Source organism: Salsipaludibacter albus (assembly GCF_019798055.1).
In the GTDB taxonomy this organism is placed as follows: Bacteria; Actinomycetota; Nitriliruptoria; order Nitriliruptorales; family Nitriliruptoraceae; genus Salsipaludibacter; species Salsipaludibacter albus.
This window is the reverse complement of record NZ_JAHOPH010000001.1, coordinates 113,884-341,936: the sequence shown is the minus strand read 5'-3', so window position 1 is coordinate 341,936 and position 228,053 is coordinate 113,884. Positions and strand designations below refer to the sequence as shown.

Genomic DNA, 228,053 nt, shown 5'->3' with positions numbered 1-228,053 from the left:
GCGGGCCTGGGGCCGCGCCACATCGACCGGGTCATCGGCATCACCAAGGCCTACGTGACCCGCGTGGGCACCGGCCCGTTCCCGACCGAGCTGTTCGACGAGGTCGGCGACCGCATGACCGACGTCGGGGGCGAGTACGGCACCACCACCGGTCGCCGCCGCCGGGTCGGGTGGTTCGACGCCGTGCTGGCGCGCTACGCCAACCGGGTCAACGGCTTCACCGACATCTTCCTGACCAAGCTGGACGTGCTCAGCGAGTTCGACACGCTCAAGGTCGCGACGGGCTATCGCTACGAGGGCGAGGTCTACGAGCACTTCCCGCCGCACCAGTCGATCTTCCACCACGCCGAGCCGGTCTACGAGGAGGTCCCGGGCTGGACGGGCGACATCACCGAGGTCGACGACTACGATGACCTGCCCCGGGAAGCCCGCGACTACGTCGACCTCCTGGAAGACCTGTGCAACGCCCCCATCACGTGGGTGTCGGTCGGTCCCAAGCGCTCCCAGACCCTCGTCCGCCGCGACGTCCCCCTCGTGCCGTGACCGTGGGCCACGCCGTGGCGATCTCCCTCCCACGCTGGCGCCTCGACGTGATGTGAGTTGCTGATCGCGATGTGAGTTGCTTGCACATGCGCCACGAACTCACATCGGTGCGTCCAACTCACATCGGGTGGCGGTGGGGACCTGCAGGTTCGAGCGCGCGGAGGGCGGGTGTGTTCATCGGACGATGAGTCGGTGGACGTTGCGAGCGGAGCGAGCAACTCCAATGCGCCCGGATGCTGCCTGGTACGGAAGGGATGCGTTGCCTACGGGCGCGCGTCGGTCCAGGCGGACATGCGGCGCTCCATCTCCTCCCGGGAGAGGTCCTCGACGTGCTGGCCGAGGCCCCAGGTGTGGCCGAAGGGGTCGCGGACCCGTCCGCCGCGGTCACCGTAGAACTGGTCCTCGAGCGGGAAGACCTCCTCGGCCCCGGCGGCGATGGCGCGTTCCCACAGCGCGTCGACGTCGTCGGTGTAGACGAACAGGGCACACGTCGAGCCGCCCAGGCTCGCGGGGGTGTCGGTCGGGGCCATGTCGGTGGCGTCGCCGAGCATGATCAGGGTCCCCTCGATCACGATCTCGGCATGCCAGATCGTCCCGTCCGGGCCTTCCATGCGTGGCTCGACCTCCTCGGCCCCGAACGCCTCGACGTAGAAGTCGATCGCGTCGGCGCACGGGCTGACGGTCAGGGACGCCGTGACCCCGGTCGCGGGTTCGGAGATGGCCATTGGTCGGTCCTGTCGATGCGGGTCGGTGCCGACCCTAGGCCTAGGCTCGTGACGATCTCAAGGCCGGTCGGCCGTGGTCCCGCAGCGGGGTCTCGCCGGGCCGCGGGACACCGCGAACAGATCCCCAGAGCAGATCCCCAGAGCAGATCCCCAGAGCAGATCGAGGACCGGATGGGCAGGCGCGTACTGGTGCTGGGTGGAGGTGGGCGCGAGCATGCGCTCGGCCTTCGCCTGGCCGAGTCGGACTCGGTCGACCGGGTCGAGTCGGCCCCGGGCAACCCGGGACTGGCCGACCTGGGGCCGATCCACGACGTCGACCCCACCGACGGCGAGGCGGTCTCGGCGCTGGCCGCGCAGCGTGGGATCGACCTGGTGGTGGTCGGACCGGAGGCGCCGCTGGTCGCCGGCGTCGCCGACGTCCTGGCGCAGCGTGACGTCCCGGTGTTCGGGCCGTCGGCCGCAGCCGCACGGCTCGAGGGCTCCAAGGCGTTCGCCCGCGAGATGATGGCCGAGGCCGACGCCCCGTCGGCCGGGTACGTGTCGACCTCCAACCGCGCCGAGGCCCACGAGGCACTCGACCGCTTCGGCAGCCCCTACGTCGTCAAGGCCGACGGGCTGGCCGCCGGCAAGGGCGTGCGGGTCTGCCACGACCTCGCCGCAGCTCGCGAGGCGGTCGACGACGCGCTCGTCCGACGCGTGTTCGGCGACGCCGGCGCGAACCTGGTCATCGAGGAGTTCCTGGACGGTCCGGAACGGTCGGTGTTCGGCGTCTGTGACGGGACCGACGTGACCCTCCTCGCGCCGGCCCGGGACTACAAGCGGGCCGAGGACGGCGACGCCGGCCCCAACACCGGGGGCATGGGTGCCTACGGACCGGTCGAGGGGTTCGGGCTGGGCGATGCAGAGGTGCAGGGACTCGCCGGGTCGGTGTTCCGACCGGTGCTGCAGGTGATGGCCGACCGGGGGATGCCCTTCCGCGGGCTGCTGTACGCCGGGCTGGCCGTGACCGACCGCGGCCCCCGGCTGATCGAGTTCAACGTCCGGTTCGGTGATCCCGAGACCCAGGTGGTCCTGCCACGGCTGGCCAGTGACCTCGGCGACCTGCTGTGGGCCTCGGCCACCGGGTCGCTGGCCGACGTCGTGGTGGACTGGCACGACGACGCGTTCGTGACCGTCGTCCTCGCGTCGGGCGGCTACCCGGGCGACTACCAGGCCGGCGTCCCGATCCGGGGGGTCGACGCCGCCGACGCGCGTGACGACGCCCACGTCGTGCACGCCGGGACCGCCCGGACCGACGATCGCCTGGTGACCGCGGGTGGCCGGGTCCTGGACGTGGTCGGTCGCGGCGCCGACGTGGACGCGGCGCGAGCCGCCGCCTACGCCGCAGCCGACGAGATCAGCTTCGACGGCCTGTACCGACGCAGTGACATCGCCGCCGCCACCTGACGGAACGGGAGGGCCCCTCGTGGCCATGCGTCGCGTCCTGGTGCGGGGGTGCTCGGGGTCGGGCAAGACGACCCTGTCCATGGCGCTGGCCGAGCGCCTGGGCGTCCCGCGGGTCGAGCTCGACGCCCTGTACCACCAGCCCGGATGGCAGGCGCCGGAGGACGACGACTTCCGGGCTGCCGTCGCCTCTGCGGTCGCCGGGGACCGCTGGGTGGCGGACGGCAACTACCGGCTCGCCCTGCCCGTCCTGCGCGAGCGCGTCGACACCCTGGTCTGGCTCGACCTCCCACGCGCACTCGTGACCAGGCGAGTCGTGTGGCGCACCGCGTCCAGGTTGGTGACGCGCGAAGCGCTGTGGAACGACAACCGTGAGTCGTTGCGCAACGTGCTGTCGCGCGATCCGGAGCGCAGCATCGTGCGGTGGACCTGGACGCAGTGGCCGAACTACCACCGCAAGGCCCTGGCAGCGGCGACCGACCCGGACTGGGCCCACGCCCGGACGATCCGCCTCACCACCCCGTCCGACGTCGCCCGCTTCCTCGCCGATGTCCCCGCCTGACGGCTGACCGACGGCCAGCCATCAGGGAAGCAACGCCCGGACGTCGAAGGCGATGCCGACGGCGAGGAGGATCACCACCACGGCGATGAACACCGTGTAGGACCAGCGGTAGCGCCAGTCTGCCTGCCAGACCCGGCGCAGGCTCCGCACGGCCATGCCGGTGGCGATCAACGACAGGACCAGCGACAGGGGCGTCGCGACCACCTCGGCCCAGCTGACCAGCGGGACGGCGATCGGGATGACCACGTAGGTCAGGATGCACCGGATGCACGACAGGAGCAGCGAGCCCTGGATGTCGAACAGGGCCCGGGGCTCGGTGTCGCGCAGGAGGAGCACGCGGCGGGCGATCCGGTCGAGGGTCCCACGATCACGAGCGTGGCCCGTGGACGTCGGGCTCGACGGGTCGGACCCTGGTCCCGTCCGGTCGGGCGCCGTCGCGTCGTCCGCCGTCGACGGGTCGACGGCGTCGTCGTGGTCACGACGCGAGCGCGTGGGCGTGGCGGACATGGACGGTGATCCGACCTCGGGGAGCACCGAGGGTACGCCGCCGCTCAGGCCTCGCGCCGCGACGCGGCGACCGCACCGGCGATGACCAGCACGACCCCGGCCAGCGCCGCGGGCTGGACCTCGTCGCCGAGCACGACCATGCCCAGCGCCACGGCCACGACCGGGATGACGTAGGTCACGAACGAGGCGCGGGATCCTCCGACCCGGCCCGCGAGCACCGACATCATCACGAAGGCGATGCCCGTTCCCACGACCCCGAGCACCAGGGTCGCCAGGACCGGCACGGGTTCGAAGGTGCTGTCGCGCAGGCCCCACAGGCCGAAGGGCGTCGTCGCGACGCTGGCCAGGACCAGCAGGCGACGCGCGACCGGGACGGCGCCGTAGCGGTGCTGCAGGGGGCCCAGGAGCTGCAGGGACCAGCCGTAGAGGAGGGTCGCGACCAGCACGAGCACGATCCCGAGCACCGCGGTGTCGCCACCCGCCCCCGAACTGCTCACGCTCACCACGACCATGCCGACGAATCCGACCACCAGCCCGATGCGCTGCAGGCCACGGGACGGTCGCCCGAACCACACGGCCCCGACCAGTGCGGCCCAGATCGGCGTGGCGCCGTTGAGGATGCCGGCGACCGCCGAGTTGACGTGCTGCTCGGCGATCGGGAACAGCGTGAACGGCACGACGACCCAGGTGACCGCCAGCAGGACGAGCCGGCGCTGGTCGTCCGGCTCGAAGGTGACGCGCCGACGGCGCACGACCAGGAGGGCGGCGGCCCCGGAGACCACGCGCAGCCACGTGACCACGCCGGGATGCAGGGACTCCAGGCCGACGGCCATCAGCAGGAACGACGAGCCCCACACCAGCGACAGCCCGGCCATGAGGAGCCAGTCCATCGCCGCGAACGGGTCGCGGTCGGTGCGGAGTTCGCCGGTCCCCGCGGTGATCGGGGGGACGGTCGACGGAGCATGGGTCATCGCGGTTCCTCGTCGTGCCGGCGTCGGTGACCTGCCAACGACGCGGACAGGCGGATGGTGAGGTGTGCGGGCCCGTGACGTCGCGGGTCGCGCGGCCGGCGCCCGTCGGCACCATCCGGCACGACCCTGGGTCGTGCCGGCTGTCGTGTCGGGCGTCGTGCCGGACGTCGGGGCATCGTCACGGGCGCAGGATGGCCAGGGCGCCGGCCACCAGGTGGCGGTGTCGCACGTCGCGGCGCGACAGGCGGGCCAGCGCGCGACCCGCGATGCGGCGGCGGACCACGTCCGGCGTGCGTCGGGTCGGCTGCAGGTGCGGGGCACGCGCCCCGTCGGGGCCCAACAGCAGGGCGAGGGCCCGGTCGACGCGCACCCGCTGGTCGGCGTCGACGATCGGCGCGGCCAGCAGGCTGGCGAGGTCGTGCAGGTCGCCGGCCTCGTGTGCGTGGGTCTGCCGGGCGCGGGGCTCGGCGTGGGGCTCGCGGGTGTGGACGGTCGGTCGGCGTCGGGTGGTCGTGGTGGCCATGTCCGGTCTTCCTCTGGGCGTCGACCACGACTGTCGCGGTTGACAGCGCGTCCGACGAGTGGCAGAATCGACACGGTTCGAAATGATCCTGCCACTCGTCCGGACGGGTGGGAGAGCCGGCTGGACGACCGAAGGAACGCAACGATGGCACACGTCGTGGCACTGCTCGCCATGGACTGGATGAACCCCTTCGAGTTCGCGGTCGCCTGCGAGGTCTTCGGCATCACGCGGCGCGAGGTGATGGACGCCGCGGGGATCGACGAGTGGTACGACCTGCGGGTCTGTGCCGAGGTGCCCGGACGCACCGTGCCCACGCGGTTCGGGTTCGACCTGCAGGTCCCGGGCGGGCTCGACGACCTGGCCACGGCCGACACGGTGATCGTGCCGATGGCCCCCAAGCGCTCCGACGCCGAGACCCAGCCGATCTTCCGTCGCGAGCCGCTCGACACGCCCACCCCGGTCCTCGAGGCCCTGGCGGCGGCGCACGACCGCGGGGCGCGGATGGTGTCGTTCTGCTCGGGCGCCTTCGCCCTGGCCGAGGCCGGGATCCTGGACGGGCGTCGGGCCACGACCCACTGGATGTACCTCGAGACCTTCCGGGAGCGGTTCCCCCGGGTCGATGCCGAGCACGACGTGCTCTGGGTGGAGGACGACGGGGTCTTCACGTCGGCGGGTTCTGCGGCGGGCATCGACCTGTCGCTGCACCTCGTCCGCCTGGACCACGGGGCCGACGTCGCCGACGGCGTGGCCCGTCGCATGGTGGTGCCGCCCCACCGGGACGGCGGACAGGCCCAGTACGTCGCCCCGGCCCCGACCCCCCCGACGGCCGAGCACGCCATGGGCCAGGTCATGGCCTGGGCCATCGACAACCTCGACCAGCACCTGTCGGTGGAGGAGTTGGCCGAGCGTGCGGCGCAGTCCCCACGGACCTTCGCCCGCCACTTCCGCCGGGCGACCGGGACGACCCCGCACCAGTGGCTCACGGGCCAGCGGGTCCTGCGGGCACGGTCCCTGCTGGAGACCACCGACCTGACCGTGGACCAGGTCGCCGAGCGCAGCGGGCTCGGGACCGCCGCCAACCTGCGCCTGCGACTCGACGACGCGGTCGGGGTCACGCCGACGGCCTACCGCAGCCGTTTCACCCGCGCGAGCTGAGTTGCGCGCGGCGGCGTGCATCCTCCGCCCATCGTGTTGCCAAGGGGTTGCAAATGGCGCAGCTCTGTGCAATCGTTTGGCGTTGGGATCGATCCCAAGAGCAATATTCGACCGAATCGGAGCGATCGTGCAGAACGCCACCCGCGCCCACCGTCACCCACTGCTCGCGTTGGTGGCGTTGGTGCTCGCCCTGCTCGTCCCCGTCGCTGCCACCGCACAGGAAGCGCCGGTCCTGGTGGTCGACGACTTCGAGTCCGGCCTGCCCAGCGGGACCGACGGGGATGGTGTGCTGATCGGCTGGAACACGTTCCAGGACGCGGCGTCGACGGTGGCGGTGACCACGACCGACGCGCCACCAGCGGTCCGCCCCGACGCCCCTTCGGACAACGACGTGCTCCAGCTGGACGTCGACGTCGAGGCCTTCGCCGGTGTCACCCACTCGTTCGAGGACGCCGCGGTGACCTCGTGGACACCGCAGGACTGGAGCAGCTACGCCGGCTTCGCCGTCTGGGTGTTCGGCCAGGACACCGGCACCGGGATGTTCATCGACGTGCTCGACAACCGCGGCGAGGGATCCACCACGGACGACGCCGAGCGCTGGAGCGTGTCGTTCGTCGACGACTTCTCGGGCTGGCGGCTCCTGGAGTGGGAGTGGGACGAGTTCGCCCGCAAGAACATCGGCAACGGCGCACCCGACGACGGCCTGAACCTCACCGAGGTGCACGGTTGGGCGATCGGCGCGCTGACCACCGACGCGGCGGTCACGTGGTACGTCGACGACGCCCAGGTCTGGGGGACCCGGCCGCTCGCGCTCGGCTTCGACCGCCCGATCTTCGACGTGGACGAGGGCAGTGGTGAGGCGGTGGTGACCGTCCGGCTGACGCGTCCGGCCGAGGACGAGATCGTCGTCCGGGCCGCCACGTCGCCGTCGACCGACCGCACCTCCAGCGAGGACCTGATCGCCACGCCGGACCGCGACTACGTCCCGACCAGCGCCACCCTGACCTTCCCGCTCGGAGCAACCACGGCCTCGTTCACCGTGCCGCTGGTGGACGACGCCAAGGACGAGGTCCCCGAGACGTTCCTGGTCGAGCTCACGGACGTCCCGGACGGCCTCGACCCGGGTGCGGCCGGCCGTGCGAGCGTGAGCATCGTGGACGACGACCCCACCGACCCGCTGCTGCTCGAGGACGTCGAGGAGCTCCACGCCCCGGCCTTGCTGGACACCTCCGACGACGCGACGATGGCCGTGCGCGAGATCGCGGCCGGGGACGCCGACGGGCTGCCCGGCCAGGGGAGGTGGGAGCACGTGCTGGACGTGGCCGGACCCGGCACCGTCGGCCACGACTGGGCCTTCCCGGTCGACGCCAACGACACCGACGGCCTCACCCTGTGGCTGGACGGCACCGGCACCGGGTCCGAGCTCGAGCTGACCGTCAAGGACGACCGCGGCCCCGATCCCGGCCCGGACGGCTGGGAGCTGGCCTGGTCGGACGAGTTCGACGGACCGGCCGGCGCCCCGGCGGACCCGGCGGACTGGACCTACGAGACCGGTGGCTGGGGCTGGGGCAACCAGGAGTTGCAGTACTACACCGACTCGACCGACAACGCCGCACTGGACGGTGACGGCAACCTGGTGATCACGGCCCGCGAGGTCGACGACCCCGCGGCCGCGGGCCTGCCGTGCTGGTACGGCGACTGCACCCACACCTCGGCCCGGTTGATCACCGAGGGCAAGCGCGAGTTCGGCCACGGCCGCTGGGAGGCGCGGGTCAAGGTGGCCGAGGGCACCGGCATCTGGCCCGCCTTCTGGTCGCTGGGCAACGACTTCCGCCGGGTCGGCTGGCCCCAGACCGGCGAGATCGACGTCATGGAGTTCGTCGGTCGCCAGCCGACCTCGATCTTCGGCACGATCCACGGACCCGGCTACTCCGGCGGCGAGTCCTACGGCTCCGGCCCGGTCGACCTCGGCGAGCCGGTCGGCAACGCCTACCACACCTTCGCCGTGGAGTGGCAGGACGGGCTGATCACGTGGGAGCTGGACGGGGTGCAGTACCACACCGCCACGCCCGCTGACGTGGACCCCGACGAGTGGGTGTTCGACCACCCGTTCACCCTGCTGATGAACGTCGCACTGGGCGGCAACTTCGGTGGGCCGCTGGGTGACGACCTCGACCTCCCACAGGAGACGCTGTTCGACTGGGTGCGGGTCTGGTCCGCTCCCGACACCGCCGAGCGCTTCACCGCCACCATCACCGACGACGTCGACGGCTGGCGCGAGGTGACCGTGCCGTGGTCGGCCTTCGAGCGCGACGAGACCCAGCCGGACGGGGCTCCCGACAACGGCCTGACCCTGTCCGAGCTGTGGGGCTGGGAACTGGCCCTGCCCGACGACGTGACCCGGTCGATGGACCAGCTCCGGCTGGTCGAGGCGGCCTGTGAACCGAACCCGGTCGTCACGTCCGGCGCCGACGCCGGGGACGGCAGCCTGCGCCGCGCGCTCGAACGGGCCTGCGACGGTGCGACGATCGTCGTCGACGCCAGCCTGGCCGACACGACCGTCGAGCTCGACTCCCAACTGGTGGCGGCGCGCGACGTCGTGGTCGACGCCAGTGACGCGCCCGGCTTCACGCTGTCGGGTGGTGACACGGTGCGGGTGCTGACCGTGGAGGCCGGGGCGGCCGTCGTGCTGGACGCCGTGACGGTGACCGGCGGGGCCGGTTCCGGACGTGGCGGCGGCATCCTCAACCTCGGTGACCTCACGATCCGGGACGGAGCGGTCGTCGCCAACACCGAGACCAGTGCCGGCCCACCGGCCTTCGACCGGGGTGGCGGCGGCATCTGGACCGGCCAGGACGGGCGGCTCGAACTGGTGCGCACGACGATCGCCGACAACGGCACCGTCGCCCAGCCCGCCGGCGGCCTCTACGGCTTCTTCGGCTCGGAGACCACCATCACCGACAGCACGATCAGCGGCAACGTCGCGGCGGACGTCGCCGGTGGCATCCGCAGCCTGGGGGACGTGGCGATCACCGACAGCACGATCAGCGGGAACACGTCCACGGCCTGGCACGGCGGTGGGATGTTCGTCACCGACGGCACGGTCGACCTCGTCAACGTGACGGTCACGGACAACACGGCGCCGCCGGGGACCGCCGGCGGTGTCCTGGTCGCCAGCTTCGGCGAGGTCGGGGCCACCGTGATGGCCAGCAACACCATCCTGGCCGGCAACGACGCCTCCGGTTCCACCGACTGCGCCTTCCTGCGCAACGGTGCCGGAGCGATCGCGCTGGTGTCCGGCGGCGGCAACGTCGACGGCGACGGGACCTGCGGGCTCGACCAGCCCACGGACCAGTCGGGGGTCGACGTGGTGCTCGGACCGCTGGCCGACAACGGCGGGTCGACCCTGACCCACCTGCCGGCGGACACCTCGCCGGTCGTCGACGCCGGGACCGATGCCTGCGACGAGGTCGACCAGCGCGGGGTCGAGCGGGTGGACGACACCTGCGACGCCGGATCGGTGGAGGTCGTGGTCGATCCCGATCGCGACGGTGACGCCGACGGGGTGCCCGACGTGATCGAGGAGGCCGCCGGATCCGACCCCGACGACCCGGCCTCGCTGCCTGCCTGTGCCGGACGCACCTTCACCCTGCTCGGCACCCTGGAGGACGACGACCTGGTCGGCACCGACGGTGACGACGTCATCCTCGCGCTCGACGGCGACGACCGGGTCGACGCGGGCGACGGCGACGACGTGGTCTGTGGTGGCACCGGTGCCGACGAGCTGGCGGGTGGCGACGACCGTGACCTCCTGCTCGGCGAGGCCGGCAACGACGTGCTCTCGGGTGGCAACGCTCCCGACGAACTGCGTGGAGGCGGTGACGACGACCGGCTCGTCGGCGGCAACGCGCCCGACGTGCTGGACGGTGGCGACGGCGTCGACCACGCTGACGGTGGACGAGGTCCGGACGCCTGCGCGGCCGAGACCACGACGGCCTGCGAGCCCGATCGGTCCCGGCCGGGCCGCGGACGCGGCTGACCGAGCGGACGCGGCTGACCGAGCGGGCGCGCCGGCGACACGGGAACGCGGGGAGGGGCGGGCGTGGCAGCAGGTCGATCCGACCACTCGACGTCCGGTGGGCGCGTCACCCTGAAGGAGGTGGCACGCCTGGCCGGGGTGTCCCGGTCCACCACGTCGCGCGTGCTCAACGACCACCCCAGTGTCCGGCCCGAGGTTCGCGCCCGCGTGCAGGAGGTGATGGAGGACGTCGGCTACGTGCCCGACGGGATCGCGCGCAGCCTGAGACGTGGGCACACGGGCATGCTCGGCTTGTTGATCCCCCAGCCCGCGTCCACGGTGTTCGGAGACGCCTACTTCGCGACGCTGGTGTCGGCCGTCGTCGATGCGGCGCAGCGAGCGGGCTGCACGGTCGCGACGGTGCTGACCGACGACCCGCTGGCCGGGCGACCCGACACCACGGAGCGCCTCGCCGCCAAGCTGTCGGCGGACGGACTGCTCGACGGGGTGGTGGCGACCGCGAGTGTCGACGACGATCCCGTACCCGGTGCACTGCTGGACGCCGGCCTGCCGGTCGTGGTCATCGGCGAGCCGAGCGATGCCTCGACCACCTCCGTGGACGTCGACAACCTCGCTGGTGGGCGGCTGGCGGTCGAGCACCTGGTCGAACTCGGGCGGGCACGGGTCGCCGTGCTGGCGGGACCGGAGGGCAACCCGTCGGCCCGTCGGCGCCTCGAGGGTGCGCGACGCGCCGTCGAGGCCGCCGCCGTGACCCTGGTCGGCGTGGAGGCCGCCGACCACTTCGGCGTGGAGGACGGTCGTCGTGCGATGGACCGGATGCTGGCCGCCGGGACCCGGCCCGACGCCCTCGTGGCCGGCTCGGACGCGATCGCGGTGGGGGCCATGGCGGCCCTGGACGCGCACGGACTGCGGGTGCCCGACGACGTCGCGGTGGCCGGCTTCGACGACCTCGCTCCGGCACGGGTGTCCACGCCGCCGCTGACCACGGTCGCCCAGCCCGTGGCCAGCGTCGGCCGCCTGGCCGTCCACCGGTTGCTCGACCTCGTGGGCACGGAGGCCACGGGCCCGGCCCGCGACGCCCGGGGGTCCGCCGATGGCCGGGTCGTGCCGGTCACCGGGAGTGGCGTGGACGGCCACGAGGGCCGGCGGACCGTGCTGGACGTCGCCTTGGTCGTCCGCGGCTCCACGGTGCCCGACTGACGGGGTCCTCGAGCCGGGCAGGGATCCTGCGCGCGGGTGACGCAGGCGCTCCGGTGGCGCCGAGGCCGACCACTAGCCTGCCGGGCCAGTCGCCACCCCCGAAACGAGGACACCTCAATGACCGCCACCGTCGGCATCGTGATGGGCTCCAAGACCGACCTGCCCGTGATGGAGAAGGCCGCCAAGCAGCTCGAGGACTTCGGCATCCCGTACACGCTCGACGTGATGTCGGCCCATCGCAACCCCGCCAAGGTGACCGCGTGGGCATCGTCGGCGGCCGAGTCCGGCTACGGCGTCCTGATCGCGGGAGCCGGTCGCGCCGCCCACCTTCCCGGGGTCGTGGCCGCCCACACGGCCCTGCCGGTGATCGGGGTGCCGTGCCTGTCCGACCACCTCGGCGGGGCCGACGCGCTGTACTCGATCGTGCAGATGCCGCCGGGTGTGCCGGTCGCCACGGTCGGGATCGACAACGCCAAGAACGCGGCGATCCTGGCTGCCCAGATCCTGGCGCTGTCCGACGACGGCGTGGCCGAGGCGCTCGCGGACTTCCGCGCCGCCCAGGCCGACAAGGGCATGGAGCACCGGTCCTGGACCCCCGACGGGGGTGCCGAGCGAGGCGGCTTCGGCTTCCAGCCCTGACCCACCCCACCGGTGATCCCGACCGTCCGGACGGCCGTGTCCGTGCATGCGCCGATCGCACGATCCGGGGTGCCGGGTTCCGACATGTCCGCATGCGGACACGTCGCGCCCCCAGCCTTCCGTGACACCGCGCGAGCGCTGCGCAACGGATGCTGGAGGGCGGATTCGCGCACGTCGCCGAGCCTGCACGGCTGACGCGCTCTTCATGGACTTCATTGATCTTCATGCATGCCCGGCCCGGAATGATGCGCATTGAGCGCGCACCATGGCCACTGGACGTCCGGACAACGCCCTTCACTGGCCCTCGGCCCCGACCCGGGGTCTCGCCAGGCGTCCTCCGGCACCACCCGTGTCACTGACGCGTGTCCACGTCCGTTCCCCGATGGAGCATTCATGAACACCAAGAGACTCTCGGTGGTCGCCGCCATGGCGCTCGCCGCGTCGTCGCTGGTCGCGACGACGACCGCCAGCGCAGCCCCCCCGGTCGAGCCGGGCGACGTGGTGCAGCGCAGCGACAACCTGCCCAATCCGCTCGCCGAGGAACAGGCCGAGCGGCGCCAGACCGCCCTCGAGCGCGTCCTGTCCGACAAGGGCGAGTCCGGGCCCGTCGCCCAGGTCGCCAAGGGCCAGTTCGTCGAACTGGAGCGCGAGGGCGAGGAAAGCATCTGGACCGTGCTGGGCGAGTTCGCGGACACCCCGCACAACTCGATCCCCGAGCCGGACCGCGAGGTCGACAACTCCACGATCTGGCAGCCCGACTTCAGCGAGGAGTACTACGAGAACCTGCTCTTCGAGGAGAACGTCGCCGATCCGTCGATGCGCGACTTCTACCTCGAGCTGTCGTCCGGCCGCTACACGGTCAACGGCGACGTGACCGACTGGGTCGGGGTCTCCGGCGACAAGGTCGACTACGGCACCGAGATCAACGACGCGGGCCAGCCCTGCCCGAACTGCACCAGCCGCGTGTGGCCCTTCATCGAGGAGACCGTCGACAACACGTGGGACGACCTCGTCGCCGAGCTGGGCGAGGACGGCGCGCGCGAGTACCTGGCCGACTTCGACGTGTGGGACCGCTACGACTACGACGGCGACGGCGACTTCGACGAGTCCGACGGCTACATCGACCACTTCCAGGCCGTGCACGCCGGCCCGGGCGCCGAGACCGGTGATCCCGAGGCGATCTGGTCGCACCGTTGGTACATCCAGTCGACCGGCATCGGTGAGGGCGGTCCGTCAAGCGGCGCGCCCAACGGCGGCTACGAGGTCGGCGACTCCGGCATCTGGATCGGCGACTACACCGTCGAGCCCGAGAACGGTGGCGTCGGCGTGTTCGCCCACGAGTACGCCCACGACCTCGGCCTGCCCGACCTGTACGACACCGGTGGCGGCGAGAACGGCACCGGCTTCTGGACCCTGATGTCGTCCGGTTCCTACGGCAACGACGGCACCGTCGACATCGGCACCAAGCCGATGCACATGGGTGCCTGGGAGAAGTTCCAGCTCGGGTGGCTCGACTACGAGGTGGCCTACGCCGGCGAGAAGTCGCAGCACAAGCTCGGCCCCGCGTCTGCCACCACCAAGCAGGCACAGGCCGTGATCACGATCCTCCCGCAGAAGGAGGTCTTCGAGGAGATCGGGACCCCCTTCGAGGGTGACACCTTCCTGTACTCGGGCCAGGGCAACAACCTCGACAACGTCGCCTACGTCGAGGCCGAGCTGACCGGCTCGTCCGAGATGACCGCGATGGTCGACTACGACATCGAGGTCGACTGGGACTACGCCTACGCGGTCGTGTCGACCGACCAGGGTGCGACCTGGCAGTCCGTGCCGACCAACCTGTCCACCAACACCGACCCCAACGGCCAGAACTTCGGCGACGGGATCACCGGGGACAGCAACGGCTGGACCGAGCTGACCGCGGACCTGTCCGGCCACACCGGCACGGCATGGGTCGGCTTCCGCTACTGGACCGACGTCGCGGCCATCGAGCCCGGCTTCTCGGCCGACGCGGTCGCCATCGACGGCACCGACGTCGCCGAGGAGGACTTCACCCTCGACGGCTTCACCGTCACCACCGGCTCGTCCAGTGCCTTCTACAACCAGTACTACATCGCCGAGAACCGCGTCTACCGCGGCTACGACGACGCGCTGCGCACCGGTCCGTACAACTTCGGCTTCCTCGACCAGTACGGCGACCTGGTGGAGCGCTTCCCCTACCAGGACGGCCTGCTGATCAGCCTGTGGGACACCTCGCAGAACAACAACAACACGTCGCAGCACCCGGGCGAGGGCCTGATCCTGCCGATCGACGCCCACCCGGAGACGATGGTTCGTGCCGATGGTGCTCCGTGGCGTCCGCGCATCCAGACCTACGACGCCACCTTCGGCGTCGAGGACACCGACGCGCTGACCCTGCACCACAACAGCCAGCCGTCGAACCACCCGAGCCTGCCGGCCGAGTCGGTCTTCGACGACACCAAGCAGTACTACAACGACGAGATCCCGCGCCACGGGGTCATCAACCCGAACACCGGCACCCAGATCCGCGTGAAGAACACGTCCGCCCAGGGCAACTTCATGCAGGTCGAGGTCCGTCCGAGCGAGTAGGTCGCGCGTCAGCGCACCATCGTCCGTGGGGCCCGGTTCCTTCCCAGGAGCCGGGCCCCACGGCCGTTCACGGCCTGCCCGGCCGGGTGCCCGGTCCTCGGGTGAGCCACAACCCGGCCACCACCAACCACGCGTCGGCGGTGGTGTTGTAGACGCGCTGGACCAGTCCACCGACCTCCTGGAACTGGGCCGAGGCGCCGATCACGAAGCCGATCGTCGCCACCAGGCCGAAGGCGACCGAGACGACGGCCAGTCGCCGGTCGTCGTCCCTAACCCGCCAGGCCGCCAGCAACGGCGTGGCGATCAGCGCGACGTAGCCGGTGGCCGCGAACAGCAGGTGGGCGCTGTCGGTCGGGGTGGTCCCGAAGCCCGGGCAGCCGGGCGAGCACGGCGCGAGGGGGATCAGCAGGGTCGCGACACCCGACACCGCACACGCGATCGGCGCCGCGCGGCCGGTCCCCGGGAGCAGGACCTCGAGGGCGCCCCCGAACGCGACGAGCAGCAGGCCGGTGACGACCAGCGCGATCGTGACGAGCCAGCGTGGCCCGGCCGGCGCCCCGAGCGCGAACAGTTCGCTGATCGCCTGGGTGACCGGGTCGTAGCCCGGTGTCCACCAGCCGGCGACCAGCCACGCACCGACGTAGAACGACACCCCGACGACGGTGAGCCGTCCCAGCAGGCGAGCACGGGCGGGCGACACGGTCAGGGGCCTCCGGACGGGACGGCGGCACCGGACGATAGGGCATCGGGCAGCAGGGACGTCCCGGACACGGCAGTAGCCTCCTCCACCACGACCCCCGTCCGGCCCGAACGACCAAGGCCCATCACGATGACAGCCCTCCCCGGCCTCACCCTCCTGCGCTCCGGCAAGGTGCGCGACATCTACGACGCCGGCGACGACCGCCTCCTGCTGGTCGCCTCCGACCGCGTGTCCACCTACGACGTGATCCACCCCACCGAGGTGCCCGACAAGGGCCGCGTGCTGACCGGCGTGTCGGCCTTCTGGTTCGACCACCTCGGCGACGCGACCGCCAACCACCTGGTGTCGACCGACGTGGCCGACTTCGGTCCGGCCGCGCAGGCCCACGCCGAGCACCTGGCCGGTCGGACCATGCTGGTCGACCAGGTCGAGATCGTGCCCTTCGAGTGCGTGGTGCGTGGCTACCTGGTCGGGTCGGGCTGGAAGGAGTACCAGCGCGACGGGACGGTCTGCGGCATCGAGCTCGCCGACGGGCTGGTCGAGGCCGACCGCCTCCCCGAGCCGATCTTCACCCCCGCGACCAAGGCCGAGCAGGGCGACCACGACGAGAACGTCACGTTCGCCCGCATGGCCGCCGACGTCGGTGACGACCTCGCCGAGCAACTCCGGGACCTGTCGCTGGAGCTGTACCGGCGCGGCGCGGAGCTGGCCGCCGAGCGCGGGATCATCCTGGCCGACACCAAGTTCGAGTTCGGGTTGCGTGACGGGGACGTGGTGCTGGCCGACGAGGTCCTGACCCCGGACTCGTCGCGGTACTGGCCCGCCGACCAGTGGGCGCCGGGTGCGACCCCGCCCAGCTTCGACAAGCAGTTCGTCCGGGACTACGCGACCTCGACGGGCTGGGACAAGACCCCGCCGGCCCCCGAGCTGCCCGACGACGTGGTGACCGCGACCCGGGCCAAGTACCTCGAGGCCTACGAGCGGATCACCGGCGAACCCTTCTCGAGCTGGCACGCCGGCTGACGACCCGCCGGGTCCAGCCCGGTCGCTGGCGTCAGTGCCGCTCCGGTCCGGCGGTGGTCGCCGACGCACCGGCCTCCTCGTCGGTGACGGCCCGGGCGACGGCCGCGGCCACCTCCGGCGGCACGAGGCCCAGCTCGACCGCGTGCTCCGCGAACGCGGTGGAGTCCGGTGCCAGCACCATCGGCACGCCGGCCTCGTCGAACCGCGGCCCGAGGCGTTCGACCTTCTCGTCACCGGGATCGAGACGGACCTCGCGGATCCACACGGCGCGGACCCGCCCGGGGTGCTCCGCCACGACCTGGGCGTAGATCTGCGGGTCGTGCTGGCCGGAGTCGCCGACCAGCACCACCGGCATCGTGGGATGGAGCTCGAGCACCTCGCGGATCCGCACCAGCTTGTGGTCACCGTGCGACGACTTGACGAACTTCGTCTCGTCGATCCCGAGGTCGCGCAGCAGCAGGGGGCCCAGCGGGATGTCCCGGTGGCGCAGGAACCCGGTGAGGAAGCCGTACAGGTTCCACGGGCTGGACGAGACGTAGAAGAACGGCCGTCGCGGTCCCCCGGTCCCGGTCTCCAGGGCGCGGTACAGGCCGGCGACACCCGGGAACGGTGTGCGCGTCACCGCCGAGCCGGTGGCCGTGACCCGCACCATGTCCCAGAAGCGCTGGGCCCCGGTCTGCAGCACGGTGTCGTCGACGTCGCTGATGATCGCGAGGTCGGTGTCGGGGCCGGGCACCCGCACCCGGGCCTCCACGGCGTGCGTGTCGGGGTCGAGCCCGCGCCAGGCCTCGGCCAGGCGGACGTCGGCCGAGCGCCAGGGACCGCCGTCGACGGGCAGGTCCGGGTGCAGTCGGACGTCGTAGTACCCCTCGTCGTCGGTGGTGACCTCAACGCGGTCGCCACCACAGGTCACGACCAGCGGCACGCCCGGCAGCTCGTCGGAGGCGAACCGCGCCGCCATCCGCCGCATGGACGTCCAGGTCGACTCGCCGACGACGGCCTCGGGCGGTCGGGGGTCGTCGACCACGCGGCCACGCACGACCACCTCGCCGGGGTGGCCGTGGCCGACGTAGGCGATGATCCGGAAGTCGTCCGGCGCAGACCCGTCGTCGAGTCGTCGGGCCAGCGCGTCGAGCCCACGCTCCAACGCCAGGGCTGCGCGGTGCAGGAGGTGGCGTGGTCCGGTGGGGTGGTCGGGAGTGCTCACGTGTTCCTCGTCGTCGATCGCCGTCGTCGACAGGATGCCCGCCGTGCCCGGCACTGCGGGCCCACCACTCGTCCGGGGCCGGTCGGTGCGAGTGCTGCCGGGGTTCGACCTCCGGTCGGAGACCCGCCGGATACCGTCGGGGGCCGTCCGCCCCGCGGCACGTTCGCGGAGCCGCTCGATCGACCCGGCGTTCCGCGGAGGTTGCATGTCCGGCCAGACCACCTCGCAGCAGGGGCAGACCTGCTATCGCCACCCCGATCGCCCCGCGCCGCTGTCGTGCACGCGGTGTGGGCGCCCGATCTGCCTGGACGACGCCATCGACGCCCCGGTCGGCTTCCTGTGCCCGGAGGACGCGCAGGTGCCGGCTCGCCAGCGCCAGGCCGCCCGCCGCGTGTCCGCCTCGGAGGCGATGGTGGTCACCCGGGTGCTGGTCGGGATCATGGTGGTCGTCTATGTCGGCGAGCAGATCCCCGGGCTCGACCTGGTCCGTCGCGGCGCGCTGTTCGGGCCGGCGGTCGCCGCCGGCCAGTGGTGGCGGATCGTCACCTCGGGGTTCCTCCACGACCCGCAGCTGCCCTTTGGGCTGGTCCACATCGGCTTCAACGCCTACCTGACCTGGCAGCTCGGGATGCTCCTGGAAGGCACGATGCGTCCCAGCCGCTACCTCGCGACCTTCATGGCGGGGCTGCTGGCGGGGTCCGCCGGTGCGCTCGTGCTGTCCTACGAGGCGTTCACGATCGGGGCGTCCGGCGCCGTCTTCGGCCTGATGGGCGCGGCGATGATCGGCCTGCGGTCCCGCGGGATCAACCCGTGGTCGACCTCGATCGGTTCGTTGCTGATCCTCAACCTCGTGTTCACGTTCTTCGTCGGCGGCATCTCGATCGGTGGTCACCTCGGTGGGCTGATCGGTGGTGCCATCGCCGGGTGGCTGGTGTTCGAGGGGCCGGAGCGGGCCCGTGGCTGGGGTGCCTGGGCCGTCGCCGGCGCGTTCGGGCTGCTCGCGATCCTGGTGGGGATCAACGGCTGGGACACCGGCCTGGGCCTGTGACCCGATCGGCCAGCGGCCGGGCGTTCGTCTCGGGTCAGCCGGGCCTGTCCGTGGTCGCCCTGGCCCCGCCGCCACGACGTGTCTCGCCGAGCAGGTCGACCCGGGGCGTCATGAACGAGCGGTCCAGCGGCACGTCCGCGCCGCGCCCGGCCAGCACCTGGACCACGCCCAGGTCGTTGGTGTCGAACCCGACCACCGACCCCGCCATGTAGGCGCGCCAGATCCGGTAGTCGACCTCGCTGGCCGCGGCCACCGCCCGGTCGTGGCTGGCCTCCAGCCGTCGCACCCATTCCCGCAGGGTCAGTGCGTAGTGCCGGCGGAGTTGCTGGACGTCGAGCAGTTCGAAGCCGGCCTCCTCCACCTCGTGGATCGTGCGCGATGCCGGGACCAGGCCACCGTCGGGGAAGACGTAGCGACCGATGAAGCTGGCGTCGGCCGCGTCGATGTCACGGGTGACCCGGCGCCCGCCGGTCGTGATGCCGTGGTTGAGCAGGCGACCGCCGTCGGCCAGCAGGCCGTACAGGTGCCGGAAGTAGGCCGCGAGCTGGTCAGACCCCACGTGCTCGACCATCCCGACGGAGGCGACCGCGTCGAAGGACCCACCGACCTCGCGGTAGTCGGCCACGCGGATCTCCACGCGGTCGCCCACGCCGGCCTCCTCGGCCCGCGCGAGGGCGGCCCGTGCCTGCTCGGACGACAGGGTCACGCCGGTCGCGTGGACGCCGAAGTGGCGGGCGGCGTGGATCACCAGGCTGCCCCAGCCACAGCCCACGTCCAGCAGTCGCTCACCGGGTCGCAGGTCGAGCTTGCGGACCACGGTGTCGAGCTTGCGACGCTGGGCCAGCTCCAGGCTGGTGTCGGGGGTCGCGAAGTAGGCGCACGAGTACACCAGGTCCTCGTCGAGGAAGCACCGGAAGAAGTCGTTGCCGAGGTCGTAGTGGAACCGGACGACGTCGCGGTCGCGCGCGCGGGAGTGCCGGCGACCGGTGACCATGGCCGCCCGCTGCACCACCCCGACGTCGTCGTCCGGTGGGGTCGGCAGCGCCAGGAGCCGGGGTGCGATCCGGGCGCGGTCGAGCAGCCCCAGCCCGTCACGCAGGCGAGCGATCGCGTGGAGTGCGGAGACGAGGTCCCCGGTGACGTCGACGTCGTCGCGGAGGTAGGCCTCGCCGGCATTGAGGTCGGTCGCCGGGACCAGGAGTGCGCGCAGGGACCACGGGTGGTTGAGCACCAGCCGGAAGTCCCCGTGGCCGACCTCGGTGCCGTCCCACAGGCGCAGCGGGATGGTGACCCCGGCCTGTCGTTGGAAGGCCCGGACGAAGGCCAGCGTGCGCTCCCGGGTGCGCTGCAGGTCGGTGTGAGGCGTGGCCCGGGTGGCGTGGTGGGTGTGCGGCATGGCTTCCCCGATTCCACGGCGGGGACGTGCGGACCGCTGGTCGTCGAGGTGGCACGCGCCCGGCCGAGTCGTCGACTCCACGAGTCTGCCACGCCCGGCGGCGGGCCGAAAGCCCTGGTGTCGGGGCCCGCGATGTCCACCGGGACCTCGAGGACGTGTGCCGCCGTGTCGCGCCCACCTACCATCGGACCCGAACGCCTGTCGTCGTCCGCCGGGATCGAGATGGCTCCGACCGCTTCGTCCGCCCCCACCACCGAGCCCACCACGAAACCGCGCGTGGCGCCCGCCGAGCCGGACACCGGGACGATCCCGCGACCGGTGCCCGACGACGGCGACCACGACCGCTTCGCGCACTACGTCGACAAGTCCGAGGCCGCCCGCTCCTACGTCGAGGGCACCCCGGTCCGCGCCCTGTGCGGCAAGATCTGGGTGCCCAGCCGGGACCCCGACCGCTACCCGGTCTGCCCGACCTGCAAGGAGATCGTCGACGCGGTCTTCGGAGCCGACGACGACGAGTCGTGAGCGTCCGGGTCGCGGGCGGCGACCCGTTGGCGGGGGACGTTCGGACAGCGGGGGGATCGGATCGGTTCCGGTGTCGTAGGTTACGATGCCGTAAGTTGATGCCGACGTCAGATGATGGAGTGCGCCCATGGTGAGCGAACGCGACCTGCTGCACGAGCTCGAGCCCGAGGCCGAGCGACTGCTCGAGCGTCACCTCGGCGTCGCCGAGGAGTGGTTCCCGCACGACTACGTCCCGTACTCGCTGGGGCGGGACTTCGAGGGCTTCGAGGGTGGCGAGCCCTGGACCCCCGACCAGCCCAGCCTCACCGGGGTCGCCCGCACCGCGCTGGAGGTCAACCTCCTCACCGAGGACAACCTGCCCAGCTACCACCGCGAGATCCATGGGATGTTCGGCAAGAAGGACTCCGCGTGGATGGACTGGGTGCACCGCTGGACGGCCGAGGAGGGACGCCACTCGATCGTCCTGCGTGACTACCTGGTCGTGACCCGCAACCACGATCCGGTGGCGCTCGAGCGCGGTCGCATGGCGGTCGTCGAGGAGGGCTACGACCACCACGCCCGCGACACGCTCCACGGGATGGTCTACGTGGCCTTCCAGGAGCTGGCCACCCGGATCAGCCACCGCAACACGGGGCGTTACTCCGACGACCCGGTCGCCGACCGCATCATGGCGCGGATCGCGGCCGACGAGAACCTGCACATGGTCTTCTACCGCGACATGGTCACGGCCGCGATGGAGCTGGACCCCTCCGCGACCGTGATGGCGATCGCCGACGAGGTCATCGGCTTCGAGATGCCCGGCGCCGGCATGCCCAACTTCCGTCGTCACTCCGCCGTGATCGCCGACGCCGGGATCTACGACCTGCGCGGGCACCACGACGACGTGGTCTGGCCACTGCTGCGGAAGTGGCGGGTGTTCGCCGTGGAGGGCCTGGACGAGCACGCCGAGCAGCGACGTCGGGAGCTGGCCGACTTCCTGGGCAAGCTGGACGGCCAGGCCACCCGCTTCGAGGACAAGCGCGCCGTGCGCCACGAGCGTCGTGCGCGTCGTGCCGCCCGGGAGGCCGCCAACGCCTGATCACCGTGCAGGCCCGGCGCCAAAGCGGTTGCAAGCTCAACTTTTCGTGCGCCCAACGCACGTCGCGAGCGGCGCCTGACAGGCAAGGGCGGCTGGAACGTTGTTCGAGCGGGTGATTCGGCGCTCCTGTGCCGCAGTCCACGGTCGTTCGGCCACGCAGCGTGGTTTCCCGGGAACATTCGCCGGGCACCCTACGTTGATCGGGGTGAGTTCGGGAAAGTCTTCACATGTCAGCGAAACACTACGTCCATCCTCTTCACGGCATCTGCCACGTGGTCGGGACACAGGAGCGCCAGGTCGGCGACCGTGTCCAGACGTACGTGGAACTGCGCGTGGACGCCTCGCCCTCCGGGCGAGCGGCCCTGAGCGTGCTCCTGCCCGAGGACGAGATCCTCGAGCACGTGCGCACGGTCGCCGAGCCCGACGAGGCCCAGGCTGCCCTCGACGCGCTGTCGGACAGCAAGCCGTCCCGCATCGCCAAGGCGTCCTCGTGGCGCTCTCGCGTCGCGCGGACCGACTCGACCGCCGACAGTGGCAACCTGGTCGAGATGGCGCGGGTCTACCGCGACCTCGAGTACCGCGACCGTGATCGCGGCCTGTCCAGCACCGAGCGTCGCTCGGCCGACCGGGTCCACGACCTGATCGTCGGCGAGCTCGTCGGCGCCATGGACTGGACCGTCGACGACGCCGTCCAGGCCGTCGCCGAGCGGCTCGACGGCGTGGCCCTCGAGGCCGCCTGACGCGCGACCTCCGGTCGCGATGGAGTTGCTCGCAACGTCCACGGGCGATCTTCTTCGTCGTACACCTTCGATACTGCCCCGGACCACTGGTCCGGGGCAGCGTCGTGTGCGGGGGGTGCTGGGAAGCTCAGGCGCGGAGCAGGCTCGCGGCCTTCTCGCCGATCATCACGGCCGGGGCATGGGTGTGGCCGCTGACCAACGACGGCATGATCGACGTGTCGGCCACGCGCAGTCCCGCCACCCCGCGCACGCGCAGGTCGGGCGCGACCACGGCGTCGTCGTCGCTGCCCATCCGTGCCGTTCCGGCCGGGTGGTAGAGCGTCTCGGACCAGCGGGCCAGGTGGGCACGCCACGCGTCGTCGTCGTCCACCCAGTGGTCGGGCAACCACGGCGTCGTCACCAGGTCGGCCAGCGGCGGGGTGTGGAGCACCTCCTGGGCCCGGCGCAGGCCCCGCACCAGGGTGGCCACGTCGGTGTCGGTGGCGAGGTAGTTCGGGTCCACCACCACGGGTGACCGATGGTCCCCGTCCCGCAGCCGGACCGTCCCCCGGGACTCCGGGTCGAGCAGCACCACGCCGAGGGTGTAGCCGTGCGACGTGGGCGGTTCGAGGACGTGGTCGATGTAGGGCACGATCGCGAAGACCAGCTCGACGTCGGGACGGTCCCGTCCCTCGACGGTCCGCAGGAACGCGTGTGCCTCGGCGGCGTTGGACGTCAGGGGGCCCCGCCGACGCGCCAGCAGGCGGAGCAGGTTGGCCGTGGTCTCGGCGCCGGCCAGCGTGTCGGTCCGGTCGGTGTGCACCACGATCGCCGTGGCGAGGTGGTCCGACAGGTTCTCGCCCACCGCCGGTCGGTCGACGACCACCTCGATCCCGTGGTCACGCAGGTGCCCGGCCGGCCCGATCCCCGACAACATCAGGACCTGGGGGGTGTTGACCGCGCCGGCGGACACCACGACCTCGCGCCCGGCGGTCGCGGTGTGCTCCACGCCGTCGTCGTCGGTCCAGTCCACCGCCACCGCGCGCGAGCCCTCGACCACCACGCGCGCGACGTGGGCGCCGGTCACGACGGTCAGGTTGTCCCGCCGACGCGCCGGGCCGAGGTAGGCCGTGGCGACGGAGTGACGCAGGCCGCGCCGCTGGGTGACCTGGGTCAGCGCCACGCCGTCGTTGCCCCGCTCGTTGGGGTGGTGGTTGCGCGGGATGCCGGCCGCCACGCAGGCGTCGACGAAGGCCAGCGTCGCGGGGTTGGGGTCACGCGGCTCGCGGATCGACAGGGGCCCACCGACGCCGACCTCGGGGCCGCCGCCCCGCTCGGTGTCCTCCGAGGCGACGAAGTGTTCGAGCAGGTCCTCGTAGCCCCAGCCGTCGCAGCCGGCCGCCGCCCACCGGTCGTAGTCGGCCGGCGTGCCGCGGACCCACATCATCGCGTTCATCGCGGACGAGCCCCCCACGACCCGGCCACGGGGCCAGTACAGGCCCCGCCCGCCGAGCCGTTCCTGGGGGACGGTGGTGACGTCCCAGTCGAGGTCGGTCTTGAAGGTCTTGGTGAAGGCCGCGGGCACCCGGGTGTCCAGCGATCGGTCCTCGCCCCCGGCCTCCAGCAGCAACACCGTCGTGTCGGGGTCCTCGCTGAGGCGGCTGGCCACGACGGCGCCGCTCGAGCCGGCACCGATCACGATGACGTCGGGCATCACGCGTCCTCCGGGTCGCGGCGCATCGGCACGTGGGGGATGCCGTCCTCCAGCCAGCCGGGGCCGGTGACCCGGAACCCGCTGCGGGCGTAGAAGTCGACCAGGTGCTCCTGGGCGTCCAGGACGATCGCTCGCTGCTCGCCCGCCACCACGTGGTCCAGGAGCCAGCCGGCCAGGCCGGCTCCGCGGTGGTCCGCGTGGGTCACCACGCGCCCGACCCGGGTCACGGGGTGATCGTCCACCCGGTCGTCGAGCCGGCGGAGCGCGGCGACGACCCGGTCGCCGTCGGGCTCCACGAGGAAGACGTGTCGGGCGCCGTCCTCGAGGTCGCGTCCGTCCAGTTCGGGGTACGCGCAGGCCTGCTCGACCACGAAGACGTCGACGCGCAGGGCGAGCAGTTCGTACACCCGGGGCACGGGCAGGTCGGTCAGCGCGGCGTCGTGGAGGGCGAGACCGTCGGGCGTGGTGGAGGTCGTCATGCGGGCCACGGTAGACCGGCTCGGGGCGGGTGGGGACGCCCGCTCGACGACGACGGAGCGGTCGTGGGGTGCGGGTACCGTGTGCGCTCGTTCTCCGTCTCCTTCTCCAGGTGTCTCGTCGTGCAGGTCAACGGTGCGTACTCGCCCCATCCCCGTGGTTTCGGGTTCGTCGACTTCGACGCACCCGTCAGGCTGGAGGGTCCCGCCAGTGGCCCGGTCGAGGCTGACTCCGGCTTCGTCCCGCCCGACCTCGCCCGCGGGTGGCTGTCGGGTGACCGCGTCGTCGCCACGATCGAGCTGGACGACCAGGACCGGGTCAACGTCACTGCCATGACCCTGCGGTCCCGACCACGCCGGTTCCTGGTCGGGACGGTGGCGACCTTCGTCGGCGAGACCACCGTCATCCCCGACCCCCGCCTGGGCTCGGGGCGGCTCCCGGTCGCCGCGACACTGGCCGACCAGCTGGCCCATCGTGACGGTCGGCAGGTGGTCGTGATGGTCGCCGCCGACGAGGACGGGCGGGCCACCGCCCGCAGCCTGGTCAGCGGCCCGACGCCGACCCAGGCCCCGGCGGCGATCCGTGCCCGGGCCGTCACGATCGCGCACGGTGGCGTGGCCCCCGACGTCCTCGAGCCGGGACCGGCCGAGGTCGGCCTCCCGCCGGCCGAGACGCTCGGGACCGCGCTGCGGGCCCAGGGCCAGCTCGCCTCGGGTCGACCCGGCATGGCTGCCGGCCTGTCCGCCGAAGGACCCGTCCCCGGTCGCGAGCTCGGTGGGCTCGACTGGCGTGACGCCGTCGTCGTCACCATCGACGACGACCGGTCCCGTGACCTCGACGACGCCCTGTCGGCCGCGTGGGACGGTGACCCCGAGACGCCCGTCGACCTGTACGTGCACATCGCCGACCCGGCCGGTGCCGTCGGGATCGACTCGCCCGCGGACCGCTACGCGGCCACGATGGGCACCACCACGTACCTGGCCGTCGGTGGCAACGCGCCGATGCTCGACCCGGCCCTGTCCGAGGACCTGGTCAGCCTCCTGCCCGGTGAGGAGCGCGGCGCGTTGACCGTGTCGTGCCGGGTCGGGCCGGACGGCCAGCTCGACGACGTGACCCTGTCCCTGAGCGTGATCCGGAGCACGGCCCGGCTGTCCTACGCCGCGGTCGACGCGTTCCTGGACGACATCGACCAGCGTGAGCTGCTGGTCGGGGCCCACGGTCCGTCGGGCGCCGACCAGGAGCATGTCGAGATGGTCGCGGCCAACGTCGCGGCACTGGCCGAGGCCTCGCGACGCCTGGGCGTCGAACGTGACGCCCGCGACAGCCTCGACTCGCTGTTCGAACCGGCCAGGCTCGAGGCCGCGATCGTCGACGGCAAGATCCGTGCGATCGAGGCCGACCCGCACCCACGTGCACAGCAGGTCGTCGAGCGCCTGATGGTCGCCGCCAACGAGGCGGTGGCCGGGTGGGCCGTCGAGCACGACGTCGACCTGCTGTTCCGCAGCCACCTGGGGTTCGACCCGGACCGGGTCGACCGCATCACCACCGCCGCGAGTGCTGCGGGCGTGGAGCTGCCGGACCCACCACGGCCCCTGGACGTCCTGTCGGCCGTCGCCGAGCTGCGGGCCGCCGACCGGATCCCCGACGCCGACCTGCTGGCCACGGCCGCCGCGGGTGCGGTCGCCCGGGCGGGGACCTCCGCGGAGCCGTCCGGCCACGAGGGCCTGGCCGCCGCGGCCTACACCCAGTTCACGTCGCCGATCCGGCGCTACACCGACCTGGTGGTCCACCGCCAGGTCCGCGCGGCGCTCGCCGACGAGCCCGCCCCCTACGACCGTGACCGCCTGGCAGCCCTCGCCGGGTGGCTGGACGCGCGGGCGGGAGCGGCCGGCCACGCGCAGGCGTTGGAGCGCAACGCCCTGTGGTCGGTCCTGCTCGAGCGGGGTGCGGTGTCGTGGCCGGCCACGGCAGTCGTGACCGGGTTGACGCCGGCAGGCGCTCGGGTCCGCATCCCGGAAGCGGGCGTGAGTGGACTGGTTCCGGCCAACCGGCTGGACGCCGAGCGCCGCAACCTGCAGGTGAGTGCCGACGGGACCCAGACGTCCGACGGCAGCGTGCGGCTGGGCCAGCGCCTGTCGGTCCGGCTGGACCGCCTCGACGCGCTCGGCCGGCCGGACTTCCGACCGGCCTAGCCGGAGGCGTCGGTCGTGGACGAGGACGGGCGGGGGAGCGACCGCGGGCTGGCCTTCGGGGTGTCGGCCTACCTGCTGTGGGGCCTGCTGCCGCTGTACTGGAAGTTGCTCGAGGAACTGCCGGCGGGGGAGATCCTCGCCCACCGGATCGTGTGGAGCGCGCTGTTCTGCGTCGTGGTGCTCGCGCTCACCGGGCGGCTCCGACACCTCGCCCACCTGCCCGCACGGCAGTGGCGGCTGCTCGCCGTGGCGGCCCTGCTGATCTCGGCCAACTGGTACGTCTACATCTGGGCCGCCACCCACGGCCACGTGGTCGACGCCAGCCTGGGCTACTTCATCAACCCGTTGCTGACCGTGGTCCTGGGCGTGGTGGTCCGGCGTGAACACCTGCGCAGGCTGCAGTGGGTCGCCGTGGCCGTCGCGGGTGTCGGGGTCGGACTGCTGGCGATCCTGACGGGAACAGTGCCCTGGGTCGCGCTGGTGCTGGCCGCCACGTTCGCCGCCTATGGCCTGGTCAAGTCGTCGGTGCAGGTCGCCGCCCTCGAGGGCCTGGCGATCGAGACCTTGCTGATGGTGCTGCCCGCCCTCGCCTGGCTGCTCGTCGGGACCGGGGACGGGCTGCTCCCGGACCAGCCGTCGCTGGCCGTCCTGGCCGTGCTGGCCGGCCCGGTGACCGCGGTCCCCCTGCTGCTGTTCGCCGGTGCCGCCCGCCGCCTGCCGCTGTCGACCCTCGGGTTCCTCCAGTACCTGGCCCCGACCCTGCAGTTCCTGATCGGCGTGGTGGTGTTCGGCGAGGCGTTCGGTGTCGGGCGGATCGTGGGCTTCGCACTCATCTGGCTCGCCCTGGCCACGTTCCTCGTCGACCAGGGACGGCACCGTCGGCCGCGGACGCGGGCAGTCTCCCAACCCATCGGCTGACCCGGCCTCGATGGCACCGGGTCGACCGTCACTCGTGGGTGTGGACCCCGCCGTGGACGTGGGGGTCGCCGATCACCACGGTGCCGTCGGCGGTGGTGAACGTCATCGCCCCGTAGGCAGCAGCCAAGTTCTCCTGGGTCAGGACCACGTCGGGGACCCCCGTCGCCACAAGCCGGGTCGCGAGCAGCACGACGTGGTCCGCGCGCGCGGCCTCGGCGATGTCGTGGGTCGTCATGACCACGGTCCGGCCGGCGTCGGCCTCCTCCTGCACGACCGCCTCGATGCGCTGCAGGCTCGGTGCGTCCAGGCCGGTCACCGGCTCGTCCAGGAGCAGCAGGTCGGCCTCCTGCGCCAGGCCCTGGGCCACCGACACGCGCTGGCGCTGTCCGCCGGACAACTCCACGACCTGTCGGCCCGCGAGTTCGGCGACCTGCATCCGCTCCATCGCCCGGTCGACGGCGTCGCGGTCCTCGTCCCGGAACCGCCGGACCAGGCCGACGTGGGGGTAGCGCCCCATCGTGACGACCTCGCGAACCGTCAGGGGAAGGCCGGGGTTGATGTGGGTCGCCTGCAGGACGTGCGCGACCGATCTGCGGGCGTCGCCCTGGGGTGCGCCGAGCACGTCGACCTGGCCGCGGCTGGGCCGCACGAGGTTGCCCAGCACCCGCAGCAGCGTTGTCTTGCCCGACCCGTTCGGTCCGATGACGGCCGTGCGGGAACCCCTCGGGATGTTGAAGGTCGCAGCTGCCAGCGCATGGCGTGATCCGTAGTCCACGGCCAGGTCCACGGCCCGGGCGGCGACGTCGCCGGTGGTGTCGTCGGGCGGGGTGGGAGCGGTGCGCGTGGCCATGGCCTGATCCTACCGGTCGAGCGCAGGATCGGAATGGTTTTGAGAATGGTTCCTATTTTCGGTAGGTTGCGTGATGGTGCGTCCGGCCCCGGGCGCGCCAGATCGTCCCAGGAATCGCCATGGACCAGCACCCCGCCCCGCCGTCGTCCTCCTCGATCGGCCGGTCGTCCGGCAGCGTCCAGCGTCCACGCCCCGTTCGCCGTGGGCTCTGGGTCGTGCTGGCCTCCGCCGTCGTGGTCGCCGGATGTGCCACGACCTTGGGTGCGGAGTCGGGCGCCGGCACCGGTGACCCGGACGGGATCCGGGTGACGGCCTCGACAGCGGTGCTGGGGGACCTGGCCGGGCAGGTCGCGGGAGGCGACGGCGAGGTGACGGTGCTGATCGAACCGGGCCAGGACCCGCACGCCTTCCAGCTGTCGGCGCGACAGGTGGCCGAACTGCAGGACACGGACCTGCTCGTCGTGAACGGCCTGGGGCTCGAGGCAGCCTTCGCGGACGCGATCGACCAGGCCGAGGAGTCGGGGGTGCCGGTGCTGCGGGTCGGGGAGTCGCTCGACCCGCTCGAGGCCGGCAGCACACGTGCCGACGACGAACACGACGACGAGCACGCTGGCGAAGAAGCCACCGAGGACGAGCACGCTGACGAGGAGGATGTCGAGGACGAGCACGCTGACGAGGAGGCCGAGGTGCACGCGGAGGACGACGGCCACGGGCATGGTGCCCTCGACCCGCACGTCTGGCTCGACGTGTCACGGATGGCCCTCGTCCCCGGGCTGGTGGCCACCGCACTCGAGGAGGTGGAGCCGGGGCCGTGGCAGGAGCGAGCCGACACCGTGGCGGAGGAACTGGACGAACTCGACGAGGAGCTCGAGGCGACGATCGACGGCGTGCCCGCGTCCTGCCGCGTCGTGGCCGCGGACCACGACTCGCTCGCCTACCTCGCCGATCGGTACGACGTCGACGTCCCGGTGACGGTCATCCCGGGCACCTCGACGGACGTCGACCCCTCCGCGCGTGACTTCGCCACGGGCGTGGCCGCCGTCCGCGAGGCAGGAGTCCACGTCGTGGTCGTGGACGAACGATCGACCGCGGGCGAGGCGGAGGCGTTCGCCGACGAGGCGGGCATCGAGTTGGTGCCCCTGCCGTTGACGGCGCCGCCGGACGATGCCGGCTACGCCGAGATGATGCGAACGGTGGGCGAGGGCCTCGTGGAGGGCTGGTCCGGGTCGTGCGGGTGAGCGCGACCGTCACCAGTACGGTCCCGGGGTGGGTCGGACCGGACAGCGTGGCCGACGGCACCGGGAGGTCGTGACGTGTTCGAGACGCTCGTCGAGCCGTTCGTGGCCAACCCGTTCATGATCCGAGCACTGGTCGCGGGTCTGCTCACCGTCGTGACCACCACGCTGGTGGGGACCTGGGTGGTCCTGCGAGGGTTGTCCTTCCTGGGCGACGCCATGGCCCACGGTGTGCTGCCGGGCATCGCCGTGGCGGTGCTCGTCGGAGCCAGCACCACGGTGGGTGCGGTCGTCTCCGGTGCGGCGATGGTGGCGGGCATCGACCTTGTCCGGCGCCGCACGCGACTGTCGGGCGACACCGCGATCGGCCTGTTGTTCGTTGGCATGCTCGCGCTGGGGGTCGCGATCATCTCGCGGGGCGGTGCCTACGCCACGGACCTGTCGACCATCCTGTTCGGCGACGCCATTGCCGTCGGGCGGGACGACATCATGGTGACCCTGGTGGCAGCCGTCTTCGTGAGCATCGCGACGATCGTGGGCTACCGCGCGTTCCTCGCCCTGACCTACAGCGAGGACACGACCGCCACCCTGGGACTGGACCCGGCGCGGGTCCATCTCGCGATGCTGGTGCTGATCGGCGTGGCCGTGGTGGCGTCGTTCCGCACCGTGGGCACGCTGCTGGTGTTCGCCCTGCTGGTCGCGCCGGCCGCCACGGCGGCCCTGGTGGCCAGGCGGGTTCCCGTACTGATGGGCGTGGGGATGGGCGTCGGGGGGCTCGCGGTGGTCACGGGGCTGCTGGTGTCGTTCCACTGGGGTGTCGCGGCCTCACCGGCCATCGCCGTGGTCAGCGTGGCGCTCTTCTTCGCCGTCCTGGCGGGCAAGGAGATCGCCCTCCCGGTGCAACGGGCACGCGCACGGACCTCCGGCTGACCCACCCGGGGGTGCTGCTGGGGTCCGCCCCGGGTCGTCAGGCGGTCTCGGGATCGCAGTCCTCGCAGGTGCCGACCATCTCGAGGTTGTGCGCGGCCACGCGGAACCCACTGGTCCGGCTGGCCTGGTCGGCGGCGCGGGCCAGGGCCAGCTCGACGTCGTCGGACAGGGTCAGGTCCGCGACGCGACCACAGTTGCGACAGACGAGGTGGTGATGGTGCCCGGAGAGTTCCTCCGACAGCTCGTAGCGGGTCGTGTCGTCGACGGCGACGACCCGGTGCACCACGCCGCACTGCTCGAGGATCGCCAGGTTGCGGTACAGCGACGAGGTCGACGAATCGCTGCCACCGTCCTGGAGCTCGCTGATCGTGGCCGGCCCGTGGAGGTCGTGCAGCTGGCGGACCAGTGCTCGTCGACCACTGGTGTAGCGCTGTCGCGTCCCGCGGAGACGCGCGGCGGCGACGTCGTGGATGTGGTCGACCTCGGCAGGCTCCTCGAGGTCGAGTTCGGACGCTGCCATGTCGTGTGGGTCCGGCGGTCGGGAGCGGATGGTCGGGGCGATCCAGGGGGCGATCCAGCGGGCGATCCAGCGGGCACGGCCCACGATACCGCCGGCCCACGATCCGCCCTCCGGGACCGGGGAGCGTCCCGAGCGCACGACGACCCGACGGCGTACGCGGTCGGGTCGTCGAGAGGATGAAGATGGTCCGAGGCGGCGAGGGCGCCCCCGGTCTCAGGGACGAAGGCGGTGTTGCGCGCTCGGGGGTGACGTGGGCCTGGTGGTCCCGCAGCCCGGTCAGCCCTCCCCGTCGGCGGCGTTGCCTGCCGTCGTCGGATAGAGGTGCTCGAGGTCCCCTGGCTGGATCCGCGCGCCGTTGATGAAGTTGTCGACCTCCCGCGCCTGCAGGCGGATGACCCGCCCGAACTTGTAGGCGGGGATCTGGCCGTCGTCGATCAGGCGGTAGACGGTTCGTGTGGTCAACCCCAGGCGGCTCGCGGCCTCCTTGGTGCTGAGCCACTCGATGTCGTCGGACATGGTGTGCTCCCTGGTTTGGTCGTCATGAGTGCGTGGCCCCCTGGTTCCTGAGTCCCACCCCCGTGAGCAAGGGCCACGTCGTCGGTCGTCGCAGGGACTCCGCCCCCGTTGTTCGAGCAGTGATCCCAGCGACACTGACGCGTTGTCAGTGTAGGCCTCGGATGCACTGACGGCAACTGACGAATGTCCATGGTGTTCCATGTCATCGTGATGTCGCGTGCCGTCGTGCTGCCGAGCGCGTGGCTGGCCCCGAACCCGGGCCCTTGCGCCACGTGGTGGCATCCTAGGCCCTGTCCGGGTCGCCGGGCGAGGAGGTCGACGTGGTCCTCCGTACGCCGGCCGGAAAGCCCCCGTTCAGCCCACGATGTTCGTCCTGCAACCAGTGACCGTCAGTGTGCGCTGAATGCACGGCAGGCACGGAGGTTGCATCGGGAATGCACGCCCCGGGGCAGGGTCGACCCCGCTGCTGCGCTCGGTGGGGACCCGTCGTCGTGCCCGTCGCAGGTGCGTCCCGGCTAGTCTCTGCATCGCCTCTGTTGACGACTGCCTGCCGAGGACGTCATGCGTCGCCTGCTCCACTCCCTCCTGCTGGCCCTGTTCGTGGGCCTGGCCGTGCTCGTGCCCGCGGGCGTGTCCGCGGCCGACGACCTGCCGGCCGACCGGGTCCAGCTCGCGACCGAGGCGACCGGCGAGGAGCCGATCGGGCTGGAGCCGGGTGGTGCGAACGATCCCGAGAACGCCAATGCCCCCGAGGACTACGAGCCAAACTTCCTGTGGGGTGCCGCCGTCGGCCTGACGGTCATGGTGGTGGGCGGCGTCGCGTTGCTGGGCGGTCTGTACTGGCTGATGGTCGTCCGTCGGCGTCCTGCCGAGGGCTGACCGCCGCACCACGTCCTCGTGCCGGGGCCTACGGTGTGCGAGCCCGACCCGAGGATCCCGGCGATGCCAACGATCGACCTGTCGACCGCGATGTCCGCGGCCCGCTTCGTGATGCCCGGAAAGGTGTCGGACCCGGTCGCGGCGGCCGACCTGCGGGTCCGGGTCGACGCCGAGTGGGACGAACTCGACCGGGCGGCACGTGAGTGGAGTCGGCTCGGTGAGGGCCTGCCGCCGACCCGGGGTCGCGTGGTCGGCCGACTGGGGTGGATCCGGGCCAACCTCCAGACCGTCACCCCGGTCGTCGCCAGTCTCGGCGCCCGCATGTCGCGCGACACCACCGCGGCCACGAAGGTTGTCAGCACCCAGTTGGGCACGTTGTTCGGACTGCTGTCCACGAAGGTGCTGGGCCAGTTCGTGCTGCCACTGGCCGGCGAGGGATCGGGCCAGCTGCTGATCGTGGGCCCCAACCTGCTCGACCTGGCGACGGAGTTCGGCGACCAGGCCGACGACCTGCGTCGCAGCGTCGTGCTCCACGAGATCGTCCACCGGCTGCAGTTCGACGGCACCGACTGGCTCGGCGGGCACCTCCGGGGCCTGCTGGACGAGTACGTGGCCGAGGCCGAGCTCGACCCGGACCGGATCCTGAGCGTCGCCGCCGAGCTGCCCGAGGCCGTCCGCGAGGCGCGCCGGACCGGGTCGGTCCAGCCGGTGCTCACGGCCGTCATGACCCCGCCCCAGCAGGAGCTGCTCGACCGCGCGCAGGGGTTGATGAGCCTGCTCGAGGGGCACGGCAACGCCGCCATGTCCCTGGCTGCCGAGTCGGTGGTCGCGGACCCCGACGGCGTTCGCGAGGCGCTGGAGTCCCGGCGCGGTGACCTGACCAGCAAGATCCTGACGGCGGTCGCCGGGATGGACATGAAGCGTCGCCAGTACGCCCAGGGCGAGGAGTTCGTCCGTGGCGTCATCGATCTCGCCGGGATCGACGGGCTCAACCGGGCGTTCGCCGACGCCGAGCACCTCCCGCGGACGGACGAGCTGGACACCCCGGACGCCTGGCTCGCCCGGACGGCTGCCTGACCATGGGGGCGTGACGTGGGGCAGGGGAGCGGCGACGAGCTGGTGGGCGCGCTGCCCGTGGGCCGCACCCGCGACCAGCTGGTCGCCGCCACGCGTGACGGGCTCACCGACGTGCCGGGCGACGCATCCGTCGTGGTCGCCGTCTCGGGCGGACCCGACTCCACCGCCCTGGCGTTCCTGGTCGCCGAGGCCCGGCCAGATCTCGCCCTGCACCTGGTCCACGTCCGGCACGGCCTGCGCGACGACCGGGCCGACGTCGCGGCGGTCACCACGACCGCCCGCTTCCTGGGCACCGACCTCGAGGTGGTCGACGTCACCGTCGAGCCGACCGGCGAGGGTCCCGAGGCCGCGGCGCGCCACCAGCGCTGGGCGGCGCTCGAGCGGGCGGCCCGCGCCACGCGGGCGAAGTGGATCCTGACCGGACACACGGCCGACGACCAGGCCGAGACGGTGCTGCTGCGGATGGCGCGGGGCACCGGGATCGCCGGCCTGGCCGGCATCGACCCCGCCGCGGACGGTCGGTGCCGGCCGTTGCTGCGACTGCGGCGTCGGGACGTGCACGCCTTCGTGCACGAGGAGGGCCTGGAGGTCGCGCACGATCCGACCAACGACGATGTCGCCCTGACCCGCAACCGCCTGCGCCACCGGGTGATGCCCGACCTCGACACGCTCGGGCCCGACGTCGTCGGTGCCCTCGCGCGGCTGGCCGCCCTGGCGCGGGACGACGAGGAGTGGATGGGTGGGCTGACCGACGAGCTCGTCGGTCGGCTGGTGCGTCGGGTGGGTCCGGTGCACGCCGTGCCGGTGGACGACCTCGCCGAGCTGGCCCCGGCGGCGGCCCGGCGGCTGGTCCGACGACTGGTGGTGGCCGCTCGTCCCCACGATGCTCCGCCCGCCGCCGCGGAGGTCGAGCGGGTCCGGATGCTGCGGCGGGGGGCGATCGACCTGCCCGGCGCCGAGGCGGTGGCGGCCGGGGGGTGGCTCGCGGTGGCGCCGCTGGACCTGGCGCGTCCGGCGCACGTCGACCTGGTCGTTGACGGCCGGACCGCGTGGCCGTCCGCCGACTGGCTGCTGGAGGCGACCAGCGAGGCCGGGGCCGAGCGTGGTGCCCAGCTCGGCCTGCTGTCGGCGTGGCGGCCACCGGCGGCGCGCATCCCCGAAGACCTGGCGCCACCCGGTGGTCGCCGGGACCGGTGCCAGGTGGTCCTGGGTGGGCTCGGCGAGCGGCTGCCACGGCTGGTCGTGCGCCCCCGGCGCCCCGGCGACCGGGTCCAGACCGCGGCGGGCACGCGCAAGCTCCAGGACGTGTTCGTCGACGCGGGCGTGCCCCGGCCCACGCGTGACCTGCTGCCGGTCGTCGCGACCGAGGAGCGGGTGCTGTGGGTGCCCGGCCTCGTCGCCGACGAGCCCGCCCTGCGCACCGGGCGCGCGGTGCCCCAGCTGCACCTCGCGATCCGGCGCCTGCGATGAGCGACCGCCGTCCCGGTCCGGCCACCGCGCCCTAGTCTCGCCACTGTGGCGCCGGACCACGCCCCGGCCGAACCGTTCCCCCTCCCCCCTCCTCCATCCTGTTCCACACCCCGTCGCTCGAGGATCCCGTGACCGACCACGTCACCGACCCGTCCACGCGCCCCGTCCCGGCCGCGCCGGCCGAGGGTGCAGGCTCCGACGACCTCGCCACCCTGCCCGACGCCTTCGCCGAGGACATCGAGGAGGTGCTGGTCCCCGCGGCGCGCATCCGCGACCGCCTCGACGAGCTGGCCCGCCAGATCGAGGAGGACTACGCCGACGTCGACGACCTGTTGATCGTCGGCGTCCTCAAGGGGGCCTACGTCCTGATGTCGGACCTGGCGCGACGACTCCGGATGCCCACCAGTGTCGACTTCATGGCGGTGTCGTCCTACGGCGCTGCCACCACGTCGTCGGGGGTCGTGCGCATCCTCAAGGACCTCGACACCGAGATCGAGGGGCGCCACCTCCTGATCGTCGAGGACATCATCGACTCGGGGCTGACGCTGGACTACCTGCTGGGAAACCTGCGCTCGCGCGGCCCGGCGTCGATCGAGGTCATGACGCTGCTCACCAAGCCGTCGCGCCGGCGGGTCGACATCCCGGTGCGCTACGTCGGCTTCGAGGTGCCCGACGTGTTCGTGGTCGGCTACGGCCTGGACTACGACGAGCACTACCGCAACCTGGACTTCATCGGCACGCTGCGCCCAGAGGTCTACTCCTAGGCGGCGTCCTGTCGGCGAGCCGCGGGTCGGTGCGGCAGGTCCGTCGGTGGCAGGGCAGACTCGAGGGGACGGACGACGGGAGCCCCATGGAGTTCGACGAGGTGGTGCGCCGCCGTCGGATGGTGCGTGACTACGACCCGGACCGGCCCGTGGACCGGGGCCAGGTCGAGCGGGCCCTGGCCCGGGCGATCCGGGCACCGTCGGCGGGCTTCAGCCAGGGCTGGGACTTCGTGGTGCTGGACACGCCGGAGGACCGCGCCCGCTACTGGGACGCGGCCGCCGACGCCGACTGGGACGGCGACCAGGCGGACACGTGGCTGCGGGGGATGACCGACGCACCGGTGCTGGTGCTGTGCCTGGGCAACAAGCAGGCCTACCTCGACCGCTACGCCGAGTCGGACAAGGGCTGGGAGGACCGGGACGAGGACCGGTGGTCGGTCGACTACTGGCACGTCGACACCGGGATGGCTGCCCTGCTGATCCTGCTGACGGCGGTCGACGAGGAGCTCGGGGCCTGCCTGTTCGGTGTCCCCCCGGCACGCCACGACGCCGTGCGCACCGCCTTCGACATCCCCGACGACCGGTCCTTCGTCGGGGTGGTCAGCATGGGCCACCCCGCGTCCGACGAGACCCGGATGGGCAGCGCGAGGACCCGGCGGCGTCGCGAGGTCGACGACGTCGCCCACCACGGCCGGTTCGGTCGACGCTGGGTCCGACCCGCGGACTGAGCCGACCCCGGTCCGCGTCAGAGGGTGCGGGAGATGACCAGGCGCTGGATCTGGTTGGTGCCCTCGAAGATCTGCATGACCTTGACCTCGCGCATGTAGCGCTCGACGGGGAACTCCCGGGTGTAGCCGTAGCCACCGAAGACCTGGACCGCGTCGGTCGTGACGGCCATGGCGTTGTCGGTGGCGGTGAGCTTGGCGATCGACGCGGCGCGCGACACGTCCTGGCCCGCGTCGCGTCGTCGGGCGGCGTCGAGGACCGTGGCCCGGGACTGTCCGACCCGGGTGGCCATGTCGGCCAGCAGGAAGGCCAGTCCCTGGTGGCGGATGATCGGCTTGCCGAACTGCTCACGCTCGTGGGCGTAGTCCACCGCGGCGTCCAGGGCAGCCTGGGACACCCCGGTCGCGATCGCCGCGATCCCGAGCCGTCCGGAGTCCAGGGCGTCCAGCGCGATGGCCATGCCCTGGCCGACCTCGCCGACGAGGTTGTCGGCCGGGATCCGCACGCCGTCGTAGTTGACGGTCGTCGTCGGCGACGCGGTCAGGCCCATCTTGGACTCCGGCGCCCCGAACGACAGGCCGGGGCTGTTGCCGGGCACCACGAAGCACGAGATCCCACGGGTGCGGTCCTCGGAGGTCCGGGCGAAGGTCGTGTACGAGTCGGCGTGGCCGCCGTGGGTGATCCAGGCCTTGGTTCCGTCCAGGATCCACTCGTCACCGTCGCGTCGTGCGCGGGTGGTCATGGCCGCGACGTCGGACCCGGCCTGGGGCTCGGACAGGGCGTAGGCGCCGAGCCGGTCGCCGGCCAGCAGCGGACCCAGCAAGCGCTCCTGCTGCTCGGGCGTGCCGTACCCCGCCAGGGCGTGGCACGACAGGACGTGCACGCTGGTGGCCAGGGCTGGTGTGGCCCAGGCCCGTGCGAGCTCTTCCAGGGCCTGCAGGTAGACCTCGTAGGGCTGGCCACCCCCGCCCACCTCGACCGGGTACGGCAGCCCGAGCAGCCCACTGGCACCCAGCATCGCGACGACGTCGCGGGGGAACGACCCGGCGGCCTCGTCGGTGGCCGCCCGGGGGCGCAGCTCGCGCTCGCCGATCGTGGTGACCAGGTCGAGCAGGGCCTGGGCCTCGTCGTCGGGCAGCAGGCGTGGCACGTCCATGGTCGGATCCGTCCGGCTCGTGGGGGATGGTGGGGGCTGGTCGGGCTCGGCGGGGTCGGGAGGTGGCGTGGTCCTCAGCCGACCCTCAGGTCCGGATCGTAGGGTTTCCCCTGTCGCGTCGTCCCCGTGCCGATGCCCGGAGCGGGACCCTCGCGACGCGGCAGGAACAACCGACCTCGCCGCGTCGTTGCACCTCCGCACCACGACCCGCCGCAGGGCCGGTGCGCGCCCCCCTGATACGCTGTCCATTCACCCGAACCGAGCCGCCGTACCCCGGCTCCACGGCGATTCGGTCCCCATTCGGGCCCTGTCCCACGGGCTCGACCGCCGCGACGACCCCGCGTCCTCGCCGGCCCCACCAGCCGGACGACGTCACCGGCGGCGTCACCGGGAAAGGCAAGACCCCAGTGAAGACCTCCCAGCGCCTCCTCCGCGGACCCTTCCTCTGGATCGTGGTGCTCGTCCTGGTCATGTTCTTCGCCGTCAGCGTGTTCAACTCCGCCTCGGCACCCGAGGAGATCCCGGTCACCCGCTTCCTCGAGCTGGCCGAGAGCGACCAGCTCGTCGCCGCGTCCCAGGAGAACGAGACGCCGGGCGTCGAGGTCGGGCTGCGCTCGTTCTCGATCACCGGCGAGTACCGCGACGGCAACGACCGGGTGCCGTTCACCACCACCTACTCCGAGGCGATCAACGGCGACCAGATCGGTGACCTGGTCGCCCAGGGCCAGATCGAGGACCTGCGGGTCAATCCCGAGCAGAACTCGACGCTGGTCACCCTGCTGATCAACATGCTGCCGTTCGTGCTGATCTTCGGGTTGTTCTTCTTCCTCATGCAGCAGATGCAGGGCGGCGGCGGCCGCGTCATGCAGTTCGGCAAGTCCAAGGCCAAGATGGTCAACAAGGACGCCCCGAAGGTCACCTTCGCCGACGTGGCCGGCGCCGAGGAGGCCATCGAGGAGCTCCGCGAGATCAAGGACTTCCTCGAGAACCCGCAGAAGTTCCAGGCCATGGGGGCCAAGATCCCCAAGGGCGCGCTGCTGTTCGGCCCGCCCGGGACCGGAAAGACCCTGCTCGCACGAGCGGTCGCCGGTGAGGCCGGTGTCCCGTTCTTCTCGATCTCGGGTTCTGACTTCGTCGAGATGTTCGTCGGTGTCGGTGCCTCCCGGGTCCGTGACCTGTTCGAACAGGCCAAGGAGAACGCCCCGGCGATCATCTTCATGGACGAGATCGACGCCGTCGGGCGCCACCGCGGGGCAGGCATGGGCGGCGGCCACGACGAGCGCGAACAGACGCTCAACCAGCTGCTCGTCGAGATGGACGGCTTCGACCAGCGCACCGCGGTGATCCTGATCGCCGCGACGAACCGGCCCGACATCCTCGACCCGGCGCTGCTGCGTCCCGGACGCTTCGACCGCCAGATCACCGTGGACCGTCCCGACCTGCTCGGGCGTGAGGCGATCCTCAAGATCCACTCGCGTGGCAAGCCGTTGGCCGACGACATCGACCTGAAGGTCCTGGCCCGCCAGACCCCCGGGTTCACCGGCGCCGACCTGGCAAACCTCGTCAACGAGGCGGCGATCCTGGCCGCCCGGTTCGGCAAGAAGGAGATCACCCAGGCCGAGCTGGCCGAGGCGATCGACCGGGTCATCGCCGGTCCGGAGCGCAAGACCAAGCTGATGAGCGACAAGGAGCGCACGATCACGGCCTTCCACGAGGCCGGTCACGCGATCGTGGGCCACGCCCTGCCACACAACGACCCCGTGCACAAGATCACGATCATCCCGCGGGGACGCGCCGGTGGTTACACCATGGCGCTGCCCACCGAGGACAAGTCCTACAACACCCGTGGCGAACTGACCGACAAGCTCGCGATGATGCTGGGTGGGCGCGTCGCCGAGGAGATCAAGATCGGCGACGTCACGACCGGGGCGTCCAACGACATCCAGAAGGCCACTGCGCTGGCCCGCGAGATGGTGACGCAGTACGGGATGAGTGACCGGCTCGGCCCGATCCTGCTGGGCCAGAAGGACTCCCAGCCGTTCCTGGGCCGGGACTTCGGGCACACCCCGGACTACTCGGCGCGCGTGGCCGAGCAGATCGACCTCGAGATCCGCCACATGCTCGACCACGCCCACGACGAGGCGCTCCAGGTCCTGGTCGACAACGACGACGTCCTCGAGACCATGGGACGTGCACTGCTGGAGGAGGAGACCCTCGAGGGCGATCGGCTCGAGGAGATCCTCGCCGCCGTGCGTCTCCGGCCCTCGCGAGCGCTCGTGCCGCCCGACGGCCAGGGACCCGACCGGGTCATCGAGCTGCTGCGTCGGCTGGCGCCGGGCACCAACGGGACGGGCAACGGCCATCGCAACGGCCACGACCACGACCGCGACTGGTCGGCACCGGGCACCGAGCCCACGCCGGAGGAGATGCCGGCGTCGTCGGACGACGCATGACGTCCCCGCCCGACGGGGACGCCACCGGCCTGGTCGACCGGCAGGACGGCACCGCCCCGGGCAGCGACGGTGTGGGTGCGAGCGACGGCGGGCCGTCGGTCGACGGCCAGTCCGAGTCGACCCGGCCCCCGGTGGATCTGGTCGAGCCGACACGGGACGCCGACGCGGCCGAGGAGGACCGGCGCTCGTCACGGGCGCGGGTCAAGGCCGTCACCAACGTCGAGCCCCGTGGCGAGTTCGACCACGACAAGATCCGCCGTGCCGTCCGGCTGCTGCTGGAGGCCATCGGCGAGGACCCGGACCGCGAGGGCCTGGCCGAGACCCCCGACCGGATCGCGCGCGAGTACGACGAGATCTTCGCCGGCCTGCTCGTCGACCCCGAGGACGTCATCTCGGCGGTCTTCGCGGAGGGCCACGACGAGATCGTGATGATGCGCGACATCCCGTTCTACTCCCAGTGCGAGCACCACCTGCTGCCGTGGTTCGGCCACGCCCACGTCGCCTACCTCCCCAACGAGGACGGGGCGATCACCGGGCTGTCGAAGCTGGCCCGCGTGGTCGACGTGTGTGCGAAGCGACCCGGTGTGCAGGAGCGCATGACCACGATGGTCGCCGACGCGATCGAGTCGAAGCTGGACCCGCGCGGGGTGATGGTCGTGGTCGAGGCCCGGCACCTGTGCATGGAGATGCGCGGCATCCGCAAGCCCGGCGCTGAGACGGTCACCTCGGCCGTGCGGGGCCGGTTCCGCGACGACCCCAAGACCCGCGCCGAGGCCTTCTCCCTCCTGGCCGGTCGGTAGCTCCAGCGGTTGCCCCGCCTTCACGGGTCAGGTCCACCAGGTGGTGGCGGTGTCGGGGTCGACCATGCCGGCAGCGGCGAGGCGGTGGGTGAAGTCCTGCCAGCGGGCGACGTCGGGGTGGTCGTGGAGCGTGGCGACCAGGTCGCGTGCACCCGCCTCGTCCCCGGCGCCCGCCAACGACAGTGCGGTCCACACGACGAACTCGGGGTCACGGTCGACGGCGTCGAGCGCCTCGCCGAACAGCTCGGCCGCGCGTCCGGGCTCCCCGTCACCGAGCAGGCGCTCGGCCCGTTCGAACACGTGACCGGCCTCCGCCCGTGCCAGCAGTCGGCCGAGCTCGGTCACCGGGGCGACGTGGTCGTCGATGCGCAGGTCCACGACGCGGTCGACGAGCGGGTCGCCCGTGTGGTCCGGTCCCGCGACCAGCATCGCCGCCGACTGGCTGCCGCGCGCGTCCCCGCCCGCGGCCTCGGCGGCCTGCAGGACCTCCAGCAGCAGCCGCGGCAGCGACCGGTCGGTGTCACGTTCGGCCGCCGCGACCATCGCCTCCACGACGCCGTCGTCGGCCAGGATGTTGCCGGCCACGACCCAGTCCGGGCCGACGTGGTGGCCGGCGCTCGCGATGCACGCACTGCCGGTGTGCGCGGCCGTGCCACCGGCCACGTCGATGGCGATGACCTGGCGACGCTCCCGTGCGTCGTCGCGGGACAGCGAGTCCTCGAGGGCCTCGGCGGCCGTCGCCCCGGCGGCGATCCCGTCGAGCGTGCGAGTCGCATGGGCCGGCAGGGCCATGGCCTGGCTGTTGACGGCGCCCACCCCACCGCGGACGTGGTGCAGCGCCCGACCGACCCCGAACACCCGGCTGTGCACGGCCATGCCGAGCTCGCCGGACTCCGGGTCTCGTGCAACGATCGAGTACGTCATGGTGTCCGCCTCCGGTCCGCCTCGTCGGCACGGTAGACCCGCCGTCCGGAGCCGTCCGGACCGTCCGGTCCGAGCCCCACCCGCCGCGTACCGTGGGAGGCGTGCCTCGACCCCCGAGACGACCGATGACCTGGCAGGTGCACGCCGACCCGGACGACCGTCGGAACTTCGGTCCTTCGCGTCCGGCGGTCATGGGCATCGTGAACACGACCCCGGACTCGTTCTCCGACGGTGGCCTGGCCTTCGCCGTGGACGGCGACCCCGCCCCCGCCATCGCCCATGCCCGCGAGCTGGTCGCCGCCGGCGCCGACATCGTCGACGTCGGGGGAGAGTCGACCCGACCAGGCTCCGCGTCGGTCGACGCGGCCACCGAGATCGCCCGCGTCGTGCCGGTGGTGCGCGCGCTCGCCGACGACGGGGTGACGGTGTCGGTGGACACGACCAAGGCCGCCGTCGCCGAGGCGGCCCTGGATGCCGGCGCCGTCATCGTCAACGACGTCTCGGCCGGGCGTTTCGACCCCGACCTGTGGCCGTTGGTCGTCGCGCGCGACGTGCCCTACGTGCTGATGCACATGCAGGGCACGCCTCGCACCATGCAGAGCGACCCGACCTACGACGACGTCGTCGCCGACGTGTCGGACTTCCTGGTTCGACGGCGCGACGCGCTGGTCGCCGCCGGCCTGGCACCCGGACGGATCGCGATCGATCCGGGCATCGGGTTCGGCAAGACGCTGGAGCACAACCTCGCGCTGCTGCGGGCGGTGCCCGACCTCGCACGCATCGGTCCGGTGCTGGTGGGCCTCAGTCGCAAGTCCTTCCTCGCCACCCTGACGGGTGAACCGGACCCGCGCCGCCGGGATCCTGCGTCCGCGGTCGGGGCCGCGATGGCCGTGGTCGACGGCGCCAGCGTCGTGCGGGTGCACGACGTCGTGGCGACCCGCCAGGCCGTCGCCGTGGCCCTCGCCGTGCGACGTGTCCCGACCGACATGACTGCCCCGAGCGGCCGACCAGGAGGACGTCCGTGGACCACATGACCGTGCAGGGCATCCGGGCGTGGGGCCACCACGGCGTCCTCGCCCACGAGCGCGAGCTCGGCCAGGAGTTCCTGGTCGACCTGGACGTCGGGGTCGACCTGGTCCCCGCCGGGGTCAGCGACGACCTGTCCGACACGGTGGACTACGGCCGGCTCGCCCACCAGGTCTACGAGGTGGTGTCGGGCGAGCCCGTGCAGCTGATCGAGGCACTCGCGGCCCGGATCGCCGACGTCGTCCTCGGCCACCACGCGGTCCGGCAGGTCACGGTCACCGTTCGCAAGCCGTCGGCCCCGGTGACGGTGCCCGTCGCCGAGGTCGCGGTGACGATCACCCGCGCCCGCCCGAGCCGCTAGGCGCGGTCGAACTCGTCGGCGATGCGATCGCCGATGGTCTTGTCGATGTTGCGCCAGTACTCGAAGGCGCGCTGCAGGACCTCGTCGGAGACGCCGTCGGCGAGGTGGCCGGCGACGTTGGACACCAGCCGGTCGCGGGCGGCGTCGTCCATGACCTCGTTGACCAGCGCGCGTGGCTGGACGAAGTCGTCGTCATCGGCATGGGGCGTGTACGCGGCGTGGAGGAACTCGCCGTCCGCGTGCCACTTCTCGACGTAGGGAGCATCCGCGGCCGGCCCACCCTTGGAGTTGGGCGCGTACACCGGGTCGGTGACGTTGTCCACCCGCATCGCCCCGTCCTTGCTGTAACTGTTGACGGGTGCCTGCGGTCGGTTGACCGGGATCTGGGTGTAGTTGACCCCCAGCCGGGCGCGGTGGGCGTCGGCGTAGGAGAACAGGCGGCCGAGCAGCATCTTGTCCGGGCTCGGGCCGATCCCCGGCACCAGGTTGTTGGGCTGGAAGGCGGCCTGCTCGATCTGGGTGTGGAAGTCGACCGGGTTGCGGTCCAGCGTGAGGCGCCCGACCTCGTGCACCGGGTAGTCGTCGTGCGGCCAGACCTTGGTCAGGTCGAACGGGTTGAACCGGTAGTCGGCGGCCTCGTCGAACGGCATGACCTGGACCTTCAGCGTCCAGCTGGGGTGGTCGCCGGACTCGATCGACTCGTAGAGGTCCCGGCGGTGGAAGTCGCTGTCCTCGCCGGCGATCCGGTCGGCGTCCTCCTGGGTGAGGAAGTCGATCCCCTGGTCGGTCTTGAAGTGGTACTTGACCCAGAAGCGCTCGCCGGCGGCGTTGACCCACATGTAGGTGTGGCTCGAGTAGCCGTTCATGTGGCGGTAGGTCTTGGGGATCCCGCGGTCACCCATCAACCAGGTGACCTGGTGGGCCGACTCGGGCGACAGCGTCCAGAAGTCCCACTGCATGTCGTGGTCACGCAACCCATTGGCCTGCAGCCGCTTCTGGGAGCGGATGAAGTGCTGGAACTTCATGGGGTCACGGATGAAGAACACCGGCGTGTTGTTCCCCACCATGTCGTAGTTGCCCTCGGTGGTGTAGAGCTTGAGCGAGAACCCACGCGGGTCCCGCCACGTGTCCGGGCTGCCACGTTCCCCGGCCACGGTCGAGAACCGGATCAGCGAGTCGGTGGTCGTGCCCGGCTGGAACACCGCGGCCTTGGTCCACTGGCTGACGTCCTGGGTCACCTCGAAGTGCCCGAAGGCCCCGGAGCCCTTGGCATGGGGCTGGCGCTCCGGGATGCGCTCCCGGTTGAAGTTGGCCATCTGCTCGATGAGGTAGTGGTCCTGGAGCAGGATGGGGCCATCGGGTCCCACGGTCAGCGAGTACTCGTCGCTGGGGACCCTGATCCCGGCATCGGTGGTCGTGGGCGGGCGCTGCTCGGTCACGGTGGTCTCTCTGTCGCAGAACTGCGGGGCAGGTCGGTTGGTCCGAGGGCGTCGTGGTGTTCGACGGGCCCGGAGGACACCGGCCAGGACGTCGTCCGGTAGGTCGTCGACCGTATCGACGGGGCCCGACCGGCTGACACTGCCGACCGGACGGACCGGCCGTGTCCCGATCGCGGGACACCTCGTCGGAAGTCGGACCGGGCACGGCGCGTTGCGACAGGCACGACGACCACGACCGACGACCACGAGGACCACATGGGTGCCTACACCATCACCACCACGCTCGACACCGACCTGGCCGACGCCGAGGGCCGGGTCCGCGACGCCCTGGCCGAGGAGGGCTTCGGGATCCTGAGCGAGATCGACGTGCAGGCGACGTTGCAGTCCAAGCTCGGCGAGGACGTCGGCGGCTACACGATCCTGGGGGCATGCAACCCGCCGCTGGCCCGTCGGGCGATCGAACTGGACGCCGACATCGGGGCACTGCTGCCGTGCAACGTCCTGCTGCGTGCCAACTCGGACGGTGGGACCGACGTCGTCGCGGCTGATCCGCACGCGATGCTCGACGTCGCCGGCGAGTCCGTGCGACCGATCGCCGAGGACGCCCGGGCTCGCCTCGACCGGGCCCTCGCGAGGCTGTCCGGCTGACGGCCACTCCATCGTGGCACGTCCGGCCTGTCAGTCGGGAGCTCGACTCCAGGTGCCGGCCACCATGGTGGCCCAGACCGGCCCGGCCCGCAGGGTCGACACCTCGCAGGCCAGCGGGTCGTCGTCGAGCAGGACCAGGTCGGCCGGGTCACCGACGGTGACCCTCGTGCGGCCGCGGGTGGCCGCGGCCAGTGCCGTGGCCCGGTCCAGGGCCTGCTCCGGGTGCCACGCGGGACGGTCGTCGTCGGTGCGCTCGACCGCCACGGCGATCGCCGCCCACGGGTCCAGCGGCGACACGGGTGCGTCGGAGCCGAACTCCAGCCGGGCGCCGGCGGCCACCAGGTCGGCGAACCGATAGGCGCGGCCGGCCCGGTCCGCCCAGCGCAGGTCGGTCACGTCGCGGTCGTCGGTGGCGTGGGTCGGTTGCACGGACGCGACCAGGCCGGGCCGGTCGAAGCGACCCAGGTCGTCGTCGGCGACCAACTGGACGTGCTCGATCCGCCCCGGACAGCCGACGTGGTCGAAGGCGTCCAGCGCCATGGTGACGGCGAGGTCCCCGATCGCGTGCACGGCCGGCGCGATGCCGTGCTGCCAGGCGCGTGCCATCAGGGCTCGCAGCTCGTCGGGCGGGGTGGCGAGGTGACCGCGTGGGTCGTCGTCCGGACTGCCGGCACCACGGGCGGCGTGGTCGTCGTCGCTGCCGGAGCCCATGCCCGGGGTCGGTTCGTGGCACAGGGCCGTGCCGCTGTTGAGCGCGCCGTCCACGAACAGCTTGAGGTGCCCGGCCCGGACCCGTTCGCCGGTCCCGGGCACGACGGTCCCGGTGGGCCAGCCACGGTCGATCGCGTCGTCCAGCCGGGCGGCGTAGACGCTCGTGTCGACCCGGACCGGTGGCAGGCCGCGGTCGACCCGTCGCAGCCAGTCCGCCACGGCATCGCTGAACTCGAAGTCCTTGACGCCCACGACACCGAGGTCGGCGGCGTCCTGCAGCGCTGCGGCGACGGCCTCGTCCCGCTCACCGAGTGAGGTGTCCGCGAGCGCCTCGACGACGCGGTAGCACGCCGCCTCGCGCAGCACGCCGGTCGGGTGATCCGCCAGTCCGAACCGTGCCAGGGCGGCCCCGTTCAGCCACGCGGTGTGCAGGTCGATGTTGGTCACGACGACCGGCACGTCCGGGGCCACCCGGTCGAGCAGGTCGCGATGGGGTGGGCTCGTCCACAGGGCCGACCGCATCCGGCGCCCGACCAGGAACTCGCCGACATGGGTGCCGTCCGCGAGCTTGGCCGAGATGCGGGTGGCGACGTCGTCGGCCGAGTCCGCGGCGAACAGGTCGAGGCGTCGACGCGCCAGCGCCCACTGCCCGACGTGCACGTGCATGTCCCACAGCCCGGGGGCGACGATCCGGCCCCCTGCGTCGATCCGGTCCACGTCGGCCGTCGTCGGCGCGCTCCCGGCCGGTCCGAGTGCCCGGATCCGGCCGCCCCCGACGACCAGGTCCAGGGGCTGGTCCTCGCCGGGCCGGCGCACGTCGTGGACGACCAACAGGTCCTCGGTCATGCCACCCCCGGCTCGGCTCGTGCACTCGGCGGCCGAGGCTAACCCTGTCTCTGCGTAGCATCGACCCCCGACGACCGGAGGTCGACGATGGCGGACCACCTCGACAGGGTGCCGGTGCGCGCCGCGATCGGGCTCGGCACCAACCGAGGCGACCGCCTGGCCACCATCGAGGCGGCGACCTGGACGCTGGACGACGCCGACGGGATCACGGTCGTGGACGTGTCAGGTGTGTACGAGACCGCCCCATGGGGCGGTGTCGACCAGGACCCGTTCCTGAACGCGGTGGTCCTGGTCGACACGACGTTGCGCCCGGCCGACCTGCTCGCCGACCTCCAGGCCACCGAGGCGGCGTTCGGGCGGGACCGTTCCCGGGAGGTCCGCTGGGGCCCGCGGACGCTGGACCTCGACATCTTGCTCTACGGCGACGTCGAGATGGACACGCCCGACCTGGTCGTCCCCCATCCCCGGCTGGCCGAGCGCGCGTTCGTGCTCGTGCCCCTGTCCGAGGTGCTCCCGGGGGGCCGCCTGCCGGACGGCACCCGGCTGACCCGGATGTTGCAGGACCTGGCCCCGATCACCGGCATCGACCTGCACGTCCGCCTGACCGAGCACCCGGGCCGCCAGCGGATCGCGCGCCCGGCCGGGCCCGAAGGGGGCGCGGCGTGGCTGGCCGGGGACACCCCGGACGAACGCGGTGGCGCCGACCGGTCCGGGCGGGTCTGAGCTGCGGGGTGGATCTGACCGCGGTCCGGTGGCCACGTTAGGCTGCGGGGCTCCCTCGACCGTCGTGTGGTCGAGCCTGCCCCTCGTGACGATCGGTGCCCTGATGCCCTCCACGGCCGGTGCCGAGGTCGCGCCCGGCGTGGTCGCACGCGTCGAGGAGCGCATCGCGGCGGCACGCGAGTTGCTGTCGGCCACCGTTGCGCGTCGCGAGGAGGCGGTGGGCCGGCTGGTGGAGACGGGTGATCCCGACGACGCCCTGGTCGCCCGCACCTTCAACGACTTCCTGCTCCAGGTCGACGAGATGCGGACGAACGGCTCGGCGCTGGTGGTCGCGACCGGTGCCGACGGGGATCCGGTGGTCGGGCGCATGGCGGTGCTGGACCCCGACAAGGAGGTCGTGCTCGTCCCGTGGCACGCCCCGGCCGGCCAGCGGCACCTGCTCGCACCGGACCGCCTGCTGGCCACCGAGCACCCTGACGGCTCCGTGGCGCTGCACCGGTTGACCGCCGACGACACCGCCCTGGCGGACACCATCCGTGCGCGGATGCGGGCCGCGGCCGTGCAGGACCGGATGTCGGATCCGCTCGCGACCCTGACCGAGGAGCAGGGTCGGGCCCTCGCGACGATCACCGCGGCGCCGGGGGACGTCGTGCTGACCGGGCCCCCGGGCAGCGGCAAGTCGGCCATCGTCATGGTCGAGCTGGCGCGACGGATGCTGTCGGCGGACCTCCCGTCACGCCACCGGGTGCTGTTCGTGACGGGCACGACCCGGCTCGCCCGCCGCGCCGAGGCGCTCACCCGACTCCTGGGCACGGCCTCGGTGGTCCCGGTCCCGCAGTCGCGGATCCTGGCGCACCTCGGCGTGTCCGACGAGGTCACGCCGCCCGCGTCCGCCGACGACGGCGACCTCGCGCTGCCCCGGGCTCTGGACGCGGCCTTCGCCGCCCGCCGGGACCTGCTGGCATCCGACCGCCCCGTGCCGCACCCGTTGGGCCAGGTCCCGGCCGACGAGATCGCCTCGGTGCTGGCCGTGCGGGCCCGCGCGGCCACCCAGTCGTACCGGGACAGCAGCCGTGCCCTGGCGGCGGCCGTCGTCGAGGAGTACCAGCAGCTCGTCCCGGGCGAGTCCTCACGCCGGGCCGCCGAGGCGGCCTGCCAGTCGCTGCGCCCCGCGACGACGCCGACGGACCTGCTGCGTGCCGTCGGGGCCTCGACCGGCCTGGCCCGGCCGATCCGTGCGGCGGCGACCGCCTACGCGCGTCGCCTGCTCGACGGATCCCCGCGCACGGATCGGGCCGACTGGGACCTCGTGGTCGTGGACGAGTACCAGCGTCTCCCGGATGTCGTGCTGGCGTTGCTGCGACGTCGGGCGACCACCGTCCTGCTCTCCGGGGACCCGCTGCAGTCCTTCGCCGGTGGCGACGCGGCCGCATGGCTGGGTGACGCCGAGGCCGTGTCCCTGTCGACCAGCCTGCGCCTGCCGTCGTCGATCGCGGCCTGGATCGATGCCTTCTGGGCCGACCACGGCCAGCCGCCTCCGGAGGTGCGCTCCGCCGCCGCGGGAGGCGCCGTGCACCGGGTCGACGACCTTCCGGACGATCCCGAAGCGGCGGTCATCGCACCGGTGTCACGGATCGATCGGGCCAGCGGGAGTGACTGGCTGGACCCGGCCGAGGCCGTCGGGTTGGAGTGGCCGCACGTCGTGGTCGTGGCCCCGGAGGAGATCTGGCGTGAACACGGCCCGGCCGGCCTGTTCATCGCCGCCAGCCGCGCGATCGACCACCTGACCGTGGTGGAGCAGGAGTCGTCCTGACGGCCAGGTCGGGCACGTCGTCAAGGAGTGCGCGGCGTGCACATGGAACGAACTGAGAAGGTCTGGATTGTCACAGTAGGTGCATACTGTCGTGTCATGACATTGAATCCCGCTCAGAACTCGCCACCGCCGCCCGATCGGTCGGTTCCGGTGCCGACCGGGGTGGCCCCGTCGCCGTGCGAGGTCGCCGAGCTGGACTGGTCCCGGTCGCCGGCGCAGGCGGCGGTCGGTCAGTTGTTGGAGACGGCCCACTTGGTCGACCGGTTGACCGTGCAGTTGGTCGAACACCTGGTGCGGGTCGTGGAGTCCGGCGCGACCGACCAAGCGCTCGGGGTCGCGGTCGAGCTGGTGTTGTCCCAGTCGGCGCGGATGGTCCGGTTCGAACGCACCGCCCTGCTGCGGGCCGCCACCACCCTGGTGCGGATGCCCGCCGTCCGCCAGGCCTTCCGTGACGGGCTGATCTCGTGGTCGCAGGTCCGCGCGATCATCACCGCCGTCGGCCGCGTCGACGTCGCAGGGCGCGACGAGGTCGACGCCCTGGTCGGGCAGCTTGCACGGGCACATGTCGAGTTCGAGGCCGACGCGTTGGTCCACGAGGTCGACTGGCTGGTCGCCCAGCTCGTCGAGCAGCGTGCCCTCGACAAGGAGTCCGAGCCGGTCGAGTCCAACCGGACCGTCTTGGCCGGCCGCCTGGATGGTTCCGGGACCTTGTTCGCGGAGTTGGACGCCGACCACTTCCCTTGGGCGGCCCAGGCCATCGACAACCGTGCCGACGACCGCTTTCCGTTCGAAGCCGAACCCCATCCTGACGACACCGACACCGCCGGGATGAGCGACGCTGAACTGACGGCTGCCCATCGCCATGCCTGGCAGGTCCGGGGCCGCAACGCCTCCCGCCGCGCCAAGGCGATGTTCGAGTTGTTGACCGGCCGTGATGCCGCCACGCTCGCGCCGCTGCCTGCCGGCGATCCCACGACGGCGGCCACCACGCCTGGCCGCCCCGCGGTGTCGTTGACCTGCTCGGTGGAAGCACTGTTGGACGGCTCCGCACCCGCGTGGGTGCTCAACCGGCTCGGCGGCCGCATCCAGGTCACATCCGCCACCGCCCGGAAGTGGTTGGACGTCGCTGGTGCCGATGCGCGAGTGTTCCTGTTCGACGACTGTGGCGAGGTGGTCGGCTATGGCCGGAGACGCCGTCACGTGGACGGGTGGCTGCGGGACGCGATCATCGCCCGTGACCTGCACGACACCGCCCCCGGCTCCACCACCCCCGGACCGTTGTGTGAGGTCGACCATGTCCAGGGCTGGGCCTCCGGCGGGGCCACCGACGCGCCCAACCTCACCCTGTTGTCCAGGCGGTTCAACAACGCCAAGTCCAGGGGCGACTGGCAACTGACCCGGCACCGAGACGGCACCCGCACCTGGACCGTGCCCACGACCGGCTACCGCATCCGTCAACCAAGTCGGCCCCACCTCTCCCGACGACCCCGACTGAGACCGGACACCGGTCCGTCCCCCTAGCTCCAGATCCCCCCATCCCAAGCGACCACCGGCGGCTCGCCGCGGCATCCGAAGGATGCCGATTGTGGTGCGGAAGCTGTCTCGTGACGAGTGGGGGTTGGCGGCGCCGCCGGGCGGGTCGGGAAGTCGTGTCAAGCGGCGTTGAAGGCAACTCCCCGCCGTCTTCGACCGAGCCATTGACTGGCCCACTGTCTCGTGCCGGACCTCACGCCAGACGTCGCTACCACGTCGCTGGCCATTGGAGATCCGGGGGATAGCGCCACCTCGGCGACCGGCCCGCGAGGCCCTCGGAGAGCGAGGAGGGTCTGCGGCCCCGCCGCGGACAACCAGCGGCGCACCGGCCCGGCCGTACGGCGCGATCGGGTGCGGACCTGCGATCTGGCGGCGGGAGCGGTCGACACCGGCGGACGGGTCGCGTTCGCAGCCGCGCCCGCTGCCGGGTCGGTGGCCGACGGTCCGGCTTCGCGCCGGAGACGGCCGAGCAGGTCGACACGCTCGGCGGACAGCGTCGCGAGGCGCTGCATCGACGTCGAGGAGCCGTCGGCCTGTGGGGCCGCCGACCGGCACGCTGCACGCACGGCAGCGTGGTGGCAGCGTCGTGCCGAGCGTTGCGCGGCAGGAAGGGCAGCGCAGCCCCGGGGGGTGCGGGTCGGTCATGGTCACGATCGGCTCCTCGACGCTCGGTCGGCCGCCAGTCCGACCGCGCGAGCGGTCTGGTGCTCGAGGTGGCTGACGTAGCGGAACTTCAGGCCGCCGGCGTCGGCGAAGACGCCGGCGTCGGCGTGGAAGATCCGCAGCTGTGGACGGGCACCGTCGGGCGCGATGCGGCAGGCGTTGGCGAAATCGCCGTCGCTCGCGATCCAATCCGGCCGCGGTTTCCCATCCTCGCAATCGGCTCCCGTTCTGGCACCCTGTGGGCAACGGATCCAACGGAGCGCGGCGGATGAGCGACGACCCGAACGCGATGGTGTCCCATTACGGCGACGGGGGGCTACGCCAGCGCATCGAGCAAGGCCTGACTGCGGCCGGTGTCGACCTGCGCGCGGTCACCACCGGCGACCTGGCGCCGGTGGACGAGTTCCACTCCCGGGGCCGCCTCGCCACGCGCGAGCTGGCGGCACTGGCGTCGCCGGTGTCCGGCGAGCGGGTGCTGGACGTGGGTTCGGGCCTCGGCGGACCGGCGCGCTATCTGGCCGAGACCTTCGGCTGCGAGGTCACCGGCATCGACCTGACGCCCGAGTTCTGCGAGGTGGGCAACTGGCTGAGCGAGCTCACCGGGCTCTCGCCGAAGGTGCGCCTTGAAACCGGTTCCGGCACCGCGCTGCCGCTGCCCGACGGCCACTTCGACCTGGCCTGGACCATGCAGATGCAGATGAACATCAGCGACAAGACGCGCCTGTACCGGGAGATCCACCGCGTGCTGAAACCCGGTGGGCGCTTCGTGCTGCAGGAGCTGGCGCAAGGTGCGGGCGGCCCGTGCCACCTGCCGGCGCCGTGGTCTTCCGATCCCGCCGCCAGCCACCTGGTGAGCCCGGACGACTTGCGCGGTGTGGTGGAGGCCGCGGGCTTCGTCACCACCGAGTGGCGCGACACCACAGACGACGCGCTCGCCTGGTACGCGCAGCACAACAGCAAGGTGGATGCGGCACTGCCGGTGCTCGGCACCCACCTGGTGATGGGCGAGGACCACGAGCGCAAGCGGCACAACGTGCAACGCAACTACCGCGAGGGACGCCTGCACCAGGTGATGGGGGCGTTTCGCCGCGGCGACTGAGTCGCGTCTTCATTCGCGGCCTGGCGGCCACCACCAGGCGGTCGGCGTCGAGCAGTGCGAGGACCTCGGCTGGGACCGTCCGACCGTCGTATGGCAGGCGCGACGTTCGGCGTCTGGCGATCAACGCCGCGTCCAGGTCGCAAGACCTCTGGTAGCACCCGCTCTCGACACTTTCGGCGGTAGGGCCGAAACCTCGGCGAGCAACCCGCTCTGAACAGTCTCGAATCGTAGGCGAGACCTTGGAGATCCACCCGCTCCCGACCCTCTTGGCCGTTCGTGATGAGCACTCCGAAGCGGCCGTGACGTGCCCAGTGCGGTGCGACCATGTTCGACATGTCAGGACCCTCGGTGGTTTCAGCCACGGTCGGGCGTGCGGCGTGTGACGGACGTGAGCCGGTGACCTGAGGCTCTGTGCGCTTCTAGCGTGCCGGTCCAGTGGTGGATCGAAGGGATGGCGATGCGGACGGTCTTGTACTTCCTCACGGCAGTGGCGTTGTCCATGGTGGTGACCCGGACCGCGACCGTTGCGCTGACGATGACGGGCCTGTCCCGCCAGGCAGCGCGGTTCCAGGCACGGTCGGCGTTTTCGGGTGCGGGGTTCACGACCGGCGAGGCCGAGTGGGTGGTCAACCACCCGGTGCGTCGCCGGATCGTGATGCTGCTGATCCTGCTGGGCGGTGCCGGGCTGGTCACCTCGCTCGCAACGTTGGTGGTGTCGCTGTCCCGTCTCGAGCAGGGCGCCGCCGGGGCCGTCCCGGTCGCGCTCGTCGGCGGGGTCGCGGCGTTGTGGGCCATCGGTGGTAGTCGCGTGGTCGACCGTTGGGTCTCGCGGCTCATCGAGCGGCTTCTTGACCGGTTCACCGAGCTGGAGGTCCGCGACTACGAACATCTGCTGCACCTGTCGGACGACTGGAAGGTCGGCGAGCTGCACATCGAGGAAGACGACTGGATCGTCGACGTGCCCCTCGAGGACCTCGACCTGCCCGAGGAAGGTGTCGTGGTGCTGGGCGTGCAACGCGCCGACGGCCGCTACGTCGGGGCACCGAGGCCCCGCACGCGCCTGCACCCCGGCGACACGGTGCTTCTGTACGGACAGGACCGCACCATCGATGAGCTCGATCGTCGACAGGGGGGGGCCTCCGGCGATGACGCGCACGATGCATCACAGGCCCGCCACGACACCCTGATCCAGGAGCAACAGCAAGGCGAACGAGCCGCGGGCGCAACCTGAACCCGGTGTAGCTCCACGCCCTGCATCTGCGCCACCTGCGCCATGGCAGCGCAGGCGACAACGACGGTTCCTCATGGAGCGAGGGAGGCGGAGGGCCGGGTTGCCTGGTGCGGTCCTGATGAAGTGGCGACCCCATGATCGGTTGTGAGAGCGCTTGTCTCGGGCCCGTACGACGGTGGGTCCGAGTCCTCCTCGACGTCGCAAGGATCGCTCCGTAGCGGACTGATCAGCAACTGGCGCCCTCTGCTATCACCCGATCCCCATACTCCTCACTCTGGCTCCGTCAGCTACACCGCTGCCCATTGCATCCGTACGGCCGTGAAGCCGGCAAGGAGTCCGGGGATCGCGGAGGCGAAAGCACGGGCTTGCCAACGATCGAACCACCCTCGCCAAGCGGTCACTGCGCCGACGGCGATACCCAGAGGAACAGCCCAGATCACCGCGAAGCCAGCAATGAGCACGTCAGTTGGGAACACCTCGACCACCAGCAGAACTGCAAGCTCACCCAGGAGTCCAGTGGCAAGGCCCGCCGCCCCTCCGACAAGTCCGCCGCGCAGGATTCGAGTCATCGCATCTCCAGGCAGCGAGCCTAGACCTCCCAGGGCCATGGCAGTTCGCGCGGACGGTGGCCGCTGTATCTCCTTTGCCGGGAGGTCCCGCGAAGGTGCGGGCTGCGGGGGGCCGCAAGACCTCTGGTAGCCACCGCTCCCGAGACTTTCTAGACCGGTCACGAAACCTCTGGTAGCTGTCCGGTATCGACACTCCGCACGGCCCTCCCCGGAGCCGGCCGGCCCCGGGATCCGCCCGAACCCATCAGCTCAGGCCTCTACCCTGCGGCACGAGAAGGAGACGCAATGAAGATGTCCAAGGGTCGTGCGATCTTGATCTCTGTCGCGAGCCTCCTCGGGGTCGCAGCCCTTGTGCGGGCAATCATGCAAGCCGATTGGGGCCCTGCATTGATCACGCTCGCCATGGCCCTTGTCGCGACCGGTCTTCTCCTCGGCTCCCGCGCGAAGGAGGAGCCGGATCCGGCGCCTCGTTCAGACCTCTGAGATCCGCAGCTCTATCCACTTTGCCGGCACGCGCGGAATCCTCTCTCACCTAGCATGGCCAACGACCGGGCCATTGGGACTGACGTGAGCTGGGACGTCTTCATTCAGGACATCCCCCTCAACGCGAGCCGTCCGAAAGACATCCCGGACGACTTTCAACCGACGCCACTTCAACTTGACCGAGCCTCGGTCGTCCGCATCGCCGACGCCCTCGACATCGGCACGATCAACGACAGCGAGCCCGCGTGGGTCCGTTGGGAAGGGCCTGGGTTCGACATCGAGCTCAACATGCCGGGCGATCCGGTTGACCACTTCGCGATGCACTGTCGAGGAGACGTCGACGCGTGCCGGCAGGCCGCGACCTCGTTGGTGAAAGCGTTGGACGTGCGCGCCTTCGCGGTGGAGGACGGCGTGATCATCGGGTGACCGTGCCAACTCGGGGCTCGCCGGGGAAGCCCCGGTCATGCAGGCCACCTCGATGCCCCAGACCCATCCCTCTGGTAGCCACCGCTCTCGCCACTCTCCAGTGCGCCGACGAACTCTCTGGGATCCACCGCTCTCTCTCTCCAAGATCCCTGGGGAGGCACCAAGTGGCATCCTGCACGCGGATGGCTTGGGGGCGCTGGGTATGTGAGACGTCGCGGAGACCACGAGGGGTCGGCGTGATCTGCCGAAGGCGCGTGACCCTCGCCTCACCACCATCCGGCGTGGTGGGACCCTCACTGACGCCGACCATCACCTGCTCGCGCTGTGGGCGGCCACCTGCGCCGAGCTGGTCCTGCAGGCTTGTTCGGGAGACGTCAGCCCGTCGGACCCGCGGCCGCCAGGCCACTGACGGGGCTGCCCGGCACGCGGCGTTCGCCGTAGGCCAGGCCGCAGTCGTGGCCCACGTCGCCGCCCACGACCTGGGGGCGGCGGCCTACGCGATCAAGGCCCTCGCGCTGGCCGATCAGGCATCGCCGCTGCCCGATCGGTCGTGGGTGGTGTGGAGGCAAGGCGGCCGGGCACCACCGGGGTCATCGCATCCGGTCGTGGGCGGCCGCCCAGCGTTCGGCGGCGCGTCGTGCGCCGGCGGCCACGAGGGCGGTGAGGTCGGGGTCGTCCGGCACGGGGAAGGACGTGTAGCCACTGCGGCCACCCTCGACCGGGCGCCCGTAGGCCTTGCTCGCCAGCCGTCCGTCGGGGAGCATCCGCACGTTCAGCGTGGTGAGGCGGAACGTCCGGTCGCGCCGGGTGGCCTCCCACTGCAACGCGTCCGGGATCGCCACGTTGATCGCCAGCGCGCTGACCTCGACTTCGTCACCCTTGTCCGCCACGGTTGCTCCTCGCGCCACCCGATCGACCAGGTGCCAGTCAACCCGACGGCAGCGCTCGTCGGGCGGCCGTGGCCCAGGGAGGTCAGGGCTGGCGACCGGTGGCGGCCAGCAGCCGCGCGGTGAGCGTGGCGTCGCCGCCCACCTCGACCGGCTCGCCGAACACGCCAGCGGCGCGGTACTCCTCGAAGCGGGGCACCAGCATCTCCCAGAGTCCCGTGACGAGCTCGTCGGACATGGGGTGGTCCTGACCGAGCGCACGCCCCAGGTCGTGGACCCGCAGCCCGCGGAAGGTCGCCAGGTGGGCGATGGCCTCGCGGGCCGGGTGATCGCCGTAGGTGAAGTGCACGACGCGCCGGTCGAGGTCCTCCTCGTCGAGGGCCGTGATGGCCTCGATCGACGTGTCGACCAGCTCCCGGTAGCGCGTGGCCGGGTCGTCGCCGAGCAGGTCACCACCGATCGGCTCCCCGAAGGCGTCCGCGCCCACCTCCTCCATCCGCTGCCCCGCCACCATCGCCGGCACCCAGGCCTCGTCGTAGGCCAGGTACCCGACGATCTCGCGGACCGTGTAGGTCTGGTCGCCGAGGGTCGGGAACTCCGGTGGCAGCTGCTGGTCCCACTGGCCGTCGGTGATCCGGTCGACCACCCGGGCCAGTTCGACGTCGGCGAGGACGAAGGTGTCGCGCTCGGACATGGAGGTGTCCTGTCATCGGGGAGGAGAGGCAGTGTGGCGGGTGTTCCGGACGGGATGTGTCCGGATCGGCCGTGACCGGCGGCGGACCGAGCCGGTCGACCCGGACGGCCGGTGGGCAGGTCACCCGCGGGCGCGCTCGCCCTCGGCCGCCTGCGCCACGACCTGGTCGATGCGGCCGCGCCGGGTCTCGCTGCGCATGGCGGTCACCACCCAGAACAGCATCTGCTTGCGCGCCGACGGCGGGAAGCCGTCCCAGGACTCCCGCGCGGCCGGCACGGCGTCGAGCGCGGTCGCGAGGTCGTCGGGCTCGACCAGGTCCTCGACGTCGTCGAGGATCTCCCACCAGCCGTTGGCCTTCGCGACCTCGATGGCCCGGCGACCGCGCTCCCGCATCAGCCCGTCGGCCTCGAGGCGTGCCACGCGCACCTTGTTGGTGCGTGCCCAGGTCGAGCGCGGCTTGCGGGGGGTGACCAGCTGCAGTTGCCGTTCCTCGTCCAGCACGTTGACGGTGGAGTCGACCCAGCCGACGCACAGGGCCTCCTCGACCACGGCGTCGTAGGCGACGGTGTCGCGGCCCGTGGGCGTCCGCCAGGTCGCGACCCACACCCCACGATCGTCGTCCTGGTGCGCGAGCAGCCAAGCACGCCACGCCGCCCGGTCCGCCGGGTGGTAGATCGGGTAGCCGAACCTCCACGTGTCGGGGTGGTCGGATGCGGTCGGCGGGACGTCGCCCATGGCAGGACCTCCGGGTCGAGCCCAGCATGCCACGGCCGCGTGTCCGGATCGTCCGGGTCGGCGGTCAGCGGATCCCGACGAGGTCGCCGGTGTTGGTGCCCACCACGACGGTGTCGCCGACGACGGTCGGGGTCGAGGCCATGTAGTTGCCGTCGGTGCCGACCGGGACGCGCCAGCGCTCGCCGCCGTCGGACGGGTCCAGCCCGACCAGCGAGCCCCCTTCCTCCACGACCAGCAGGACCGGGTCGGGACCCTCGACCAGGGTCGGCGAGGCGTAGACCGCGTCCCCGACGTCGACCTCCCACGCGGTCGACCCGTCGGCGACCTCGAAGGCCGCGACGGTGCCGGTGGCCGTGGCGATCCAGCCGCCCCCGTCGCCGTCCAGGGCGGCCGATGCGTAGACCGGTCCGTCCAGGTCGGTGTCCCATGCGACCTCGCCCCCGTCGGTGTCGACGGCGACGAGCCGGCCGTTGGTGCTGGCCACCATGACCCGGTCACCAGCCACCGCCGGCGTCGCCGCGATCCCGTCCACGAAGGTGTCGTCGGCGAGCGGCCCGAGCGAGACCTCGAAGGCCACGGTGCCGTCCGCCGCGTCCAGCCCCCACAGCGTGTTGGCCGTGTCACCCACGACCAGCAGGTCGCCGGCCACGGCCACAAATCCGTCGATCAGACCCGCCAACGCCGTGCGCCAGGCCTCGCGGCCGTCGACGGCCCCCAGCGCCACCACCTCGTCACCCGTCCCCACGACGACCCGTCCGTCCACGAGCAGGGGCGAGGAGCGCACTCGGGCACCGAGTTCGGTCGTCCATCCGGGCGACCCGTCGACGACCGACAGCGTCGTGACGGTGCCGTCGAGGCCGGCCACGACCAAGTGGCTGCCGAGCAGGGTCGCGGAGGCCTCGGTGGGCGAGACGTCGACGCGCCACCGCTCACGCCCGGTGGCGGCCTCGACCAGCACCACCTGGTCGTCGCCGAGCGGCACCGCGACGGCGTCGTCGACGACGACCGGGGAGGCGATCACCGGTTCGTCGCCGTCGACGGTCCAGGTGGACGCCGGCTCGTCGGCGATCGTCCCGCGGACCCGTCCGGGACGGTCCGGCCCGTCCCGGAAGGTCGACGTGGCGGACGTGTCCTCGACGTCGACCGGGTCCGAGTCCGCTCGGCACCCGGTGATGGCGACGAGCGCGCATGCGACCAGGGCGAGCAGCCGGACCGGCGCGCGCGTCCGAGCCCACCGCGGGGGTCGATCCGTCGCGTGCCGGACGCGGAGCGCCACCTAGGCGAACCGGTCCGCGTCCCGCAGCGCGTCGGCGTAGGCCCGGTCCTTCATCGACGTCAGCGTCCGCAGTCGATGACGTTGCTCGGCCTCCGTGGCGTTGCGGATCCAGTCACCGGCGAGCGTGTCGAAGCGTTCCTCGGCCGTGGTGCGGATGTCGTCGCGGTCGAGGTAGCGCCCGATGTCGGCGAGGTCGAGCAGGTCGCGGAGGGCCTCCTCGTCCTCGTCGCGGTCCACGACGTAGGCGTCGACGAGCAGTGTGGGGTCGTCGGGGTCCTCGTCGAGGCACATCCTGCCGGTGTGCATCGCCATGTTGAGCTGGCGCATCTCGTGGGCGTGACGGACGAACACCGCCAGCTCGGCGGCGTGCTCCGGTGAGGGCTCGGCCTTCATCAGGGCCTTGTAGTCCTTGCGGAGCTCGCGGATGTCGGCGTCGGGGACGACCGGCTTGCGGTTGGCCATGACGGCTCCTCGCGGGCGGGGGGCGGCACGACGGTGGCCGCCGGGGGGCCGTCCGGCAGGCTACTGGTCCGCGGCGAGCGGTCGCCGACCCATGAAGCCCTGGTCGACGGCGTGGAACCAGGCGACCTCGGGCTCGTTCTCGAGCCAGCACAGGAAGACGTCGTCACCGTCGCGCGTGCTCGGGAAGTCCAGCAGCAACGGGGCGTAGCCCTGGACGGCCAGCCCCCAGGCGCGGAACCCGTCGAGGAGGTCACCCATCGTGGCCTCCAGCGCCTTGATGTCGGGGATCGCCACGTCCTGTCCCGAGTTGTGGGCGCGGGTCGCCCCGACCAGGTCGGCGCGCACGGCCACCAGCCGGCTCGCCCGCTCACGGATGTCGGGCACCAGCGCGTTGGCCTCGTCGAGGCTGAAGGTCCGCGCCACGCGGCGTTCCTGTCACGGTCGAGGAGCCTCCACCCTAGGCGGGCCACGTCGAGCCCGGAGACCGGCCCGGTGGCCCCGCACGCAACGTGGCGACGCGAGCCGCCAGATGGCGACGCTCGGCCGGGTTGGTGGTGAGGTCGTGGGCCCGCGCCAGTGCCCGCACCGCCTCGTCGGTGCGGCCGAGGTCGGCCAGGCACTCCCCGACGGCCACGTGCAGGTAGGGCCAGCGCTGCAGGGTCGGGTCCTCGCGCAGGGACGCGAGGGCCGCCCAGCCGGCCTCGGGCCCCCGGGCGTGGCCGCGGGCGACGGCGGCGTTCACCTCGACGACCTTCGAGGGTGCGCGGGCCAGCAGCTCCCCGTAGAGCAGGTCGATCTGCGCCCAGTCGGTCGCCTCCCACCTGTCGGCGTCGGCGTGGCAGGCCGCGATGGCGGCCTGGACCTGGTGGGCACCCGGCGTGCCGCGACGCAGGGCCCGCTCGAGCACCTCGCGGCCCGCCGCGAGCATCGACTGGTCCCACTGCCGCCGGTCCTGGTCCTCGAGCCGGACGAGCCGGCCCCGGTCGTCCACCCGGGCCGGGGCGCGGGCACGGGTCAGGAGCAACAGCGCGAGCAGGCCACCGACCTCGGCCTCGTCCGGCATCAGCTCGGCCAGCAGGCCGGCCAGCCGGATCGCCTCGTCCGCGAGGTCGACCCGCTGCAGGTCCTCGCCCGTGGTGGCCACGTAGCCCTCGTTGAAGACCAGGTAGACCACGGCCAGCACGCCGGCGAGGCGGTCGGGCAGGTCGTGGTCCGCCGGCACCCGGAACGGGATCCCGGCGTCGCGGATCTTGCGCTTCGCACGGACCATGCGCTGGGCCATCGTGGCCGGGGCGACGACGAACGCGCGGGCGATCTCGTCGGTGGTGAGGTTGGCGACGTAGCGCAGGGTCATGGCGACCTGTGCCGGGGTGTTCAGGGCCGGGTGGCAGCAGGTGAAGACCATCCGCAGTTCGTCGTCGACGTGGCCGTCCTCCAGCATCCCGTCACCCGCCTCCTCGACGACGCGGAACGCCTCGGCGCCGGTCGGTGCGATCGAGCGTGCGTGGTCGGCCCGCTCCCGGTGCTGCCGCCGGGTCGTGGACCGCACCGCGTCGAGCGCACGACGACGTGCGACGGTGACGAGCCAGCCGGTCGGGTTGTCGGGCACCCCGCGGGTCGGCCAGGAGCGCGCGGCCTCGGCGAGGGCGTCCGCGAGAGCCTCCTCGGCCCGGTCGAAGTCACCGCCCACGGCCCCGACGACCACGGCCAGGATGCGACCGCGGTCCGCACGCAGGGTGCGGGCCAGGGTCGCCTCCGTGGGCGTGGTCGCCGGCCCGTGGCGACGGCGTGTGCTCACTCCTGCTCGAACTCCATGACGGGCCGGACCTCGGTGGAGCCGTACGGGGTCGACGGGGCGCGGGCCGCCCAGTGGACGGCCGTGTCGAGGTCCTCGACGTCGACCACGTAGTACCCGCCGAGCACCTCCTTGGTCTCGGCGAACGGGCCATCGGTCAGCAACGTCTCGTCGTTGCGGATCCGCACCGTCGTCGCGGTCGAGGACGGCAGGAGGGCCTCGCCGGCCACGTGGACTCCTGCCCTTCGCATGTCGTCGGTGTAGGCGAACCAGCGTTGCATCTCGGCCGCCTGCTCGTCCTCGGACTGAGGTCGGTCCTCGCGGTCGTAGAGCATGATCAGGTACTTCATGGTGGATCCCTTCCCCCGGTCGGGGCGTCGAGTGTCGCACACGACCCCGCGTCGGGGGCCGGGTCGGCGAGGCGCCGTCCACCCGACTGTCGTCACGGCCCTCCCGGGGTCGACACCACGCCCTGCGTCCGTGCGACTGTCGATGCCACCCGAGCGTTCAACGCGCGTGACTCGTCGCAGACGGGGTGGCCGGTGGTGCTCGATGGACGCGTGTGGCGGACGTCACGACGCCCGGACGTACCGGCGTCGCCAGGCCGCCGGGGAGGCCGGCTGAGCCGGGCCGACGGCCCAGGTCGACCGACCGTCCGCCGGGCGCGGGCGGCGGCGGAGCGGAATAGGGTGGCAGGTGACGAGGAGCGCCCCCATGTCCGAGATGCGTGAGCAGCAGGTCTTCGCCGACGACCCCATCATCACCGACGGGATCCCGGCCCAGTACCCCGACATCGACGAGCAGGAGACGGTCGAGTGGCTCGAGTCCTTCGACGTCGTCACCGACGAGCGGGGCAAGGCCCGATCCCGCTACCTCCTGCTGCGCCTGCTGGAGCGCGCCCGCCAGCGCAACATCGGCGTGCCCAGCCTCACCACCACCGACTACATCAACACGATCCCGCCGGAGCGCGAGCCGACCTTCCCCGGTGACGAGCACCTCGAACGACGCATCCGCGCCTACATCCGCTGGAACGCGGCCGTCATGGTGCACCGCGCCAACATCGTCCACGGCGTCGGGGGCCACATCGGCTCCTACGCCTCGGCGGCGTCGCTCTACGAGGTCGGCTTCAACCACTTCTTCCGGGGCAAGGACCACCCCGGTGGCGGCGACCAGGTCTACATCCAGGGCCACGCGTCCCCGGGGGTCTACGCCCGCGCGTTCCTGGAGGGACGGCTGACCACCGAGCAGCTCGACGCGTTCCGTCGCGAGGTCCGACCGGGTGGGCTGGCCAGCTATCCCCACCCCCGGCTCATGCCCGAGTTCTGGGAGTTCCCGACGGTCTCGATGGGCTTCGCCGCGATCAACGCGATCTACCAGGCCCGGTTCAACCGCTACCTGCACAACCGCGGCATCCGGGACACCTCCGACCAGCACGTGTGGGCGTTCCTGGGCGACGGCGAGACCGCCGAGCCCGAGACGCTCGGTGCGCTGAGCGTCGCGACCCGGGAGGGCCTGGACAACCTGACCTTCGTCATCAACTGCAACCTCCAGCAGCTCGACGGCCCGGTCCGTGGCAACGGCAAGATCATGCAGGAGCTGGAGGGCGTGTTCCGCGGTGCGGGTTGGAACGTCCTGAAGGTCGTCTGGGGCAGCGAGTGGGACGAACTGCTGGCCAAGGACGTCGACGGGCTGCTCATCAACCGTATGAACGAGGTCCCCGACGGCCAGTTCCAGACCTACACGGTCAAGCCCGGCGACTTCATCCGCGAGGACTTCTTCGGGGCCGACCCGCGCCTACTCAAGATGGTCGAGCACCTGTCCGACGAACAGATCGAGAAGCTGCCACGCGGTGGCCACGACTACCGCAAGGTCTACGCCGCGTTCAAGGCCGCGACCGAGTTCCACGGTGCGCCGACGGTCATCCTCGCCCAGACCATCAAGGGCTGGACGCTCGGGCCGGACTTCGAGGCCCGCAACGCCGTCCACCAGATGAAGAAGCTCAACGAGGAAGCCCTCAAGACGTTCCGTGACCGGCTCTACCTCGACATCTCCGACGAGGAGATCGAGGCCGACCTGCCGCCCTACATCACCTTCGACGACGATGCCGACGAGCAGGTCTACCTGCAGGAGCGACGCGAGAAGCTGGGTGGCTACCTGCCCGAGCGTCGCCCGACCTTCACCATGCCCGAGCTGCCCGAGCCCGACCTCTACGGCGAGCTCAAGAAGGGCTCGGGCAACCAGGAGGTCGCGACGACGATGGCTCTGGTGCGGCTGTTCAAGGACCTGTTCCGCCACAAGGGGAGCGACAAGAACGGCATCGGCAAGCGCATCGTCCCGATCATCCCGGACGAGGCCCGCACCTTCGGCATGGACTCGATGTTCCCGACGCTGAAGCTGTACAGCCCGACCGAGCAGCGCTACGAGTCGGTCGACTCCAACCTGCTGCTGTCCTACCAGCAGTCGCCCAAGGGCCAGATCCTGCACGAGGGGATCACCGAGGCCGGCGCGATGGCGTCGTTCCACGCGGTGGGGTCCAGCTACGCCACCCACGGCGAGCCGATGATCCCGCTGTACATGTTCTACTCGATGTTCGGCTTCCAGCGGACCGGCGACCAGATCTGGTCGGCCGCCGACCAGCGCGCCCGGGGCTTCCTGATCGGGGCCACGGCCGGAGGCACCACCCTCAACGGCGAGGGCCTCCAGCACCAGGACCGCCACTCGCTGTTGCTGGCCCAGTCCAACCCGGCGGTCGAGGCCTACGACCCGTCGTTCGCCTACGAGCTCGCGGTGCTGGTCCAGAACGGCATCGAGCGGATGTTCTCCGACGACCACGTCGAGGGTGGCGAGGACGTCATCTTCTACCTGACCGTCTACAACGAGCCGCGGCTCCAGCCGCCGATGCCCGACGACCTCGACCCCGACGACGTGGTCCGGGGCATCTACCGGTACCGCGAGGGCGAGTCCGGCCAGCACGAGGCCCACATCTTCTCGTCGGGCACGATCATGTACGAGGCCCTGCGGGCCCAGGAACTGCTGGCCGAGGACTTCGACGTGCGGGCCGACGTGTGGTCCGCGCCCGGCTGGAACCGCCTGCTGCGCGACGGGACCGAGTGCGAGGCCTGGAACCGGATGAACCCCGACGAGGAACAGCTCGTGCCCGAGCTGACCACTGTCCTGGAGGGGACCGAGGGTCCCTACATCGCCGTCTCGGACTGGCTGAAGGCGACGCCGGTGCAGATCGCCGACTGGATCCCGGGCCGGTTCGCCGTGCTCGGCACCGACGGCTTCGGTCGCTCGGACACGCGCGAGATGCTCCGACGCTTCCACCGCATCGACGCCGAGTCCATCGCCGTGACGGTGCTGGCGGAGCTCGCGGCGGAGGGGGACGTCGAGTGGTCGACGGTGTCCGACGCCATCACCAAGTACGGGCTGGACGAGCTGCGGCACTGGCCGTTCATCGGCAACCGCCGGACCGGCGACGTCACGTTCTGACCGGAGTGGTCCGGTGGCGCAGTGACGAGCACGGCTATGGGCTGGTCACCCGCGTGCTGCACTGGACCACGGTGGTGCTGGTCGTGGCGCAGTTCGCGCTGGGCTGGGCGCTGACCCGGGCCGACGACCTGCTCGAGCCCCTCGCCGACGCGCGCTTCGGGGGCGAGGAGGACGCCCTGGTCGTCGTGCACGTCGGCATCGGGATCACGATCCTGGTGCTGGCCGTGCTGCGGCTGGGATGGCGACTCGCGACGTCACTGCCACCGTGGGCCGAGGGCCTGTCGTCGCGTGAGCGACGGGTGTCCCACGTCGTCGAGGTGGTCCTCTACACCTGCCTGTTCCTGGTGCCCGTCACGGGGCTGGGGCTGTTCCTGCTGTCGGGTGAGGACTGGGCGCTGGGCGCCGGGCGCGAGTTCGTCGGACCGCTGGAGCTGCTGGACGACGACACGTGGCTGGCGGCACACGTCGCGACCCAGCTGGTGTTCCTCGCGACCCTCGCGGTCCACGTCGGCATGGCGCTCCACCACCAGTTCGTCCGGCGCGACGGCCTGGTGTCGCGGATGCTGTAGCAGGCGGTACGACGCGCGTGTCGGGCCGGGGTCACGTCGCCATCGTCGCGAGCGTGGCGGCCACGGCACCCACGACGGCCACGCCCAGCCGGACACGGTCCGAGACGACCAGCCGTCGCAGGACCGGGTCGGGGCGGTCCGGCGAGAGACGTCCGTGGGCGGGACCGGCCACGGTCGCCGTGATCGTGATCGCGGTGGCGGAGGACACGACGGCGACGACCTGGGCAGCCGTGGGGTCCGACGCCACGACCAGGACGGCCGACACCACCAGCGCGCCGTAGACGACCACGACGATCGGGCCGATCCGACGGGTGTGGGCCGCGTGCACCTCGGGCCAGCGGTCCGGCGTCACGGCGACGAGGCCGGGGTAGACCAGCAGGGTCACGACCACCTGGAACCCCAGGTGCAGCATGCAGGCGGCGAGCAGGGCGTCCTGCGGTGTCACCGTCACTCCCGACCGTCACGTGCCCCCGCACGGCGTCGACGATAGGCCGTCGGCGCGGGTCGCGAACCGCGCGGTCGCGCCCGGGCGTGCGGCCTGCGCCGGGCCGTTGTCCGAGGCACCCTGCGTCTGGTACCAACAGGGGAGTTCCAGCCGTGTCGTTCGGCCCCGCCGGCACGTGCTCGTCGATCCGTGCGGAGCCGCCAGGACCGTGACCTCGGAGTCGACATGGGTGCCGTGACCTTCTACTTCGGGACGATGAACTGTGGGAAGTCCACGCTCGCGCTGCAGATGGCCCACAACGCGCGCGCGGCGGGCCAGTCCGTGCTCCTGTTCTCGAAGCTGGACCGCGCGGGGGCGGTGATCTCGTCGCGGATCGGGTTGTCCCAGCCCGCGACGACCGTGGGCGACGACCTCGACCTGCACCACCACGTCGTGGGCTGCATCGAGGCCGGGGGACCGGTCGACGAGCTGATCGTCGACGAGGCCCAGTTCCTGTCACCGTCCCAGGTCGACCAGCTCGCCCGGCTGGCCGACGAGCGTGACCTCCAGGTGCGCTGCTTCGGGCTGCTCAGCGACTTCCAGACCCGCCTGTTCCCGGGGTCGCAACGGCTCCTGGAGCTGGCCGACCAGCGCGAGGAGCTGCAGTTGGCGGCGCGGTGCTGGTGCGGCGAACGTGGGACCCACAACGCCCGGACGCTGCGTGGACGGATCGTCCGTGACGGTGCGCAGGTCGTGGTCGGTGACGTCGACGACTCGGCCGTGGCGTACGAGGTCCTGTGCCGCCACCACCACCGCGAGGGCATCACCCGCCGCACGGCCGACACCCCCGAGGACGTGGGTGGGGCGACCGCGACCGCGTCGCCGGTCCCGGCCGAGCGTGCGCGACCAGCCCCGACGTCGTCGCGTCAGAAGTAGTCGCGCAGGAACGGCGCCGGGACCGCGAACAGGTGGTCGAGGAGGGCCAGTTCGTCCGCGTCGGCGCCGGTCAGGCGACCGGTCCGTGCCATCGCCGAGGGGCTCGCGAAGCCGGTGTAGATCGTCGACAGCGCACCGATGTCCAGCGCCACGGACCCGGACCCTCCCGGGGTGACCGCCACCTCGCCGTCGTCGGCCTCCAGCACGACGGCCCCGTCGTTGGCCGGCACGCGGCGGTCGGTGATCGCCAGCTCGACCCGCGCGGACAGCGGCGGCCACCCCCGCGCGGCCAGGGCTGCCGGGACGTCGACCAGCCGGGTCATCCAGTGCTGGCTCGTCGGCGGGGGCAGGTGCAGTCCGAGTGGGAGCTGGAACAGGAGTGGCTCGGCCGGGCGCGAGTTGAACGTCGTGGTCTCGGCGACCGAGTAGTGGTGGCCGAGGTTGCGCCACAGCGCGCGCTCGACCTGGTGGTCGATCGCGACCAGGCGCAGCACGCGCAGTCCGTAGGCGCTGTGCCCGTCGCCCGGCTCGGCCGAGGTCTTGGTCGCCAGGGACAGGCCGACGATCGCGTCGCCGCGGCGTGCGACGATCGGCATCTCGGGCTCGTCGGGATCCGGGAGCAGTGCCCGGGCGTGCCACCGGCGGCCACCCACCAGCCCACCCGGCTCGGTGGCGGTGATCCCGTCGTGCAGGGCGACCACCTCGTCGAGGTCGTCCGGCTCGAACGCGTCCAGGACGACGTCGTCACCGGCCGCGGGGAGGTCGAGCAGGTCGCGGGTGCGGACCCGGCGACGGACGTGCTCGCCCGCGACCTCCCAGCCCCAGCTCCGGTAGGGCGCCGAGGTGGACGGGTACAGGCTGGACACGACCAGGCCACGGTCTGCCATCAGCTCCAGCAGGGACGCGAGCAGGGCCGACCCGATGCCGCGGCCACGTCGGTCGGGCGCGACGGCCACGCCACCGACGCCACCCATCGGCACGACCCGGCCACCGAAGGACTGCCCGAAGGGCCACGCGGCTGCATGCCCGACCACGCGGTCACCCTCGACCGCGACCAGGCGATGGTCGTCGGGCACGTAGTCGTCGGCCACGTCGTCCGGGTCGACGTGCATGGCGGAGGTGAAGGCGGCCACGCGCAGTTGCAACGCGGCGTGCGCCTCGTCGGGTCGCAGCAGTCGAACGTCCACCTCGTCACCTCCCGGACGACCAGCGCGATGCTAGGGCCGCGGTCGCCTCGTCGAGCGCGCACGTCCGGCAACGACGAGACCCCCGACGCCTGGTGGCATCGGGGGTCCGGCTGTGGTCAGGGGCGGGGTCGAACCGCCGACACCACGATTTTCAGTCGTGTGCTCTACCAACTGAGCTACCTGACCGGGACGTGCCCCCGCCCCGGAAGGGTCGGGGGCACGCGGAACGCGGACCTGACGGGATTTGAACCCGCGACCTCCACCTTGACAGGGTGGCGAGCACTCCAAACTGCTCCACAGGTCCGTGCACGGTCTTGCGTCTTGCCCTGCTGTCGTCGTCGTGTCACGCCGGTCGTGGGCCGCGCAGGACTCGAACCTGCAACCAGCGGATTAAAAGTCCGATGCTCTGCCAGTTGAGCTAGCGGCCCCTTCTGGACCAGCGCACGAACGAACGCGCAGTCTACCGACTGTGGCTGGACGAGGCCAACCCGGGGCCGGGCGACGTGGTGGTGGTCCAGGTCGCCGTCGGGACAGCGGCGCGGGGCAGTAGCCTGCCGGGGCACTCGCCGGTCCGCCACAGGGAGCGCCATGCCCGAGCCCACGCTGGTCCCACTCGCCGACGTCGACACGGCGCGCGTGTCCAACCTGCTGTCCCGTGCGGGCGAGAAGCGTGGTGGCGACGTCGTGGACGAGGCCGAGCTCGCCCGGCTGTCCGGGCGCCGGTCCCGAAAGGGGTGGACCGCAGCCGTCGCCGAGCAGGAGGGCTCGGTGGTGGGCTACGCCGCGGTCGTCGAGCGTGACGACGCGGTCGGTGGCGACGTGGTGTCGCTGGACGGCGCCGACGTACTGCCGGTGCTGCTGGCGTGGCAACGTGAGCAGGCCGGCGACCGCGAGCTGATCACCTGGCTGCGGTTCTCGACCGAGGACGAGCTGGCCGCGGCCGAGGCTGCCGGGTTCACGATCCGGCGTCGCCTGGGGGTCGTCGGTCGCGGCCTGGCGACCGTGGACGTGGCCGACCCGCCGGACGACCTGCGGATCCGCGCGGTCACCAACGAAGACCTCGACGGCGTGCTCGCCGTGCTGCTGGACGCCTACGACGGGACCGACGACGGCGGGTGGACGCGTGACGAGCTCGAGCGACGACGGGCCTACCCGTGGTACCGCGACCGTGACCTGCTGGTCGCGTCCACGCCCGACGGTCGGATCGCCGGGATCCACTGGACCAAGCAACGCACCACCCACCGCGGCGAGACCTACAACCTCGCGATCGCACCGTGGGCCCAGGGCAAGGGGCTGGGTCGGGCACTGCTGACCGCCGGCATGGCCCACCTGGCCGACATCGGCCTGGACGAGATCATCCTGTGGGTCGACCGCAGCAACCACCGAGCGCTCAAGCTGTACGACTCGGTCGGGTTCGAGACCCTGTGGGACGACGTCGCCCTGACGTAGTTCGGACGCCGTCAGCCGATGCCGGTCAGTCGTCGCGGTCGTCGCCTGGGGCGTCGGCCCGGGGGCGGGGGTGGACCAGTTTGTAGCCCACGCCGCGGACCGTCTGGATCAGCTGCTCGTGCTCGGGTCCGAACTTGGCCCGCAGGCGTCGGACGTGGACGTCGACGGTGCGTGAGCCGCCGTAGTAGTCGTAGCCCCACACCTCCTGCAACAGCAGTTCGCGGGTGAACACGCGGTTGGGGTGGCCGGCCATGGCCTTGATGAGCTCGAACTCCTTGTAGGTGAGGTCGAGCGGGCGCCCACGCAGACGGACCTGGTAGCTGTCCTCGTCGACGACGAGGTCACCGACCTCGGCCGTGGGCTCGGACGCGTCCCGCGCCGCGCGGTCCGCGACCAGCCGCAGGCGGGTCTCGAGTTCGCCCGGGCTGACCCCGGGAAGCATCCAGTCGTCGAAGCCCCACGTGACCTTGAGCGCGGCGAGGCTGGCCTCGCCGGCGACCAGCAGGAGGGGACAGCGCAACTCGTGGGTGGTGACCCGGCGGCACACCGACATGGCCTCGCGCAGGTCGCCCGTCGCGTCCACGACGACCACGTCGACGTGCTGGAGACCGGTCACGCGACCGGGGTCCAGCGGGACCTCGTCCAGGGTGTGCGCGAGGAACTCCAGCGAGGGGAGCAACCCCTTGGCCCCGGAGGCTCGGTCGGTGAGCACGAACAGATGCATTCTGGCAGCATAGGCACTGATGACTGGACACCTTTCCACGCCTGCGGATCGCCCCGCACCCCGGGTGGCGGATCCCGCCGCCGACGCGGCCGGCGCCCCCGAGGCACTCGCCGCGCCCGTGCGCGGGCCGCTGCGCCGGTTCCTCGAGGCACGGGGCACGCTTGGCCGCCACCATGCGCCGCATCGCCGACGTCGCCTGCACGCCGCCGACGGGGTGTGGCTGTCGGCCGTGTCCCTGCCCGGGCCCGCCCGCTGGCGGGATCCGGCGACGGTCCCGGCCGTCGTGCTGCTGCACGGGTTCGCGGCGAGTGCCGCCAAGCCGGCGTACGCCCGGCTGGCCGACGAGTTGTCGCGCGACCTGGCGGTGCTGTCGGTCGACCTGCGTGGGCACGGTCGGTCCGCTGGCTCGTCGACCCTGGGCGACGCCGAGCGCCACGACGTCGCCGCGGCGGTCGCCGCGCTGCGCGCCGACGGGCACCGGCACGTGACCGCGCTCGGCGTGTCCATGGGCTCGACCGCCGCCGTCCACGCCGCTGCCACCGGCGTCGACGTGGACGCGCTGGTGCTGGTCTCCGGACCGGGGTGGTTCGACGAGGAACCGGCCACCGAGCCCCTGCGCCAGCTCCACCGGCACTGGCACTCGCCCTGGTCCCGGCTGGTGATGCGGCGTGCCCTGCACGTCGACGTCGCGCCGCCGGCGACCTGGTCGGAGCCACGACATCCCGCCGACGTGCTCCCGGCCGACCTGCCCACCCTGGTGGTGCACGGTCGTGACGACAGCTACTTCCCGGTCGGGCACGGCGAGGCGCTGGCCCGTGGCGACCGGGCCGTGCTGTGGGTCGAGCCGGTCTTCGGCCACGCCGAGGACGGGCTCACGCCGGAATTCTGCCACCGGCTCGCCGACGCGATCACGTCGGCCGCCGAGGCGGGCGGGTTCGTGGAGGCGGCGGGCGGTCCGTCCTCCGCGCCGCCCGGGGACGCGGTCGCCCCGCCAGCCACGTGGCCTCCGCGCACGGAGGTCGCCTGATGCGCGTGCGGCTGTTCGCCGCGATCGCCGACGCTGCGGGGGCACGCGAGCTCGACCTCGACGTCACCACGGTCCCCGAACTGCTGGCGCGGCTCGCGGCCGACCACGGTGAGCTGATGGCCGCCCGGCTGACGACGGCCAGCGTGTGGGTGGACGAGGTCGTCGTGGCCCCGGACGACGACTCGGTCGACCTGTCGACCGCGGACGAGGTGGTGGTCGTCCCTCCCTTCGCGGGCGGTGCCGGGCCCCGGTAGCGTCGACCGCTCCCCGACTCGAGGCTCGTGATGGACGTCGTGCTCGCTGCCCACTCCGGACTGCGCTGGCTGGTCCTGGCCGGCCTGGTCGCCGTGATCGCCTGGGCCTTCACCGGGGACCGGAGCGGGGTCCCGACCTGGGTCCGGGTCGTCGGCGGGATCTTCGCTCTGCAGGTGGTGCTGGGCCTCGTGCTCTACGTCGCCGACCAGGGCTGGGAGCAGGGACCCTTCCTCGCGATGTGGCACCCGGTCGCGATGATCGCCGCCCTGGGCGTGTTCCAGGTCGGCACCGCGCGTGCCGGCCGCGGCGAGGGGCCTCCACGGGTGCTCGGACTCTTCACGCTCGTGGCGCTCGTCCTGGTGCTGGCCGGCATCCCCTGGTTCCGCCCACTGATGTGATCCCCGGCAGCTTGCCGGTTTGCACTGTTTGCACCATCATGGTCGCTGCCCGGTGCGCGTGGCCATGACCCTGCGGACGTCGCGCCGTTGGCCGACCGCCCTGCTGACGAACCTTCGGCTGCCCACGGGATCCACATGTCCACCGTGCACCGCTCGATCGCGCCGGTGACGTCGTGGTGACCGGGGACCATGCGCTCGAGCGCCTCGAGACCGCCGACGACCCGGTCGCCGAGGTGCTGGCGGCGCCGACGAGGGCCGGGATCTACCGGCGACTGCGCACCGACGGCGACGGCGTGTCGGCCAAGGACGTGGCGGAGATGTTCGGGCTGCATCCCAACGTCGCCCGGGGTCACCTCGACCAGCTCGCCGACGTCGGCCTGGTGGTGGTGGGCAGCCGTCGCAACCCCAAGGGTGGTCGTCCGGCGAAGGTCTACATCGCCCGGGAACAGGCGCGCTCGGGGGGTGGGGACGTGCGCGTCCCCCCGGGCAGCCAGCTGGGGGTCCACGTCGTCGTCCAGCTGATCGCCGGACTGGTCGAGCACACCGAGAAGCTCGAGCTGCTGGCCGAGGCGGAGGGTCGTCGCCTGGTCGACGCCAACGGTGGCCGCGCCGAGGCCCGGGACCTGGAGGCCGCCGCCGTCGTGGCGGTCGAGGGACTGCGCTCGGCCTTCCCCGAGGCACGGATGGTGTCCAGCGACGCCGACGGTGCGGTGGTGGAGGGCCTGGACGTCGGGCTGCGCCTGATCGGCGAGGTCGACGGCCAGGTCGGTGACGCACTGGCCCGGGGCTTCGTCCGAGGAGCGGTCGCGGCGGCCGGTGGCGCGTCGACGGTCACGTCCGACCGCGGGCGCATCACCGTCCGTGCGGACGCGTCGGGCAGCGCCAGGCCCTCGCCCGTGGCACGCCTGGATGCCCGGGGACGGACCTACCAGGCGGGCATCGCCCTGACCATGCAGTCGATGGGGGAGGTGCGCACGGGCGACCACGTGGAGGTCCTGACCGACCTGAAGGGCGCGCCGGCTGCGTTCGCCCGCTGGGCCGACCGGACCGGCCACGAGGTCGTCGACGTGACCCGCGTCCGCGACGTCAAGGGCCGGATCGCGATCCGCCTCCTGCTGCGCAAGTCCACCGGCCTCCTCGACCCCGACCGCCGCTGACGCCTGGCCTGCGGCCAGGTTGGAGTTCGCGAACCCCGCGAACTCCACCCACGCAGCGTGGACGTTGCGAGCGCAGCGAGCAACTCCAACGTGCCCGGACCACGTCGCATCCGTGGCAGCAAGACTCGACGGGCACGCGTTGACACGGTTTGCACGGTGGGAGGAGCATCGCGGTCCCCGGTGCCGTTGACTCGGTCGTCCCCCCCGGGACCGACCGCCACACGGCCACCACGGCCGACCTCGACCGACCGGGAACACCGTGCACGCATCGACCGTCCCCACCACCGCACCACCCGCCGAGCGCCCCGGCGAGGGCCGCCTCGACGTCCGTGGTCAGCGGTTCTCCGCGGCGGTGACCACCGTGGTGCTGGCCGTCGCCCTGGTCGTGCAGGGGCCGGTGGGGATCGTCCTGCTCGCCCTCCAGGTCGCGGTGTTCGCCCTGGCGGTGACACGAGGCGTGGCGCGATCACCGTGGGCGGTGCTGTTCCGCGTCGTGCGCGGCCGGTTCGCACTCGGTCCTCCCACGGCCACCGAGGACGCCCGGCCGGCCCGGTTCGCCCAGGCCTGCGGGCTGGTCGTCGCCGGCGCGGGGCTGGCTGCCGTGCTCGCCGGTGCCACCGGGGTCGGCTGGGGCCTGGCGACGGTCGTGCTGGCCCTGGCGGCCGTCCTGGCCGTCACCGGACTGTGCGTCGGCTGCGAGGTGTACGTGGCGGCCCTGCGACTGCGGGGCACACGATGATCGCCCGCGCCGTGATGGTGGGTTGGCTGGTCCTGCTCGTCGTCCTGGTGGCGCGGTGGTGGCAGTCGCGGGACGGCCGGGTCCGCGTCGACACCACCACGGCCGCACCACCCGTCGTGACCTCGGCGGTGCTGGTCTCGACGCCGACATGTCGGACCTGCCCGCAGGTCCGGATCCTGCTCGACGACCTGGCACGCCACGTCGACGGGTTCGGCTGGGAGGAGGTCGATGCCTCCAAGGACGTCGCGTTCGTGCGTCGCCACGGGGTGATGCGTGCACCGACCGTGCTGCTGCGTGCCCGCGACGGCTCGTTCGTGGGTCGCGCGGCGGGCACGATCGACCGCGAGTCCCTGGCCGCAGCCGTCGGCGCGACCGCGGTCCCGGTGGCCTGACCACGTACGCTGGGGGTGCCCCGGATCGGTGGTCGTGCCATCCCGCGCGCCCTGCCGCCGCCCGTCGTGACACGACGGGCACGAGACGGCCACGCGCCCCGGGGAACCCACCCCGGAACCTCCCACGAAAAGGTCCCCGACCATGCTCGAGGCCGCGCCGAGTGACCTGGTCGTCATCGACGTGACGGGTGCCGATCGGACCAGTCACCTCGATGCCGTCACCACCCAGCGCTTCACCGGCGTGGACCCCGGGACGGTGCTGGGTGCCCTGGTGCTGTCGGCCAAGGGGGCACCCCTGGTCGCGGCCTGGGCCCTGGTCGACGAGGACCGGGTGGTGCTGCTCGCGCCACCGGAGGCGGCCGACCACGTCACCGACGAACTCGCGCGTCGCACCTTCCTCGCCGACGTCACGTTCACGCGACGCGAGGACCTGCCCGTGACCGCGCTGGCGTCGTCGAGCGAGCCGGACCTGCTCGACCCGGTCGCGGGCCCGGCCGACACCTGGCACGCGGTCGAGAGCCCCGCGGGGGAGGTCCTGGTCGTCCACCACGCCTTCGGCGTCGAACTGGTGGGCACGGACGATCCCACCGTCGTCGCGGGCGACCGTCCGGTCCGGACCGTGGACCTCGACGAACTGCGCATCCGACGTGGCGAGCCACGCTGGGGACACGAGGTGGTGGCCGGACGCCTCCCCGAGGAGTACGGGCTCCTCCCGACCCACGTGCACCTGTCCAAGGGCTGCTATCCGGGCCAGGAGCCGATCGCCCACATGTGGATGCTGGGTCGTCCTCGTCGTCGCCTGGCGGTCGTCGCCGGCAGTGCGGCGGACGACGGGGGGGACGAGGTCACCGGTTCGGCCGGTGGGGTCGCACTGGCCTTCGTGAAGGCCGACACCCGCGTGGGCGACGTGCTGGCCGACGACCTGGCGGTCGCGTCGTTCGTGGGCCAGGACCGCGACCCCGTCGGTTGGACGCCGGCCCAGACACGGCGTCGCGATCGTGACGACGGCACGGACCGGCCGGGGCGGCGACCGTGACGGGACCGGCCGACGTGGTGCGTCCGACCCCGCTGGACGGGGCCGGCGCGGCCGACCTGGACGACCTCGCGGACCGATTGGTCGCGGTCGTGTGTCGGCCGTCCGACGTGGACCGGGTGCGGGCGGCGGTCGACGAGGCCCAGCCCGACGACCTCGCCGGGCTGGTCGCGGCCGTGGACCAGCACCAGCCCATGACGCTCGAGGTCGCCGTGGACGTCCTGGCCGAGCTGGGCGTGCCGCCGGAGGCCGTCGCGCCTGCGCTGGCCGTGGACGTCGAGGACGTCGTGGCGATGCTCGGGGGTCCGCTGGGTGACCCGCCGGCGCCCCGCGTGGCCGCGGACGCCCGCATCATCGAGGTCGTCCACCCCCGCGTGGACGAGGCCGCGGCGACCGCGGACGTCGACGGTGAGGCCGGCCCCCCGGTGGAGGACACGTCACCGGTCGGCCGTGCGGAGCCCGCGGACGACACGGTCGACGGTGGGACCGAACAGCCCGGTGACGCCCTGCCCGTCGCCGTGCGGGTCGACGAGGTCGCCGAGGACGAGGCAGTGGCACGGACCGTGGCGGACCTGGAGGACGCGTCGGACCAGCGCCGGTCCCGATGGTGGTGGGTGCTTGCCCTGGTCGTGGTGATCGCCGCCGCCGTGGTCGCCGCGCTGCTGGCCGGCTGGCCCTAGGCGACCCGGCCGCCGGCGAGCTCAGGGCAGGGCGGCGAGGGCCTTGAGGAGGGCGTCGGCGTGGGTCTTGGGGGTGGCGCGCTTCCAGACCTTGGCCACCACGCCGTCGGCGTCGACCAGCACGGTGGAGCGCTTCACGCCGATGGTCGTCTTGCCGTACAGCACCTTCTCGCCCCAGGCGCCCCAGTCCGTCATGACCTCCTTGTCGACGTCGGCCAGCAGCCGATGGGGCAGGTCGTACTTCTCCGCGAAGGCCCGGTGCGACGCGACGTCGTCCGGCGACACGCCCAGCACGACCGCGCCGGCCTCCTGCAGGTCGCCCCACGCGTCCCGGATGCCGCAGGCCTGGGTCGTGCAGCCGGGCGTGTCGTCCTTGGGATAGAAGTAGACGACGACCGGGCTGCCACGCAGTTCGGACAGGGTCACGTCGGTGCCGTCCTGGTCCGGCAGGGTGAAGTCGGGGGCGGTGTCGCCGGCGGTCAGGTTCATCGCGTTGCCTCGTTGGTCGGTGGGCCGACGCCTCGTCGGTCCCGTCGGTGTGGTTGGCTGTGGGTCCGGCATGGTGCCACGGACGGTGGGAAGGTGACGAGATGACGGAGGCGACCGAGGTCCTCATCGAGGTGCCGATGGGGTCTCGCAACAAGTACGAGCACGACAAGGAACGTGACGTGTTCGTGCTGGACCGCATGCTGTTCTCGGCGGTGCGCTACCCCGGCGACTACGGCTACCTGCCGGACACGCTCGCCCGGGACGGCGACCCGCTCGACGCGATGGTCATCCTGGGCGAGCCCACGTTCCCGGGGTGCATGATCAACGCCCGGGTGGTCGGGATGCTGGACATGACCGACGACCAGGGTCCGGACGAGAAGATCCTGGGCGTGCCGCACTCCGACCCGCGCTGGCGCCACGTGCGCGAGCTCGCCGACGTCCCGCACCACCTGCTGGCCGAGATCGCCCACTTCTTCTCGATCTACAAGAACCTCGAGGAGAAGGTGGTCGACGTGCACGGCTGGGAGCCACGCGAGGTCGCCTGGCGGACCATCGAGGACTCGCTGGCCCGCTACCGCGATCCCGACGCCGTGCCCGGCGACGCGTCGTGACCGACCCGACCGACCCGACCGACGACGCCCCCCCGGCCGACCCCGATCCCGAGTCCGATCCCGAGGACGGTCCCACGGTCGGTGCCGACGACCACCGGGTCGAGCAGCTCCTGCGCGAGGCCGGCACGGACCTGGGGTCGTTCATCCGCCACCAGCGCGAGGGCGCCCGCCTGTCGCTGCGCAAGCTGGCGAACATGGCCGGGGTGTCGAACCCGTACCTGTCACAGATCGAACGGGGCCTGCGCAACCCCTCGGCCGAGATCCTGCAGGCCATCGCCCGCGCGCTGGAGATCTCCTCCGAGACGCTCTACGTGCGGGCGGGACTGCTCGACGAGGCCGAGCCCGACGCGGGGGTGGAACAGGCGATCCTGCGTGCGCCCGAGCTGACGGATGCACACAAGCAGGCCCTGCTCGAGATGTACCGGTCGTTCCGACGCATCGCCGAGCTCGAGCAGGAATAGGCCACGTCGGGCGGGCGTTCCCACTCGCGGACCACCGACGATGCCCCTCGCCGGTCGTCGAGCCATCCCGTGTCCCCCGCTCCGAGGACCAGCCCCGTGCCCACCCTGTCGATCCATGCCGGTTTCGGCGACGACGCCCTGCGTGAGCAGTGGACCGCCCTGCTGGACGCCGACCCCGAGGCCTCGGTCTTCCAGGGCCCGCGGTTCCTGCGGACGTGGCACGACGTGCTCGGCAGCGACCACGACGTCACCACCGTTGCCCTGCACGACGGCGACGAGCTGGTCGGCATCGTCGTGGAGGCCCAGGTCGAGCGTGACGGGCGGCGCGTGCTGGAGTTCGCCGGCGGGACCGAGGTCACCGACTACCAGGGCCCGATCGCACGACCCGATGCCGCCAAGGACCTCGCCACCGCGTGGGCCGAGCGGCTCGCGACCCTCGACGTCGACGAGCTCGTCCTGTCGGGCCTGGCCGACGACACCGGCTGGCCCGACCTGCTGGCCACGGCGCTGCAGGCCCGTGGCCTCGAGGTCGACGATCCCACCCGCATCGACGTCGCCCCCGTGGTGGACGTGTCCGCCGGCCACGAGGCCTGGCTGGAGGCCCTCCCCGGCAAGGACCGCAAGGAACATCGCCGCAAGGCGCGCCGGCTCGCGCGTGACCTCGGGGACGTCGAGGTGGTGACGGCCGACGACGGCGACCTCGGTGACGCGATCGACCGGTTCTTCACCATGAACGACGACGCGGCCAGCCACAAGGCCTCGTTCTTCGACCGCGACGACATGCGGGCATTCTTCGACGCGCTGGCGACCGAGTTCGCCCACGACGACGTGTTCCGCCTCCACGAACTCACGGTCGCCGGTCGGCCCGTCGCCGCCAACGTGTCCCTGGTGTGGCGCGACCGCTGGGGCCTGTACAACTCGGCCTTCGACCCCCGGATGGCGTCGTTCTCGACCGGCAACGTGCTGGTCGCGGAGCTGGTCGCCCTGGCGGCGGACGAGGGCCTGGACACCTTCGACCTCCTGCGTGGCGACGAGTCCTACAAGTACCGCTTCGGCGCGGTCGACCGGGACGTCGTGGCGATCACCGCCCGGGCCAGCGGTCGATGACCCCGCCGATCCCCAACCGGCCCGCGGCCGGCCCGGACACCCGGCTGCGCATCGGAGTCCTGTCGGTCCACACCTCGCCGCTGGAGCAGCCGGGCACCGGCGACGGTGGTGGCCTCAACGTCTACGTCATGGAGGTCGCTCGTCGACTGGCCGAGCGTGGCCACCTCGTCGACGTGCTGACGCGGCGCACCGAGTCCGACACGCCCGACGTCGTCCAGCTCGACGAGGGGTTGCGGGTCGTGCACCTGCTGGCCGGACCCCCGCGCGCGGTCCCCAAGCAGGAGCTGCCCTCGTACCTGTGCGGATTCTCGATGCAGGCGCTGGGCCGGACCGGTGACTACGACCTGCTCCACAGCCACTACTGGCTGTCGGGCTGGGTCGCGCGTCGCCTGTCGCGACGCTGGCAGGTCCCCTACGCCCACACGTTCCACACCCTCGGGGTCATGAAGAACCGGGCACTGGCGCCGGGTGACCTCCCGGAGCCACCGTTGCGGCTGGTCGCCGAGCAGCGGCTGGCAGACGACGCCGACCGCGTGCTGGCGCTGACCTGCGGCGAGGGCCGGCTGCTGCACCACCGCCTCGGCATGTCGGGGCGTCGCATCACCGTCGTGCCACCGGGCGTCGACGTGGAACGCTTCGCGCCCCAGCCACCGGCCCGGCCGGCCGGACCCGCCCCGGAGGTCGCGGCACTGCTGGACGAGGTCGGCCAGGCGCCCCTGGTGCTGTTCGTCGGTCGTCTCCAGCCCCTCAAGGGCCCCGACGTCGCCGTGCGCACGCTCGCGGAGCTGCGCCGCAGGGTCCCGGACGCCCGGCTGGCGATCGTCGGTGGTGCCTCGGGAGACCACGGCGGCACCGAGCCGGCCGACCTGCGGGCACTGGCCGTCCACCTCGGGGTCGACGACGCCGTCCACCTGGTGTCGGCCCGCCCCCAGGAGGAGCTGGCCGCCCTGTACCGACGGGCGGACGTCGTGCACGTGCCGTCCCGGACCGAGACGTTCGGGCTGGTCGCCCTGGAGGCACAGGCCAGCGGGACCCCGGTCGTGGCCAGTGCGGTGGACGGGCTGCACAGTGTCGTCGGCGCCGGTGGCACCCTGGTCGAGGGCCACGAGCCGGCCGACCACGCCACCGCGATCGCCGGCTTCCTCACCGACCCGAACCGTGCCCGGCGGGCGGGCGAGGCCGGACGCCAGCACGCGCTGGCCAGCTCCTGGTCGTCCACCGTCGACCGGTTGGAGTCGGTGTACGGTGCGATGGTCCGTCCCGATGTCGCCGCGGTGGTCCGGGCCAGCTGACCCTCCCTCGCCACGCCGACGTGCCCACGTCCCCGACGAGGTCCTTCGCATGTCCGACGACCAGCCGACCACGACCACTGCGACCTCACCGGAGCAGGTGGCGGGGCAGCTGGAGGACACGCTGGCCGAGCTCGGCCTGGACGTCGACCGGGTCGGCGAGCAGCGCTGGATGACGATGCTGGCGGGCGAGTGGAAGCGCACGATCCCGGTCCTGTTGGTCCTGGGCGAGCGCTCGTTGCGGATCACCTCGCTGCTGGCCGGCCGTCCGGACGACAACCACGGGGCCGTCCACGAGCTGCTGCTGCACCGCAACGAGCGTGCGCGGTGGGTGCACTTCGCGCTCGACGACGAGGGCGACATCGTCCTGACCGGCCGCGTGCCGATCGCGGCGGTCGACGCGGCCGCGATCGACGAACTCCTCGGCGAGGTCCTGGCGGTGTCCGACGAGACCTTCAACACCGTCCTGCGGACCGGCTTCGCGGACTACATCGCCGCCGAGCAGGCATGGCGGGCCGCCAACGACATGCCCCCCAACCCCGTGTCCACCCAGGGCTGAGCGGCCACGACTCCGCGCAGGCCTCATCGACGTCCACGTCCAGTCCACACCTCCGAGGAGCCGCCATGTCGACCGGTCCGACCCCACCTCCCACGACCCCGGGCGAGGCCCCGGCCGTCCGTCGCGTCACGGTCGTCGGGGTCGGTCGCATGGGTTCCGCGATCGCCTCGGCGGTGTCCCGGGCGACCGACCTGGCGGTTGGCGAGGTGGTCGGCTGCGAGCCCGACGCCGACGTCGCCACGCGGGTCGCCGACGAGCTCGGGATCCGGGTCGAGACCGACCCCTCGGCAGCCGTCGCCGGTGCCGAGGTCGTGGTCGTCGCGGTCAAGCCGCACCTGGTGTCCGACGTGCTCACCGCGATCGCCGACCACCTCGACGACGACGCGGTGGTGGTCTCGGTGGCCGCCGGCGTGACCACGACCGCCATGGAGGCCGCGCTGGCCCCCGGCACGCGCGCCGTCCGGGTGATGCCCAACACGCCGATGCTGGTCGGGCAGGCCATGTCGGTGCTGACCGGCGGGACGCACGCCGAGGCGCACGACGTCGACCGGGTGGCCGCCCTGCTGGCCGAGGCCGGCGACGTCCGGATCCTCCCGGAGGAGCAGTTCGACGCCGTCACCGGGGTCTCCGGCTCCGGACCGGCCTACGTGTTCGCACTCGCCGAGGCGATGGTCGCCGGCGCCGAGGCGGTCGGCCTCGCCCACGACGACGCCGTCGTGCTGGTCGAGCAGACGATCGCCGGCGCCGGCGCGCTGTTGGCGGCGAGCCCCCAGTCGGCCGCCGAGCTGCGCGAGATGGTGTCCTCGCCCGGCGGGACGACGCTGGCCGGGCTGGCGCGCCTGGACGACCACGGCCTGCAGGCCGCCGTCGTCGACGCCATCGAGGCCGCCACCGCCCGCAGCCGCGAGCTCGGCAAGGACTGACCCTGGTTTCGCCGGAGCGCGTCGCCGCAGGCGACGCGGCGAAGGGTGGTGCTGGACGTTGCGAGGCCGTGGCCGAGCAACTCCAACGTCGCCGCAGGCGACGCGGCGACGCGTAGGCTCGGGACCGTGTCGACGTCGGGAGGCGACGTGTCCGAACGGGTGGCCCTGGTGTGGGACGACGCGCTCGCGGCCTACGAGTTCTCGGCCGACCATCCGCTCAAGCCGGTCCGGGTCGAGCTGACCGTCGACCTGGTCCGCGAGGTCGGCCTGCTCGCACCGGACCACGTCGTCACGGTGGCGCCCGGCGAGCCGGACCTCGACGAGGTCCTGCACCGGCACCGGGCCGACTACGTCGCCGCGGTCCGCCACGCCTCGGACCACCCCGCCGATCCGCCGGCCTGGGCCCACGGGCTGGGATCGGCGGACAACCCGGTCTTCGCCGGCATGCACGAGGCCTCGCTGCTGGTGTGCGCGGCCAGCCGTGAGGCGGCCCGGATGGTGCTGGCCGGCGAGGTCGACCACGCCTTCAACCCGGCCGGCGGACTGCATCACGCCATGCCCGACCGCGCCGCCGGGTTCTGCATCTACAACGACCCGGCCATCGCGATCGACCACCTGCTGGCCGGCGGGATGGAGCGGGTCTGCTACGTCGACGTGGACGTCCACCACGGCGACGGCGTCGAGGCGATGTTCGCGGACGACCCCCGGGTCCTGACCATCTCGCTGCACGAGTCCGGACGGCACCTGTTCCCCGGCACGGGCGCCGCCAGCGACGTCGGGGGACCCGGGGCGCTCGGGTCGGTGGCGAACCTGCCGTTCATGCCCGGCACCACCGGGGACGTCTGGCTGGAGACCTTCGACCGGGTGGTCGAGCCACTCGTGCGGGCGTTCAACCCCGACGCCCTGGTCACCCAGCTGGGATGCGACACCCACGTCACCGACCCGCTGGCCCACCTGTCGCTGACCACCGACGACTTCGGGGCGATCGTGGCCCGCCTGCACACGCTGGCCCACGAGGCGGCTGGCGGCCGCTGGGTGGCGACCGGCGGCGGGGGCTACCAGTGGGTGCACGTCGTGCCGCGGGTGTGGACGATGGCCTTCGCGGAGATGACCGGCGCGACGCTGCCGGTCGACATCCCGATGACCTGGCGCGAGACCGCCCGTCGTCGGACCGGGCAGAAGCCGCCGGAGTCGTTCTGGGAAGCCCCCGTGGCGGTCAACGACCACCTGCGCCGACGTGCCCGTGACGAGGCCGAGCAGTCGGCGCGGGCCGTCGAGGAACTGGTCCTTCCCCACCACGGGCTGTGAGCGCGCCCCGCGGGGCGGTCGGATGCAGCAGGAGGGATCGACGCGTCACCGGGGACCCCGGCGCGGGGTTGCAGTGGCGGGTGACGAGCCGAGATCGCCGCCGTCGCGTCACGCGTCCAACACCGGGTCCGACCACGCCGGTGTCGGGGATGTTTCGTGTTCGGGCCGAGACTTCGCTAGCGTTGGGGCTCAACTGTCCTCTCCCCGCGTAGGCAACCCTGACGATGAATGCACAACTCCTGACTGCCGGTGAAGTCGCGGACCTGCTCCGCGTGTCCACGATGACCGTCTACCGGTTGATCCGCGGAGGGGAGCTGCCCGCCGTGCGGGTGGGACGTTCCTATCGTGTCCGCAGTCAGGACCTCGACTCCTATCTCGAGGCACAGCTCGTCGACCCCTCCAGTGTCGACCTGGCCGACGTCGACGAGGCCTGAGGACGTGCGTGATCGGTGACCACGCGGACCCGGCACTGACGATCCCCACGACCGTGCCCACCTGGTCGCGGTGCCGCGTGCGACCGGACGGTCCCACCCCATGAGTTCTCGTCGCGTGCTGCTGACGGGCGTCGGACGTCCGATCATGGCTCGGATGGCCCGGCGCCTGGCGGCCCACCCCGACGTCGACCTGGTCGTGGGGGTCGACACCCACGAGCCCCGCCGGCTCGGCCCCGTCCGGTTCGTGCGTGCCGAGCTGTCCAACCCCATCGTCGGGGCCACCCTCCGCGACGAGGGGATCGACACCCTGGTCCACGCGGGGATGCACACCGCACCACGTGCGGCCGGCGGCCGACGACGCATGAAGGAACGCAACGTCATCGGCTCGATGCAGTTGCTCGCGGCGGCCCAGCACGCCGAGGACCTGCGCCACGTCGTCCTCAAGTCGTTCACCGTCCTGTACGGCTCCGACGCGGCCGATCCCGGCGTGTTCAGCGAGGACACCCCGGTCGACCGCACGGCCAGTGGATTCACCCGCGACGTCATCGACGTGGAGGGCTACGCGACCGGGCTCGCCCGCCGTCGCCCCGACCTCGACCTCACCACCCTGCGCTTCGCCAACTTCGTCGGTGGCGTCGAGGACTCGGCGCTGTCGGGCTTCTTCTCCCTCCCGGTCGTCCCGTCCGTGCTCGGCTTCGACCCCCGACTGCAGTTCTGCCACGCCGAGGACGCCGTCGAGGTGGTGGTCCGGGCCGTCACGGATCCCCGGCCCGGCCTGTACAACGTCGCTGGCCCGGGGGCGCTGTACCTGAGCCAGGCGATCCGGCAGGCCGGCCGGATGCGCCTGCCCGTGCCGGGGGCGTTCGTCACCGGCATGGCCGACCTCGCCAATCGCAGTGGCCGGGTGGACGTCCCGACCGACCAGCTGTCCTTCCTCCTGTTCGGCCGGGTCGTCGACGTCACCCGCCTCGTCACGGAGTTCGGCTACACCCCCACCCACACCACGCCCGAGGCCTTCGCCGCCTTCCTGGAGCGGCGGCGACAGCGCGGCGTGACCCGGCGTGACCTGCTCGCACTGCAGCAGGCGGTCGCGGCGCGACTGCGCCAACCGGCGGGTGACGCGTGAGCACCGCCGAGCCCCGTCCCCGGTGTGGCCAGCCCACGGCCGCTGGCCACCCGTGCCGCAACTACGCGGTCGTCAGTCCGCCGGCCGGGGTCGGCCGGGCCCGACGTGGACCGACGGGGCCCGGGCCGCGACGACGGTGCTCGACGCCCTGGCCGAGGTGCTCGGGGATGGCCTGCCGGACCACCTCGACCGGGTCGCCGAGTTCCTCCGGCGTCGCTTCACCGGCGACTACGAGATCGACGACTACGGGCTCGACCCGCACCTGACCGAGCACGTGCTGATCCCGCTGGTCCAGCCGTTGTACCGACACTGGTTCCGGGTGGCCTCGCACGGACGGGACACCATCCCGCCGGGCGGTGCGCTGGTCGTCGCCAACCACGCCGGCACCCTGCCCGTCGACGGGCTGATGCTGCACGTGGACCTGTGGGAGGCCAGTGGCCGTCACCCACGCGAGCTCGGTGCCGACCTGGTGTTCGAGACCCCGGTCATCGGCCATTTCGCCCGCAAGTCCGGGGTCACCCGGGCGAACAACCGTGACGCCGACGACCTGCTGGCGCGCGGCGAACTGGTCGTGGTGTTCCCCGAGGGGTTCAAGGGCCTGGGCAAGCCGTTCGCGAGCCGCTACCAACTGGAGCGCTTCGGCCGTGGCGGCTTCGTCGCCACCGCCCTGCGTGCCGGGGTCCCGATCGTCCCCACGGCGATCGTCGGGTCCGAGGAGATCTACCCGCTCCTGTGGGACGCCCGCCAGATCGCCCGTGCCCTGGGGCTGCCGTACTTCCCGTTCGTCGCCCAGATGCTGGCCCTGCCGTTCCTCGGCCCCGTCGGGCTGCTCCCACTGCCCTCGAAGTGGTCGATCACCTACGGCGAGCCGATCGACACGAGTGACCTCGGCCCGGACGCAGCCGACGACCCCATGGTCGTGTTCGAACTGGCCGACCGGGTCCGCTCCACCATCCAGGACATGCTGACCACGATCCTCATGGGCCGCCAGTCCGTGTTCTTCTAGCAGCTGCAGGGCGGGTCAGGACACCTGCAGCAGCTGGACGATCGCCGCGACGACGATCACCAGGAACAGGACGACGAGCGCGATGGCGGTGCCGCGTCGCATGGTCCCTCCGTGGTCGACGGACCGCCGGGGGAGGCCCGGCAGGTCGGTGCGAGGATCGTAACGCCGCTCGACGCGGGGGCTCAGAGCCCAACGGTGGGCTGGTCGGCGTCGTCCTCGGCCGCTCCGGGGGCCACGCTGACCACGTCGGGGCGCCCGAGGACGTCCTCGACGTCGCCGCCGTCCAGGAGCTCCCGGCACTTCAGCCGCTCCTGGGTCAGGTACCCGACCAGCGCCGACCGGTCGTCGAGGAACCGGCGGCAGTCCAGTTCCAGGGTGATGGACGGGGCGTCCTCGCGGGCGCCGACGTCGTGGAGGAACCGTCCCAGTGGCAACAGTCCGTGTCCCAGCGGTGCATGGCTGTCGCGACCCTGGCCGCGGTAGTCCGACACGTGCAGGTGGACGGTCGCATCCTCCAGCGCGTGCCACGCATCGACGATGTCGACCCCGGCGACCCCGAAGTGGGACGTGTCGAGGACGACGTGGTGGAACGGGTCGAGGTGGTCGGGCTCGGTGTAGCGGTGGAACCGCACGGGTCGTCCGGCGACCTTCACCGGGTAGAGGTTCTCGACGCCGATCTGCGTGTCGTGGTCGGCCGCCTCGTCGTCGCCCTCGTCGAGCAGCCACTCGTGGAAGGCGCGCTGCCACCGGAACGGCGGGTGGACGATCATCAGCTCGGCCCCGACCTCGCCGGCCAGCGCCAGCGATCGGCGCGCCTTGGCGACCAGGTCCGTGCCGTAGACCCGCCGGGTCAACAGCAGGAACGGGCCGTGGACCACGGGCACGAGCACGCCCTCCCGCTCGGCCGCCGCGGCGACCTGGGCGGCGTCCTGGGTGGCGGGATCCTGCGTGACCATCAGTTCGACGCCGTCGTAGCCGGCCTCGGCGATCACGCCCATCGCCCAGTCGACCGGACGCGCGAACAGCGGTCCGGTGGAGGCCAGGATGCTCGGGGTGTCCACGGCGGGAGCGTAACCCTCGTGGCCGCCGACCCCGTGGTCGGGCGGGTCGATCGGCCCGGATCCGGTCCACTGCACGACCGGCTGCCCCCGGCCTCGATCCCCGGCGGGCGACGACCCCCGGCGCTGTAGGCTGCGCCGGGGAGCAGGCCGGCCGGTGAACGCGCCACGTCCCGGTGCGAAGACCCGTGACACCGGCCGCCAGGTGGACGGGGCCGTGGAGGTCGACGTGGAAGAGTCGCTGGAGCGCTCGCTGATCGACATCGAGGGCCGCCTGGGCGAGACTGCCGTGCGCCACCCCGATCGACCCGCGATCGTGTGGCAGGGACGCACGGTCACCTATCGCGAGCTCGACGCCCGGGTGGACGCGGCCGCGGCCGACCTCCAGTCCGGTGGGATCGGCGTGGGGGACCGGGTCGCGATCCAGGTCGGCAACGTCCCCGCGTTCGTCGAGGCCTACTACGCGACCCTGCGGATCGGGGCCGTCGCCGTGCCGCTGTCCACGGCCCTGGCACCCGACGAGGTCGCCCACTCGCTGGCCGACTCGGGAGCGTCGTTGTTCGTCGTCGCCGGGTCCGTCGCGGCCGGGATGGTCGACGTCGCCCTCGAGCTGGACGTGCCGGTCGTGGTGGCGGGCGACGAGGCACCCCAGGGCGTGCGGCGGTGGAGCGAGGTCGTGGCGGGGGATGCCGTGCCGGACCCGGTCGAGGTCGGCGACGACGACCTCGCCGCGCTGGTCTACACCTCCGGCACGACCGGGCGGCCACGTGGGGCGATGCTGACCCGTGGCAACCTCCGTGCGAACCAGGACCAGTCCCTGGCCGGTCGCTTCCAGATCACCGGCGAGGACGTCGCCCTGATCGTGCTCCCGCTGTCGCACATCTACGCCCTCAACGTCGGCATGGGGGCGTGCGTGCGGGTCGGGGCGACGGTGGTGCTCCAGGAGCGCTTCGACCCGCTGGGATCCCTCGACGCGATGACGCGCAACCACGTCACGATCCTGCTGGGCGCTCCGCCGATGTACGTGGCCTGGACCACCCTTCCGGACCTGCCCACGACCGCCTTCGCCGACCTCCGCCTGGCCGTGTCGGGCGCCGCACCGCTGCCCGAGCACGTCCTGACGGCGTTCCTGGACCGCACCGGGATCATGGTCGAGGAGGGCTACGGGCTGACCGAGGCGTCACCGTCGGTCACCGCGAACTCCATGGCACCCGAGCCCCGGCCCGGCACGGTCGGCCACCCGCTGCCCGGCATCGAGCTGCGCCTGGTGGAGCTCAGCGGGGGCGACAACCCCGAGGACGTCGCCACCGGCGATCCGGGCGAGGTCTGGGTCCGCGGGCCCAACGTCTTCGCCGGCTACCACGGCGACCCCGAGGCCACGGCCGCGACCCTCACCGACGACGGCTGGCTGCGCACCGGAGACGTGGGCGTGCTCGACCGGGACGGCTACCTGCGGTTGGTGGACCGCAACTCCGACCTGGTGATCGTGAGCGGGTTCAACGTCTACCCCCAGGAGGTCGAGCGGGTGCTCGAGGCCCACGACGCCGTGGCCGCCTGTGCCGTCGTCGGGATCCCGCACCCCTACACGGGCGAGGCGGTCAAGGCGTTCGTGGTCACCGACGGCGAGGTCACCGAGGACGACCTGGTGGGCTTCTGCGCCACCAGGCTGGCCCGCTACAAGTGCCCCCAGACGATCGAGTTCGTGTCCGCCCTGCCACACACGGCATCCGGGAAGCTTCGACGTGTCGCGTTGCGCGAGTCGTGACCGACCCCGGCGACGCGCCCGGCGCCGCCCCGCCACCATCTGATGGCGCCGCCCCGCCACCATCTGATGGCGCCGCCCCGCCACCATCTGGTGGCGCCGCCAGGCCACCACCCGATGGCGCCGGGGGCCGCCTCGACTGGCTGACCCCGTCACTGGTGTCTGCGGCGGTCGTGTCGGCCGCGAGCGGGATGGGCCAGTTCGCCATCACCGCCGTCATCGGCGACGTCGCGCGAGCCTTCGGGACGGTGGACGCCGGCACCGACCTGACGTCCCAGATCGGCCTGCAGGCCACCACGCTCGGGATCGCCCTGGCGGTGATCAGGCTCGCCTCGTTGGCGTCGCTGCCCGGGTCGGCGATCGCCGACCACCTCGGTCGCCGCCGGGTCCTGCTGCTGGCCCTGGTGGTCGGGCTCGCGCTGACCGGCAGCTCGGCCTTCGCACCGACCTTCTGGACCTGGGTGGCCCTCGTGGCGCTCGCACGGCCCTGGCTGTCCACGGTCAACGCCGTGTCCGGGGTGGTGGCGGCGGAGGAGACCAGCGCCCGGTACCGCTCGTGGGCGATCGGGCTGATCGCGGCGACCTACGGCATCGGCAGCGGGGTCATCTCGATCGGCCGGTCGCTGCTTCCCGAGGGCTTCCGCCCGGTCATGCTGGCGGTCTTCCTGCCGCTGCTGGCCCTGCCGTGGCTGGCCCGCACGCTGGTCGAGCCACCGGTCGCCGCACGCGCCCACCTGGCCGAGACCGCCCCGGCGCTGCCCGGCGCCGTGCCCCGTCCGCATCGTCGCGACCTCGCGCGGCTGGTCGCGGTGGCCGCCGGCATCGCCGTCGCGACCGGTCCCGGGTTCACCTACGTGTTCGTGTACGGCGAGTCGATCCTGGGCCTGGCCCGTTCGACGATGGCGCTGGTGGTCCTGGCGGCCGGGCCGGTCGGACTGGTCGGGTTGCTGGCGGGGCGATGGCTGTCGGACCACGTGGGCCGCCGGCCCTGCGTCGCGGTCGGGCTGGTGGGAACCGGGCTGGGGTTCGCCGGCACCTATTCGGGCGCGGTGCCCCTGATGTTCGTCGGCTACCTCGTGGGGATCCTCGCCGGTGGCGCCATCGGGCCCGGCCTGGGTGCCGCCGCGGCCGAGGTGTTCCCGACCGAGGTGCGGGCGACGGTCGCGGGGTGGCTGGCGGCCGCTGGTGTGCTCGGCGCCGTCGTCGGACTCGCCGGGTTCGGGATCCTCGCCGATGCCACGGGCGGGTTCGGTGGGGCCGCACGGATCCTGGCCCTGGTCCCCGTCGTGGTCACCCTGGCACTGCGCCGCCTGCCGGAGACGCGTGGCTGGGAGCTGGACGGGCGACCCCCACCGAGCCCCGGGGCGGTCGCATGAGCCGCTCCCGTCCCGTGGTGACCGTCTACACGCGCCGGGGCTGTGGCCTGTGCGCCCGGGCGGAGGAGCTGGCGCGCAGGGAGGCGCGCCGGGCACGCCTGGAACTGGTCGACGTCGACGCCGACGACGACCTCCAGCGTCGCTACAACGTGCGTGTCCCGGTGGTGGCCGTGGACGGGGTCGAGGTGGCCGAACTGGTGGTGGAGCCCGGCACGATCCGCGCCGCCGTGCGGGCGGCACGGCGGGCACGCCGGAGTCCCTGACACGACGTGCGGGGCGGCGCCCCGTGGGTCCGACCGTGGATCGAGTGGTCGACGCCGGGCACTAGACTGGGGGAACGTCGGTCCCTCTCCCGACACGTCGATGTCGGGCTCGTCCGGAGCCCCGACGAGGTCCACGAACCGGTCCCGCGAAGCCGGTCCCGTCCACACCAGGGGAGCCCATGTCCCGCTCCATCCCCGAGGCCACGGTGGCACGCCTGCCGCTGTACCTGCAGTCCCTCGTGGAATCGTCCGAGAATGCCGTGGAGACCATCTCGTCGACCGCGCTCGCCGACGCCTCCGGGGTGAATGCGGCGATCGTGCGCAAGGACCTGTCGCAGCTCGGCGCCTTCGGCACCCGGGGCGTGGGCTACCGGGTGGGCGAGCTGATCGACGAGATCTCGGAGGTGCTGGGCCTCAACCGGGACCGCGCGGTCGTGATCGTCGGCATCGGCAACCTCGGTCGTGCGCTCGCCGCCTACGACGGGTTCAGCCGGCGGGGCTTCAACGTCGTCGGCCTGTTCGACGAGTCGGTCGACCTGGTCGGCTCCGAGGTCGGCAACGGTGTCGTGGAGCCGGTCGCCGACCTCGACCGTGCCGTGCTGGAGCGCGGCGCCACCATCGCGGTCATCGCGACCCCGGCCGAGCACGCCCAGTCGATCGTGGACCGCCTCGTCGCGGCGGGCGTCACCGCCATCCTCAACTTCGCCCCGACCCACGTCGACACGCCCGAGCACGTCGCGGTGCGCAAGGTCGACGTCTCCACCGAACTGCAGATCCTCAGCTTCTACGAACAGCTCTACGCCACGCCCGGCCCGGAGCGACAGGTCGCCACGGGCACCTGACACCCACCGGTGCACGCTGGCCCGCTGCGACTGGCAGGCCCCTGGACCGACCGGGGCGGGGGACCTCGAGGCGATAGACTCGGCCGGGCGTTGCACGAGCCACGGCCGCAACTCGTGCGTCCTTCCCCGGCCCCACGGGACCGGTTCGTCGGACCCCGGGGCGGCCCGCCGGTTCATCCTCGCAGCCACCGCATCACCCGTCCACGTGCGAAGAAGTCCGCATGCCCCTCCTCGTCGTCGGTGCCAGCCACCGCACCAGTGACCTCGAGTTGCTGGAGCGGCTGGCCGTGCCCTCCGACGAGCGACGCAAGGTGCTGCGTGACCTCGTGGCCCTCGAGCACGTCCTCGAGGCCGTGCTGCTGTCGACGTGCAACCGGGTCGAGGTGTACGTCCACCTGTCGAAGTTCCACCCGGGTCTCGACGAGGTGACAGACTTCCTCGCCGACCGCGCCGGCGATCGCGCCGAGGACTTCCTGGACAGCCACGAGGTCCACTACGACCACGAGGTGGCCGACCACCTGTTCCGGGTCTCCGGCGGGGTCGAGTCCATGGTGGTCGGCGAGCGCCAGATCAACCTGCAGGTGCGCGACGCCATGGAGCTCGCCCGCCACGAGGGCACGGCCCGGCGCATGCTGCTGCGACTGTTCCGCCAGGGTGTCCGGGTGGGCCGGCGCCTGCGCAACGAGACCGCGATCGGTGCGGGCGGCTCCTCGATGGTCGACATCGCCCTCGCCTCGCTCACCGCCGACGGGTCACTGGCCCCGAACGCCTCGAGCCTCGTCGTCGGCGCCGGCAAGGTCGGCGCGCTGGCCGCCGCCCGGCTGACCGGACACGGGGGACTCGCGGTCTGGAACCGCTCGGCGGACAAGGCCGACCGGCTCGCGCGACGCCACGACGCGGTCGTCGCCGACGACCTCGCGACCGGGGTCGCCGCCGCCGATCTGGTGGTGTGCACCACCGGGGCATCCGCCCCGCTGCTCACCCCCGAGCTGGTGGGGGACCGCTCGGCCCGGCCCCTGGTGCTGCTCGACCTCGCGATGCCCCACAACGTCGCCGCCGCCTGCGCCGACCTTCCGGGCGTGACGGTGGTCGGGCTGGCCGACGTCCGCCGCGCCGCCGATGCCACCTTGCAGGACGAGGTCCTGCGCGACGCCCTCGAGCTGGTCGACGACGAGGTCGAGGCGTTCTCGGCCTGGATGTCGGCGATCGAGGTGGAGCCGACGATCCGTGCACTGCGTCGTCGCGCCGAGCAGGTCCGTCGGGCCGAGCTGCAACGACTGGACAACCGCCTGCGGAGCCTGGACGACAGCCAGCGCCAGGCGGTCGACGCCCTCACCGAGGGGATCGTCAACACCTTCCTCCACCAGCCGACCATCCGGCTCAAGGATCGCGCCGACGACGGCACGGCCCAGGTCGTCGTGGACGCGCTGCGGGACCTGTTCGACCTCGACGATGGCCCGAAGTGACCTGGCGCATCGCCACCCGACGCTCCACGCTCGCCCGGATCCAGGCCCGACAGGTCGGCGAGGCGCTGTCGTCGGTGTCCGGACGCGACCACGAGATCGTTGCGCTGTCGAGCACGGGCGACGACCACAAGGACCGGGCGGTCGAGGCGTTCGACGCCAAGGGGATCTTCGTCGACCGCATCCGCGAGGCCGTGCTGGCCGGGGACTGCCACCTCGCCGTGCACTCCCACAAGGACCTGCCGACCCAGCCGGCGGAGGGACTGGTGGTGCCGGTCGTGCCCCGGCGGGTCGACCCGCGTGACGCACTGGTGACCAGGGCGGGGTGGCGGCTGGTCGACCTGCCGCGCGACCGCACCGTCACCATCGGGACCTCGTCGGCCCGCCGCCGTGCCCAGGTCGCCCGCGCCCGCCGGGACGTCCTGGTCCAGCCGTTGCGGGGCAACGTCGAGACCCGGCTCGGCAAGGTCCGCGACGGCGTGCTCGACGGCGTCGTGGTCGCGACCGCCGGGCTGCTCCGGCTGGGTGACCGGCTCGGGGACCTGCTCGACGAGGTCGTGGCCGTCCCACTCGAGCACGGCGAGATGCTGCACGCCCCGGCCCAGGGCGCGTTGGCGCTGGAGTGCCGCAGCGACGACCTCGACACCCAGACGGCCCTGCGCCTGCTGGACCATCGCGAGACCCGGCTGACGGTCCGGGCCGAGCGCCAGCTCCTGGCCGACCTCGAGGGGGGCTGCACCGCCCCCATCGGCGCCCACGCCCACATGGTCGAGGGCCGCTCGACGCCACAGGTGGAGCTGCTCGGGCTGCTGTCGGACGCCTCGGGGACCAACCTCGCCCGGGCCAGCCAGCGCGGGGCCGTGACCGAGATCCCCGAGCTTGCCGCGGCCGTCGCGTCCAGCCTGCGTGCCGCGACCGGACTGGGACCCGACACCTCGACCGAGGACGGCCGGTCGTGACCGACGCCGCGACCACCGGTGACCACGGGCCGCTGGTCGGTCGCCGGGTCCTGGTGGCTCGCGCGGCCCACCAGCAGGGGGCACTGTCGCGCCGCCTGCGCGCCCTCGGCGCCGACCCGGTCGAGGTCCCGCTGCTGGCGATCGAGCCCCCGCAGGACGGGGGCGCCGACCTGCGTCGCGCGGCGCAGGACCTGGTCGCCGGTCGCTACACCGCCGTCGGGATCACCTCGGCCAACGGCGCGGCCGCCCTGGCCGACGCACTCGATGGCCTGTCGCCGGACACGGACGGCACGGCCGCGCTGACCGACGTGCTGGTGGCCTGCGTCGGGCCGGGGACGGCGCGACGGACCCGGTCGGCCCTGGGTCGCGACCCCGACCTGGTTGCACCCGTGCACACCACCACCGGGCTGGGCCGCGCGTTCCCGGCGGGTCCGGGACGCGTGCTGCTGCCCCGGGCGGACATCGCCTCGCCCGAGCTGCCCGCGGCCCTGGCCGACAAGGGCTGGCAGGTCGACGACGTCCACGCCTACCGGACCCGGCTGGTGACGAGGCTGCCGGGACCGGTCCTGGACGACCTGCTGGACGGTGGCATCGACGCCGTGGCGGCCGGCTCACCCTCGACGATCGACGCCCTGGTGGCGGCCCTGGACGGGCGAACGCCGGGGGCGGCGCTGGTGTCGATCGGCCCGGTCACCTCCGCGCGGGCACGCCACCACGGGCTGGACGTCGCGGCCGAGGCCGACCCGCACGACCTGCCCGGCCTGGTCGCGGCGTGCGTGGCGGCCCTGGCCATCGGCTGACGCTGGCCGGGCGGACGCGGCGGACCGGTGGCGCCGGGGGTGCGGGCAGGACGGTGGATGGTGGGGTGGCGCCCGGCCGACGTCCTACCCTCGGATGCCAGGCGTCCGGCGTGTCGACCCCGGGAGACCGCACACATGGCACTGCAGGAGCGACTGGCGAGCATGCCGGTGATCGGCACCGCGATGGCGGTGCAGAAACGCACCAAGCGTGATGCCGCCGACCAGTTCGCGGCCGCGGTCGCCTTCTTCGGCTTCGTGTCGCTCTTCCCGCTGATCGCGATCGCCGTGACCGTTGCGACCCTGACCATCAGCGACCCGGAACAGGTCATCAGCTCGATCCAGACTGCCATCCCGGGGCTGGGCAGCGAGGCGCTGACGGAGTCGTTCGACTCGGTCCGCGACAACGCGGGCACGACCGGGCTGATCGGTGGTGTCGTGCTGCTGTTCACCGGACTGCGGGTCACCAACGCCCTGCAGACCGCGACGCGCTTCGTCCTGGACCTGCCGCTGGCGGAGGCCAACACGGTGATGCTGCGACTGTGGCAGCTCGCCTCGCTGGCCATCCTCGGGCTGCTGGCGATCGGGGGCGTGTCGGCCAACGCCTTCGCGACGTCGGTGCTCACCTCCGGGCTGGGGGACCAGTTCGGTCCGCTGGTCGGCGTGCTGACCCACGTCGTCGCCGCGGTGCTCGACATCCTGCTGTTCTGGGTGGCCTACCGGATCTACTCCATGGGCAGCACACTGGGGTGGCGACAGCTCCTGCCCGGCGCGATCCTGGGCGGCATCGGCTGGTCCGTCCTGAAGGCCGTCAGTGGTGCCTACGCCGCCCGCCAGGGCAGCGCCGCAGGCGCGGTCATCGCGGGTGTGATCGGTGTCCTGCTGGTCTTCTACCTGGCCGGCCGCCTGTACGTGTACGGCGCCGAGCTCAGCGCCGAGCTGGCCGGCGTCGGCGAGGAGGGCGAGTCGGCGGACGCGACCGTCGCCGACACCGGCTCCGAGCCCGACACCTCCCCGTCGGTCCGCACCGAGCCCACGACGCAGGATCGGGACGACGGCGAGGAGGGACCACCGCCCGAGCCTGTCGCGGTCGGCGCCACCGACGACTCGTCGCTCGCCGACCGCTTCCGTGACCGGGGTCGGCTGCAGGAGTCCGGTGCCGCTGGACCCGGCCCGGGCCGCGAGGTCGTGCCGTGGCAGGAACCGACCCGGTCGCCGCTGCAGGACCGGCGGAACCGCCAGGTGGCCGCGTTCGCCTCCTCCGCGCTGGCCGTGGTGACGGCGGGGCTGCTCGGGCGACGCTCGTGAGCGACGCGGGATCCGGGCCGTTCCGAGGTCGGCGACTCCGCCGGACCCCGGCACTGCGTCGCCTGGTCACCGAGGTCCGCCTCCACCCGGCGGACTTCGTGCTCCCGCTGTTCGTCAAGGACGACCTGGCCGAGCCCGCCGAGATCGCCTCGATGCCGGGGGTCTTCCAGCACCCGGTGGACTCCGCGGTCCGGCTGGTCGGCGAGGCCCTCGAGGCGGGTGTCAGCGCCTTCCTCCTGTTCGGGATCCCCGCGGACAAGGACGAGGTCGGCAGTTCCGGCTGGGACCCCGACGGCCCCGTGCCACGGCTGTCCCGCGCGGTCCGCACGGCGCACGGTGGCGAGCCGCTCCTGCTGGCCGACGTCTGTTCGTGCGAGTACACCTCGCACGGCCACTGCGGCCCGCTCGACGACCACGGCGTCGTCGACAACGACGCGGCCGTCGCCGGGTACGTGCGCGAGTCGGTGGTCTACGCCGAGGCCGGCGTCGACCTGCTGGCCCCGTCGGGGATGATGGACGGCCAGGTGGCGGGGATCCGGGCCGGGCTGGACGCCGCCGGCCACCGTGATCTCGGCGTCGTCGGCTACGCCGCCAAGTACCACTCGTCGTTCTACGGGCCGTTCCGCGACGCGGCCGAGTCCGGGATGGCCTTCGGTGACCGTCGCACCCACCAGATGGACCCGGCGGTGGCACGCGACGCCCGACCCGAGTTGCTGGCGGACGTCGACGAGGGCGCCGACGCCGTCATCGTCAAGCCCGCGCTGCCCTACCTCGACGTGGTCGCGAGGGCCCGCGCCACCGTGGACGTCCCGGTGATCGGCTACCAGGTCTCCGGTGAGTACGCGATGGTGGCGGCCGCCGACCGGGCGGGCTGGGTCGACGGTCCGGCGGCGATGGAGGAATCGCTGGTGGCGATCCGCCGGGCCGGAGCCGACGCGGTCATCACCTATGCCGCGGTCGACGTGGCCCGGCGGCTCGCCTGATCGTGGACACCGTCGCGAGCCCCGGCTGGCTGGCGACCGTGCCCCTGGCCCATCGTGGGCTGCACGACGACGAGGTGCCGGAGAACACCCTGGCCGCGTTCGAGGCGGCCCGTCACGCCGGGGTCGGGATCGAGCTCGACGTCCGGCTGTCCGCCGACGGGACACCGGTCGTCTTCCACGACCGCCACCTCGATCGGCTGACCGACGCGACCGGTCCCGTCGAGGCCCTGACGGTCGAGCGGCTGGCCGCGGTCCGCGTCGGTGGCAGCGACCAGGGCATCCCCACCCTCGCCGCGGCGCTGGCGGCCGCCGGTGACGTCCCGGTCATGGTCGAGGTCAAGTCCGAGCACGCCCGGGCCGGACTGCTCGAGCCGGCCGTCGCCGAGGTGCTGGCCGACCATGCCGGGCCGACGTGCGTGGCGTCGTTCAACCCGGCCGTGCTGCGCTGGTTCCTCCGCCTCCGGCCCGACGTCCCCCGGGTGCTGACCGTCGCCGCGGGATCGCGGGGTCGCACGCCCGCCGGACTGCGGGCCATCCGACTGGTCCGCCCGCACGCCCTGTCGGTCGACCTGGCCGCCCTGGCCGTCCCGGGCGTGGTCGAGCGCCGGACGGCCGGTGTCTGCATCGTCACGTGGACGGTGCGGTCGGCGGGCCATCTCGCGCGGGCGCGGGCGGCGGCGGACAACCTGATCTTCGAGCGCCTGCCCGTCGCGACGATCCTGGGAGGCGAGCCGGGGACGGGTGACTGACCCTCGACCGTGCCGGGCACCGGTCAGTCCGGGGCCACCCGGCGCAGCAGGGCGCGCACGGCGGCCTCGTGGGTCGCGGGGTCGACGTTCCACGACCGGACGTGTCCCGCCCCGGGGACGCGCAGGTAGGTGACGACGTCGGGGCGCCGGCTGGCGAGGTCGTCGGAGCCGGCGACCGGCACCACCTCGTCGTCCACGCCGTGCACGACCAGGGTCGGCACGGTGAGCACGTGGGGGTCGAACCCCAGCGTCGACAGGTCCACGCGGTGACGGGCCCGTGCCATCAGCCGGGTCGGCGCCATCAGCAGGCCGACCGCCGGTCCCGGCACCCCCAGGTCACGCGCTGCCCGGGCCACGACCGGGTGCCAGTCCACGACCGGGGCGTCCAGCACGACCCCGACGACGCCGGTGGCGTCGGCCCGGGCCAGGGCCTGTCCGACGATCGCCCCGCCCATCGAGCAGCCGACCAGGACGATCCGCCGGGCGCCGCGGTCCCGGGCGAGGTCCAGCGCCGCGGCGAGGTCCTCCCACTCGGTGTCACCCAGGTGCGAACGTCCGTCGGGTGACGGTGGGGCGTCGTGGTCGTTGCGGTACGAGATCGCCAGCGCGGTGTGCCCGGCCGCGACCGCCGGGCCGAGGGCACGGAACGTCTCGTGACGCCAGGCCGCCCGACCGTGCACCCCGACGACCCAGGTGTCGTCCCCGGGCACGAAGTGGGCCGGCATGGCGCCGATCGGACCCGGCACCTGCAGCTCGGTCCCGTCCGGGTGCAGCGAGGTCGGCAGGTTGACGTGGGCGTGCGCGTCCAGGACGGCGTGGCTCGGCGTGACCTCGCCGTCCACCAGTTCGAACGGTCGGCGGACCCCTGCCGGCGTGTGGCGCCGCGTGGCGCCGATGCGTCCGTACCCGGTCGCCGTGACCACGCCCCACACGCCCGGCCGGTCCGCACCCGGCCCGGCCAGCAGGACGTCGCCGTCGCCGACGGCGTGGATCGTCACCCGCTCGTCGTCGCGGGGAGGATCCTCCGGGATCGCGGTCGGCGGATCCGTCAGCCGACGGGCGTAGTGGCTGGCCACCCCGACCCCCGCGGCGGCCGCCGACGCGAGCGCGGACACGCCCGCGAGCGTGGCCCGTCGTCGGTTGCCCGGACCGCCGTCCCCGGGGCGGTGTCGTGCGAACAGCGGTGCGGGTTCGTCGACCATGCGGGCGAGCGTACGGACGGGTCGGCCCCGGTCCGTGGAACCGTCGTCACCGACGTACCCTTCGCGCCATGGACGACATCGCCCCACCACCCACCACGCCCGTCTCCGACGAGGACCTGTGGGCCCGTTCGCGGGCCGTGATCGCCGGCGGGGTGAACTCGCCGGTGCGGGCCTTCGACGCCGTCGGGGGCACCCCGCGGTTCCTGTCCCGTGGCCGGGCCGGTCACGTCGTCGACAGCCAGGGCCGGGAACTGGTCGACCTGGTGAACTCGTGGGGGCCACTGATCCTGGGCCACACCCACCCGGACGTCGTGGCGGCCGCGATCGAGGCGGTCCGTTCCGGCTCGACCTTCGGCGCACCGACCGTCGGCGAGATCGAGCTGGCCGAGCTGGTGGTGGACGCCGTCCCGTCGATCGAGCGGGTCCGGATGGTGTCGTCGGGCACCGAGGCGGCGATGTCGGCGATCCGGCTCGCACGCGGTGCCACCGGTCGCACCAAGATCCTGAAGTTCATCGGCCACTACCACGGCCACAGTGACGCACTGCTGGTCGACGCGGGGTCGGGCGTCGCCACCCTGGGCATCCCCGGCTCGCCCGGGGTCACTCCCGGAGCGGTCGCCGACACGGTGCTGGTCGACTTCAACGATCCCGACGCGGTCCGGGCAGCCGTCGACCTGCACGCCGACGACCTCGCCGTGATCGCCGTGGAGCCCTTCGCCGCGAACATGAACCTGGTGCCCCCCGACGACGGCTTCCTGCAGCTGCTCCGCGACGAGGCCGACCGCGTGGGGGCACTGCTGCTGTTCGACGAGGTGATCACGGGCTTTCGCGTGGCGCGTGGGGGCGCACAGGAGCTGACCGGCGTCCTGCCGGACGTGACGGCGCTGGGCAAGGTGGTGGGTGGCGGGTTCCCGCTCGCGGCGTTCGGTGGGAGCGCCGCGGTCATGGCCCACCTCGCCCCCGACGGCCCGGTCTACCAGGCAGGGACGCTGTCCGGGAACCCCGTCGCCGTCGCCGCCGGCGCTGCCCAGCTGCGCCTGCTGACCGAGGACGTGTACCGCGACCTCGAGGCCACGACCACGCGGCTGGCCGACGGACTGGCGGACGCCGTCGGTGACCATGCCGTCGTCACCCGGGCGGGGACCCTTGCCGGGATCGTCTTCGGGGTCGACGCGCCGCCGCGCCGGTTCGCCGACGTCGCCGCGGCCGACCACGAGGCCTACGCCCGGTTCTTCCACGGCATGCTCGATCGCGGGGTCCAGCTCGCGCCAAGCGGGTACGAGGTGCTGTTCACCTCCACCGCCCTGACCGACGACGACGTCGACCGGGTGGTGTCGGCCGCCGCCGACACGGTGGCGACGTGGTGAGACCCCGTCGGCGTGTCCTGGGGATCGTCACGACCGTCGTGGTGGCGGCGGCCGTGGTGTCGTGCACGTCGGGCGAGCCGGACACCGCGCCCGACACGGTGGAACCGGTCACCACCGTGACGTCGGACCCGTCGGCGGCCGACCCGGTCGCCGGCGGCGACGGAGCCTGCACCGAGGCACTGCGGGAGGGCCCGCTGATCGACCCGGAGGATTCGACGCTGGGGGACCCGCCGCCCGGGGCGGAGCCGCTGCCGATCGTGGCGCTGCCCCACGTGCAGACGTGCGAGCTCACCTCGACGGCGGACTGGATCGGGCGTCCGCTGGTGATCAACTTCTGGGCGTCGTGGTGTGGCCCCTGTCGTGAGGAGATGCCGATGCTGGACCAGTTCGCCACGGACAACGCCGACCGGCTGGACCTGGTCGGCGTGACCGTCGACTTCCGGCCCGACGACGCCACGGAGTTCCTCGACGAGGTCGACGTCGGCTTCGACTCGTGGTTGGACCCCGACGGCCAGGTGCTGGCGCGCGAGGTCTCGGTTCGCCCCATGCCCACCACCCTGTTCGTCGACGCCGACGGGATGGTGGTGCACCGCCACATCGGCGAGATCACCCGCGCCCAACTCGCTGACGCTGTCACCGAGCACCTGGGCGTCGAGACGGATTCCGCAGAATGAGCGCAGCGAATTCTGCAACCTGCCCGAGCGAAGCGAGTGCAGGCGACCACCTCGACCTCGACCCCGTCGCAGCACCGTCATGAGACCCCCGCCGCAGCTCCCCGCGACCAGTGGCGACCGATCTGCCCGGCGGTGGGAGAAGGAGCGAAGCGAGTTCTCCAACCTGCCCGAGCGCAGCGAGGGCAGGCGGACACCGGCCGGACGGCCAGCCCCCCGGACCGTTGGTAGGCTGTCGGCCACGGATGGCCCTGCCATCCGGGTCGTCGACCCACCGGCCGCGAACACGCGTCTCGTGCTCCGCACGGTCCGTGCAGGTGCAGGTGTTCGACCCGACCCCGACCACCGGTTCCGAGGTCGATCCCCGGGACCGCAGTCGATGCACCGACGTCCGATGCGTGACCGCCGACGAGTCGTGAGGACAGCGTGAACGGAAGCTGGTTCGGAGAGTTCTTCGGCACTCTCGACGAAGCCTTGTACGCCCTGTGGCAGTTCGGCGACCCGTCGGGCATCGGCCAGGGCTGGTGGGGCCTGGTGATCCTCGCGATCTGGGGGATCTTCCTGATCGGTGCGCCGCTCGCGCTGGCCCACTGGGCGCACGGCAAGCACGAGTGGGTCTCGGCGACGATGGGCGTGTTCGGGGGCCTGGCCATCTTCTGGTGGGCCTTCGGGATCCTGCCGTCCGCCTGGATCTACTACCTCGACTCCAACAGCGAGATCCTGTCGGGCACGATCATCCCGGCGTCGATGGGCATCAACGGTCCCGTCACCATCGGCAGCTGGACGATCCTCCCCGACGGCTACCGCTTCGCGATCGCCGACAACCTCTACCAGGTGATCCGCGACCTGGTCGTGGTGATCCTCCACGTGGTCGGCTTCGTCGCCACGTTGTGGGCCGCTGCACGCATCCAGAAGCGCTACCCCAAGACCCTCGCCGAGGGCGAGATCAAGCCCGAGTCCGGGGGCTACAAGTGAGCCTCACCCCGCGTACGCCGAGCCCGTTCGGAGGTCGCCATGGGCAAGACTGACAAGGGCGAGCACCCCCTGATCTACGACGACTACACGGTCCAGGAGGTCGACCCGAACTGGCTGCAGGAGCGGGTCAAGCCCAAGCGCCACATCGGGCTGACTCCCGAACTGTGCATCATGTGTCGCGCCTGCGAGGACGTGTGCCCGTGGGAGTGCATCTTCATGATGTCCCCGTCGATCATCAAGAACGCCGACAAGCACTCGGTGATGACCCTGGCCGAGCAGTCGGCCTCGGTGTTCATCATCGACGACAACGAGTGCACCCGCTGCGCGATCTGCGTGGAGCGGTGCCCGTCCGACGCCCTGTGGCTCGGACGTGTCGACCAGGCCTGACGACCGCCACCTCCCGGCACGGGGCACCGCGCCGGGAACGCACCAGACGGAGAGCACACCGTGCCCAAGTTGCCCAGCTGGAGCGAGATCCAGAAGAACACCCAGGACAACGTGATCTGGAAGTCGATCTTCCGTCCCGGGTCGATCTACCGCAAGGGCTACCGCGACACCTCGCGGGACCGCGCCCTCGCGGCGATGAACAACGTGCTCTACCACCTCCACCCGGTGAAGGTGAAGCGCCACGGCCTCAAGCTCACCTACACCTACTGCCTGGGTGGACTGAGCTTCTTCCTGTTCGTCGTCCTGACCATCACCGGCATCTTCCTGATGTTCTTCTACACCCCCGCGGCCGGTGCCGGGACCGAGCTCGCCTACGCCGACATGCGCAACATCCAGGCGTCGGTCACGTTCGGCCAGCTGGTCCGCAACATGCATCGATGGGGCGCCCACCTCATGGTGTTCACGGTGTTCCTCCACATGGCACGGGTGTTCTACCACGGTGCCTACAAGCCCCCACGCGAGTTCAACTGGGTGGTGGGAGTCATCCTGCTGACCCTGACGCTGCTGCTGTCGTTCACGGGCTACCTGCTGCCGTGGGACCAGCTCGCGATCTGGGCCGTGACCGTGGGCACCGAGATGATGGGCTTCACCCCGGTCTTCGGCAAGCAGGTGCAGTTCGTGCTGCTGGGCGGCGCGGTGATCGGACCGAACACGCTGTTGCGGTGGTACGTGCTGCACGTGCTGTTCGTGCCGTTCGTGACGGTGATCTTCCTCGCGGTGCACTTCTGGCGCATCCGCAAGGACGGCGGAATCTCGGGGCCCCTGTGACGACCGTCACGAGGGATCGTGCTGTGAGCCAGAAGGGAAAGGTGAGCGCCGATGGCTGAGGTGCAGATCGACCAGGCCACCTACGACGCCCTGACGTCCCAGGGTGTCCCCGACCGCATCGCCCGGGCCAAGGCCAAGGCGGCGACGGTCCGCAAGGAGAAGCAGGAGCAGGGGGTCGAGATCGGCCCGAAGTCGGCCGACCAGGCCACGAAGGCACTGGCGGAGTTCCGCGAGAACTTCGGTGGCAGCGGGGGCGGCACCGCCACCGCGACGGCCGTCGCAGACGCACCGTCGGGCCGCCTGACGCCCGAGGAGCGCGCCGCGCGTGTGCGGGCCTCGCTCGGCCAGACCAACGGATCGCCCTCCATCGGCGTGCCCGCCGACTCCAAGCACACCCACCGACTGCTGGCCCTGGTCCCGCCGTCGGGCATCCAGCAGGTCTCCGACAAGCAGCAGGACAAGGTCTACACCTGGCCGCACCTGCTGCTGGTCGAGTTCGTCGCACTGCTGGCGATGGGTGCGGTGCTGCTGGTCGTGTCCTACTTCATCGACGCGACCTTTCGCGAGCTCGCCAACCCCAACCTGACTCCCAACCCGTCCAAGGCGCCGTGGTACTTCCTCGGTCTGCAGGAGCTGCTGCGCTACTTCCACCCCATGGTCGCCGGCGTCACCATCCCCGGCGTCGGGCTGATCGCGCTGGGTGCGACGGCCTACATGGACAAGAACCCGTCCGCCAAGCCCGAGAACCGCAAGTTCGCCAACATGTCCATGACCTTCTTCATGTGCCTGTGGACGGTCTTCGTGTTCGCCGGGTCGTTCTTCCGTGGCCCCGGCTTCAACTGGGTCTGGCCATGGGTCGACGGCCTGTTCTTCGAACTGTGAGGCAGATGTCATGAGCGACGAACGTCGACTTCCCGAGGTCGAACGCCGCACCTTCCTGCGCTACTCGCTGTTCGGCGGCGTGGCGGGTGGGCTGGGCGTGTTCGGCCTCGCGTCCCTGGGCTTCCTGTGGCCGCAGCTGACCGGTGGGTTCGGTGAGCCGATCCCGGTCGGCAACGCCTCGGACGTCCTTGCCACCATCCGCGAGGAGCGCGCCCCGTTCGCCTATCCCTCGGGTCGGCTCTACGTGGTCGAGTACGACCCGTCCGCGCCCGGCGCGGAGGAGGCCTACGGGCAGATCGGCGTCGAGGTCGAGGGCACGGGGCTGATGGCGCTGTACCAGAAGTGCGTGCACCTGGGCTGCCGGGTGCCGTGGTGCCAGACGTCCCAGTGGTTCGAGTGCCCCTGCCACGGCTCGAAGTACAACCGCTGGGGCGAGTGGGTCGGTGGCCCGGCCCCGCGTGGGCTGGACCGCTTCCCCTCCACGGTCGACCCCAACGGGGTCCTGGTCGTGGACACCAACCCGGCGAACCTCCAGACCGGGCCCGCCCGTACGGCCAACGTGCTGTCGCAGGAGGCCGAGGGCCCCAACTGCGTCGACCTGTGACGGACTCGCCGCGCGAGCCCAACAACGAGGTGTGGAACTGATGGAACTGTTGCTGCTGGCGACCGAGGCCGCTGCCGAGGGCGGATCCGACACCGCCCGGATCGTGATGGTGGTCCTGGTGGCGGGCCTGGTCGCGTTCGGGTTGGCGTTCTTCATCGTGGGGCCGGGCCGCGGCCGCAAGCGGGGTGACAAGCGCACCGGGGACATCCCGCTGGCGATGCGCCCGTACCACTCCGACGAGGAGCTCGAGTCGTCGGCGATGGAGCGGGCGATGGCGTGGGGCGTGGCCCTGTCGCTGTTCGCCGGCGTGTTCCTGGCCGTGTACTGGATGATCGAGCCCGCCCGGATCAACGCCCAGCGCGACGCCTACTACGAAGAGGACGTCGTCGCCGGTCGCACGCTGTTCACCAGCAACTGCTCGACGTGCCACGGCACGAATGCCGAGGGTGGGTCCGCACCCAACCCCTACGGCGAGGCCCCGTGGCCCGCACCACGGCTGAACAACATCGAGGCGCGCTACGCCGACTCCGCGATCGTCACCGACGTCGAGGACTTCATCCGCCAGACGCTCATCCGTGGTCGTCCGGGCACGCCGATGGCGGCGTGGCGGTCCGACTACAACGGACCGATGAACGACCAGCAGATCAACGACCTGGTCACCTACCTGCTGTCGATCCAGATCGACGAGGTGGAGCCGATCGACGCCGAGGCGTTCGCCGGTGCGTCCGGTGGCGACATCTTCGCCAACAACTGCGCGCGCTGCCACGGCGACAACCTCGAGGGCCGCGTCGGTCCCAACCTCACCAACATCTACGAGCGCTACGGCGCCGACCTCGAGGACCCCGCCACCTTCGGCCCCGTCCGCGAGACGATCGAGCAGACCCTGATCAACGGACGACTGGTCCCGGGGGTCGGGGTGATGCCCAGTTTCAAGGACACCCTGCCCGAGGACGCCATCCAGGCGGTGATCGACCACATCGAGTCCCAGCAGGTGCCCGGCGGGGAGCGGTTCGGCCAGGTGGGCGGACCGCCGGCGGCCGCCACCGGTGAGACCGAGGCGGCGCCCTCCGAGGCCGCCACCGACGCACAGGACGAGTCATGACCAGCCTCCTGACCACCCTGTTGTTGGCCACCGAGGGCGCCGAGGGCCTCTCCGGTGACCACATCGCGTCCAAGCTCGCCGTGCCCCTGGGCATCATCATCTTCTGCGGCAGCATCTTCGCCCTGCTGTGGTCCAACTACGGGGCCAAGAAGGGCGCGCTGATCTACGGCACCGCCATGGGCGGATTCTGCTTCATGCTCGGGATCTTCTGGTGGTTCGGCGCCCCCGGCACGCCGGTCGCGACCGGCCTGCAGAACTTCCCCGGCCAGCCCGCAGACCAGTACCAGTCCTCGATCTTCGCCTTCGAGCCCGGGTCCGAGACGGCGACGTACTTCGACGCCGCCAACGACCTGTCCGACTTCGCCTCGGTCGCTGACTTCCTCGGCAAGGGAGACGCGTCCGACGACGACCTGTCCTCCGACCCGCGCTACACCAGCCTGGACGGCGAGGTCGCCCAGGCCGAGGCCCTGATGGTCGCCCTGGCACTGCGCACGGACGACAACGGGGACTCCCAGCTGGGTGGTGACGCCCGCGGCGAGTACCAGGAGGCGGGCCAGGCAGGGCTGGAGGAGGAGGTCGGCGCCGATGCGGCGGCCGACTTCACCCGGGCCGAGCCGTTCTTCAGCGGTGTGCCCGGTGATCGCCTGATCACCGAGAGCAACGGCACGCTGCTGTTCGGCACCGAGGTCGAGATGGAGACCAACTGGCTCGGACCGGACGGCGAGACCGTCACGGTCCCGGTCGACACCGTCACCATGTTCGCCTTCAAGGAGCCGTCGGCCCTGTGGTTCCCGTCCGCCGTCTGGAGCGCGATCTCGTTGCTGCTGTTCGTCGGCAGCCTGTTCGGGCTGGACCGGATGGAGATGCGCGAGAAGCGTCGCGCCCAGGAGGTCCAGGAGCCCGAGGACCTGGCGGTGTCGATCCGGCAGTGAGCCCTCGCCCGACCGGACCCTCGTGACCCCGCGCGGAGCGCGTCGACCCGTCCTGGCCCTGCTGCTGGTCGTCGGGCTGGTGCTGGGTGCGTGCTCGTCCAGTCCACCGGCCGGCGCCGAGTGCCCGGACGACGTCGCGGTCGTGCGGCCGGGCGGGTGTCCGCTGCCACCCGACCAGCGACCGCCCGCGCCGACCGAGGACTTCCCGGTGCTGGGCAGTGACGAGACGCTGTCGCTGGCCGACGTCGCCGGGGACGTCGTGGTCGTCAACTTCTGGGCGTCGTGGTGCGGGCCGTGCCGACGCGAGCAGCCCGAGCTGAACCTCCTCGCCGAGGAGTACGCGGACGACACCGTCGCCTTCGTGGGGGTCAACGTCCAGGACGACTCCGAGGCCAACGCCCTCCTGCACGTCGAGGAGTTCGACATCCCCTACCCGTCGATCCACGACCCGACCACCCGGGTCGCCGGGACCTTCGAGGGGGTCGGTCCCGAGACGTTGCCGGCCACGATCGTGCTGGACCAGCAGGGACGTGTCGCCGTCAGCCTGTTCGGCGAGACCACCGCCATCGAGCTCTCCCAGGTCATCGACCTCCTGCTGGCCGAGGCCTGACCGTCGAGTGTGCTCCCGGCGGCACCATGCGGCCGCGATGCGCACGCTCGACACGCGACACCGAGGGTCGTGGTTGGCCCCCCGTCCGACCGTGCGACACACTGGACCGTCCTCGCTCACAGGTACGTCGTTGACGCTCGTCCCGCTGCTCGCCCAGGGCGCCGCCCAGACGGTGCAGGGACTGATCGGTGACGCCAACTTCGTGGTCGCCGCGGCGATCGCCGCCGCGGCCGGGCTGGTCTCCTTCGCCAGTCCCTGCGTGCTGCCGCTGGTGCCCGGGTACCTGTCGTTCATGACCGGGCTGTCCGGGCAGGACCTCGCCGGGGGTGGCGTGGGCCGACACTCGCGTGTCCTGCTGGGATCGATCCTGTTCGTCGCCGGGTTCGCCGTGCCGTTCGTGCTGTTCGGGGTGGCCGTCGGCGCACTCGACGTGTTCGACCAGCGGTGGGTCAAGATCGCGATGGGGCTGTTCGTGGCCGCCATGGGGGTCGCGATGGCCTCCGGGCGCCTGTCCCGCGAGGTGCGCGTGAGCGACCGCGCCCCCCGAGGCGGGCTGCTGACGGCCCCGGTGCTCGGGTTCATCTTCGGGGTGGGCTGGACACCCTGCATCGGCCCGGCCGCCGCCGCGATCCTCAACCTGGCGGCGGTGTCCTCGACCGGCGCCGCCCTGCGTGGCGGCGCCCTGGCGTTCGTCTACGCGCTGGGCCTGGGCATCCCGTTCATCCTCTTCGGGGTGTTCTTCAGTCGTGCCGCCGGTGCGCTCGACGTGCTCAAGCGCAACGCCCGCACGCTGCAGATCGTGGGTGGCGTCATGCTGGTCATCGTCGGGATCGCACTGGCCACCGGTCTCTGGGACACCTTCATCCTCCGCCTGCGCCCCCTGATCAATGGTTTCACGCCACCGATCTGAGCACTCGATCGGGACGGTCGTTCCGACAGGTGCGGGGGTGGACCGGGCGGAGGCGTCGGGCCCGGTCGTCGGCGGCATCTCCCCGATCGGATGGTGGTCGACGTTCCGACAGCGAACGCCGACCACTCCCGGCGGTTCGGCAGCTCGCTGCCTCGCGATCACCCTTCGTGATGTGAGTTGGCGATCGTGATGTGAGTTCCGTGCGCATTCGCGTCGAAGTCACATCGCTGCGGCGAAGTCACATCGGGGGTGGCCGTGGCGGGGGGAGGTTGCGAGGTGGGAGAAGGGTTCGGGACCTGGGGTGGGCGAGAGGGGAGGAGGGGCGCGGCGATACGATCCCGGGCGTGAGTCGCATCGACACCACCGCCCCTCCGGAGGCCAATCCCACGGTTCGCCGGGGCCCACGACGCCCACAGGGTCCGTGGGAGTTCGTCGTGGACGCCGTGAAGATGGCGTGGCGCTGGCTCACCCGGATGAAGACCGCGCTGATCATCCTCGCGGTCCTCGGGGTCCAGACACTGCTCGCCACGGTCGTGCCCCAGGAGCCCAACGTCCCGGCCACGGTCGCCGACTGGCGCTCCGGTGTGGCCGGGCCGGGCACCGCCGTCTCGCAGGTGATCGACGTCTTCGGTGGCTACGACGTCTACGGCTCCCCGCTGTTCCTGGCCCTGCTGCTCCTGTTGTTCACCTCGCTGACGGCGTGCCTGGTCCCCCGCATCCGCGCGTTCTGGCGGTCCGCACGCCACGGGCGGCCGCCGCTGAGCCGCAACATCACCCGCCAGGAGCACGTCGCCACGTTCGCCAGCCCACTGGCCGCCGACGAGGTCCACGCCCGCACCCGGACCCTGCTCGCACGTCGGCGTCACCGCCTCCGTTCCGCCGACGCCGACGACCTCGGCGACGGCCAGGTCGCCGCCGAGAAGGGCATCGTGTCCCGGGAGGGCGGCTCGCTGCTGTTCCACCTGTCGTTCTACGTGCTGCTGGTCGGGATCGTGCTGGGCCAGCTGACCGGGTTCCTCGGCCAGGTCGGCGTCGTCGAGGGCTCCGGGTTCACCGACACGTCCCAGGCGTACTGGTCGACCCAGCCCGGCCGCTGGTGGGGCTACGACGACCACACCGACTTCCAACTCGAACTCGACGAGTTCCGGGTCGACTGGGTGCGCGACGTGCGCTTCGGCGGCACCCCGTCGCTGTTCGAGGCCGACGTCACCGTCACCGAGGCCGACGGGGACGTCCGCACCGACACCATCTCGCCCAACGTGCCGATGGTCGTCGACGGCCAGAAGATCCACCTCCTCGACTGGGGCTATGCACCCCGGATCGTCGTCTCCGACGGGGGCCGGGTCGTCTGGGACGGGACCACGACCGCCCGGGTCACCGACGACGGATCGTTCCGGACCGCGGTCAAGGCGCCGGGCGCCGACCCGGACGTCGGGCTCGCGGTCGCGTTGTACCCGTGGGCACCACCAGGCGAGGACGGGACCCCGCAGATCACCGGTGCACCGTGGGCCGACGATCCGCTGCTCGTGGTGGCGGCCTACCGCGGCGACCTGCGCCTGGACCAGGTCCAGGACGTCAACCGTCTCGACACGACCGGCCTCGACCTGGTCGACACTGCGTTCGTGCGGCTGGGGGGCGAGGTCGAGCTCGCCGACGGGACCACGGTGGCGTTCCCGGAACTGTCGCGCTGGGCCGGCCTGCAGGTCAGCCGCCGACCGACCGTCGGGCTGCTGCTGGCCGGGGCCGCGTTGCTCCTGGCGGGCCTGGTGCCGGCGTTGTACGCCTACCGGCGCCGGGTGTGGGTCCGGGCGGTCGACGACCCGGCCGGAGGTAGCATGGTGACGGTCGCGGGACGTGCGTTCCAGCGCCCCGATGCCTTCACCGGCGAATTCGAGGACCTGGTCCCGCTGCTGCGTCAGGAACTGGACGCGGTGCCCGAAGACGGGCCCGACGACCACGAGGACGCTGCGCCCGACGATCGCGGCACCGACGACGCCGCGGTCGCGGTGACGTCCCCGAAGGGCGGCGACGCGTCCGCACCGACCACCCCCACCAGTGGTGAGGAGAAGGTGACGACATGACCCAGCCCGAGCTGGCCGAGCTGTCCAGGTTCCTGTTCGAGCCCCTGGCACTGTCCCTGCTGACCGTCTCGATGGTCGCCTACCTGTACGCCATGTCGGCCCGCCACGTCCCCCGTCCCGACGGGACCGTCGCGACATCGGGTCGTCGGGCGGAACAGGCCGGGTTCGTGCTGGCCGTGCTCGGGACGATCGCCCTGGCCGCCCACATCGTCGTGCGAACGCTGGCCGCCGAGCGCATGCCACTGGGCAACATGTTCGAGTTCTCGACCATCATCGCCCTGACCACGGTGGTCGTCGGGCTGGTCGTGGTCGTGGGGCGGCTGAAGCGCCCCGACCTCATGGGCTTCCTCCTGTTGGGCGCCGTGCTCACGATGGGGGCGGCACTGCTCGTCTACACCGAGCCCGGACCGCTGCAGCAGGTGCTGGGCACCAGCTGGCGCGCCATCCACGTCTCGGCGATCGTCTTCGCGGCCGGCCTGTTCACGGTCGCCTTCGTCTTCGGCGCCCTGTACCTCCTGCGTGACACCGCCGAGCGACACCTGCGCGCGTCCATGCCCGGTGGGAGCGTGGGGGCCGCGCGGGCCGTCGACCTCGCCGACGACGACCTGGGCACGGTGCCGCAGCGCACGTCACCCGACACCGTGGAGGGCGACGTCGCCGAGCTCGAGGAACAGTTCGGGAAGGAGCACCGTCGCCGGATGCGGGCCGCGATCGATCCCGTCCGGCTGGCCGTCGGCACCCTGCTGGGCACTTCGGCGGTGTCATGGGTCTTCTGGGTCGAGGGACTGCGCGCGGGCCAGGACCTGTTCGGGTCGGGGTTCACGCGGTTCGTCACGGTCGACATCGTGATGGTTCTCGCCGCGCTGCTGGCCCGCTGGGCCGTGCCCTACCTGCCGTCCGCCGCGACGCTCGACGCCATGGCCTACCGGACCATCGCGTTCGCCTTCCCGATCTGGTCGTTCGCGGTCATCACCGGCGCGATCTGGGCGGAGCAGTCGTGGGGTCGGTACTGGGGCTGGGACCCCAAGGAGACCTCGGCGTTCCTGACCTGGGTCGCCTATGCCGGGTACCTGCACGCCCGTGCCACCCGTGGCATGAAGGGGCGCAACGCCGGCTGGCTCGCGATCCTGGCCTTCGGCGTGCTGATGTTCACCTACTACGGCGTGAACCTCGTGATCTCGGGCCTGCACAGCTACGCGTAGGCCCGTCCGGCCACCGCCACTGGCTCCGGAGACGACCGGGGTGGATGCGGGTCGACGGGAGGTGGCACGATGCGGGCATGGTGGGTTCGCGAGCCGGGGCCGATCGAGGACCGGCCACTGGAGTTCGGCACGCGCGAGGATCCGCAGCCGGGGCCGGGGGAGGTGCTGGTCGCGGTGCGTGCCTGTGGGGTGTGCCGGACCGACCTGCACGTCGCCGAGGGAGACCTCGCGGTGCGTCGGCGCGGGATCGTCCCGGGCCACGAGGTGGTCGGCGAGGTCGTCGGCCGTGGTGACGGGGCGACGCGCTTCGCGGTCGGGGACCGGATCGGGGTGGCGTGGCTGCGTTCCACCTGCGGTCGCTGCCGGTTCTGTCGGCGCGGCGACGAGAACCTCTGCCTCGAACCGACCTTCACCGGATGGACCCACGACGGCGGCTACGCCGAACTGACGACCGTGCCGGAGGCCTTCGCGCACCCCCTGCCCGACGGCATCGACGACCTGCAGCTCGCACCGCTGCTGTGCGCCGGCATCATTGGCTACCGCGCCTGGAAACGGGCCGAGGTCCGGCCGGGAGGGCGGCTGGGGATCTGGGGGTTCGGGGGATCGGCCCACCTGACCGCGCAGCTGGCGCTCGCCAGTGGCGTCGAGGTCCACGTCGTCAGCCGGTCGCCGGCCTCGCTGGCCCTGGCCGAGGAGCTCGGGGCGGCCTGGACGGGACGTCCGGGGGAGTCCCCACCGGTGCCGCTGGATGCGGCGATCACCTTCGCCCCGGCCGGCGAGACCGTGCCCGAGGCCCTGGCCGCGCTCGACCGTGGGGGGACCCTGGCCATCGCGGGCATCCACCTCAGCGACGTCCCGTCCCTGGACTACCAGCGCCACCTGTTCCAGGAGCGTCGGGTCGTGAGCGTGACCGCCAACACCCGGGCCGACGCCGCCGAGTTCCTGGTGCTGGCCGAGCGACTCGGCGTCCGCTCGACCGTGCGGCCGTACCCACTGCAGGCTGCCGACCAGGCGCTGGCCGACCTGGCAGCCGACCGGTTCACCGGTGCGGCCGTCCTCGAGATCGGCTGACCTCGTGAGTGGACCGCCGCGGTGGATCCGCGGCGTGCGGGGGCTCGACGGGCCCGTGGTGGATGCACTCCAGCGCGTGTGGCCCGGGGTGCCCGGACTGCAGGTTGCGGTTGGGCGGGATCGCAACGTCGTCGGGCGAGGCGCCGCGGCGAAGGGTCTCGACGGCTGGCATGGCGGCCTCCCGGGGGTCGGTGGCCGGGCCGATCCCAGCCATGATGGTGCCGCGCCCGGCCGCCCCTGACTGCGGCCGACCGGCGGTGGCCGTGCAGGCCGAAGGTCCTGTCGTGGCGGCGGTCGGACCGGTCAGTCGGTGGCGACCACTCCCTCGTCGGGCGCCGCACCGGGGGCGGGTCGGCGCAGCACCAGGGACCACCACTGGTCGCCGCGACCCTCGGGCCGCCAGCCGTCCTGCAGCAACTGCGCGTGGAGTTCGTCGAAGCGGTCCCGGACCTCGCCGCCCCAGGCCTCGTCCGCGTCGAGCTCGTCGCGGCGCTGCAGGGCCATGACCGGGAACGAGCCTGACACGCGCACGTCGCGGTCGGTGCCGGCCCCGATGGCGCCACCGACCGACCCGTCCTGACGTCGGGCCACGAAGCGGAGGAACTGGGTGCCCTGGGTACCGCCCAGGGTCGTGGCGATCCGACGCCAGGGCGAGGTCGTCGCGACGTCCTCGAGCACGATCTCGACGCGTTCGGTGGCGGTGGTGTCCATCGGGTCCTCCGGCTCGTCGGGCCGCAGCTTCAGCGGATCGCCGGCACGCGGACCACCTCGTCGTCCCGAACCGGTGGCAGGTGGTGGTCAGGGGGCTGGGGTGGCCGGCCACGGCCGCCCAGGATCGCGCCCAGGACCAGGCCCAGGGCTCCGAGGCCGACCAGCGCCCCGGCCACGGTCAGGAAGGTCGCCAGCGGCCGCAGGAAGGCCGTGCGCACCCCGACGTCCAGCACGCCGTCGATCCCCGGCTGGCCGTCCGTGGTCGCCGCCACGACGGTCCAGCGACCGTCGGTCACGGTCCAGTCGAACCCGTCCCCGGCGGTCGTGGTGGACGCGACCCAGAAGTCCTGCTCCAGGGGCGATGCGATGGTCGCGGTTCCGTCCGTCCCCGGGGTCACCACGACCTCCCCGCCGGTGAGGTTGGTCACGTGGTCCACCGCCGCGCCGTCGAGCCAGGCTTCGACGTCGTCGGTCGGTCCGACGCCGACGAACGCGTCGGGATCCGACGTCACGACGTCCATGCGCACGTCGGTCCGGAACACGTCCGCGAGCCAGTCCGGGGCGGCCGCGTCGAGGTGGAACGTCACCTCGTCGGAGGTGATCGCCGCGCGTGGTGACGACATCGACACGGTCGACGTGGCGAACCCGTCTTCGCCCGGTGCGGCGGTGACCACCAGCAGCCCAGCACCTCCGAACAGCATCCCCAGCCCCGGCAGGGCCAGGACGCAGCCGGTGACGAGCGCGACGATCCGTCCCCTGGTCATGCCCGAGGTGCCCATGCTCGTCTCCTGTGTCGACCCCTCGATTGTCCGCCCCCGCGGCGGCCACGTCCGGAGGCGAAGGACCCGGCGCCCACCGCCGACCGACCCGGTGTCACGACGGTCGGGCACGGGGGGCGACGGGTCGTTCAGGGATCGCGCCGTCGGCGTCGACGTCGGCGTCCGACGGCTCGCCGGCGTGGAGCGACTCGGCCACCGTCCGGGCGAAGTCCTCGACCGCCGCCCAGTCGCGGAAGTCCCCGTCGGGGACGTGCAGTGCCCGCACGATCGCGCGCTCGCCGAAGCCCAACAGGCTGCGATCGACCCGGCCCGGCAGGACGACGTGGCCACGCGCTCCCGTCGCCTCCATGGTCTCCGCGACGTCCACCGTGTCGTCGTCCGGCTTGGGCGGATCACCGACCGGGCCCGACGAGAACAACCAGACGGGGCAGTCGGACCACTGGTCGGCGACACGCTCGACCAGCTCGCGCGCCGGCTTCGTCCAGCGTCCGGCGTACACGGCACTGCCCAGGACCACCGCGTCGTAGGGCTGCAGGGTCGTGACGCGGTCGGCGTCGAGCAACGAGGCGTCCAGGCCGCGGTCGACGAGGTGGCCCCGGATCGCCGCGGCGATCTCGGCCGTCGACCCGTAGCGTGAGGCAGCTGTCACCAACACGTGCATGGCGGTTCCTCCCGGTCGCTCCGGACCCGGTGTCCGGCATCGGCGTCCAGCATCGCCGAGCAAGCCGCGACACCGAACGTGCCGACCTGCCCGGTGTGGGAGGGACCAACGACGCGGGTCCCGGACCGGCTCGTGGTCACGCGGGTGGCGTCAGCCCGCGGGACGTGCCAGCCGGTCGTGCAGGCGGTCGCGCTGCACCTTGCCGAGCGCGGACAGGGGGAGGTCCGCGACGATCCGGACCTCCTTGGGGACCGCCGCCGCCCCGAGCTGGTGTCGGACCCGCTCCCGCAGCGCGTCGACCTGCGGCGTGCGTCCCCCGTGCGGCACGACGGCGGCCACCACCCGCTGGCCCCACGCCTCGTCGTGCAGCCCCACGACGCCGGCCCGGGACACGGCGGGATCGTCCTCCAACACCACCTCGACCGCGGCCGGGGCGACGTTCACGCCCCCCGTGACGACCACGTCGTCGACCCGCCCGACCACCGACACGACGCCGCCGTCGACCGCCCCCAGGTCGTTGGTCACCAGCCAGCCCTCGTCGTCGGTGATCGGGACCAGGCCGGTCGGGCCCAGCCGACCCGCGGCCAGCACCGGACCGCGGATCCGGAGCCGGCCTGCCGGCGCCGCCACCTCGACGCCCGGGAACGCCACGCCGTCGTAGACGCAGCCACCCGCCGTCTCGGTCAGCCCGTAGGAGCGCACGACCCGACGGACGTGGCCACCCGCGGCCACGTCGTCCAGGAGCGCGGGCGAGACCGCGCCACCGCCCAGCAGGACCGTCGCGTCGAGGTGGAGGTCGGCGTCGACCATGCGACGCAGTTGGGTCGGGACCAGCGAGGCCACCGTGACCCCGGCAGCTGCCGCCGCGTGGACGTCCAGCCGGGGTTGGACCATGGCCGTGGTCCCGAGACGTCGACTGCGCCACAGGACGCTCTGGCCGGCGACGTGGTGCAGCGGGAGGGCGAGCAACCAGCGGTCCCGGTCGGTCACGTCCAGGTGGGCGTGCGCACCGTCGGCCGACGCGTCCAGCGCGGCCGTGGTCAGGGGCAGGACCTTGGGGGTGCCGGTCGTGCCCGACGACGTCACGACGGTGGCGGTGTCGTCCGGGACGTCGAGGTCGACCGTCGCCGCACCGGACGTCACGAGCCGTTCCACGGTCTCGGGGCCGACCCATGCGTCGACCAGGTCGGCCAGTGGGTCGACCGACGCCACCGGGTCCACGACCCAGGTGGCATGGCCCTCGTCCCACGCCCGCAGGATGTGCTCCGCCTCCACGGACCGGTCGGCCTGCCGGAACAGCTCGACCCGGGTCACCCGTCGCCCGTCACCGGCAGGGTCTGGAACCCACGCAGGACGAAGCTGCTGCGCCGGGTCGGGGTGCCGGCCGCTCGCATCGTGCCGAGCCGTTCGAGCAGGGCGGCGAACCCGACCTCGCCCTCCAGGCGTGCCAGCGCCGCGCCGAGGCAGTAGTGCGGGCCGCTGGCGAATGCCAGGTGGCGCCGGGCGTTCGGGCGGGACAGGTCGAGGTGGTCCGGGTCGTCGAACACCGCCGGGTCACGGTTGGCCCCGGCGAGCTGCAGCACGACCGGGGCCCCGGCGGGCAACGTGCCGACGTCGCCGCCGTGCTCGTCGACCACCGGGACGTCCATGGGCTCGCCGACGATCCGCACGACCATCTGCACCGGGGCGTCGAAACGGAGCAGCTCCTCCACGGCCCCCGGGAGCCGGCCGAGGTCACCGCGCAGCCAGTCCAGCTGGTCGGGTGCGGCCAGCATCGCCGCGGTCCCGTTGCCGAGCAGGTTGACGGTGGTCTCGAAGCCGGCCAGCAGCAACAGCATGCACGTGGCGAGCAGCTCGCGATCGGTCAGCTGGTCGCCGTCCTCCTCGACCGCGACCAGGGCCGACACCAGGTCGTCGCCGGGGTCGCGACGGCGGGCCGCCACCAGGTCGGCGAGGTAGTCCCCGAGCTCGCGCAGGGCCCGGGTCCCGGCACGTTGCCGGTGGGCGAGCGCCGCCGCGTCGAGGTCGACGGCCAGCGCGCTGCCCCAGGCCTTGAAACGCCGATGGTCGGCCTCGGGGATCCCCAGCACCTCGCAGATGGCCAGGACGGGCAGCACGTTGGCGAAGCGGTCCATCAGGTCGAACGGTTCGTCGGTGGGCAGGTCGGCCGCCAGGTCGCGGGCGATCGAGCCGAGCCGGGGCCGGAGCGCCTCGATCGACGCCGGCGTGAAGGCCCTGCTGACCAGGCGACGCAGGCGCGCGTGGTCGGTGCCGTCCACCCCGATCATCGACTGGGGACCCAGCGGGTCCACCAGCCCGGTGCGGTCGGGCTGCGAGAAGAGCCACCGCTGGACCCGGGAGGCCCCACCGATGGTGTCCCGGCGGACGGCCGTCCCCGTGGTGGTCGACGGGCGCCGGGCGATCGTGTCGCACAGGTCGTGGTGGGAGGTCATGTGGCCCAGCGGCGTGTGCAGCACGCGGCCCGTGGTCCGGATCCGCTCGTACATCGGGTACGGGTCGACGAGGCTCGCACGGTCGAACAGCTCCCCGACCAGCCCGCCCCGCCGTCGCATCGCTGCGAACGCCACCATGCGGGCGCTGTCGCGCACCAGGCCGTGGAACTGCGTCGTCAGCGTGTCGATGGTCCCGTCCGTCCCGTCGATCCACCTCCAGCCTACGTCCACGCCACCTCCTCCCGCGGCCGGCCGGGACGGGGGTCGGCCACCGAGTCACGGCCGGCCGGCGACCGGTCGTCGCGTACCTTCGCGACGTGCATGCCGGCCCGCTCCCGACCGACGCCACGCCCGCGACCGCGTGGCGGGAGGCCGTGCGCCTGCGCACCCTGCCCGCCGCGGTCGCGCCCGTGCTGGTCGGCACCGCGGCCAGCGCCACCGCCCAGTCGTGGGCGGCCGGCGACGGTCCCGCCCCGTCCTGGGTGCGCATGCTCCTGGCCGCGTCGGTCGCGCTGCTGCTGCAGGTCGCCGTCAACTTCGCCAACGACTACTTCGACGGGGTCGCCGGGATCGACACGACCGACCGGGTCGGCCCGTTGCGCGGTGTCGGCTCGGGGCTGGTCAGCCCGGCCGCGATGCGCACGGCGATGCTGGCGACGCTCGGCGCGGCCGCGGTGGTCGGCGTCGTGTTGGCCGCGCTGGCCGGCTGGGAGCTCCTGCTGGTCGGTGCGCTGGCCCTGGTCGCCACGCTGGGGTACTCGGGCGGCGATCGTCCCATCGCCTCGCGGGGCCTGGGCGAGGTGGTCGTGTTCGTGTTCTTCGGCCTGGTCGCCACCGTCGGCTCGGCGTGGGTCCAGGACGAGGCGTTCACCTGGCTGCCGGTGGTGGTGGCGGTGCCGGTCGGTGGGTTCGCGGTCGCCCTGCTGGTCGTCAACAACCTCCGGGACATCCCCACGGACCGGGCCACCGGCAAGGACACGCTCGCCGTCCGGATCGGGCGTGATCGCACGCGGTCGCTCTACCTCGCCATCGTGGTCACCGCCTACCTGGTGGTCGTCGTCCTGGCGACGGTCCGGGCCGACGCGTGGATCGCGCTGCCATTCCTGACCGTTCCCCTGGTCCTGCCGGCCGTGCGTCGCGTCCGCACGGCCGACCCGGGACCGGAGCTGGTCGCCGCGCTCGGCACGACCGCGCGCACCCAGTTGGCGTTCGCCGTCCTGCTGGGGGTCGGGTTGCTGCTCGGACCGGCCGGGGCCACCTCGTGATCGACGACCTCGTCCCGTTCCGCATCCCCCTGCGGAGCCGCTTCCGTGGCGTCGACCACCGCCAGGGCGTGCTGCTGCACGGCGCGAGTGGGTGGGGTGAGTTCGCCCCCTTCCCCGACTACCCGCCGTCGATCACCGCCACCTGGCTCGCCGCGGCGCGGGAGGCGGCCGAGGACGGGTTCCCGCCGGCCGTGCGCACGCAGGTCCCCGTCAACGCGATCGTCCCCGCGGTCGACCCCGACCGGGCCGCGGGCATCGCGCGTCACGCCGGCTGTCGCACGGTCAAGGTCAAGGTCGCCGAGCCCGGCCAGGACCTGGCGCAGGACCTCGACCGGCTCGCGGCGGTCCGGGCGGCGGTCGGCCCCGACGTGGCGCTGCGGATCGACGCCAACCGGGCGTGGGACGTGCCGACGGCCGTGCATGCCCTGGCCCGGCTGGCCGTCCACGACCTCGAGTACGTCGAGCAGCCCTGCGCGACGCTGGGAGAGCTGGCCGAGGTGCGTCGCCGCTCCGGCGTCGCGGTGGCCGCCGACGAGTCGATCCGGCTCGCCGACGATCCCATCGAGGCTGCCCGACGCGCCGACGTGGACGTGGTGATCGTCAAGGTCGCACCGCTGGGCGGTGTTCGCCGGGCCCTGGCGGTCGCGGAGGCGGCGGGGGTGCCCGCGGTGGTGTCGTCGGCCGTCGACACCTCGATCGGGCTGTCGGCCGGGCTCGCGCTCGCCGCGGCGCTGCCCGAGCTACCCCACGCCTGCGGGCTGGGCACGGGCCTGCTGCTGGCCGCCGACCTGACCGACCGGCCCCTGGTGCCGACCGACGGGACCATGGAGGTGCGCGTGGCCACACCGACCCGGACGCTGGTCGAGACCCACCAGCCCGACCCGGCGACCATGGCCGAGCTGCTGGAGCAACTCCGCCTGGCGGACGCTGCCCTGTCGAGGCCGTCGTGAGCACCCCGACCGAGCGCAACCCCTCGACCGCCCATGCCGAGGTGCTGGTCGACGAGTTGGTCCGGGTGGGCGTCCGCCACGTCGTCGTGTCACCGGGATCACGCAGCACCGCCCTGGCACTGGCCGTGGCGGCTCGCGACGAGCTCACCGTCCACGTCCGCCACGACGAGCGCTCCGTCGGGTTCGTGGCGCTGGGCGTGGGTCGGGTGACCGGGATCCCGGCCGCCGTGGTGACCACGTCGGGGACCGCCGTCGCGAACCTCGCACCGGCCGTCGTGGAGGCCGACGCCGCCGGCGTGCCACTACTGCTGCTGACCGCCGATCGCCCGGTCGAGCTCCACGAGGTCGGCGCCAACCAGACGATCCGACAGGCCGACCTGTTCGGGGAGCGGCTGCGCTGGGCGATGCACCTGCCCGCGCCCGGCGGTCACGCCGGCGAGCCCGCGACGTGGCGCACCACGGTGGATCGTGCCGTCGCGGCGGCCACCGGGATCGCCGGATCCGGGTCGTCGGGAACCGGTGGCCCCGCCGGACCGGTGCACCTCGACGTGGCCTTCCGCGAGCCGACGGTGCCCGGGCTGGACGACGGGCGCAGTCGCACCGAGGCCTACCCGCATCCGGCGACCGGCCGGGCGGGCGGACGTCCGTGGACCACCTGGTCGACGCCGCCGGCCGAGGTCGACGTGTCGGACCTCGCCGCACGGCTGGCCGGTCGGCGTGTCCTGGTCGTGGCGGGCGACGGGCCCCGCCCGATCGGTGGCCTGGCCACGCTCGGCGAGCGTGGCTGGCCGGTGGTCGCGGAGCCCACCGCGGGACCGCGCCACGGGGTCGGCCTCACCCACGGCACGGCGTTGCTGGGCGCCGGGGGCTGGCTGTCGGGCGATGCTCGTCCGGACGTGGTGCTGCGACTGGGCCGGCCGACCCTGGCCCGACCGGTGCACCACGACCTCGCCGACGTCGAGACGATCCAGGTCACCACGTCGGGCGTGGTGGACCCGTCCCGCGCGGCGACCTCGGCGGTGGTGGCCGACCCCGATGCCGTCGTCATCGGCCTGCTGGCCGCCGCACCGGAGCCACCTCCGCCGGGGTGGACGGCCGCCTGGACCCGTGCGGCGGACGTCGCCACGGGACTGGTGGAGGAGGTGCTCGGCTCCGGCGACGCGGCGGCCAGTGCCCCGGCCGTGATGGGCTCGGTGGCCGTCGCTGCCGGGTCACGCCCCCTGGTGGTGGCGTCGTCGCTGCCGATCCGGGACCTCGACGCCTGGGTCGCCCGCACCGATGCCCGCGTGCACGCCAACCGTGGCGTGGCGGGGATCGACGGCTTCACGTCCACCGCCGTCGGGGTGGCGGTGGCGTCGGGGCCGACGGTCGCAGTGGCCGGCGACCTGTCGTTCCTCCACGACCACAACGGCCTGCTGGTCGACGATCCCGCGACCGTGCCGCTGACCCTGGTCGTGGTGGACAATGACGGTGGGGGACTGTTCCACCACGTGCCGGCGGTGCGGACGGCCGGCTTCGAGCGCCTGTTCGCCACCCCGCACGGTCGTGACCTGGTCACGGTCGCGGCGGCGACCGGCGTGGAGGCTGCGTCAGTCGCGCCGGGGGACCTGTCCGCGGCCGTCACCCGGTCCGACGGCGGCCTGCGCGTCCTGGTCGTCCGGACCGACCGGCATGCCGACGCCGCCGTCCGGGGTGACCTCGCCCGCGAGCTCGCCGTCCGGCTCGGCGACTGACCCGCCGGACCCGGTGGTGCGTCCGCGCCGCCGGGTCCACGAGGACACCTGCAGGCCCCCGACCGCCAGTGCGACGTACGGCAGGGACTGGGACACGCACTGCATGCACATGGCGGGGATCCTCGGTCGTTCGTCAGGCGGTGGCGGGTCCGTCGACGGGGGCCACCGGGGCGACCCGGCCGGCGGCGACCGCGACCAGGTGGGCGCCGAGCAGGTCCGCCCGTTCCCGGCCGACGTCGCGGATGTCGACCGGGTGGTTGCCCGCACCGGCCGGCGCGAGCACCAGCGTGACCAGGTCCAGCCGTCGTTGGAAGGGGTTGGCCCGGGCCTGCACGCCCTGCAGCCTGCCCAGCGGCATCCAGGTGGAGGTGTGGCCCAGCACGCCGCCCGTCACCAGCGCGACCCGGTCGGTGGCGGCGTGGCCGAGGCGGCGGTACTGCGCGCCGCTCAGCAGCCAGGCGAGCAGTGCGGTGACCACCAGTGCTCCGACCAGGCCGGCCCCGATCGCGCCGCGCAGGTCCGCGAACACCGCCAACGGGGTGACGGCCATGATCGTGAGTGGGATCCAGAACCCGCGCAGCCACAGCCAGGCGAGCCGCCGCCGGGCCGCGGGCGGGTGCTGGAGTGATGCAGGGGGCAGGTGCTCGCCCGGCACGTTGCGCAGCCCGATCGCCAGGACGCGCTCGAGCACCTCGCGGTCGACCCACGGGACGATGATGCGTCGGTCCTGGTCGCTGGAGGAGCCACCGGCCGAGCGCAGTTGCAGCGTGCCCACCCCGAACAGCCGTCGGACCCAGTTCTGCCGGTACTCCAGGACCTGCAGGCGATGCAGCGGGACCGTGGCGCTGCGCTGCTCGAGCAGTCCACGCGACAGTCGCAGGTCGTCGCCGTCGCGCACCAGCTCGAGGTCCCAGTCCCGCAGCAGCGTCACGACGATCGCACCGGCCAGCCCGACCACCACCAGGACCACGGCCAGCACCACGACCCCGAGGCCGGCTGCGGTCGAGGCCGCGTCGCTGGCCAGTTCGTCCACCTGGTCGCCCGCGAGCTCGAACAGGAACTGGCCGAGGGCGGCCAGTGCGGCCGGCACGACCAGCAACCCCGATCCGGTGATGGCGTGGCGAACCAGGTCGGCCACGCTCGGCCGGGCCAGCGTCACGACGGGCGGGGGCGGGGTCGTCGTCGTCCCCGGCCCGTCGCCCGGGACGCCGGGAGACGTCGTGGACGGTGGGACCTCGATGCCGCCGGGGGTCGTTGCTCCGCGGGTCGAGGCCGGCACGCCGTCGCGAGTGCGTCGGGCCGCGACGATGTCCGCCCGGAGCTCCTCGGCCCGCTCGACCTCCAATCCGTTGAGGTCGATCTCGGTGTCGCCACTCTCGGACGCACTCTCGACCCGGAGCAGGGCCGTGCCGAGCACCCGGTGCAGGATCGGCCGCTCGACCTCGACCTGCTGGATCCGGCCGATGTCGAGTGCACGGCGCTGGCGCCACAGCAGGCCACTGTGCACGTGCAGGACCTGGCCGTCGAACCCCCAACGGAACCGCATCCAGTGCAGGACCCGGGTCGCCCCGGCGATGAGCACGCCGACGGTCGCGATCAGCAGGAACCACCAGCCCATGTCGCCGCCGACGATCACCAATGGCACCAGCAGCGACGCCAGCGCCCGCAGGTTGATGCCGCTGAGCATCGATCGGGCCGGGAGGGCGTGGGGTGCGACGTCGTCGGTCGAGGCGGTCGTGGCACCGGTGTCGGTGCCGGGACGTCCCGGCGTCGCCCCGACGGGCGGGGGCGGGGGATCCGGCTGCGACGGGTCAGACGGCATCGACGTCTCCGTCGGTGTTCGCCTCGCGGGCGGCCGCGGCCGCCCGCTCGAGCAGCTCCTGGCGCAGGTCCTCGGCCTCGGCCGTGGCGATGCCCGGGAGTCGTGACGTGATCGAGGCCGTGTGGACGTTGAGCCCGGTCATCCCCAGTGCACGATCCAGTGGCCCCTGGTGGGTGTCGACGTGCTGGATGCGGAAGAACGGCAGGGCCTGGACCTGGCGCGTGACCACCCCGTGGCGCAGGGTCAGGGCCAGCTCGTCGACGTCCCAGCGCCACCGTCGCCACGCCAGCGTCGGGCCGACCGCGGTCAGGCCGAGGAACACCAGCCCGACGACGACCGGGACGGCCCACGTCACGGGGCGTTCCATGGCGGCCGCGACCAGGGCCACGACCCCCAGTGCCAGGCCGGTCATCATGACGGTCGCGGCGAGCCAGGAGATGGTCCAGACCCAGCGCATGTTCGGGTGCAGGGACCGCTGCAGGGAGTCGTCGAGCACGATGGTGTCCCGGTCTGGTCGGTGCTGGTCAGCGGGGTTGGCGGGCGTCGGGGGCGAGGTGGGGCTCCGGAGGCTCCCGCGCGGCCGTGACGGTATCGCGGACGATCCCGTCGCCGACCCGCCCGCGGCGGTCGCGCCGCGTGGTTGGTGACTCGACGATCCCCCGTGCAGCCCGTGTCGCCCGGGTCGCCCGGACGGCTCAACCGGCGTCGCCACCGCCCAGGGCGCCCTGCATCGCCAGCAACTTCAGCCGGGTCTCCTCCAGCTCGTCCTCGGGCAGCGATCCGGCCACGAGGCCGACCCCCGCGAACAGCCTGGCGCGGGCGCCCGACAGCCGAGCGCACCGCAGCGCCAGCGCGACCTCGCCGTCACCCGCAGCGTCCATCCAGCCCACCGGGCCCGCATAGCGACCCCGGTCCATGCCCTCGAGGTCGTCGATCATGGCCAGGGCCGCCTCCCGCGGGGTGCCGCCGACGGCGGCGGTGGGATGGAGGTGGTCCGCGACCTCGAACGCGGTCGGCCGGGGTGATGCCGACCCGCTCGCCGGCGATCGGTCCGCCAGGCGGGCGGTCACCCGGGTGGCGAGGTGGTGGACGTTGTCGAGGGTCAGGACCGACGGGTCGGTCGGCGCGTGGACCTCGGTCGCGAGGTCGTCGAGCCGCTCGGTCACGGAGGTCACCGCGAGCTGGTGCTCGTGGCGGTCCTTGGCCGACCCCAGGAGCTCCTCCGCGAGCCGGGCGTCGCGGGCCGGATCGGCGTCGCGACCACGGGTGCCGGCCAGGACCAGCGACGTCACCGCGTCGCCCTCGCGTCGCGCGAGCAGCTCGGGCGTCGCACCGAGCAGCCCGTCGTGCAGGAACGTCCAGCAGTCGGGGAACGTCGTGGCCAGCCGGTCGGCGAGATGACGCGGGTCGAACGGGTCCTCGCACCACAGCGCCAGGTCCCGGGCCAGCACCACCTTCTCGGCGGCCCCGGCGTCGATGCGTTCCACCGCGAGGTCCACGGCCTCGAGCCACCGCAGGTCCGGCAGCGACGACCCGGCGTAGCGCAGCCTGTCGGCGTGCGGGCGGGGTGCGGTCCCCGTGCCCGGTGCCGGTGGCTCGGGGCCGGGGTCGTCGACCGGGTCGATCGTGACCAGTCGGGTCCGGCCGTCCCGACGACGCAGGAGTCGGCGGGGCACGAACGCCCGGCTCCCCGCCCGGCGACGGTCGAAGGTCAGCGAGGCCAGCACGACCAGTTCGTCGACGTCGCCCTCCACGTCCAGCCCGGCGAGGGTGGACGCGAGGCGGGTCGCCCGTTGCGGCCCGGTCCCCACGGTGATGGTCGCCGCCCGCCCCCAGGCGGCCAGGCCCTCGCCGCGCCGCAGCGCGAGCGCACCGGAGGGGTCGGGCAGCAGCTCCGGGAGACTGCGCGGGTCGTCGACCTCGCGCGTGGCGATGCGCAGGGTCATCGGGCGTCGTCGACGACTGCGGCCAGCCGGGCGCGAGCGGCCGCGACGACCAGCGCCTGGAAGTGGCCGCCGACCAGGTCCCGGGTCGCCGGCAGCATCCGCTGGAAGGCCTCGACCAGCGCGTCGGCTGCCTCGGGCGAGTCCCCCCGGGTGCCCCGGACGGGGTCCCGGACGTACAGCAGGAACGTCTCGACGGCCTCGTCGGCCAGGCCGCGCAGCAGGCCGTCGGCGCGGCGTGCGAGGTCGAGGAACTCCGCCAGGGGCAGCCCGGTCTCGAGCATCTGCATCGCCGCCCGGACGGTCGGGGCGTCGTCGGCGGCGAAGCGGGCGTCACCGGCCTCGACGGATCCCGACCGGGCCACCAGCAGGCCCTCGCGCTCGATGGCCTCGAGGACGGCCACCGGGACGTCGGCCTGCTCGGCGAGCTGGTCGATCGTGACCAGCTCGTCGGGGCCGGCCTCGGGGTCGGGCACGCCCAGCGCGGCCGCGAGTGCGGCGTCCACCGGGTCGAGCGACGTGGCGCGGCCGGTGGACGTGTCGGAGCTGCTCGCGACGTCCATGGCGACCTCCGGTCGGGGACGGACAGATGGTAGGCAACGGTATTCTCGCGAGCCCGCCCGTGGTCGACCACACTGCCGGCGTCGCCCACTCCAGGAGACCCCCGTGGACGTTGCGAGCGCAGCGAGCAACTCCAACCCGGCCGCGGGCCGGGCGGCCACCGGCCCCGACCCACGCACCGGCCTGCCCGCTGCCGGGCGGGACGGCAAGGACGCCTCGCTCGTCCAGTCGATGTTCGACCGGGTCGCCCCGCGCTACGACCTCGCCAACGCAGTGCTCTCGCTCGGCCAGGACGCCCACTGGCGCCGGGTGACGGCACTGGCCGCGCGTCCCGCTGGCCGGACGATCGTGGACGTGGCGGCCGGTCCGGGCAACGTGACCCGCGAGTTGCTGAAGCAGGGTGCGCGCCACGTGGTCGCGCTGGACCTGTCCCACAACATGGTGCGCGAGGGTGCCGGCCGGGGCCTGCCCGACGTGACCTGGGTCAACGGCGACGCGCTGGCCCTGCCGCTGGCCGACGACAGCATGGACGCGGTGACCATCTCGTTCGGGTTGCGCAACCTGTCGGACCCACGGGCCGGACTCGCCGAGTTCGCCCGGGTCCTGCGACCCGGTGGCGACCTGGTCGTGGCCGAGTTCGCCACGCCGACCAACCCGGTCTTCGCCACGATCTACCGGGACTACCTGGTCGCGGCGCTGCCCCGCATCGCCCGGGTGGTGTCGTCGGACGCCCCGGCCTACCGCTACCTGGCCGACTCGATCCTGGCCTGGCCCGACCGCGCCACCCTCGCCGGCTGGATGACCGACGCCGGATTCACCGACGTCCAGGTCAAGGACCTGTCCGGTGGCATCGTCGCGCTCCACCGCGCCCGCGTCCCCGGCGATCCCTCCTGAGACCTCGCCGCATCCCGTCCGCCGGCGATCCACACCGCGATGGCGTTCCCGGCCGCCCAGGTCGGCTCGGAACGCCCGCGCCGAGAACCACGTCGTCCGTGGTGGCGTTCGTGGCCGCCTGACTCGGCTTCGAACGCCCGGATCCGCCGGGACGTGCCGGGATAGAATCGTGAACGCGTTCACAAGCACGTCCCCCACCTCCCTGGAGACCGCCGTGGTACCTCCCGCTGTCGTCGACTGTGACGTGGTGGTGGTCGGGGCCGGTCCCGGTGGGGCGACCGCGGCGGCCTGGCTGGCCCGCGCCGGTCGCGACGTGGTCCTGCTCGAGAAGGAGACCTTCCCGCGCGACAAGGTCTGCGGTGACGGGCTGACCCCGCGGGTGGTCCAGGAACTGCTCCTGCTTGGCCTGCACGACGAGGCCCACGGGCGCGTCGACGGGTGGTCCACCTCCACGGGCCTGCGCATCCATGGCGGCGACACGGTGATGGAGCTGCCGTGGCCGGAGCTCGACGACTGGCCCGACTGGGGGGCGGCCTGCACCCGGGCCCAGTTCGACCACACGCTGGCGAAGCTGGCCGTGTCCGACGGCGCGACCCTGTACGAGGGGGTCACGGTCGACGACCTGACCTGGCGTGACCCGGTGGCCCGTGACCGGGTCGACGGCGTGACCTGGCGCACCGCGGACGGGGAGACCGGCGTGGTCCGTGCCCCGATCGTGATCGCCTCCGACGGCGCGTCGTCCAAGCTCGGCATCAAGGCCGGGTTGCACCGCCGCGACGACCGTCCGCTGGCCGTCGCCGCCCGGACCTACTACCGCTCGTCGCGGGCCGACGACGACCACATCTCGTCGTTCCTCGACCTCACCGACGGCGACGGCAACCTGCTCAGCGGGTACGGCTGGATCTTCCCGCTCGACGACGGGTCGCTCAACGTCGGCCTGGGCCTGCTGGACACCTCCAAGGACTTCCGCGGGACGAACTACCGCAAGCTGCTGGCGGCGTGGGCGACCGGGATGGCCGACGAGTGGGAGACCACGCCCGACAACCAGTTCGGGGGGGTCGGCTCCGGCCCGATCCCGATGGGCTTCAACCGCACCCCGATCCACCGCACCGGGCTGCTGCTGGTGGGGGACTCGGCCGGGATGGTCAACCCCTTCAACGGCGAGGGCATCAGCTACGCCATGGAGGCCGCCCGCCTGGCCGCCGAGGTCGCCGACGAAGCCCTCGCCCGCAAGTCGACCGCGGTGCTGGACCGCTACGACCGCGAGCTGCGTCGTCGCTGGGGTGGCTACTACACCCTCGGCAAGGTCTTCACCCACCTGGTCGGCTCTCCCACCGTGATGGACGTCCTCACCACCTACGGCATGCCGGTCGAGCCGCTCATGCAGTGGGTCCTCAAGACCATGGCGCACCTGACCGACAGCCGGCCGTCCGACGTCAACGACGTCATCATCAACACGATGCAGAACGTCGCCCCCGCCGCCTGACCGTCCAGTGTGCGCATCCCGGCCATCCGTGGCCGCGAACGGCACACTCGACGCGGAGCACGGCATCGGGTGTGCGCGTCGCGACCATCCGTGGCCGCGAACGGCACACTCGACGGGTGGTCGAGGACGTGGGGAGGTGGGACGTGGCAGGTGACGGGGGGTTCGTGCTGGAGACGGCGCGGACCACGATCCGACCCTGGCGGACGAGCGAGGCCGACCTGCTGCTCGACATCCGCCGTCGTCCCGAGGTCGCCCGGTGGCTCGGCTCGCCCGTGCCCTGGACCGACCGCGACGAGGCGGTCGGCCACCTGGCGCAGTGGCGCGAGCAGGCCACGCCCGCGGTGCCCTCGTCGTGCGCGATCGTCCCCCGCGACACCGGGGTGCCGGTCGGGACCGTGACGCTGATGAGGATGCCGACCGCGCCCGGGGCCGGCGAGGTGCCCCTGGCCGACGCCGGCTGGCTGGACGACTTCGCACCCCTGGGCGGGATCGACGGACGTCCCGGCGAAATAGAGGTCGGCTGGTACCTCCACCCCGACGCCGTCGGCCACGGCTGGGCGAGCGAGGCGGCCGCGGCGATGCTGACCCACGGCTTCGCCCACGGTGCCAGCCGCATCTGGGCCGTCATGTGGCCCGACAACGCCCCGTCCGCGGCCGTGTGCCGACGGCTGGGCATGGCCGAGCTGGGCGTGCGGGTCGACCCGTGGTACGGCACGGCCGACGACCCCGACTCGCGCGTCTTCCTCGCCACCGCCCCGGAGACGGTCATCGAGTGAGCGGCTCCCTCCAGCGGGCTGGAGCGATCCGCACACTCGACGTGGGGGCACCATGACGTGCGGGCACGCGGGGGTGTGGGGTCACACGATGGTGAGGCCGCCGTCCACGGTCAGGACCTGGCCGGTGGTGTAGCCCCCGGCGTCGCTGGCCAGGAACAGCAGGGCCGCGGCGAGCTCGCGTGGGTCGCCGGCACGCTGGACGGGGTTGCGTCCCATCCGCTCCTCGAGGTAGCCGGGCGGGTACTGGTCGGACATCTCGGTGGCGAAGAACCCTGGCGCGAGCGCGTTGACCCGGATGCCCTTGCGCGAGGTCCACTGCTGCGCCAGGTCGCGGGTCAGCCCGAGCAGGCCGGCCTTGCTGGCGGAGTACGCCGCCTGGGGCAGGCCCGCCGACTTCAGTCCGAGGATGCTGGCGATGTTGACGATGCTGGCGCCCGGCTGCATCACCCGCCCGCAGGCCTGCGCCATCCAGTAGGCGCCCTCGAGGTTGACCTCGATGACCCGCGTGAACTGCTCGGGGGTCTCGCGCGTCGCGGGCACGGCCGTGCCCAGCCCGGCGTTGTTGACCAGCACGTCGACCCGGCCGAACTCGTCCATGGTCGCGGCCACCAGTGCGTCGCAGGCAGCCGGGTCGGTGACGTCGGTCGGCACGACGAGGGCACGGCGACCGAGTGCCTCGACCCGCACGCGGGTCTCCTCGAGGCGGTCGGCCCGGCGGGCTGCCAGCGCCACGTCCGCCCCGGCGTCGGCCAGCGCGAGGGCGAAGTCCACCCCCAGGCCGGACGAGGCACCGGTGACGATCGCGGCGCGACCGTCCAGCCGGAACAGGTCGAGGGCAGACCGGTCGTCGTCGGTCGGGGAGGTGGCATCGGACATCGTGTGGGCTCCTGCCAGGTCACGGTCGGGCTCGATGCTACGGCTGGTCCGCCTCGTCGGCCGAGTCGTCGTGGGATGCATATGCTGGGACGCACTTCGTGAAACACTTCACGAGACGGTCGCCGATTCACCCACGTGGTGGTGCTCCACCCCGCCGGGACGCGACTGCGAGGGTCGTCCGCCACGCCTACGCTGGGCACCCGACCCCCGACCTCACCGCCCACCAGCCCAGATCCTGCCCGTTTCCCGCCCGGGCGCACTGCGTCCGGCCGCCGTCCGTCCCCCATGCCCGGGGCCGCGGCGCCGGGGATCGGGTGGAGGAACAGGAGACGCCGTGCTCGCGGACTACCTCCCCGTGCTGCTGCTGTTCGTGGTGGCCTTCGGGTTCGTGGCGGCCAGCCTCGGGGTCAGTGCGCTGGTCGGACCCCGCCGGCCCAACCCCAGCAAGCTGTCGGCCTACGAGTGTGGGAACGAACCACTCGCGCAGGTCAAGGGCACCCGCTTCTCCGTGAAGTTCTACCTCGTGGCGATGATGTTCCTGATCTTCGACATCGAGACCGTGTTCGTCTATCCGTGGGCGATCACCACCGCCGACCTCGGCTGGTTCGGGTTCGGCCAGATGGCGTTGTTCCTGGGCCTGCTCGGGGTCGCGTTCGTCTACGAGATCGGCCGAGGAGGCCTGACGTGGGACTAGAGGAGAACCTCCCGTCCGGGATCCTGCTGACCAACCTCGAGAAGTTCGTGAACTACTCGCGGTCGGCATCCCTGTGGCCCGCCACCTTCGGGCTGGCCTGCTGCGCCATCGAGATGATGTCGATGGGTGGCCCGCGCCACGACGCCGCGCGGTTCGGCATGGAGGTCTTCCGTGCCTCGCCGCGCCAGGCCGACCTGATGATCGTCGCCGGCCGCGTGTCCAACAAGATGGCCCCGGTGCTGCGGCGGATCTACGACCAGATGAGCGACCCCAAGTGGGTCCTGTCCATGGGCGTGTGCGCCACCTCCGGCGGCATGTTCAACAACTACGCGATCGTGCAGGGCGTGGACCACGTCGTGCCGGTCGACATGTACGTCCCGGGCTGCCCGCCGCGACCCGAGATGCTGCTGGACGGGATCCTCAAGCTGCACGCGAAGATCCGTGGCGAGACCTTCGTCGAGCAGGGGAGCAAGTAGTGGCGACGCCTGCCGACTCCCCACCGCCCGCCGACATCGGCGAGCCGGAGCACGTCGACCCGGCCGAGGCCGCCGCCGCGGCCGAGTCCCCGGTCGACGACCCGCGCCGGCCCGCCCTGCTGCCGGGCCTCGACGGCGACCCGTTGACCCTCGAGCAGCTCGCGGAGCGCATCGTCAACGGTTTCGGTGCCGTGACCACCGACATCGTGCACGGCGAGCTGACCGTGCAGGTCGCGCCCGAGCGGCTCCACGCCCTGCTGGCGTTCTGCCGCGACGACGACGCCCTGCAGTGTCGGGTCCTGTCGGACCAGTCGGCGGTGCACTGGCCTGCCGGCGAGTTCGTCGTCGAGCGCCAGCCGGCCACCACCGGGTGGCCCGACTACCGCGTCCAGCGTGACCGCGGCGTCATCGAGATCAACTACCTGCTGCGGTCGTGGCGTCGCAACCACCACTTCCGCGTGTCGGTCGGGGTGGACGACACCGAGCCCGTGCTGCCGACCGCCACCGACCTGTTCCCCACGGCGAACTACCACGAGCGCGAGATCTTCGACTTCTACGGCGTCGAGTTCACCGGCCACCCCGACCTCAAGCGCATCCTGATGCCCGACGAGTGGGTCGGGCACCCGGGTCGCAAGGACTACCCGCTGGGCGGGGTCGAGGTGGAGTACGAGAACGACAAGTTCATCCCGTCCCCGCAGGAGCGCGAGCTCCGCCAGGTCGTGGAAGGAGAGTCGTCATGAGTGGCACGACACCTGCCGAGGGCGGCGGGACGCCGGCGCCCGGACCGGGCGGCGAGGCCGGGTCCGGTGCGACCCCGCCGACCACCGGCCACCCCAACATGGGCACGCCCGACGAGGGCTCGTCGGACGCCTCGACCACGACGCTGGACGACCGCGAGCCGACCATGGCCCCGGCCGAGGACCAGCACGTCCTGAAGGCCACCGAGGGCCTGCCGGACCAGACCTCCACGCCGACCCAGCGCCCCCACGAAGCCGCGGCAGGCGCCGAGGTGTGGGTCGAGGGCGGCGACTGGGAGGAGCTGGCCGACGCGGTCGGCGAGTCGACCATCAACATCAACATGGGCCCCCAGCACCCGTCCACCCACGGCGTCCTGCGGCTCGTCCTCGAGTGCGAGGGCGAGACCGTGCTGTCGGTCGAGCCGGTCATCGGCTACCTCCACACCGGGATCGAGAAGAACAGCGAGTACCGGACCTGGGCCCAGGGCTCGACCTTCTTCACCCGGATGGACTACCTCGCGCCGTTCTTCAACGAGACCGCCTACTCGCTGGGCGTCGAGCGCCTGCTGGACATCGAGGCCCCCGAGCGCGCCCAGGCGGTGCGGGTCATCCTGATGGAGTTCAACCGGATCGCCTCGCACCTGGTGTGGGCCGCGACCGGCGGGATGGAGCTCGGCCAGACCACGATGATGACCATGGGCTTCCGCGAGCGCGAGCACGTGCTGGACCTGTTCGAGTCCCAGTCCGGCCTGCGGATGAACCACGCCTACGTCCGCCCGGGCGGGCTGGCCAACGACGTCACCGATGACTTCGCCGAGCGCTGCCTCAAGCTCGCCGACCTGCTCGACGGGCGGATCACCGAGTACGAACAGCTCCTCAAGCGCAACCCCATCTGGGTGTCACGGATGGAGGGCGTCGGGGTCATGACGCCCGACGAGTGCGCGGCGATGGGCGTGACCGGCCCGATCCTGCGCTCGGCCGGGGTCGACTGGGACCTGCGCAAGCGCCAGCCCTACTGCGGCTACGAGCAGTACGACTTCGACGTCGCCGTGGGCCAGGGCTCGGACTGCTACGAACGCTTCCTGCTGCGCTTCGCCGAGATGCGCGAGTCGCTGCGGATCGTGCGCCAGGCGGTGGCGACGCTGCCCGGCGGCCCGGTGATGGTCGACGACCGCCGCATCGCGTGGCCCTCCAAGCTGGCCCTGGGCCCCGACGGCATCGGCAACGACCCCGCCTACATCCGCCACATCATGGGTGAGTCCATGGAGGCGTTGATCAACCACTTCAAGATCGTCACCCAGGGCTTCCCGGTCCCGGCCGGCCAGGTCTACTCGGCGGTCGAGGGACCACGTGGTGAGCTGGGCTACTCGATCACCTCCACCGGGACCAACCGCCCGTACCGGGTGCACGTCCGGGACCCCTCCTTCGTGCACCTGCAGTCCGCCGACCAGATGTCGCGCGGCCACCTGATCAGCGACGTGATCGTGGTCGTGGCGTCCATCGACCCCGTCATGGGTGGAGTCGACCGATGACCGACCACGACACCTCGGGCGTCGTCGTGGGGCCCGCCGACGGCGACCCGCCCACCACCTTCTCGGAGCAGTTCCACGCCGACGCCGCCAAGCTGGTGCGGCGCTACCCGGTCGCGCGCTCGTCGCTGCTCCCGCTGCTGCACCTCGTGCAGTCCGAGCACGGCTACGTGAGCCAGGCGGGGATCGCCTTCTGCGCCGAGGCCCTCGACCTGACCAAGGCCGAGGTCGGCGCCGTGGCGACCTTCTACACGATGTACAAGCGCGAGCCGGTCGGCAACTACCTGCTGAGCGTGTGCACCAACCCGACCTGCCAGGTCGCCGGCTCCCAGGTCATCTTCGACCGCTACAAGGAGGCGCTGGACGGGGCCGTGCGCGACCCGGAGACCGGGGTCACGATCGAGCAGGCCGAGTGCCTGGGCATCTGCGACGCCGCCCCCGTGGTGCAGGTCAACTACGAGATGTACGGCCCGCTGACCGACGACGAGGCCGACCGGCTGCTCGCAGCCTGCCGGTCCGGTGCGGGCAACGCGCCGGTGTCGTCGTGGTCCGGCGAGCCCGCCCCGACCTTCGCCGAGGTCGAGCGCGAGCTGTCGGGGGCCGACGACGCGTTCGCCGACCAGTTGGTCGAGGCAGCCCGCCACTCCATCACCGGCTACGACGTCCCGCCGGCCTACAAGTCGGGCGAGACCGACATCCCGGTCACCCACCCCGGTGGCGACCGGAGCGGCCACGGCGGCGAGATCTTCGCGGCCGGGTTCGCCGGGTCCAACGGCTCGCGGCCGGTCGGTGGCGCGCCCGACGGTGACCCCGAGGTGGCCGCTGCCGCCGACGACCAGGAGCTCACGCCCGACCAGGCCGACGACGTCGAGGAGGTCGCCGCCGCGGCCGACGACAGCGCCGGCGGGCAGGCGGGCGAACCCGGACGGGCGGACGAGTCCGTCGACGTGGCCGACGACGCCGAGCAGGCCGCCGACGGGGCCGATCCCACCTCCGGGAACGGCTCCGACAGCACGGACGGCGACGGCACCACGGGCACGGACACCGACGACACCGACGACAACGACGGGGAGGCCTGAGCATGGGGACGCTGGGACCGGTCACCGCGCTGTCGACGCGCTACGACGTCGACCGGGCGTGGGACATCGACGTCTACGAGGACCACGGTGGCTACCAGAACGTCCGGGCCGCCCTGGACTCCACGCCCGACGACATGATCCAGATGATCAAGGACTCGGGCCTGCGTGGCCGGGGCGGGGCCGGGTTCCCGACCGGGCTGAAGTGGTCGTTCATCGCCCAGGACACCGGCAAGCCGGTCTACCTGGTCGTCAACGCCGACGAGTCCGAGCCGGGCACCTTCAAGGACCGCCCGCTGATGGAGCGCGACCCGCACAGCCTGGTCGAGGGCATCATCGTCAGCTGTCTCGCGATCCAGTCCGAGATGGCCTACATCTACGCCCGCGGCGAGTTCGGGCTGGTGTCGCGCCGGCTGCGCCACGCCATCGAGCAGGCCTACGAGCGTGGCTACCTGGGCGCCGACGTGTTCGGGTCCGGCAAGCGCGTGGACATCACCCTGCACCGTGGCGCCGCCGCCTACATCTGTGGTGAGGAGACCGCGCTGCTGGACTCGCTGGAGGGCCGCCGGGGCCAGCCACGCCTGCGCCCGCCCTTCCCCGCCACCCACGGCCTGTACGGCTGCCCGACCACGGTCAACAACGTCGAGACCGTGACCGCGGCCGGCTACATCGTCGGCCAGGGCCCCGAGTGGTTCAACCAGTACGGCACCGAGAAGTCCGCCGGACCCAAGCTGATGTGCATCTCCGGTGAGGTGAAGCGCCCCGGCAACTACGAGTTCGCCCTGGGCACCCCGGTCAGCGAGATGATCGCGGCCGCGGGCGGCATGCTCGACGACCGTGAGCTCAAGTTCTTCTTCCCCGGCGGGTCGTCCACGCCGATCCTGACCGCCGAGCACGCCGACATCCCCTACACCTTCGAGGCGATGACCGAGGCGGACTCGCTGCTCGGGACCGGCGCGTTGATGGTCCACTCCGACAAGACGTCGGTGGTCGAGACCGTCTACCGCTACGTCAAGTTCTACGAGCACGAGTCGTGTGGCAAGTGCACGCCGTGTCGCGAGGGTGGCTACTGGACCGCGCAGGTCTACGAGCGCATCCTCGACGGACGCGGCCGGGCCGAGGACCTCGACCTGCTCGCCGACATCTCCAACAACATCTTCGGACGCAGCTTCTGCGCGCTCGGCGACGCGCTGACCTCGCCGGTGCTCAGCTCGCTCGAGCACTTCCGCGACGAGTACGAGTACCTGCTGCGCTCGGCCGGACGCCTGCCCGACCACATGCAGTCGGTCCGCACGGCGACGGCCAACGAGTACCTCGAACGCAACGACCTCGCCACGGCAGGGGTGTGACGATGACGGACACGGTCACGCTGACGATCGACGGCAAGGAGATCACCGTCCCCAAGGGGACGCTGCTGATCCGTGCCGCCGAGCAGCTCGGCACGATCATCCCGCGGTTCTGCGACCACCCGCTGCTCGACCCGGTCGGTGCCTGCCGGCAGTGCATCGTCGAGGTCGAGGGCCAGCGCAAGCCGATGACCGCCTGCACCACCGAGGCGGCCGACGGCTGGGTCGTCAACACCCACCTGACCTCCGACGTCGCCCGGACCGCGCAGGAGGGCCAGCTCGAGTTCCTGCTGATCAACCACCCGCTGGACTGCCCGATGTGCGACAAGGGTGGGGAGTGCCCGCTGCAGGACCAGGCGATGGCCCACGGCAACCACCACTCCCGCTTCGTCGACGAGAAGCGCAAGTACGACAAGCCGGTCGCGGTGTCCGCGCAGGTGCTGCTGGACCGTGAGCGCTGCGTGCTGTGCGCCCGTTGCACCCGCTTCTCCGACCAGGTCAGCGGGGACCCGTTCATCGAACTGTTCGAGCGTGGCGCCCTGGAGCAGGTCGCCATCTACGAGGACGAGCCCTACGAGTCCTACTTCTCCGGCAACGTGATCCAGATCTGCCCGGTCGGGGCGTTGACCTCGACCAGCTACCGGTTCAAGGCCCGCCCGTTCGACCTGCGCTCCACTCCCAGTGTCTGCGACGGGTGCTCGGCCGGCTGTTCCCAGACGGTCCAGGCCCGCCGCGGCCAGGTCGAGCGCCAGCTCGCCCGCACGAACATGGCCGTCAACGAGATGTGGAACTGCGACAAGGGTCGCTTCGGCTACGGGCACCTGACCGCCGACACGCGCCTGACCAGCCCCCTGGTGCGGTCCGACGACGACGGCGAGGAGCCCGTGGCCGCCGACTGGGCGACCGCCCTGACCCGCGTGCGGTCGATCCTGGCCCCCGACGGCGAGGTCGTGCCGACCGCCGTGCTCAGCGGTGGCCGGCTGCCCGACGAGGACGCCTACGTCGCCGGCAAGTTCGCCCGCACCGTGCTGGGAACCGACGACGTCGACTTCCGGACCCGGTTCGCCCCGGCCTCCGAGGGCGACGCCCTGGCCGCGCTGGCCGGGCGGGACACCGCCACCTACGACGACGTCGAGCAGGCCGGCGTGGTCCTCACCGTGGGACTGGACCCCGAGGAGGAGGTCCCGATCCTGTACCTGCGCCTGCGCAAGGCGTGGCGCAACACCAAGGCCCGGCTGGTCTCGGTCGGCGCCTCCTCCGGCAGCCTCGCCGAACTGCTGTGGCGTCGCCTGCCGACCGACGTCGGCGCCGAGGCCGCCGTGCTCGACGACCTCGCCCGTGCACTCGACCGCGACGGCGACGACGCGGACCAGTCCTCCCCGATGGTCGCCGAGGTCGCCGACGCGCTGGGCTCGGTCGACCGCCCGGTGGTGCTGGTCGGCGAGCGGGCCGGCGACGGCGCGCTGGCCGCGGCCGGTCGCCTGGCCGATGCCCTGGGTGGCAAGGTCGCCTGGGTCCCCCGTCGCAGCAACGCCCGTGGCGCACTGGACCAGGGGCTCGCCGCTGGCCTGCTGCCGGGCCTGCGTCGCCACGACGACGACACCCAGCGGGCCGAGGTCGCCGCTGCGTGGGGCCTGGACGAGTTGCCGACGCGGGGTCGCGACCTCCACGAGATCCTCACCCTGGCCGGCAAGGGCAAGATCAAGGTGCTGTACCTGCTGGGCGTCGACCTGGTCCGCGACGTCGCCGACCAGCGGCTGGTCGACAAGGCCCTGCGTCGCGCCACGGTCATCACCCACGACATCGTCGCCAACGCCACGACCGCCCACGCCGACGTGGTGCTGCCGGTCACGGCCAGCCAGGAGCGGGCCGGCACGCGGACCAACTGGGAGGGCCGCCGCCAGCAGTTCCGACCGGGCGTCGCCGGACCGCAGCTGGTCCAGCACGACTGGGAGATCCTGGTGCAGGTGACCGGGATGCTCGGCCACGACCTGGGGTTCACCGACCTCGACGGCATCCGCGCCGACATGGCAGCGCTCGCACCGATCGACACGACCCCGGACTGGCCCGCTGCCGCGGATCGGTCCGACACCGCGGCCGCCGCCGACGACGGTGACGACACCCTCACGGCGGACGTCTACCCGCTGCTGCTCGACAACGGGGTCCACCAGGTGAACGCACCCGACCTGGCCGCGACCGCCCACGACCCGCACCTGCGCCTCCACCCCGACGACGCCGCTCCACTGGGCGTGTCCGACGGCGACGAGGTCACGGTCACGGGTGGCAAGGCCGAGCTGACCCTGCCGGTCCGGGTGACGCCCGACCAGGCCGCCGGGACCGTCTTCGTCCCGGCGAACTCGACCGCGCCGGACCAGGTCGACAACCCGCGCCACCTGGGTGACCGGGTCACCGTCGCCGCGGTGGCGTCGGGGTCCGCGACGGCCGACCAGCCCGTGGAGGTGAACGCCTGATGGAGTCGACCCTCGTGTCGTGGTGGTCCGGGTTCTGGCCCGGCCTGTTCACCGCCCTGCTCACCTTCCTGGTGTTCCTGCTGACGACGGCCCTGCTGATCTGGGCCGAGCGTCGCATCGTCGGCCTGATGCAGGACCGGCTCGGCCCGAACCGGGTCGGCCCGCTGGGTGTGCTCCAGACACTGGTCGACGGCGCCAAGATGTTCTTCAAGGAGGACTTCACGCCCGGCATGGTCGAGCGCGTGCTGTTCACCGTCGCCCCCATGCTGGCCGTCGTCGTGTCCCTGATGACCGTCGCCGTGATCCCCGTGGGGGGCGAGGTCACGATGTTCGGCCAGACCTTCACGCTGGTCACCGCCGACCTCGCCGTCGGCGTCCTGTGGCTGCTGGCGATGGGCTCGCTGCACGTCTACGCCGTCTTCCTGGCCGGCTGGTCCTCCCAGTCGCCCTACCCCCTGATGGGAGCCGTGCGCGCCACTGCCCAGATGATCTCCTACGAGATCGCCCAGGGCCTGGCCGTCGCCGCGGTCATCCTCTACACGGGCTCGCTGCGGGTGTCGGACATCGTCGCCTTCCAGGCGACCGACTCCGGGTTGTTCCCGGGTGCCCCGAACTGGCTGTTCCTGCCCCTGTTCCCGGCCTTCGCCGTGTTCGTGGTGGGCATGGTCGCCGAGACCCAGCGGCCCCCGTTCGACCTCGCCGAGGCCGAGGAGGAGTTGGTCGCCGGGTTCCACACCGAGTACTCGGGGATGCGCTTCGGGATGTTCATGCTCAGCGAGTTCATGGGCGTGGTCATCCAGTCGGCGATCGTCGTGACGCTGTTCTTCGGTGGACCCAACGGTCCGGTGTTCGGGCCGGGCTGGCTCCAGGGCCTCCTCCCCGTCGTCTGGTTCCTGGCCAAGACCAGCGTGTTCATCGTGTTCTTCGTCCTGCTGCGTGGGGCCGAGCCCCGGATGCGCTACGACAAGTTGATGAACCTGGGCTGGAAGATCATGATCCCGGTCGCCCTGGTGTGGGTCGTGGTCCAGGCCGCGATCCTCGAGGTCGACCGCCAGTGGGACGGCTGGACCGACGGGCGCATGCCCGCCCTGGTGGGCCTGGGCATCGTGCTGCTGGCCCTTGCCGTCACGCCGATGCTGCGACGCGACCCGACCGAGCGCACCGAGGCGGCCCGCTCGGTCGCCCGTGACCTGGGTCCGCGTCGCCTGCCCGAGAAGGACGACCCGGCCGTCCAGGCCGACACCACCCCGGACACCGGACGCGGGGACGCCCCCCACACCCCGCCGGGCCCGGAACACGACCACGAGGAGGTGGGCGTCTGATGGAATTCCTCGGACCGATCCTGTTCCTGCTGCTGGTGGTGGTGCTGGTCGGCATCGCCCTGAACACGACCGTGCTCGGTCGCGGGATGGCGATGCCGCTGCGCCAGATGCTCAAGAAGCCGTCCACGTCGCAGTACCCCGAGCAGCCCCGCCCGGTGACCCCCCGGTTCCACGGCCGCCACCAGCTCAACCGCTACGACGACGGCCTCGAGAAGTGCATCGGGTGCGAGCTGTGTGCCTGGGCGTGCCCGGCCGACGCCATCTACGTCCAGGGCGCCAACAACACGCTGGAGGCCCGGTGGTCACCGGGGGAGCGCTACGCCGAGGACTACCAGATCAACTACAGCCGCTGCATCCTGTGCGGGCTGTGCATCGAGGCGTGCCCCACGCGCGCCCTCACCATGACCCACGACTACGAGTTCTCGTCCGACACGCGGCGTGGCCTGGTCTACACCAAGGACATGCTGCTGGCGCCGGCGCCCGAGGGCGCCCCGGACACGCCGCATCGGGACAAGGACGTCCGCGAGCGTGGCCACAACTACTACGGCGGCAAGGCGGTGTCCCCGCCCGGCCTGCACGGCGGTGACCACCTGCCCGCGACCGCCCGCACGATGTCGCGCGCCAGCCAGGTCCTGCCCATGGCGCCGGAGTCCGAGGCCGACTGGGGCGATGCCCCGGGCCGGGAGGAGGACTGATGGGCGCCGAGGTGCTGCTGGCGCCCGTCCTCGCCCAGGCCTCCGACGGGCTGGCCGCGGGCTTCACCACCGAGGTGGTGCTGTTCGTCGTGTTCGGCGGGCTCGCGATCGGGTCCGGCATCGCGATGGTGAGCATGCGCAACGTGGTGCACGGCGCGCTGATGCTGGTCCTGAACCTGCTGTCGATCGCCGGGCTGTACCTGGTGCTCGAGAGCGCCTTCCTGTCGGTCGTGCAGATCATCGTCTACGCCGGCGCCGTGATGGTGCTGTTCCTGTTCGTCATCATGCTGCTGGGCGTGGACCGTGACGACCTGCTGGTGGACGTGCGACCCGTCACCCGCATCGCGGCGGGGATCGCGGCCGTCGCCGTCGTCGGGTTCGTGGGCTACGGGCTGGTCGGTCCCTACACCACCGCCGCCTCGGTCTGCCCGGCCCAGAACGGTGACCAGCCGGCCACCCCCGAGCCGGGGACGGTCGCCTGCGTCGGGTTCGCCGACACGCTGGCCGCCCTGGAGGCCGACGGCACGGGCTCCGGCTCGGCCGAGATCGTCGCCGGGGAGCTGTTCACCCGCTACACGTTCCCGTTCGAGGTCGCCGCGCTGCTGCTGACGGTCGCCACGATCGGGGCCATGCTGCTGGGCCGTCGGTCCGATCCCGATCCCGAGGACGACCCGGCCTGGGTGCCCTCGATGGTCGTCGGCGGTGGTCCCGACGACGACGCCGACGACGATCCCCACGACCGGCCCGACGCCGTGCACCGGGGCGACCCTGCCCACGCCGACGAGTCGGACGAGGACCTGGTCCCGGCCGGCATCACCGGCGACGACGCCACCGACCAGGGCGGCCGTGACGACCGCCCCACCGGGGAGGACGCCTGATGCCCATCGGTGCCTACTACCTGGTCGCCGCGGTGCTGTTCGCCACCGGGCTGGCCGGCGTGCTGATCCGTCGCAACCTGATCGTGCTGTTCATGTGTGTCGAGCTGATGCTCAACGCCGTGAACCTCAGCCTGGTCGCGGCCGCCCGCATGTGGGGCGGACCCGAGGGCCAGGTCTTCGTGTTCTTCGTGATCGTGGTCGCGGCCGCCGAGGTCGTCGTGGGCCTGGCCCTGATCGTGAACATCTTCTTCCGGCGCGGGACGCTCGACGTCGACGCGCAGCACCTGCTGAGGCACTGACGTGGGAGCCCAGACGATGCTTTTCCTGGCGACCGAAGCTGCCGAGGGCGGCGAGGCCGTGGCCAACGCCGTGGTCGAGGCCACCTCGGGTGCGATCGCCGTCGCCTGGCTGATCCCCGTGCTGCCCCTGCTGGGCTTCGGGATCACCCTGGCGCTGAACAAGCCCCTGAAGGACAAGGTGGCCTGGATCCCGACCGCGGTCGCGGCGGTGACCTTCCTCCTGTCGATCGCGGTCTTCCTGCAGGTCCGCGCCGACCAGGCCGCCTACGTGGTGGACCTCGCGCCGTTCCTGGACGTGGGCGGGTTCACCGTCGACTGGGCGATCCTGGTCGACCAGCTGACCGCCGTGATGCTGCTGGTGGTCACCGGGGTCGGCACGCTCGTGCACGTCTACTCGTGGGGCTACATGCACGGCGACCCCCGGTTCGGGCGGTTCTTCGCCTACCTGAACCTGTTCATGGGGTCGATGTTGATCCTCGTGCTGGGCTCGTCACTGCTGGTCCTGTTCGTCGGCTGGGAGGGCGTCGGGCTGTCGTCGTACCTGCTGATCGGGTTCTGGTTCGAGGACAGCTCCAACGCCTCGGCCGCCAAGAAGGCCTTCATCACCAACCGGGTCGGCGACGTCGCGTTCATGATCGCGATGTTCTTCGCCTTCCAGCAGTTCGGCACGCTGGACTTCCTGTCGCCCGACGGCGGCGGGATCCTCCAGCAGGGCGACGTCCTGACGTCGGCCGGTGCGCTGGGCCTGGGCCTGTTGCTGCTCGGTGGTGCGGCCGCGAAGTCGGCCCAGCTGCCCCTGTACGTGTGGCTGCCCGACGCGATGGCCGGCCCGACCCCGGTCTCTGCCCTGATGCACGCCGCCACGATGGTGACGGCCGGGGTCTACCTCACCGTGCGCACGTCGGCGATCTACGTCCAGAGCCTCGACGCGATGACCGTGGTGGCCTGGATCGGTGCGCTCACGGCGCTCCTGGCCGCCCTGATCGCCCTGCGCCAGGACGACATCAAGAAGATCCTGGCCTACTCCACGGTGTCCCAGCTGGGCTACATGTTCGTCGCCGTCGGGGTCGGGGGCTTCGCGGAGTCGATCTTCCACCTCGTCACCCACGCCTTCTTCAAGGGGCTGCTGTTCCTGGCCGCGGGGTCGGTCATGCATGCCGTGGCCAACCAGACCGACGCCTGGCGGATGGGTGGCCTGCGAAAGTTCATGCCGATCACCTTCTGGACGTCGGCCATCGCCTGGCTGGCGATCTCGGGCATCCCGCCGTTCGCCGGGTTCTTCTCCAAGGACCAGATCCTGACGGTCGCCTACGACCACGGCTTCACCGCGATCTGGGCGATCGGGGTCCTCACCGCGGTGCTGACCGCCTTCTACATGACCCGCTGGTTCGCGCTCATCTTCCTGGGCGAGCCACGCTGGAAGGAAGGCCAGGAGGTGCCCGACGCCCACGGCCACGGGACGGTCGAGCTGCACCCGCACGAGTCGCCGGCATCGATGACCGGGCCGCTGGTCGTGCTCGGCGTGCTCTCGCTGGGCGCCGGCCCCGTCCTCAACTTCTCCCACCACGGCAACTTCTGGACCTGGCTGCAACCAGCCGTCGCCCCGATCGAGGGCCTGGACTTCGCGGCGCACGGGCCGTTGACCGAGCCGGTGCTGATCGTCATCTCGATCATCGCCGCGGTGCTCGGGATCGCCGGCGGGCTGGCCGTCTACGGACCGCGCCGTGACCTGTCGGCCGGCAAGATGGCCGAGCCGTTGCGTGGGCCGGTCGCGGAGTTGCTGGAACGCAAGTTCTTCGTCGACGAGGCCTACTCGGCGATCTTCACCGGCTTCGGGGGCTGGGTCGCCCGGCGCTCGGCCGACTTCGACCGCGTCGTCGTCGATGGCGCCGTCAACGGGCTCGGAAGCTCCAGTCGCGTGCTGGGCGACTGGGCCAGGCGGACCGAGACTGGGTTGGCCAGGGGCTACCTCGCCGCGTTCGTGCTCGGAGCCGTCGTGCTCGCCGCCGTCGTCATCGTGCAGGTGCGCTGATGGAGTTCCTCACCGACAACCTCGTCACCGTCACCCTGCTCGTGCCGCTGGTCGGCGCGATCGTGGTCGGCCTGCTGACCGAGAGCGACGACAGCGCCCGCTGGGTCGCGCTGGGGGCCAGCGTGCTCGCGCTGGTCAGCTCGCTGTGGCTCCTGGTCGGGTTCGACCCGGCCGCCGGCACCCAGGCGGTCGACTCGCTCGCGTGGATCCCGACGCTGGGGTCCAGCCTCACCCTGGGCGTCGACGGCATCTCGCTGGTGCTGGTGCTGCTGACCACGTTCCTGATGCCGCTGATCGTGGTGGCCGCGTGGGACCACGGCGACCGGATCAAGGGCTATCTGGCCGCCTTCCTCGCACTCGAGGCGGCGGTCATCGGCGTGTTCACCGCCCAGGACCTGCTGGTCTTCTACGTCTTCTTCGAGTTCACCCTCGTGCCGATGTACTTCATCATCGGGATCTGGGGTGGGGCGAACCGGCGCTACGCGGCGGTGAAGTTCTTCCTGTACACGCTGCTTGGCGGCCTGACCATGCTGGCCGCCATCCTGTACCTGTACACCGCCGGTGGCGCGACCTCGTTCGCCTACCCCGACCTGCTCCAGGCGGCGACGTCGCTCAGCCTGGTCGAGCAGCGCTGGCTGTTCCTGGCCTTCTTCGTCGGCTTCGCGGTCAAGGTGCCGTTGTTCCCGGTGCACACGTGGCTCCCGGATGCCCACACCGAGGCCCCGACCGCCGGGTCGGTGTTCCTGGCCGCGATCATGCTGAAGATGGGTGGCTACGGCTTCATCCGCTACTGCCTGACCCTGTTCCCCGACGCCAGCCGCGAGCTGTCGCTGGGCACCGGGAGCGGGTTCTTCGCCGTGCCCTGGATGCTGGTGCTGGCGGTGATCGGGATCCTGTACGGCGCCCTGGTCGCGCTGGTCCAGCCCGACATCAAGAAGCTCGTCGCCTACTCGTCGGTGTCGCACATGGGCTTCGTGGTGCTGGGCATCTTCGCACTCAACTCCACGGCGACGTCGGCCGGGGTCGTCCAGATGGTCAACCACGGCCTGTCCACCGGGGCCCTGTTCCTGCTGATCGGGTTCCTCTACGACCGTCGCCACACCCGCGAGATCAGTGCCTTCGGCGGACTCGCCAAGCAGGTGCCGGTGTATGCCGGGTTCTTCCTGCTGGTCGTGCTGTCGTCGCTGGCCCTGCCCGGGCTCAACGGCTTCGTCGGGGAGTTCCCGGTGCTGCTGGGCACCTTCCAGGAGGTCCCCTGGGCCGCCGTGCTCGGGTCCTTCGGTGCCGTCCTGGCCGCCCTGTACCTGCTGTGGGCCTACCAACGGATGTTCCACGGACCGCTGGTCGGCGCGGCCAACGAGTCCACCACGGACCTGACCGCCCGCGAGATCGGGGTCATGGTGCCACTCGTCGTGCTGATCGTGGCCATCGGGGTGTATCCGCAGCCGCTGTACGACCTGGTCGAGCCGGCGGTGGACACCGTCCTCGTCGGCGTGACCCAGTGAGGACCGACCGTGACTGACCTGACCCAGTTCCTCCCCGACATCGCCTGGTCGAGCGTGGCGCCCGAGATCGCCATGACGGTCGCGGTCGTGGTGCTGCTGCTCATGACCGTGGCCGGCCGTCGCCGGATGTGGGTCGCCACGCCGATGGGGCTGGCGATCGCCGGCGTGGGCGTCGCCCTGCTCGTGGTCGAGTCGACCTCCCCGGCCGACCCGTCCCTGCCCGGCCTGCTCGCGATCGTGGCCGGCGTGGCCCTGGTCGCACTGACCTTCGGGCTGGCCGGCGTCCCGCGGGCGCTGCACGCCTGGATCGCCGGCCTCGGTGCCGGCGCCGCCCTGGTGCTGACCGCCTGGCAGATCTTCGACGTCGCCTGGACCGGGAGCCTGTTCGCCGCCTCCACCACCATGGAGGGCTCGGTCGCGATGGACGGGCTGGCGATCTTCACCCGCATCACCGTGTACCTGTCCACCCTGCTCGTCCTGCCGATCGGCTTCGCCTACGTCCGCGACCGCAACATCCACCGGCCGGAGTTCGAGCCGCTGCTGTTGCTGTCGGCCGTGGGGATGGCACTGCTCGGTGCCGCGAACGACGTCATCACGCTGTTCATCGCGCTCGAGGTCCTGTCGATCGCGCTGTACGTGCTGACCGGCTCCGCCCGGCGGGACCGACGCTCGCAGGAGGCCGCGGTCAAGTACTTCGTGCTCGGCGCCGTCGCGTCGGCGATCCTGCTCTACGGCTTCGCCCTGTCCTACATCGCCACCGGCTCGCTCGAGCTGCCCGGCATCGCCCTGGGGATGGCCGACCCCGGTTCGCCGCTGCGCCTGCTGGCCGTGTCGATGGTGCTGGTGCTGGTCGGGGTCGGGTTCAAGGTCGCCCTGGTGCCGTTCCAGCTGTGGGTCCCCGACGTCTACGAGGGTGCCCCGACCAACGTCACGGCGTTCATGGGTGCGGCGACCAAGGCGGCCGGCTTCGCGGCGATGCTGCGGCTGTTCGTCGTCGCGTGGGCACCGCTGGCCGACCTGTGGGTCCCGATCGTGGCGGTGCTGGCCGGGCTGAGCATGGCCTACGGGGCCTGGGCGGCCCTGGTCCAGGACGACGTCAAGCGCCTGCTGGCCTACTCCGCGGTCGCCCACGCCGGCTACGCGACCATCGGCATCGTGTCGCTGTCCGACGCCGGGCTGTCCGCGACCATGTGGTACCTGTTCACCTACGCGATCACCTCGATCACCGCACTGGGCGGGATCATCGCCATCGAGCGGCGCAACCACCGGGCCGTGTCCATCAGCGACCTCAACGGGCTCGGCCGGACCTCCCCGGCGCTGGCCGCGGTGATGTCGCTGGCGTTGCTGTCGCTGGCCGGCATCCCGCCGACCCTCGGCTTCGAGGGCAAGCTGGGGGTCTTCACGGCCGGCATGCTGTCGGGCCTGACCTGGCTGGTCGTGCTCGGGGTCGTGACATCCGTGGTGTCGGCGTTCTACTACCTGCGGCTGATGGGTGCCATGTTCCTGACCGACCCGGCGCCGGACGCCCCCGTCCCGGCCTACAGCCACGGCTGGAACGCGGGCGTGACGGTCGCGGCCGGGTTGATCGTCTACCTCGGACTCCAGCCGTCGATCCTGCTGGACCTCGCCGAGCGTGCCGCCGTGCTGGCCCGCTGACGTGGCAGACCCCTCCACCGCCGGGCCCTCGGCGACCGTGGCGATCCCACCCTCGGTGCTGGACGAGCTCGAGGGTGCCGACATCGCGCTCGCGCCGATCCTCGACCGGGTCGAGGAGCTGCTGGCCGAGCAGGTCCGCTCCTCGGCCGCGTTCGTGGACACCACGGCCGGCTACCTGGTCGAGGCCGGTGGCAAGCGGTTCCGGCCGATGCTGGTCGCGCTGACCGCCCACCTGGGCGATCCCGGCGCCGCCGAGATCGTCCCGGCCGGCGTCATCGTCGAGCTGGTCCACCTCGCCACGCTCTACCACGACGACGTGATCGACGAGGCCCCGGCCCGCCGTGGCGTGCCCTCGGCCAACGCCCGGTGGGACAACACCGTCGCGATCCTGACCGGGGACTTCCTGTTCGCCCGGGCCGCCGAGCTGTCGGCCAACCTTGGCGTCGAGGTGACCCGGATCATGGGTCGGACCCTGGCCGAGCTGTGCGAGGGCCAGATCGCCGAGGTGCAGGGCTCGGCCGGTGCACTGCCACCCGACGTGCCCCGGGTCGACCCGACCGTGGACCACTACCTCGACGTGATCGCCGGCAAGACGTCCTCGCTCGTCGCAACGTCGTGTCGGTACGGAGCGCTGCTGTCGGGTTGCGCCCCGGAGGTGGTCGAGCTGGCCGCGTCCTACGGACGCCACGTCGGGATGGCCTTCCAGCTGTCCGACGACATCCTCGACGTCGCCAGTGACCACGAGGACTCGGGCAAGACCCCCGGCACGGACCTGCTCGAGGGCGTGCGCACCCTGCCGGTCGCCTACGCGCTCGAGGACGACCCGACCGGTCGCTTCGCGCAACTGGTCGGCGACGGCGCCGTCGACCCGGCCGACCTGGACGAGGCCCTGGGCCTGCTGCGTGGCTCCGACGCGATCGAGCGTGCGCGGGTCTCCGCCGCCTCCTACGTCGAGGCCGCCGAGGTCGACCTCGAGGCCATCGACGCCATGGTGGGACCCGACCGCGAGGCCGTCCTGGCCGCCATGGGCCTGGTCGCCTCCTACAGCCTCGAACGCGTGGGGTAGTCCAGCCGCGGCGTGCTCCGGCGTCACCTCCACACGTCGGTTGGGGAGTTCGGCCCCGCTGGGAGGGGTCAAGGCGACAACCGACGCGTGCCCTCGCTTCGCTCGGGCACGTTGGAGTTGCTCGGCTGGGGCCTCGCAACGTCCAGCGCCGCTCCGCCGGGGGCGTTCGGGTGGGTCAGAGGAGGTAGGCGTCGAGGTAGGGGTTGCGGAAGGTGTGTTCGGGGTCGAACTGTTCGGCCAGGGCGGCGAAGTCTGCGAGGCGGTCGTAGCGGTTGGCGAAGACCTCGCGGTGGACCGTGAACGCCTTGGCCCAGTGGGGGACGGCGCCGAACGGGGCCAGGGCGTCCTCGAGCACGGGGAGGAACGAGGCGAGCTGCTCGGGTCGACGGTGCCACGTGAAGTGCAGTGCGACCGTGGCGCGTCCGTTCGCGGGGCTGAGCCACAGGTCGTCGGCCGCGATCGTGCGGATCTCGCTGATCTGGAGCAGGTCGTCCAACTGCGGACCCAGCGCCCACAACGCCTCGAACGCGTCGACGGCGTCGGTGCGGGCCACGAAGTACTCGGACTGGACCTCGGCACCGGCGCTGGGCGTGAACCCCAGCCGGAAGTGCGGAAGGCGCTGGAACCAGGGGCCCGGGCGGCCGAGCTGGGGCGTGACCGCCTCGGTGGACAGGCCGGGGATCGGGTGGCGGTCCACGGGTGCCCGCGGGGCGCCGAACAGGTCCTCGGGGTCGTCGTCCGGGTCGCCCGTCGACTTCAGCCAGACCGTGTCGACGACCCGGTCCTGCCACCGGGTGAAGCAGCTCACGCTGTCGGCCGCGCCCGTGATCGCGTCGAGGTGGTCGGCCAGCACGTCGGCCGGGATGTGGTCGTAGACCCGCTGGTGCATCGTCTCGGCGGGCACCAGTGCCAGGTCCAGGGAGACCACGACGCCGAGCGCGCCCAGTGCGACCACGCACCCGGGGAACAGGTCCGGGTCGTCGGCGCGGGTGATCCGGCGGCGCTCGCCGTCGCCCGTCACCAGGTCGAGCCCCACCACGGCGGCCGACAGCGAGCGGTTGTCGTCGCCGGACCCGTGGGTTCCGGTGGCGGTCGCCCCGGCCACGCCGATGTGGGGCAGTGACGCGAGGTTGGGCAGGGCGAACCCCGCAGCGTCCACCACCTCCACCACGTCGCCGTAGGTCGCCCCGCCCCCGACGGTGACCGTCGCGGCGTCGGCGTCCACCTCCACGACGGGTGGCAGGCCGTCCAGGCTGACCTGGACCCCGTCGGTGTCGGCGACGTCGTTGAAGCTGTGCCGGCTGCCCAACGGGCGGACGCGTGGCGCCTCCGTCACCACGTCCTGCACCTCCTCGACGGACGTCGGCGTGGCCAGGCGGGGAGCGCGGTAGGTGTGGCTTCCGGCCCAGTTGCGTCGGACCGTCGCGCCGGCCGCACGCCCCGCCGTCGGCCGCGGAGCCGACAGCCCGCACCGGGGACAGGGTCGGGTGCCTCGGTCACCGACGAACGCGCCACAGTCGGGGCAGGTCTCGTCCAGCCAGCAGGTCGGGTCACCCATCGGTGGTCTCCCGGGTCGTGGTGCGGTCGGTGTCCAGCTCGTCGGCGAAACGTCGGGCGACGAGGCGGTGGAACGTGCCCGGCGCCACGCGCCAGAGCAGGCTGGCGGCGTGGGCGAACCGGTCGGGGAACATCCACCGGGTCCGGTCGGCCTCCGCCATCACGATCATGTCCGCCAGGTCGTCGACCTGCAGCGCCCGGCCGACAGAGGTGCGAGGTCGGGGCCGGCCGGCCTCGCGATCGTCCGCGGCGCCGTCTCCGCCCTCACCCCCCGGACCGATGGCCAGGTCGGGCATGACCGAGTCGAGGAAGCCGGGGTGGACGTCCAGGACGTTGACCCCACGGGCGGCGGCCTCGTGGCGCAGCACCTCCATGAACTGGGTCAGGGCGGCCTTGGACGCCCCGTAGGCCGCGCGGCCCGGGACCGGCATCCAGGCCGACATCGACGACAGGTTCACGATCGAGCCACGGGTGTCGGCCAGGTGGGGCAGCGCCAGCTGGGACAGTCGCATCGGGCCCTCCCAGTTGACGGCCATGATCCGCGCCATCAGGTCGGGGTCCGTGGTCGCCGCGGGCGAGCGGTGGGTGATCCCCGCACAGTTGACGAGCACGTCGAGGCGTCCGGTGCGATGGATCGCCGTGTCGACCAGGGCTGCGAGGTCCCCCGGTCGGGTCACGTCGCAGGTGACCCACGGGTGGCGGTCCTCGTCGAGGTCCGTCGGGCCGTCCGGGTCGACGAGGTCGGCTCGCACCACGACCGCCCGGTCCGCGGCGAACCTCCGTGCCAGGGCCGTGCCCAGGGCCCCGCCGGCGCCGGTGACGACCACGGTGCGGTCCGGGGCCGGCGTGGTCACGTGGCTTCCCCGGCGACGGCCCTCGTCGTCCCGGCGCGACGGTCGTGGCGGGCCCACAGCAACGCGATGGTGAGTCCGGCGACCAGGTGCCACACCCCCCACATGGCGGTGACCAGCACCACGTCGCCCAGCCCCGGCAGGAACGTGAACGCCAGCGCCAGGCCGAGGCCGGCGTTCTGGATCCCGACCTCCAGGGTGACGGCACGGCGGTCCGGCGGGGACAGCACCAGGGCCGTGCCGATGCCGAACCCGATCGCCAGCGCGGCGGCGTTGTGCAGCGCCACGACCGGGACCAGGGTGGTGACGGTGTCCAGGAACAGGTCGACGTTCTTGGCGAAGGCGAGGGCCACGATCACCAGGAACAGCACCAGCGTCAGGACCCGGGTGGGCCGGTCGCTGCGGGCGGCGAACTCCGGCCAGTGCTGCCGGACGAGCATCCCGGCCACGATCGGGACCAGCAGGACGACCACCACCAACAGCAGCACCTGCCACGGGTCGACCGCGATGTCGGTGAGGATGGCGCGGGTGTCGGTGTCGACGCTGCCCCAGAGGGCGAAGTTGAGCGGGGTGAGCACCGTGGCGGCGACCGACGAGATCGCCGTCATGGTGACCGACACGGCCACGCTCCCACGGGCCAGCCAGGTCATCACGTTGGAGTAGGTCCCCCCCGGGCAGCACGCGACCAGGATCATCCCCAGGCCGAGCTCCGGGGGGAGGTCGAAGGCCACGACCGCCGCCGTCGTCAGCGCCGGCAGCAGCACGAACTGCGCGAACAGCCCGGCGAAGGGGGCGCGGGGGATGGTGCGGACCCGTCGGAAGTCGTCGGGTGTCAGGCCCAGCGCCACCCCGAACATCATCAGCGCGATCGCCCCGTTGACCAGCCACAGGTCTGCCTGCGAGAACTCGATCGCGACGTTGCTCACCCGCCCACCTCCGTCGCCCGCCAGCGTAGAACGACGGCCATGACCAGCCCGGCTTCGCGTCGAGTGTCGGCTCGGTGCCCGCATGCGGGCAGGAACTCCCCAACCGACGGGGATTCGGTTCAGCGGGTGACGTCGCAGCCGGCGGTGGTGAGGTGGGCGGTCTCCGAGAAGCTGCGCAGTCGCAGCAGGTGCGCGCTGGCGATCGGGCGGGACTGCACCACGCTGATCGAGGCATGGGCGGACGAGAACCGCTCCCACTCCCACGGCTGTGGGCTGACTCCCAGCAGGTGGCCGACGACGACGGAGTTCGTGCCGGCGTGGGTGACCAGGCAGATGCGTTGGCGGTCGTCGTCCGGCACGTGCCACAGGTCCGGCTCGCCGGCGTCCTTGATCCCGTGCTCGGCGAGCTGGCCCTCCAGGCCGGTGGTGACCCGCTGGTGGAAGTCGCGGAACGACTCGCCGCCGTGGGGCGCGGTCGCCTCCCACCACCCCGCCCGGTCGCGGTCGCCCAGCGTGGCGAAGTGCTCGCGGACCTGTTCGACCGGGGCTTCGTCCCAGGCAGTGGGGAGCTGGATCTCCAGCGCCCAGTCGTGGGTGACCACCGAGACGTCGTGGTGGCCGACGATCGCCTCTGCGGTCTGCTGCGAGCGCGCGGCCGGCGAGACCCAGAACTCGTCGACCTCGAGGTCGGCCAACGCCAGCCCGACGGCCTCGGCCTGCGCCCGACCCAGCTCGGAGAGGTTCGGGTCGTTGTAGCCGATGCCGTCGACGACCCAGGCGGGCTGGGCGTGGCGGACGAGCACGAGTTCCATGCCCCGCACGGTATCCACCGGACCCGCAGGGCCCTGACCCGTCGGCGCCACCTTCCCCGCTCCACGTGCCGGCGGTGATGGCATGATGACGGGACCCGACCGGGAGCGCCGCGTGGGCGAGATCCGCATCGCCAGTGGAGTGGACGTGGCCGTCGCCCCCCAGCGGGCGTGGGACGTGGTGGCCGACTTCGCACGCAACCCGGAGTGGCAGGCCGGGATGCGATCCTGCACCTGGCTCACCCCACCGCCGGTCCGACCGGGGTCGCGATACCAGCAGGAGGCCCGGTTCCTGGGACGGCCGATCACCACGATGTTCGAGGTCGTGGCCCTGGACGAGCCCGGCGACGACGGACACGGCAGCATCACGATCTCCTCGATCGCGTCGACCTTCCCACTGGAGATCACCCGCACGGTCGCGCCGACGCCACGGGGGTGCCGGATCGGTGCGGACGTGGCCGGCCACCCCGACGGCTGGACGGCGTGGCTGGGCCCGCTGCTGGCCCGGATGGTGCAGCGCTCGGTCGACGGCGACTATCGCCGGCTGCGGTCGCTGCTGGAGGACGACCCGGACCCCGGCACGGCTTGACCACGGACGGGCCGGCGACGAGGCTGGCAGGGACCAGGAGGTGGGCATGGGCCAGCGGCCGGACGTGGTGGTGCGACGGGCGGAGCCGGGGGACGCACCGGCGCTCCACACGACGATGGCGTCGGCGGCGGTCTACCCCGGACTCATGCAGGTGCCCTACCCGTCGGTCGGGGAGTGGCGGGAGCGACTCGAGAACCCGCCGGAGGGATTCTGGCTGCTGGTGGCCTGCCACGGTGACCAGCACGGCGAGGTGGTCGGCAACATCGGGCTGGGGACCACGTCGCGACCCCGGGTCCGCCACGTGGGCTCGCTCGGGATGGCGGTGCGCGAGGACTGGCAGCGTCGGGGTGTGGGGACGGTGCTGGTCGAGGCCGCGGTGGGGCTGGCCGACGACTGGTTGCAGCTGACCCGCATCGAGCTCGAGGTGTTCGCCGACAACGCCGCGGCAATCGCGCTGTACCGCACGTTCGACTTCGAGGTGGAAGGCACCAAGCGCGGGGCGGTGTTCCGCGGTGGTGTCTACCACGACACCCTCGTCATGGCCCGGACCCATCCACGACTCGCCGCCGAGCTCGCCCAGCGCGATGCTCCCCCGGCCTGACCGAGCCGATCAGGCGTGGTCGGCCGCCCGGTCGTCGTCCCCCACGACCGCCTGGGCCGCCAGCGAGCGGACCAGCTGGTCGCGCTGCTCCAGCACCAGCCGGCGCAGTGCGGCCGCTCCGTCGGCGTGGTCGTCCAGCCAGGCGTCCACGGCCCGGACCGTCGGGTGGTCGGCCGGCGAGCGGCCCGGCCGGACGTCGCGCACCGGGGGGAACAGGCCGACGACCAGCCGTCGCGCCATCTCGATGCTGCGGGTCGTCCAGATCTCCTCGAGGCCGTCGAGGTAGGGCGCCTCGAACCGCTGGGTGAGTGCCTGGTGGTCGGGCCGTCCCCATCCGGACAGCACCGCCGCGAGCATGGCGTTGGGCAGGTCGACGTCGGTCACGGCGTCGGCCCAGGCAGCCTCCTTGGCCTCGACGGTCGGTCGGGCGGCAAGGGCGGTGGCATGGCGGCGACGGGTCAGGGCGCGGTCGTCGGCCGCCAGCTCGTCGTCCAGCCGGTCCCGCTCGACGGCGCCGGATGCCGCCAGCTCCACCAGTGCCGACCAGCGCAGCTCCGGGTCGATCACTACGCCACCGGGCACGCCACGTCCCTCGAGCAGCCCGAGCAGCCACGCGGGGTGGTCCGTGCCCAGCACGATCGCCAGGCGCAGCCACGCCAGCTGGACGTCGCCGCCGTCGGCCGCGGCCGCGGTCGTCGCGACGGCGGCCGCGTGCAGCTGGCTGCGGGCGGCGGCACGTCGGTCCGGCGGCAGGTGGTGCGTGAGGGCACGACAGGCCTGTCGATGCAGCGTCGCCAGGGAACCCGGGTGGTCCTCGGCCGGTCCGTGGTCGGCCACCACGTCCAGGAAATCGGTTGCCGGGAGGCGGGCGTCACGCACGGCGTTCCACAGCGCCGACCAGACGAGCGCGCGGGGCAGTGGCTCCGCCAGCGTCGACAGGTGCGTCCGGACGGTGGCCAGTGACGGCTCGTCGAGCAGCACCTTGGCGTAGGAGAGGTCGTCGTCGTTGGGCAGCACCAAGGCAGGGCGGGGACGTCCCCGGAGGTCGTCGAGCGCGACCGACCCGGCGGCCAGGTCGACCTCGGTGCGCGTCGTGCGGACCAGCCGGCCGTCCACGACGTCGTAGCCCCCGACCGCGACCCGGTGTGGCCGCAGGACGTCCTCGCCGGTGGCCGGGTCGGTCCCCTGCTGGAACAGGCGGGCATCGGTGACCAGCGTCCCGTCGTCGTCCAGGTCGACCCACAGCTCCGACACGCCGGCGGTCTCCAGCCAGGTCCGTGACCAGTCCGCGAGGTCGCGGCCGGAGGCACCCGCCAGGGCGGCCAGGAAGTCGCCCAGGGTCGTGTTGCCCCAGGCGTGGCGTGCGAAGTAGTCGTTGGCGCCCGCCAGGAACGCGTCGCGCCCGACCCACGCCACCAACTGCTTGAGGACGCTGGCGCCCTTGGAGTAGGTGATCCCGTCGAAGTTGAGCTTGGCGGCCTCGAGGTCGACGATGTCGGCGACGATCGGGTGGGTCGTGGGCAGCTGGTCGGCCCGGTACGCCCGGGCCTTGTCCGACGTGGCGAAGGTGGTCCACGCGTCGGTGAAGCGGGTCGCCCGGACGCTGGCCAGGACCGACATGTAGTCGGCGAAGGACTCCTTGAGCCACAGGTCGTCCCACCAGCGCATCGTCACCAGGTCGCCGAACCACATGTGGGCCATCTCGTGCAGGATCGTGCCGGCGCGACGTTCGCGCTCCGCCTCGGTCACCGCCGACTGGAAGACGTAGTTCTCGTTGAAGGTCACCAGTCCCGGGTTCTCCATCGCGCCGAGGTTGTACTCCGGCACGAACGCCTGGTCGTAGCGCCCGAACGGGTAGGCGACGTCGAACAGCTCGTGGAAGACGTCCAGTCCGGCCCGGGTGACCTCCAGGACCTCGTCGGCGTCGAGGTGCTCGGCCAGCGATGCCCGGCACAGCACCGCCAGCGGGACCTCCAGCGCATCATGTCGCTCGTCCGCGGCGCGGGTCCAGGTGTCGGTGACGACGTGGTAGGGCCCGGCCAGGACCGTGGTGATGTAGCTGGCGATCGGCTTCGTGGGGGCGAAGTCCCACCGGGTGGTGGCATCGCCGACGTCGGTGGGCGTGCCGGCGGTGTTGGACCGGACCTGCCAGCCGGTCGGCGCCAGGACGTCGAAGGTGAACGGCGCCCGGCAGTCGGGCTGCTCGAAACAGGCGAACACCCGTCGGGCGTCGGCCGGCTCGTACTGGGTGTAGCAGTAGGTGGCGTCGTCGACCGGGTCGACGAAGCGGTGCAGGCCCTCGCCACTGTGGCTGTAGGCGCAGTCGGCGACGACCACCACCTCGTTGACCCGGTCCGGTCCGGTCACGAGGCCGTCGAGGTGGAGCCGGGCCCCGTCGTGGCGTGCCGCCGGGTCCACCGGCGTGCCGTTCACGGACGCCTCGACCACCCGGGGCGCGACCAGGTCGAGCCAGGTCGAGTCGCCCGTGCTGGTGAACCGGATCGTCGTCGTGGACCGGAACGTCGCCCGGTCGGCGTCGGGGGCTCCGGAAAGGTCCAGCACGACGTCGATCGCGTGCAGGTCGACGGCCGCCGCGCGTGCGGCCGTCTCGTCGCGTCGGAGGTTCGCCGTGTCGGGCCGGCGCGGGACGGCGCCCGTGGCCGACGCCGTCTGGGCGGTCTCGGGGTCGCTCACGGGGACACCTTGGTCGCGGACGGACGAGGCTACGTCGCCCGGACCACGCCTAGCCTCGTCCGGGACCGGCCAGCAGTCCCGCGGGGCCGGGACGGCAGACGGACAGGAGTGGTGGTGGCGACGTCGTTCGCGGAACTGGTCGGCCCGGGGTGGGGCGAGGCCCTGGACCCGGTCGCGGACCGGATCGCGTCCATGGGGGACTGGCTGCGGGAGGAGCAGTCGGCCGGTCGCCGCTTCCTGCCGGCGGGCGAGGACGTGTTCGCCGCGCTGCGGATGCCCTTCGACGACGTCCGGGTGCTGATCGTGGGCCAGGATCCCTACCCGACGCCGGGCCACCCGATCGGGCTGTGCTTCGCGGCCGCCCCGGACGTGCGTCCGCTCCCGAAGTCGCTGGCCAACATCTTCACCGAGTACGTCGACGACCTCGGCCACGACCGGCCCGCCAACGGGGACCTGACCCCGTGGGTCGACCAGGGCGTGTGCCTGCTCAACCGGGTGCTGACCGTGCGGCCCGGCGCGTCGGCGTCACATCGTGGGAAGGGCTGGGAGGAGGTGACCGACGGCGTCATCGACGCACTGGTCGCCCGGGACCAGCCGCTGGTGGCGATCCTGTGGGGCCGCGACGCCCGCAACCTCGGCGCCCGGCTGGGATCGACCCCGCGGATCGAGTCCGCCCACCCCTCGCCCCTGTCCGCCCACCGTGGCTTCTTCGGCTCCAGGCCCTTCTCCCGCACCAACGAAGCCCTCTCGTCCCAGGACGCCGCCCCCATCGACTGGCGCCTCCCGGCGTAGGCCGCGGCCCGTGCGTCGAGTGTGCGCCTCGGGGCCACCGGCGGCCGTGATGCGCACACTCGACGGGGAGGGTCTCGACGGGGGAGGGTCTAGATGACGGCGCGGCGGTAGAGACGGACGGCCAAGGGGGCGAAGATGGCCAGCAGCCCGACGATCCAGGCCACGGCGAGCCAGACCTGTCCGGTGACGGTCTGGCCCGCCGGCAGTGCGCCGACGCCCAGCATCAGCCCCCGGATGGCATTGGCGACGACCGTGACCGGCTGGTGGTCGGCGAACGCCTGCAGCCAGGTGGGGAAGGTGTCGGTCGGGACGAAGACCGAGCTGGCGAACACGAAGGGGAAGACGGGGATGAAGATCGCCGACTGCACCGCCTCGGGGTTCTTGATCTTCAGCCCCAGGCTGGCCATCAACCACGACAGGGAGAACGCGAAGCCCAGGGCCAGGGCCACGCCACCGAGGAAACCCGCGAACGACGCCTGCCAGCGGAAGCCGATCAGCACGGCGACCACGAGCATGAGCGTGATCACGAAGGCGTTGCGGAGCAGGTCGGCCAGCGTGCGTCCGGCCAGCACGGCCGACCTGGCCATCGGCAGGGACCGGAACCGGTCGATCACCCCGCTGGACAGGTCCTCGGTCAGCCCGGTGGCGGTCTGGCCCGCCCCGAAGGTCACGATCTGGACCAACAGGCCGGGCATCAGCCAGTTGATGTACTCGCCGTTGGCGACCGGTGGCAGGGTCTCGCCCAGCGCGCCGCCGAAGACGAAGTTGAACAGCAGCAGGAACATCACCGGCTGGATCGTGGCGAAGACGAGCAGCTGGGGCAGGCGCAGGATCCGCACGATTCCACGCCGGGTGATGACCATGGCGTCGGTGAACGCCTCGGACAGGCCGATGTGCGAGCCGGGCTCGCTGGTCGCGGGGGCGGTCGTGGTGGTCATCGGCGGGCCTTTCGTCCTGGCGCCTGCCCGTCGGACGGGGCCGGGGCGTCGTCGCTGGGGGTGTCGTCGGTGACGGCGAGGAAGACGTCGTCGAGGGTGGGCTTGTGGGTCTCGATGTCGACCGGCACGAGCTCGGCCCGGTCCAGCGCGCGGCCGACGGCCAGCAGGCTCTCGGCACCCTCCCGGGCGGGGATCCGCAGCAGGTTGCGCTGCTCGTCGAAGGTGGTCTCGCCCTCGCCGACACCGGCCAGGGCGGTCTCGTACTCGTCGCGGTGGGCGGGGTCGATCTCGACCTCGATGATGGTGCCGCCCATGGTGGCCTTGAGCTCGTCGGCGGTGCCCTCGGTGATGATCCGACCGTGGTCGATCACCCCGATCCGGTCGGCGAGCACGTCGGCCTCCTCGAGGTACTGGGTGGTGAGCAGCACGGTCGTCCCACCGCGGACCAGGTCCTGGACGAGGTCCCAGATGCCGACCCGGCTGCGAGGGTCGATCCCGGTGGTGGGCTCGTCGAGGAACATCACCTCGGGTCGGCCGATCAGCGAGGCGGCGAGGTCGAGGCGCCGGCGCATGCCCCCGGAGTAGGTGCCGACCCGCCGGTCGGCCGCGTCGACCAGGCCGATGCGTTCCAGGATGTCGTCGGTGCGCTGGCGTGACTCCCGGGCGGACAGCCGGTACAGCCGGCCGATCATCTGGACGTTCTCACGCCCGGTCTGGTACTCGTCGACGGCCGCGAACTGGCCGGCCAGGCCCAGGCGGGTGCGGGCGAGTCCGGGATCCTCCACGACGTCGATGCCAGCGACGGTGGCACGGCCGGCATCCGGTTTGAGCAGCGTGGCCAGGACCCGGATGAGGGTGGTCTTGCCCGCGCCGTTGGGGCCGAGCAGGCCGTAGATGGAGCCGCGCTGGACGGCGAGGTCGACCCGGTCGACCGCGGTCAGGTCGCCGAAGCGCACGACGATCCCCTCGGCGGTGAGGATGGGATCGGTGACGACGTGGTCGGGCATGGTGGGATCCTGTGGTGGGGCGTGGCGTGGGGCGGGAGCGGGCCGGATGGATGTCGGGGGGTCACGGGTCGTGGGCCAGCAGCAGGTCGCTGTCGACCGCCCGGTCGAGCCGGGCGAAGACGGCGGCGACGTGGTCGGACGGCCGGCCGCCGCCACCCTCGGCGGACCATCGGCCCAGGGCACTGCGGATGCTGGTCCCGACGATCCCGACGAGCAACCGGATCTCGGGGTCGTCGGGGTCACGGCCCTCGCGGCGTGCCACGGCCAGGGCGATCCGGTCCTCGAACCGGCGCAGTCCGGCTCGGAAGTGCATCTGCAGCGCCGGCTCTCGATGGAGGAGGTCGTGGCGTCGGACCATCTGCTCGTGTGCCACGAGGTGGCGGTCGAAGTGTGCGACCAGGACGGTCGCGAGGTCGGCGAGCAGCCGGCCGGCCTGGCCCTCGGCCTCGAACGGTGCCAGGAGGTCGTCGTCGGGTGGCCTCGGGCCCGGGCCGACCAGCGCCTCCTCCTTGCTGGTGAAGTAGTTGAAGAACGTGCGTGGTGAGACCTCCACGGCCGCACAGATCTGCTCCACCGTGACGTCGTCGAGCCCATGCTGGGCGACCAGCCGCAGGCCGGCGTCGGTGAGGGCGGCGCGGGTGGCCCGCTTCTTGCGTTCGCGCAGCCCTCCGTCCGCCGGGCCGGTGTCGGCGGCGTGGGGTCGTCGGGCGAGGTCGTCGTTCGTCGGGGTGGTGTCCATGGCGAGCGATTGTTGCAGTCACTGCAACAATGCGCAAACTGAAATGTTTCCTGCCCGTTGGGACGGCGCCGGCAGCCAGTGGCCATTGGGGCAGGGGTCGGCGTCGCTGGTAGCATCCCCCACCGTGTGGGCACCACCGCGAGCACGCACTCCAGCCGGCTGGACCTCGCCGGCTTTCGTGCGGCCACGGGGTCCGCAGAGGGCCCCACGAACGAGCAGTGACCCGACCACCCAGACCGACCGCTCCGGACCGACCACCGGCCCCGGACGACGACCGCGACGAGGAGGCCGAGATGACCGGCTTCTACAGCCAGTGGGGGACCTTCGCCCTCCTCGTGCTGTTCGGGATCGGGCTGTACGCGCTGGTGATGCTTGCCAATCGCATCTTCCGCGTGAACCTGCCCCACCCCGAGAAGCTCACCACCTACGAGTGTGGCGTCGACGCGGTCGGGACCGGCTGGACGCAGATGAACATCCGCTACTACGTGTTCGCGTTCCTGTTCGTGATCTTCGACGTCGAGGCGATCTTCCTGTTCCCGTGGGCACAGATCCTGGGCAACCTCGACGCCTCCAGCCCGATCAGCCCGACGTTCGTGCTGGTGGAGATGTTCATCTTCATCGGGGTCCTGGCCCTGGGCCTCATCTACGCCTGGAGGAAGAAGGTGCTCGAATGGGAGTGATGGAATCCGTCGAACTCCCCAAGCCGTTGAAGTTCGTCTTCAACTGGGGGCGCAAGTACTCCCTGTGGGCGTTCAACTTCGGCCTGGCCTGTTGTGCCATCGAGTTCATCGCGGCCTCGGCGGCTCGACACGACTTCATCCGCCTGGGCGTGATCCCGTTCGCTCACGGGCCGCGCCAGGCCGACCTGCTCATGGTCTCGGGCACCCTGACCGACAAGATGGCACCCGCGATCAAGCGGCTCTACGACGAGATGCCCGAGCCCAAGTACGTCGTCTCGTTCGGTTCCTGCGCCAACTGCGGTGGGCCGTACTGGGACAGCTACTCGGTGACCAAGGGCGTCGACCAGATCATCCCGGTCGACGTGTACGTCCCGGGCTGCCCGCCCCGCCCCGAGGCCCTGCTCGAGGGGATCGTGGCGCTCCAGGACCGCATCCAGAACGAGTCGTTGCCCCAGCGGATGGAGGACCGTCGCCCCATCATCCTGGGCACCGACGGCCAGCTGCACGCGCTGCCCGCCGCAGAGGCCGCGGCCAAGGCCGCCGAGGCCGACGCCGAGGTCCGGCGCCAGGTCGAAGGCGTGCGTCCATGAGCTATCCGGTCCTTGCCCGCCGGGACAGTGCCCTCGACGACGCCGAGACCGTGGCGCTGCTCCGGGATCGCCTCGGTGACGTCGTGGTCGCCGACTCGGCCGAGTTCGGCGAGTTGACGGTCGAGGTCTCGCCGGCCGGCTGGCACGCCGCTGCCGCCGCGTGCCGCGACGAGGACCTGCTGTCCTTCGACCTGTTCGACTGCCTGTTCGGCGTCGACGCGGCCGAGGCGGGCTTCGACGTCGTGGCGGTGCTGTACTCGACGTCCCGTGGTCGGCGGATCATGCTGCGGACCCGGTGCGAGGGTGGTCGCGAGGCCCCGGTGCTGGACACCATCACCGACCTGTACCCGGGCGCGAACTGGATGGAGCGCGAGACCTTCGACATGTTCGGGATCGACTTCGACGGGCACCCGGGCCTCCTGCCGCGGATCCTGTGCGTCGAGAACTTCGAGGGCTGGCCCCTGCGCAAGGAGTTCCCGCTGGCGTCGCGGGTGGCCAAGCCGTGGCCGGGCGTCAAGGAGCCCGCCGAGACCGACGAGGACGGCAACGTCATCGTCCGCGAGCCGGCCATCGGCGAGGCGGCTGGCCCGTCGGGTCTCGACGAGATCATCGCCCGACAGGCCCGCGAGGCGAACCCCACGCCCGAGGCCGACCAGGACGACGCCGACGGCCAGGCTGCTGACGAGCCGCAGCGCGAGGAGGTCGAGCTCGACCAGGAGACCTACGACCGGCTGATCGCCGACGGCAAGTCCGAGCGGATCGCGCGTTCCAAGGCCAAGGCCGCGTTCATCAAGAAGCAGCGCGCCGCCGAGGCGGCGGGCGAGGACGCCGACCCCTCCGAGGACCCCGCCACGGACGTGGCGGCCACGGACGTCGACGACGCGCCCGCCCCGGCCGCCCCCGAGGCAGACGCCGGCGACGGCACCGAGGGTCGGACCGCCGGGCAGGCCGCGCCGCCCCCGGGCTCCGGTGACGGCGACCCGTTGGACGGCGACGGCGTGCGGGACCAGGACGACGACGGCGACGCCGGGGAGGACGCGGCCACGTCGTCCAGTGCGGCCGCCGAGTCGACGCGCAGCGACCAGGTGGCGGCACGCGAGGCTCGCGCCGCGGAGCAGGCCGACGAGGCAGCCCGGGTCGACGACGACGTCGAGCCGATCCCCGCCGGCACCCCGCCACCCGACCCCGACGCGTCGGCGGACGAGACCGGCGACGAGTCGGACGACGAGGCCGTCGACGAGGACCGTGAGGTCGTCGACGAGGAGGAGGAGCGGGACGAGGAGGAGGAGCAGGAGGAGCCCGGCGAGGAGCAGGAGCCCGACGAGGGTCCGTACGGGCCCGGGTCGGCGCATCCCCGCGAGGACGGGTCCGGTCCGGACGGCCACCCGGTCAAGGCGACGACCGACGGCAACGTCTTCGTGACCCAGGACTCCCACCAGTGGCGGTCCACCCGCGCCGACGCCTGGTTCGTCGACGAGGACGCGGCCCGTGCCGCCGGCTTCGAGCACTGGGACCCCTACCTGCGCACGGACCTCGACCCGCCCGCGTCGACCGCCGCCGCCGAGGACGCCGACGAGCTGGCCCTCGACGACGGCCCGCCACCGGTGGGCGGCTCGCTCGACGTGCCCGACCCCCGTGAGACCACCACCGTCGACGTCGATGCCGCCGACGGGCCCGACGTGCCCGGCTACGGCGCGCTGGACGCCCACGAGCGCACCCCAGGCGGGGTCCCGGCCGACCAGCCCGGCCCAGACGAGCCCAGCCCAGACGAGCCCGAGGACGACGAGCCCGCGGACGACGAGCCCGAGGACGACGAGCCCGCGGACGACGAGCCCGCGGACGACGAGCCCGCGGACGACGAGGAGCAGGACGCATGAGCGACCTCGACACCTCCGAGAAGATCCTGCCGGGGACCGCCCCGGCCGAGGACGTGATCTTCCAGCTCGAGGGTGACGCCGACTTCGACACCGGCGAGATGAGCCTGTCGATCGGCCCGGCCCACCCCGCGACCCACGGCGTGCTGCGCGTGGTGCTGGACATGGACGGCGAGCGCATCCGCGAGGCGCGCCCGGTGATCGGCTACATGCACCGCGGGTTCGAGAAGCTGGCCGAGTACCGCGACTACCGCCAAATCATGGCGCTGACCAACCGCCACGACTGGCTGTCGGGGTTCTGCAACGAGCTCGGCGTCGCGCTGGCGGTCGAGAAGATGATGGAGATGGAGGTCCCGGACCGGGCCCAGTGGATCCGCATGCTGCTGGCCGAGTGGAACCGGGTCCTCAACCACCTGATGTTCATCGGCTCCTACGCCCTCGAGCTGGGCGCCATCACGCCGATGTTCTACGCCTTCCGCGAGCGCGAGGACATCCAGTTCCTGCTGGAGTCGGCCACCGGTGGGCGCCTGCACTTCACCTACAACCAGCCCGGCGGGGTCAAGATCGACCTCCCCAAGGGCTTCCTGCGCGAGTCGGCCCGCCTGGTCGACGAGACGCGGTCCCGGCTGTCGGACTACGTCGACCTGGTGCTGGGCAACGAGATCTTCCAGGCCCGCACCAAGGGCATCGGTGCGCTGCCGCCCGAGGTCGCGCTGGCCTACGGCGTCACGGGCCCGACCCTGCAGGCGACCGGCGTGCCCGAGGACTCCCGCGTCACCGAGCCCTACCTCAAGTACGGCGAGATCGACGTGCGGGTCCCGACCGGAGACAACGGCGACAGCTTCGACCGCTTCGCGGTGCTGCTGGGCCGGGTCGAGGCCAGCCTCGAGGTCATCGACCAGATCCACGACCACATCGGTCCGGGACCGGTCAACACCAAGCTGCCCAAGATGGTCAAGGCACCCGAGGGCTTCACCTACGTGCGCACCGAGAACCCGCTGGGGCAGTTGGGCTACTACCTGCACTCCGACGGCTCCAAGAACCCGTGGCGCTTCAAGATGCGCACACCGTCGTTCTCCAACGTCCAGGTCCTGCCCTACCTCCTGGAGGGCCAGTTGATGCCCGACGCCGTGGCCATCCTGGGCTCGGTGTTCTTCGTGGTGGGAGACGTCGACCGATGATGCCACTGCTCGACGTCTCGGTGGCCGAGGGCCTGGTGGCCCAGTCGGCCTCCATCCTGACGCTGGACAACTTCTGGCTGTCGGCCCTGCTCAAGATCCTGCTGTGCACGGTCATGCTGATGGTGGTGTCGCTGGTCGGCGGCTACCTCGAGCACAAGGCGATGGGCCACCTCCAGAACCGCACCGGGCCGATGGAGGCCGGTCCGCACGGCAGCCTCCAGCTGGTCGCCGACGGGATCAAGTTCGTCCAGAAGGAGGACATCGTCCCGCGGGCGGCCGACAAGCTGGTGTTCGCGGTCGCGCCGGGCGTGGCGCTCGTGCCCGCGCTGCTGGGCTTCCTGGTGATCCCGATCGGGCCCGGCGTGTGGGCCGAGGACCTCGAGATCGGCCTGTTCTACGCCCTGGCCATCGGGTCGATCGGCGTGCTGGGCATCCTGATGGGTGGCTGGGCGTCAGCCAACAAGTTCTCGCTGATCGGCGGCATCCGTGCCGCCGCCCAGCTGATCGCCTACGAGCTGCCCCTGATCCTGGCCGCCGCGGCCGTCGCCGTGCAGGCCGGGTCGCTGTCGCTGGTCGACATCGTCGAGTCGCAGGCCACCATGAGCATCTTCGGCACCCCGGTGTCGATGTGGTTCGTCTTCCCGCAGCTGCTGGGCTTCGGGATCTTCGTCATGGCGGCCCTGGCCGAGCTGTCACGTCCGCCGTTCGACATGCCGATCGCCGACTCCGAGCTGGTCTTCGGCTACATGACGGAGTACACGGGCATCAAGTTCGCCATGTTCCTGCTGACCGAGTACGGCGGCATGATCTTCATGTCCGGCCTCATCACGGTCCTGTACCTCGGCGGCTGGCAGGCGCTGCCCGGCGTGCCGCTGCCCGGCTGCGAAGCCGCGGCCGGCATCTCCGACTGTGGGGTGTGGGGCACGCTGCTGGGCGTGGGGATCACGCTCGGCAAGATCATGGCGCTGGTCTTCTTCATGGTGTGGCTGCGGGTCGCCTACCCGCGGCTGCGCGAGGACCAGCTGCAGAAGATCTCGTGGCTCGTGCTGATCCCGCTGTCCCTGGTCAACATCGCAATCGTCGCCATCGGGAAGGTGGCACTGTGAGCATCACCACGCCCACCCGGGCACCGTTCGGCGTCGGGCTCCTCAAGGGGCTCGGGGTCACCCTCAAGCACCTGTTCCGCAAGCCGGTGACCCAGCAGTACCCGCACGAGCGGCCCGACCTGCCACCGCGAACCCGTGGCGTGATCGCGCTGTTCGACGAGAACTGCACGGTCTGCATGCTGTGTGCCCGCGAGTGCCCGGACTGGTGCATCTACATCGACTCGCACAAGGAGACGCTGCCTCCCGCGAAGGAGGGCGGCCGCGAGCGCACCCGCAACTCGCTGGACCGCTTCGCCATCGACTTCGCCCTGTGCATGTACTGCGGCATCTGCGTCGAGGTGTGCCCGTTCGATGCGCTGTTCTGGAGCCCCGAGTTCGAGTACTCCGAGTACTCGATCGACGGCCTGCTCCACGAGAAGGAGAAGCTGCGCGAGTGGGCGGACACCGTGCCGCCGCCACCGCTGCTCGACGACGGTGCCGACGCGCCCGTCGAGGTCGCCGACGCCATCAGCGCCAAGGAGCGCGAGCTCGACGCCGCCCGCGAGGCGGCGGACGAGGCGGAGGTCGCCGACGACGCCGACACGGAGGCAGACGCCCCGAAGGCGAAGACGGCCGCGGCCCCCGGCAAGGGCGGCGGCATGGGCGACGTGCACGTCGAGGGTGCGGGCGAGCAGCTCGACCAGGACGTCTACGACCAGATGATCGCCGACGGCAAGTCCGAGCGGATGGCGCGGGCCAAGGCCAAGGCGGCCTGGGTGCGGGCCCAGAAGAAGGCCAAGATGGAGGCCGAGGCGGACGCCGACGGCGCTGGGGGTGACGGGGGCGACGCCGACACCCCGGCCGCCGACGCCGATGCCGCCGCGCCCAGCGCCCCGAGGATGGCGGACGTGCACGTCGAGGGTGCCGGCGAGCAGCTCGACCAGGACGTCTACGACCAGATGATCGCCGATGGCAAGTCCGAGCGGATGGCGCGGGCCAGGGCCAAGGCGGCCTGGGTCCGGGCCCAGAAGAAGAAGCAGATGGACGCCGACGCTGGCGCCGCGGACGAGGAAGACGACGCATGACCAGCCTCGACATCGTCTTCATCCTGGTGGCCGTGGTCACCGGGGGCGCGGCCGTGATGACCGTCACGTCCCGCAACCTGGTCCATGCCGCGCTGTTCCTGGGCGTGACGCTGGCCGGGATCGGCGCGACCTTCCTGCTCCTGGCCGCCGACTTCGTCGCCATGGTGCAGGTCGTGGTCTACCTCGGTGCCATCACCGTCCTGTTCCTGTTCGGACTGATGCTGACCCGGGCGCCGATCGGGCGCGAGACGTTGGACTCGCGCAACCGGCCGATGGCCATGGTCGTCTCGGCCGCCCTGTTCGGCATCCTGGTGGTGCTGATCGTGCGCGCGTTCGGCTCGAACCAGTTCCCGGCGACCGAGCCGATCAGCTCGTCCGTGGCCGACCTCGGCATGGCGATCTTCTCGACCTGGGTGTTCCCCTTCGAGGTCGTGTCGATGATGTTGCTGGCCGCCCTGGTGGGTGCCGTGCTGCTGGCGCGACGCCAGTCGGGCGACTCCGGCACCGAGACCCGGGTGACGCCGATCCGGGAGGCGCTCGACGACTCGACCGAGGAACTCGACCGCGCGCCGGCCGAGCTGGGCTCCGGGGGTGAGCGATGACCCTCATCGGTCCGCTCGTGCTGGCGGCGTTCCTGTTCTGTGTCGGGCTCTACGGCGTCATGGCCCGACGCAACGCGGTGCTGGTGCTGATCAGCGTCGAGCTGATGCTCAACGCCGTCAACATCAACCTCGTCGCGTTCCAGAACCTGGTCTGGACCGGGGACGCCGACGCGACCGGCCAGGTCTTCGCCCTGTTCGTCATCGTCGTCGCCGCCGCCGAGGTCGGCGTGGGGCTGGCGATCGTCTTCAACATGTTCCGCAACCGCGCATCGATCAACATCGACGATGCCGACCTGATGCGCTGGTAGGCGGGACGGGAGAGACACGTGGAAGCCGGATTGCAAGCACTCGACTACGCCTGGCTGGTCGTGCTGTTGCCGTTCGTGGCGGCAGTGGTCATCGCCGCCTTCGGGCGCCTGATGCCGCTGAAGGGCTCCGAGGTCGGCATCGCCGCGATGGCGATCGCCTGGGTCACCTCGCTCGTGATCGGGTTCCAGACCTTCGCCAACGGACCGGTCGACGCACTCGAGCAGACCTTCTGGACCGCCCCGGTCGGTGGCCTGACGATCGAGTTCGGCCAGTACGTCGACGGCCTGACGGCGATGATGCTGGTGCTGGTCACGACGGTGTCGCTGCTGGTGCAGCTGTACTCGCGTGAGTACATGCATGGCGAGGACCGGTTCACCTACTTCTTCGCGATGCTGTCGTTGTTCACCTTCTCGATGCTGGTCCTGGTGATCGCCCCGAACACGCTGCAGGCGATCGTCGGCTGGGAGCTGGTCGGGGTCTGCTCGTACCTGCTGATCGGCTACTACTGGCGCGAGAAGTCCAACGTCGACGCGGCCAACAAGGCCTTCCTGGTCACCAAGTTCGCCGACATCGGCCTGCTCGTCGGCGTGATCGTGCTGTCGGTGGGCGTGTCGGCCCACACCGACAACGTGTTCTCGATCTCCGAGACGATCGAGCTGGCGATGGCGGGCGAGCTGTCGTCACTGACCGTCATCATGGGCTGCCTGTTCATCTTCCTGGGCGCGGTCGGCAAGTCCGGCCAGATGCCCCTGCACGTGTGGCTGCCCGACGCCATGGCCGGCCCGACCCCGGTGTCGGCCCTGATCCACGCCGCGACGATGGTCACCGCCGGCGTGTTCTTCGTGGCCCGGCTGTACCCGGTGTTCATCCAGGAACTGGTCGTGATGAACGTCATCGCGATCGTGGGCGTCATCACGCTGTTCTTCGCCGGGTTCCTCGCCATCGTCCAGGACGACATCAAGAAGGTGCTGGCCTACTCGACCGTGTCGCAGCTGGGCTACATGATGGCTGCGCTGGGCGTCGGGGGATACACCGCCGGGATCTTCCACCTGTTCACGCACGGCTTCTTCAAAGCCCTCCTGTTCCTGGGCTCCGGCTCGCTGATCCACGCCATCCACTCCAACAACATGAGCGACATGGGTGGCATGCGCAGGTACATGCCGTGGACGTTCGTGACGTTCCTGATCGGCTCGCTGGCCCTGGCCGGCTTCCCGCTGACGGCCGGGTTCTTCTCCAAGGACGAGATCCTGGTGTCGGCGCAGATCTGGGCCGACAACGGGCTGGCGATGGGCACCTGGGTGTTCTGGCTGGGCCTGGCGGGTGCGCTGGTCACGACCTTCTACATGGCACGCTCGATCTTCCTGATCTTCTTCGGCGAGCACAGAGGAGTTCCCGCCCGCCCCAGCGCCCGCACGGTCGCCGACATCGAGGCCGAGGAGGCGTCCGGCGTGCTGGACCCCCAGGCCGAGGGCGAGGACCTGGCCCAGGCCGCCCACGACCCCGACACCAGCCCCACGACCGGGCTGGGGGGCCACCACGCACCGCACGAGTCCGGCTGGCAGATCCTCACCGCACTGGTGGTGCTGGCGGTGCTGAGCTTCCCGGTCGGCCTGGCCGGCGGGTTCCTCTGGGACGAGGTCGGCGGCTCCACCGAGCGCAACTTCGAGACATGGACCGCCACCCACGCCATCGAGGAGGCGACCTATCCGTTCCTGCCGGGTGCCGACGAGCACTCCGAGGAGGGCGGCGAGGGTGAGCACGCCGAGGAGGAGGGTGCCGACGAGGGCGAGGCCGCCGGCCTGCCGGGTGGCCCCGACGACGTCGCGCTGGCCGCGGGGCCGGCCACGACCGTCCTGGCTGCGGAGTCCGCCGAGGGCGAGATCTCCAACCACGTCCTGCACGGTGCGCCGGAGTTCCACCTCGACGTCTTCGTCCTGGCGCTGATCGCCTTCCTGGCGGCGGTGGCCGGGGCCTGGGCGATCTATGGCCGCGGCCACCGCGAGCGTGACCCCGTGCTGCACATGGGTGGGCTCACCACCGTGCTGGTCAACAAGTACTACCTCGACGACATCGGCTACCGCGGCGTCGTCGTCCCGATCCGCGACCACCTCGCACCGGCCACGTCGTGGTCGTCCAACGTGGTGCTCGACGGGATCGTCAAGGGCGTCGGCGGTGGCGTGAAGCGCCTCGCCAACGTCACCTACCACACGGTCGACCAGAAGATCATCGACGGTGGGGTCAACGGCGCCGCCTTCTCGGCCGCCTGGTGGTCCAACAAGCTCAAGCACCTGCAGTCCGGGGACGTGCAGCGCTACGCCGGTGCCATGCTGGCCGGCGTGATCGTCCTGGTAGTGGTCTTCGCGGCAGCCCGATGAGTGGCCTGGCGCACCTTTCCGACTTTGGCAACAGGAGCACGCAATGTTGAACGACCAGGGCTGGCTGCTGAGCCTGGCGCTGTTCTTCCCGCTGATCGGCGCGGCCGCCATCGTCGCGATGCCGTCGGGGGCCGAACAGGCCATCAAGCGTGCCGGGGTGCTGTTCAGCGGCATCACGCTGGCGCTGACCGTCGCGGTGATGGTCGGGTTCGACTACGCCGCCGCCGGGGAGTTGCAGTTCGAGACGACCGTCACGTGGATCGAGGCCATCGGGGCGCGCTACCACCTCGGCATCGACGGGATCTCGCTCCCGTTGTTCGCCCTGACGTCGCTGCTGACCTTCCTGTGCGCGATCTACACGACCAAGATCATCCCCAAGCCGGGCAAGCCCAAGGCCTTCCTGGCCCTGATGATGCTGCTGCAGGTGGGGATGGCGGGCACGTTCCTGGCCTTCGACCTGGTGCTGTTCTTCGTCTTCTGGGAGGTCGTGCTGGTCCCGATGTACTTCATGATCGGGATGTGGGGTGGTCCTCGTCGTGAGTACGCCAGCGTGAAGTTCTTCCTCTACACGCTGTTCGGCTCGGTGTTCATGCTGGTGGCGTTCCTGTCGATCTACTTCGTCGCCACCGACGCCGGCATCGCCAACCCGTGGGACATCGTCGAGCTGTCCGAGGCCGCCGGGATCGGCAGCTACACCTTCCAGACGCTGGCGTTCCTCGGGATCTTCCTGGGCTTCGCCATCAAGGTGCCGGTCTGGCCGTTCCACACCTGGCTGCCCGACGCCCACACCGAGGCCCCCACGGTCGGCTCGGTGCTGCTGGCCGGCGTGCTGCTGAAGATGGGGACCTACGGGTTCATCCGGATCGCCCTGCCGATCCTGCCCGAGGGCGCCCTGCGCTTCGCCCCGCTGATCGGCGTGCTCGGGGTGATCGGCATCATCTATGGCTCGCTGGCCTGCCTGGCCCAGACCGACGTCAAGCGCCTGATCGCGTTCTCGTCGGTCGGGCACATGGGCTTCGTGATGCTGGGCATCTCGGCGATGAACACCACCGGGATCCAGGCTGCCCTGTACGGCAACATCGCCCACGCCGTCGTGACCGGGATGCTGTTCTTCCTCGCCGGCTCGCTGCACGAGCGCTACCACACCCGAGAGATCAGCGAGATCGGTGGCGGGATGCTGGTCAAGATGCCGCGGTACGGGGCTCTGCTGGTCTTCGTGTCGATGGCCTCGCTCGGCCTGCCGGGCCTGGCCGGGTTCTGGGGAGAGTTCACCGCCCTGTGGGCCGCGCGCTCGCCGGCGCCCGCCCTGGCGGCCAACTACTCCGGGCTGTACCTGGGCCTGGTGATCTTCGGTGCGATCGGCACGGTGCTGACCGCCGGGTACTTCCTGTGGCTGATCCAGCGGGTCGGGCTCGGCACGCCGTCCGAACGCTGGGCCGACGAGCCGTTGTCCGACGTCATGACCGTCGAATGGGTGTCGTGGCTGCCGCTGCTGGCGCTGATCCTGATCATGGGGATCTTCCCGGTGATCATCTTCGGCGTCCAGGACCCGGCCGTCACCAACCTGGTGTCCTTCTTCGGCGGCTGACCAGCCCCGGGCGAGCCAGCTCGCCCGCCATGACCACGACGAACACGAAGGGCCGAGCGCAATGGCAATCGACTTCGGCGCGATCGCACCGGAACTGGTGCTGACCGCCACGGCGATCCTGGTGCTGATGGTTGACCTCGTCCTGACCGACCAGGCCAAGCAGCTGGCCAACCCGCTGTCGGCGATCGGCGCGCTCGTCGCGTTGGGCTTCACCCTGCCCCTGTGGGGTGACGAGCGCTCGACCTTCGGGGGCTCGTTCGTGGTCAACGACTACGCCGTGGTCTTCAAGGTCGTCTTCCTGGTGTCCCTGCTGGCGATCCTGGGCATCTCGTGGCGCTACTTCGCGGAGAGCCGCTTCTTCCAGGGCGAGTACTACTTCCTGCTGCTGGTCAGCTTCCTGGGCATGCTGATCATGCCGTCGGCGCGTGACCTGCTGCTGCTGTTCATCGCGCTCGAGACGGTCTCGCTGCCCGGGTTCGTGATGGCCGGTCTGCGCAAGCGCGACCTGTACTCCTCCGAGGCCGCGATCAAGTTCTTCCTGATCGGCGTGCTGTCGGTCGCGCTGATGCTGTTCGGCATCTCGATGATGTACGGCTTCACCGGGACGACCTCGCTGTCGGGGATCGCCCAGGCGCTGGGCCAGTGGGGCGCGTCGCCCCCGCCACTGCTGCTGGCCAGCCTGTTGCTGATCATCGTGGGGTTCGGGTTCAAGATCTCCGCGGTGCCGTTCCACTTCTGGGCACCCGACACGTATGCGGGCTCGCCGATCCCGGTGGCCGCCATGCTCGCCGTGGCCTCCAAGACGGCCGGGTTCGCCGGCCTGATCGCCGTGACCTTCATCGCCTTCGAGCCGTTCGCGGGGGTGTGGGCACCGGCCCTGGGTGTGTTGGCGATCCTCACCATGACCCTGGGCAACCTCGTCGCCATGCAGCAGCGCGACATGGTGCGACTGCTGGCCTGGTCGTCGGTCGCCCAGGCGGGCTACATGCTGATCCCGTTCGGCCTGGCCGTCACGGGCAACGCCGAGGTCAACGAGGCGGCCGTCCAGGCGACGATCTTCTACATCGCGGCCTACGCCATCCCCAACATCGGGGCCTTCGGCGTGGTCGTCGCGATCAACCGCAGGACCGGCTACCGCTCGATCGAGGACTTCGCCGGGCTGGGCGGTCGCCACCCCTTCATGGCGGTGGCGATGACGACCTTCCTGCTGTCGCTGGGCGGTGCGCCACCGACCGTCGGCCTGTGGGCGAAGTTCGCGATCGTCCAGGCCGGGGCCGAGTCCGGGACCGTGCTGGCCTACGTCCTGCTGTTCTTCCTGATCGTCAACTCGGTCATCGCGTTCTACTACTACCTGAAGGTCGTGTGGGTCATGTGGATGCGCGAGGGGCGGGAGGGCATGGCGCCGGTCACGCCGGGCGTCAACCTCAGCCTGGTCACCGCGGCCCTGGTGTTCGGCACCGTGCTGCTGTTCGTGCTCCCGGGCCTGATCGCCGACACGACCGTCTCGACGGACCTGGTCGCCGGGTTGTAGAGAGGGCCGCCGTGCAGGAGTCGGGCCGCAGGTGGCGGACGTTGCTGCCGGCATCGGTGGTCGTCCTGGTCGGCCTGCTGTTCGTCGTCGACGCCCGCCAGCCGCCCAACCGGGCCGAGGCCGAGGTGCTCGAGGCCGACGTCCGGCTGGAGCTTGGCAGGGCGTGCACCCCGGTGGGACGTGGCGGACAGACGCTGCTGGTCTCGCCGGGGGCAGTCGTCGTCGATGAGGCCCGTGAGGTGACGGTGGACCTGCCCGTGCTGGCCAACGATCTCCCGGACGGCGTCCTGGTCGGTGTCGGGATCGCCACGGCCGGGGTGGACTCCGGGTCGGTCGGCGTGCCGTTCGACCCCCGGACGATGTCCCTGCAGCTCGGCGAGACCGTGGTGACCGGTCCGGGCCGCTGGCCGATCGTGGTGGCCTACCGCCCCCGGGAGGTCGGCGAGCTGACCCTGCTGGGCTCGATGACGATGCGTGCGGCGGCCGGCTACCGACCGCCGGCGTTCACCCTCGCACTGTCCGAGGACTGCGCGGGGGACTGACCGCCGGGTGGTGTGGGGACGGTGTGGCGACGCCGGCGACGTCTTCGCACGACCAGGACCAGCCCGACCGCGACCAGCACGACGACGGCCACCAGCCCGCCCAGTCGCTGCCGTCCCCGGTCGTCTGCCGCCTGCAGGAGCGTGTCGAGCTGTCCGGTGGCTGCGGCGACCTGGCGCAGGTCCCCGGCGGCGAACGCCGCGACGGCGTCCTCCAGCAGGCGGTCCGGGACCGACCCGACCAGGCCGACCCGGACCAGCCGGTCGGTGCGAGCCGCCTCGAGGTCCGATCGCGCGCGGACCACGTCGCGCAGGGCCGCGTCCAGTCCCGTGAGGCGCTCCGCGACCGTGACGAGGTCGTCCTCGGCCGGGTCGACGGCCAGCTCGGGCACGGGCAGTTCGGCGGCCTCGGCATCGGACGCCAGCCGCTCGAGGTCGTCGAGCACGGCGTCGACCTCCTCGAGCCGGTCCGCCGTCCGGGCGAGCGTCCCGACCTCCCAGGTCTCGCGCAGGTCCGGCACGCCGACGCCCAGCTCGGCCGCGCGGGTCGTCGTCGTCGCGAGGTCGTCGCGCAGCCGCACGGCACGGGCGATGTCGGCCTCGGCGCGGTCGAACGACCACGCCTGCAGCGCACGACGGACCTGCAGCGGAGGCGCCCACGGCCCGTCCTCCAGCGGGGCGTAGGCCGCCAGCACCTCGTCACGGCGGGCCAGCAGCGGACCGGCTTCCGGCACGACGTGCTCGACCAGGAGTGGCCCTGCCGTCGTGGAGCCGCCGACCCGCTCGGCCAGGGTGAGGAACTCGCGCCAGTCGGCCGCTTCCGGCACCTCGACCTCGCCGGGACCCGACCAGCTCGACTCCTCCGACAGGGTCATCCGGACGATCTCGCGGAACGCGTCCGGGCCCACCTCGTCGGCGACGGTCGCCACGACGTGGTGGGCACCGTCGTAGAGGTCGCCGACCGTGGCCTGCCACGCTGACGGGTCGGCCAGCCGGGTGCGCTGGGCCTCGATGACCACCGCGTCCCAGGTCGACAGGACCTGCTCGGGCGGATCGGGCGTCGGCGGGTCGTCGATGCCGAGCTCGTCGGCGAGCGCGACGGTCGCCAGGTCGCTGAGGCCCTCGGCCAGCCAGGTGTCCGCGAACTCGTCGGGGCCGAACCAGTTGTGGGCCAGCTCGTGGGTCCACACGGCGTGGTCGTAGTGCTCGCCGACGCTGATCGTGTTCGTGCTGGCGTCGTTGGCGCCACCCCATCCCTCGACGAACGGGGTGGCGGTCTCGCGGATGGTCAGGTCCTGTTCGTCCCACGACGTGCCGGTCCAGTCGGCCAGCGCCGGCAGGGCACGGCCGGCGAACGCGGCGACCTGCTCGCCCCACTCGGGGTCGGTCGGCCACGACTGGACCGTGACGGTCGTGTCCGCGACCGTGACCACCTGCTCGTCGTGGGCGGCGGTGTCCGACGAGCCCAGCAGCACGGCGCTGAAGGTGGTGGCGTCGACGTCGGCCTGCCACACGTCGCCGTCCCCGTCGGTCGACGTGGGTGGCTCACCGCCCAGGGTCGCCTCCATGACCTCGGGCACCCGGACGGCCAGCGCGGCATGGTCGCGGCCCCATGCCCAGATCGGCACGGCGACGAAGGCCGGGTCGACGCGTGGGCCGTCGCCGGCGGCGCTGCGGGGTGGCGCCGAGTCGAACCGCGCCTCCACGACCCAGGCCTGGCGCTCACCGTGGTCGAGCCGGTCCGGGAAGTCCCACGAGACCGTCGGCGTCCCGTCGTCCAGCCGTGCGACGTCGGCGTCCACGACCGTGTCGCCACTGCGCACCGTGATCTCGCCGGGGACGGCCGGCAGGGCCAGGCCCCACGACGACCAGTAGGTCCGGGTGGTCTCGGTGTCGGGCGTGGCATTGGCCAGGGTCAGCTCGACCGTCACCTCGACGGCACGGTCGTCCGGCCGGACGACCCACGTCGTGACGCCCTCCTCGACGATGCCCGCGTCCTGGGCACCGGCGGGTGACGCGGCCAGGACGGCGACCACCAGGGCTGCGCCGACGGTGGCGAGGATGCAGGCCGTCCGACGGACGTCGTTGCGGGCCGACCGAGGCATCGTCCGGTCCCGGGGGCGCGTCACGCCCGGTGGCCGGGCCCGGGCACCACCACCAGCACGGTCGTGTCCGTCGTCGCCCGGGGGCGGGAGTCGTGCGGACCGGTCGGCCCGGGTGGCACCAGCACCACCCCGCCGGGTCCGAGGCGTTCCCGGCCCCACCCGAGGCCGCCCTCCAGGACCATCACGACGCGGGGCCGGCGGTCGTCGTCGGGTTCCGGCAGTGGCTGGTCGGTGGCCAGGTCGAGCCGGTCCACGACGTAGTGGGCGGTGTCGAGCAGGCGGGGCCGTCCGGTCTCGGGGACCACGGGGGTGGTGTTGACCTCCCAGGCCGCGGCGATCGCGTCCCAGCCGGCGTCGAGGTGCAGCTCGCGCTCGGGGCGGTCCAGCTCGGCGACCCAGTCGTAGAGCCGCCACGTGGTGTCGGAGGGGGTCTGGACCTCGGCGACGACCACGCCCGCGCCCAGGGCGTGGACCAGCCCGGCGGGCACGTGGAACACCTCGCCGGCGTGGGCCGGCACCCGCCGCAGCAGGTCGACCAGCGCCGGGGTCCCGAGGGCGTCGCGGACCTGGTCGTGGGTGACGTCGTCGGCCAGGCCCAGGAACAGCTCGGCGCCCGGATCCGCCTCCAGCACGACCCACGACTCGGTCTTGAGCCGGGCCGACGGGTGGTCGTCGAGGACCGCGGCCGGCGGGTGCACCTGGACCGACAGGTGCTCGCGTGCGTCGAGCAGCTTGACCAGCAGGGGGAAGCGCCCATCGTGGTCCGGCACGTCGCCCAGCAGCGACTCGCGGTCCTCGGCGACCAGGTCGGAGAGCCGACGGCTGGCCCAGGGGCCGGACCGGACTCGGCTGGCCGGGTCCGGCTGGACGGTGTCGGCCGGGTCGAGGTCGGCGACGACCCAGGCCTCGCCGTAGGTGCGGCCGTCGGCAGGCAGGTCCACGCCGAGCCCGGCGAGCCGTCGGCCGCCCCACGGCTTGGCGACCAGCACGGGATCCAGCAGCAGCGGGGTCACGAGCGCTCCGGGGTCGTGGAGGAGTCCCCGTCGCCCGTCGCCGCGTCGTGCGCCAGGGCGATCGCGCCCAGGACGCCGGCGCGTCCACCCAGTCCCGGCCGGACCACGTAGTCGGTCGCCCCGTCGGTGATGGCCGGGTGGGGGATCGCGCCCGCCAGCAGGTCGACCGTGGCGGCCCGGACCGCGTCGAGGAGTCCGTCCATCGCCGGCACGCCGCCACCCAGCACCACTCGTCGTGGCGTCAGCAGCAACGTGCAGGCGACGACCAACTGGGCCAGGTAGTGGGCCGTCATGGTCCGGGCCAGCACCAGGTCGCGACCGACCAGCTCGTGGCCGGGAAGGCCGAACCTGCCCCGCAGCGCCGTTCCCGAGGCGAGGCCCTCGACGCAGTCGGCGTGGAACGGGCACGAGCCGCGGAAGTGGTCGTGGGAGTGGCGCCGCACGAGCAGGTGACCCATCTCGGTGTGGACCAGGCCACGGATCGGGGAGCCGTCCAGCAGGGCGCCACCGCCGATGCCCGTGCCGACCGTCAGGTAGACGGCCGAGTCACAGTCACGCAGCGCCCCCCAGCGCGCCTCGGCCACTCCCGCGCCGTTGACGTCGGTGTCGATCGCGACCGGGACACCCCAGCGGTCTCGGAGGTGGGCCGGCATGTCGACCCCCTGCCAGCCCGGCTTCGGCGTGGTGGTCAGTCGCCCATGGGAGGGCGAGTCGACGTCGAGGTCCAGTGGTCCGAACGAGGCCAGGCCGATGCCCGCGAACTCCACGCCGTCGTCGATGCAGCCCGCGATCCAGTCGTCGACCGCCGCGAGGGTGTCGTGCGGGGTCGTGGTGGGGATCGTGGCCATGCCACCGAGGTCGTCCGGGCCGGTCCCACGGCCGCACACGAACGTGGTCCCCCCGGCCTCGATCCCCAGCAGCATCGTGTCGCGCTCCGTGTCCGTCCACCCGGTCGCAGCCTACGAACCGACGGCGGTCCCCGCGCGCAGGAGCGCTGCGTCGCCGGGTGTCAGGGTCCGCCAGTCCAGCGGTCGCGGTCGTGTGGGCGGACGTATCCTGCGGGTGTCGTGTCCCGTCGTCCCCACGAGGCCACCACCCATGCTCAACTCGTTGAAGACCGCCGGCCTGCTCGGGCTCCTGTCCGGCCTGCTGCTGTGGATCGGGAGCTACTGGGGCGGCACCGGCCTGTGGATCGCGTTGGTGCTGGCGATCGGGATGAACGGGTTCAGCTGGTTCTACTCGGACAAGCTGGCGATCAAGATGGCGCGGGCCCAGCAGGTCGACGCGTCGTCGGCGCCACGCCTGCACGCCATGGTGGAGGAGCTGGCCGCAGCGGCCGGCGAACCCATGCCACGGCTGTTCGTGTCGCCGTCGCCCCAGCTCAACGCCTTCGCGTCGGGTCGCAACCCCAAACACGCCGTCGTGTGTGTCAACAAGGGACTGCTCGACACGTTGACCGAGCGCGAGGTGCGGGGCGTGATCGGCCACGAGCTCCAGCACGTCTACAACCGCGACATCCTGATCGGTTCCGTCGCGGCCATGATCGGCACCGCCATCACCTACCTGGCCACCGTGGCCCGGTGGGGGATGATCTTCGGCGGCGGTGGCCGAGACCGCGACGGGGGCAACGTCCTGGGGCAGCTCGCGATGATCATCCTCGCGCCCATCGCCGCGATGCTGATCCAGGCGGCCGTGACCCGGTCGCGCGAGTCCCGGGCCGACCACACGGGTGCCGAGCTCACCCAGGACCCGGTGGGGCTGGCGCGGGCGCTCAACAAGCTCGAGCGGGGCAGCAACGACGCCAACCGGCTGCGTGCCGGTGGGACGCCGATCGAGACCAACCCGAACTTCAACCACCTGTTCATCACCGCCCCGTTCGGCGGCCGGCTGCTGCCGATGAAGCTGTTCAGCTCGCACCCGCCGATCCCCGACCGCATCAAGGCACTCGAACCGGTCGCCCGCGAGCTCGGCCAGGTCGGCCCTGACGAGTCGATCTTCGACCACCTCGCGGGCTAGGGAGTCGGCGGTCAGGCGTCGGGTTCGGGTTCGCGACGCAGCCAGGTGGTGGCCCAGCCGATGATCACCACGAGCAGCACGACCCCGATGACGGTGAACCAGATCCCGCCGCGGTCGTAGGCCTCGCCCAGCGCATAGCCCGCCCCGACCGTGATCGCGAACGAGGCGATCGCCCCGACGAAGTCCGCGACCAGGTACCAGCGGCTGTCGACGTTGGAGGTGCCGGCGGCGGCCGCCATGATCGTCGGTGGCAGGGCCGCGATGCGTCCGAGGAAGGCCAGCATCGGCCCCCGTGCCTCGAGCAGGCGCTGCAGCTGGTGCAGGACGTCGTTGGGCACGAGTCGCTCGAGCCACTGGGGCCCCTCGTCCGCGGCGAGCTCCCGCTGCCAGGCCCGGCCCAGGGCGAAGAACACCCACACGCCCCCGACCATCAGGGGCAGGAACGCCAGGAACAGCAGCAGCAGGTCGGGCTCCCCGTTGCCGTTGGTCCGGTAGATCCCGCCGGCGGCCAGCAGGATCTCCTTGCCGGGGCGGACCAGGGTCAGCAACACCATCTGGTCCGGGATGAGCGCGGGCGCGAACGGGATCGCCATGATCGGGACGAGGTAGCGCGCCACGGCCAGCCACAGCAGCGGTCGCTTCCATCGCCGGGCCAGGGACTCGTCGATCAACTCGTCGTGTGACGCGGCGGCGGGCGTCGGGCCCGGGTCGACGGGCGTGCCGTCCGGGTCGGGCGTGGTGGTCATCGGCAGGCCTGGGGGCGGGGATCGGGCTCGGACCGGGACGGTACGCCATGGCCGGCCGGCGCTCCGCCCCGGGCGTGCGCCCGGCGGGTCACCCGTCGTCCGTGGACCGACCCGAGCCGCCCGAGTGCACGAAGCCCATCCGGCGCCGCACGTCGTCGGGCAGGTCGGGCAGGCGGTGGCGGGGCAGGGCGAACGTCGACAGGTTGAACAGGTCGGTGAACACCCGATGGGTGACGGCGGCGTCGCGGAGGTAGTCGTGCCCGGAGGTGCCCCCGGTCCCGACCCGACCGCCGATCATCCGGTGGACCATCAGCGCATGCCGGTGGCGCCAGAGGGCGAAGCCCTCGTCGATGTCGGTCAGCGCGGTCAGCAGTCGTCGCGGGACCTGCATCGCCGGCTCGTGGCCGTACAGGGTGATCATCAGCGCGGCGACGAACGCCTCGTGGGACAGGCGTCGTTCGCCCCGCTCGCGCAACTCCTCGTAGGCGTCACGGTCGAACAGGCTCTCGAACGTCGCCCGGGTGGCGTCCTGGGTGGCGAGCTGGCGCTGTCGGTCGGCCTCCGAGAGCCGGTCGTCGGTCCGGATCGCGGCCCGGTCGCGGTCGAGTTGCTCGACGACGGTGTCGCGGTACTCACGCCAGAAGTCGAACTCGTCCACGGCCGTGAACGGCGTGCGGGCGAGCCACGCGTCGACCCGCTCGAGCAGGGTCGGTGCCTGCTCGGCGGCACGGACCGTCCGGGCGTGCTCGTCGGACAGCACGGTCGTGTAGGCGCGGTCGTTGATCGACAGCCGGGTGTCGGTGGCCAGTCCGAGGCGGTTCTCGATCAGCCGGAACTGCACCGACTGGAAGCCCGACGACGGCGTGAGCAGGTCTCGGAAGTCCATGAAGTCCAGCGGTGTCATCGTCTCGAGCACGTCGAGCTGCTGGACCAGCACCTTCTGGATGGCCACGATCCGCTCGAGCCAGTCGACGCAGCGCGACAGGTCCCGGTCGTCGACGTGGTCGGGCGCGAATCGCTCCAGCACCCCGTCCAACTCCCACAGCACCTGCTTGAACCACAGTTCGTAGGCCTGGTGGACGATGATGAACAGCAGCTCGTCGTGGGCGTCTCGGCCGGCCTCGCCGGCGACCGGCTGTTGGGCCGTCAGCAACTGCTCCAGGCGCAGGTAGTCGGCGTAGTACACCCGCTCGTCGGCGGTCATCGGCTGGGCCCGTTCGGTCGAGGTCGATCGCACGACGAGTCTGGCACATCCGTCGTCGCCACGCGGCCGTGCGTCGATCTCGATGGAGACGGCGAGCAGGCGCGGACATGCCACCGGCCCGGGGAGGTCCCGGGCCGGTGGTCAGGTGTTCCGTGGAGCGTGGGCGCCGCACTCAGCGACGGCGCCGACGCCGCGGACGATCGCGCCGCCTGGGTGGGCGGGCGGTCGGTCGTTGGGCCCGCTCGCGGGCGAGCCGCTCCTGGTCGAGTTGGTGCATCAGCAGGGCATACATCTCGTGCATCGCGCTTCCTGTCTCGTGTCGGTTGCGTTGGGTCCACTGTGCCCCCGGGTGGGCGACGGGCCATCGGTCATGACCACCCATGTCTCGCGTCATGCTGCCCATGTCAGGCCCAGGGGGCCGAACATGCCCACCAGGCGAGGCCGGCAACGACCACGGCGGCGACATGGCTGCCGGTGAGCCGGGCCGTGATCGCGGCTGCCACCACGGCGGCCCCCATGGGCAGCAGCAGTGGCGCCGGCTGGCCGGCGAGGTCGGTCACGACCAGGGCCGCGAAGGCCGCCGGCCCGACGACGTCGAGCCGGCCCCGGACGGACGCGGGGAGCCGGTCGCCGCCGAGCAGGCCGGTGAACGCGACGCGGTAGACCCAGCTGACGAGGGCCACGGCGAGCAGTGCGACCAGGACGTCCATCACGCCACCTCCCCGGTGTCGTCGCGGTCCGGGCCGGCGACCACGAGTCCGGCCACCACGGCGACCGCGATCCCGAGCCCACCGGGCAGGGCCCCCGCCACCAGCGCCGCCAGGCCGGCCGCCACTGCGGCCCGCCGAGTCCGACGGTCGCCCAGGTGGGGCACGAGCAGTGCGACCAGCGTCGCGGGGGCGGCGACGTCCAAGGGGCCGTGGGCCGGCACGACGCTGCCCAACTGCATGCCGACCGCGACCGCGGCGAGCCAGGCCGCTCCCAGGACCAGCCCCATCGTGGTCCAGTAGCGGCGGAATCCTGCCCCGCGGAGGTCGCCTGCCGCGGCGGCGAGGGCGAACGTCTGGTCGACGGTGGTCAGGGGCGCCAACCAGCGGAACCAGGACGGCTGGCCGTCACGGAACCGCGGTCCGTGGCTGGCCGAATACAGCAGCAGCCGGCTGTTGACCACCGCACCGGCGAGCACGGCGCCGACCACGCCGCCGCCGGCGGTCATGGTCGACAGGGTCGCGAGCTGGGCCGACCCGGCGTACAGCACGGCGGTGCCCGCCAGCGCGGGCACGCCCACCAGGCCGGCCTGGTCGAGCATCACCCCCACGACCGCGCCGAACGGCGCGGTGGCGGCGGCCAGTGGGAGGATGTCGCGCACGGCACGGGTGACGGGTGAGCGGGTTGGATCCGCCCGGGAGGCGGTGATCGAGGACATGGAGGTCTCCTTGGGAGTCGTTGCCACCACGGTCCCCGACGGCGGGGTCGCGGGCATGGGTGACGGGTGCCCATGTCGGGCCCCGGGCATGGGCAACCGTCCGGGGCACATGGGCATCGCCTTCCGATGGATCCCGAGCCCGTCCGACCGACGATGGCGGTCCACTCGCTCCCACCGGAGACCACCCATGCACACCCACACCCTCGTCATCGGGGCCGGACAGGCCGGCCTCGCCCTCAGCCACCACCTGGTCGTCGCCGACCACGACCACGTCGTGCTCGACCGCGGCCGGATCGCCGAGCGGTGGCGCTCGGAGCGCCCCGACTCCTTCCGCCTGCTCACGCCGAACTGGATCAATCGCCTGCCGGGCGACCGCCCGCCCGACGACCCGCACGGCTTCGCCGACCGGGCGACCGTCGTCGATCGCTTCACCGACTGGGCCACCGGGTTCGGCGCCCCGGTGCACACCGGCACCACGGTCCGGACCGTGCGTCGGCGCGGGCGCCGGTGGGAGGTGCTCACCGACCGCGGCAGGTACGAGGCCGAGCAGGTCGTCGTGGCGACCGGGCACATGGACCGCCCCACGGTTCCGGCCCTTGCCGCGTCCCTGCCCCCCGAGGTGTTCCAGGTCCACAGCAGCCGCTACCGCAACCCGGCCCTGCTGCCGCCCGGCACGACGCTGGTCGTCGGCGCCGGCCCGTCGGGCCAGCAGATCGCCGACGAGCTGGCCCGCGCCGGCCGACGGGTCGTGCTGGCCGCGGGCACGCACCATGCGCTGCGGCGGCGCTACCGCGGAAGTGACGTCTACCACTGGATGCAGGTGCTCGGACTGCTGGACCGCACCGTGGACACGCTCCCCGACCCCGGCGCGGCCGCGGCCCGCTCGCGCAGTTCGGTGCTGGAGGCCGGCCACGAGGACCTGGACCTGCGCCGTCTCCACCGGCACGGGGTGACCGTCGTCGGCCGGCTGTCCGGCGTGGACGGCGGGGTCCTGCACTTCGGCGGGGACCTCGCGCGTGACCTGGCGGCAGCAGATGCCAACGCCGTGCGGTTGCGTCGCCTGGTCGACGAGCACGTGGACCGGACCGGGACGACCGCGCCCGACGAGGACGTCCCGCCCCCCAGGGTCCCCCGCTGGGCGCAGTCGACCGTCCGGTCGCTGGACCTCCGGGACCGGCAGGTCACGAGCGTGGTCTGGGCGACCGGCTACCACCGGGACTGGTCGTGGGTCCAGGCCGACGTGTTCGGCCGGTCCGGTGAGCCCATCCACTGGCGCGGCATCACCGCGGAGCCGGGGCTGGCGTTCCTGGGCCTGCGCTGGCTGTACCGACGCGACTCCGGCTTCATCGGCGGGGTCGGCCGGGACGCCGCCCACCTCGCCGAGCGCCTCCTGGCCGACCGGGTGCCAGTGCCGGGATGACTGGCGCTCCCGACCTCACGCGCCCTGCAACGCCGGGGTGGCGAGCGCTGCCGCCTCGGCCTGCATCGCCACGCTCAGCTCGCGGTGCAGCACGGCGACCTCGTCCAGGTCCCACGTGGAGGAGGCGATCGCGTCGGTGACGGCGAACACCGGGCCGGCGAGGTGGTCGCGCTGGTGCTCGTAGGCGGCCAGGGCCGTCCTCGCCGTCGCGGGTTCCCGCAGGGCGCCGTCCAGCGCCATGCCCAGCAGACGCGCGTCCCGCAGGGCATCGGTGAGTCCGTGGGCGGTGGCAGGATCCCGGAAGGCCCCGGCGTCGCCGACCAGGGCCCAGCCCCGACCGTGCGGGCGCCGGAGCCAGCCGGGCGTGCCGGGGAAGCCACGCAACGGTGCACCGCTGCCGGCATCGGCGACCCGGACCGCCAGCTCGGGACCCACCTCGGACAGCAGGCGGGTGAACCAGCGATCGAGCCCGGGACCGCGGTCGCGGGCGAACCGTGCGGCCGGACCCATCACGAAGACGCAGGCCTGGCCGTCGTTGGTGGGGACGACCCCGGCGGACACGCCGCCGGCCCCGTACCACCACTCCAGGCCGTCGGTCGCCAGCCCCGTGACGTGGGTGTAGACGGTCGCGCTGGCATGGCGGCCGTGCCGGGTGACCGGCGGTCGGACGGCGCGCACGACCAGCGAGGTGCGGCCGTCGGCGCCGACCACCCAGGGGGCACGGACGGTCCCGGAGCTGCCGTCGCGGCCGTGCCAGGCCACGCCGGCGACGCGGCCACGTTCGTCGCGGAGCAGGCCGTCGACCCGCACCCCGTGGTGGACCTCGGCGCCGGCAGCGACCGCGGCGTCCGACACCACGGGGTCGAGCACGGTCCGCCGCGGCGCGTACAGCGGGCTGTCGAGGGAGACCACCACGGGGTTCGACGACCCGTAGCGGAACGTCACCCGCTCGATGGCCGGGGTGCCCCGTTCGACGAGGGCGTCGACCAGCCCCCATCGTTCGAGCAGCATGACTGCCGGTCGCATCAGCGCATGCGTGGAGAGCGTGTCGCTGCCACGACGTGACCGGTCGAGCACGACGACGCGGTGGCCGCGACGGGCCAGGGCCCGAGCGGTGGCCGCGCCGGCCGGCCGGGCGCCGACGACCACGACGTCAGCCTGTGGGGTGGGCGGGTCGGGATGCATGACGTCCTCCTCCGGACGTCTTGCGCGGTCGGCCCCGTCTCCGGGACCGACCGCGCGGATGGCTGTGGCCGAGGCTCAGCCCGCGGTCACGTCCAGGGCGACCGGGACGCCGTTGGTCAGCACGTCGAAGACGGCCGACCGCTGCCGGGACTGCTCGACGATGGAGGCCAGGACCTCGTCCGACGCGTCGCCGGCGATGCGCACGTGCATGCGCACCTGCTGGTAGCCGTTGCGGGCCCCGCCGAAGCCGAGGATCCCGTTCAGGTCGATGTCGCCCTCGACGGTCGACTCCACCTCGTACAGGTCGACCCCGCGGACCGAGGCGATGTTGCCGATGCCGGCCGTGATGCAGGACGACAGCGCGACCAGGAGGTACTCGACCGGGACGGTTCCCCGGTCACCTCCCGTCAGGATCTCGGGGTGGTCGGCGTCGTGGACGAAGGTGGTCGTGTGGGACCGCTCCTCGCCGACGCCGAAGAACTGGCTGACCGTGGTCCGGCTGTGGGTCCCGGAGACCCAGCGGTTCGTGGCCCGGAACTGGAACGCCGCGGCCTCGGGGGCCTGCTCGACGGCGTCGAGCGTGGCGAACAGGGTGGGAACGTCGACGCCGTTGCGGGCGACGGGCTCTCGTGTGGTGGTGGACATGTTGGCTCCTCCTCGGAGTCGTTGTTGGTTGCGTGGTCGCCACGGTCGCCGATCGTGGCGACGGCCCCATCGGTGACCATTGCCCATGTCTGCGGTCGGGCCTGCCCACCCCGGGCCCGGCCCACCCATCCGGAACGGGGTGCGACGTCCCTCGGTCCGGCCCGCCCGGGCTTCGATCCCCGGCTTGGACGGCCTAGAGTCGGTCGTGGCACCGTCGGGGGCGGTGCCGGACCCGGAGACCACCATGCCGCTGCCGGTGGGGGGCGAACGACTGCTCGAGCGCGAGGACGACCTGGTGGTCCTCGACGCCGCGCTGGACCGCGCCGAGGCCGGCGCGGGCTCCGTGGTGCTCGTGGGTGGGGAGGCGGGGATCGGCAAGTCCAGCCTGGTCGCGGGCTGGCTCGCGACGCTGGCAGATCGCGACGTCCGCATGCTGGTCGGCTGGTGCGACGACTTCCTCACGGGTCGGACCCTCGGGCCACTGCACGACGTCGCCCGCCGGGTCGGCGGGCCGCTGGCCGACGCGGTCGAGCGCGCCGACACCGGCGCCGTCCTCGACGCCCTGCTGGCCTTGTTGGACGACCCGCTGCGAACGGTCGTCCTGGTGCTCGAGGACGTCCACTGGGCCGACGAGGCGACCCTCGACGTGATCCGGTTCGTCGGCCGCCGGATCGCGACTCGTGCGGCACTGGTCGTGCTGACCTTCCGTGACGACGAGCTCGGCCGTGACCACCCACTGTCGTCCGTGCTCGCGGCACTCGCCTCCGCACCGCTCGTGCGGGTGTCCCCGGCACCGTTGTCGACCGGTGCGATCGCCGACCTCGTGGCCTGCTCGGCTCCCGAGGCCGCCGCGGTCGCCCGGATCACCGGGGGCAACCCGTTCTTCGTCACCGAGGTGGCCCACGCGGAGCCCGGCGCCGTGCCCCGGACGGTCACCGAGACCGTCCTGGGGCGGGTCCGGCAGTTGTCCCGGCCGGCCCGGCGGGCCCTCGAACACCTGTCGGTGTTCCCGGGCACGGTGTCGCTGGACCTGGCCCGCGACCTGGTCGGTGACCTCGGGCTGCTGTCCCCCGCCGAGCGACGGGGACTGCTCGTGGCCAGTGTCGACGGGGTGCGGTTTCGCCACGAACTCGCCCGTCGTGCGATCGAGGGCGGGCTGACCACGACCGAGCGGATCGAGGCCCACCGGCATGCCCTCGACGTCCTCGCGATCCGCGAGCACGACGACCACGTCCTGCTCCACCACGCGGTCGGGGCGGGCGCGGAGGACGTCGTCGCGGAGGTCGGACCGGCCGCCGCGTCGGCCGCCTTCCGTGCCGGCTCGCATCGCCAGGCCGACGTCATCCAGGGCCAGGTCCTGCCCCACGCGGACCGGCTCGCCCCCGACGTCCACGCGACCCTGCTGCTGGAGCGGGCCTGGACGCTGTACAACCTCCACCGGTTCGAGGACGCCATCGTCGCCGCGGGCGAGGCCGTGGACCTGGGGGAACGGACCGAACCCACGACGCTGGCGCGGGCCCTGGTCGTGCGTGGCCGCATGCGCTACATCGCCAACCACCCACGGCCGGCCCGCCACGACCTGGACCGGGCCCTGGCCTGCTCGACGGACGTCGGCGATCCGCAGGTGCGGGCCGAGGCCGTGGTCAACCACGCGGTCCTGCTGGCACTGACCGACCAGGTCGACCAGGCACGGTCGCGACTGCCCGACGCCCTGCAGGCGGCCGAGCAGGTCGGGCGTGCCGACCTGGTCGTGTTGGCCCACAACGGACTCGCGATGGTCCGCTCGATGGAGGGGGACGACGACACGGCCGTCGCGCAGTTGCGCCGGGCCCTGGCGACCGGGCTGGCCGGCAACGTCCTCGAGCCCACGGCCCGGACCTACACCAACCTGGCCGACGCACTCGTGCGGGCGTCCCGCTTCGCCGAACTGCTCGCGCTCGCGGACGAGGCCGTGGCGTGGTTCGACGACCACGACTTCGTGGCCCACCGGTTCAGCGTCGTCTCCCAGCGTGGGCTGGTGGAGCTCTACCAGGGACGGTGGGACGACGCCGATGCGACGCTGACCGGACTGGTCGAGGCGGTCGACCCGCGCCAGGTGGGGGTCATCGGCCTGCTCGCCCGCAGCGGCAGGGCGCGGCTGGCGGTGTGGCGTGGGGCCGACGACGCCGAGGAGTTGCTCGACGAGGCCTGGGCGATGGCACTGGCGAGCGAGGCGGCCGAGTACCTCGTCACCGTGGGCACCGTCCGGATCGAGTACGGCTGGCTGCACGACCGGCCCGACCTGGTCGAGGACACCCTGCCCCACGTCCGCTCGCCGCTCGCGCCGGTCCGCCACCGCGGCATGCTCCTGCGGGTGTTGCAGATGAGTGGTCACGACCGCGGGGTCGAGGTCGATCCCGCGGCCTTCCCGGAGCCCTTCCGGTCCGGGCTCGCGGGGGACTGGCGCACGGCCGCGGCAGGGTGGGGCGAGCTCGGTGCCCGCTATCGACAGGCCCTCGAGCTGGCATCGTCGGGCGAGGTCGAGCCGACCCTCGACGCCCTGGAGACCCTCGACCTGCTGGGCGCGGCGCCGGCGGCACGGTGGACCCGGCACCGCCTGCGGGCCCTGGGCGTCCGCTCGATCCCGCGCGGCCCGCAGCTCGCGACCCGGGACAACCCGGCCGGGCTGACCCCGCGCCAGGTCGACGTGCTCCAGTTGGTGCGCGACGGACTGACCAATGCCGAGATCGCCGACCGGCTGGTGCTGTCCGTGCGGACCGTCGACCACCACGTGTCGGCGATCCTCGGCAAGCTCGGGGTCGACAACCGCCACGACGCCGGTGCCGCGGCTGCCGACCTCGGCCTCGGCTGAGGCGCGCCGCGAGTTCGGTCGGCAGGAGGGCCTGGACCCGTGGCGGCGACGTGGACCACTGGGCGTCACCGGGCCGCCTGCCACGACCAACGTCGCGAGGGCCTCGCCCCGTTTCGCACGACCCACGGGGCTCCCTGTCGATGGTCAGCCCGGGTAGTGGAGGAGCTCACCCCGGGCGTCGCCGGCCAACAGGCCGACGAACACCTCGCCGGCGATGCGTGACGCCACGACGCCGGGTCGTGCGTCGCGCTCGATCCGGGTGCGGATGCGCACCTCGTTGAACCGGAACGGTGCGTCGGCCAGTTCCGCCCGCAGCACCTCCGCGAGCGCCCACTGGGCCCGGACGGCGATGACGAGCAGGCCGGCGTCCGGGATCGGTCGTCGGCCGGCGGCCCCCGTGACGAGCAGGTACGAGCCAGCCGTCCTGGCGAGGTACGGCGCGGTGGCGCGCACCAGGCGGTGTTGTGCGACCACGTAGGTCCCCAGGAGCTCCCGGAGTTCGCTCGGCGGCTGGTCCAGCGTCGGGCCCTGCTGCCACCACGCCCCGATCGGCGCGAACACGTGGTCGAGGCGTCCGCCGGCGTGCTCGACCGCCGCGCGTACGGTCTCGTCGGCACCGTCGGCGGCCAGGTCGACGGCGACCACCTCCGCGTCGGGGAACGCTGCGGTGAGCTGTTGGGCCGACGAGGTCGTGCTGGCCGTGAGCACGAGCCGTGCGCCGGCTGCCATCGCTTCGTGGGCGACACCCCAACCCACCTGGCCGGTCGCCCCCGTGACCAACACCGTCGTTCCGTCGAGGTCCATTCGTCCCTCCTCCTCGTCATGGCGACGCGAGACGTGGATCGCCGATACAGATAGCCGGCTTTGCACTATAGCAGAGCCGGCTCTACACTTGTGTCTGCAAGCACGACCACGAGCCTCGCAGGGGAGCCACCATGTCCTCCACCGCCGCACCCCGCACAGGCGACCGACCCGGCATCGTGGCGGCCGCTCCGCTCCTGGTGGTCTCGGTGGTGGCCAACCTCTCGCTCCTGGCGATCGCGACGTTGCTCGACGCCGCGCGCACGGTCGTCAATGCCGGCACGCAGATGTCGGTGGGGGTGGTCGAGGTCGCGGTTGCGAGCGTGGTTCCCCTCGGCCTGGCCATCGCTGCCTACGCGATGCTCGCTCCCAGGATCGTGGCCCTGCGGCGCGCCTGGGCCCCGGCGGTCGTGGTGTTGACGGTGCTCTCGTTGGGCGCCGTCCTGGGCGCGACCGACCTGACAACCGGGCTCGTGCTGGGCACCATGCACCTCGTCGTGGGTGGCCTCGCCGCATTCGGGATCCCCGCACGACTGGGTCGTTGACGGGGGAGCGCCACTGTGGAGGCGGAGTCGGTGGGGCGTGCGCTCGCTCGCGCCAGCATGGCCCATCGGGCGCGCGCCGCCGCGTTGCTGGCCACCATCGGGCTGCACCCCGGCCAGGAGTTCCTGCTCGCCGCGCTGGGTGACCATGGCCCCTGCGCGATCGGTGAGCTCGCGGACATGCTCGCGGTGGAGCAACCGACCGTGACCAAGATGGTCCGACGCCTCGAGCCGCACGGCCACGTCGAGCGCGGGCCCGACCCCGGTGATGGCCGCCGGACGCTGGTCTCGCTCACGCCGACCGGCCGCGAGGCGCTGGCATCGGCCCGCGAGCTCTGGCGTCGACTCGACGACGAGACCACGGCCGGGCTCACCAGCGCAGAACAGGCAGATCTCCGGCGCCTGCTGCGCCGGGTCCGTGCATCCCTGCAGGACTGACGCACGTGCCGCACCATGGCGCAACTCCCCGCCCGGAACGCGACCGAGGAGCTGGCATGTCGAGCCCGGACTGGACCCTCCTGAGCAACCACGGGCACGTGCTGGTGGCACTCGCCCAAGACCCCGATGCCCGCATCCGGGAGATCGCGACCGAGGTCGGGATCACCGAACGCGCCGTCCAGGCCATCCTTGCGGACCTCTGCGCGGCGGGGTACGTCGGCCGGGAGCGTCGAGGCCGCCGAAACCACTACCACCTGGACCTGGGGCTGCCCATGCGCCACCCGCTGGAGCGGGGTCACGTGGTGGGCGAGTTGCTCGAGGCCATCGGGGACGTCGCCCCCGGGGCGACGTCGGCCGGCTCCCGGGAACGGCCCCTGGAGTCCGACGGCTGACGCTCGCGTTGCGGGCGCCCGATGCCTGAAGTATTCTTCGCACATCGAGGGGAGTACCTCACGCGCCATCCCCGTCACTTCGAGCCTGTCGACCAGGTTCCGGGGAACGGCCGCCGTCGGCGGCAGGGAGACCTCGGCCACCGGGCACCGCCACGCGGTCGCCCCCGGAGCCGGAGTTCGCCATGGCCCCCTCCTCCACCACGTCGTCGTCCCCGTCCCCGTCGGGCACGACCCCGGCCGGTTCGACCGAGGGGTTGTTGCCAGCCCTCCCGGCCGGGCACGGGCTCGGGGCAGCCGAGGTCGCCGCCCACCTGGGCGTGGACCCGACGCACGGGCTCAGCGACGACGAGGCCAGGACCCGGCTCCACGCCCACGGGCCGAATCGTCTGGTCGAACCGGAGCGGCGCTCCGCGTGGCGCCGGTTGGGCGACCAGTTCGCCAACCCGATCATCGCGGTGCTGGTCGGTGCAGCGGTGCTGGCGGGCGTCGTCGGCGACCTGAAGGACGCCCTGGTCATCGCTGCGGTCCTCGTGCTCAACGGGATCCTGGGATTCGTCCAGGAGGGCCGTGCCGAGCATGCCCTGGCGGCCCTCGAGGGCATGCTCGAACAGGTGGTCACGGTGCGGCGTGACGGGAACGTCGTCGAGATCGCCGCCGTCGACCTCGTCGTCGGCGACGTCGTCCTGCTCGAGGCCGGCGATCGCGTCCCCGCCGATGGGCGCGTGCTCCTGGCACGCGCTGCGGCCGCCGACGAGTCCACGCTGACGGGCGAGTCGGTCCCGGTCGACAAGCACGAGCGCCCCCTGGCCGCCGAGCGCCCCGAACTGGGCGGGCGGACCAACGAACTGTTCATGAACACGACCCTGGTCCGCGGACGGATCGAACTCGTCGTCACCCGCACCGGCATGGCGACCGAGGTCGGCAGGATCGCGCGGTTGCTGTCCGCCACGGTGGACCGCGCGACCCCGCTCGAGGAGCAGCTCGGGCACCTCGGCAGGCGCCTGGTGGGGCTGGTCGGCGTGGCCGTCGCCCTGGTCTTCGCCCTGGCGCTCGTGCGGGGCACGCCCCTCGGGGACGCGGCACTCGAGGCCGTCGCCCTCGGCGTCGCCGCGATCCCCGAGGGGCTCCCCGCGGTCGTGACCGTCACGCTGGCCGTCGGTGTGGCCGCGATGGCGCGGGAACGCGCGATCGTGCGACGCCTCGCCTCGGTCGAGACCCTCGGCACGACCACGGCGATCTGCACCGACAAGACCGGCACGCTCACGCGCAACCGCATGACCCCGGTCGCGGTGTGGCATGCCGGGCGGACCTGGGACCTCCGGGCCGACCCCCGTTCGACGCCCGCACTGCGACGGTCGCTCGTGGCCGGGGTCCAGGCGAGCGACGCCACGCTCGGCGCGACCGACGACGACCACCTGGGTGACCCCACGGAAGTGGCGATCCTGCTCGCCGCACGGTCCGTCGGCGTCGCCGTCGCCGACCAGCAGGCGGCGACCCGACGGCTGGCCGAACTGCCCTTCGACCCGGCCAAGAAGTTGATGGCCACCGTGGTCACCGACGTCTCGGACGTCCGCGAGGGCCTGCTGCGGCTGGCGGTCAAGGGCGCACCCGACGAGTTGGTCGCACGATCGACCCGGCTGGCCACCACGGCGGGGCCCGTCCACCTCGACGATCACCACCGGCGCCAGTTGGACGACCAGCTCGCCCAGTGGGCAGACCAGGGCTGGCGGATGCTCGCCGTCGCGACTGGCGACTGGGTCGGCCCCGTGGCCGACGACCCCGACGCGATCGTCGGACGACTCGGGGACCTCACGCTCGAGGCCGTGGTGGCGATGGTGGACCCGCCTCGTGACGGCGTCGCCGACGCCCTGGCGCGCTGCCGGACGGCGGGCATCGACGTGCGGATGGTCACGGGCGACCACCCCGCGACCGCACGGGCGATCGCCCGTGCCGTGGGGATCACGGGCGAGGTCCTCACGGGCGCCGAGCTCGACGACCTCGACGACGCCCAGCTGGCTCGTCGGATCGGCGACGTCGGGGTCGTCGCCCGCGTCTCGCCCGAGCACAAGGTCCGCGTCGTCGACGCCCTCCACGCCCGCGGCGAGGTGGTCGCCATGACCGGCGACGGCGTCAACGACGCGGCAGCGCTGCGGCGAGCCGACGTCGGGGTGGCCATGGGCATCACCGGCACCGAGGTGACCAGGGAGGCCGCCGACATCGTGCTCGCCGACGACGACTTCACCACCATCGTCACCGCGGTGGAACGCGGGCGGGCGATCCATGACAATCTCACCACGTTCGTGCGCTTCCAGCTGACGACCAACCTCGCGGCCATCGCGACGCTGCTGGCGGCCGGCCTGCTGGCCCTGCCGTCCCCCTTCAGCCCGCTGCAGATCCTGTTCGTCAACCTGGTCGCCGACGGCCCGCCCGCCATGGCCCTGGGGGTCGATCGCGCCCGACCGGACGTCATGCACCGACCTCCCCGCGGTCGCACCGCCAGGATCCTGGATGCCCGCGTGCTGCGCGGGATGCTGCCGACGGTTGCGGTGATGGCGGCGGCCACGCTCGGCGTCGTGGTCGCCACGGACCCGGAGACCCGGACGACCATGGCCTTCACCACGTTCGTCCTGCTGCAACTCGGCAACGCCCTGGCCGTTCGCGCAACGACCGCCGGGGTCCTGCGCCGTCACCTGTTCACCAACCGCTGGCTGTGGGGGGCGTTGGCCCTCGTCCTGGGGGGCCAGGTCGCCGTCGTGCACCTGCCCGCCGCGCAGGCGCTGTTCGACACCGTCGACCTGTCGTGGGACCAGTGGGTCCTCGCAGCTGGCCTCGGCATGCTGCCGATCGCCCTGGCCGAGCTGACCGCGTGGATCGGCCGTCGTCGGCAACGAGCCCGTGTCGGCCGTCCCACGCGTCGCGATCGACAGCATCCGACGACGTGACGGACTGGCCGGGCTCGTCGACGTGTGCTGGCCGTCCTGGCCGCGATGACCTGGCTCGAGGCCGCCACCGAGGCACACCACCTCCACCGCGGAGCCGACCGCGATGCCGCGGCGACGAGATATGATACAATACTGTTTTGTTTCTTAGGAGGGTGGCCCGTGGAAGATCCGAGGGTGGTGCGGTCGCGGGCGGCGATACTGGACGCGACGGTCGCCTCGGTCCTGGAGCGGGGCATCGACGGTTCGTCGGTCGAGGACATCTGCGCCCGGTCGGGGGTCGCCCGGACGACCGTGTACCGGCATTGGGACACCAAGCCGGACCTGGTCCTGGAGGCCTTGTCGCAGTCCCTGGAGCCTCCGACGGTCCCGGACACGGGCGCCGTGCGCGAGGACCTGGTGGCGCTGGTCGGTGGGTTCGCCCGGGCGTTGGCGGACGGGCCGTTGGCGCGGTTGCTGGCGGTCATGGCCGAGGGCGCGACCCGGGATGCACAGCTGGCGGAGGTACATCATCGGGAGGCGCGCCGTCGTCATGCGGTCGTTCGCGACGTGATCGACCGGGGTGTCGCGCGGGGCCAGCTGCCGACCGGCCTCGACGTGGACCACGTCGTGGCGGCGGTGCTGGGCCCGGTCGTGTACCGCGTCCTGGTCGCGGGCCACCCCGTCGGCTCGGGCGAGGTGGCGGCGATCGTGGATGATGCCCTGCCCGCGACCCCACGGGCAGCTGGATCGTGACCGACCTCCCCCCGCCTTCGTCCGGCGCCCTGGGCCCGGTGGTGGTCACCGGGGCCACCGGCAACCTCGGTGGGGCGGTCGCGACGTCGTTGGCGGCCGCCGGGCACGTCGTCCGGGCGGGTCTGACCGACCCGGCCCGCTGGCATGACGACAGCATCGCCCCGGTGCACCTCGACCTGACCGACGCGGCCACCTTCCCCGCGGCGATGACGGGGGCCAGCGCGCTGTTCCTGATGCGACCACCCGCGATCGCGCGGGTCGGCCCGACCCTCAACCGGCTGGTCGACGCCGCGGTCGACGCCGGAGTCGCCCCCGTGGTCTTCGCATCGGTCGCCGGAGCCGACAGCAACCGCGTCGTCCCCCACCACCGCGTCGAGACCCACCTGCAGGCCGCCGGCATCGCCCACACGATCCTGCGACCAGGCTTCTTCGCGCAGAACCTCGGCGACGCCTACCGGGCCGACATCCGTACCGACGACCGGCTCTACGTCCCGGCCGGTGACGGTCGCGTCGCCTTCCTCGACGTGCGCGACCTCGGCGACGTCACCGCCACGATCCTGGCCGACCCCGGAGCGCACGCCGGACGCAGCTACCACCTCACCGGACCCGCCGCAGTCACGTTCGTCGACGTCGCCGACCTGCTGTCCCGCCGCCTGGGTCGGCCGATCCACTACCACCCGGCCAGCGTCGTCGGCTACCTCGGCCATCTTCGTCGCAGTGGCCTGCCCGTCGCCCAGGTCGTCGTGCAGACCGTCCTGCACGTCGGGTTGCGCCGCGGCGACGCCGCCCCCGTCACCTCCACCCTGGCCGACCTGCTCGGCCGGCCAGCTCGAACCCTCGACGACTACGTCACCGACCACCTCGACCTGTGGAGCACGCCATGACCAACGACACGACCCGACCCGCCGTCGAGCGCGTGCGCCCTCCCAAGGCCCTGTGGGACCACGTCGTCAACCCGCTCGTGCGGACCCTGCTGCGCACGCCCGCGCACCGGCTGGTCGACGACGCCATGTTGCTGCTCTGCTTCCGTGGCCGACGCACCGGCACCCCCTACACCATCCCGGTCGGGCACCACGACCTCGCCGGCCACCCCGCCGTGCTGACCAACTCGGGCTGGCGCGTCAACTTCCGTGGCGGCCACCCCATGGCGGTCCGGTGGCGCGGCCGAGTGCTCCCCGGGACCGGCACCCTGGAAGAAGACCCCGACCATGTCGCACGCGCCTACAGCGACCTCGTCGGCGCACACGGTTGGGAACACGCCGGACGACGCCTCGGCCTCCGGATCAACGTCGACCGAGCCCCCACCCACGACGAACTTGCCGACGCCGTCCGGACCTTCGGCCTGTCCGTCCTGCATCTCCATCTCGACCCAACGGACTGACGTCATCGCCGTCCCGCCACGGGAGTTCCCCCTCTCCCGGGGGCAGACCGGGTGGCCGTGGCGCCCAGACCCCGTCGTCGAGGCGCGCTGCGGGCGTGGCCGCGACCGGGGCCAGGCTGGATCAGTCGTGCTCGGCGCGGCCCGGCGGTACGAGGACAGCGCGCAGTGGCCGTCGGCTCCGGAGGGTGACGCCGGCCATGAGCTCGGGTTCCCGGTCGTCGGCCGACAGGCGGAACGCCCGCACGACCAGGGCGACGGCCACGACCAGTTCCGCCGTCGCGAGGTGGACACCGATGCAGGAGCGGGGCCCGGCTCCGTACGGGACGTGGGCGTGTCGGTCGTGGTCTCGGTCGGGGTCGAACCGCGTGGGGTCGAACCGTGCCGGGTCGGGCCAGACCGCCGGGTTGCGGTGGATGCCCCAGGTGCTCACGGCGGCGACCCGGCCCTCGGGGACCTCGTGGCCCAGCAGTCGAGTGTCGCGGGCTGCTCGACGCACCAGCGTGTGCAGGGGTGGGTACAGGCGCAGGGCCTCGTCGACGACCTGGCCCGTGTACTGCAGGTCGTCGAGGTCGGCCGCGCGCGGGGTGCGGTCGCCGAGGACGCGCCGGACCTCCTCCCGGACCCGGTGCTGGACCCGTGGGTGGCGGCCGAGCAGGTGCAGGACCAGGGCGAGGGAGCTGCCCGTGGTCTCGTGGCCGGCCGACAGGAAGATCAGCACCTCGTCGCGGACCTCGCGGTCGTCGAGTCCCCGTCCGGTGTCGGGGTCCCGGGCGGCGAGCAGGAGGCCCAGCAGGTCGTGGTCGTCGGTCGCGGCCCGCCGGGTCCGGACCAGGTCGTCCACCAACTCGTGGAGGGCGCGGCGGGCTCGTGCCGCACGACGGTTCGCCGGCGTCGGCCACGACCGGGGAAGCCGGACCGGTGCGAGGCCCCGGGTGGCCGCATGGTCGCTGAGCAGGGGCAGGGTCCACTGGAGCACGGGCCAGGCCCGGTCGAGGTCGTCGGCGCCGAAGATGCTGCGTCCCAGCGCCCGCAGGGAGTAGCGCATGGATGCGTCGGACAGGTCGACCCCGGCGCCCGGCCCGGCGGCGACCCAGTCCGCGACCACGTCCTCGGCGGCCGAGACGATCGCGCGCATCGACTGTTCGACGTGGCGTCGCGTGAACACCGGTTGGAGGATGCGTCGGTGCGTGAGCCACAGGTGGCCGGTGCTGCTGCCCAGCCCCTCGCCGAACAGGTGCGTGAACTCGTCCAGGACCGGTGCCTGCTTGATCCAGCGGTCCTCGCGAGCTCCCAGCACCTGCCTGGCGCCCTCCGGGCTGAACACGGCGTCGAACACGAACCCGATGCGGGGTGGCCCCACCCGGAACCGCACGTGGCTGCCGTGGGTGTGCATCGCGTCGAGGTAGGTGGCCAGCTGGTCGTCCTGGAGGGCCGTGGCCGACCCCAGCAGCCAGCCGCCGGGGACGGTGGGGACCGGGGCGGCCTCCGCAGTCATGTCGTGGCCTCCGCCCGCCACGCGAGCAGTGCGTCGACCAGTCGGCCCGGGCATTCCAGCGGCAGGAAGTGGCCGCACCCGTCGAGCATGGTCACGGCCGGTCGCGGCAGCAGGTCGGCCAGGCGCCGACCGGCCACCGCCCAGGTCTGGAAGACGTCCTCGGTGCCCCAGACCACCTGGGTCGGCATGGCCAGTTCGGACAGTGCCGCGACGATCCGGGCAGTGTCGGCCGGGTCGAGCGCAGCCAGGTGCTGCTGGAACGCCCAGCGCCCGGTCGGGTCGGAGAACTTGCCGTCCCAGAAGACGGCGTCCTGGTCGACCGCGGCCAGGTGTGCCGGGTCGGCGAACCCGCGGGCGACCTGGCGTCGGATGTGGACGTTGGGCACGAGCCCGAGCGCTGCGGCCGGGCGGTACAGCCCGAACCTGGCCGCCAGGGTCGCGAACCGTGCCCGCGGCGCGGGCCACGACCCGTCGACGATCGAGTCCACCAGGGTCAGCCGTGCCACCAGCTCGGGCCGGGTCGCGGCGAGGATCTGGGCGACGGCCCCGCCGGCGTCGTGGCCCACCAGCCAGGCCGGGGCGAGGCCCTGCTGGTCGATCCAGCGCCCGAGCAGGTCGGCCGCACCTGCCAGTGACCACGTGTCCCCGGCCCCCGGTCGGGTGTGGCCGTAGCCGGGCAGGTCCGGCGCCAGGACGGCCGGCCCGGCCCGGGGCGCCACCTGGAGCACACCGGCCCAGAGGTGGGCGGAGCTCGGGATGCCGTGCAGCAGCACCATGGCATCGTCGTCGGGGCCACCCCCGGGCCCCAGGGCAGAGAGCATGGCGTCCCCGACCGAGACGCGTCGGCGCTGGAACTTCGACATCACGTTCATACTATGGAGGTGGACTTCGACATCGGTGCCCGACGGGGGCCGCCGCCCGGCGGCTCGGGCGCAGGAGGTCCTCGATCGCGGGAGCCGAGCGGGGTTCGGACCAGGGATTCGCGATCGGGGCCGAGACCATGAACCCCAACGCCGGACGTGACGACCGGGTGCTCGCCACGACTCGATGGACCGCCGGGGTGGTGGCGCTCGTGCTGATCGCCGCCGGCATCATCCTGTACCTGTTCCCCACGGACACGGGCCGGTTGTTCGCGTGGCGGGTCAACCCGCCGATGACGGCGCTGGCCATGGGAGCCGGCTACCTCGCCGGCGCGACCTTCTTCGTCCGGGTCTGGACGAGTTCGCGGTGGCACGAAGTCGCGCTCGCCTTCGTGGCGGCCACGGTCCTGACCACGCTCCTGCTGGTCGCGACGATCCTCCACTGGGAGAACTTCAGCCACGGCCACGTGTCGTTGTGGACCTGGACAGTGGTCTACCTGCTGGCACCGGTCGTGCTGCCCGTGCTGTGGTGGCGCAACCGCCGCCACGACCCCGGGGCCGGGGTGTCGACGACGCGGGTCCCGACCAACGTCCGCAGGCTGGCCGGCGCCGTCGGCGTCGTCCAGGTCGGCGCCGCCCTCGCCTTCTTCGTCGTCCCGGGACTGGCAACGGGCTGGTGGCCCTGGGACCTGTCGCCGTTGACCACCCGCACGGTCAGCGCCTTCATGGCCTTCGTCGGGGTCGTGTGGCTCGCCTTCCTGTTCGAACCACGCTGGAGCGCACTCCGACTCCACGTCGAGAGCGCCACCATCGGTCTGGTCCTGGTGGGCGTCGGACTGCTCCGGGCACCCGACGACCTCACCGGGTCAGGACTGGCCGTGGCGCTGGTCGTCGGCGTGCTGGTCGCGGTCGTCGCCGCTGCGGTGGGACTCCTGGTCGCCATGGACCGCGCCCCGGCCGGTGAGCTCACCTGGTGAGTCCGGGGACGTCGGCACGGCGTCCACGCCCCGGTGCCCTCGGGCTCAGGGCGCAACGACACGGGCGAGGACCAGGTCGGTCTGGAGACGGGACCCCAGGGTGAACGGCTGGGACCCGACCCGGCGGAAGCCGTGGGCCGTGTAGAAGCCGATCGCCCGGACGGCGTGCTCCCACACGCCGAGCCAGGCCACGTCGTGGCCAGCGGCGGCGCAGCGTGCCAGGGCCAGTTCGAGGAGTGCACCCCCCAGCCCGCGACCCGTGAGGGCGGTCTCGACGTAGAGCCGGCGCAGCTCGACGGGGCGTTCTCCGACCACGTTGGGCCCGGCCCCCGCGACCAGCATCGCGTATCCCAGCACCTGCCGTGGGCTCGCGTCGACGTCCCGGGCCAGCAACGTCGTGGTCCGGGGGTCGGCGAGTTCCGCGGTGAACTGGTCCGGATGGAACGCCGCCGCGACGTAGGCATCGACGTCGTCGGGGTCGTTGGCGTCGACGAAGGCCGCACGGAACCACCGCGCAGCCAGGGGCGCGAGCCACGCCGCATCGTCCGGGCCAGCCGTCGTGAGCTCCATGCATCCCCTCCTGGCAGGGCGTGCGACCACGGTGCCATGTCGACGTCCGCCGGGCATGCGTGTCGACTGCCCATGTCGACGGCCGTCGAGCAGGCCGGCTCTTCGACCCGGGGTGGCGCCCATCCCCGGGGCGGCATCAGCCGAGGAGGACCTGCAGGGCCATGACTGCGCCCAGACCGACGATCACGGTCGCCAGGACGCTGCCGGTCCGCCACGCGACCAGGCCGGCGACCACCCCCGCCAGCGCCCGGGGCCCGAGCAGCGCCCACGCACCGTCCGGGCGCAGCAACGCCGGCAGGGTCAGCGCGGCCATCGTGGCGGCCGGGACCATCCGCAGCAGTTCGCGCACGTCGGTCGGCAGTGCGGCCAGACGGTCGGCCATCGCCAGGAAGCTGGCACGCAGCGCGTACGTGCCCAAACCGGCGACGAGGACGATCACCCAGGTGGTGGTGGACGGCCAGGTCATGGCCGGTCCCCGTCGGCCATGCCACCGGCCACCGGCGCGGACGTCCGGCCGTGGCGGGCGACCAACCACCCGGCCAGGACACCGCTGACGGCGCCCAGGGGCATCCCGAGGTTGGAGGGCAGGCCGACGCCGAGGGTCGCGACGGTGCCGCCCACGACGGCGGCCACGACGGTCGGGCGGTCGGTCATCGCCGGGACGAGCAGCGACAGGAAGGCCAGGGGCACGGCGAATGCCAATGGCACCGCGTCCGGCACGGCCCCACCACCGATCGCCCCGACCACCGTCGAGACCTGCCACGTCACCCACAGGGCCGTCCCGGCACCCAGGTACAGGGCGAGTCGCTGGCGCGGGGCCCAGTCGCGACGCCGGAACTCCATGATGCTGATGGCGTAGGCCTGGTCCGTCAGCAGGTAGGCGGCCCGCAGGCGCGGCCCACGGGGCAGCGTGGCCATGTGCGGGGCGAGCGAGGCCGAGTACATCACCATCCGCAGGTTGATGACCCAGACCGTCCCGATCACGACCCAGGTCGGTGCGCCCGCGCCCAGCAGGTCGATCGCCGCGAGCTGGGAGGCACCCGCGAAGACGATCGTGGAGAACCCGACGGCGCCGGGCAGCCCGAGATCGGCCTGGACCGCGGCGAGCCCGGCCACGAGCCCGAACGGCACCACGCCCAGCAGCAGGGGCGCGACGTCGCGCACCCCGGTGCGGAACGGGGTGCGCAGGTCGGTGCTGGCCGTCGTGTCATGCATGGCCGGCCAGTGTCGCGCGCCCGTCCGGTGGCTGCACGCGTCGCCGGAGGCCGTGTCCCCACGGGGACGGCGCGGCCGGTCGGGGGGACCACCCGGCGGGGTGGGCGACGTAGGGTGGTGGTCGCACCCCGTCCCCGCTCGACCCTCGAGGCGTTCGATGGCCCTGTTCGACGACGTGTCCCGGCTCCTGCCCAACCAACCCGTGACCGACCTCGACGACTACGTCGGTGCGGGCGGGGGCGCCGGGCTGGCCGAGCTGCTCGAGATCGACCGCGACGAGCTGGTGGCCCGGGTGGCCGACAGCGGTCTGCGGGGCCGCGGCGGAGCGGGCTTCGGGACCGGGACCAAGTGGCGCTCGATCATCGACACCGCCACCGCCGAGGACCTCGCCGTGGCGCTGGTGGTCAATGCGGCCGAGGGCGAGCCCGGGACCTACAAGGATCGCGCACTGATGCGGTGGAACCCCTTCCAGGTGCTGGAGGGTGCCCTGATCGCCCGCTACGCCGTGGGCGCCTCACGCGTGTTCATCGGGCTGAAGGAACGGGCCACCGAGGCGCGCGCGAGCATGGCCGGTGCGCTGGCCGCGGCCCGCGAGGCCGGCTGGCCGGGGGCCGACGTCGTCGAACTGGTGGCCGGACCCGACGAGTACCTGTACGGCGAGGAGACGGCGATGCTGGAGGTGGTCGAGGGCGACCTGCCCATGCCCCGACACGTCGCGCCCTACATCAACGGCCTGTTCACCGGCACGGCCAACCCGTCGCTGGCGCTGGTCAACAACGTCGAGACCCTGGCCAACGTCCCGGCGATCGTCGCCCGGGGGCCCGACTGGTTCCGCAGCCAGGGCACCGACGACAGCCCCGGCACGATGGTCTTCACCCTGTCCGGGGACGTCGAGAGCCCCGGCTGCTGGGAGTTGCCGCTGGGTGTCCCGCTGGACACGCTGGTGACCGACATCGGTGGTGCCGTGGATCCCAAGCTCGCGATCTCGGGTATCTCGTCCGCGCTGATCCCGCCCGACCTGTTCGCGACGCCGGCCGACTTCGACGCCATGGCCGATGCCGGCATCGGCCTGGGCAGCGCCGGGTTCGTGGTCTACGACCGGTCGCACTGCGTCGTCCGGATCGCCGCCACCCTCAGTCGGTTCCTCTCGGTGGAGTCCTGTGGCCAGTGCAACGCGTGCTCGCTGGGCACCTCCGAGATCACCGCCCTGCTGGAGCGCATCGACGCCGGCGACGGCGAGCCGGCCGACCTGGAGGAGCTCGCGACCCGGGCGACCAAGGTCACCGACCTCCAGCGCTGTGCCCTGCCGACCGGGGAGCAGCTGCTGGTCGTGAGCCTGCTCGAGTCGTTCACCGAGGAGGTCCGCGACCACCTCGGCACGCCGTGCTGGTCCGAGCGCGACCCGATGGTCCCCAAGATCACCGACGTGGACCTGGCCACCGGCGAGGTCACCTTCGACCCGACCTACCACCGCAAGCGCGAGGACTGGACCTACGCGCCGGAGTGACCCGGCCCGCACGGTCCCGCGGCTACGAGGCCGCCTCGTCGGTGTCGCCGCCGGATCGCTCGGCAGCCTCGCTCGCCGCGGCGGCCTGGTCGGTGTCCACGCTGCCGTCCGCGCCCGGCGTGGCCGCCGCGAACTCCCGCAGGTGGGCGGCGAGCTCGTCGGCGTGGGTCAGGGGCGCCTCGTGGCGGGCGTCGAGGCGGTGGACGACGGCGTCGGGCCGGCGCGCCGCCAGGTCCCACTGCCACGTCGGGGACATCAACTGGTCACGGGTGGTCACGATCACCATCACCGGGACGTCGAGGTCGCCGATCCACGGGCGGGCGTCGAACCGGCTCATCGCGTCGGCCGAGAGCCAGTACAGGTCGGGGTCGCGGTTCTGGTGGGCCGAGTAGTACCAACGGGCGTTCTCCGGCGCGACCGCGCCGACGTGGGTGAGGTAGCGGATCCGCACCCACGACACCTCGGTGCGGGTGACGCGCTCGGCGGCGCGGACCAGCGTCAGCCCGATCCTGGCCAGCGGCGACAACCGGTCGGTGAGCAGCGGGATGTCGGCCGCGGTCCCGGACAGCGCCAGTCGCCCCACGCGGTCCGGGTGACGTCGCGCGAGGGACTGCGCGATCATCCCGCCCATCGAGAAGCCGAACACCGTGGCGTCACGCACGCCGAGCCGGTCGAGCACGCCGTCGAGGTCGTCGGCCATCGTGGTGATGTCGTAGCGACCCCGCACGTGGTCGGTCTTGCCGTGGTTGCGGTTGTCCACCGCGATGACCCGGTGGTCGGTGGACAGCAGCGGGATCAGTCGCGGGAAGATCGCCATGGTGTCGTCGCCCCACCCGTGCACCAGCACCAGGGGCGGCGCGTCCTCCGGACCGTCCTCGCGGATGAAGAACTCGATGCCGTGGACGAACACGGTGCGGCCCGGGAGCTCGAGTGGGACGTGCTGCTCGTCGTCGAAGGTGGGCACCGGCTCGGGGGCGAGCAGTCGCAGGCCGATCCACGCGACGAGCCCGCCGACGAGCCACTTCCACACCACGCGACACCTTCCCGGTCGACCCCCACGGCACGCCCGACCCTACCTTCCCGGGCGTCGGTGGGGACGGGACGCGACCTCAGTCGGGCTGGTCGAGGGTCCGGCCGTTGACGTGCTCGGGCACCAGTCGCAGCCAGCTGCGGTCGCGGTAGCCGTCGAGCCAGATCGGACGTCCGCGCAGGTCCAGTCCGGTGTGCTCGACCAGGTCCTGCACGGGGTGGAGGTGGCCGCTGACGATCACGCTCCAGCCACTGTGGTCGTCGGCGTCGTAGCCGTCGACCTCGAAGACCGCCGGCCCACCCGGCTGGTGGAGGGCCCGGTGCAGCTTGGTCCCGGGCACGGACACGAACAGGACCTCGCGATCGCGCACGACGTGGTTGATCGGCACCAGGTGGGGTCGGCCGTCGACGACCACGGCCAGCCGGCCGAGTGGTTCGCCCCGGACCAGTTCCCAGCAGCGGTCCTCGTCGAGCACCGTCATGCCCAGGCGGTCACGCGGGGGGTCCTCCATGGCGTGCTGCATGGTGGGGGTGGGTTCGTCGGCCATGGTCGTTCCTGTCGTCGGTCGCCCCGGTGGGGCGATGCGGGCGACACCTGGCCGCCCGCGCTGTCGGGGTCAGGTGGCGTCGGCTTCCTCGACGATCATCGCCGTCAGCATCCCGAACATCGTCCCGTCGTCACGCTTGACGTGGCTGAGGATGTGGCAGTGCCACACCCAGGTGCCCGGCTTCTCGAGCTCGTAGACCACCGTGTAGCGCTCGCCGGGTGCGACGTTGAGCGTGTCCATGTACCAGGGGTCGTCCAGCACGTAGCCGTCCTTGGCGATGACCAGCCCGTCCTGGTTGTGCAGGTGCATCGGGTGGGCCATCAATCCCTCGTTGTAGTAGTGCACGATGACCTTGTCACCACTGGTGTAGGAGTACGGCTCGGTGGCGGGGAACGACTTGCCGTTCAGGGTGAAGCCCAGCGACCCGGCGTCGTTGGTGATCATCACGATCTCGTCGACGACGCCGTCGATGCCGGCCAGCTCGGCGTAGTCGCCGATGATCATCGACCCGGCCAGTCCGTTCAGCACCTGGTGCAGGCTCATGTGGTGCGAGTGGTACATCATCACCGACGGCTTCTCGGCCACGAAGGTGTAGTCCATGGCGTCGCCGCTGGCGATCGGGTCCTGGGAGATGTAGGTCACGCCGTCGATGGCGAACTCGTGGTCACGCAGCCCGTGCGGGTGCAGGCTGGTGGCCTCGTCGTCGAGCTCGTTGACCACCCGGATGGTGACCGTGTCGCCGATGTCTGCCCGCAGGGTCGGGCCGGGGACCTGGCCGTTGTAGGCGAGCGCGTCGACCACCTTGCCGGGCTCGACCTCCCACTCGACCTCGTCGACGACCAGTTCGAACAGCTTGGTGCCGTCGGGGAGGATCTCGGGCTCCATGGGCTGGGCGCCCTTGCCCTCGGTCTCGGCCGGGAAGGCCCCGATCGAGTCCTGCATCGCCTGCTCCATGTCGGCCGACGTCGGCATCGCCATCGCGGTGTCGTCGCCGTGGTCCATGGCCCCCTCGTCGGTGGCGGCCACCGCGGCCACCTCGGCGTCGCCGATCGTGAAGCTGCCGGCCATGCCCGCCGTGGCGTGGCCCTCGATCGTGCAGGTCCATTCGTAGGTTCCCGCGGCCAGGCTGCTGACGTCCAGCGCCCCGGTCTCGCCGGCGCCGAGGTCCGCGGTGGCGAGGTCGGCCCCGGTCACGGTGAGGTTGTGGGGGATCGCACCGTCGTTGGTGACGGCCAGGGTCGCCCCGGTCGGCACGACGTCGACGTCGGGGGTGATCGCGTACTCGCTGAGCGAGACCGCCACCTCGCCGCCGGCGGGTGCGGCGATCGGCGCGGCGCCCGCGGCGTTCGTGGTGGCGGCCGCGGTGCCGGCGGGGCCGCCGTCGCGGGCGGCCAGCGCCACGCCGGTGGCGTACACGGCCAGCAGGCAGGCGATGACGCCCACGGCGATCGCGGCGAGGCCGGCGCGATTGGTGGTGTCGGTGGGGGCGTGGTCGGACACGGTCGGGATCCTCGTCGAGTCGGCGACTGATGTCCCGAGCATGCTCCCGTGGAGGTCCCGGTGATCCCGAGAAGTGCCCGCCTCGTGAGGACCGTTGGTCCCGACCCGCTCGGGACCCGTGGGTGCGCAGCGACCGACCCCGGGCCGACCGACGGTCAGCCGACCGCCTAGTAGCTGCGGCGCTCCCGCGTGCGCTGTTCGACCAGGTAGGCGGCGGCCTCGACCCGGCGGCTGACCTCGAGCTTGGACAGGATCCCCGAGACGTAGTTCTTGATCGTCTTCTCGGCGAGGTGGATGCGCTCGGCGATCTCGCGGTTGGTGCGTCCGTCCGCGATCATGTCGAGGATGCGTTCCTCGGTCGGCGTGAGCCGCGCCAGGCGCTCGTCCTTGTCCTCGTCGGGGTTGCGGATCCGCTCGAGCACCCGCTTGGTCACGGCCGGGTCCAGGATCGACTCGCCGCGGCCGACCCGCCGGATCGAGTCGGCCAGCTCGGTGCCGCGGACCTGCTTGAGGACGTAGCCCGCGGCCCCGGCCATGATCGAGTCGAACAGCGCCTGGTCGTCGGAGAACGACGTCAGCATCAGGACCCTGGTCTCGGGTCGGTGGGCGCGGATGTCGCGGCAGGCGTCGACCCCGTTGCCATCGGGCAGGCGCACGTCCATGACCACCACGTCGGGTTCGAACACCTTCGCCCGGGCCACGGCCTCCTCGGCCGTGCCGGCCTCGACGACCACCTCGAGGTCGTCGGTGGCCTCGAGCAGGCTCGCGAGGCCCTGGCGGACGATCTCGTGGTCGTCGACCAGCATGACCCGGATCGTCGCCGGGGTGTCGGCCGCGTCCTCGGGGGTGTCGGCAGGTTCGGACGTGGTCATCGCGACTCCGATCGAGTGGTGGCGTCGTGGTGGGGCGTGACGGGGTCGGTCGGTCGCGGCGGCAGCGTGACGGTCAGGTGCGTGCCGTCGCCGACCGCGGCGTCGATGCGGGCGTGCCCGCCGTGCAGGCCGGCCCGCTCCCGGATGTTGACCAGGCCGTGTCCGGCGGACGGCTGGGACGGGTCGAACCCGGCGCCGTCGTCGACGACCTCGAGCACGAGCAGGTCGTCGTGGAGGTCGACCCGGACCTCGACGGTCGACGCTCGTGCGTGCCGGGCAACGTTGCCGAGGGCCTCGCGGGTGATCTGGAGCACGTCGGGGACCAGGGCAGGGGGGACTTCAGCGGCGACGTGCTCGCTGACGACCAGTCGCGGCCGGGTCAGCGCGTTGACCTCGTGCTCGCGAGCGAGCTCGACCAGCCCCGCGCGCAGCCCGAGGGTGGCGGCCTCGTCCGCCCGCAGCTGGAAGATCGTGTTGCGCAGGTCCCGGATCGTCGCGTCGATCGCGTCCACGGCGTTGTCGATGCGGGCCACGACACGCTCCGGGTCGCGCTCGACCATCGAGCGGGCCGAGTCGAGCCCCATCCCGATGGAGAACAGGGTCTGGATGATGCTGTCGTGCAGGTCCCGCGAGATCCGCTCACGTTCGGCCTGGACCGCCAGGACCTGCAGGCGTGCTGCCAGCTTCGCGTTGACGACCGCCGTCCCCACCTGCACCGCGAGGACCTCGACGAGGCGCTCGTCGTCGGCCGTGAACCCGCCGGGCTTGTTGGTCAGGTAGAGGTTGCCGAACACGGTCCCGCCCGATCGCACCGGTGTGCCCAGGAAGGACGTCATCGGTGGGTGGTGCGGGGGGAAGCCGGACGCCGCCGGGTGGTCGGCGAGGTCGTCGAGCCGGACCGTGCGGGGATCGCGGATCAGCAGCCCGAGCATTCCACGACCGGTCGGCAGGGATCCGATCTCCCGCGCGGTCCGTTCGTCGATGCCGATGTGGACGAACCGGGCGAGGGTCTGGTCCTCGCCCAGGACGCCCAGGGCGGCGTACGACGCCCCGGTGACCTCGCGTGCCAGCTCGACGACGTGGTCGAGCAGCTCGTCCAGCCCGAGCTCGCCCGACAGGGCGTCGGCGATGCCGGCGATGGCGGCCAGGCGGGAGGCGTTGGCGTCGGGAGGCATGGTCCTCGTCACGGGTGGCGGATGGCGACCGTGGCGCGGGCCGCGTGCTGCCATGATGGCACATCCACGGGGCCGGTGACGTGCGGGACGATCCGGAGGACGGCCTCCCGACCGACCGGTGTGGGTCATGGCGACCCGGTCGGGTGGCGTGCGGGGGAGGAGAGGCGCCCCGCGACCTCGGTCACGAAGGCCCGGACGACCTCGGCCGCGAGGTGGCGGCCGACCAGGCGGTCGGCGGCGGCCCCGATCGCGGCGAAGGGTGGGACGTAGAAGCCCACCAGGCGGAGTTCGGGGGTCGTGCGGGTGTGCAGCTCCAGGTCGCCGTGCAGGGTGGGGAACAGTCCGTCGGCCGTCTCGGCCCGCCAGTGGAGCCCGCGGACGTCCAGGCCGGGCGCCGGAGACGTGGCGTCACCGAGCCACGCGATCGCGGCCACGGACGGGGTGGGCAGGAGGTTCCCGGTGGACAGGTGGACGCGGTGGCCACCCTCCACGCGCTCGGCTGGTCCCGGCAGGACCCGAGCCGGCGGCTCGCCGAACCGTGCGCGCACGGTGGCCACGGCGACGTCCTCCGGGAGGGCGACGACGGTGTGGATGGGATGGCGACTCATCGGCCTGGGGCCTTCCGTGGCGCGACGCTGGTCGGCGCCGGCGGATCCCCTTCCGGGCCGGCACGTGGCGGTGCGCGTGGCGATCCCGGGACCCTACGTCCTGGCCGGTGGGACCACGGGGGGAACCGACCCGGTGCGGCAGGGCCGATGGTCCCGAACGCGGGCGGTGCCGGCGTGCCCCGGCCCTAGGCTGGGGGCTCCGGGGCGTCGACGAGGACGCCCCCGGGACGAGGGAGTGCGCATGTCCGCGACGCCGTCCGCCACCACCGTCGACGTCCTGCCCAGCCACGTGTGTGACCAGTGGCGGGCGGGTCGTGCCGACGCGGGGACCCCGGTGCTGCACGACGCCGTGACGGGGGTGCCGGTCGCGCGGGTCAGCGCGGACGGGATCGACCTCGCGGCCGCGGTCGACCATGCCCGCGAGGTCGGTGGCCCGGCGCTGCGGGCCATGACCTTCACCGACCGGGCGGCCGTGCTGCGCCGACTGTTCAAGGCCGTGATCGCGGCCAAGGGCGAGCTCTACGACCTGTCGGCCCGGGCCGGGGCCACGCCCGACGACGCCTGGTTCGACGTCGACGGCGGGATCGGGGCCATGGCGTCCTACGCCTCTCGGGGTGGTCGCAAGTTGCCGGACACGACGGTGTGGGTGGACCACGATCTCGTGCGGGTGTCCCGCGACGACACCTTCCACGCGGTCCAGGCACTGGTCCCGTTGCCGGGCGTCGCCGTCCATGTCAACGCCTTCAACTTCCCGGTCTGGGGCCTGCTCGAGAAGCTCGCGCCGACCCTCCTCGCCGGGGTCCCCGCGATCGTCAAGCCAGCACCCCAGGCCGCGTTCGTCGCCGTCCGGGCCTTCCGCGCCCTGGTCGAGGCCGAGGCGCTGCCACCCGGCACCATCCAGCTGGTCACTGGCGGTGCCGTCGACCTGCTCGCCCACCTCGACCATCGGGACGTGGTCGCCTTCACCGGGTCGTCGGCGACTGCGCGGCGCCTGGCGTCCCACCCGGCGGTCCTCGAGCGCAACGTCCGGTTCAACGCCGAGACCGACTCGATCAACGCGGTGGTGCTGGGCCCCGAGGTGATGCCCGACTCCGCCCTCTTCGACGACTTCCTCGACGAGGTCGTGGCCGAGTGCCGCGCGAAGGCCGGCCAACGCTGCACCGCCATCCGGCGCGTGCTCGTGCCGTCCGACCGGCTCGACGTGGTCACGGAGCGGCTGGCCGACCGGTTCACGGCGCTGGTGGTCGGTGACCCCCGGCGCGACGACGTCGACCTGGGCCCCCTGGTGGACCGGACCCAGGGCGAGGCCGTGCGCGCCGCGATCACGCGGCTGTCCGACGCCGCGACCGTGGTCACCGGCCCCGACCCGGCGGAGCTGCGTGGTGTCGACGGGGATCCGGGCACGTTCGTCGCACCGACCCTGCTGCGGGCGGACGACCCACGCGCACCCGTGCTGCACGACGTCGAGGCGTTCGGCCCGGTCGCGACCCTGCTGGGCTACGACGGGCCGGTGGACGCCGCCGACCTGGTCGCCCGGGGAGGTGGCGGCCTGGTGGCGTCCGTCTTCGCCCCGCCGACTTCCGACACCGCCGACCTGGTGCGCGCGATCGCCCCGCACCACGGGCGGGTGCTGGTCGTCGACGAGACGTCGATGGCGGCCCAGACCGGGCACGGCTCCCCGCTGCCGCGGCTGCACCACGGCGGCCCCGGGCGGGCCGGAGGCGGGTCCGAGCTCGGGGGGCTCGAGGGCCTGCACCACTACCTCCAGCGGGTATCGATCCAGGGGTCGCCCGACCTGCTGACGGCCGTGACCGGTCGGTGGGCGTCCGGGGCGGCCCGGCACGAGGGCACGCACCCGTTCCGCAAGCACTTCGACGAGCTGGAGGTGGGCGACAGCGTCGTGGCGGGGCCCCGCCACGTGACGCGCGAGGACATCGACGCGTTCGCCGACCTCACGGGGGACCACTTCTACGCCCACACCGACGAGGACGCGGCGGCCCGCAACCCCCTGTTCGGCGGGATCGTCGCGCACGGCTACTTCCTGCTGTCGGCCGCCGCAGGCCTGTTCGTGGCGCCGGAGGAGGGACCGGTGCTGGCCAACACGGGCCTGGACGGCCTGCGGTTCATGAAGCCGATCCGCCCGGGTGACGAGATCACGGTCACGCTGACCTGCATGGCCAAGGCGCTGCGGCCCGGCGAGGCGCACGGCGAGGTGCGGTGGGCCGCCGAGATCACCGACGGAGAGGGTGAGCTCGCAGCCGTCTACCAGCTGCTGACCGTGGTGGCCGCCTGACCTCCGGTCAGGTTGGAGTTGCTCGCTGGCGCTCGCAACGTCCAGCGCTGCTTCGGAGCCGCCTGACCTTCGGCGCGGTGCGGGCGCGCCGATCGGTCGGGGCGTACCATCCCGACCGGGAGCCAGGGGCCGGTCACGCCGGCCCCGACGCATGTCCCCGATGCGTGTCCGCACGCCCGTCGGGGGGGTGTCCGGGCGTGCCGATGGCCGTCCGGGTCGATCGCACCCTCGGGAGGTGTCCGTGTCCGCCAGCACCCCGGTCAGCGCTCCCGTCGAGCCGTTCGTGGCCCCCGGGTTCGAGGCCGTCGCCCGACAGTTCGAGGACCTGTTCGCCGCGCCCCACCACGGGGGCGGCGCGCTGGCGGTCCGCTGGCGTGGGGTCCCCGTCGTCGACGTGTGGGCGGGCACCCGCGACCGAGCGCACCGACGGCCGTGGCTGCCGGACACCGGCTCGGTGTCGTTCTCGACGTCCAAGGGGATCACGGCGGCGGTGATCCACCGGCTCCTCGACCGTCACGAGCTCCAGCTGGACCGTCCGGTCGCCGCGTGGTGGCCCGCCTTCGGCGCCAACGGCAAGGGCGCCATCACGATCCGTGACGTCCTGACCCATGACGCCGGACTGCACAACGTCCGCGACCTCGTCGACGACATCACCGACCTGCTCGACGACGAGGAGATGGAGCGCCGCATCGCGGCCGCGTCCCCCGATCCCCTGCCCGGCAACGGCCCCGGCTACCACGCGATGACGTTCGGCTGGATCCTGTCGGGGCTGGTCCGCGCCGCGACGGGTCGGGACATGCGCGCCCTGTGGCAGGAGGAGCTCGCCGAGCCGCTCGGGCTGACCGGGATCCGCATCGGCATCCTCGGCGACCATCGGGCCCACGTGGCGGAGCTGCTCGAGACCGGATGGGACTTCCCCTCCATGCTCGACTCGCTGCCCGGCGTCCTGCCGTGGGCCCGGCGTGCGTCCGAGGCGATGGGCATCCACGGTCTCAACGAGCTGTTCATGGACCCCGACCGGGCCGTCCTCGGCGCCCAGATGCCCGCCGTCAACGGGGTGTTCACCGCCCGCGACCTCGCCACCGTCTACGCCGGTCTGGGCGGCCACGAGGTCAACGGCGTGCGGCTGCTGTCCGACGCCGCCGCCGACCGCCTCCGGATCGTCCAGACGTCACGACGCGACTACGTGATGGGCATCCGGATGCACTGGCGGCTGGGCTACCACCGCGCCTTCATGGCCGGCCGCCGACCACGCCACGCCTTCGGCCACTACGGCTTCGGGGGCTCGGGGGGCTGGGTCGACCCGGTGGACGACCTCGCGGTGGCGTTCGTCACCAACCGGCTCGGCACCGCCACGACCCCCCTGGCCGACGTCCGGTTCTTCCGCCTGTCGAGCGCCGTGGTCCGTGCCACCCGGTCTGCCCGACCACCGGTGGGCTGACGCCCGTCGCCCGGGAGCGGCTGCCGGCGGTGTCCGAGGGGCCACGCCGGCCGTCACGTCGGGTGCGCGGGGGTGCATACGCTGCCACGTCGGCCCGGTTCGAGGTCGCCCACCGCACCACGCTCCCCGAACGGTCCCGTCATGTCCATTGCCGCACCAGCGGTGCCCGAGACGAGGGTGGACGAGCCCTCGCAGTTGGGTCCGTCGGCCAACGGCTGGGGCCATCGGCCCCACCTGGACGGTCTGCGTGCGGTGGCCGTCTACCTCGTGCTGTTGTTCCACGCGCGCCTGCCGGCCTTCGCCGGTGGCTTCGTCGGGGTCGACGTCTTCTTCGTGCTGTCGGGCTACCTGGTCACCAACGTCATCCTCGCGGACGTGGCGATCGTCGGGAGACTGCGGTTCGGTCGGTTCTACGCCCGCCGCGCGCGCCGCCTCATCCCGGCCTCGGCCCTGGCCATCGTCGGCACGGCCGTGGGCGCCGTCCTGGTGGCCGCACCCCTGGATCGCCTGGCCCTCGTCGGTGACGCGCGTGCGGCGTCGCTCTGGTACGCCAACTGGCACTTCATCGTCGAGGCGGCCGACTACTTCAACGTCGGCCAGGCCGAGAGCCCCTACCTCCACTTCTGGTCCCTGGCGATCGAGGAGCAGTTCTACCTCGTCTTCCCGGTGCTGCTGATGGGGCTGTGGGTGCTGACGGGTCGACGCCTGCGCCGGGTCATCGCCGCTGTCGCCGTCCTGGCGGCCGGCTCGGTGGCCTGGCAGGTGGTCGTCGCGACCAGCGACGCCAACCGGGCCTACCTCGGCACCGACACGCGCGCCTACCAGCTGCTCGTGGGCGTGCTGGTCGCCCTCGTGCTGTGGCGGGTGAAGCTGCCGGACCGGGGGCGGCGGTGGGCGCGCACGGTGCTGGTGCTGGCGCTGGTCGGGCTGGTGGTGGTCGCCACGGCGCTCCTGGACGTCAGCCCGTCCGTGCGCGGCCTGGCGGCTGCCGGGGTCTCCGTGGTCCTGCTCGTCGCGGCCGAATGGGCCGCCGGCGGATGGGCGAGCGGCGCCCTGTCCCTGCCGACCGTGCGCAAGCTGGGGATGATCTCGTACGGGACCTACCTGTGGCACTGGCCCGTGGTCGTCCTGACCGAGCGCGTCCTCGAGGTCGGACCCGTCGCCCTGTTCGTGATCTCGGCCACCGTCGGGACCGGGCTCGCCGCACTCAGCCACGACCTGCTCGAACGGCCGGTGCGCCGGGGCGCCTGGCTGCAGGGCCGTCCCACCGTGTCCATCGTCGGCGGCGTGGGGATCGCCCTGGTCGTCGGTGCGCTCGTCGCGCCGGCGATCCTGCGGGTGGACCTGCGGCCCCCGGTCCGGGTGCCACCCGAGGAGCAGGCCGCGGTCGGGGAGGACCCGGGCGAGGCACGTTCGCCCCTGCTCGACTCGATCGACGAGCCGGTGCCCGACCTCGACCTGGAGGCCGTCGCGCGAGAGGTCCCCCCGATCCCCGACTGCCGCGAGCCGGACGGGTCGGACTGCGTGGTCGTCGAGGGTGGCAGCGGGGGCATCCTGCTGGTCGGGGACAGTCACGCGCGCATGTTCGTGCCGGCGTGGAAGGCCATCGCCGAGCAGCACGACCTGACCCTGTGGCTCAACCACTCCGGCAGCTGTCCCTGGCCGGACGGCGCCTTCCTGGGCGACCCGTCGAACCCGCGGTCGCGCCGCTGCGTGGAGAGCCACGACCTCCTCTACGACGAGCAACTGCCCAGCCTCGACCCCGACCTGGTCGTGGTCGCCTCCAACGGGCTCCGCGAGCGCGACTTCCCGCTCCGGTCGAGCAGGGACGACGTGACGGCGGACAGCCACGACGCCCTGGTCGAGGCACTGGTGCGTACCGGCGCAGGGGGACTGCGCGACGCCGGTCGCCCCCTGGTGCTGATGGAGCCGGTGCCCATCCTGCCCGAGGACCCGACGGTGTGCCTGTCCGCGGCCATCGTGCAGTCCGAGTGCCTGATGACCGGGATCGACGACTTCCCCGAGGAGGCCGTCTACCGGGAGCTGGCCACCGACGATCCGCAGGTCTGGTCCGTCGACGTCGACCCGCTGCTGTGTGACGAGCGCCTGCGGTGTCCCCCGATCATCGACGGAGTGCCGGTCCGGCGCGACCAGGACCACCTCACCCCCGACTTCGCGGCGGCACTGGCCTCCGCGATCGACGACCAGGTCCAGGTGTCGGCCCTCGACCTGCTGGACCGCGACGACCAGGACGGCTGAGGTTCCGGGCGACCCGGTCGCCGCCGTAGACTCGCAGGGCCGCCCGCCACGGTCCCGCCCCGCCCGAACGAGGTGTTCCATGCCCCGCGTCGCCATCGACGTCCTGCTCAAGCGCGAGATCCTCGATCCGCAGGGACGCGCGCTGGAACGTGCCCTGCCGGGCCTGGGCCACGGCGAGGCCTCCGACGTGCGGGTCGGCAAGCACATCGAGCTGGACCTGGACGTGTCCGGGGACGAGCTCGCGACGACCGTGGAGTCCATGGCCCACGACTTCCTGACCAACCCGGTCATCGAGACCTACGTCTGGCGGATCATCCAGCCGGACGAGCGCGCCGACGCCAACTCGTAGGACCGTTCCCGCCCATGTCGCGATCACCTTCAGGGGTCGGTGACGGCCTCCCGTCGCTGCCCGACGGCGAGCCCGTGCTCGCCCGTTGGTTCGTGCTCGCGATGCTTGCCCTGGCCGTCGTCGGCATCGGCGTGACCGTGTGGGCGTTCGTGGCGTTCGGCGGTCGCGAGGAGCTCACTGCCGCGGAGCGTCGCCCACCGGGGTCGGCGACCGTGACCCACGAGCGGGGGACGGCGGTGCTCAACGAGGTGACCGACCTGGTCGACGCGACCGGCTGTGCCACCGGCATCCAGCTGTTCGGCGACCCGGGTGCGATCGCCACCACCTCGCGGACCCTCTCGGCGACCTGCCAGCTGCTCCAGACCGGGGACTTCCCCGAGGCGCGGGCCGGCCTGGACGCCTGGATCGCGGGCGACGGGATCCTGCGGATCGCGACGTTCGAGTTCACGGGCACCGAGTCGTCGGCGCGGCTCTCCGACGACCGGATCGTGGTCGAGCTGTCGCCCCGGTTCCAGTTCACCGACGGCACCCGTGGGGCCCCCTTCGTCCTGCACGAGCTGGCGCACCTCGGGACCGGGACCTGGCCCGGGGCACCGGTCACCGCCCAGCAGGAGGTGGTGGCGACCGAGACCACCGACCGGGCCTGTGGGCGGCTCGCGATGGGCGACGACCCACCCCTGGGCTGCATCGACGCCGCAGCGATCCTGGCCGGCGACGACCCGGTGCAGGCGTTCGTGGACGCCGGTTATCCGGAGGTGTCGGGCTGATGCGACGTCCTCCACTACCGTTCCCGCCGTCGGTCCCCGTGTCCGCGGCCACTCCCGGGCTCCCACGCCGACGGCAGCCCGGACGAGCAACGAGGTCATGATGCGTGTCGGGGTGATCACCTTCCCCGGGTCCCTGGACGACCACGACGCCCTGGCGGCCGCCACGCGCGGTGGCGCCGAGGGTGTCGGGCTGTGGCACGGCGACACCGACCTGTCGGGTGTCGACGCGGTCGTGCTCCCGGGTGGCTTCAGCTACGGCGACTACCTGCGCACCGGCGCGATCGCGCAGCACGCGCCGATCATGGCGGCCGTGCGTGCGTTCGCGGCCGACGGCGGACCGGTCCTGGGCATCTGCAACGGCTTCCAGATCCTGTGCGAGGCCGGCCTCCTGCCCGGTGCCCTGCTGCGCAACAGCGGCCTGCGATTCGTGTCGCGGCCGGTCTTCGTCACGGTGGAGCGGCGCGACACGCCGTTCACCCGGGGGTTCGATCACCCCGGTCCCTGGTCGGTGCCGCTCAAGTCCGGTGAGGGCTGCTACCACGCCGACCCGGCCACCCTGGACCGGCTCGAGGCCGAGGACCGGGTCGTGTTCCGCTACCTCCCCGGGGACAACCCCAACGGGTCGGCGCGCAACATCGCCGGCGTCTCCAACGAGGCCGGCAACGTCGTCGGGTTGATGCCGCATCCCGAGCACGCCGTGGACGACGACCTCGCGGGCGGGGACGACTTCCTCGCGATGTTCGCCGGCCTGGCGTCCGACGTTCCCGAGCACGAAAGCCTGTCGCGGTGACCCAGACCCCCGTCACGACCTTCCCCGCCGACGAGACCCTGACCGACGAGCGAGCCCGCGAGCTCGGCCACGAGCTCGGGCTGCGCCGCGACGAGTACGACCAGGTGGTCGAGGCGCTCGGCCGCGTCCCGACCGTGTCCGAGCTGGGGATGTACTCGGTGATGTGGTCGGAGCACTGTTCGTACAAGTCCTCCAAGGTGCACCTGCGTCGCCTCGAGGCCACCTCGCCCCGCATCCTCGCCGGTCCCGGCGAGAACGCGGGGGTGGTCGACGTCGGCGACGGGCTGGCGGTGGCGTTCAAGGTCGAGTCACACAACCACCCCAGCTTCGTCGAGCCCTACCAGGGAGCCGCCACCGGGGTCGGCGGGATCCTGCGCGACATCTTCACCATGGGTGCCCGTCCCATCGCGGTCATGGACTCGCTGCGGTTCGGCGACCCGACCGTGGACGGACTCGGGCCACGGTCGCGTGCCTTCCAGCGCGCGATCGTCGACGGGGTCGTGCGCGGCGTCGGCGGGTACGGCAACTGCGTCGGTGTGCCCAACATCGGGGGCGAGACGGTCTTCGACGACCGCTACGCGACCAACCCGCTGGTCAACGTGCTGGCCATCGGCGTGATGCCGGTCGAGCGCCTCCAGCTGGCCACGGCCGAGCAGGTCGGTGACGTCGCGATCCTGCTGGGTTCTTCCACCGGGCGTGACGGCATCGGGGGTGCGTCGGTCCTGGCCAGCCAGGAGTTCGACGAGGGCCTGGAGGACAAGCGCCCCAACGTCCAGGTGGGGGACCCGTTCCGCGAGAAGAGCCTGATCGAGTGCTGCCTCGAGCTCTACGACCGGGACCTGCTCGCCGGGATCCAGGACATGGGTGCGGCAGGGATCGCCTGCTCGACGGCCGAGCTGGCGTCGGCTGCCTCGATGGGCATGGACGTCGACCTGGACGCCGTGCACCTGCGGGAGCCCTCGATGGCGTCCTGGGAGATCCTGTGCTCGGAGTCGCAGGAGCGGATGCTCGCCCTGGCGCACCCGGACGGGGTCGACGAGGTCCTGGCCGTCGCGGCCCGCTGGGACGTGCCGGCCTCGGTCATCGGCGAGGTGGTCGCCGGCGACCGGCTGCGACTGCATCGGCGCGGTGAGCTGGTCGCCGACCTGCCCGCGCGGTCGCTGGCCGACGAGGGGCCCACCTACGACCGGCCCCGCGAGCGCCCCGCATGGCAGGACGGCTACGGCATCGTCGTCGCCGAGGACCTGCCCATCCCGGGCCTGGCCGACGACGGCGACCTGGCCGGCTTCGTCGCGAAGTTCCTCGCCTCGCCGTCCCTGGCGGCGGCCGACTGGGTGCATGGCCAGTACGACTCGTGGGTCCGCGGTGGCACCGTGCTCGGTCCCGGCCAGGGCGACGCCGGCGTGGTCCGGCTTCCGGGCAGCGCCCGCGGCATCGCCTGTGCGCTGGACGGCAACGGCCGCTGGTGCGAGCTCGACCCGGCCGAGGGCACGCGCCGGGTCGTCGCCGAGGCCTTCCGCAACGTGGCGTGCGTCGGGGCGACCCCGATCGCGTCGACCAACTGCCTGAACTTCGGCAACCCCGAGCGGCCCGAGATCATGTGGCAGCTCGCGACCTCGATCGAGGCCCTCGGGGAGGCGACCCGGACCCTGGGCATCCCCGTGACCGGGGGCAACGTCTCGTTGTACAACGAGTCCCGCGTCGGGGGCAGTGACGACCCGCGTGACACCCACATCTGGCCCACGCCGGTCATCGGGGTGCTGGGCGTGATCGACGACGCGGCGATGGCGGTGGGACAGGCGTTCGTGCAGGAGGGCGACGTGGTGTTCCTGCTGGGGGACGAGACCCGGCCGGGGCTGGCGGGGTCCGCCCTCCAGGCCTACCTCGACCTCCCCCTGGGCGGTCGTCTCGCGCCGGTCGACCTCGACCTCGAGGCCCGCCTGGCCGTGGTGCTGGGCGAGGCGGCCCGGGCCGGCCTGCTGCACTCGGCCCACGACATCTCCGACGGGGGACTGGTGGCCGCGCTGGCCGACTCGGCCGTCCTCGGCGACATCGGTGTCCAGATCGTGCCGACCGAGCGCAAGGACCCGGCCCAGCTGCTGTTCAGCGAGTCACCGTCACGGGTGCTGGTGACGACGCCGTCCGACAGCGTGCGCGAGCTCGCGCGGCTGTGCGCCGACGCCGAGGTCCCCCTGGCCGACGTCGGCACCGTGGGGGGCACCACCATCGACGTCCAGGGCCTGCTGACGCTGTCCCTGGAGGACGTCCGCGACGCCCACCTGCGTGGCGTGCCCACCGCGGTGGACCCGTCCCTGGTCACCACTGCCACCGGAGAGGTCGTCACATGACCACCGACCCGTCCGATCCCGCGGTGCCGCCCGACGCCCGACGCCTGCCGGTGGTGGACGACGGGGTCGACCCCCGCCGACTGGCCGAGGGACCCCGCGAGGAGTGCGGCGTGTTCGGCATCTTCGCCCCCGGTGAGGACGTGGCGACCCTGACCTACTACGGGCTGTACGCCCTCCAGCACCGCGGCCAGGAGTCCGCCGGGATCGCCACCTCCGACGGTTCGCGCATCATGGTCCACAAGGACATGGGGCTGGTGAACCAGGTGTTCACGCCCGCCGGTCTCGCGGCGATGCCGGGCCACGTCGCGATCGGGCACTGCCGCTACTCGACCACCGGTGCGAGCTCGTGGGCCAACGCCCAGCCGGCCTATCGCGAGTCGACCGTGGGGTCGGGGATCGCGCTGGGACACAACGGCAACCTGGTCAACACCGCCGAGATCGCGCGGATGCTCGGCGTGCCCAGCGGCAACGACTCGGGCCTGATGGCCGACCTGCTCGCCCGCGACCCCGACGTCAGTGTCGAGGCCGCGATCATGGAGGTGGCGCCGAAGCTGGTCGGGGCGTTCTCGGTCGTGCTGATGGACAACGAGCGGGTGTACGCCTTCCGGGACCCGCACGGGATCCGGCCGCTGGTGGTGGGTCGCCTGCCGAAGGGGGGCTGGGCGGTGGCCTCCGAGACCTCGGCGCTGGACATCGTCGGCGCCATCCCGGTCCGCGAGGTCGCACCGGGCGAGCTGGTGATGCTCGACGAGGACGGGATGCACGCCCGTCGCTTCGCGCCGGCCACGCCGCACTTCTGCCTCTTCGAGTGGGTCTACCTGGCGCGACCCGACCACGTCCAGGCCGAGCGCAGCGTGCTGTTCTCGCGTCGCGAGGTCGGTCGCCAGCTGGCGCGCGAGGCCCCGGTCGACGCCGACATCGTCATCGCGGTGCCCGACTCTGGTCGGGACGCGGCCGCGGGCTACGCCTCGGAGTCGGGACTGCCGTTCGCCGACGGGCTGGTCAAGAACCGCTACGTGGGGCGGACCTTCATCGAGCCGACCGACTCCCTGCGCCAGCTCGGCATCCGGCTCAAGCTGTCGCCGGTCCGCGAGATCGTCGGCGGGCGTCGCCTGGTCGTCGTCGACGACTCGATCGTGCGGGGCAACACCTCCCGGCAGCTGGTGGCGATGCTCAAGTCCGCCGGGGCCGAGGAGGTGCACCTGCGGATCTGTGCGCCGCCGATCAAGAACCCCTGCTACTACGGCATCGACATGGCCACGCGCGCCCAGCTGATCGGCGCCGACATGACCGTGGACGAGATCCGCGACTACGTCGGGGCCGACTCCCTGCACTACGTCAGCCTGCAGGGCCTGGTGGACCAGACCCCGATGGCGATGGACGAGCTGTGCAGGGCCTGCTTCGACGGCCAGTACCCGATCCCCGTGCCCGACGAGCACGAACACCTCGCCCAGATCAAGTTCGACCTCGACGCCCTGGACGCCTGATCTCGCGCTGGCGCGCTCGAATCAGGGCGGGCCCTCGTTCCTCGGGCACGATGCAGAAGCTCGCTGCGCTCGTTCTGCAGCCTGCGTCCGGGGCACGTTGGAGTTGCTCGCTGCGCTCCCAACATCCCCGGTGCGCTGGCGCGCTCGACCAGGTTGCTCCTCGGTGGTCAGTCCGGGCCGCGCAGGTGGACCAGGACGGCCTTGGCCCATGCGTCGACCGGCGTGGACGCCACCACGCCGGTCGTGGTCCCGTCGGACAGCCGCACCCGGACGGCCCAGTCCTCGGCCCGGCGCTCCAGGGACAGGAACGCATCACCCAGGACCTCGCGGAGCTGGTCCTCGCGTGGCATCCACAGGGTCTCCGACAGCATCAGGCTGTCCAGCGCCCACTCGGTCGTGCCGTTCAACGCGATGATCGTGCCGGTCGGCAGGTGGCGGACCTGGACGACCATCTCCGCGATGACGAACACCCGGTCGTCCATGCCGTGGTCGGGGACCAGGAACTCGTCACCCGGAGCCGGCTCCCACGCCAGGCCGGCGTCGCGCAGCCACCTGGCGAGGTGCAGCGAGATCATGGCCGCACGCTCGCTCCGGCGGCCGCGGGGGCCCCGTGGGGCCGGCCGAGGCGGGCCCGGACCTGCTCCAGCACCGTGGTGAGGTCGTCGTCCAGCCGCACCGTGGCCAGTTCGTCGGCCCGGGTGGGGCCGTGGTTGACGATCGCCACGGGCCGGTCGTGGCGCGCGGCGTGGCGCACGAACCGCAGGCCGGACCAGACGAACAACGACGAGCCCAGCACCACCAGGGCGTCGCACTCCTCGACCATCCGGTAGCACCGTTGCACCACCGGCCGGGGGACACCGGCACCGAAGAACACGACGTCGGGCATCAACGGACCACCACAGCGGCAGTCGACGACCACGAAGGACCGGTCGTCGGCGACATGGGCGTCACCGTCGGCCGACACCGTCCCGGGTCGTTGCACGAAGTCGGGGTTGCGGCGACGCAGCTCCACCTGGAGGTCGGCCCGCGGGAACTGCTGACCGCAGTGCAGGCAGCTGACGGTCGCCAGGGTCCCGTGGAGCTCCACGACCTCCCGGCTCCCGGCGGACTGGTGCAGGCCGTCGACGTTCTGGGTGATGACCCGGTCGACCAGTCCGGCGGACTCGAGGGCGGCCACGGCCCGGTGCCCCCGGTTGGGCTCGATGTCCCCGAAGGTCTTCCACCCGACCAGCGATCGGGCCCAGTAGCGGCGCCGGTTGTCGGCCGAGCCCACGAAGTCGGCGTGGCGCATGGGTGTGGCCGGTCGCGCTCGCCCGGTGACGCCGCGGTAGTCCGGGATGCCCGACGCCGTGGAGATGCCGGCCCCCGTCAGCACGCACACCCCGCCGTCGCGCACCAGGTCGACGAGCTCGTCGACGGAGCCCTTCGTGGCGACGGGCGCGCTCGGGTCGGGGAGGTGGCGGCGGGACAGGATGTCGGTCACGTCGTCCAGTGTTGCGACTGCGGGAGGTTCCTGCAGCCCGCCCCCGGCCAGCCCTGCAGGGTGGGACCGGGGCCACGCAGGTCGACCCGGCTCAGGCGGGATCCGACGGGGGCTCGAGCACCCGGCCGTCGCGCCACACCCGGACCAGGTCCAGGTCGTCGTCCAGCACCAGGACGTCGGCACGGTCGCCGACCGCCAGGCTGCCGACGTCATGGAGGCCCAGTGCAGCCGCCGGGTGGGACGTCGCGGCGGCGAAGGCCGTGGCGACGTCGACCCCGGCCGCGACCGCGCGGCGGACGCATCCCAGCAGTGGCGTGACACTGCCGGCCAGGGAGTCCCCGTCGACCAGCCGGGAGGTCGTGCCGGTCACGCGCACCTGCAGGCTGCCCAGTCGGTGGAGCCCGTCGCCCAGCCCGGTGGCACCGGTCGCGTCACTGACCAGCAGGACGTGGTCGCCGGCGAGCTCGACGACCCCGGCGATCGTGGCGTCGTCGAGGTGGTGGCCGTCGGCGATCAGCTCGACCCAGGCGTCGCCCCGACGCGCTGCGCGCAGGGCCGCCATCGCCGGACCGGCATCCCGATGGTGGAAGTCCGGCATCCCGTTGAACAGGTGGGTCACGACCGGGATCGTCCCGGTGGACGCGACCCGGGCGAGGGCAGAGCCAATCGTCTCCCCGTCGGCGTCCGTGTGGCCCAGCGCGACCACGACGCCACGCTCGAGGAGGGCATCGATGGTGGCGTCGCCACCGGCCAGTTCGGGAGCCAGGGTCACCATGCAGGGGCCGTCGCCGGCGAGCCGTGTCCAGGTCACGGCAACGTCCGGGTCGGGGTGGCGCAGGGCGGTCGGGTCGTGGGCGCCCTTCTGGGCCGGGGCGAGGAACGGGCCCTCGAGGTGGATGCCGGCGAGGGTCCGGTCGGCGACGAGCGGGGCGAGGCCGGCGATGCGCCCGGCCAGGGTGTCCGCGTCGGTCGACACCAGGCTGGCGACCACCGAGGTGGACCCGGCGCGGTGGTGGAAGGCCGCGGCCTCCGTGGCGTCGCCGACGCCGAACTCGTGGCCCCCGGCGCCGTGGCAGTGCACGTCGACCAGCCCCGGTGCCAGGACGTGCTCGGGATCGCCACCCGGTCGGCGTCCGACGATCCGGCCACCCTCCAGGTCCAGGGTGACGGGTCGGTCGTCGCCGATCGGGCGGCCGCTGACGATGCTCATGCCGAGGTCTCCGATCGCTCATCGGCCGGACTGGCGGCCGTGGTGTGTCGCAGGGGGCCGAACAGCCCGAGCAGCAGGATCGCCGCCGTCGCGATCGAGGTCAACACCAGGGTCGTGCTCGTCGAGGTGCTCGCCAGGATTGCCGAGAACAGCAGTGGCCCGGTGGACTGGCCGAGCCGGGCGGCTCCCACGAAGGCTGCGACGATGGCGCCCCGGTGGCGGTCGGGGGCGACCGCCATCGACTCGTCCTGGAGGCTCCCGATCAGCAGGCCCTCGCTGGTGCCGAACCCCAGTGCCCCCAGCAGGAGCAGCCACAGGGCGGGTGCCAGGCCCATCGCCAGGAACGCGACGGTGAACACCCCGCCGGCCAGGGTCACCAGGTGCGCCATGGACAGTCGTCGCCGGATCCGGCCGAGGTTGAACGCGAAGATCGACGACGTCAGCGCCGGTGCCGAGATCACCAGCCCGCGGGCGCCGGCGTCCAGGCCGAACACCCCGGCGAGGTGCACCGGCATGATCGTCAGGAACCCACCGAAGATCACCACGAAGGCCAGGAACCCGATCACCAGCAGCACGCGGACCTCGCGTCTGCGGATGACGGCAGCGACGTCGCCGAGCTGGTCGGCGATGCGGGGCGGGTCGGGCGGTCGGCTCGCGTCGAGCAGCCGCCACGCCAGCACGGCCGTGACGAACCCGATCGTGTACAGCCCGAACGTGACCCGCCACGACGTCGCCTGGGTGAGCAGTCCGCTCACCGTCGGGAGCGCCGCCAGTCCGACCGTCAGGACGGCACCGTTGCGGCCCACCCAGTGCGTCCGTTCGGCCCCCGTGAAGGTGTCGCCGAGCAGCACGACCGCGAGGTTGACCAACCCGGCCGACCCGAAGCCCTGCAGCAGCCGTGCGAGCAGCAGGAACTCGAACGTCGGGGCCAGCGCCGCGGCCGACCCGAACGTGGCGAAGGTCGCCAGGCACGTGGTCAGCACGATCCGTCGTCCGAACCGGTCCGCCAGCACGCCGACCAGGGGCGCGACCACGATGCCGGCGATCGATCCGACGGCGACCAGCCACCCGGAACGCGAGTCGGGTTGGCCGAACTCGGCGAGGATGTCGGGGATCGCCGGCGTGACGAGCGTGTTGTTGAGGATGCCCGTCAGCGTGACGGTGAACACGAAGGCGAGCAGGCCACGGCGGGAGGTCATGGCCCCCGAGGCTACGGCTCGCTCGCGCCGCGCCCGGCGACGGCACCCGGTCCGGTGGCGGGGGTGGTGCTGCAGCCGGCCTAGGCTGGCCGCGTCCCGTGCCGTCGGATCCTCGAGGCCATGCCGTGACCGCACCCGACCCCGACGGGCTGTCCTACGCCGACGCCGGCGTCGACCTCGATGCAGCGGAGGCGTCGGTCCCGCTCGTCAGCCGCCACGTGGAGCGCACCCGCCGCCCCGAGGTCCTGTCGAGCATCGGCGGGTTCGGGGGACTGTTCGCCTTCGACCAGGGGCGGTGGACCGACCCCGTCCTGGTGTCGGGCACCGACGGTGTGGGCACCAAGGTCGACCTCGCCCGGCGGTCGGGCGTGCTCGACACGGTCGGGATCGACCTGGTGGCGATGGTCGTGGACGACCTGGTCGTGACCGGTGCGGAGCCACTGTTCTTCAACGACTACCTGTCGGTCGGGCGACTGGACCCGGACCGCGTCGCGGCACTCGTGGCCGGCATCGCCGAGGGGTGCGTGCAGGCGAGCTGTGCCCTGGTGGGCGGGGAGACGGCCGAGCACCCGGGCCTGCTCGGACCAGACGAGTTCGACCTCGCCGGGTTCGGCGTCGGCGTGGTCGAGCGCGACGCGATCCTCGGACCCGACCGGGTCCGCGACGGCGACGTGCTGGTGGCGCTGGCGTCGTCCGGGCTGCACAGCAACGGCTACTCACTGGTGCGGCGGATCGTGGGCGACCTGGACCTCGACGCGACGCACGGGCTCGTCGCACCGTTGGGCGAGGTCCTGCTCACGCCGACCCGCATCCACGTCCCCGCGGTGCTGGACCTGCTCGGGGCCGGGGTGGACGTCCACGCCCTGTGCCACGTCACCGGGGGCGGGCTGGTCGGCAACGTCCCCCGGGTCCTGCCCGACCACCTCGCCGCCACGATCGACGTCACGACGTGGGAGCGGCCGGACGTGTTCCGGTGGCTGGCCGAGCGTGGCCCGGTGGCACCCGACGAGATGTGGCGCACCTTCAACAACGGGGTCGGCATGGTGGCCGTCGTCGCGGACGCCGACGCCGACGCCGTGGTCGACCGGCTGGCGGCCGGCGGCACCGACGCCTGGGTGCTCGGTCGGGTCCGCCCCACCGACGACCACGCTCGCGTGGTCCTCGACGGCCCCTGGACCTAGGCGGTCGAGGCGTTCTCGATGCGTTCCGTCGCGAACTCGCGTGCGGCCTGCTCGGTGGTGATGCCGTACGCCTCCGCCCGGGCGAACACCGCGTCGAGCGTGGTCGCGATCTCGTCGGCGGCCACCCGACACCGCTCCTCGGAGTGGCCGTCGGGGTGCAGTTCGTCGGACACCGCGATCACCCCGCCGGCGTTGACGATGTAGTCGGGCGCGTAGAGGATCCCCGCGTCGGCCAGCATCCGGGCACCCTCGTCCGGGAGCGCCAACTGGTTGTTCGCACCGCCGCACACGATCTCGACCCGCAGGTCGGGGATCGACGAGGCGTTCAGGACCCCGCCGAGCGCGTTTGGCGACAGCACGTCGGCCTCGACCGCCATGACCTCGTCCACGCCCACGGCCCGTGCTCCGGCCTCGACCGCCCGGGCGACCGCGGCGGCGTCCACGTCCGCGACCGTGACGGTGGCACCCTGGTCCAGCAGGCTGCGGACCAGCCGCCCACCGACCTTGCCCAGGCCCTGGACCACGACGTGGCGACCGGCCAGGTCCTCGCTGCCCCACCGGTGCCGGGCGGCCGCGTGCATCCCCACCTCGACCCCGTGGGCCGTGAGCACGCCGGAGTCGCCGACCCCGCCCTCGTCGGCGGGGCGGCCCGTCACCCAGGGCGTCGTGGTCGCGACCGCGGACATGTCCGCCGGAGTCGTGCCGACGTCGCAGGCCGTGACGTAGCGGCCCCCGAGGGCGTCGATGGCGCGGCCGTGGGCGGCGAACAGCGCTGGCGTCTTGTCGGTCGCGGGGTCGGCGATGATCACGGCCTTGCCCCCGCCGTGGGCCAGGCCGGCCGCCGCGTTCTTCAGCGACATCGCCCGTGACAGGCGCAGGACGTCGGCCAGGGCCTCGTGCTCGGTGGCGTAGGGCCGCATCCGCGTGCCGCCGAGCGCCGGTCCCAGGGCCGTGGAGTGCACGGCGATGATCGCCCGCAGACCGCTTGCCTCGTCGTTGGCGAAGACGACCAGTTCGTGGCCGTCGACGTTGTCGAAGATCATGGTGGTGGCTCCCGCCGGGAGTCCGCCACCGGGATCGCCGGTGTCCCACGGACCACCCGTGCTCCCCGATCCTACGGTCCACGAGGGTCGCGTCCCCCCGGCACACGTCGGCGGCTAGCGTGCGCCACCACCCGGGCGACACGAGCCGAGGAGACGTGGTGGGACGTGGACGCCTGGTCGTCGTCGGCGTGGTCGTCCTGGTCGCGGTCCTGGTCGGCGGGGTCGCGTGGTACCTCGGTCCGATCGCCCCGGTGGCGACCGGCTACGCCGCCAAGACCGCCTGCTCGGGGCACCTGCTGGCCGGACGACCGCTCGACGACGCGGCCGGTGACCTGCCCGACAACCCGCTCGTCCCGTTCCTGCGCACCGAGGTGGACGAGGATGCCGGGACGGTGTCCGCCAGCCTGCTCGGGCTGTGGGACTCGACGGCCTGGTACACGCCGGGCGTCGGCTGCACCCTGGCCACGGCCGATCCCGGCTTCGCGCCGCTCCAGGCCGCAGCGGTCGCGGACCCGTCGGCCGAGTGGCCGCTGGGCGAGGCCGTCGACCTCGACGCCGCCCGCGACGCGGCGGGGGTCGACGGTGCCGCCCTGGACCGTGCCGTGGAGAACGCCTTCGTCGAGGACGCACCCGACGGGTTGCGCAAGAACACCCGGGCGGTCGTCGTCGTGCGGGATGGCCGGGTGGTCGCCGAGCGCTATGCCGACGGGTTCGATGCCCAGACGCCGCTGCTCGGGTGGTCGATGGGCAAGTCGGTGGCCAACGCCGTGGTCGGGCGCCTGGTCGCCGACGGCCGCATGGCCCTGGACGACGCCGACCTGCGGGAGGAGTGGGCCGGGGACCTTCGCGCCCAGATCACCATGGCCGAACTGCTCCACATGACGTCGGGGCTGGCGTTCGACGAGACCTACGACCCCGACACCGACGCCACCAACATGCTGTTCCGCCCCGGCTCGACGGCCGAGTTCGCCGCCGCCAAGCCGCTGGCCGACGACCCCGGCACCGCGTGGTCCTACTCGTCGGGCACGTCCAACATCGTGTGCGACGAGGCCCAGGACGCCTCGGAACTGGGCCTGGAGCTGGCCCGGGACCTGGTCTTCGACCCCCTGGGGATGACCTCGGCCGTCATGGAGGCCGACGCGTCCGGGGGGCTGGTGTGCTCGTCGTTTCCGTACATGACCGCGCGTGACTGGGCCCGGTTCGGCCAGTGGTTCCTCCAGGAGGGGGAGTGGGAGGGCCAGCAGCTGCTGCCGACCGACTGGATCGAGGCCACGACCACGCCGGTCGAGCTCGAGACCGAGAACCCCTACGGCGCACACTGGTGGCTCAACGAGGGCGCCGACGGCGACCTGCGCATGCCCGGCGTGCCCGCCGACGCCTACTGGGCGTCGGGCAACGAGGGCCAGCAGGTCGTGGTGGTCCCGTCGGAGGACCTGGTCGTGGTCCGCCTGGGGTTCACGACGGACTTCTCCGGGATCGACTGGGGCCTGGAGGCACTGCTGACCGGCGCCATCTCGGCCACTGGCTCCTGATCACGCGAGCGTCGTGACCAGGGTCACGATCCCGACCACCAGGAAGGCGATCGCGCCGGCCCGCTGCAGCGTGGTCGGGCGCACCCGGCTGCGCAGGAAGGTGCCGGCGGCGAGGCTGACGACGGTGGCACCGAAGAACCCCAGCGTCGCGCCGAGCCACGTGGCGAAGGCGTCGTTTGTGGTCGCGAGCAGTGCGGTGGCCAGGCTCGACTTGTCACCCAGCTCGGCGACGAAGAAGGCCGCCAGGAACGCCAGCAGCGTGCCGGGCGGGCCGGGGTCGTCGTCGGCGTCGTCGGTCGCGAACCAGGTCCACGCCGCGAAGACCAGGAACAACAGCCCGGAGCCGATGCCCAGGGCCGTGTCCGGCACGGCCTCGGCGACCAGGCTGCCGATCCCGACGGCGATGCCCTGCAGCAGCGCGATGGTCGCGAGCAGGCCGGCCAGGGTCGGGACCAGCCTGCGGCCGGCGCCCATCGTCAGCACGACCAGCTGGGTCTTGTCCCCCAGCTCGGCCAGGAACACCAGGCCGAGTGCGGTCAGGACGGCCTCCATGGAGGTCCTCCGGTCGAAGGTCGGGGGGTGCGTCGGGCGCGCGGTGGTCCCGCTCGGGGCTCAGTCCGACGTGGTGTAGTTCGGCGCCTCGCGGGTGATCCGGATGTCGTGCGGGTGCGACTCGCGCAGGGCCGCCTGGGTGATCCGGTGGAACCGGGTCGCCGAGCCGAACGTGGCCATGTCCGGCGCGCCGCAGTAGCCCATGGCCGAGCGCACGCCACCGACGATCTGGTGGACGATGTCGCCCATCGGGCCGCGGTAGGGGACCATGCCCTCCACGCCCTCGGGGACCAGCTTGCTGCTGGCGTTGGGGTCCTGGAAGTAGCGGTCCGCCGAGGACGACTCGCCGCTCATCGCGGCCAGCGATCCCATGCCCCGGTAGGTCTTGAAGCGTCGGCCCTCGTGGAGGACCTCCTCGCCCGGTGCCTCGTAGGTGCCGGCGAACATCGAGCCGATCATGACCGTGCCCGCCCCGGCGGCCAGCGCCTTGGCGACGTCGCCGGTCTGCTTGATGCCACCGTCGGCGATCACCGGGACGTCGCCGGCCGCCTGGACGCACTCCAGGACGGCGGTGAGCTGCGGGACACCCACCCCGGTGACCACCCTGGTCGTGCAGATCGAGCCGGGCCCGATCCCGACCTTGACGGCGTCGGCCCCGCGCTCGACCAGGTCCCGGGCGCCGTCCGCGGTCGCGACGTTGCCGCCCACCACCTCGACGTCGTAGCGCTCCTTGACCGCCACGAGGGCGTCCAGGATCCCCTCGGAGTGGCCGTGGGCCGAGTCCAGCACCAGCGCGTCCACCCCGGCCTCCACCAGGGCCCCGGCGCGGTCGTGCAGGTCGGCGGACACGCCGAGCGCGGCGGCGGCCCGGAGTCGTCCCTGCTCGTCCTTGGTCGCCCGGGGATAGTCGATCGCCTTCTGCAGGTCCTTGATCGTGATCAGGCCGGCCAGTCGCCCGTCGTCGTCGACCAGCAGCAGCTTCTCGATCCGGTGCTCGCGGAGGGTCTCCTTGGCCATCTCGAGGTCGGTGCCGACCTTCGCCGTGACCAGGTTCTGCGCGGTCATGCGCTCGGTGACCGGGCGGCTGAAGTCGGTCTCGAAGCGCAGGTCCCGGTTGGTGATGATCCCGGCCAGGACGTTGTCGCCGTGGACCACCGGCACGCCGGAGATCCGGTAGTGCGCCATCAGGTCCTCGGCGTCCTGGAGGGTGGCGTCGGTCGTGACCGTGACCGGGTCGGTGATGGTCCCCGACTCGGACCGCTTCACCTGGCGGACCATCCGCACCTGGTCGTCGATGGACTGGCGCTTGTGGACCACGCCGATGCCGCCCTGGCGGGCCAGCGCGATCGCCATGCGGGCCTCGGTCACGGTGTCCATGGCCGCCGACACGATCGGGATCTCGAGGCGGATCGACGGTGTGAACGCGCTGGTCGTGTCGACCTGGTCGGGCAGGACCCCCGACCGGCGGGGAACCAGCAGGACGTCGTCGTAGGAGAAGGCGGTGCCGAGGATCTTGTTCACGGGGTGGACCTCGCCGGTGGAGCGCAGGGTTGCCGGGTCGGTCGGACGATCGCGCGGCACCCGTCGGGACGTTGGGCGCAGCGTACGCGACGCGCCCCGTGCACTACCGTGCGGGGTCGTCCGCCCGCCGGCGTTCGCCCGGCCCCGCGCAGCGCTCCCGTGACCGTGCCGAGCAGAAGACCTGCCATGTCCGACGACCCCGCCGCGACCGCCGACGACCCCGGCACGGCCACCAGTGCGTCCGGGCTGTCCGACCAGATGGCGCTGCGTCGGGACAAGGTCGCCGCGTTGCGCGCCGAGGGGATCGATCCCCATCCACCGGTCTGGCCGGTCACGCACTCGCTGGCCGAGGTGCGGGCGGAGTGGGCGGACCTCGACGACGGCGCCGAGACCGGTGACGAGGTCACCGTCGCGGGACGGCTGGTGGCGCGACGCGGACAGGGCAAGCTCGCCTTCGGGGCGCTGCGCGACGACGGCACCGAGGTCCAGCTGTTCGTCCAGGTCAACGCCCTGGGCGAGGACGGCATGGCCACCTTCACCGACGTGGTCGACGTCGGGGACTGGCTGGGCGTCGTCGGCGAGGTGATGGTGACCCGTCGTGGCGAGCTGTCGATCCGTCCCCGCGAGCTGGTCGTCCTCGGCAAGGCGCTGCGCCCACTGCCCGACCAGTACTACGGCCTGGCCGACGTCGAGACCCGGTCCCGCCAGCGCGAGCTCGACCTGGTCGTCAACGCCGACACCCGACGCGTGTTCGCAAAGCGAGCCGCGATCCTGCGGGCGCTGCGGGACGAGATGGTCGACCGCGGGTTCGTCGAGGTCGAGACGCCGATGCTGCACCCCATCCCGGGTGGCGCGACCGCACGACCCTTCGTGACCCACCACAACACGCTCGACTCCGACCTGTACCTGCGCATCGCGCCGGAGCTGTACCTCAAGCGGCTGGTCGTGGGCGGGATGTCGCGGGTCTTCGAGCTCAACCGCA

214 protein-coding genes, 3 tRNA genes and 2 pseudogenes (2 of these 219 only partly in view) are annotated in these 228,053 nt (G+C 72.4%); 140 read left to right on the top strand and 79 right to left on the bottom strand.

Annotated features, from left to right (window positions below; genetic code table 11):
• Positions 1–543, top strand: partial view of an adenylosuccinate synthase gene (locus tag KR546_RS01625; protein ID WP_238442942.1) — the final stretch only. Its footprint begins 753 nt before the window's first position; 543 of the gene's 1,296 nt are visible here — the last part of the coding sequence; its start codon lies beyond the left edge, outside the window; the stop codon is at positions 541–543.
• A gap of 263 nt (positions 544–806) precedes the next feature.
• On the opposite strand, the gene KR546_RS01620 is transcribed toward KR546_RS01625, so the two are convergent.
• Positions 807–1,268: a VOC family protein gene (locus KR546_RS01620; RefSeq protein WP_238442941.1), complete on the bottom strand. Its 462-nt coding sequence runs from the start codon at positions 1,266–1,268 to the stop codon at positions 807–809.
• 171 nt (positions 1,269–1,439) lie between these two features.
• On the opposite strand from KR546_RS01620, the gene purD reads away from it, so the two are divergent.
• On the top strand, positions 1,440–2,714 hold the full coding sequence (purD, locus tag KR546_RS01615) for a phosphoribosylamine--glycine ligase (RefSeq protein ID WP_238442940.1): 1,275 nt from the start codon (positions 1,440–1,442) through the stop codon (positions 2,712–2,714).
• 19 nt (positions 2,715–2,733) lie between these two features.
• Positions 2,734–3,273 (top strand): P-loop NTPase family protein, encoded by a 540-nt coding sequence (locus KR546_RS01610; protein ID WP_274387398.1) that lies wholly within the window; start codon positions 2,734–2,736, stop codon positions 3,271–3,273.
• A gap of 21 nt (positions 3,274–3,294) precedes the next feature.
• Here the strand turns inward: KR546_RS01610 and KR546_RS01605 are convergent, their stop codons facing one another.
• The 3 genes from KR546_RS01605 to KR546_RS01595 all read right to left on the bottom strand — a co-directional run bounded on the left by KR546_RS01605 (position 3,295) and on the right by KR546_RS01595 (position 5,274).
• Positions 3,295–3,780: a hypothetical protein gene (locus KR546_RS01605; protein ID WP_238442939.1), complete on the bottom strand. Its 486-nt coding sequence runs from the start codon at positions 3,778–3,780 to the stop codon at positions 3,295–3,297.
• A 44-nt stretch (positions 3,781–3,824) separates the two neighbouring features.
• Positions 3,825–4,751, bottom strand: coding sequence for a DMT family transporter (locus KR546_RS01600; protein WP_238442938.1), 927 nt, complete (start codon positions 4,749–4,751; stop codon positions 3,825–3,827).
• A gap of 178 nt (positions 4,752–4,929) precedes the next feature.
• On the bottom strand, positions 4,930–5,274 hold the full coding sequence (locus KR546_RS01595) for a hypothetical protein (RefSeq protein WP_238442937.1): 345 nt from the start codon (positions 5,272–5,274) through the stop codon (positions 4,930–4,932).
• 144 nt (positions 5,275–5,418) lie between these two features.
• On the opposite strand from KR546_RS01595, the gene KR546_RS01590 reads away from it, so the two are divergent.
• The 5 genes from KR546_RS01590 (at position 5,419) to KR546_RS01570 (ending at position 14,914) form a co-directional block, all read left to right on the top strand.
• Positions 5,419–6,429: a GlxA family transcriptional regulator gene (locus tag KR546_RS01590; RefSeq protein ID WP_238442936.1), complete on the top strand. Its 1,011-nt coding sequence runs from the start codon at positions 5,419–5,421 to the stop codon at positions 6,427–6,429.
• Positions 6,430–6,556: 127 nt separating this feature from the next.
• Positions 6,557–10,468, top strand: a complete 3,912-nt coding sequence (locus KR546_RS01585; protein WP_238442935.1) for a family 16 glycosylhydrolase — start codon at positions 6,557–6,559, stop codon at positions 10,466–10,468.
• Positions 10,469–10,531: 63 nt separating this feature from the next.
• A complete protein-coding gene (locus tag KR546_RS01580) occupies positions 10,532–11,668 on the top strand; it encodes a LacI family DNA-binding transcriptional regulator (protein ID WP_238442934.1) in 1,137 nt (378 codons plus the stop codon).
• Positions 11,669–11,785: 117 nt separating this feature from the next.
• Positions 11,786–12,307 carry a 5-(carboxyamino)imidazole ribonucleotide mutase gene (gene purE / locus KR546_RS01575; protein ID WP_238442933.1) on the top strand — a complete coding sequence of 174 codons (522 nt, stop codon included), beginning with the start codon at positions 11,786–11,788 and terminating at the stop codon, positions 12,305–12,307.
• A gap of 393 nt (positions 12,308–12,700) precedes the next feature.
• Positions 12,701–14,914, top strand: a complete 2,214-nt coding sequence (locus KR546_RS01570) for a M6 family metalloprotease domain-containing protein (RefSeq protein WP_238442932.1) — start codon at positions 12,701–12,703, stop codon at positions 14,912–14,914.
• Between the two features lie 67 nt (positions 14,915–14,981).
• Here the strand turns inward: KR546_RS01570 and KR546_RS01565 are convergent, their stop codons facing one another.
• On the bottom strand, positions 14,982–15,614 hold the full coding sequence (locus KR546_RS01565; protein ID WP_238442931.1) for a DUF998 domain-containing protein: 633 nt from the start codon (positions 15,612–15,614) through the stop codon (positions 14,982–14,984).
• Positions 15,615–15,743: 129 nt separating this feature from the next.
• Between KR546_RS01565 and KR546_RS01560 the strand changes: the two genes are divergently transcribed.
• A complete protein-coding gene (locus KR546_RS01560; RefSeq protein WP_238442930.1) occupies positions 15,744–16,637 on the top strand; it encodes a phosphoribosylaminoimidazolesuccinocarboxamide synthase in 894 nt (297 codons plus the stop codon).
• A 31-nt stretch (positions 16,638–16,668) separates the two neighbouring features.
• Here KR546_RS01560 and KR546_RS19525 read toward each other — a convergent pair whose 3' ends face one another.
• Positions 16,669–17,844 (bottom strand): App1 family protein, encoded by a 1,176-nt coding sequence (locus KR546_RS19525; RefSeq protein ID WP_238442929.1) that lies wholly within the window; start codon positions 17,842–17,844, stop codon positions 16,669–16,671.
• A 205-nt stretch (positions 17,845–18,049) separates the two neighbouring features.
• Between KR546_RS19525 and KR546_RS01550 the strand changes: the two genes are divergently transcribed.
• Positions 18,050–18,892, top strand: a complete 843-nt coding sequence (locus KR546_RS01550; protein WP_238442928.1) for a rhomboid family intramembrane serine protease — start codon at positions 18,050–18,052, stop codon at positions 18,890–18,892.
• Positions 18,893–18,926: 34 nt separating this feature from the next.
• Here KR546_RS01550 and KR546_RS01545 read toward each other — a convergent pair whose 3' ends face one another.
• Positions 18,927–20,288 (bottom strand): SAM-dependent methyltransferase, encoded by a 1,362-nt coding sequence (locus KR546_RS01545; protein ID WP_238442927.1) that lies wholly within the window; start codon positions 20,286–20,288, stop codon positions 18,927–18,929.
• A gap of 276 nt (positions 20,289–20,564) precedes the next feature.
• Here KR546_RS01545 and KR546_RS01540 point away from each other — a divergent pair, with 276 nt between their 5' ends.
• The 3 genes from KR546_RS01540 to KR546_RS01530 all read left to right on the top strand — a co-directional run bounded on the left by KR546_RS01540 (position 20,565) and on the right by KR546_RS01530 (position 22,628).
• Positions 20,565–20,810 (top strand): DUF3039 domain-containing protein, encoded by a 246-nt coding sequence (locus KR546_RS01540; RefSeq protein WP_338019066.1) that lies wholly within the window; start codon positions 20,565–20,567, stop codon positions 20,808–20,810.
• A 127-nt stretch (positions 20,811–20,937) separates the two neighbouring features.
• Positions 20,938–21,888 (top strand): acyl-ACP desaturase, encoded by a 951-nt coding sequence (locus KR546_RS01535; RefSeq protein ID WP_238442925.1) that lies wholly within the window; start codon positions 20,938–20,940, stop codon positions 21,886–21,888.
• Positions 21,889–22,115: 227 nt separating this feature from the next.
• Entirely contained in the window at positions 22,116–22,628 is a 513-nt protein-coding gene (locus KR546_RS01530) for a CarD family transcriptional regulator (RefSeq protein WP_238442924.1), read from the top strand.
• A 127-nt stretch (positions 22,629–22,755) separates the two neighbouring features.
• Here KR546_RS01530 and KR546_RS01525 read toward each other — a convergent pair whose 3' ends face one another.
• Positions 22,756–24,321 carry a GMC family oxidoreductase gene (locus KR546_RS01525; protein WP_238442923.1) on the bottom strand — a complete coding sequence of 522 codons (1,566 nt, stop codon included), beginning with the start codon at positions 24,319–24,321 and terminating at the stop codon, positions 22,756–22,758.
• Positions 24,321–24,800 (bottom strand): GNAT family N-acetyltransferase, encoded by a 480-nt coding sequence (locus KR546_RS01520; RefSeq protein ID WP_238442922.1) that lies wholly within the window; start codon positions 24,798–24,800, stop codon positions 24,321–24,323. Before KR546_RS01520 ends, KR546_RS01525 begins: the two co-directional genes overlap by 1 nt.
• A gap of 120 nt (positions 24,801–24,920) precedes the next feature.
• On the opposite strand from KR546_RS01520, the gene KR546_RS01515 reads away from it, so the two are divergent.
• Complete coding sequence (locus tag KR546_RS01515; protein WP_238442921.1) at positions 24,921–26,990, top strand: RNB domain-containing ribonuclease; 2,070 nt, start codon at positions 24,921–24,923, stop codon at positions 26,988–26,990.
• Between the two features lie 15 nt (positions 26,991–27,005).
• Positions 27,006–27,908, top strand: coding sequence for an EamA family transporter RarD (gene rarD, locus KR546_RS01510; RefSeq protein ID WP_238442920.1), 903 nt, complete (start codon positions 27,006–27,008; stop codon positions 27,906–27,908).
• A gap of 28 nt (positions 27,909–27,936) precedes the next feature.
• On the opposite strand, the gene KR546_RS01505 is transcribed toward rarD, so the two are convergent.
• The gene (locus KR546_RS01505; protein WP_238442919.1) at positions 27,937–28,758 is read right to left on the bottom strand and encodes a metal ABC transporter ATP-binding protein; all 822 of its coding nucleotides are present in this window, start codon (positions 28,756–28,758) and stop codon (positions 27,937–27,939) included.
• Positions 28,759–28,877: 119 nt separating this feature from the next.
• Between KR546_RS01505 and KR546_RS01500 the strand changes: the two genes are divergently transcribed.
• Both KR546_RS01500 and KR546_RS01495 read left to right on the top strand, forming a co-directional pair.
• A complete protein-coding gene (locus KR546_RS01500; RefSeq protein WP_238442918.1) occupies positions 28,878–29,996 on the top strand; it encodes a metal ABC transporter substrate-binding protein in 1,119 nt (372 codons plus the stop codon).
• A gap of 75 nt (positions 29,997–30,071) precedes the next feature.
• Complete coding sequence (locus KR546_RS01495; protein WP_238442917.1) at positions 30,072–30,923, top strand: metal ABC transporter permease; 852 nt, start codon at positions 30,072–30,074, stop codon at positions 30,921–30,923.
• A gap of 37 nt (positions 30,924–30,960) precedes the next feature.
• Here the strand turns inward: KR546_RS01495 and KR546_RS01490 are convergent, their stop codons facing one another.
• Both KR546_RS01490 and KR546_RS01485 read right to left on the bottom strand, forming a co-directional pair.
• The gene (locus KR546_RS01490) at positions 30,961–31,443 is read right to left on the bottom strand and encodes a Fur family transcriptional regulator (protein WP_238442916.1); all 483 of its coding nucleotides are present in this window, start codon (positions 31,441–31,443) and stop codon (positions 30,961–30,963) included.
• Between the two features lie 276 nt (positions 31,444–31,719).
• On the bottom strand, positions 31,720–31,959 hold the full coding sequence (locus tag KR546_RS01485; protein ID WP_238442915.1) for a helix-turn-helix domain-containing protein: 240 nt from the start codon (positions 31,957–31,959) through the stop codon (positions 31,720–31,722).
• Positions 31,960–32,520: 561 nt separating this feature from the next.
• Between KR546_RS01485 and KR546_RS01480 the strand changes: the two genes are divergently transcribed.
• The 5 genes from KR546_RS01480 (at position 32,521) to KR546_RS01460 (ending at position 36,877) form a co-directional block, all read left to right on the top strand.
• Positions 32,521–32,838 (top strand): hypothetical protein, encoded by a 318-nt coding sequence (locus tag KR546_RS01480; protein WP_238442914.1) that lies wholly within the window; start codon positions 32,521–32,523, stop codon positions 32,836–32,838.
• A gap of 63 nt (positions 32,839–32,901) precedes the next feature.
• The gene (locus tag KR546_RS01475; protein ID WP_238442913.1) at positions 32,902–33,915 is read left to right on the top strand and encodes a zinc-dependent metalloprotease; all 1,014 of its coding nucleotides are present in this window, start codon (positions 32,902–32,904) and stop codon (positions 33,913–33,915) included.
• Between the two features lie 15 nt (positions 33,916–33,930).
• Positions 33,931–35,385 (top strand): tRNA lysidine(34) synthetase TilS, encoded by a 1,455-nt coding sequence (gene tilS / locus KR546_RS01470; protein ID WP_238442912.1) that lies wholly within the window; start codon positions 33,931–33,933, stop codon positions 35,383–35,385.
• A 212-nt stretch (positions 35,386–35,597) separates the two neighbouring features.
• On the top strand, positions 35,598–36,149 hold the full coding sequence (hpt, locus tag KR546_RS01465) for a hypoxanthine phosphoribosyltransferase (RefSeq protein ID WP_238442991.1): 552 nt from the start codon (positions 35,598–35,600) through the stop codon (positions 36,147–36,149).
• Positions 36,150–36,235: 86 nt separating this feature from the next.
• Positions 36,236–36,877 (top strand): nitroreductase family protein, encoded by a 642-nt coding sequence (locus tag KR546_RS01460; RefSeq protein ID WP_238442911.1) that lies wholly within the window; start codon positions 36,236–36,238, stop codon positions 36,875–36,877.
• Between the two features lie 17 nt (positions 36,878–36,894).
• Here the strand turns inward: KR546_RS01460 and KR546_RS01455 are convergent, their stop codons facing one another.
• Complete coding sequence (locus tag KR546_RS01455) at positions 36,895–38,031, bottom strand: acyl-CoA dehydrogenase family protein (protein WP_238442910.1); 1,137 nt, start codon at positions 38,029–38,031, stop codon at positions 36,895–36,897.
• Positions 38,032–38,438: 407 nt separating this feature from the next.
• Between KR546_RS01455 and ftsH the strand changes: the two genes are divergently transcribed.
• A complete protein-coding gene (ftsH, locus tag KR546_RS01450) occupies positions 38,439–40,484 on the top strand; it encodes an ATP-dependent zinc metalloprotease FtsH (RefSeq protein WP_338019063.1) in 2,046 nt (681 codons plus the stop codon).
• Positions 40,481–41,284: a GTP cyclohydrolase I FolE gene (gene folE, locus KR546_RS01445; RefSeq protein ID WP_238442909.1), complete on the top strand. Its 804-nt coding sequence runs from the start codon at positions 40,481–40,483 to the stop codon at positions 41,282–41,284. The genes ftsH and folE overlap by 4 nt, the downstream gene beginning before the upstream one ends.
• 27 nt (positions 41,285–41,311) lie before the next feature.
• Here folE and KR546_RS01440 read toward each other — a convergent pair whose 3' ends face one another.
• Positions 41,312–42,208, bottom strand: coding sequence for a DUF1028 domain-containing protein (locus KR546_RS01440; RefSeq protein ID WP_238442908.1), 897 nt, complete (start codon positions 42,206–42,208; stop codon positions 41,312–41,314).
• Between the two features lie 125 nt (positions 42,209–42,333).
• Between KR546_RS01440 and folP the strand changes: the two genes are divergently transcribed.
• Both folP and folB read left to right on the top strand, forming a co-directional pair.
• Positions 42,334–43,242, top strand: coding sequence for a dihydropteroate synthase (folP, locus tag KR546_RS01435; RefSeq protein ID WP_238442907.1), 909 nt, complete (start codon positions 42,334–42,336; stop codon positions 43,240–43,242).
• Positions 43,239–43,595 carry a dihydroneopterin aldolase gene (gene folB / locus KR546_RS01430; protein WP_274387464.1) on the top strand — a complete coding sequence of 119 codons (357 nt, stop codon included), beginning with the start codon at positions 43,239–43,241 and terminating at the stop codon, positions 43,593–43,595. Before folP ends, folB begins: the two co-directional genes overlap by 4 nt.
• Here folB and KR546_RS01425 read toward each other — a convergent pair.
• Positions 43,592–45,034: a catalase gene (locus KR546_RS01425; protein WP_238442905.1), complete on the bottom strand. Its 1,443-nt coding sequence runs from the start codon at positions 45,032–45,034 to the stop codon at positions 43,592–43,594. The two genes, folB and KR546_RS01425, sit on opposite strands and share 4 nt — an antisense overlap.
• Before the next feature lie 255 nt (positions 45,035–45,289).
• Between KR546_RS01425 and KR546_RS01420 the strand changes: the two genes are divergently transcribed.
• Positions 45,290–45,682 carry a DUF302 domain-containing protein gene (locus KR546_RS01420; protein WP_238442904.1) on the top strand — a complete coding sequence of 131 codons (393 nt, stop codon included), beginning with the start codon at positions 45,290–45,292 and terminating at the stop codon, positions 45,680–45,682.
• Between the two features lie 30 nt (positions 45,683–45,712).
• Here the strand turns inward: KR546_RS01420 and KR546_RS01415 are convergent, their stop codons facing one another.
• Entirely contained in the window at positions 45,713–47,239 is a 1,527-nt protein-coding gene (locus tag KR546_RS01415; RefSeq protein WP_238442903.1) for an amidohydrolase, read from the bottom strand.
• 87 nt (positions 47,240–47,326) lie between these two features.
• On the opposite strand from KR546_RS01415, the gene folK reads away from it, so the two are divergent.
• The 8 genes and pseudogenes from folK to KR546_RS19875 all read left to right on the top strand — a co-directional run.
• Positions 47,327–47,962, top strand: coding sequence for a 2-amino-4-hydroxy-6-hydroxymethyldihydropteridine diphosphokinase (folK, locus tag KR546_RS01410; protein WP_238442902.1), 636 nt, complete (start codon positions 47,327–47,329; stop codon positions 47,960–47,962).
• Positions 47,963–48,065: 103 nt separating this feature from the next.
• Complete coding sequence (locus KR546_RS01405; protein ID WP_238442901.1) at positions 48,066–49,775, top strand: AAA family ATPase; 1,710 nt, start codon at positions 48,066–48,068, stop codon at positions 49,773–49,775.
• Positions 49,776–49,937: 162 nt separating this feature from the next.
• Positions 49,938–51,296, top strand: a complete 1,359-nt coding sequence (locus tag KR546_RS01400; RefSeq protein ID WP_238442900.1) for an HNH endonuclease signature motif containing protein — start codon at positions 49,938–49,940, stop codon at positions 51,294–51,296.
• A gap of 943 nt (positions 51,297–52,239) precedes the next feature.
• Positions 52,240–53,070 (top strand): class I SAM-dependent methyltransferase, encoded by an 831-nt coding sequence (locus KR546_RS01395; protein ID WP_238442899.1) that lies wholly within the window; start codon positions 52,240–52,242, stop codon positions 53,068–53,070.
• A gap of 457 nt (positions 53,071–53,527) precedes the next feature.
• On the top strand, positions 53,528–54,301 hold the full coding sequence (locus KR546_RS01390) for a TrkA C-terminal domain-containing protein (protein ID WP_238442898.1): 774 nt from the start codon (positions 53,528–53,530) through the stop codon (positions 54,299–54,301).
• Positions 54,302–55,155: 854 nt separating this feature from the next.
• A complete protein-coding gene (locus KR546_RS01385; RefSeq protein ID WP_238442897.1) occupies positions 55,156–55,353 on the top strand; it encodes a hypothetical protein in 198 nt (65 codons plus the stop codon).
• Positions 55,354–55,437: 84 nt separating this feature from the next.
• Positions 55,438–55,779, top strand: coding sequence for a hypothetical protein (locus tag KR546_RS01380; RefSeq protein WP_238442896.1), 342 nt, complete (start codon positions 55,438–55,440; stop codon positions 55,777–55,779).
• Positions 55,780–56,020: 241 nt separating this feature from the next.
• A pseudogene (locus KR546_RS19875) lies at positions 56,021–56,300 on the top strand (putative immunity protein); the annotation flags it as partial.
• Between the two features lie 69 nt (positions 56,301–56,369).
• Here the strand turns inward: KR546_RS19875 and KR546_RS01370 are convergent.
• From KR546_RS01370 to KR546_RS01335, 8 genes are all read right to left on the bottom strand, one after another.
• Complete coding sequence (locus tag KR546_RS01370) at positions 56,370–56,669, bottom strand: hypothetical protein (protein ID WP_238442895.1); 300 nt, start codon at positions 56,667–56,669, stop codon at positions 56,370–56,372.
• A gap of 82 nt (positions 56,670–56,751) precedes the next feature.
• Complete coding sequence (locus KR546_RS01365) at positions 56,752–57,360, bottom strand: DinB family protein (protein WP_238442894.1); 609 nt, start codon at positions 57,358–57,360, stop codon at positions 56,752–56,754.
• A 120-nt stretch (positions 57,361–57,480) separates the two neighbouring features.
• On the bottom strand, positions 57,481–58,095 hold the full coding sequence (locus tag KR546_RS01360) for a YdeI/OmpD-associated family protein (protein ID WP_238442893.1): 615 nt from the start codon (positions 58,093–58,095) through the stop codon (positions 57,481–57,483).
• Positions 58,096–58,159: 64 nt separating this feature from the next.
• On the bottom strand, positions 58,160–59,371 hold the full coding sequence (locus tag KR546_RS01355) for a PQQ-like beta-propeller repeat protein (RefSeq protein ID WP_238442892.1): 1,212 nt from the start codon (positions 59,369–59,371) through the stop codon (positions 58,160–58,162).
• Complete coding sequence (locus tag KR546_RS01350; RefSeq protein ID WP_238442891.1) at positions 59,372–59,833, bottom strand: hypothetical protein; 462 nt, start codon at positions 59,831–59,833, stop codon at positions 59,372–59,374.
• Positions 59,834–59,893: 60 nt separating this feature from the next.
• Complete coding sequence (locus KR546_RS01345) at positions 59,894–60,256, bottom strand: DUF2203 domain-containing protein (RefSeq protein ID WP_238442890.1); 363 nt, start codon at positions 60,254–60,256, stop codon at positions 59,894–59,896.
• A 34-nt stretch (positions 60,257–60,290) separates the two neighbouring features.
• The gene (locus KR546_RS01340; RefSeq protein WP_238442889.1) at positions 60,291–61,631 is read right to left on the bottom strand and encodes an RNA polymerase sigma factor; all 1,341 of its coding nucleotides are present in this window, start codon (positions 61,629–61,631) and stop codon (positions 60,291–60,293) included.
• On the bottom strand, positions 61,628–61,978 hold the full coding sequence (locus KR546_RS01335; protein ID WP_238442888.1) for a YciI family protein: 351 nt from the start codon (positions 61,976–61,978) through the stop codon (positions 61,628–61,630). The genes KR546_RS01340 and KR546_RS01335 overlap by 4 nt, the downstream gene beginning before the upstream one ends.
• Positions 61,979–62,351: 373 nt before the next feature.
• Between KR546_RS01335 and aceE the strand changes: the two genes are divergently transcribed.
• Positions 62,352–65,120, top strand: a complete 2,769-nt coding sequence (gene aceE / locus KR546_RS01330; RefSeq protein WP_420804230.1) for a pyruvate dehydrogenase (acetyl-transferring), homodimeric type — start codon at positions 62,352–62,354, stop codon at positions 65,118–65,120.
• Positions 65,021–65,689 (top strand): cytochrome b, encoded by a 669-nt coding sequence (locus KR546_RS01325; RefSeq protein ID WP_338019062.1) that lies wholly within the window; start codon positions 65,021–65,023, stop codon positions 65,687–65,689. The genes aceE and KR546_RS01325 overlap by 100 nt, the downstream gene beginning before the upstream one ends.
• A gap of 31 nt (positions 65,690–65,720) precedes the next feature.
• Here the strand turns inward: KR546_RS01325 and KR546_RS01320 are convergent, their stop codons facing one another.
• Positions 65,721–66,134, bottom strand: a complete 414-nt coding sequence (locus KR546_RS01320; protein ID WP_238442885.1) for a hypothetical protein — start codon at positions 66,132–66,134, stop codon at positions 65,721–65,723.
• A 225-nt stretch (positions 66,135–66,359) separates the two neighbouring features.
• On the opposite strand from KR546_RS01320, the gene KR546_RS01315 reads away from it, so the two are divergent.
• A complete protein-coding gene (locus tag KR546_RS01315) occupies positions 66,360–67,049 on the top strand; it encodes a thymidine kinase (RefSeq protein ID WP_238442884.1) in 690 nt (229 codons plus the stop codon).
• Here KR546_RS01315 and KR546_RS01310 read toward each other — a convergent pair.
• The 4 genes from KR546_RS01310 to KR546_RS01295 all read right to left on the bottom strand — a co-directional run bounded on the left by KR546_RS01310 (position 67,040) and on the right by KR546_RS01295 (position 68,664).
• Positions 67,040–68,236 carry a GNAT family N-acetyltransferase gene (locus KR546_RS01310; protein WP_238442883.1) on the bottom strand — a complete coding sequence of 399 codons (1,197 nt, stop codon included), beginning with the start codon at positions 68,234–68,236 and terminating at the stop codon, positions 67,040–67,042. The two genes, KR546_RS01315 and KR546_RS01310, sit on opposite strands and share 10 nt — an antisense overlap.
• Positions 68,237–68,349: 113 nt before the next feature.
• A tRNA-Phe gene (locus KR546_RS01305) sits at positions 68,350–68,422 on the bottom strand.
• A 43-nt stretch (positions 68,423–68,465) separates the two neighbouring features.
• Positions 68,466–68,540: transfer RNA gene (locus tag KR546_RS01300), tRNA-Asp, on the bottom strand.
• Positions 68,541–68,591: 51 nt separating this feature from the next.
• Positions 68,592–68,664 (bottom strand) — tRNA-Lys (locus KR546_RS01295).
• Positions 68,665–68,824: 160 nt separating this feature from the next.
• On the opposite strand from KR546_RS01295, the gene KR546_RS01290 reads away from it, so the two are divergent.
• On the top strand, positions 68,825–69,685 hold the full coding sequence (locus KR546_RS01290) for a GNAT family N-acetyltransferase (protein ID WP_238442882.1): 861 nt from the start codon (positions 68,825–68,827) through the stop codon (positions 69,683–69,685).
• A 25-nt stretch (positions 69,686–69,710) separates the two neighbouring features.
• Here KR546_RS01290 and KR546_RS19520 read toward each other — a convergent pair whose 3' ends face one another.
• Positions 69,711–70,397 carry a winged helix-turn-helix transcriptional regulator gene (locus KR546_RS19520; protein WP_238442881.1) on the bottom strand — a complete coding sequence of 229 codons (687 nt, stop codon included), beginning with the start codon at positions 70,395–70,397 and terminating at the stop codon, positions 69,711–69,713.
• A gap of 31 nt (positions 70,398–70,428) precedes the next feature.
• Between KR546_RS19520 and KR546_RS01280 the strand changes: the two genes are divergently transcribed.
• From KR546_RS01280 to KR546_RS01245, 8 genes are all read left to right on the top strand, one after another.
• A complete protein-coding gene (locus KR546_RS01280) occupies positions 70,429–71,436 on the top strand; it encodes an alpha/beta hydrolase (protein ID WP_238442880.1) in 1,008 nt (335 codons plus the stop codon).
• Positions 71,436–71,690, top strand: a complete 255-nt coding sequence (locus KR546_RS01275; RefSeq protein WP_238442879.1) for a MoaD/ThiS family protein — start codon at positions 71,436–71,438, stop codon at positions 71,688–71,690. The genes KR546_RS01280 and KR546_RS01275 overlap by 1 nt, the downstream gene beginning before the upstream one ends.
• Before the next feature lie 30 nt (positions 71,691–71,720).
• Entirely contained in the window at positions 71,721–72,089 is a 369-nt protein-coding gene (locus KR546_RS01270) for a hypothetical protein (protein ID WP_238442878.1), read from the top strand.
• Between the two features lie 173 nt (positions 72,090–72,262).
• A complete protein-coding gene (locus KR546_RS01265) occupies positions 72,263–73,246 on the top strand; it encodes a helix-turn-helix domain-containing protein (RefSeq protein ID WP_238442877.1) in 984 nt (327 codons plus the stop codon).
• A 259-nt stretch (positions 73,247–73,505) separates the two neighbouring features.
• Entirely contained in the window at positions 73,506–73,985 is a 480-nt protein-coding gene (locus KR546_RS01260; protein WP_238442876.1) for a DUF4395 family protein, read from the top strand.
• Positions 73,982–74,377, top strand: a complete 396-nt coding sequence (locus KR546_RS01255) for a thioredoxin family protein (protein ID WP_238442875.1) — start codon at positions 73,982–73,984, stop codon at positions 74,375–74,377. Before KR546_RS01260 ends, KR546_RS01255 begins: the two co-directional genes overlap by 4 nt.
• A gap of 142 nt (positions 74,378–74,519) precedes the next feature.
• On the top strand, positions 74,520–75,413 hold the full coding sequence (gene ygfZ / locus KR546_RS01250) for a CAF17-like 4Fe-4S cluster assembly/insertion protein YgfZ (protein WP_238442874.1): 894 nt from the start codon (positions 74,520–74,522) through the stop codon (positions 75,411–75,413).
• A gap of 14 nt (positions 75,414–75,427) precedes the next feature.
• Positions 75,428–76,090, top strand: coding sequence for a hypothetical protein (locus KR546_RS01245; RefSeq protein WP_238442873.1), 663 nt, complete (start codon positions 75,428–75,430; stop codon positions 76,088–76,090).
• 21 nt (positions 76,091–76,111) lie between these two features.
• Here the strand turns inward: KR546_RS01245 and bcp are convergent, their stop codons facing one another.
• A complete protein-coding gene (bcp, locus tag KR546_RS01240) occupies positions 76,112–76,579 on the bottom strand; it encodes a thioredoxin-dependent thiol peroxidase (RefSeq protein ID WP_238442872.1) in 468 nt (155 codons plus the stop codon).
• A 101-nt stretch (positions 76,580–76,680) separates the two neighbouring features.
• On the opposite strand from bcp, the gene KR546_RS01235 reads away from it, so the two are divergent.
• The 10 genes from KR546_RS01235 to KR546_RS01190 all read left to right on the top strand — a co-directional run bounded on the left by KR546_RS01235 (position 76,681) and on the right by KR546_RS01190 (position 85,403).
• Positions 76,681–77,190: an inorganic diphosphatase gene (locus tag KR546_RS01235; RefSeq protein ID WP_238442871.1), complete on the top strand. Its 510-nt coding sequence runs from the start codon at positions 76,681–76,683 to the stop codon at positions 77,188–77,190.
• On the top strand, positions 77,187–77,651 hold the full coding sequence (locus KR546_RS01230; protein ID WP_338019061.1) for a helix-turn-helix domain-containing protein: 465 nt from the start codon (positions 77,187–77,189) through the stop codon (positions 77,649–77,651). The genes KR546_RS01235 and KR546_RS01230 overlap by 4 nt, the downstream gene beginning before the upstream one ends.
• 96 nt (positions 77,652–77,747) lie before the next feature.
• On the top strand, positions 77,748–78,758 hold the full coding sequence (locus KR546_RS01225; protein ID WP_238442870.1) for a GNAT family N-acetyltransferase: 1,011 nt from the start codon (positions 77,748–77,750) through the stop codon (positions 78,756–78,758).
• A complete protein-coding gene (locus tag KR546_RS01220; protein ID WP_274387396.1) occupies positions 78,755–80,050 on the top strand; it encodes a glycosyltransferase in 1,296 nt (431 codons plus the stop codon). Before KR546_RS01225 ends, KR546_RS01220 begins: the two co-directional genes overlap by 4 nt.
• A 49-nt stretch (positions 80,051–80,099) precedes the next feature.
• Positions 80,100–80,606, top strand: coding sequence for a type III secretion system chaperone family protein (locus tag KR546_RS01215; protein WP_238442869.1), 507 nt, complete (start codon positions 80,100–80,102; stop codon positions 80,604–80,606).
• Between the two features lie 65 nt (positions 80,607–80,671).
• The gene (proC, locus tag KR546_RS01210) at positions 80,672–81,529 is read left to right on the top strand and encodes a pyrroline-5-carboxylate reductase (protein WP_238442868.1); all 858 of its coding nucleotides are present in this window, start codon (positions 80,672–80,674) and stop codon (positions 81,527–81,529) included.
• Positions 81,530–81,676: 147 nt separating this feature from the next.
• Positions 81,677–82,837, top strand: coding sequence for an acetoin utilization protein AcuC (locus KR546_RS01205; RefSeq protein WP_238442867.1), 1,161 nt, complete (start codon positions 81,677–81,679; stop codon positions 82,835–82,837).
• Between the two features lie 224 nt (positions 82,838–83,061).
• A complete protein-coding gene (locus tag KR546_RS01200) occupies positions 83,062–83,271 on the top strand; it encodes a helix-turn-helix domain-containing protein (RefSeq protein ID WP_238442866.1) in 210 nt (69 codons plus the stop codon).
• Between the two features lie 100 nt (positions 83,272–83,371).
• A complete protein-coding gene (locus tag KR546_RS01195; protein WP_238442865.1) occupies positions 83,372–84,397 on the top strand; it encodes an NAD-dependent epimerase/dehydratase family protein in 1,026 nt (341 codons plus the stop codon).
• Positions 84,398–84,533: 136 nt separating this feature from the next.
• Complete coding sequence (locus tag KR546_RS01190; protein ID WP_238442864.1) at positions 84,534–85,403, top strand: lysophospholipid acyltransferase family protein; 870 nt, start codon at positions 84,534–84,536, stop codon at positions 85,401–85,403.
• Between the two features lie 182 nt (positions 85,404–85,585).
• Here the strand turns inward: KR546_RS01190 and KR546_RS01185 are convergent, their stop codons facing one another.
• Positions 85,586–86,464, bottom strand: coding sequence for a sugar phosphate isomerase/epimerase family protein (locus tag KR546_RS01185; RefSeq protein ID WP_238442863.1), 879 nt, complete (start codon positions 86,462–86,464; stop codon positions 85,586–85,588).
• A gap of 154 nt (positions 86,465–86,618) precedes the next feature.
• Here KR546_RS01185 and KR546_RS01180 point away from each other — a divergent pair, with 154 nt between their 5' ends.
• The 10 genes from KR546_RS01180 (at position 86,619) to KR546_RS01135 (ending at position 96,963) form a co-directional block, all read left to right on the top strand.
• On the top strand, positions 86,619–88,226 hold the full coding sequence (locus KR546_RS01180; protein ID WP_238442862.1) for an AMP-binding protein: 1,608 nt from the start codon (positions 86,619–86,621) through the stop codon (positions 88,224–88,226).
• Positions 88,223–89,599, top strand: a complete 1,377-nt coding sequence (locus KR546_RS01175; protein WP_238442861.1) for an MFS transporter — start codon at positions 88,223–88,225, stop codon at positions 89,597–89,599. Before KR546_RS01180 ends, KR546_RS01175 begins: the two co-directional genes overlap by 4 nt.
• On the top strand, positions 89,596–89,862 hold the full coding sequence (locus KR546_RS01170; protein WP_238442860.1) for a glutaredoxin family protein: 267 nt from the start codon (positions 89,596–89,598) through the stop codon (positions 89,860–89,862). The genes KR546_RS01175 and KR546_RS01170 overlap by 4 nt, the downstream gene beginning before the upstream one ends.
• 179 nt (positions 89,863–90,041) lie before the next feature.
• Entirely contained in the window at positions 90,042–90,704 is a 663-nt protein-coding gene (locus tag KR546_RS01165; protein ID WP_238442859.1) for a redox-sensing transcriptional repressor Rex, read from the top strand.
• 221 nt (positions 90,705–90,925) lie between these two features.
• Positions 90,926–92,170: a glutamyl-tRNA reductase gene (hemA, locus tag KR546_RS01160; protein WP_238442858.1), complete on the top strand. Its 1,245-nt coding sequence runs from the start codon at positions 90,926–90,928 to the stop codon at positions 92,168–92,170.
• Positions 92,167–93,126: a hydroxymethylbilane synthase gene (hemC, locus tag KR546_RS01155; RefSeq protein WP_238442857.1), complete on the top strand. Its 960-nt coding sequence runs from the start codon at positions 92,167–92,169 to the stop codon at positions 93,124–93,126. Before hemA ends, hemC begins: the two co-directional genes overlap by 4 nt.
• Positions 93,123–93,926 carry a uroporphyrinogen-III synthase gene (locus tag KR546_RS01150; RefSeq protein WP_238442856.1) on the top strand — a complete coding sequence of 268 codons (804 nt, stop codon included), beginning with the start codon at positions 93,123–93,125 and terminating at the stop codon, positions 93,924–93,926. Before hemC ends, KR546_RS01150 begins: the two co-directional genes overlap by 4 nt.
• A 135-nt stretch (positions 93,927–94,061) precedes the next feature.
• A complete protein-coding gene (locus KR546_RS01145; RefSeq protein ID WP_238442855.1) occupies positions 94,062–95,231 on the top strand; it encodes a YihY/virulence factor BrkB family protein in 1,170 nt (389 codons plus the stop codon).
• Positions 95,228–96,214 carry a porphobilinogen synthase gene (gene hemB / locus KR546_RS01140; protein WP_238442854.1) on the top strand — a complete coding sequence of 329 codons (987 nt, stop codon included), beginning with the start codon at positions 95,228–95,230 and terminating at the stop codon, positions 96,212–96,214. Before KR546_RS01145 ends, hemB begins: the two co-directional genes overlap by 4 nt.
• Before the next feature lie 2 nt (positions 96,215–96,216).
• Positions 96,217–96,963 (top strand): glycerophosphodiester phosphodiesterase family protein, encoded by a 747-nt coding sequence (locus KR546_RS01135; protein ID WP_238442853.1) that lies wholly within the window; start codon positions 96,217–96,219, stop codon positions 96,961–96,963.
• A 23-nt stretch (positions 96,964–96,986) separates the two neighbouring features.
• Here KR546_RS01135 and KR546_RS01130 read toward each other — a convergent pair whose 3' ends face one another.
• A complete protein-coding gene (locus tag KR546_RS01130; protein ID WP_238442852.1) occupies positions 96,987–98,165 on the bottom strand; it encodes an alpha/beta hydrolase in 1,179 nt (392 codons plus the stop codon).
• 68 nt (positions 98,166–98,233) lie between these two features.
• Between KR546_RS01130 and hemL the strand changes: the two genes are divergently transcribed.
• From hemL to KR546_RS01060, 14 genes are all read left to right on the top strand, one after another.
• A complete protein-coding gene (gene hemL / locus KR546_RS01125; protein WP_238442851.1) occupies positions 98,234–99,532 on the top strand; it encodes a glutamate-1-semialdehyde 2,1-aminomutase in 1,299 nt (432 codons plus the stop codon).
• Positions 99,526–100,206, top strand: coding sequence for a TlpA family protein disulfide reductase (locus KR546_RS19515; protein WP_238442850.1), 681 nt, complete (start codon positions 99,526–99,528; stop codon positions 100,204–100,206). Before hemL ends, KR546_RS19515 begins: the two co-directional genes overlap by 7 nt.
• A gap of 423 nt (positions 100,207–100,629) precedes the next feature.
• Complete coding sequence (locus tag KR546_RS01115) at positions 100,630–101,178, top strand: hypothetical protein (protein ID WP_238442849.1); 549 nt, start codon at positions 100,630–100,632, stop codon at positions 101,176–101,178.
• Between the two features lie 39 nt (positions 101,179–101,217).
• On the top strand, positions 101,218–101,565 hold the full coding sequence (locus KR546_RS01110) for an NADH-quinone oxidoreductase subunit I (RefSeq protein WP_238442848.1): 348 nt from the start codon (positions 101,218–101,220) through the stop codon (positions 101,563–101,565).
• A 69-nt stretch (positions 101,566–101,634) separates the two neighbouring features.
• Positions 101,635–102,393 carry a selenite/tellurite reduction operon b-type cytochrome ExtP gene (gene extP / locus KR546_RS01105; RefSeq protein WP_238442987.1) on the top strand — a complete coding sequence of 253 codons (759 nt, stop codon included), beginning with the start codon at positions 101,635–101,637 and terminating at the stop codon, positions 102,391–102,393.
• A gap of 51 nt (positions 102,394–102,444) precedes the next feature.
• On the top strand, positions 102,445–103,275 hold the full coding sequence (locus KR546_RS01100) for a cytochrome b family protein (RefSeq protein WP_238442847.1): 831 nt from the start codon (positions 102,445–102,447) through the stop codon (positions 103,273–103,275).
• A gap of 10 nt (positions 103,276–103,285) precedes the next feature.
• Complete coding sequence (locus tag KR546_RS01095; protein WP_238442846.1) at positions 103,286–103,879, top strand: Rieske (2Fe-2S) protein; 594 nt, start codon at positions 103,286–103,288, stop codon at positions 103,877–103,879.
• Positions 103,880–103,919: 40 nt separating this feature from the next.
• Positions 103,920–104,981 (top strand): c-type cytochrome, encoded by a 1,062-nt coding sequence (locus tag KR546_RS01090; RefSeq protein ID WP_238442845.1) that lies wholly within the window; start codon positions 103,920–103,922, stop codon positions 104,979–104,981.
• Entirely contained in the window at positions 104,978–105,913 is a 936-nt protein-coding gene (locus KR546_RS01085; RefSeq protein WP_238442844.1) for a hypothetical protein, read from the top strand. Before KR546_RS01090 ends, KR546_RS01085 begins: the two co-directional genes overlap by 4 nt.
• Before the next feature lie 22 nt (positions 105,914–105,935).
• Entirely contained in the window at positions 105,936–106,523 is a 588-nt protein-coding gene (locus KR546_RS01080) for a TlpA family protein disulfide reductase (protein WP_238442843.1), read from the top strand.
• Positions 106,524–106,653: 130 nt separating this feature from the next.
• Positions 106,654–107,433, top strand: coding sequence for a cytochrome c biogenesis CcdA family protein (locus KR546_RS01075; protein ID WP_238442842.1), 780 nt, complete (start codon positions 106,654–106,656; stop codon positions 107,431–107,433).
• Positions 107,434–107,777: 344 nt separating this feature from the next.
• Complete coding sequence (locus KR546_RS01070) at positions 107,778–109,514, top strand: cytochrome c biogenesis ResB family protein (protein WP_238442841.1); 1,737 nt, start codon at positions 107,778–107,780, stop codon at positions 109,512–109,514.
• The gene (ccsB, locus tag KR546_RS01065; protein WP_238442840.1) at positions 109,511–110,716 is read left to right on the top strand and encodes a c-type cytochrome biogenesis protein CcsB; all 1,206 of its coding nucleotides are present in this window, start codon (positions 109,511–109,513) and stop codon (positions 110,714–110,716) included. Before KR546_RS01070 ends, ccsB begins: the two co-directional genes overlap by 4 nt.
• A gap of 69 nt (positions 110,717–110,785) precedes the next feature.
• Positions 110,786–111,787, top strand: a complete 1,002-nt coding sequence (locus tag KR546_RS01060) for a zinc-dependent alcohol dehydrogenase family protein (RefSeq protein ID WP_238442839.1) — start codon at positions 110,786–110,788, stop codon at positions 111,785–111,787.
• Positions 111,788–112,090: 303 nt separating this feature from the next.
• Here KR546_RS01060 and KR546_RS01055 read toward each other — a convergent pair whose 3' ends face one another.
• From KR546_RS01055 to KR546_RS19510, 5 genes are all read right to left on the bottom strand, one after another.
• Positions 112,091–112,498 (bottom strand): hypothetical protein, encoded by a 408-nt coding sequence (locus KR546_RS01055; protein WP_238442838.1) that lies wholly within the window; start codon positions 112,496–112,498, stop codon positions 112,091–112,093.
• Positions 112,499–112,527: 29 nt separating this feature from the next.
• Complete coding sequence (locus tag KR546_RS01050; protein ID WP_238442837.1) at positions 112,528–113,277, bottom strand: hypothetical protein; 750 nt, start codon at positions 113,275–113,277, stop codon at positions 112,528–112,530.
• 94 nt (positions 113,278–113,371) lie between these two features.
• Positions 113,372–113,938, bottom strand: a complete 567-nt coding sequence (locus KR546_RS01045; protein ID WP_238442836.1) for a flavodoxin domain-containing protein — start codon at positions 113,936–113,938, stop codon at positions 113,372–113,374.
• A gap of 150 nt (positions 113,939–114,088) precedes the next feature.
• Positions 114,089–115,252, bottom strand: a complete 1,164-nt coding sequence (locus tag KR546_RS01040) for an AMP-binding protein (protein ID WP_238442835.1) — start codon at positions 115,250–115,252, stop codon at positions 114,089–114,091.
• Positions 115,249–116,622 (bottom strand): cytochrome P450, encoded by a 1,374-nt coding sequence (locus tag KR546_RS19510; protein ID WP_238442834.1) that lies wholly within the window; start codon positions 116,620–116,622, stop codon positions 115,249–115,251. The genes KR546_RS01040 and KR546_RS19510 overlap by 4 nt, the downstream gene beginning before the upstream one ends.
• 143 nt (positions 116,623–116,765) lie before the next feature.
• Here KR546_RS19510 and KR546_RS01030 point away from each other — a divergent pair, with 143 nt between their 5' ends.
• The 3 genes from KR546_RS01030 to menD are packed head-to-tail and all read left to right on the top strand — an operon-like array spanning position 116,766 to position 120,339.
• Positions 116,766–117,656 (top strand): 1,4-dihydroxy-2-naphthoate polyprenyltransferase, encoded by an 891-nt coding sequence (locus KR546_RS01030; RefSeq protein ID WP_238442833.1) that lies wholly within the window; start codon positions 116,766–116,768, stop codon positions 117,654–117,656.
• Positions 117,653–118,606 carry an o-succinylbenzoate synthase gene (locus KR546_RS01025; protein WP_238442832.1) on the top strand — a complete coding sequence of 318 codons (954 nt, stop codon included), beginning with the start codon at positions 117,653–117,655 and terminating at the stop codon, positions 118,604–118,606. The genes KR546_RS01030 and KR546_RS01025 overlap by 4 nt, the downstream gene beginning before the upstream one ends.
• On the top strand, positions 118,603–120,339 hold the full coding sequence (gene menD / locus KR546_RS01020; protein WP_238442831.1) for a 2-succinyl-5-enolpyruvyl-6-hydroxy-3-cyclohexene-1-carboxylic-acid synthase: 1,737 nt from the start codon (positions 118,603–118,605) through the stop codon (positions 120,337–120,339). The genes KR546_RS01025 and menD overlap by 4 nt, the downstream gene beginning before the upstream one ends.
• A 133-nt stretch (positions 120,340–120,472) precedes the next feature.
• On the opposite strand, the gene KR546_RS01015 is transcribed toward menD, so the two are convergent.
• From KR546_RS01015 to KR546_RS01000, 4 genes are all read right to left on the bottom strand, one after another.
• Positions 120,473–122,161 (bottom strand): PH domain-containing protein, encoded by a 1,689-nt coding sequence (locus tag KR546_RS01015; protein ID WP_238442830.1) that lies wholly within the window; start codon positions 122,159–122,161, stop codon positions 120,473–120,475.
• Positions 122,151–122,657, bottom strand: a complete 507-nt coding sequence (locus KR546_RS01010) for a PH domain-containing protein (RefSeq protein WP_238442829.1) — start codon at positions 122,655–122,657, stop codon at positions 122,151–122,153. The genes KR546_RS01015 and KR546_RS01010 overlap by 11 nt, the downstream gene beginning before the upstream one ends.
• Before the next feature lie 199 nt (positions 122,658–122,856).
• The gene (locus KR546_RS01005; RefSeq protein WP_238442828.1) at positions 122,857–124,107 is read right to left on the bottom strand and encodes an isochorismate synthase; all 1,251 of its coding nucleotides are present in this window, start codon (positions 124,105–124,107) and stop codon (positions 122,857–122,859) included.
• Positions 124,104–124,667, bottom strand: a complete 564-nt coding sequence (locus tag KR546_RS01000) for a helix-turn-helix domain-containing protein (RefSeq protein ID WP_238442827.1) — start codon at positions 124,665–124,667, stop codon at positions 124,104–124,106. Before KR546_RS01000 ends, KR546_RS01005 begins: the two co-directional genes overlap by 4 nt.
• 181 nt (positions 124,668–124,848) lie before the next feature.
• On the opposite strand from KR546_RS01000, the gene KR546_RS00995 reads away from it, so the two are divergent.
• The 3 genes from KR546_RS00995 to KR546_RS00985 all read left to right on the top strand — a co-directional run bounded on the left by KR546_RS00995 (position 124,849) and on the right by KR546_RS00985 (position 127,821).
• Positions 124,849–125,559 carry a class I SAM-dependent methyltransferase gene (locus KR546_RS00995; RefSeq protein WP_420804229.1) on the top strand — a complete coding sequence of 237 codons (711 nt, stop codon included), beginning with the start codon at positions 124,849–124,851 and terminating at the stop codon, positions 125,557–125,559.
• A gap of 169 nt (positions 125,560–125,728) precedes the next feature.
• A complete protein-coding gene (locus KR546_RS00990; RefSeq protein WP_238442826.1) occupies positions 125,729–127,045 on the top strand; it encodes an NAD(P)/FAD-dependent oxidoreductase in 1,317 nt (438 codons plus the stop codon).
• Positions 127,046–127,188: 143 nt separating this feature from the next.
• Positions 127,189–127,821: a GNAT family N-acetyltransferase gene (locus tag KR546_RS00985; protein WP_238442825.1), complete on the top strand. Its 633-nt coding sequence runs from the start codon at positions 127,189–127,191 to the stop codon at positions 127,819–127,821.
• 81 nt (positions 127,822–127,902) lie between these two features.
• Here KR546_RS00985 and KR546_RS00980 read toward each other — a convergent pair whose 3' ends face one another.
• A complete protein-coding gene (locus KR546_RS00980; protein WP_238442824.1) occupies positions 127,903–128,697 on the bottom strand; it encodes an SDR family NAD(P)-dependent oxidoreductase in 795 nt (264 codons plus the stop codon).
• A 334-nt stretch (positions 128,698–129,031) separates the two neighbouring features.
• On the opposite strand from KR546_RS00980, the gene KR546_RS19505 reads away from it, so the two are divergent.
• The 15 genes and pseudogenes from KR546_RS19505 (at position 129,032) to KR546_RS00905 (ending at position 146,479) form a co-directional block, all read left to right on the top strand.
• Positions 129,032–129,391, top strand: a complete 360-nt coding sequence (locus tag KR546_RS19505; protein ID WP_238442823.1) for an NADH-quinone oxidoreductase subunit A — start codon at positions 129,032–129,034, stop codon at positions 129,389–129,391.
• A pseudogene (locus KR546_RS00970) lies at positions 129,382–129,840 on the top strand (NuoB/complex I 20 kDa subunit family protein); the annotation flags it as partial. The gene KR546_RS19505 and the pseudogene KR546_RS00970, both read left to right, overlap by 10 nt.
• Positions 129,841–129,866: 26 nt before the next feature.
• Complete coding sequence (locus tag KR546_RS00965; protein WP_238442821.1) at positions 129,867–130,607, top strand: NADH-quinone oxidoreductase subunit C; 741 nt, start codon at positions 129,867–129,869, stop codon at positions 130,605–130,607.
• Between the two features lie 164 nt (positions 130,608–130,771).
• Positions 130,772–132,136, top strand: a complete 1,365-nt coding sequence (locus KR546_RS00960) for an NADH-quinone oxidoreductase subunit D (protein WP_420804228.1) — start codon at positions 130,772–130,774, stop codon at positions 132,134–132,136.
• Entirely contained in the window at positions 132,133–133,212 is a 1,080-nt protein-coding gene (locus KR546_RS00955) for an NAD(P)H-dependent oxidoreductase subunit E (RefSeq protein WP_238442819.1), read from the top strand. The genes KR546_RS00960 and KR546_RS00955 overlap by 4 nt, the downstream gene beginning before the upstream one ends.
• A 2-nt stretch (positions 133,213–133,214) precedes the next feature.
• The gene (gene nuoF / locus KR546_RS00950; protein ID WP_238442818.1) at positions 133,215–134,558 is read left to right on the top strand and encodes an NADH-quinone oxidoreductase subunit NuoF; all 1,344 of its coding nucleotides are present in this window, start codon (positions 133,215–133,217) and stop codon (positions 134,556–134,558) included.
• A gap of 2 nt (positions 134,559–134,560) precedes the next feature.
• On the top strand, positions 134,561–137,026 hold the full coding sequence (locus KR546_RS00945; RefSeq protein ID WP_238442817.1) for an NADH-quinone oxidoreductase subunit G: 2,466 nt from the start codon (positions 134,561–134,563) through the stop codon (positions 137,024–137,026).
• Entirely contained in the window at positions 137,026–138,348 is a 1,323-nt protein-coding gene (locus tag KR546_RS00940) for a complex I subunit 1/NuoH family protein (RefSeq protein ID WP_238442816.1), read from the top strand. Before KR546_RS00945 ends, KR546_RS00940 begins: the two co-directional genes overlap by 1 nt.
• Positions 138,348–139,043, top strand: a complete 696-nt coding sequence (gene nuoI, locus KR546_RS00935; RefSeq protein ID WP_274387393.1) for an NADH-quinone oxidoreductase subunit NuoI — start codon at positions 138,348–138,350, stop codon at positions 139,041–139,043. The genes KR546_RS00940 and nuoI overlap by 1 nt, the downstream gene beginning before the upstream one ends.
• Positions 139,043–139,921 (top strand): NADH-quinone oxidoreductase subunit J, encoded by an 879-nt coding sequence (locus tag KR546_RS00930; protein WP_238442815.1) that lies wholly within the window; start codon positions 139,043–139,045, stop codon positions 139,919–139,921. Before nuoI ends, KR546_RS00930 begins: the two co-directional genes overlap by 1 nt.
• Positions 139,921–140,220 (top strand): NADH-quinone oxidoreductase subunit NuoK, encoded by a 300-nt coding sequence (gene nuoK, locus KR546_RS00925; protein WP_238442814.1) that lies wholly within the window; start codon positions 139,921–139,923, stop codon positions 140,218–140,220. The genes KR546_RS00930 and nuoK (KR546_RS00925) overlap by 1 nt, the downstream gene beginning before the upstream one ends.
• 16 nt (positions 140,221–140,236) lie before the next feature.
• Positions 140,237–142,252 carry an NADH-quinone oxidoreductase subunit L gene (gene nuoL, locus KR546_RS00920; protein ID WP_238442813.1) on the top strand — a complete coding sequence of 672 codons (2,016 nt, stop codon included), beginning with the start codon at positions 140,237–140,239 and terminating at the stop codon, positions 142,250–142,252.
• Positions 142,252–143,757, top strand: coding sequence for an NADH-quinone oxidoreductase subunit M (locus KR546_RS00915; protein ID WP_238442812.1), 1,506 nt, complete (start codon positions 142,252–142,254; stop codon positions 143,755–143,757). Before nuoL (KR546_RS00920) ends, KR546_RS00915 begins: the two co-directional genes overlap by 1 nt.
• 9 nt (positions 143,758–143,766) lie before the next feature.
• Entirely contained in the window at positions 143,767–145,413 is a 1,647-nt protein-coding gene (locus KR546_RS00910) for an NADH-quinone oxidoreductase subunit N (protein WP_238442811.1), read from the top strand.
• A gap of 1 nt (position 145,414) precedes the next feature.
• Positions 145,415–146,479 carry a polyprenyl synthetase family protein gene (locus tag KR546_RS00905; protein ID WP_238442810.1) on the top strand — a complete coding sequence of 355 codons (1,065 nt, stop codon included), beginning with the start codon at positions 145,415–145,417 and terminating at the stop codon, positions 146,477–146,479.
• Between the two features lie 175 nt (positions 146,480–146,654).
• On the opposite strand, the gene KR546_RS00900 is transcribed toward KR546_RS00905, so the two are convergent.
• The 4 genes from KR546_RS00900 to KR546_RS00885 form a co-directional block, all read right to left on the bottom strand.
• Complete coding sequence (locus KR546_RS00900; RefSeq protein ID WP_238442809.1) at positions 146,655–148,037, bottom strand: FAD-binding protein; 1,383 nt, start codon at positions 148,035–148,037, stop codon at positions 146,655–146,657.
• Positions 148,030–148,890, bottom strand: a complete 861-nt coding sequence (locus KR546_RS00895; RefSeq protein WP_238442808.1) for an SDR family NAD(P)-dependent oxidoreductase — start codon at positions 148,888–148,890, stop codon at positions 148,030–148,032. The genes KR546_RS00900 and KR546_RS00895 overlap by 8 nt, the downstream gene beginning before the upstream one ends.
• Complete coding sequence (locus tag KR546_RS00890; protein WP_238442807.1) at positions 148,887–149,813, bottom strand: bile acid:sodium symporter family protein; 927 nt, start codon at positions 149,811–149,813, stop codon at positions 148,887–148,889. Before KR546_RS00890 ends, KR546_RS00895 begins: the two co-directional genes overlap by 4 nt.
• Positions 149,814–149,932: 119 nt before the next feature.
• Positions 149,933–150,625, bottom strand: coding sequence for a histidine phosphatase family protein (locus tag KR546_RS00885; protein WP_238442806.1), 693 nt, complete (start codon positions 150,623–150,625; stop codon positions 149,933–149,935).
• Positions 150,626–150,707: 82 nt separating this feature from the next.
• Between KR546_RS00885 and KR546_RS00880 the strand changes: the two genes are divergently transcribed.
• Positions 150,708–151,211 (top strand): SRPBCC family protein, encoded by a 504-nt coding sequence (locus KR546_RS00880; RefSeq protein WP_238442805.1) that lies wholly within the window; start codon positions 150,708–150,710, stop codon positions 151,209–151,211.
• A gap of 46 nt (positions 151,212–151,257) precedes the next feature.
• A complete protein-coding gene (locus tag KR546_RS00875; protein WP_238442804.1) occupies positions 151,258–151,812 on the top strand; it encodes a GNAT family N-acetyltransferase in 555 nt (184 codons plus the stop codon).
• Positions 151,813–151,821: 9 nt separating this feature from the next.
• On the opposite strand, the gene pepN is transcribed toward KR546_RS00875, so the two are convergent.
• Positions 151,822–154,506, bottom strand: a complete 2,685-nt coding sequence (gene pepN, locus KR546_RS00870; protein WP_238442803.1) for an aminopeptidase N — start codon at positions 154,504–154,506, stop codon at positions 151,822–151,824.
• 114 nt (positions 154,507–154,620) lie between these two features.
• Between pepN and KR546_RS00865 the strand changes: the two genes are divergently transcribed.
• Positions 154,621–155,298 (top strand): uracil-DNA glycosylase, encoded by a 678-nt coding sequence (locus KR546_RS00865; RefSeq protein WP_238442802.1) that lies wholly within the window; start codon positions 154,621–154,623, stop codon positions 155,296–155,298.
• 89 nt (positions 155,299–155,387) lie between these two features.
• Here the strand turns inward: KR546_RS00865 and KR546_RS00860 are convergent, their stop codons facing one another.
• The 3 genes from KR546_RS00860 to KR546_RS00850 all read right to left on the bottom strand — a co-directional run bounded on the left by KR546_RS00860 (position 155,388) and on the right by KR546_RS00850 (position 157,982).
• Positions 155,388–156,236 carry an ABC transporter permease gene (locus tag KR546_RS00860; RefSeq protein ID WP_238442801.1) on the bottom strand — a complete coding sequence of 283 codons (849 nt, stop codon included), beginning with the start codon at positions 156,234–156,236 and terminating at the stop codon, positions 155,388–155,390.
• The gene (locus tag KR546_RS00855) at positions 156,233–157,243 is read right to left on the bottom strand and encodes an ATP-binding cassette domain-containing protein (protein ID WP_238442800.1); all 1,011 of its coding nucleotides are present in this window, start codon (positions 157,241–157,243) and stop codon (positions 156,233–156,235) included. Before KR546_RS00855 ends, KR546_RS00860 begins: the two co-directional genes overlap by 4 nt.
• A 61-nt stretch (positions 157,244–157,304) precedes the next feature.
• Positions 157,305–157,982, bottom strand: a complete 678-nt coding sequence (locus KR546_RS00850) for a TetR/AcrR family transcriptional regulator (RefSeq protein ID WP_238442799.1) — start codon at positions 157,980–157,982, stop codon at positions 157,305–157,307.
• Between the two features lie 218 nt (positions 157,983–158,200).
• On the opposite strand from KR546_RS00850, the gene KR546_RS00845 reads away from it, so the two are divergent.
• The 12 genes from KR546_RS00845 (at position 158,201) to KR546_RS00790 (ending at position 171,424) form a co-directional block, all read left to right on the top strand.
• On the top strand, positions 158,201–158,662 hold the full coding sequence (locus KR546_RS00845) for an NADH-quinone oxidoreductase subunit A (RefSeq protein WP_238442798.1): 462 nt from the start codon (positions 158,201–158,203) through the stop codon (positions 158,660–158,662).
• Positions 158,653–159,252 carry an NADH-quinone oxidoreductase subunit B gene (locus KR546_RS00840; protein WP_420804226.1) on the top strand — a complete coding sequence of 200 codons (600 nt, stop codon included), beginning with the start codon at positions 158,653–158,655 and terminating at the stop codon, positions 159,250–159,252. Before KR546_RS00845 ends, KR546_RS00840 begins: the two co-directional genes overlap by 10 nt.
• Positions 159,249–161,129, top strand: coding sequence for an NADH-quinone oxidoreductase subunit C (locus KR546_RS00835; protein WP_238442797.1), 1,881 nt, complete (start codon positions 159,249–159,251; stop codon positions 161,127–161,129). Before KR546_RS00840 ends, KR546_RS00835 begins: the two co-directional genes overlap by 4 nt.
• Positions 161,126–162,307: an NADH-quinone oxidoreductase subunit D gene (locus tag KR546_RS00830; RefSeq protein ID WP_238442796.1), complete on the top strand. Its 1,182-nt coding sequence runs from the start codon at positions 161,126–161,128 to the stop codon at positions 162,305–162,307. Before KR546_RS00835 ends, KR546_RS00830 begins: the two co-directional genes overlap by 4 nt.
• Positions 162,304–163,413 (top strand): NADH-quinone oxidoreductase subunit NuoH, encoded by a 1,110-nt coding sequence (nuoH, locus tag KR546_RS00825; RefSeq protein ID WP_274387390.1) that lies wholly within the window; start codon positions 162,304–162,306, stop codon positions 163,411–163,413. Before KR546_RS00830 ends, nuoH begins: the two co-directional genes overlap by 4 nt.
• Entirely contained in the window at positions 163,410–164,477 is a 1,068-nt protein-coding gene (locus KR546_RS18890; protein WP_338019057.1) for a NuoI/complex I 23 kDa subunit family protein, read from the top strand. Before nuoH ends, KR546_RS18890 begins: the two co-directional genes overlap by 4 nt.
• A complete protein-coding gene (locus KR546_RS00815; protein ID WP_238442795.1) occupies positions 164,474–165,079 on the top strand; it encodes an NADH-quinone oxidoreductase subunit J family protein in 606 nt (201 codons plus the stop codon). Before KR546_RS18890 ends, KR546_RS00815 begins: the two co-directional genes overlap by 4 nt.
• Positions 165,076–165,387: an NADH-quinone oxidoreductase subunit NuoK gene (nuoK, locus tag KR546_RS00810; RefSeq protein ID WP_238442794.1), complete on the top strand. Its 312-nt coding sequence runs from the start codon at positions 165,076–165,078 to the stop codon at positions 165,385–165,387. The genes KR546_RS00815 and nuoK (KR546_RS00810) overlap by 4 nt, the downstream gene beginning before the upstream one ends.
• An 18-nt stretch (positions 165,388–165,405) precedes the next feature.
• Positions 165,406–167,763, top strand: coding sequence for an NADH-quinone oxidoreductase subunit L (nuoL, locus tag KR546_RS00805; RefSeq protein WP_238442793.1), 2,358 nt, complete (start codon positions 165,406–165,408; stop codon positions 167,761–167,763).
• A 43-nt stretch (positions 167,764–167,806) separates the two neighbouring features.
• Positions 167,807–169,351: a complex I subunit 4 family protein gene (locus KR546_RS00800; protein ID WP_238442792.1), complete on the top strand. Its 1,545-nt coding sequence runs from the start codon at positions 167,807–167,809 to the stop codon at positions 169,349–169,351.
• A 61-nt stretch (positions 169,352–169,412) separates the two neighbouring features.
• Positions 169,413–170,882 carry an NADH-quinone oxidoreductase subunit N gene (locus KR546_RS00795; RefSeq protein ID WP_238442791.1) on the top strand — a complete coding sequence of 490 codons (1,470 nt, stop codon included), beginning with the start codon at positions 169,413–169,415 and terminating at the stop codon, positions 170,880–170,882.
• A 41-nt stretch (positions 170,883–170,923) separates the two neighbouring features.
• Positions 170,924–171,424 carry a hypothetical protein gene (locus KR546_RS00790; protein WP_238442790.1) on the top strand — a complete coding sequence of 167 codons (501 nt, stop codon included), beginning with the start codon at positions 170,924–170,926 and terminating at the stop codon, positions 171,422–171,424.
• Here the strand turns inward: KR546_RS00790 and KR546_RS00785 are convergent.
• The 3 genes from KR546_RS00785 to KR546_RS00775 are packed head-to-tail and all read right to left on the bottom strand — an operon-like array spanning position 171,370 to position 175,462.
• A complete protein-coding gene (locus KR546_RS00785; protein WP_238442789.1) occupies positions 171,370–173,526 on the bottom strand; it encodes a hypothetical protein in 2,157 nt (718 codons plus the stop codon). The genes KR546_RS00790 and KR546_RS00785 overlap by 55 nt on opposite strands.
• Before the next feature lie 20 nt (positions 173,527–173,546).
• The gene (locus KR546_RS00780) at positions 173,547–174,539 is read right to left on the bottom strand and encodes a type I phosphomannose isomerase catalytic subunit (protein ID WP_238442788.1); all 993 of its coding nucleotides are present in this window, start codon (positions 174,537–174,539) and stop codon (positions 173,547–173,549) included.
• The gene (locus tag KR546_RS00775) at positions 174,536–175,462 is read right to left on the bottom strand and encodes an ROK family protein (RefSeq protein ID WP_238442787.1); all 927 of its coding nucleotides are present in this window, start codon (positions 175,460–175,462) and stop codon (positions 174,536–174,538) included. The genes KR546_RS00780 and KR546_RS00775 overlap by 4 nt, the downstream gene beginning before the upstream one ends.
• A 175-nt stretch (positions 175,463–175,637) precedes the next feature.
• On the opposite strand from KR546_RS00775, the gene KR546_RS00770 reads away from it, so the two are divergent.
• On the top strand, positions 175,638–176,555 hold the full coding sequence (locus KR546_RS00770; protein WP_238442786.1) for a zinc metalloprotease HtpX: 918 nt from the start codon (positions 175,638–175,640) through the stop codon (positions 176,553–176,555).
• Positions 176,556–176,566: 11 nt separating this feature from the next.
• Here the strand turns inward: KR546_RS00770 and KR546_RS00765 are convergent, their stop codons facing one another.
• The 4 genes from KR546_RS00765 to KR546_RS00750 form a co-directional block, all read right to left on the bottom strand.
• Positions 176,567–177,301: a DedA family protein gene (locus tag KR546_RS00765; RefSeq protein ID WP_238442785.1), complete on the bottom strand. Its 735-nt coding sequence runs from the start codon at positions 177,299–177,301 to the stop codon at positions 176,567–176,569.
• An 88-nt stretch (positions 177,302–177,389) separates the two neighbouring features.
• The gene (locus KR546_RS00760; protein WP_238442784.1) at positions 177,390–178,505 is read right to left on the bottom strand and encodes a tryptophan 2,3-dioxygenase family protein; all 1,116 of its coding nucleotides are present in this window, start codon (positions 178,503–178,505) and stop codon (positions 177,390–177,392) included.
• A gap of 404 nt (positions 178,506–178,909) precedes the next feature.
• Entirely contained in the window at positions 178,910–179,215 is a 306-nt protein-coding gene (locus KR546_RS00755; RefSeq protein WP_238442983.1) for an AzlD domain-containing protein, read from the bottom strand.
• Positions 179,215–179,931, bottom strand: coding sequence for an AzlC family ABC transporter permease (locus tag KR546_RS00750; RefSeq protein WP_238442783.1), 717 nt, complete (start codon positions 179,929–179,931; stop codon positions 179,215–179,217). The genes KR546_RS00755 and KR546_RS00750 overlap by 1 nt, the downstream gene beginning before the upstream one ends.
• Before the next feature lie 187 nt (positions 179,932–180,118).
• Here KR546_RS00750 and KR546_RS00745 point away from each other — a divergent pair, with 187 nt between their 5' ends.
• Positions 180,119–181,351 carry a flavin-containing monooxygenase gene (locus KR546_RS00745; RefSeq protein ID WP_238442782.1) on the top strand — a complete coding sequence of 411 codons (1,233 nt, stop codon included), beginning with the start codon at positions 180,119–180,121 and terminating at the stop codon, positions 181,349–181,351.
• A 15-nt stretch (positions 181,352–181,366) separates the two neighbouring features.
• On the opposite strand, the gene KR546_RS00740 is transcribed toward KR546_RS00745, so the two are convergent.
• Together KR546_RS00740 and KR546_RS00735 are read right to left on the bottom strand one after the other, a co-directional pair.
• Complete coding sequence (locus KR546_RS00740) at positions 181,367–182,536, bottom strand: NAD(P)/FAD-dependent oxidoreductase (RefSeq protein WP_238442781.1); 1,170 nt, start codon at positions 182,534–182,536, stop codon at positions 181,367–181,369.
• 75 nt (positions 182,537–182,611) lie between these two features.
• Positions 182,612–183,181: an OsmC family protein gene (locus tag KR546_RS00735; RefSeq protein ID WP_238442780.1), complete on the bottom strand. Its 570-nt coding sequence runs from the start codon at positions 183,179–183,181 to the stop codon at positions 182,612–182,614.
• Positions 183,182–183,425: 244 nt separating this feature from the next.
• On the opposite strand from KR546_RS00735, the gene KR546_RS00730 reads away from it, so the two are divergent.
• The gene (locus tag KR546_RS00730) at positions 183,426–186,032 is read left to right on the top strand and encodes an ATP-binding protein (RefSeq protein WP_238442779.1); all 2,607 of its coding nucleotides are present in this window, start codon (positions 183,426–183,428) and stop codon (positions 186,030–186,032) included.
• Positions 186,033–186,176: 144 nt separating this feature from the next.
• Here KR546_RS00730 and KR546_RS00725 read toward each other — a convergent pair whose 3' ends face one another.
• Complete coding sequence (locus tag KR546_RS00725; RefSeq protein WP_238442778.1) at positions 186,177–186,836, bottom strand: SDR family NAD(P)-dependent oxidoreductase; 660 nt, start codon at positions 186,834–186,836, stop codon at positions 186,177–186,179.
• A gap of 131 nt (positions 186,837–186,967) precedes the next feature.
• Here KR546_RS00725 and KR546_RS00720 point away from each other — a divergent pair, with 131 nt between their 5' ends.
• From KR546_RS00720 to KR546_RS00690, 7 genes are all read left to right on the top strand, one after another.
• Entirely contained in the window at positions 186,968–187,378 is a 411-nt protein-coding gene (locus KR546_RS00720; RefSeq protein WP_238442777.1) for a DUF6069 family protein, read from the top strand.
• A gap of 30 nt (positions 187,379–187,408) precedes the next feature.
• A complete protein-coding gene (locus tag KR546_RS00715; protein ID WP_238442776.1) occupies positions 187,409–187,813 on the top strand; it encodes a MarR family winged helix-turn-helix transcriptional regulator in 405 nt (134 codons plus the stop codon).
• Positions 187,814–187,869: 56 nt separating this feature from the next.
• Complete coding sequence (locus KR546_RS00710) at positions 187,870–188,205, top strand: helix-turn-helix transcriptional regulator (RefSeq protein ID WP_238442775.1); 336 nt, start codon at positions 187,870–187,872, stop codon at positions 188,203–188,205.
• Positions 188,206–188,387: 182 nt separating this feature from the next.
• On the top strand, positions 188,388–191,147 hold the full coding sequence (locus tag KR546_RS00705; protein ID WP_238442774.1) for a cation-translocating P-type ATPase: 2,760 nt from the start codon (positions 188,388–188,390) through the stop codon (positions 191,145–191,147).
• Positions 191,148–191,306: 159 nt separating this feature from the next.
• Positions 191,307–191,879 (top strand): TetR/AcrR family transcriptional regulator, encoded by a 573-nt coding sequence (locus KR546_RS00700; RefSeq protein ID WP_238442773.1) that lies wholly within the window; start codon positions 191,307–191,309, stop codon positions 191,877–191,879.
• Positions 191,876–192,763 carry an NmrA family NAD(P)-binding protein gene (locus KR546_RS00695; RefSeq protein ID WP_238442772.1) on the top strand — a complete coding sequence of 296 codons (888 nt, stop codon included), beginning with the start codon at positions 191,876–191,878 and terminating at the stop codon, positions 192,761–192,763. The genes KR546_RS00700 and KR546_RS00695 overlap by 4 nt, the downstream gene beginning before the upstream one ends.
• Positions 192,760–193,260 (top strand): hypothetical protein, encoded by a 501-nt coding sequence (locus KR546_RS00690; RefSeq protein WP_238442771.1) that lies wholly within the window; start codon positions 192,760–192,762, stop codon positions 193,258–193,260. Before KR546_RS00695 ends, KR546_RS00690 begins: the two co-directional genes overlap by 4 nt.
• A 121-nt stretch (positions 193,261–193,381) precedes the next feature.
• Here KR546_RS00690 and KR546_RS00685 read toward each other — a convergent pair whose 3' ends face one another.
• Both KR546_RS00685 and KR546_RS00680 read right to left on the bottom strand, forming a co-directional pair.
• Entirely contained in the window at positions 193,382–194,755 is a 1,374-nt protein-coding gene (locus KR546_RS00685) for a cytochrome P450 (protein WP_238442770.1), read from the bottom strand.
• Positions 194,752–195,576 (bottom strand): alpha/beta fold hydrolase, encoded by an 825-nt coding sequence (locus KR546_RS00680; RefSeq protein ID WP_238442769.1) that lies wholly within the window; start codon positions 195,574–195,576, stop codon positions 194,752–194,754. Before KR546_RS00680 ends, KR546_RS00685 begins: the two co-directional genes overlap by 4 nt.
• Before the next feature lie 179 nt (positions 195,577–195,755).
• Here KR546_RS00680 and KR546_RS00675 point away from each other — a divergent pair, with 179 nt between their 5' ends.
• The gene (locus tag KR546_RS00675) at positions 195,756–196,592 is read left to right on the top strand and encodes a hypothetical protein (RefSeq protein ID WP_238442768.1); all 837 of its coding nucleotides are present in this window, start codon (positions 195,756–195,758) and stop codon (positions 196,590–196,592) included.
• Positions 196,593–196,637: 45 nt separating this feature from the next.
• Here KR546_RS00675 and KR546_RS00670 read toward each other — a convergent pair whose 3' ends face one another.
• From KR546_RS00670 to KR546_RS00660, 3 genes are all read right to left on the bottom strand, one after another.
• A complete protein-coding gene (locus tag KR546_RS00670; RefSeq protein ID WP_238442767.1) occupies positions 196,638–197,162 on the bottom strand; it encodes a GNAT family N-acetyltransferase in 525 nt (174 codons plus the stop codon).
• A gap of 136 nt (positions 197,163–197,298) precedes the next feature.
• The gene (locus KR546_RS00665) at positions 197,299–197,628 is read right to left on the bottom strand and encodes an AzlD domain-containing protein (protein ID WP_238442766.1); all 330 of its coding nucleotides are present in this window, start codon (positions 197,626–197,628) and stop codon (positions 197,299–197,301) included.
• Positions 197,625–198,377, bottom strand: coding sequence for an AzlC family ABC transporter permease (locus KR546_RS00660; protein WP_238442765.1), 753 nt, complete (start codon positions 198,375–198,377; stop codon positions 197,625–197,627). Before KR546_RS00660 ends, KR546_RS00665 begins: the two co-directional genes overlap by 4 nt.
• A 157-nt stretch (positions 198,378–198,534) precedes the next feature.
• Here KR546_RS00660 and KR546_RS00655 point away from each other — a divergent pair, with 157 nt between their 5' ends.
• Positions 198,535–199,884, top strand: a complete 1,350-nt coding sequence (locus tag KR546_RS00655) for an NADH-ubiquinone oxidoreductase-F iron-sulfur binding region domain-containing protein (protein WP_238442764.1) — start codon at positions 198,535–198,537, stop codon at positions 199,882–199,884.
• Positions 199,885–199,906: 22 nt separating this feature from the next.
• Here the strand turns inward: KR546_RS00655 and KR546_RS00650 are convergent, their stop codons facing one another.
• From KR546_RS00650 to KR546_RS00625, 6 genes are all read right to left on the bottom strand, one after another.
• Positions 199,907–200,914: an alpha/beta fold hydrolase gene (locus KR546_RS00650; RefSeq protein ID WP_238442763.1), complete on the bottom strand. Its 1,008-nt coding sequence runs from the start codon at positions 200,912–200,914 to the stop codon at positions 199,907–199,909.
• Positions 200,915–200,993: 79 nt separating this feature from the next.
• Positions 200,994–201,461 (bottom strand): pyridoxamine 5'-phosphate oxidase family protein, encoded by a 468-nt coding sequence (locus KR546_RS00645; RefSeq protein WP_238442762.1) that lies wholly within the window; start codon positions 201,459–201,461, stop codon positions 200,994–200,996.
• A gap of 69 nt (positions 201,462–201,530) precedes the next feature.
• Positions 201,531–202,961 (bottom strand): multicopper oxidase domain-containing protein, encoded by a 1,431-nt coding sequence (locus KR546_RS00640; protein WP_238442761.1) that lies wholly within the window; start codon positions 202,959–202,961, stop codon positions 201,531–201,533.
• 167 nt (positions 202,962–203,128) lie between these two features.
• Positions 203,129–203,833: a response regulator gene (locus KR546_RS00635; protein ID WP_238442760.1), complete on the bottom strand. Its 705-nt coding sequence runs from the start codon at positions 203,831–203,833 to the stop codon at positions 203,129–203,131.
• Entirely contained in the window at positions 203,830–205,008 is a 1,179-nt protein-coding gene (locus tag KR546_RS00630) for a GAF domain-containing sensor histidine kinase (RefSeq protein WP_238442759.1), read from the bottom strand. Before KR546_RS00630 ends, KR546_RS00635 begins: the two co-directional genes overlap by 4 nt.
• A gap of 125 nt (positions 205,009–205,133) precedes the next feature.
• Positions 205,134–205,616 carry a hypothetical protein gene (locus tag KR546_RS00625; RefSeq protein WP_238442758.1) on the bottom strand — a complete coding sequence of 161 codons (483 nt, stop codon included), beginning with the start codon at positions 205,614–205,616 and terminating at the stop codon, positions 205,134–205,136.
• Positions 205,617–205,857: 241 nt separating this feature from the next.
• On the opposite strand from KR546_RS00625, the gene paaZ reads away from it, so the two are divergent.
• From paaZ to purF, 8 genes are all read left to right on the top strand, one after another.
• Positions 205,858–207,909 carry a phenylacetic acid degradation bifunctional protein PaaZ gene (gene paaZ, locus KR546_RS00620; protein WP_238442757.1) on the top strand — a complete coding sequence of 684 codons (2,052 nt, stop codon included), beginning with the start codon at positions 205,858–205,860 and terminating at the stop codon, positions 207,907–207,909.
• Between the two features lie 241 nt (positions 207,910–208,150).
• Positions 208,151–209,350 carry a serine hydrolase domain-containing protein gene (locus tag KR546_RS00615; protein ID WP_238442756.1) on the top strand — a complete coding sequence of 400 codons (1,200 nt, stop codon included), beginning with the start codon at positions 208,151–208,153 and terminating at the stop codon, positions 209,348–209,350.
• A gap of 141 nt (positions 209,351–209,491) precedes the next feature.
• A complete protein-coding gene (locus KR546_RS00610) occupies positions 209,492–211,609 on the top strand; it encodes an acyltransferase family protein (RefSeq protein WP_238442755.1) in 2,118 nt (705 codons plus the stop codon).
• Positions 211,610–211,688: 79 nt separating this feature from the next.
• Positions 211,689–211,958 carry a phosphoribosylformylglycinamidine synthase subunit PurS gene (gene purS, locus KR546_RS00605; protein WP_238442754.1) on the top strand — a complete coding sequence of 90 codons (270 nt, stop codon included), beginning with the start codon at positions 211,689–211,691 and terminating at the stop codon, positions 211,956–211,958.
• 14 nt (positions 211,959–211,972) lie between these two features.
• On the top strand, positions 211,973–212,725 hold the full coding sequence (locus KR546_RS00600; RefSeq protein ID WP_238442753.1) for a hypothetical protein: 753 nt from the start codon (positions 211,973–211,975) through the stop codon (positions 212,723–212,725).
• Positions 212,726–212,825: 100 nt separating this feature from the next.
• Positions 212,826–213,515 carry a phosphoribosylformylglycinamidine synthase subunit PurQ gene (gene purQ, locus KR546_RS00595; protein ID WP_238442982.1) on the top strand — a complete coding sequence of 230 codons (690 nt, stop codon included), beginning with the start codon at positions 212,826–212,828 and terminating at the stop codon, positions 213,513–213,515.
• A complete protein-coding gene (gene purL, locus KR546_RS00590) occupies positions 213,512–215,863 on the top strand; it encodes a phosphoribosylformylglycinamidine synthase subunit PurL (protein WP_238442752.1) in 2,352 nt (783 codons plus the stop codon). The genes purQ and purL overlap by 4 nt, the downstream gene beginning before the upstream one ends.
• On the top strand, positions 215,860–217,350 hold the full coding sequence (gene purF / locus KR546_RS00585) for an amidophosphoribosyltransferase (RefSeq protein WP_238442751.1): 1,491 nt from the start codon (positions 215,860–215,862) through the stop codon (positions 217,348–217,350). Before purL ends, purF begins: the two co-directional genes overlap by 4 nt.
• A 167-nt stretch (positions 217,351–217,517) precedes the next feature.
• Here the strand turns inward: purF and KR546_RS00580 are convergent, their stop codons facing one another.
• The 4 genes from KR546_RS00580 to KR546_RS00565 all read right to left on the bottom strand — a co-directional run bounded on the left by KR546_RS00580 (position 217,518) and on the right by KR546_RS00565 (position 221,242).
• Positions 217,518–217,925: a pilus assembly protein CpaE gene (locus KR546_RS00580; RefSeq protein ID WP_238442750.1), complete on the bottom strand. Its 408-nt coding sequence runs from the start codon at positions 217,923–217,925 to the stop codon at positions 217,518–217,520.
• Entirely contained in the window at positions 217,922–218,833 is a 912-nt protein-coding gene (locus KR546_RS00575) for an NAD-dependent protein deacetylase (protein WP_238442749.1), read from the bottom strand. The genes KR546_RS00580 and KR546_RS00575 overlap by 4 nt, the downstream gene beginning before the upstream one ends.
• A 91-nt stretch (positions 218,834–218,924) precedes the next feature.
• Positions 218,925–220,043 carry an N-acetylglucosamine-6-phosphate deacetylase gene (locus tag KR546_RS00570; RefSeq protein WP_238442748.1) on the bottom strand — a complete coding sequence of 373 codons (1,119 nt, stop codon included), beginning with the start codon at positions 220,041–220,043 and terminating at the stop codon, positions 218,925–218,927.
• A complete protein-coding gene (locus tag KR546_RS00565; protein WP_238442747.1) occupies positions 220,040–221,242 on the bottom strand; it encodes an MFS transporter in 1,203 nt (400 codons plus the stop codon). The genes KR546_RS00570 and KR546_RS00565 overlap by 4 nt, the downstream gene beginning before the upstream one ends.
• A 125-nt stretch (positions 221,243–221,367) precedes the next feature.
• Between KR546_RS00565 and purM the strand changes: the two genes are divergently transcribed.
• A complete protein-coding gene (purM, locus tag KR546_RS00560; RefSeq protein ID WP_238442746.1) occupies positions 221,368–222,423 on the top strand; it encodes a phosphoribosylformylglycinamidine cyclo-ligase in 1,056 nt (351 codons plus the stop codon).
• Here the strand turns inward: purM and KR546_RS00555 are convergent.
• Positions 222,420–223,466, bottom strand: coding sequence for a Leu/Phe/Val dehydrogenase (locus tag KR546_RS00555; protein WP_238442745.1), 1,047 nt, complete (start codon positions 223,464–223,466; stop codon positions 222,420–222,422). The two genes, purM and KR546_RS00555, sit on opposite strands and share 4 nt — an antisense overlap.
• Before the next feature lie 158 nt (positions 223,467–223,624).
• Between KR546_RS00555 and KR546_RS00550 the strand changes: the two genes are divergently transcribed.
• A complete protein-coding gene (locus tag KR546_RS00550; protein WP_338019056.1) occupies positions 223,625–224,998 on the top strand; it encodes a serine hydrolase domain-containing protein in 1,374 nt (457 codons plus the stop codon).
• Here the strand turns inward: KR546_RS00550 and KR546_RS00545 are convergent, their stop codons facing one another.
• Both KR546_RS00545 and guaB read right to left on the bottom strand, forming a co-directional pair.
• On the bottom strand, positions 224,999–225,550 hold the full coding sequence (locus KR546_RS00545; protein ID WP_238442744.1) for a TMEM165/GDT1 family protein: 552 nt from the start codon (positions 225,548–225,550) through the stop codon (positions 224,999–225,001).
• A gap of 60 nt (positions 225,551–225,610) precedes the next feature.
• Positions 225,611–227,071 (bottom strand): IMP dehydrogenase, encoded by a 1,461-nt coding sequence (guaB, locus tag KR546_RS00540; protein ID WP_238442743.1) that lies wholly within the window; start codon positions 227,069–227,071, stop codon positions 225,611–225,613.
• 246 nt (positions 227,072–227,317) lie between these two features.
• Here guaB and lysS point away from each other — a divergent pair, with 246 nt between their 5' ends.
• Positions 227,318–228,053, top strand: partial view of a lysine--tRNA ligase gene (gene lysS / locus KR546_RS00535; protein ID WP_238442981.1) — the 5' end (the start) only. 800 nt of this gene lie beyond the right edge of the window; 736 of the gene's 1,536 nt are visible here — the first part of the coding sequence; the start codon lies at positions 227,318–227,320; the stop codon falls past the right edge of the window.

What these genes read in the sequence shown, in the direction of transcription:
- KR546_RS01620 (WP_238442941.1), bottom strand. Translation starts at nt 1,268, where the DNA reads ATGGCCATCTCCGAACCCGCGACCGGGGTCACGGCGTCCCTGACCGTC.
- purD (WP_238442940.1), top strand. Translation starts at nt 1,440, where the DNA reads ATGGGCAGGCGCGTACTGGTGCTGGGTGGAGGTGGGCGCGAGCATGCG.
- KR546_RS01605 (WP_238442939.1), bottom strand. Translation starts at nt 3,780, where the DNA reads ATGTCCGCCACGCCCACGCGCTCGCGTCGTGACCACGACGACGCCGTC.
- KR546_RS01600 (WP_238442938.1), bottom strand. Translation starts at nt 4,751, where the DNA reads ATGACCCATGCTCCGTCGACCGTCCCCCCGATCACCGCGGGGACCGGC.
- KR546_RS01595 (WP_238442937.1), bottom strand. Translation starts at nt 5,274, where the DNA reads ATGGCCACCACGACCACCCGACGCCGACCGACCGTCCACACCCGCGAG.
- KR546_RS01590 (WP_238442936.1), top strand. Translation starts at nt 5,419, where the DNA reads ATGGCACACGTCGTGGCACTGCTCGCCATGGACTGGATGAACCCCTTC.
- purE (WP_238442933.1), top strand. Translation starts at nt 11,786, where the DNA reads ATGACCGCCACCGTCGGCATCGTGATGGGCTCCAAGACCGACCTGCCC.
- KR546_RS01570 (WP_238442932.1), top strand. Translation starts at nt 12,701, where the DNA reads ATGAACACCAAGAGACTCTCGGTGGTCGCCGCCATGGCGCTCGCCGCG.
- KR546_RS01560 (WP_238442930.1), top strand. Translation starts at nt 15,744, where the DNA reads ATGACAGCCCTCCCCGGCCTCACCCTCCTGCGCTCCGGCAAGGTGCGC.
- KR546_RS01550 (WP_238442928.1), top strand. Translation starts at nt 18,050, where the DNA reads ATGTCCGGCCAGACCACCTCGCAGCAGGGGCAGACCTGCTATCGCCAC.
- KR546_RS01545 (WP_238442927.1), bottom strand. Translation starts at nt 20,288, where the DNA reads ATGCCGCACACCCACCACGCCACCCGGGCCACGCCTCACACCGACCTG.
- KR546_RS01535 (WP_238442925.1), top strand. Translation starts at nt 20,938, where the DNA reads ATGGTGAGCGAACGCGACCTGCTGCACGAGCTCGAGCCCGAGGCCGAG.
- KR546_RS01530 (WP_238442924.1), top strand. Translation starts at nt 22,116, where the DNA reads ATGTCAGCGAAACACTACGTCCATCCTCTTCACGGCATCTGCCACGTG.
- KR546_RS01525 (WP_238442923.1), bottom strand. Translation starts at nt 24,321, where the DNA reads ATGCCCGACGTCATCGTGATCGGTGCCGGCTCGAGCGGCGCCGTCGTG.
- KR546_RS01520 (WP_238442922.1), bottom strand. Translation starts at nt 24,800, where the DNA reads ATGACGACCTCCACCACGCCCGACGGTCTCGCCCTCCACGACGCCGCG.
- KR546_RS01505 (WP_238442919.1), bottom strand. Translation starts at nt 28,758, where the DNA reads ATGGCCACGCGCACCGCTCCCACCCCGCCCGACGACACCACCGGCGAC.
- KR546_RS01500 (WP_238442918.1), top strand. Translation starts at nt 28,878, where the DNA reads ATGGACCAGCACCCCGCCCCGCCGTCGTCCTCCTCGATCGGCCGGTCG.
- KR546_RS01490 (WP_238442916.1), bottom strand. Translation starts at nt 31,443, where the DNA reads ATGGCAGCGTCCGAACTCGACCTCGAGGAGCCTGCCGAGGTCGACCAC.
- KR546_RS01485 (WP_238442915.1), bottom strand. Translation starts at nt 31,959, where the DNA reads ATGTCCGACGACATCGAGTGGCTCAGCACCAAGGAGGCCGCGAGCCGC.
- KR546_RS01480 (WP_238442914.1), top strand. Translation starts at nt 32,521, where the DNA reads ATGCGTCGCCTGCTCCACTCCCTCCTGCTGGCCCTGTTCGTGGGCCTG.
- KR546_RS01475 (WP_238442913.1), top strand. Translation starts at nt 32,902, where the DNA reads ATGCCAACGATCGACCTGTCGACCGCGATGTCCGCGGCCCGCTTCGTG.
- KR546_RS01460 (WP_238442911.1), top strand. Translation starts at nt 36,236, where the DNA reads ATGGAGTTCGACGAGGTGGTGCGCCGCCGTCGGATGGTGCGTGACTAC.
- KR546_RS01455 (WP_238442910.1), bottom strand. Translation starts at nt 38,031, where the DNA reads ATGGACGTGCCACGCCTGCTGCCCGACGACGAGGCCCAGGCCCTGCTC.
- folE (WP_238442909.1), top strand. Translation starts at nt 40,481, where the DNA reads ATGACGTCCCCGCCCGACGGGGACGCCACCGGCCTGGTCGACCGGCAG.
- KR546_RS01440 (WP_238442908.1), bottom strand. Translation starts at nt 42,208, where the DNA reads ATGACGTACTCGATCGTTGCACGAGACCCGGAGTCCGGCGAGCTCGGC.
- folP (WP_238442907.1), top strand. Translation starts at nt 42,334, where the DNA reads ATGACCTGGCAGGTGCACGCCGACCCGGACGACCGTCGGAACTTCGGT.
- folB (WP_274387464.1), top strand. Translation starts at nt 43,239, where the DNA reads ATGACCGTGCAGGGCATCCGGGCGTGGGGCCACCACGGCGTCCTCGCC.
- KR546_RS01420 (WP_238442904.1), top strand. Translation starts at nt 45,290, where the DNA reads ATGGGTGCCTACACCATCACCACCACGCTCGACACCGACCTGGCCGAC.
- KR546_RS01415 (WP_238442903.1), bottom strand. Translation starts at nt 47,239, where the DNA reads ATGACCGAGGACCTGTTGGTCGTCCACGACGTGCGCCGGCCCGGCGAG.
- folK (WP_238442902.1), top strand. Translation starts at nt 47,327, where the DNA reads ATGGCGGACCACCTCGACAGGGTGCCGGTGCGCGCCGCGATCGGGCTC.
- KR546_RS01405 (WP_238442901.1), top strand. Translation starts at nt 48,066, where the DNA reads ATGCCCTCCACGGCCGGTGCCGAGGTCGCGCCCGGCGTGGTCGCACGC.
- KR546_RS01395 (WP_238442899.1), top strand. Translation starts at nt 52,240, where the DNA reads ATGAGCGACGACCCGAACGCGATGGTGTCCCATTACGGCGACGGGGGG.
- KR546_RS01390 (WP_238442898.1), top strand. Translation starts at nt 53,528, where the DNA reads ATGCGGACGGTCTTGTACTTCCTCACGGCAGTGGCGTTGTCCATGGTG.
- KR546_RS01385 (WP_238442897.1), top strand. Translation starts at nt 55,156, where the DNA reads ATGAAGATGTCCAAGGGTCGTGCGATCTTGATCTCTGTCGCGAGCCTC.
- KR546_RS01365 (WP_238442894.1), bottom strand. Translation starts at nt 57,360, where the DNA reads ATGTCCGAGCGCGACACCTTCGTCCTCGCCGACGTCGAACTGGCCCGG.
- KR546_RS01360 (WP_238442893.1), bottom strand. Translation starts at nt 58,095, where the DNA reads ATGGGCGACGTCCCGCCGACCGCATCCGACCACCCCGACACGTGGAGG.
- KR546_RS01350 (WP_238442891.1), bottom strand. Translation starts at nt 59,833, where the DNA reads ATGGCCAACCGCAAGCCGGTCGTCCCCGACGCCGACATCCGCGAGCTC.
- KR546_RS01335 (WP_238442888.1), bottom strand. Translation starts at nt 61,978, where the DNA reads ATGAAGTACCTGATCATGCTCTACGACCGCGAGGACCGACCTCAGTCC.
- aceE (WP_420804230.1), top strand. Translation starts at nt 62,352, where the DNA reads ATGCGTGAGCAGCAGGTCTTCGCCGACGACCCCATCATCACCGACGGG.
- KR546_RS01315 (WP_238442884.1), top strand. Translation starts at nt 66,360, where the DNA reads ATGGGTGCCGTGACCTTCTACTTCGGGACGATGAACTGTGGGAAGTCC.
- KR546_RS01290 (WP_238442882.1), top strand. Translation starts at nt 68,825, where the DNA reads ATGCCCGAGCCCACGCTGGTCCCACTCGCCGACGTCGACACGGCGCGC.
- KR546_RS01280 (WP_238442880.1), top strand. Translation starts at nt 70,429, where the DNA reads ATGACTGGACACCTTTCCACGCCTGCGGATCGCCCCGCACCCCGGGTG.
- KR546_RS01275 (WP_238442879.1), top strand. Translation starts at nt 71,436, where the DNA reads ATGCGCGTGCGGCTGTTCGCCGCGATCGCCGACGCTGCGGGGGCACGC.
- KR546_RS01270 (WP_238442878.1), top strand. Translation starts at nt 71,721, where the DNA reads ATGGACGTCGTGCTCGCTGCCCACTCCGGACTGCGCTGGCTGGTCCTG.
- KR546_RS01255 (WP_238442875.1), top strand. Translation starts at nt 73,982, where the DNA reads ATGATCGCCCGCGCCGTGATGGTGGGTTGGCTGGTCCTGCTCGTCGTC.
- ygfZ (WP_238442874.1), top strand. Translation starts at nt 74,520, where the DNA reads ATGCTCGAGGCCGCGCCGAGTGACCTGGTCGTCATCGACGTGACGGGT.
- bcp (WP_238442872.1), bottom strand. Translation starts at nt 76,579, where the DNA reads ATGAACCTGACCGCCGGCGACACCGCCCCCGACTTCACCCTGCCGGAC.
- KR546_RS01235 (WP_238442871.1), top strand. Translation starts at nt 76,681, where the DNA reads ATGACGGAGGCGACCGAGGTCCTCATCGAGGTGCCGATGGGGTCTCGC.
- KR546_RS01220 (WP_274387396.1), top strand. Translation starts at nt 78,755, where the DNA reads ATGACCCCGCCGATCCCCAACCGGCCCGCGGCCGGCCCGGACACCCGG.
- KR546_RS01215 (WP_238442869.1), top strand. Translation starts at nt 80,100, where the DNA reads ATGTCCGACGACCAGCCGACCACGACCACTGCGACCTCACCGGAGCAG.
- proC (WP_238442868.1), top strand. Translation starts at nt 80,672, where the DNA reads ATGTCGACCGGTCCGACCCCACCTCCCACGACCCCGGGCGAGGCCCCG.
- KR546_RS01200 (WP_238442866.1), top strand. Translation starts at nt 83,062, where the DNA reads ATGAATGCACAACTCCTGACTGCCGGTGAAGTCGCGGACCTGCTCCGC.
- KR546_RS01195 (WP_238442865.1), top strand. Translation starts at nt 83,372, where the DNA reads ATGAGTTCTCGTCGCGTGCTGCTGACGGGCGTCGGACGTCCGATCATG.
- KR546_RS01170 (WP_238442860.1), top strand. Translation starts at nt 89,596, where the DNA reads ATGAGCCGCTCCCGTCCCGTGGTGACCGTCTACACGCGCCGGGGCTGT.
- KR546_RS01165 (WP_238442859.1), top strand. Translation starts at nt 90,042, where the DNA reads ATGTCCCGCTCCATCCCCGAGGCCACGGTGGCACGCCTGCCGCTGTAC.
- hemA (WP_238442858.1), top strand. Translation starts at nt 90,926, where the DNA reads ATGCCCCTCCTCGTCGTCGGTGCCAGCCACCGCACCAGTGACCTCGAG.
- KR546_RS01145 (WP_238442855.1), top strand. Translation starts at nt 94,062, where the DNA reads ATGGCACTGCAGGAGCGACTGGCGAGCATGCCGGTGATCGGCACCGCG.
- KR546_RS01130 (WP_238442852.1), bottom strand. Translation starts at nt 98,165, where the DNA reads ATGGTCGACGAACCCGCACCGCTGTTCGCACGACACCGCCCCGGGGAC.
- hemL (WP_238442851.1), top strand. Translation starts at nt 98,234, where the DNA reads ATGGACGACATCGCCCCACCACCCACCACGCCCGTCTCCGACGAGGAC.
- KR546_RS01110 (WP_238442848.1), top strand. Translation starts at nt 101,218, where the DNA reads ATGGGCAAGACTGACAAGGGCGAGCACCCCCTGATCTACGACGACTAC.
- KR546_RS01100 (WP_238442847.1), top strand. Translation starts at nt 102,445, where the DNA reads ATGGCTGAGGTGCAGATCGACCAGGCCACCTACGACGCCCTGACGTCC.
- KR546_RS01095 (WP_238442846.1), top strand. Translation starts at nt 103,286, where the DNA reads ATGAGCGACGAACGTCGACTTCCCGAGGTCGAACGCCGCACCTTCCTG.
- KR546_RS01090 (WP_238442845.1), top strand. Translation starts at nt 103,920, where the DNA reads ATGGAACTGTTGCTGCTGGCGACCGAGGCCGCTGCCGAGGGCGGATCC.
- KR546_RS01085 (WP_238442844.1), top strand. Translation starts at nt 104,978, where the DNA reads ATGACCAGCCTCCTGACCACCCTGTTGTTGGCCACCGAGGGCGCCGAG.
- ccsB (WP_238442840.1), top strand. Translation starts at nt 109,511, where the DNA reads ATGACCCAGCCCGAGCTGGCCGAGCTGTCCAGGTTCCTGTTCGAGCCC.
- KR546_RS01060 (WP_238442839.1), top strand. Translation starts at nt 110,786, where the DNA reads ATGCGGGCATGGTGGGTTCGCGAGCCGGGGCCGATCGAGGACCGGCCA.
- KR546_RS01055 (WP_238442838.1), bottom strand. Translation starts at nt 112,498, where the DNA reads ATGGACACCACCGCCACCGAACGCGTCGAGATCGTGCTCGAGGACGTC.
- KR546_RS01050 (WP_238442837.1), bottom strand. Translation starts at nt 113,277, where the DNA reads ATGGGCACCTCGGGCATGACCAGGGGACGGATCGTCGCGCTCGTCACC.
- KR546_RS01045 (WP_238442836.1), bottom strand. Translation starts at nt 113,938, where the DNA reads ATGCACGTGTTGGTGACAGCTGCCTCACGCTACGGGTCGACGGCCGAG.
- KR546_RS01015 (WP_238442830.1), bottom strand. Translation starts at nt 122,161, where the DNA reads ATGCCGTCTGACCCGTCGCAGCCGGATCCCCCGCCCCCGCCCGTCGGG.
- KR546_RS01005 (WP_238442828.1), bottom strand. Translation starts at nt 124,107, where the DNA reads ATGACCCTGCGCATCGCCACGCGCGAGGTCGACGACCCGCGCAGTCTC.
- KR546_RS01000 (WP_238442827.1), bottom strand. Translation starts at nt 124,667, where the DNA reads ATGGACGTCGCGAGCAGCTCCGACACGTCCACCGGCCGCGCCACGTCG.
- KR546_RS00980 (WP_238442824.1), bottom strand. Translation starts at nt 128,697, where the DNA reads ATGTCCGATGCCACCTCCCCGACCGACGACGACCGGTCTGCCCTCGAC.
- KR546_RS00960 (WP_420804228.1), top strand. Translation starts at nt 130,772, where the DNA reads ATGGCCCCGGCCGAGGACCAGCACGTCCTGAAGGCCACCGAGGGCCTG.
- KR546_RS00955 (WP_238442819.1), top strand. Translation starts at nt 132,133, where the DNA reads ATGACCGACCACGACACCTCGGGCGTCGTCGTGGGGCCCGCCGACGGC.
- nuoF (WP_238442818.1), top strand. Translation starts at nt 133,215, where the DNA reads ATGGGGACGCTGGGACCGGTCACCGCGCTGTCGACGCGCTACGACGTC.
- KR546_RS00945 (WP_238442817.1), top strand. Translation starts at nt 134,561, where the DNA reads ATGACGGACACGGTCACGCTGACGATCGACGGCAAGGAGATCACCGTC.
- KR546_RS00940 (WP_238442816.1), top strand. Translation starts at nt 137,026, where the DNA reads ATGGAGTCGACCCTCGTGTCGTGGTGGTCCGGGTTCTGGCCCGGCCTG.
- nuoI (WP_274387393.1), top strand. Translation starts at nt 138,348, where the DNA reads ATGGAATTCCTCGGACCGATCCTGTTCCTGCTGCTGGTGGTGGTGCTG.
- KR546_RS00930 (WP_238442815.1), top strand. Translation starts at nt 139,043, where the DNA reads ATGGGCGCCGAGGTGCTGCTGGCGCCCGTCCTCGCCCAGGCCTCCGAC.
- nuoK (WP_238442814.1), top strand. Translation starts at nt 139,921, where the DNA reads ATGCCCATCGGTGCCTACTACCTGGTCGCCGCGGTGCTGTTCGCCACC.
- nuoL (WP_238442813.1), top strand. Translation starts at nt 140,237, where the DNA reads ATGCTTTTCCTGGCGACCGAAGCTGCCGAGGGCGGCGAGGCCGTGGCC.
- KR546_RS00915 (WP_238442812.1), top strand. Translation starts at nt 142,252, where the DNA reads ATGGAGTTCCTCACCGACAACCTCGTCACCGTCACCCTGCTCGTGCCG.
- KR546_RS00900 (WP_238442809.1), bottom strand. Translation starts at nt 148,037, where the DNA reads ATGGGTGACCCGACCTGCTGGCTGGACGAGACCTGCCCCGACTGTGGC.
- KR546_RS00885 (WP_238442806.1), bottom strand. Translation starts at nt 150,625, where the DNA reads ATGGAACTCGTGCTCGTCCGCCACGCCCAGCCCGCCTGGGTCGTCGAC.
- KR546_RS00880 (WP_238442805.1), top strand. Translation starts at nt 150,708, where the DNA reads ATGATGACGGGACCCGACCGGGAGCGCCGCGTGGGCGAGATCCGCATC.
- KR546_RS00875 (WP_238442804.1), top strand. Translation starts at nt 151,258, where the DNA reads ATGGGCCAGCGGCCGGACGTGGTGGTGCGACGGGCGGAGCCGGGGGAC.
- KR546_RS00860 (WP_238442801.1), bottom strand. Translation starts at nt 156,236, where the DNA reads ATGACCACCACGACCGCCCCCGCGACCAGCGAGCCCGGCTCGCACATC.
- KR546_RS00855 (WP_238442800.1), bottom strand. Translation starts at nt 157,243, where the DNA reads ATGCCCGACCACGTCGTCACCGATCCCATCCTCACCGCCGAGGGGATC.
- KR546_RS00850 (WP_238442799.1), bottom strand. Translation starts at nt 157,982, where the DNA reads ATGGACACCACCCCGACGAACGACGACCTCGCCCGACGACCCCACGCC.
- KR546_RS00840 (WP_420804226.1), top strand. Translation starts at nt 158,653, where the DNA reads ATGGGAGTGATGGAATCCGTCGAACTCCCCAAGCCGTTGAAGTTCGTC.
- KR546_RS00835 (WP_238442797.1), top strand. Translation starts at nt 159,249, where the DNA reads ATGAGCTATCCGGTCCTTGCCCGCCGGGACAGTGCCCTCGACGACGCC.
- KR546_RS00830 (WP_238442796.1), top strand. Translation starts at nt 161,126, where the DNA reads ATGAGCGACCTCGACACCTCCGAGAAGATCCTGCCGGGGACCGCCCCG.
- nuoH (WP_274387390.1), top strand. Translation starts at nt 162,304, where the DNA reads ATGATGCCACTGCTCGACGTCTCGGTGGCCGAGGGCCTGGTGGCCCAG.
- KR546_RS00815 (WP_238442795.1), top strand. Translation starts at nt 164,474, where the DNA reads ATGACCAGCCTCGACATCGTCTTCATCCTGGTGGCCGTGGTCACCGGG.
- nuoK (WP_238442794.1), top strand. Translation starts at nt 165,076, where the DNA reads ATGACCCTCATCGGTCCGCTCGTGCTGGCGGCGTTCCTGTTCTGTGTC.
- KR546_RS00800 (WP_238442792.1), top strand. Translation starts at nt 167,807, where the DNA reads ATGTTGAACGACCAGGGCTGGCTGCTGAGCCTGGCGCTGTTCTTCCCG.
- KR546_RS00795 (WP_238442791.1), top strand. Translation starts at nt 169,413, where the DNA reads ATGGCAATCGACTTCGGCGCGATCGCACCGGAACTGGTGCTGACCGCC.
- KR546_RS00785 (WP_238442789.1), bottom strand. Translation starts at nt 173,526, where the DNA reads ATGCCTCGGTCGGCCCGCAACGACGTCCGTCGGACGGCCTGCATCCTC.
- KR546_RS00775 (WP_238442787.1), bottom strand. Translation starts at nt 175,462, where the DNA reads ATGCTGCTGGGGATCGAGGCCGGGGGGACCACGTTCGTGTGCGGCCGT.
- KR546_RS00770 (WP_238442786.1), top strand. Translation starts at nt 175,638, where the DNA reads ATGCTCAACTCGTTGAAGACCGCCGGCCTGCTCGGGCTCCTGTCCGGC.
- KR546_RS00765 (WP_238442785.1), bottom strand. Translation starts at nt 177,301, where the DNA reads ATGACCACCACGCCCGACCCGGACGGCACGCCCGTCGACCCGGGCCCG.
- KR546_RS00760 (WP_238442784.1), bottom strand. Translation starts at nt 178,505, where the DNA reads ATGACCGCCGACGAGCGGGTGTACTACGCCGACTACCTGCGCCTGGAG.
- KR546_RS00755 (WP_238442983.1), bottom strand. Translation starts at nt 179,215, where the DNA reads ATGGACGTCCTGGTCGCACTGCTCGCCGTGGCCCTCGTCAGCTGGGTC.
- KR546_RS00750 (WP_238442783.1), bottom strand. Translation starts at nt 179,931, where the DNA reads ATGTCCTCGATCACCGCCTCCCGGGCGGATCCAACCCGCTCACCCGTC.
- KR546_RS00745 (WP_238442782.1), top strand. Translation starts at nt 180,119, where the DNA reads ATGCACACCCACACCCTCGTCATCGGGGCCGGACAGGCCGGCCTCGCC.
- KR546_RS00740 (WP_238442781.1), bottom strand. Translation starts at nt 182,536, where the DNA reads ATGCATCCCGACCCGCCCACCCCACAGGCTGACGTCGTGGTCGTCGGC.
- KR546_RS00735 (WP_238442780.1), bottom strand. Translation starts at nt 183,181, where the DNA reads ATGTCCACCACCACACGAGAGCCCGTCGCCCGCAACGGCGTCGACGTT.
- KR546_RS00730 (WP_238442779.1), top strand. Translation starts at nt 183,426, where the DNA reads ATGCCGCTGCCGGTGGGGGGCGAACGACTGCTCGAGCGCGAGGACGAC.
- KR546_RS00725 (WP_238442778.1), bottom strand. Translation starts at nt 186,836, where the DNA reads ATGGACCTCGACGGAACGACGGTGTTGGTCACGGGGGCGACCGGCCAG.
- KR546_RS00720 (WP_238442777.1), top strand. Translation starts at nt 186,968, where the DNA reads ATGTCCTCCACCGCCGCACCCCGCACAGGCGACCGACCCGGCATCGTG.
- KR546_RS00710 (WP_238442775.1), top strand. Translation starts at nt 187,870, where the DNA reads ATGTCGAGCCCGGACTGGACCCTCCTGAGCAACCACGGGCACGTGCTG.
- KR546_RS00705 (WP_238442774.1), top strand. Translation starts at nt 188,388, where the DNA reads ATGGCCCCCTCCTCCACCACGTCGTCGTCCCCGTCCCCGTCGGGCACG.
- KR546_RS00690 (WP_238442771.1), top strand. Translation starts at nt 192,760, where the DNA reads ATGACCAACGACACGACCCGACCCGCCGTCGAGCGCGTGCGCCCTCCC.
- KR546_RS00685 (WP_238442770.1), bottom strand. Translation starts at nt 194,755, where the DNA reads ATGACTGCGGAGGCCGCCCCGGTCCCCACCGTCCCCGGCGGCTGGCTG.
- KR546_RS00680 (WP_238442769.1), bottom strand. Translation starts at nt 195,576, where the DNA reads ATGCTCTCTGCCCTGGGGCCCGGGGGTGGCCCCGACGACGATGCCATG.
- KR546_RS00675 (WP_238442768.1), top strand. Translation starts at nt 195,756, where the DNA reads ATGAACCCCAACGCCGGACGTGACGACCGGGTGCTCGCCACGACTCGA.
- KR546_RS00670 (WP_238442767.1), bottom strand. Translation starts at nt 197,162, where the DNA reads ATGGAGCTCACGACGGCTGGCCCGGACGATGCGGCGTGGCTCGCGCCC.
- KR546_RS00665 (WP_238442766.1), bottom strand. Translation starts at nt 197,628, where the DNA reads ATGACCTGGCCGTCCACCACCACCTGGGTGATCGTCCTCGTCGCCGGT.
- KR546_RS00660 (WP_238442765.1), bottom strand. Translation starts at nt 198,377, where the DNA reads ATGCATGACACGACGGCCAGCACCGACCTGCGCACCCCGTTCCGCACC.
- KR546_RS00655 (WP_238442764.1), top strand. Translation starts at nt 198,535, where the DNA reads ATGGCCCTGTTCGACGACGTGTCCCGGCTCCTGCCCAACCAACCCGTG.
- KR546_RS00645 (WP_238442762.1), bottom strand. Translation starts at nt 201,461, where the DNA reads ATGGCCGACGAACCCACCCCCACCATGCAGCACGCCATGGAGGACCCC.
- KR546_RS00635 (WP_238442760.1), bottom strand. Translation starts at nt 203,833, where the DNA reads ATGACCACGTCCGAACCTGCCGACACCCCCGAGGACGCGGCCGACACC.
- KR546_RS00630 (WP_238442759.1), bottom strand. Translation starts at nt 205,008, where the DNA reads ATGCCTCCCGACGCCAACGCCTCCCGCCTGGCCGCCATCGCCGGCATC.
- KR546_RS00625 (WP_238442758.1), bottom strand. Translation starts at nt 205,616, where the DNA reads ATGAGTCGCCATCCCATCCACACCGTCGTCGCCCTCCCGGAGGACGTC.
- paaZ (WP_238442757.1), top strand. Translation starts at nt 205,858, where the DNA reads ATGTCCGCGACGCCGTCCGCCACCACCGTCGACGTCCTGCCCAGCCAC.
- KR546_RS00610 (WP_238442755.1), top strand. Translation starts at nt 209,492, where the DNA reads ATGTCCATTGCCGCACCAGCGGTGCCCGAGACGAGGGTGGACGAGCCC.
- purS (WP_238442754.1), top strand. Translation starts at nt 211,689, where the DNA reads ATGCCCCGCGTCGCCATCGACGTCCTGCTCAAGCGCGAGATCCTCGAT.
- KR546_RS00600 (WP_238442753.1), top strand. Translation starts at nt 211,973, where the DNA reads ATGTCGCGATCACCTTCAGGGGTCGGTGACGGCCTCCCGTCGCTGCCC.
- purQ (WP_238442982.1), top strand. Translation starts at nt 212,826, where the DNA reads ATGCGTGTCGGGGTGATCACCTTCCCCGGGTCCCTGGACGACCACGAC.
- purF (WP_238442751.1), top strand. Translation starts at nt 215,860, where the DNA reads ATGACCACCGACCCGTCCGATCCCGCGGTGCCGCCCGACGCCCGACGC.
- KR546_RS00580 (WP_238442750.1), bottom strand. Translation starts at nt 217,925, where the DNA reads ATGATCTCGCTGCACCTCGCCAGGTGGCTGCGCGACGCCGGCCTGGCG.
- KR546_RS00570 (WP_238442748.1), bottom strand. Translation starts at nt 220,043, where the DNA reads ATGAGCATCGTCAGCGGCCGCCCGATCGGCGACGACCGACCCGTCACC.
- KR546_RS00565 (WP_238442747.1), bottom strand. Translation starts at nt 221,242, where the DNA reads ATGACCTCCCGCCGTGGCCTGCTCGCCTTCGTGTTCACCGTCACGCTG.
- KR546_RS00555 (WP_238442745.1), bottom strand. Translation starts at nt 223,466, where the DNA reads ATGATCTTCGACAACGTCGACGGCCACGAACTGGTCGTCTTCGCCAAC.
- KR546_RS00545 (WP_238442744.1), bottom strand. Translation starts at nt 225,550, where the DNA reads ATGGAGGCCGTCCTGACCGCACTCGGCCTGGTGTTCCTGGCCGAGCTG.